The sequence below is a fragment of the Streptomyces sp. UG1 genome (assembly GCF_049974585.1).
Classification (GTDB): domain Bacteria; phylum Actinomycetota; class Actinomycetes; order Streptomycetales; family Streptomycetaceae; genus Streptomyces.
Genome location: NZ_JBNGGG010000007.1, coordinates 1 through 228,601 on the forward strand (window position 1 = coordinate 1; position 228,601 = coordinate 228,601).

Annotated in this window: 191 protein-coding genes, 1 tRNA gene, 15 pseudogenes and 1 riboswitch (1 of these 208 cut by a window edge); of the genes and pseudogenes, 88 read left to right on the forward strand and 119 right to left on the reverse strand. The window is 71.2% G+C overall.

What is annotated here, in order from left to right:
- Positions 1–202: 202 nt before the first annotated feature.
- From ACP4J3_RS09550 to ACP4J3_RS09630, 17 genes and pseudogenes are all read right to left on the reverse strand, one after another.
- Positions 203–606, reverse strand: a pseudogene (locus tag ACP4J3_RS09550) (transposase); the annotation flags it as partial.
- Positions 607–732: 126 nt separating this feature from the next.
- Positions 733–1,119, reverse strand: a pseudogene (locus ACP4J3_RS09555) (DUF2637 domain-containing protein); the annotation flags it as partial.
- 389 nt (positions 1,120–1,508) lie between these two features.
- Positions 1,509–1,582, reverse strand: a tRNA-Pro gene (locus tag ACP4J3_RS09560).
- A gap of 81 nt (positions 1,583–1,663) precedes the next feature.
- Positions 1,664–2,922: pseudogene (locus ACP4J3_RS09565) on the reverse strand (MFS transporter).
- 137 nt (positions 2,923–3,059) lie between these two features.
- Entirely contained in the window at positions 3,060–3,419 is a 360-nt protein-coding gene (locus tag ACP4J3_RS09570) for an MmcQ/YjbR family DNA-binding protein (protein WP_426532424.1), read from the reverse strand.
- Between the two features lie 222 nt (positions 3,420–3,641).
- Entirely contained in the window at positions 3,642–4,154 is a 513-nt protein-coding gene (locus ACP4J3_RS09575; protein WP_426532426.1) for a GNAT family N-acetyltransferase, read from the reverse strand.
- The gene (locus tag ACP4J3_RS09580) at positions 4,151–4,741 is read right to left on the reverse strand and encodes a helix-turn-helix domain-containing protein (RefSeq protein ID WP_426532428.1); all 591 of its coding nucleotides are present in this window, start codon (positions 4,739–4,741) and stop codon (positions 4,151–4,153) included. The genes ACP4J3_RS09575 and ACP4J3_RS09580 overlap by 4 nt, the downstream gene beginning before the upstream one ends.
- An 80-nt stretch (positions 4,742–4,821) precedes the next feature.
- Complete coding sequence (locus tag ACP4J3_RS09585; protein WP_426532430.1) at positions 4,822–5,724, reverse strand: LysR family transcriptional regulator; 903 nt, start codon at positions 5,722–5,724, stop codon at positions 4,822–4,824.
- A 38-nt stretch (positions 5,725–5,762) separates the two neighbouring features.
- The gene (locus tag ACP4J3_RS09590) at positions 5,763–6,956 is read right to left on the reverse strand and encodes a glycine C-acetyltransferase (RefSeq protein WP_426532800.1); all 1,194 of its coding nucleotides are present in this window, start codon (positions 6,954–6,956) and stop codon (positions 5,763–5,765) included.
- 19 nt (positions 6,957–6,975) lie between these two features.
- Positions 6,976–8,004 (reverse strand): L-threonine 3-dehydrogenase, encoded by a 1,029-nt coding sequence (gene tdh / locus ACP4J3_RS09595; RefSeq protein WP_426532432.1) that lies wholly within the window; start codon positions 8,002–8,004, stop codon positions 6,976–6,978.
- 145 nt (positions 8,005–8,149) lie between these two features.
- Positions 8,150–8,897, reverse strand: a pseudogene (locus tag ACP4J3_RS09600) (hypothetical protein).
- An 89-nt stretch (positions 8,898–8,986) separates the two neighbouring features.
- The gene (locus tag ACP4J3_RS09605) at positions 8,987–9,562 is read right to left on the reverse strand and encodes a GAF domain-containing protein (RefSeq protein WP_426532434.1); all 576 of its coding nucleotides are present in this window, start codon (positions 9,560–9,562) and stop codon (positions 8,987–8,989) included.
- Positions 9,563–9,622: 60 nt separating this feature from the next.
- Positions 9,623–10,222 carry a GTP-binding protein gene (locus ACP4J3_RS09610; protein WP_194038940.1) on the reverse strand — a complete coding sequence of 200 codons (600 nt, stop codon included), beginning with the start codon at positions 10,220–10,222 and terminating at the stop codon, positions 9,623–9,625.
- Complete coding sequence (locus tag ACP4J3_RS09615) at positions 10,200–10,571, reverse strand: DUF742 domain-containing protein (protein WP_190068460.1); 372 nt, start codon at positions 10,569–10,571, stop codon at positions 10,200–10,202. The genes ACP4J3_RS09610 and ACP4J3_RS09615 overlap by 23 nt, the downstream gene beginning before the upstream one ends.
- A gap of 2 nt (positions 10,572–10,573) precedes the next feature.
- Complete coding sequence (locus ACP4J3_RS09620; protein WP_426532436.1) at positions 10,574–11,008, reverse strand: roadblock/LC7 domain-containing protein; 435 nt, start codon at positions 11,006–11,008, stop codon at positions 10,574–10,576.
- 92 nt (positions 11,009–11,100) lie between these two features.
- Positions 11,101–13,665 (reverse strand): sensor histidine kinase, encoded by a 2,565-nt coding sequence (locus ACP4J3_RS09625; RefSeq protein WP_426532438.1) that lies wholly within the window; start codon positions 13,663–13,665, stop codon positions 11,101–11,103.
- Between the two features lie 608 nt (positions 13,666–14,273).
- Positions 14,274–15,449 carry an MBL fold metallo-hydrolase gene (locus ACP4J3_RS09630; protein WP_426532440.1) on the reverse strand — a complete coding sequence of 392 codons (1,176 nt, stop codon included), beginning with the start codon at positions 15,447–15,449 and terminating at the stop codon, positions 14,274–14,276.
- A gap of 244 nt (positions 15,450–15,693) precedes the next feature.
- Here ACP4J3_RS09630 and ACP4J3_RS09635 point away from each other — a divergent pair, with 244 nt between their 5' ends.
- Positions 15,694–16,872, forward strand: coding sequence for a Glu/Leu/Phe/Val dehydrogenase dimerization domain-containing protein (locus ACP4J3_RS09635; RefSeq protein ID WP_426532442.1), 1,179 nt, complete (start codon positions 15,694–15,696; stop codon positions 16,870–16,872).
- A gap of 166 nt (positions 16,873–17,038) precedes the next feature.
- On the forward strand, positions 17,039–17,659 hold the full coding sequence (locus ACP4J3_RS09640; RefSeq protein WP_426532444.1) for a TetR/AcrR family transcriptional regulator: 621 nt from the start codon (positions 17,039–17,041) through the stop codon (positions 17,657–17,659).
- Between the two features lie 104 nt (positions 17,660–17,763).
- On the opposite strand, the gene ACP4J3_RS09645 is transcribed toward ACP4J3_RS09640, so the two are convergent.
- The 4 genes from ACP4J3_RS09645 to ACP4J3_RS09660 form a co-directional block, all read right to left on the reverse strand.
- On the reverse strand, positions 17,764–18,549 hold the full coding sequence (locus tag ACP4J3_RS09645) for an SGNH/GDSL hydrolase family protein (protein ID WP_426532803.1): 786 nt from the start codon (positions 18,547–18,549) through the stop codon (positions 17,764–17,766).
- A 145-nt stretch (positions 18,550–18,694) separates the two neighbouring features.
- Positions 18,695–19,408, reverse strand: a complete 714-nt coding sequence (locus ACP4J3_RS09650; RefSeq protein ID WP_426532446.1) for a DUF6250 domain-containing protein — start codon at positions 19,406–19,408, stop codon at positions 18,695–18,697.
- Positions 19,409–19,601: 193 nt separating this feature from the next.
- Positions 19,602–20,525 (reverse strand): M23 family metallopeptidase, encoded by a 924-nt coding sequence (locus ACP4J3_RS09655; RefSeq protein ID WP_426532448.1) that lies wholly within the window; start codon positions 20,523–20,525, stop codon positions 19,602–19,604.
- A 4-nt stretch (positions 20,526–20,529) separates the two neighbouring features.
- Positions 20,530–20,695: riboswitch (cyclic di-AMP (ydaO/yuaA leader) on the reverse strand.
- A gap of 299 nt (positions 20,696–20,994) precedes the next feature.
- A complete protein-coding gene (locus ACP4J3_RS09660; protein ID WP_426532450.1) occupies positions 20,995–23,064 on the reverse strand; it encodes an alpha-galactosidase in 2,070 nt (689 codons plus the stop codon).
- A 180-nt stretch (positions 23,065–23,244) separates the two neighbouring features.
- On the opposite strand from ACP4J3_RS09660, the gene ACP4J3_RS09665 reads away from it, so the two are divergent.
- Positions 23,245–24,042 (forward strand): tyrosine-protein phosphatase, encoded by a 798-nt coding sequence (locus ACP4J3_RS09665; RefSeq protein ID WP_426532452.1) that lies wholly within the window; start codon positions 23,245–23,247, stop codon positions 24,040–24,042.
- A 26-nt stretch (positions 24,043–24,068) separates the two neighbouring features.
- On the opposite strand, the gene ACP4J3_RS09670 is transcribed toward ACP4J3_RS09665, so the two are convergent.
- From ACP4J3_RS09670 to ACP4J3_RS09765, 20 genes are all read right to left on the reverse strand, one after another.
- Positions 24,069–24,188 carry a DUF6126 family protein gene (locus tag ACP4J3_RS09670; protein ID WP_426532454.1) on the reverse strand — a complete coding sequence of 40 codons (120 nt, stop codon included), beginning with the start codon at positions 24,186–24,188 and terminating at the stop codon, positions 24,069–24,071.
- Positions 24,185–24,829: a helix-turn-helix domain-containing protein gene (locus tag ACP4J3_RS09675; protein WP_426532456.1), complete on the reverse strand. Its 645-nt coding sequence runs from the start codon at positions 24,827–24,829 to the stop codon at positions 24,185–24,187. The genes ACP4J3_RS09670 and ACP4J3_RS09675 overlap by 4 nt, the downstream gene beginning before the upstream one ends.
- A gap of 88 nt (positions 24,830–24,917) precedes the next feature.
- Entirely contained in the window at positions 24,918–26,303 is a 1,386-nt protein-coding gene (locus tag ACP4J3_RS09680; protein WP_426532458.1) for an aspartate aminotransferase family protein, read from the reverse strand.
- Entirely contained in the window at positions 26,300–28,240 is a 1,941-nt protein-coding gene (gene dxs, locus ACP4J3_RS09685) for a 1-deoxy-D-xylulose-5-phosphate synthase (protein ID WP_426532460.1), read from the reverse strand. Before dxs ends, ACP4J3_RS09680 begins: the two co-directional genes overlap by 4 nt.
- A 31-nt stretch (positions 28,241–28,271) precedes the next feature.
- The gene (ispG, locus tag ACP4J3_RS09690) at positions 28,272–29,447 is read right to left on the reverse strand and encodes a flavodoxin-dependent (E)-4-hydroxy-3-methylbut-2-enyl-diphosphate synthase (RefSeq protein ID WP_426532462.1); all 1,176 of its coding nucleotides are present in this window, start codon (positions 29,445–29,447) and stop codon (positions 28,272–28,274) included.
- 4 nt (positions 29,448–29,451) lie between these two features.
- Positions 29,452–30,474 (reverse strand): adenosyl-hopene transferase HpnH, encoded by a 1,023-nt coding sequence (gene hpnH, locus ACP4J3_RS09695; RefSeq protein ID WP_426532464.1) that lies wholly within the window; start codon positions 30,472–30,474, stop codon positions 29,452–29,454.
- Between the two features lie 5 nt (positions 30,475–30,479).
- Positions 30,480–31,121, reverse strand: coding sequence for a 1-hydroxy-2-methyl-2-butenyl 4-diphosphate reductase (locus ACP4J3_RS09700; RefSeq protein WP_426532466.1), 642 nt, complete (start codon positions 31,119–31,121; stop codon positions 30,480–30,482).
- On the reverse strand, positions 31,121–33,136 hold the full coding sequence (shc, locus tag ACP4J3_RS09705; RefSeq protein ID WP_426532468.1) for a squalene--hopene cyclase: 2,016 nt from the start codon (positions 33,134–33,136) through the stop codon (positions 31,121–31,123). The genes ACP4J3_RS09700 and shc overlap by 1 nt, the downstream gene beginning before the upstream one ends.
- Before the next feature lie 143 nt (positions 33,137–33,279).
- Positions 33,280–34,416: a polyprenyl synthetase family protein gene (locus ACP4J3_RS09710; protein WP_426532470.1), complete on the reverse strand. Its 1,137-nt coding sequence runs from the start codon at positions 34,414–34,416 to the stop codon at positions 33,280–33,282.
- On the reverse strand, positions 34,416–35,843 hold the full coding sequence (gene hpnE / locus ACP4J3_RS09715; protein WP_426532472.1) for a hydroxysqualene dehydroxylase HpnE: 1,428 nt from the start codon (positions 35,841–35,843) through the stop codon (positions 34,416–34,418). Before hpnE ends, ACP4J3_RS09710 begins: the two co-directional genes overlap by 1 nt.
- Complete coding sequence (locus ACP4J3_RS09720) at positions 35,840–35,983, reverse strand: DUF6380 family protein (protein WP_426532474.1); 144 nt, start codon at positions 35,981–35,983, stop codon at positions 35,840–35,842. Before ACP4J3_RS09720 ends, hpnE begins: the two co-directional genes overlap by 4 nt.
- Entirely contained in the window at positions 35,983–36,933 is a 951-nt protein-coding gene (gene hpnD, locus ACP4J3_RS09725; protein WP_426532476.1) for a presqualene diphosphate synthase HpnD, read from the reverse strand. The genes ACP4J3_RS09720 and hpnD overlap by 1 nt, the downstream gene beginning before the upstream one ends.
- On the reverse strand, positions 36,930–37,829 hold the full coding sequence (gene hpnC, locus ACP4J3_RS09730) for a squalene synthase HpnC (protein WP_426532478.1): 900 nt from the start codon (positions 37,827–37,829) through the stop codon (positions 36,930–36,932). Before hpnC ends, hpnD begins: the two co-directional genes overlap by 4 nt.
- Before the next feature lie 389 nt (positions 37,830–38,218).
- On the reverse strand, positions 38,219–38,998 hold the full coding sequence (locus ACP4J3_RS09735) for an ABC transporter ATP-binding protein (RefSeq protein ID WP_426532480.1): 780 nt from the start codon (positions 38,996–38,998) through the stop codon (positions 38,219–38,221).
- The gene (locus ACP4J3_RS09740; RefSeq protein ID WP_426532482.1) at positions 38,991–39,926 is read right to left on the reverse strand and encodes an ABC transporter permease; all 936 of its coding nucleotides are present in this window, start codon (positions 39,924–39,926) and stop codon (positions 38,991–38,993) included. Before ACP4J3_RS09740 ends, ACP4J3_RS09735 begins: the two co-directional genes overlap by 8 nt.
- 96 nt (positions 39,927–40,022) lie before the next feature.
- Complete coding sequence (locus ACP4J3_RS09745) at positions 40,023–40,895, reverse strand: glycosyltransferase family 2 protein (RefSeq protein ID WP_426532805.1); 873 nt, start codon at positions 40,893–40,895, stop codon at positions 40,023–40,025.
- A gap of 8 nt (positions 40,896–40,903) precedes the next feature.
- Complete coding sequence (locus ACP4J3_RS09750) at positions 40,904–41,683, reverse strand: CDP-alcohol phosphatidyltransferase family protein (protein ID WP_426532484.1); 780 nt, start codon at positions 41,681–41,683, stop codon at positions 40,904–40,906.
- Positions 41,661–42,722: an iron-containing alcohol dehydrogenase family protein gene (locus ACP4J3_RS09755; protein WP_426532486.1), complete on the reverse strand. Its 1,062-nt coding sequence runs from the start codon at positions 42,720–42,722 to the stop codon at positions 41,661–41,663. The genes ACP4J3_RS09750 and ACP4J3_RS09755 overlap by 23 nt, the downstream gene beginning before the upstream one ends.
- A complete protein-coding gene (locus tag ACP4J3_RS09760; RefSeq protein WP_426532488.1) occupies positions 42,710–43,462 on the reverse strand; it encodes a sugar phosphate nucleotidyltransferase in 753 nt (250 codons plus the stop codon). Before ACP4J3_RS09760 ends, ACP4J3_RS09755 begins: the two co-directional genes overlap by 13 nt.
- Positions 43,459–45,297 carry a DUF5941 domain-containing protein gene (locus ACP4J3_RS09765; RefSeq protein ID WP_426532490.1) on the reverse strand — a complete coding sequence of 613 codons (1,839 nt, stop codon included), beginning with the start codon at positions 45,295–45,297 and terminating at the stop codon, positions 43,459–43,461. The genes ACP4J3_RS09760 and ACP4J3_RS09765 overlap by 4 nt, the downstream gene beginning before the upstream one ends.
- A gap of 278 nt (positions 45,298–45,575) precedes the next feature.
- On the opposite strand from ACP4J3_RS09765, the gene galE reads away from it, so the two are divergent.
- The 3 genes from galE to idi all read left to right on the forward strand — a co-directional run bounded on the left by galE (position 45,576) and on the right by idi (position 48,427).
- The gene (galE, locus tag ACP4J3_RS09770) at positions 45,576–46,547 is read left to right on the forward strand and encodes a UDP-glucose 4-epimerase GalE (protein WP_426532492.1); all 972 of its coding nucleotides are present in this window, start codon (positions 45,576–45,578) and stop codon (positions 46,545–46,547) included.
- 157 nt (positions 46,548–46,704) lie between these two features.
- Positions 46,705–47,646, forward strand: coding sequence for a cation diffusion facilitator family transporter (locus ACP4J3_RS09775; protein ID WP_426532494.1), 942 nt, complete (start codon positions 46,705–46,707; stop codon positions 47,644–47,646).
- Between the two features lie 187 nt (positions 47,647–47,833).
- Positions 47,834–48,427, forward strand: a complete 594-nt coding sequence (gene idi / locus ACP4J3_RS09780) for an isopentenyl-diphosphate Delta-isomerase (RefSeq protein ID WP_426532495.1) — start codon at positions 47,834–47,836, stop codon at positions 48,425–48,427.
- A 63-nt stretch (positions 48,428–48,490) separates the two neighbouring features.
- On the opposite strand, the gene ACP4J3_RS09785 is transcribed toward idi, so the two are convergent.
- The gene (locus ACP4J3_RS09785; protein ID WP_426532807.1) at positions 48,491–49,000 is read right to left on the reverse strand and encodes an ATP-binding protein; all 510 of its coding nucleotides are present in this window, start codon (positions 48,998–49,000) and stop codon (positions 48,491–48,493) included.
- Between the two features lie 246 nt (positions 49,001–49,246).
- Here ACP4J3_RS09785 and ACP4J3_RS09790 point away from each other — a divergent pair, with 246 nt between their 5' ends.
- Positions 49,247–50,002: an enoyl-CoA hydratase/isomerase family protein gene (locus tag ACP4J3_RS09790; protein ID WP_426532497.1), complete on the forward strand. Its 756-nt coding sequence runs from the start codon at positions 49,247–49,249 to the stop codon at positions 50,000–50,002.
- On the opposite strand, the gene ACP4J3_RS09795 is transcribed toward ACP4J3_RS09790, so the two are convergent.
- Both ACP4J3_RS09795 and ACP4J3_RS09800 read right to left on the reverse strand, forming a co-directional pair.
- On the reverse strand, positions 49,989–50,624 hold the full coding sequence (locus ACP4J3_RS09795) for a DJ-1/PfpI family protein (RefSeq protein ID WP_426532499.1): 636 nt from the start codon (positions 50,622–50,624) through the stop codon (positions 49,989–49,991). The genes ACP4J3_RS09790 and ACP4J3_RS09795 overlap by 14 nt on opposite strands.
- 78 nt (positions 50,625–50,702) lie before the next feature.
- On the reverse strand, positions 50,703–51,665 hold the full coding sequence (locus ACP4J3_RS09800; protein ID WP_426532501.1) for a GlxA family transcriptional regulator: 963 nt from the start codon (positions 51,663–51,665) through the stop codon (positions 50,703–50,705).
- Between the two features lie 113 nt (positions 51,666–51,778).
- Between ACP4J3_RS09800 and ACP4J3_RS09805 the strand changes: the two are divergent.
- The 5 genes and pseudogenes from ACP4J3_RS09805 to ACP4J3_RS09825 form a co-directional block, all read left to right on the forward strand.
- A pseudogene (locus ACP4J3_RS09805) lies at positions 51,779–52,642 on the forward strand (SCO6745 family protein); the annotation flags it as partial.
- A 123-nt stretch (positions 52,643–52,765) separates the two neighbouring features.
- Positions 52,766–52,897, forward strand: a complete 132-nt coding sequence (locus ACP4J3_RS09810; protein WP_426532809.1) for an LPFR motif small protein — start codon at positions 52,766–52,768, stop codon at positions 52,895–52,897.
- 105 nt (positions 52,898–53,002) lie between these two features.
- Positions 53,003–55,369: a Tex family protein gene (locus tag ACP4J3_RS09815; RefSeq protein ID WP_426532502.1), complete on the forward strand. Its 2,367-nt coding sequence runs from the start codon at positions 53,003–53,005 to the stop codon at positions 55,367–55,369.
- A 97-nt stretch (positions 55,370–55,466) separates the two neighbouring features.
- Positions 55,467–55,997 (forward strand): annotated as a pseudogene (locus ACP4J3_RS09820) (putative glycolipid-binding domain-containing protein); the annotation flags it as partial.
- A gap of 132 nt (positions 55,998–56,129) precedes the next feature.
- On the forward strand, positions 56,130–57,308 hold the full coding sequence (locus tag ACP4J3_RS09825) for a serine hydrolase domain-containing protein (RefSeq protein WP_426532811.1): 1,179 nt from the start codon (positions 56,130–56,132) through the stop codon (positions 57,306–57,308).
- Here the strand turns inward: ACP4J3_RS09825 and ACP4J3_RS09830 are convergent.
- The 5 genes from ACP4J3_RS09830 to ACP4J3_RS09850 all read right to left on the reverse strand — a co-directional run bounded on the left by ACP4J3_RS09830 (position 57,305) and on the right by ACP4J3_RS09850 (position 65,339).
- Positions 57,305–58,945, reverse strand: a complete 1,641-nt coding sequence (locus ACP4J3_RS09830) for an ABC-F family ATP-binding cassette domain-containing protein (RefSeq protein ID WP_426532504.1) — start codon at positions 58,943–58,945, stop codon at positions 57,305–57,307. The genes ACP4J3_RS09825 and ACP4J3_RS09830 overlap by 4 nt on opposite strands.
- Positions 58,946–59,133: 188 nt before the next feature.
- A complete protein-coding gene (locus tag ACP4J3_RS09835; RefSeq protein WP_426532505.1) occupies positions 59,134–60,156 on the reverse strand; it encodes an oxidoreductase in 1,023 nt (340 codons plus the stop codon).
- A gap of 161 nt (positions 60,157–60,317) precedes the next feature.
- Positions 60,318–62,021, reverse strand: a complete 1,704-nt coding sequence (locus ACP4J3_RS09840) for a BCCT family transporter (protein ID WP_426532506.1) — start codon at positions 62,019–62,021, stop codon at positions 60,318–60,320.
- Between the two features lie 100 nt (positions 62,022–62,121).
- Positions 62,122–63,384 (reverse strand): M14 family metallopeptidase, encoded by a 1,263-nt coding sequence (locus ACP4J3_RS09845; protein ID WP_426532507.1) that lies wholly within the window; start codon positions 63,382–63,384, stop codon positions 62,122–62,124.
- Positions 63,381–65,339, reverse strand: a complete 1,959-nt coding sequence (locus ACP4J3_RS09850) for a Xaa-Pro dipeptidyl-peptidase (protein ID WP_426532508.1) — start codon at positions 65,337–65,339, stop codon at positions 63,381–63,383. Before ACP4J3_RS09850 ends, ACP4J3_RS09845 begins: the two co-directional genes overlap by 4 nt.
- Positions 65,340–65,546: 207 nt before the next feature.
- On the opposite strand from ACP4J3_RS09850, the gene ACP4J3_RS09855 reads away from it, so the two are divergent.
- Positions 65,547–67,064, forward strand: a complete 1,518-nt coding sequence (locus ACP4J3_RS09855; protein WP_426532509.1) for a M1 family metallopeptidase — start codon at positions 65,547–65,549, stop codon at positions 67,062–67,064.
- A 4-nt stretch (positions 67,065–67,068) separates the two neighbouring features.
- Here ACP4J3_RS09855 and ACP4J3_RS09860 read toward each other — a convergent pair whose 3' ends face one another.
- From ACP4J3_RS09860 to ACP4J3_RS09870, 3 genes are read right to left on the reverse strand one after another with little or no spacing between them, the layout of a single operon-like run.
- Positions 67,069–67,992, reverse strand: coding sequence for a PfkB family carbohydrate kinase (locus tag ACP4J3_RS09860; protein WP_426532510.1), 924 nt, complete (start codon positions 67,990–67,992; stop codon positions 67,069–67,071).
- Positions 67,989–68,477 carry a macro domain-containing protein gene (locus tag ACP4J3_RS09865; RefSeq protein WP_426532511.1) on the reverse strand — a complete coding sequence of 163 codons (489 nt, stop codon included), beginning with the start codon at positions 68,475–68,477 and terminating at the stop codon, positions 67,989–67,991. The genes ACP4J3_RS09860 and ACP4J3_RS09865 overlap by 4 nt, the downstream gene beginning before the upstream one ends.
- A 40-nt stretch (positions 68,478–68,517) precedes the next feature.
- On the reverse strand, positions 68,518–69,984 hold the full coding sequence (locus ACP4J3_RS09870; RefSeq protein WP_426532512.1) for an amino acid permease: 1,467 nt from the start codon (positions 69,982–69,984) through the stop codon (positions 68,518–68,520).
- Positions 69,985–70,202: 218 nt separating this feature from the next.
- Between ACP4J3_RS09870 and ACP4J3_RS09875 the strand changes: the two genes are divergently transcribed.
- Positions 70,203–70,952, forward strand: a complete 750-nt coding sequence (locus ACP4J3_RS09875) for a MerR family transcriptional regulator (RefSeq protein ID WP_426532514.1) — start codon at positions 70,203–70,205, stop codon at positions 70,950–70,952.
- 53 nt (positions 70,953–71,005) lie between these two features.
- Here the strand turns inward: ACP4J3_RS09875 and ACP4J3_RS09880 are convergent, their stop codons facing one another.
- The 5 genes from ACP4J3_RS09880 to ACP4J3_RS09900 form a co-directional block, all read right to left on the reverse strand.
- Entirely contained in the window at positions 71,006–73,180 is a 2,175-nt protein-coding gene (locus tag ACP4J3_RS09880; RefSeq protein ID WP_426532516.1) for a 3-hydroxyacyl-CoA dehydrogenase NAD-binding domain-containing protein, read from the reverse strand.
- A gap of 43 nt (positions 73,181–73,223) precedes the next feature.
- On the reverse strand, positions 73,224–74,438 hold the full coding sequence (locus ACP4J3_RS09885; RefSeq protein ID WP_426532518.1) for an acetyl-CoA C-acetyltransferase: 1,215 nt from the start codon (positions 74,436–74,438) through the stop codon (positions 73,224–73,226).
- 42 nt (positions 74,439–74,480) lie between these two features.
- On the reverse strand, positions 74,481–75,623 hold the full coding sequence (locus ACP4J3_RS09890; RefSeq protein WP_426532520.1) for an acyl-CoA dehydrogenase family protein: 1,143 nt from the start codon (positions 75,621–75,623) through the stop codon (positions 74,481–74,483).
- 27 nt (positions 75,624–75,650) lie between these two features.
- Positions 75,651–76,784: a CaiB/BaiF CoA transferase family protein gene (locus ACP4J3_RS09895; RefSeq protein WP_426532522.1), complete on the reverse strand. Its 1,134-nt coding sequence runs from the start codon at positions 76,782–76,784 to the stop codon at positions 75,651–75,653.
- Between the two features lie 138 nt (positions 76,785–76,922).
- Positions 76,923–77,303 carry an MmcQ/YjbR family DNA-binding protein gene (locus ACP4J3_RS09900; RefSeq protein ID WP_426532524.1) on the reverse strand — a complete coding sequence of 127 codons (381 nt, stop codon included), beginning with the start codon at positions 77,301–77,303 and terminating at the stop codon, positions 76,923–76,925.
- A 90-nt stretch (positions 77,304–77,393) separates the two neighbouring features.
- Between ACP4J3_RS09900 and ACP4J3_RS09905 the strand changes: the two genes are divergently transcribed.
- Positions 77,394–78,572: a saccharopine dehydrogenase family protein gene (locus ACP4J3_RS09905; protein ID WP_426532526.1), complete on the forward strand. Its 1,179-nt coding sequence runs from the start codon at positions 77,394–77,396 to the stop codon at positions 78,570–78,572.
- A 7-nt stretch (positions 78,573–78,579) separates the two neighbouring features.
- Here ACP4J3_RS09905 and mmpA read toward each other — a convergent pair whose 3' ends face one another.
- On the reverse strand, positions 78,580–78,726 hold the full coding sequence (gene mmpA, locus ACP4J3_RS09910) for a morphogenic membrane protein MmpA (protein ID WP_167366184.1): 147 nt from the start codon (positions 78,724–78,726) through the stop codon (positions 78,580–78,582).
- Between the two features lie 546 nt (positions 78,727–79,272).
- Positions 79,273–79,956, reverse strand: a pseudogene (locus tag ACP4J3_RS09915) (endonuclease V); the annotation flags it as partial.
- Positions 79,957–80,080: 124 nt separating this feature from the next.
- Here ACP4J3_RS09915 and ACP4J3_RS09920 point away from each other — a divergent pair.
- Positions 80,081–80,265: pseudogene (locus ACP4J3_RS09920) on the forward strand (YciI family protein); the annotation flags it as partial.
- Here the strand turns inward: ACP4J3_RS09920 and ACP4J3_RS09925 are convergent.
- Together ACP4J3_RS09925 and ACP4J3_RS09930 are read right to left on the reverse strand one after the other, a co-directional pair.
- Complete coding sequence (locus ACP4J3_RS09925; RefSeq protein ID WP_426532528.1) at positions 80,240–80,566, reverse strand: plasmid stabilization protein; 327 nt, start codon at positions 80,564–80,566, stop codon at positions 80,240–80,242. The pseudogene ACP4J3_RS09920 and the gene ACP4J3_RS09925 sit on opposite strands and share 26 nt — an antisense overlap.
- A 47-nt stretch (positions 80,567–80,613) precedes the next feature.
- Positions 80,614–81,699 (reverse strand): WD40/YVTN/BNR-like repeat-containing protein, encoded by a 1,086-nt coding sequence (locus ACP4J3_RS09930; protein WP_426532530.1) that lies wholly within the window; start codon positions 81,697–81,699, stop codon positions 80,614–80,616.
- 239 nt (positions 81,700–81,938) lie between these two features.
- Here ACP4J3_RS09930 and ACP4J3_RS09935 point away from each other — a divergent pair, with 239 nt between their 5' ends.
- The 5 genes from ACP4J3_RS09935 (at position 81,939) to ACP4J3_RS09955 (ending at position 88,619) form a co-directional block, all read left to right on the forward strand.
- A complete protein-coding gene (locus ACP4J3_RS09935; RefSeq protein WP_426532532.1) occupies positions 81,939–82,355 on the forward strand; it encodes an SsgA family sporulation/cell division regulator in 417 nt (138 codons plus the stop codon).
- 290 nt (positions 82,356–82,645) lie between these two features.
- The gene (locus ACP4J3_RS09940) at positions 82,646–84,271 is read left to right on the forward strand and encodes an ABC-F family ATP-binding cassette domain-containing protein (RefSeq protein ID WP_426532534.1); all 1,626 of its coding nucleotides are present in this window, start codon (positions 82,646–82,648) and stop codon (positions 84,269–84,271) included.
- Positions 84,272–84,281: 10 nt separating this feature from the next.
- Positions 84,282–86,576, forward strand: a complete 2,295-nt coding sequence (locus ACP4J3_RS09945; protein ID WP_426532536.1) for an ATP-binding cassette domain-containing protein — start codon at positions 84,282–84,284, stop codon at positions 86,574–86,576.
- A 73-nt stretch (positions 86,577–86,649) separates the two neighbouring features.
- A complete protein-coding gene (gene ddaH / locus ACP4J3_RS09950; RefSeq protein ID WP_426532538.1) occupies positions 86,650–87,426 on the forward strand; it encodes a dimethylargininase in 777 nt (258 codons plus the stop codon).
- 218 nt (positions 87,427–87,644) lie between these two features.
- Positions 87,645–88,619: an acyl-ACP desaturase gene (locus ACP4J3_RS09955; RefSeq protein ID WP_426532540.1), complete on the forward strand. Its 975-nt coding sequence runs from the start codon at positions 87,645–87,647 to the stop codon at positions 88,617–88,619.
- Positions 88,620–89,264: 645 nt separating this feature from the next.
- Here the strand turns inward: ACP4J3_RS09955 and ACP4J3_RS09960 are convergent.
- Positions 89,265–89,558 carry a WhiB family transcriptional regulator gene (locus tag ACP4J3_RS09960; protein WP_426532813.1) on the reverse strand — a complete coding sequence of 98 codons (294 nt, stop codon included), beginning with the start codon at positions 89,556–89,558 and terminating at the stop codon, positions 89,265–89,267.
- Positions 89,559–89,789: 231 nt separating this feature from the next.
- Between ACP4J3_RS09960 and ACP4J3_RS09965 the strand changes: the two genes are divergently transcribed.
- Positions 89,790–90,581 carry a VOC family protein gene (locus tag ACP4J3_RS09965; RefSeq protein WP_426532542.1) on the forward strand — a complete coding sequence of 264 codons (792 nt, stop codon included), beginning with the start codon at positions 89,790–89,792 and terminating at the stop codon, positions 90,579–90,581.
- A gap of 156 nt (positions 90,582–90,737) precedes the next feature.
- On the opposite strand, the gene ACP4J3_RS09970 is transcribed toward ACP4J3_RS09965, so the two are convergent.
- Positions 90,738–91,775: a LacI family DNA-binding transcriptional regulator gene (locus ACP4J3_RS09970; RefSeq protein ID WP_426532544.1), complete on the reverse strand. Its 1,038-nt coding sequence runs from the start codon at positions 91,773–91,775 to the stop codon at positions 90,738–90,740.
- 77 nt (positions 91,776–91,852) lie between these two features.
- Entirely contained in the window at positions 91,853–92,818 is a 966-nt protein-coding gene (locus ACP4J3_RS09975) for a multicopper oxidase domain-containing protein (RefSeq protein ID WP_426532546.1), read from the reverse strand.
- Positions 92,819–92,996: 178 nt separating this feature from the next.
- Here ACP4J3_RS09975 and ACP4J3_RS09980 point away from each other — a divergent pair, with 178 nt between their 5' ends.
- Positions 92,997–95,474 (forward strand): ThuA domain-containing protein, encoded by a 2,478-nt coding sequence (locus tag ACP4J3_RS09980; RefSeq protein WP_426532548.1) that lies wholly within the window; start codon positions 92,997–92,999, stop codon positions 95,472–95,474.
- Between the two features lie 14 nt (positions 95,475–95,488).
- Complete coding sequence (locus ACP4J3_RS09985; RefSeq protein ID WP_426532815.1) at positions 95,489–97,684, forward strand: OmpL47-type beta-barrel domain-containing protein; 2,196 nt, start codon at positions 95,489–95,491, stop codon at positions 97,682–97,684.
- On the opposite strand, the gene ligD is transcribed toward ACP4J3_RS09985, so the two are convergent.
- Positions 97,671–98,696: a non-homologous end-joining DNA ligase gene (gene ligD, locus ACP4J3_RS09990; RefSeq protein WP_426532550.1), complete on the reverse strand. Its 1,026-nt coding sequence runs from the start codon at positions 98,694–98,696 to the stop codon at positions 97,671–97,673. The two genes, ACP4J3_RS09985 and ligD, sit on opposite strands and share 14 nt — an antisense overlap.
- A 75-nt stretch (positions 98,697–98,771) precedes the next feature.
- On the opposite strand from ligD, the gene ACP4J3_RS09995 reads away from it, so the two are divergent.
- Positions 98,772–99,842, forward strand: coding sequence for an ATP-dependent DNA ligase (locus ACP4J3_RS09995; RefSeq protein WP_426532552.1), 1,071 nt, complete (start codon positions 98,772–98,774; stop codon positions 99,840–99,842).
- 13 nt (positions 99,843–99,855) lie between these two features.
- Here the strand turns inward: ACP4J3_RS09995 and ACP4J3_RS10000 are convergent, their stop codons facing one another.
- The gene (locus ACP4J3_RS10000; RefSeq protein WP_426532554.1) at positions 99,856–101,046 is read right to left on the reverse strand and encodes an alcohol dehydrogenase catalytic domain-containing protein; all 1,191 of its coding nucleotides are present in this window, start codon (positions 101,044–101,046) and stop codon (positions 99,856–99,858) included.
- Positions 101,047–101,322: 276 nt separating this feature from the next.
- Here ACP4J3_RS10000 and ACP4J3_RS10005 point away from each other — a divergent pair, with 276 nt between their 5' ends.
- A complete protein-coding gene (locus ACP4J3_RS10005; RefSeq protein ID WP_426532817.1) occupies positions 101,323–102,267 on the forward strand; it encodes a DUF3048 domain-containing protein in 945 nt (314 codons plus the stop codon).
- An 11-nt stretch (positions 102,268–102,278) separates the two neighbouring features.
- Here the strand turns inward: ACP4J3_RS10005 and ACP4J3_RS10010 are convergent, their stop codons facing one another.
- Entirely contained in the window at positions 102,279–102,743 is a 465-nt protein-coding gene (locus ACP4J3_RS10010; protein ID WP_147993029.1) for a MarR family winged helix-turn-helix transcriptional regulator, read from the reverse strand.
- 212 nt (positions 102,744–102,955) lie between these two features.
- Between ACP4J3_RS10010 and ACP4J3_RS10015 the strand changes: the two genes are divergently transcribed.
- From ACP4J3_RS10015 to ACP4J3_RS10050, 8 genes are all read left to right on the forward strand, one after another.
- Positions 102,956–103,711 carry a CoA transferase subunit A gene (locus ACP4J3_RS10015; protein ID WP_426532557.1) on the forward strand — a complete coding sequence of 252 codons (756 nt, stop codon included), beginning with the start codon at positions 102,956–102,958 and terminating at the stop codon, positions 103,709–103,711.
- Positions 103,711–104,355, forward strand: a complete 645-nt coding sequence (locus ACP4J3_RS10020) for a CoA transferase subunit B (protein ID WP_426532559.1) — start codon at positions 103,711–103,713, stop codon at positions 104,353–104,355. The genes ACP4J3_RS10015 and ACP4J3_RS10020 overlap by 1 nt, the downstream gene beginning before the upstream one ends.
- Positions 104,352–105,554, forward strand: a complete 1,203-nt coding sequence (locus ACP4J3_RS10025; protein WP_426532561.1) for a thiolase family protein — start codon at positions 104,352–104,354, stop codon at positions 105,552–105,554. The genes ACP4J3_RS10020 and ACP4J3_RS10025 overlap by 4 nt, the downstream gene beginning before the upstream one ends.
- An 8-nt stretch (positions 105,555–105,562) precedes the next feature.
- Positions 105,563–106,336, forward strand: coding sequence for a protocatechuate 3,4-dioxygenase subunit beta (pcaH, locus tag ACP4J3_RS10030; RefSeq protein WP_426532563.1), 774 nt, complete (start codon positions 105,563–105,565; stop codon positions 106,334–106,336).
- Positions 106,337–106,342: 6 nt separating this feature from the next.
- Positions 106,343–106,948, forward strand: coding sequence for a protocatechuate 3,4-dioxygenase subunit alpha (gene pcaG / locus ACP4J3_RS10035; protein ID WP_426532564.1), 606 nt, complete (start codon positions 106,343–106,345; stop codon positions 106,946–106,948).
- Positions 106,945–108,243, forward strand: coding sequence for a 3-carboxy-cis,cis-muconate cycloisomerase (pcaB, locus tag ACP4J3_RS10040; RefSeq protein WP_426532566.1), 1,299 nt, complete (start codon positions 106,945–106,947; stop codon positions 108,241–108,243). Before pcaG ends, pcaB begins: the two co-directional genes overlap by 4 nt.
- A complete protein-coding gene (gene pcaD, locus ACP4J3_RS10045; protein ID WP_426532568.1) occupies positions 108,240–109,352 on the forward strand; it encodes a 3-oxoadipate enol-lactonase in 1,113 nt (370 codons plus the stop codon). Before pcaB ends, pcaD begins: the two co-directional genes overlap by 4 nt.
- A 64-nt stretch (positions 109,353–109,416) precedes the next feature.
- The gene (locus tag ACP4J3_RS10050) at positions 109,417–110,208 is read left to right on the forward strand and encodes an SDR family NAD(P)-dependent oxidoreductase (protein ID WP_426532570.1); all 792 of its coding nucleotides are present in this window, start codon (positions 109,417–109,419) and stop codon (positions 110,206–110,208) included.
- Between the two features lie 13 nt (positions 110,209–110,221).
- Here ACP4J3_RS10050 and ACP4J3_RS10055 read toward each other — a convergent pair whose 3' ends face one another.
- On the reverse strand, positions 110,222–112,897 hold the full coding sequence (locus tag ACP4J3_RS10055) for an ATP-binding protein (protein WP_426532572.1): 2,676 nt from the start codon (positions 112,895–112,897) through the stop codon (positions 110,222–110,224).
- Between the two features lie 263 nt (positions 112,898–113,160).
- On the opposite strand from ACP4J3_RS10055, the pseudogene ACP4J3_RS10060 reads away from it, so the two are divergent.
- From ACP4J3_RS10060 to ACP4J3_RS10070, 3 genes and pseudogenes are all read left to right on the forward strand, one after another.
- Positions 113,161–114,360 (forward strand): annotated as a pseudogene (locus ACP4J3_RS10060) (MFS transporter).
- 4 nt (positions 114,361–114,364) lie between these two features.
- The gene (locus tag ACP4J3_RS10065) at positions 114,365–115,519 is read left to right on the forward strand and encodes an anhydro-N-acetylmuramic acid kinase (protein ID WP_426532574.1); all 1,155 of its coding nucleotides are present in this window, start codon (positions 114,365–114,367) and stop codon (positions 115,517–115,519) included.
- 68 nt (positions 115,520–115,587) lie between these two features.
- Positions 115,588–116,589, forward strand: coding sequence for a DUF2510 domain-containing protein (locus ACP4J3_RS10070; RefSeq protein WP_426532576.1), 1,002 nt, complete (start codon positions 115,588–115,590; stop codon positions 116,587–116,589).
- A 147-nt stretch (positions 116,590–116,736) separates the two neighbouring features.
- Here ACP4J3_RS10070 and ACP4J3_RS10075 read toward each other — a convergent pair whose 3' ends face one another.
- Positions 116,737–117,351 carry a TetR/AcrR family transcriptional regulator C-terminal ligand-binding domain-containing protein gene (locus ACP4J3_RS10075; RefSeq protein WP_426532578.1) on the reverse strand — a complete coding sequence of 205 codons (615 nt, stop codon included), beginning with the start codon at positions 117,349–117,351 and terminating at the stop codon, positions 116,737–116,739.
- 234 nt (positions 117,352–117,585) lie between these two features.
- On the opposite strand from ACP4J3_RS10075, the gene ACP4J3_RS10080 reads away from it, so the two are divergent.
- Both ACP4J3_RS10080 and ACP4J3_RS10085 read left to right on the forward strand, forming a co-directional pair.
- Positions 117,586–118,404, forward strand: coding sequence for a phosphatase PAP2 family protein (locus ACP4J3_RS10080; RefSeq protein ID WP_426532580.1), 819 nt, complete (start codon positions 117,586–117,588; stop codon positions 118,402–118,404).
- Positions 118,401–119,363, forward strand: coding sequence for a hypothetical protein (locus ACP4J3_RS10085; protein ID WP_426532582.1), 963 nt, complete (start codon positions 118,401–118,403; stop codon positions 119,361–119,363). Before ACP4J3_RS10080 ends, ACP4J3_RS10085 begins: the two co-directional genes overlap by 4 nt.
- Positions 119,364–119,795: 432 nt before the next feature.
- On the opposite strand, the gene ACP4J3_RS10090 is transcribed toward ACP4J3_RS10085, so the two are convergent.
- From ACP4J3_RS10090 to ACP4J3_RS10100, 3 genes and pseudogenes are all read right to left on the reverse strand, one after another.
- On the reverse strand, positions 119,796–120,380 hold the full coding sequence (locus ACP4J3_RS10090; RefSeq protein WP_426532584.1) for a DinB family protein: 585 nt from the start codon (positions 120,378–120,380) through the stop codon (positions 119,796–119,798).
- Positions 120,377–121,141 (reverse strand): annotated as a pseudogene (locus ACP4J3_RS10095) (MFS transporter); the annotation flags it as partial. The pseudogene ACP4J3_RS10095 and the gene ACP4J3_RS10090, both read right to left, overlap by 4 nt.
- A 637-nt stretch (positions 121,142–121,778) precedes the next feature.
- Entirely contained in the window at positions 121,779–123,830 is a 2,052-nt protein-coding gene (locus ACP4J3_RS10100) for a phosphocholine-specific phospholipase C (protein WP_426532586.1), read from the reverse strand.
- Positions 123,831–124,012: 182 nt separating this feature from the next.
- Between ACP4J3_RS10100 and ACP4J3_RS10105 the strand changes: the two are divergent.
- Positions 124,013–124,818, forward strand: a pseudogene (locus ACP4J3_RS10105) (MFS transporter); the annotation flags it as partial.
- A 325-nt stretch (positions 124,819–125,143) separates the two neighbouring features.
- On the opposite strand, the pseudogene ACP4J3_RS10110 reads toward ACP4J3_RS10105, so the two are convergent.
- Positions 125,144–125,535: pseudogene (locus tag ACP4J3_RS10110) on the reverse strand (ABC transporter ATP-binding protein); the annotation flags it as partial.
- A 76-nt stretch (positions 125,536–125,611) separates the two neighbouring features.
- On the reverse strand, positions 125,612–125,827 hold the full coding sequence (locus tag ACP4J3_RS10115; protein WP_426532588.1) for a hypothetical protein: 216 nt from the start codon (positions 125,825–125,827) through the stop codon (positions 125,612–125,614).
- 214 nt (positions 125,828–126,041) lie between these two features.
- Here ACP4J3_RS10115 and ACP4J3_RS10120 point away from each other — a divergent pair, with 214 nt between their 5' ends.
- From ACP4J3_RS10120 to ACP4J3_RS10130, 3 genes are all read left to right on the forward strand, one after another.
- Positions 126,042–127,310, forward strand: coding sequence for a DUF418 domain-containing protein (locus ACP4J3_RS10120; RefSeq protein ID WP_426532590.1), 1,269 nt, complete (start codon positions 126,042–126,044; stop codon positions 127,308–127,310).
- Between the two features lie 329 nt (positions 127,311–127,639).
- Positions 127,640–128,155 (forward strand): hypothetical protein, encoded by a 516-nt coding sequence (locus ACP4J3_RS10125; RefSeq protein ID WP_426532592.1) that lies wholly within the window; start codon positions 127,640–127,642, stop codon positions 128,153–128,155.
- Positions 128,156–128,278: 123 nt separating this feature from the next.
- Complete coding sequence (locus tag ACP4J3_RS10130) at positions 128,279–129,499, forward strand: metallophosphoesterase (protein ID WP_426532594.1); 1,221 nt, start codon at positions 128,279–128,281, stop codon at positions 129,497–129,499.
- Between the two features lie 489 nt (positions 129,500–129,988).
- Here the strand turns inward: ACP4J3_RS10130 and ACP4J3_RS10135 are convergent, their stop codons facing one another.
- The 5 genes from ACP4J3_RS10135 to ACP4J3_RS10155 form a co-directional block, all read right to left on the reverse strand.
- Positions 129,989–130,237 (reverse strand): hypothetical protein, encoded by a 249-nt coding sequence (locus ACP4J3_RS10135; RefSeq protein ID WP_426532596.1) that lies wholly within the window; start codon positions 130,235–130,237, stop codon positions 129,989–129,991.
- Between the two features lie 49 nt (positions 130,238–130,286).
- Complete coding sequence (locus tag ACP4J3_RS10140) at positions 130,287–130,454, reverse strand: hypothetical protein (RefSeq protein WP_426532598.1); 168 nt, start codon at positions 130,452–130,454, stop codon at positions 130,287–130,289.
- 412 nt (positions 130,455–130,866) lie between these two features.
- A complete protein-coding gene (locus ACP4J3_RS10145) occupies positions 130,867–131,289 on the reverse strand; it encodes a nuclear transport factor 2 family protein (RefSeq protein ID WP_426532600.1) in 423 nt (140 codons plus the stop codon).
- 5 nt (positions 131,290–131,294) lie between these two features.
- Positions 131,295–132,101: an MBL fold metallo-hydrolase gene (locus ACP4J3_RS10150; RefSeq protein ID WP_426532602.1), complete on the reverse strand. Its 807-nt coding sequence runs from the start codon at positions 132,099–132,101 to the stop codon at positions 131,295–131,297.
- Between the two features lie 161 nt (positions 132,102–132,262).
- Complete coding sequence (locus tag ACP4J3_RS10155) at positions 132,263–133,399, reverse strand: ABC transporter substrate-binding protein (protein ID WP_426532604.1); 1,137 nt, start codon at positions 133,397–133,399, stop codon at positions 132,263–132,265.
- A 218-nt stretch (positions 133,400–133,617) separates the two neighbouring features.
- Between ACP4J3_RS10155 and ACP4J3_RS10160 the strand changes: the two genes are divergently transcribed.
- Positions 133,618–134,055 (forward strand): MarR family transcriptional regulator, encoded by a 438-nt coding sequence (locus tag ACP4J3_RS10160; protein WP_029181761.1) that lies wholly within the window; start codon positions 133,618–133,620, stop codon positions 134,053–134,055.
- Between the two features lie 452 nt (positions 134,056–134,507).
- Here ACP4J3_RS10160 and ACP4J3_RS10165 read toward each other — a convergent pair whose 3' ends face one another.
- Positions 134,508–135,710, reverse strand: coding sequence for an ArgE/DapE family deacylase (locus ACP4J3_RS10165; RefSeq protein ID WP_426532606.1), 1,203 nt, complete (start codon positions 135,708–135,710; stop codon positions 134,508–134,510).
- 168 nt (positions 135,711–135,878) lie between these two features.
- On the opposite strand from ACP4J3_RS10165, the gene ACP4J3_RS10170 reads away from it, so the two are divergent.
- Complete coding sequence (locus ACP4J3_RS10170; RefSeq protein WP_133917885.1) at positions 135,879–136,316, forward strand: Lrp/AsnC family transcriptional regulator; 438 nt, start codon at positions 135,879–135,881, stop codon at positions 136,314–136,316.
- A gap of 164 nt (positions 136,317–136,480) precedes the next feature.
- On the opposite strand, the gene ACP4J3_RS10175 is transcribed toward ACP4J3_RS10170, so the two are convergent.
- From ACP4J3_RS10175 to ACP4J3_RS10195, 5 genes are all read right to left on the reverse strand, one after another.
- Positions 136,481–136,750: a hypothetical protein gene (locus ACP4J3_RS10175; protein ID WP_426532608.1), complete on the reverse strand. Its 270-nt coding sequence runs from the start codon at positions 136,748–136,750 to the stop codon at positions 136,481–136,483.
- 73 nt (positions 136,751–136,823) lie between these two features.
- Positions 136,824–136,988, reverse strand: a complete 165-nt coding sequence (locus ACP4J3_RS10180; protein ID WP_426532610.1) for a hypothetical protein — start codon at positions 136,986–136,988, stop codon at positions 136,824–136,826.
- Between the two features lie 319 nt (positions 136,989–137,307).
- On the reverse strand, positions 137,308–137,475 hold the full coding sequence (locus ACP4J3_RS10185) for an IS3 family transposase (RefSeq protein ID WP_426532612.1): 168 nt from the start codon (positions 137,473–137,475) through the stop codon (positions 137,308–137,310).
- Positions 137,460–137,936, reverse strand: a complete 477-nt coding sequence (locus tag ACP4J3_RS10190; protein ID WP_426532614.1) for a protein kinase domain-containing protein — start codon at positions 137,934–137,936, stop codon at positions 137,460–137,462. The genes ACP4J3_RS10185 and ACP4J3_RS10190 overlap by 16 nt, the downstream gene beginning before the upstream one ends.
- On the reverse strand, positions 137,933–138,451 hold the full coding sequence (locus ACP4J3_RS10195) for a helix-turn-helix domain-containing protein (protein WP_426532616.1): 519 nt from the start codon (positions 138,449–138,451) through the stop codon (positions 137,933–137,935). Before ACP4J3_RS10195 ends, ACP4J3_RS10190 begins: the two co-directional genes overlap by 4 nt.
- Before the next feature lie 786 nt (positions 138,452–139,237).
- Between ACP4J3_RS10195 and ACP4J3_RS10200 the strand changes: the two genes are divergently transcribed.
- The 3 genes from ACP4J3_RS10200 to ACP4J3_RS10210 are packed head-to-tail and all read left to right on the forward strand — an operon-like array spanning position 139,238 to position 141,440.
- On the forward strand, positions 139,238–140,308 hold the full coding sequence (locus tag ACP4J3_RS10200) for a Rieske 2Fe-2S domain-containing protein (protein ID WP_426532618.1): 1,071 nt from the start codon (positions 139,238–139,240) through the stop codon (positions 140,306–140,308).
- On the forward strand, positions 140,305–140,508 hold the full coding sequence (locus ACP4J3_RS10205) for a hypothetical protein (RefSeq protein ID WP_426532620.1): 204 nt from the start codon (positions 140,305–140,307) through the stop codon (positions 140,506–140,508). Before ACP4J3_RS10200 ends, ACP4J3_RS10205 begins: the two co-directional genes overlap by 4 nt.
- A complete protein-coding gene (locus ACP4J3_RS10210) occupies positions 140,505–141,440 on the forward strand; it encodes a PDR/VanB family oxidoreductase (RefSeq protein ID WP_426532622.1) in 936 nt (311 codons plus the stop codon). Before ACP4J3_RS10205 ends, ACP4J3_RS10210 begins: the two co-directional genes overlap by 4 nt.
- Here the strand turns inward: ACP4J3_RS10210 and ACP4J3_RS10215 are convergent.
- Positions 141,355–142,227, reverse strand: a complete 873-nt coding sequence (locus tag ACP4J3_RS10215; RefSeq protein WP_426532624.1) for an IclR family transcriptional regulator domain-containing protein — start codon at positions 142,225–142,227, stop codon at positions 141,355–141,357. The genes ACP4J3_RS10210 and ACP4J3_RS10215 overlap by 86 nt on opposite strands.
- Positions 142,228–142,385: 158 nt before the next feature.
- On the opposite strand from ACP4J3_RS10215, the gene ACP4J3_RS10220 reads away from it, so the two are divergent.
- The 4 genes from ACP4J3_RS10220 to ACP4J3_RS10235 are packed head-to-tail and all read left to right on the forward strand — an operon-like array spanning position 142,386 to position 145,770.
- On the forward strand, positions 142,386–143,354 hold the full coding sequence (locus ACP4J3_RS10220; RefSeq protein ID WP_426532626.1) for an ABC transporter substrate-binding protein: 969 nt from the start codon (positions 142,386–142,388) through the stop codon (positions 143,352–143,354).
- On the forward strand, positions 143,351–144,124 hold the full coding sequence (locus ACP4J3_RS10225; protein ID WP_426532628.1) for an ABC transporter permease: 774 nt from the start codon (positions 143,351–143,353) through the stop codon (positions 144,122–144,124). Before ACP4J3_RS10220 ends, ACP4J3_RS10225 begins: the two co-directional genes overlap by 4 nt.
- Entirely contained in the window at positions 144,124–144,900 is a 777-nt protein-coding gene (locus ACP4J3_RS10230; RefSeq protein ID WP_426532819.1) for an ABC transporter permease, read from the forward strand. Before ACP4J3_RS10225 ends, ACP4J3_RS10230 begins: the two co-directional genes overlap by 1 nt.
- Positions 144,901–144,924: 24 nt before the next feature.
- Positions 144,925–145,770: an ABC transporter ATP-binding protein gene (locus tag ACP4J3_RS10235; protein ID WP_426532630.1), complete on the forward strand. Its 846-nt coding sequence runs from the start codon at positions 144,925–144,927 to the stop codon at positions 145,768–145,770.
- Here the strand turns inward: ACP4J3_RS10235 and ACP4J3_RS10240 are convergent.
- From ACP4J3_RS10240 to ACP4J3_RS10270, 7 genes are all read right to left on the reverse strand, one after another.
- Positions 145,706–146,416 carry a GntR family transcriptional regulator gene (locus tag ACP4J3_RS10240; protein WP_426532632.1) on the reverse strand — a complete coding sequence of 237 codons (711 nt, stop codon included), beginning with the start codon at positions 146,414–146,416 and terminating at the stop codon, positions 145,706–145,708. The genes ACP4J3_RS10235 and ACP4J3_RS10240 overlap by 65 nt on opposite strands.
- 252 nt (positions 146,417–146,668) lie before the next feature.
- Entirely contained in the window at positions 146,669–147,670 is a 1,002-nt protein-coding gene (locus tag ACP4J3_RS10245; protein WP_426532634.1) for a proline racemase family protein, read from the reverse strand.
- A gap of 20 nt (positions 147,671–147,690) precedes the next feature.
- Positions 147,691–148,587 carry a dihydrodipicolinate synthase family protein gene (locus tag ACP4J3_RS10250; RefSeq protein ID WP_426532636.1) on the reverse strand — a complete coding sequence of 299 codons (897 nt, stop codon included), beginning with the start codon at positions 148,585–148,587 and terminating at the stop codon, positions 147,691–147,693.
- The gene (locus tag ACP4J3_RS10255) at positions 148,584–150,035 is read right to left on the reverse strand and encodes an FAD-dependent oxidoreductase (RefSeq protein ID WP_426532638.1); all 1,452 of its coding nucleotides are present in this window, start codon (positions 150,033–150,035) and stop codon (positions 148,584–148,586) included. The genes ACP4J3_RS10250 and ACP4J3_RS10255 overlap by 4 nt, the downstream gene beginning before the upstream one ends.
- On the reverse strand, positions 150,028–150,330 hold the full coding sequence (locus ACP4J3_RS10260) for a (2Fe-2S)-binding protein (protein WP_426532640.1): 303 nt from the start codon (positions 150,328–150,330) through the stop codon (positions 150,028–150,030). Before ACP4J3_RS10260 ends, ACP4J3_RS10255 begins: the two co-directional genes overlap by 8 nt.
- Entirely contained in the window at positions 150,327–151,478 is a 1,152-nt protein-coding gene (locus ACP4J3_RS10265) for an NAD(P)/FAD-dependent oxidoreductase (protein ID WP_426532642.1), read from the reverse strand. Before ACP4J3_RS10265 ends, ACP4J3_RS10260 begins: the two co-directional genes overlap by 4 nt.
- A 125-nt stretch (positions 151,479–151,603) precedes the next feature.
- A complete protein-coding gene (locus ACP4J3_RS10270; RefSeq protein ID WP_426532644.1) occupies positions 151,604–152,266 on the reverse strand; it encodes a hypothetical protein in 663 nt (220 codons plus the stop codon).
- 223 nt (positions 152,267–152,489) lie between these two features.
- Between ACP4J3_RS10270 and ACP4J3_RS10275 the strand changes: the two genes are divergently transcribed.
- The 3 genes from ACP4J3_RS10275 (at position 152,490) to ACP4J3_RS10285 (ending at position 154,069) form a co-directional block, all read left to right on the forward strand.
- Positions 152,490–153,140 carry a helix-turn-helix domain-containing protein gene (locus tag ACP4J3_RS10275; RefSeq protein ID WP_194039068.1) on the forward strand — a complete coding sequence of 217 codons (651 nt, stop codon included), beginning with the start codon at positions 152,490–152,492 and terminating at the stop codon, positions 153,138–153,140.
- 39 nt (positions 153,141–153,179) lie between these two features.
- Complete coding sequence (locus tag ACP4J3_RS10280) at positions 153,180–153,704, forward strand: toxin-antitoxin system, toxin component (protein ID WP_426532646.1); 525 nt, start codon at positions 153,180–153,182, stop codon at positions 153,702–153,704.
- Positions 153,705–153,838: 134 nt separating this feature from the next.
- Positions 153,839–154,069: a hypothetical protein gene (locus ACP4J3_RS10285; protein WP_426532648.1), complete on the forward strand. Its 231-nt coding sequence runs from the start codon at positions 153,839–153,841 to the stop codon at positions 154,067–154,069.
- Between the two features lie 26 nt (positions 154,070–154,095).
- Here the strand turns inward: ACP4J3_RS10285 and ACP4J3_RS10290 are convergent, their stop codons facing one another.
- Entirely contained in the window at positions 154,096–154,779 is a 684-nt protein-coding gene (locus ACP4J3_RS10290) for a 4'-phosphopantetheinyl transferase family protein (protein ID WP_426532650.1), read from the reverse strand.
- A complete protein-coding gene (locus tag ACP4J3_RS10295) occupies positions 154,776–155,636 on the reverse strand; it encodes a metallophosphoesterase family protein (RefSeq protein ID WP_426532651.1) in 861 nt (286 codons plus the stop codon). The genes ACP4J3_RS10290 and ACP4J3_RS10295 overlap by 4 nt, the downstream gene beginning before the upstream one ends.
- 270 nt (positions 155,637–155,906) lie before the next feature.
- Between ACP4J3_RS10295 and ACP4J3_RS10300 the strand changes: the two genes are divergently transcribed.
- Entirely contained in the window at positions 155,907–157,040 is a 1,134-nt protein-coding gene (locus tag ACP4J3_RS10300) for an ATP-grasp domain-containing protein (RefSeq protein ID WP_426532653.1), read from the forward strand.
- Positions 157,041–157,239: 199 nt separating this feature from the next.
- On the opposite strand, the gene ACP4J3_RS10305 is transcribed toward ACP4J3_RS10300, so the two are convergent.
- The 4 genes from ACP4J3_RS10305 to ACP4J3_RS10320 all read right to left on the reverse strand — a co-directional run bounded on the left by ACP4J3_RS10305 (position 157,240) and on the right by ACP4J3_RS10320 (position 163,727).
- Positions 157,240–158,490 carry an alpha-L-fucosidase gene (locus ACP4J3_RS10305; protein WP_426532655.1) on the reverse strand — a complete coding sequence of 417 codons (1,251 nt, stop codon included), beginning with the start codon at positions 158,488–158,490 and terminating at the stop codon, positions 157,240–157,242.
- Entirely contained in the window at positions 158,490–161,537 is a 3,048-nt protein-coding gene (locus tag ACP4J3_RS10310) for an alpha-mannosidase (RefSeq protein WP_426532657.1), read from the reverse strand. Before ACP4J3_RS10310 ends, ACP4J3_RS10305 begins: the two co-directional genes overlap by 1 nt.
- Positions 161,538–161,625: 88 nt before the next feature.
- Positions 161,626–162,966 (reverse strand): 6-phospho-beta-glucosidase, encoded by a 1,341-nt coding sequence (locus tag ACP4J3_RS10315; protein ID WP_426532659.1) that lies wholly within the window; start codon positions 162,964–162,966, stop codon positions 161,626–161,628.
- Positions 162,963–163,727, reverse strand: coding sequence for a DeoR/GlpR family DNA-binding transcription regulator (locus ACP4J3_RS10320; protein WP_426532821.1), 765 nt, complete (start codon positions 163,725–163,727; stop codon positions 162,963–162,965). Before ACP4J3_RS10320 ends, ACP4J3_RS10315 begins: the two co-directional genes overlap by 4 nt.
- Positions 163,728–163,854: 127 nt before the next feature.
- Here ACP4J3_RS10320 and ACP4J3_RS10325 point away from each other — a divergent pair, with 127 nt between their 5' ends.
- From ACP4J3_RS10325 to ACP4J3_RS10360, 8 genes are read left to right on the forward strand one after another with little or no spacing between them, the layout of a single operon-like run.
- Entirely contained in the window at positions 163,855–164,874 is a 1,020-nt protein-coding gene (locus ACP4J3_RS10325) for a carbohydrate kinase family protein (protein ID WP_426532661.1), read from the forward strand.
- Positions 164,875–164,930: 56 nt separating this feature from the next.
- A complete protein-coding gene (locus tag ACP4J3_RS10330) occupies positions 164,931–166,217 on the forward strand; it encodes an ABC transporter substrate-binding protein (RefSeq protein ID WP_426532663.1) in 1,287 nt (428 codons plus the stop codon).
- Positions 166,217–167,176, forward strand: a complete 960-nt coding sequence (locus ACP4J3_RS10335) for a carbohydrate ABC transporter permease (protein WP_426532665.1) — start codon at positions 166,217–166,219, stop codon at positions 167,174–167,176. The genes ACP4J3_RS10330 and ACP4J3_RS10335 overlap by 1 nt, the downstream gene beginning before the upstream one ends.
- A 12-nt stretch (positions 167,177–167,188) precedes the next feature.
- Positions 167,189–168,028, forward strand: a complete 840-nt coding sequence (locus ACP4J3_RS10340; protein WP_426532667.1) for a carbohydrate ABC transporter permease — start codon at positions 167,189–167,191, stop codon at positions 168,026–168,028.
- A complete protein-coding gene (locus ACP4J3_RS10345; protein WP_426532669.1) occupies positions 168,025–170,946 on the forward strand; it encodes a glycoside hydrolase family 2 TIM barrel-domain containing protein in 2,922 nt (973 codons plus the stop codon). Before ACP4J3_RS10340 ends, ACP4J3_RS10345 begins: the two co-directional genes overlap by 4 nt.
- Before the next feature lie 33 nt (positions 170,947–170,979).
- On the forward strand, positions 170,980–172,803 hold the full coding sequence (locus ACP4J3_RS10350) for a LamG-like jellyroll fold domain-containing protein (protein ID WP_426532671.1): 1,824 nt from the start codon (positions 170,980–170,982) through the stop codon (positions 172,801–172,803).
- A gap of 18 nt (positions 172,804–172,821) precedes the next feature.
- Complete coding sequence (locus tag ACP4J3_RS10355; RefSeq protein WP_426532673.1) at positions 172,822–174,489, forward strand: PHP domain-containing protein; 1,668 nt, start codon at positions 172,822–172,824, stop codon at positions 174,487–174,489.
- Entirely contained in the window at positions 174,489–175,331 is an 843-nt protein-coding gene (locus ACP4J3_RS10360; RefSeq protein WP_426532675.1) for a hypothetical protein, read from the forward strand. Before ACP4J3_RS10355 ends, ACP4J3_RS10360 begins: the two co-directional genes overlap by 1 nt.
- Before the next feature lie 3 nt (positions 175,332–175,334).
- On the opposite strand, the gene ACP4J3_RS10365 is transcribed toward ACP4J3_RS10360, so the two are convergent.
- From ACP4J3_RS10365 to ACP4J3_RS10380, 4 genes are read right to left on the reverse strand one after another with little or no spacing between them, the layout of a single operon-like run.
- The gene (locus ACP4J3_RS10365; protein ID WP_194039088.1) at positions 175,335–175,790 is read right to left on the reverse strand and encodes a MaoC family dehydratase; all 456 of its coding nucleotides are present in this window, start codon (positions 175,788–175,790) and stop codon (positions 175,335–175,337) included.
- Between the two features lie 8 nt (positions 175,791–175,798).
- Complete coding sequence (locus ACP4J3_RS10370) at positions 175,799–177,301, reverse strand: acyl-CoA synthetase (protein ID WP_426532678.1); 1,503 nt, start codon at positions 177,299–177,301, stop codon at positions 175,799–175,801.
- 10 nt (positions 177,302–177,311) lie between these two features.
- Positions 177,312–178,187, reverse strand: a complete 876-nt coding sequence (locus ACP4J3_RS10375) for an amidohydrolase family protein (protein WP_426532680.1) — start codon at positions 178,185–178,187, stop codon at positions 177,312–177,314.
- Complete coding sequence (locus ACP4J3_RS10380; RefSeq protein WP_426532682.1) at positions 178,187–179,104, reverse strand: SDR family NAD(P)-dependent oxidoreductase; 918 nt, start codon at positions 179,102–179,104, stop codon at positions 178,187–178,189. The genes ACP4J3_RS10375 and ACP4J3_RS10380 overlap by 1 nt, the downstream gene beginning before the upstream one ends.
- 212 nt (positions 179,105–179,316) lie before the next feature.
- Here ACP4J3_RS10380 and ACP4J3_RS10385 point away from each other — a divergent pair, with 212 nt between their 5' ends.
- The 5 genes from ACP4J3_RS10385 (at position 179,317) to ACP4J3_RS10405 (ending at position 184,736) form a co-directional block, all read left to right on the forward strand.
- The gene (locus ACP4J3_RS10385) at positions 179,317–179,742 is read left to right on the forward strand and encodes a MarR family winged helix-turn-helix transcriptional regulator (RefSeq protein WP_426532684.1); all 426 of its coding nucleotides are present in this window, start codon (positions 179,317–179,319) and stop codon (positions 179,740–179,742) included.
- Between the two features lie 11 nt (positions 179,743–179,753).
- The gene (locus tag ACP4J3_RS10390; protein ID WP_426532686.1) at positions 179,754–180,542 is read left to right on the forward strand and encodes an IclR family transcriptional regulator; all 789 of its coding nucleotides are present in this window, start codon (positions 179,754–179,756) and stop codon (positions 180,540–180,542) included.
- Positions 180,543–180,641: 99 nt separating this feature from the next.
- A complete protein-coding gene (locus ACP4J3_RS10395) occupies positions 180,642–181,835 on the forward strand; it encodes a sensor histidine kinase (protein ID WP_426532688.1) in 1,194 nt (397 codons plus the stop codon).
- Positions 181,832–182,500 (forward strand): response regulator, encoded by a 669-nt coding sequence (locus ACP4J3_RS10400; RefSeq protein WP_426532690.1) that lies wholly within the window; start codon positions 181,832–181,834, stop codon positions 182,498–182,500. Before ACP4J3_RS10395 ends, ACP4J3_RS10400 begins: the two co-directional genes overlap by 4 nt.
- Before the next feature lie 130 nt (positions 182,501–182,630).
- Complete coding sequence (locus ACP4J3_RS10405) at positions 182,631–184,736, forward strand: MMPL family transporter (RefSeq protein WP_426532692.1); 2,106 nt, start codon at positions 182,631–182,633, stop codon at positions 184,734–184,736.
- A gap of 37 nt (positions 184,737–184,773) precedes the next feature.
- Here ACP4J3_RS10405 and ACP4J3_RS10410 read toward each other — a convergent pair whose 3' ends face one another.
- On the reverse strand, positions 184,774–185,055 hold the full coding sequence (locus ACP4J3_RS10410; RefSeq protein WP_426532694.1) for a DUF1905 domain-containing protein: 282 nt from the start codon (positions 185,053–185,055) through the stop codon (positions 184,774–184,776).
- A gap of 174 nt (positions 185,056–185,229) precedes the next feature.
- Between ACP4J3_RS10410 and ACP4J3_RS10415 the strand changes: the two genes are divergently transcribed.
- Positions 185,230–186,636 (forward strand): glycoside hydrolase family 16 protein, encoded by a 1,407-nt coding sequence (locus ACP4J3_RS10415; protein WP_426532696.1) that lies wholly within the window; start codon positions 185,230–185,232, stop codon positions 186,634–186,636.
- A gap of 171 nt (positions 186,637–186,807) precedes the next feature.
- Here the strand turns inward: ACP4J3_RS10415 and ACP4J3_RS10420 are convergent.
- Together ACP4J3_RS10420 and ACP4J3_RS10425 are read right to left on the reverse strand one after the other, a co-directional pair.
- A pseudogene (locus ACP4J3_RS10420) lies at positions 186,808–186,969 on the reverse strand (AraC family transcriptional regulator); the annotation flags it as partial.
- A 623-nt stretch (positions 186,970–187,592) separates the two neighbouring features.
- Positions 187,593–189,107: pseudogene (locus ACP4J3_RS10425) on the reverse strand (zinc ribbon domain-containing protein); the annotation flags it as partial.
- Positions 189,108–189,409: 302 nt separating this feature from the next.
- Here ACP4J3_RS10425 and tal point away from each other — a divergent pair.
- The 7 genes from tal to ACP4J3_RS10460 are packed head-to-tail and all read left to right on the forward strand — an operon-like array spanning position 189,410 to position 197,668.
- Complete coding sequence (gene tal / locus ACP4J3_RS10430; protein ID WP_426532698.1) at positions 189,410–190,558, forward strand: transaldolase; 1,149 nt, start codon at positions 189,410–189,412, stop codon at positions 190,556–190,558.
- Positions 190,555–192,111: a glucose-6-phosphate dehydrogenase gene (gene zwf, locus ACP4J3_RS10435; protein ID WP_426532700.1), complete on the forward strand. Its 1,557-nt coding sequence runs from the start codon at positions 190,555–190,557 to the stop codon at positions 192,109–192,111. The genes tal and zwf overlap by 4 nt, the downstream gene beginning before the upstream one ends.
- Positions 192,108–193,043, forward strand: coding sequence for a glucose-6-phosphate dehydrogenase assembly protein OpcA (gene opcA, locus ACP4J3_RS10440; RefSeq protein WP_426532702.1), 936 nt, complete (start codon positions 192,108–192,110; stop codon positions 193,041–193,043). The genes zwf and opcA overlap by 4 nt, the downstream gene beginning before the upstream one ends.
- Entirely contained in the window at positions 193,036–194,718 is a 1,683-nt protein-coding gene (pgi, locus tag ACP4J3_RS10445) for a glucose-6-phosphate isomerase (protein WP_426532704.1), read from the forward strand. Before opcA ends, pgi begins: the two co-directional genes overlap by 8 nt.
- A 1-nt stretch (position 194,719) precedes the next feature.
- A complete protein-coding gene (gene gnd / locus ACP4J3_RS10450) occupies positions 194,720–195,598 on the forward strand; it encodes a phosphogluconate dehydrogenase (NAD(+)-dependent, decarboxylating) (protein ID WP_426532706.1) in 879 nt (292 codons plus the stop codon).
- Positions 195,599–195,604: 6 nt separating this feature from the next.
- The gene (locus ACP4J3_RS10455) at positions 195,605–196,192 is read left to right on the forward strand and encodes a histidine phosphatase family protein (protein ID WP_426532708.1); all 588 of its coding nucleotides are present in this window, start codon (positions 195,605–195,607) and stop codon (positions 196,190–196,192) included.
- Positions 196,193–196,234: 42 nt separating this feature from the next.
- The gene (locus ACP4J3_RS10460) at positions 196,235–197,668 is read left to right on the forward strand and encodes a membrane-associated oxidoreductase (protein ID WP_426532710.1); all 1,434 of its coding nucleotides are present in this window, start codon (positions 196,235–196,237) and stop codon (positions 197,666–197,668) included.
- On the opposite strand, the gene ACP4J3_RS10465 is transcribed toward ACP4J3_RS10460, so the two are convergent.
- A complete protein-coding gene (locus tag ACP4J3_RS10465) occupies positions 197,655–199,457 on the reverse strand; it encodes a bifunctional sugar phosphate isomerase/epimerase/4-hydroxyphenylpyruvate dioxygenase family protein (RefSeq protein ID WP_426532712.1) in 1,803 nt (600 codons plus the stop codon). The genes ACP4J3_RS10460 and ACP4J3_RS10465 overlap by 14 nt on opposite strands.
- 14 nt (positions 199,458–199,471) lie before the next feature.
- Positions 199,472–200,356 carry a shikimate dehydrogenase gene (locus ACP4J3_RS10470; protein WP_426532714.1) on the reverse strand — a complete coding sequence of 295 codons (885 nt, stop codon included), beginning with the start codon at positions 200,354–200,356 and terminating at the stop codon, positions 199,472–199,474.
- A gap of 166 nt (positions 200,357–200,522) precedes the next feature.
- On the opposite strand from ACP4J3_RS10470, the gene ACP4J3_RS10475 reads away from it, so the two are divergent.
- Entirely contained in the window at positions 200,523–201,188 is a 666-nt protein-coding gene (locus tag ACP4J3_RS10475; RefSeq protein ID WP_426532716.1) for a TetR family transcriptional regulator, read from the forward strand.
- Positions 201,189–201,302: 114 nt separating this feature from the next.
- Positions 201,303–202,658: an MFS transporter gene (locus tag ACP4J3_RS10480; RefSeq protein ID WP_426532718.1), complete on the forward strand. Its 1,356-nt coding sequence runs from the start codon at positions 201,303–201,305 to the stop codon at positions 202,656–202,658.
- A 128-nt stretch (positions 202,659–202,786) separates the two neighbouring features.
- Here ACP4J3_RS10480 and ACP4J3_RS10485 read toward each other — a convergent pair whose 3' ends face one another.
- Genes ACP4J3_RS10485 through wecB form a run of 4 tightly spaced genes read right to left on the reverse strand, consistent with a single transcriptional unit; the run spans position 202,787 to position 208,512 of the window.
- Positions 202,787–205,003 (reverse strand): glycosyltransferase, encoded by a 2,217-nt coding sequence (locus tag ACP4J3_RS10485; RefSeq protein WP_426532720.1) that lies wholly within the window; start codon positions 205,001–205,003, stop codon positions 202,787–202,789.
- Positions 205,000–206,808 carry a hypothetical protein gene (locus ACP4J3_RS10490; protein WP_426532722.1) on the reverse strand — a complete coding sequence of 603 codons (1,809 nt, stop codon included), beginning with the start codon at positions 206,806–206,808 and terminating at the stop codon, positions 205,000–205,002. Before ACP4J3_RS10490 ends, ACP4J3_RS10485 begins: the two co-directional genes overlap by 4 nt.
- Positions 206,808–207,455 (reverse strand): class I SAM-dependent methyltransferase, encoded by a 648-nt coding sequence (locus ACP4J3_RS10495; protein ID WP_426532724.1) that lies wholly within the window; start codon positions 207,453–207,455, stop codon positions 206,808–206,810. The genes ACP4J3_RS10490 and ACP4J3_RS10495 overlap by 1 nt, the downstream gene beginning before the upstream one ends.
- Positions 207,448–208,512, reverse strand: a complete 1,065-nt coding sequence (gene wecB, locus ACP4J3_RS10500; protein WP_426532726.1) for a non-hydrolyzing UDP-N-acetylglucosamine 2-epimerase — start codon at positions 208,510–208,512, stop codon at positions 207,448–207,450. Before wecB ends, ACP4J3_RS10495 begins: the two co-directional genes overlap by 8 nt.
- A 277-nt stretch (positions 208,513–208,789) precedes the next feature.
- Between wecB and ACP4J3_RS10505 the strand changes: the two genes are divergently transcribed.
- The 3 genes from ACP4J3_RS10505 to ACP4J3_RS10515 are packed head-to-tail and all read left to right on the forward strand — an operon-like array spanning position 208,790 to position 212,763.
- Positions 208,790–210,208 carry a glycosyltransferase family 4 protein gene (locus ACP4J3_RS10505; RefSeq protein ID WP_426532728.1) on the forward strand — a complete coding sequence of 473 codons (1,419 nt, stop codon included), beginning with the start codon at positions 208,790–208,792 and terminating at the stop codon, positions 210,206–210,208.
- A 6-nt stretch (positions 210,209–210,214) separates the two neighbouring features.
- Positions 210,215–211,519, forward strand: a complete 1,305-nt coding sequence (locus ACP4J3_RS10510) for a nucleotide sugar dehydrogenase (protein WP_426532730.1) — start codon at positions 210,215–210,217, stop codon at positions 211,517–211,519.
- Between the two features lie 56 nt (positions 211,520–211,575).
- A complete protein-coding gene (locus ACP4J3_RS10515) occupies positions 211,576–212,763 on the forward strand; it encodes a glycosyltransferase family protein (RefSeq protein WP_426532732.1) in 1,188 nt (395 codons plus the stop codon).
- Here the strand turns inward: ACP4J3_RS10515 and ACP4J3_RS10520 are convergent.
- On the reverse strand, positions 212,693–213,109 hold the full coding sequence (locus ACP4J3_RS10520) for a VOC family protein (protein ID WP_426532734.1): 417 nt from the start codon (positions 213,107–213,109) through the stop codon (positions 212,693–212,695). The genes ACP4J3_RS10515 and ACP4J3_RS10520 overlap by 71 nt on opposite strands.
- A gap of 239 nt (positions 213,110–213,348) precedes the next feature.
- On the opposite strand from ACP4J3_RS10520, the gene ACP4J3_RS10525 reads away from it, so the two are divergent.
- Together ACP4J3_RS10525 and ACP4J3_RS10530 are read left to right on the forward strand one after the other, a co-directional pair.
- Complete coding sequence (locus ACP4J3_RS10525; RefSeq protein WP_426532736.1) at positions 213,349–215,403, forward strand: glycoside hydrolase family 31 protein; 2,055 nt, start codon at positions 213,349–213,351, stop codon at positions 215,401–215,403.
- Between the two features lie 116 nt (positions 215,404–215,519).
- Positions 215,520–217,301 (forward strand): hypothetical protein, encoded by a 1,782-nt coding sequence (locus tag ACP4J3_RS10530; RefSeq protein ID WP_426532738.1) that lies wholly within the window; start codon positions 215,520–215,522, stop codon positions 217,299–217,301.
- Here ACP4J3_RS10530 and ACP4J3_RS10535 read toward each other — a convergent pair.
- A complete protein-coding gene (locus tag ACP4J3_RS10535) occupies positions 217,288–219,375 on the reverse strand; it encodes a tetratricopeptide repeat protein (protein WP_426532740.1) in 2,088 nt (695 codons plus the stop codon). The genes ACP4J3_RS10530 and ACP4J3_RS10535 overlap by 14 nt on opposite strands.
- Before the next feature lie 162 nt (positions 219,376–219,537).
- Positions 219,538–219,987, reverse strand: a complete 450-nt coding sequence (locus ACP4J3_RS10540) for a PPOX class F420-dependent oxidoreductase (protein ID WP_426532742.1) — start codon at positions 219,985–219,987, stop codon at positions 219,538–219,540.
- Between the two features lie 77 nt (positions 219,988–220,064).
- Between ACP4J3_RS10540 and ACP4J3_RS10545 the strand changes: the two genes are divergently transcribed.
- The 3 genes from ACP4J3_RS10545 to ACP4J3_RS10555 all read left to right on the forward strand — a co-directional run bounded on the left by ACP4J3_RS10545 (position 220,065) and on the right by ACP4J3_RS10555 (position 223,298).
- Positions 220,065–220,652 (forward strand): TetR/AcrR family transcriptional regulator, encoded by a 588-nt coding sequence (locus tag ACP4J3_RS10545; RefSeq protein WP_426532744.1) that lies wholly within the window; start codon positions 220,065–220,067, stop codon positions 220,650–220,652.
- A complete protein-coding gene (locus ACP4J3_RS10550) occupies positions 220,649–221,998 on the forward strand; it encodes an MFS transporter (RefSeq protein WP_426532746.1) in 1,350 nt (449 codons plus the stop codon). Before ACP4J3_RS10545 ends, ACP4J3_RS10550 begins: the two co-directional genes overlap by 4 nt.
- A 67-nt stretch (positions 221,999–222,065) precedes the next feature.
- Complete coding sequence (locus tag ACP4J3_RS10555; protein WP_426532748.1) at positions 222,066–223,298, forward strand: serine hydrolase domain-containing protein; 1,233 nt, start codon at positions 222,066–222,068, stop codon at positions 223,296–223,298.
- 13 nt (positions 223,299–223,311) lie between these two features.
- Here ACP4J3_RS10555 and ACP4J3_RS10560 read toward each other — a convergent pair whose 3' ends face one another.
- The 3 genes from ACP4J3_RS10560 to ribA form a co-directional block, all read right to left on the reverse strand.
- Positions 223,312–224,712, reverse strand: a complete 1,401-nt coding sequence (locus ACP4J3_RS10560) for a saccharopine dehydrogenase C-terminal domain-containing protein (RefSeq protein ID WP_426532750.1) — start codon at positions 224,710–224,712, stop codon at positions 223,312–223,314.
- On the reverse strand, positions 224,709–225,854 hold the full coding sequence (locus ACP4J3_RS10565; protein WP_426532752.1) for an NAD(P)/FAD-dependent oxidoreductase: 1,146 nt from the start codon (positions 225,852–225,854) through the stop codon (positions 224,709–224,711). Before ACP4J3_RS10565 ends, ACP4J3_RS10560 begins: the two co-directional genes overlap by 4 nt.
- A 63-nt stretch (positions 225,855–225,917) precedes the next feature.
- A complete protein-coding gene (gene ribA, locus ACP4J3_RS10570) occupies positions 225,918–226,586 on the reverse strand; it encodes a GTP cyclohydrolase II (RefSeq protein ID WP_426532754.1) in 669 nt (222 codons plus the stop codon).
- A 41-nt stretch (positions 226,587–226,627) separates the two neighbouring features.
- Here ribA and ACP4J3_RS10575 point away from each other — a divergent pair, with 41 nt between their 5' ends.
- Entirely contained in the window at positions 226,628–227,416 is a 789-nt protein-coding gene (locus ACP4J3_RS10575; protein ID WP_426532756.1) for a creatininase family protein, read from the forward strand.
- A gap of 146 nt (positions 227,417–227,562) precedes the next feature.
- Here ACP4J3_RS10575 and ACP4J3_RS10580 read toward each other — a convergent pair.
- Positions 227,563–228,601 (reverse strand): annotated as a pseudogene (locus tag ACP4J3_RS10580) (lysylphosphatidylglycerol synthase domain-containing protein); its annotated part runs 338 nt beyond the window's last position; the annotation flags it as partial.

The following is a 228,601-nucleotide window of genomic DNA, read 5'->3' on the forward strand; positions in this document are numbered from 1 at the left end:
TCCCAGCGGGGCATCGGCCTTCGGCGCGGCAGCCGACCTCAGCCACAGCTCAGAACGGCCGCTACATACGGTCTACAACAGTGAACCCAATCGGGCGCCGCTCTTGCCATCCATTCCAGTCGCCAAAGGCCCGGGACTTGGAGCATGAGCAGCATCATGGGGTGCATTGACAGTGAAGTTGGTCCGTGCAGGTCAGCGCCTTCTGCCGGACCAACTTCGCTGTCAACGGACAACTGGCGCCGTCCTCGATGACGGCGTTCTTGAAGCCGGTGTCGCCCCAGCTCTCGGAGATGGTCGGATACGTCTTCTTGGCCTGGTCGAGGAGCTGAATTCCGACGGTGTTCTCGGACAGGCTCGCGGCGGTGACAGCCACGGCGAGGATGAGTCCGATCGTGTCGGTGAGGATGCCCCGTTTCCTGCCGACGATCTTCTTGGCGGCGTCGGTTCCCTGGCCGGTCAGGGGCACATTGGTGGAGGTCTTCACGCTCTGGGTGTCGATCACGGAAGCGGTCGGTTCGGGCTTGCGCCCTTCCTTCACGCGGGCCAGCCGGTCAGGTCGTAGTTGAGCTGGGTGAGGATTCCCTCGTCGCGCCAGGCGGCGTAGTAGGCCCAACCCTCTGTGCCGTTGCTCCTCTTCGGCCACACCATCTCGTCCGTGACTCGATCACCCGGACGGTGCACGAGAAGTTCAACCGAGAGCAGCAGGGCGACGGGCGGCCACCCGGCGACGAGGACCGGTTTCCATTCCAAGGCCGGTGCCGCCGCAATGTTTGCGGCCAGAGAGACCGCGATTCCCAGCAAGAAGGCCGACCAAATCGCCCACCGTGCCCGGCGGGTCCGAGATTCTGACTGTTTGAGGAGCCCGACCGCGGGCAGGAGCAAAAGTCCATCAACCGAAAGCGGCCACAGCGAGGCACTGACCGAGTCGGCTCCGCCTTGCAGGGCGAACTTCCGCTGGTGGACGTGGGAAGCATAGGCGGCGACCCCTGCGACGACGAGCGCGCACAGGGGCCGCACCCACGCATCGGGATCGAGTCCGTGCCGGGGGACAGGACGTCCGGCGGTCTCTCCCAGGGAAATCCGGGGAACTAGAGGGAAGTCCTCCGCATCCCTCAACACAACTCCCCAGGCCAGCAAGGGCGCAGCTCAGGCCCAGACCCCACCGGCACAAACGAACTGTCCTGCCGGTTTTCGTTCCGTAGTGCCAGCAGAACGATCGGATCCGCGGCCAGGCGCCGGCTGCAAAAGTGAGCCGCCTGGAACGCCTCCACATGCGCCCGCGTGACCTCGACCGGGTCCCCGGCCGCAGCGAGCGGTCCCAGTCCCGCAGGAACCCCGCTCAGGTCTTCAACAGGCCCGCAGTGATCTTGTTCAAGTCCAAGAGCGGCATCTTCGCCGGCCTCCGAGTAAAGGTGCCGATGAGCGGCATGCTCAACCCCGAAGCCGGAAGCGACCCACACAGAAGAAGGGCCCCCACAGGCTCTCGCCTGCGAAGACCCTTCGCACCGTCGGGACGACAGGATTTGAACCTGCGACCCCTTGACCCCCAGTCAAGTGCGCTACCAAGCTGCGCCACGTCCCGGTGCCTATCTGACCTGGGGTTTCCCCTGGCCGAACGTGCATGGAAACAATACCGCACTCGGGTCGGTGGTCGCGCACCCGTTTATTCGTGCCCGCAGCCCTCGGTGCTGCCAGGACGCGCCTCGGTGCCGCGCAGGCACACGCGCTCGTCCCCCGGCACCGGCGCCGCCCCAGGCTTCGTCGGGGCGTCCGCCCGTACCAGGTCCCGTATCGACCGCACTGAGAGCAGCGCACCCGCGACGACGAGGCTCATCCCTCCGGCGACGAAGAGCACATGATCGGCGCCGAGGGTCGCGGCGGCCGGTCCGGCGATGGACTGGCCAACCGGCATCATCGCGAGGGAGCCCGCCACGTCGTACGCGTGGATGCGGTTGAGGACGTCGGCCGGGACCTGTGTCTGGACGCTGGTCGCCCACATCACGCTCCAGAAGGCCATGCCGGCCCCGGCGACGGCCGCTCCCGCCGCCATGTCCGGAACACCCAGGCCCGCGCCGACCGTCACCGGGAAGCCGGCGAAGGCGAAGAGACCTGTCGCGCCGGCACGGAGCATACGGCGAGGACGCAGCCGCAGGGCGAGCAGGCCGCCCACGACGGTGCCCGCGCCGAGGGCGGAGTTGATCAGGCCGTAGGAGCGGGGGCCGTGCTGCTGGACCACCTCCGCGGCGACGAGGGGGACCGTCGGACCCCACACGGTGATCATGTAAACGCTCCAGACGGCTATGACACCCCAGAGCCAGCTCCGGGACCTGAACTCCCGCCAGCCTTCTGCCAGATCGGCGCGGAAGGCTCTGGTGCCCCGGCCGGCTTCATCGCCCTCCGGCGGCCGGGGCCGCGCGGGCAGACGCAGGAGCAGGAGGCACAGTGCGCTGATCCCGTAGGTGGTCGCGGCCTCGGCGATCCGGATGGCTCCGTTCGCCCCCTGGACGTCGGCGGCGAGTCGGCGCACCGTGCTTGCCACGCCAGGCTGGAACACGGCGCCCGCCACGCCGTTGACGAAGCCGATCGCGCAGATCTGCCACAGCACCACGTGCCCGGAGAAGAAGAGCACGGCGGCCAGGGACTGGGTGCACAGGCGGACCAGGTCGGCGCCGATCATCAGCCTGCGGGTGCTGAAGCGGTCGGCGATGACCCCGCCGAACACGATGAGCCCGGCGAAGGCGGCGGACGTCGCGGCCAGGGCGAGACCGACCGCTCCCCCGCCGTACCCGTGCAGCAGGAGGCCCGCGGCGAGGGCCACCGGCAGCATGGTGTCGCCAGTTGGGCGACGGCGCGCGCGACGAAGAACAGGCCGAAGTTGCGCGACCACACCGGGCGCGAGCCTGCCTCCTCGCCCCCGCTCACGGTCCTCGCCCCTCCCCGGCCGACCCGTTCCCCCACGCCGTCGCACAAGCCGCCGTGGTGGCCGAGGCCTTCTCCGCCCCGGCTCCCACACCAGCCCTCGGATCATGGCACGGGGCACTGACAATGCCGCAGAGATGTCAGTCCCCCGTCGGCAGCCCCAGCTCCGGATGCGCCTCCAGCAGACGGGTCGGGGCGGCCTGGCGCCAGGAGTCGGCGAGGATGTCGCGCAGTTCGTCCTCGTCGTCCAGGGCGGCGAGCCGGGCGCGCACCCAAGCGAACTGCGCCTCGTGGTCGGCGATCCAGAACTTCTCCGGCTCGGCCAGGACCAGCTCGTCGCGCTCCTCCTTGGGACAGCGCACCGCAAGGGAGGTCTCGTCCTCGGGCAGGGTGGCGAACATCTTGCCCGCGACCCGGAACGTGGGCATGCTCCAGGCGATCTTCTCCCGCGTGTCCGGCAGAGAGAGGGCGATACGGCGTACGTCTTCGGCATCCGGCATGAGACGCACGGTAGCGCCTGCCACCGACAATCACCTGGTGAGAGGGGCAGCCCGCCCCAGGGACGCGCCCAGCAGCTGAAGTTCTGCTCGGCGGTCCATCCGAACAGGGTTCCGTCCTCCAGGATCATGAACCCGTCCATCACTCACAGTCCACGGGTCCTTTTCCGCCCGGTGAGTGTTCCACGCGGCACTGACAAGTGCCTCAGACACAAGGGCGCCCGGTCACACGCGCTTGTAGTAGATCGTCGTGGGCCGCAGGACTCCGGACGGGCTCGCCGCGTAGTCCGGGATCACCCCGGCCCGGGTCCAGCCGGCCGAGTCGTAGAGGCGCTCGGCGCGGCTGTCGGTCTCTGTGTCCAGATGGAGGAGGGTGACGCCGGCCTTGATCGCCGCCTCCTCCGCGGTCGTCAGGAGCCGGCGGCCGAGCCCCTGCCCGCGCGCGTGCCGGTGCACCATCAGCTTGACCAGCTCGGCCCGGTGGCTGCTGTTGGGCTTGTCGGGGAAGTCCAGGCCGACCGTGCCCATGGTGCGCCCGCACATGTGCGCCACCCACACTGCCAGCCGCCCGGCACCGACGGCCGCCGCGCGCTCCTTCCACCAGACCATGGCCGCCGTACGGTCGAGAGGGGCGAGGAATCCGACGGAGGCACCGTCGTCCACGGCGTCCATCAGCAGGTCGGCCAAGTCCTCGACCAGCTCCAGCAGTTGGATCTCGTCCAGTCGCGTCACGATCACGGCTTCACCACCGCCAGTACGTACCGCACCGCCTGCGGCCCCGCGCACCGGAACCGCGTCGGCCCCCACACCCGCATCCGCAGACAGTCCCCGGCACCGACATGGTGCTCGGCCTCCTGAACCGTCACGTCGAGCGCCCCTTCCAGCACCCATATGTGCTGCTCCAACCCCGGTACCGGCGGTCGGTCGTACGCGATGTCGGCCCCCGCGGTCAGCCGTCCCTCGACGAGTTCGGCACGCAGGCCGGTGTGCGGCGGCGACACGGATCGTCGTACGAACCCGGAAGCGCGGTCCTCCCACACCGGCTGCTCGGCCGCCCGTACCAGCAGCGCGGGCTCGGACTCGACCTCGCTGAGCAACTGGGACATGGTGCGGCCGTAGACGTGGCACAGGCGGTTCAGGAGTGCGGCGGTGGGACTGATCTCCGCCCGTTCGGCCCGGGAGAGAGTCGAGCGGCTGATGCCGCTGCGTTCCGCCAACTCGCCCAGGGACCAGCCTCGTTCGGCCCGCAGCTCGGCCAGGCGCGCGCCGAGGCGGGTGTCGACCGGGTCGGGGGGCTCGCTATCGCCTGTCGCATCGTGTCTCACATTCGGGACACTATCCCGAATGTGAGACGTCCATGTTACGGACGGCTCACCCCCACCGTGGTTCACTCTCCGGCCGCGGCTTACTCTCCCGCCGCCTCGCCCAGCGCCTCCAGCACCGGCCGGATCAAGGGGTGCTCCTCGGCGCCTCGCCGTACGGCCGCGAAGACCCGGCGTGTGGGAGCCACCCCGTCCACGGGCCGTACGACCACCCCCGCGAGGTCCATGCCGCACAGCGCCGAGCGGGGCACGAGCGCCACTCCCGCGCCGGCCGAGGCGAGGGCGACGACCGCTCGGAAGTCGTCGGAGGAGTGTTCGAGGCACGGTTGGAAGCCGGCGGTCTCGCAGGCCAGGACCACCACGTCATGGCAGGGGTTGCCGGGGTAGGGGCCGATCCAGGTGTCCTTGGCCAGTTTCGCGAGCGGGACCTCCGCCGCGTCGGCCAGGCGGTGGCTGACCGGGACGACCGCGTCGAAGGGCTCGGCGTACAGCGGTACGTGCGCCAGGCGGGGGTCGTCGGCCGGCGGCGCCCCGCGGTACTCGACGGCCACCGCGATGTCGACCTGCCGGTCGAGGAGCATGGGCAGGCTGGCGTCGCCCTCGGCATCCTGGACGCGGATGCGGATACCGGGGGACGTCTCGGCGAGGCGGGCCACCGCCGGTGCGACGACCAGGGCGATTCCGGTCGCGAAGGAGGCGACGGTGACCGTGCCGGCCGCGCCCGAGCTGTACGCCGCGAGCTCGGCCTCCGCCCGCTCGAGCTGGGCGAGGACGGCGTTGGTATGGCCGAGCAGGATCTCGCCGGCCGGGGTCAGCCGTACGCCTTTGGCACCGCGCTCGACCAAGCGGTGGCCGGTCTCCTGCTCCAGGGCCGCGAGCTGCTGGGAAACCGCGGAGGGGGTGAGGTACAGCGCGGCGGCAGCCGCCGTCACGGTGCGGTGGTCGGCCACCGCACGGAGGATGTGGAGCCGCCGCGCTTCGATCATGAGATCGATTATCGCAATATGTCCGGGCTGCCCGGACCTCAGGCTTCCAGTTCCGCCCGGGCCGCGACGAAGGCGTCCACGGCACGGTTGACATCGTCCGTCGAGTGCGCGGCGGAGAGCTGCACGCGGATGCGGGCCTGGCCCTGCGGGACCACCGGGTAGGAGAAGCCGATCACATACACGCCCCGCTCCAGCAGCAGCTCGGCGAGCCGACCGGCCTTCGCCGCGTCGCCGATCATCACGGGCGCGATGGCGTGGTCGCCGGGGAGGATCTCGAAGCCCTCCTGCGTCATACGGCGGCGGAACAGGGCGGTGTTCTCGGCGAGCCGGACGCGCAGGTCGTCCGCCGACTCCAGCAGGTCGAGGACCTTCAGGGACGCCGCCGCGATCACCGGGGCCAGGGTGTTGGAGAAGAGGTACGGCCTGGAGCGCTGGCGCAGCAGGGCGACGATCTCGGCGCGGGCCGCCACATAGCCGCCGGAGGCGCCGCCGAGCGCCTTGCCGAGGGTGCCGGTGATGATGTCGACGCGGTCCATGACGCCGTGCAGCTCGGGAGTGCCGCGGCCGCCGGGGCCGACGAAGCCGACGGCGTGCGAGTCGTCGACCATGACCATGGCGTCGTAGCGGTCGGCGAGGTCGCAGATCTCGCGCAGGGGCGCCACATAGCCGTCCATGGAGAAGACGCCGTCGGTGACGATCAGCCTCCGCCGCGCGTCGGACGCGTCCTTCAACTGCCGTTCCAGGTCGGCCAGATCACGGTTGGCGTAGCGGAAGCGACGGGCCTTGGACAGCCGGATGCCGTCGATGATCGACGCGTGGTTGAGGGCGTCGGAGATCACCGCGTCCTCGGCGCCGAGGAGCGTCTCGAACACGCCTCCGTTGGCGTCGAAGCAGGAGGAGTAGAGGATCGTGTCCTCCTGGCCGAGGAAGGCGGCAAGGCGCGCCTCCAGCTCCTTGTGCACCTCCTGCGTGCCGCAGATGAAACGGACCGACGCCATGCCGTAGCCCCAGCGGTCCAGGGCCTGGTGGGCGGCGGCGACGACCTCGGGGTGGTCGGCGAGGCCGAGGTAGTTGTTGGCGCAGAAGTTGAGGACCTCGCCGGGTCGGCCGCCCGCGCTGACGTTGACGGTCGCGGACTGCGGTGTGTCGATGACGCGCTCGGGCTTGTGCAGGCCGGCGGCGCGGATCTCGTCGAGGGTGGCGCGCAGGTCGTCGCGCACGGAGTCGAACATCATCAGTCCCTTGTGGAGGTCAGAGGGTCCAGTCGAGGATGACCTTGCCGCCGCGGCCGCTCGCCGCGTCGGCGAACGCCGCCTCGAAGTCGCGGTAGCCGTAGCGGCCGGTGATCACGGGTGCAAGGTCGAGGCCGCCTTCCAGCAGCACGGACATCGCGTACCAGGTCTCGAACATCTCGCGGCCGTAGATGCCCTTGATGGTGATCATCGAGGTGACGATCCGGGCCCAGTCGACCGGGAACTCCTGGGCGGGCAGGCCGAGCATGGCGATACGGCCGCCGTGCGTCATGTTGGCGATCATGTCGCGCATGGCCTCGGGGCGGCCGGACATCTCCAGGCCGATGTCGAAGCCCTCGCGCAGGCCGAGTTCGCGCTGCCCTTCGGCGATGCTCGCCTCCGACACGTTCAGCGCGAGGCTCACGCCGACCTTGCGGGCCAGCGCCAGCCGTTGCTCGCTCACGTCGGTGATCACGACGTTGCGCGCCCCCGCGTGCCGGGCCACGGCCGCCGCCATCAGGCCGATCGGGCCGGCTCCGGTGATCAGCACGTCCTCGCCGACCAGCGGGAACGACAGCGCGGTGTGCACGGCGTTGCCGAACGGGTCGAAGATCGCCGCGACATCGAGGTCCACGGGCACACGGTGCACCCACACATTGGCGGCGGGCAGGGCCACGTACTCGGCGAAGGCGCCGTCCCGTCCGACGCCGAGCCCGACCGTGGCACGGCACAGGTGACGGCGGCCGGCCAGGCAGTTACGGCACTTGCCGCACACCAGATGGCCTTCGCCGCTGACCCGGTCGCCGACGGCGATGTCGGTGACGTCCCGGCCGGTCTCGACGACCTCGCCGACGAACTCGTGCCCGACCACCAGCGGGGTGCGGATCGCCTGCCGCGCCCAGTTGTCCCAGGACCGGATGTGCAGATCGGTGCCGCAGATGCCGGTGCGCAGCACCTTGATCAGTACGTCGCCCGGTCCGACGGCCGGGTCCGGAACGTCCGCGAGCCACAGCCCGGGCTCCGCCTTCTCCTTGACCAGCGCCTTCAACGCTACGGCTCCTGTGCGTGAGTCCCGGCCGCGGGCATGCCGAGGGAGCCCGCGGCCGGGGAGAGGGGTGGAATCGCGTAGCAATCTGCCGCACGGCGGCGCCCTGGTCCATCGAGGATTTCTTAAGCGGCGCCACAGCTTTCCTTCACGCCCTGGGCCCGGCAGCCCCCTGACCGCCTTCGAAGTACGCGATCAGCGCCGGATCGAGTGGTGACACTTCGCGTACGGCGCCTTCCGCGCGCAGCGACTCGGTCGCCCCGCAGCCGGCCGCCACCGCCATCCGCGCGGCCACCGGCGAGGTGTCGGTGCGCCCGCCCTCCCGTACGAACCGCAGGAACTCGTCGACGATCAGCGGATCGGCGCCACCGTGTCCGGCGCCCTTTGCTGCGTCCGACACCGTGTGCGGCGGCCAGTGACCGTCCTCCGTGCACCAGTCGGCGGCCTTCGGTTTCACCGGGGGGCGCGGCGGTGCGGGATGTTGCCGTACACCATGAGGTCGCCGAACGCCTGCACGCGGCGGGTGTATCCGCCCGCGAGCCAGTAGTGCAGGACGTCGATGTCGTGGGCGCCCTTCTGCAGCAACAGGCCGGTGCTGCAGCGGCGTTCGGCGTGCCAGTCGGACCACCGGCATGTGCCGCATGTTGTGCCCGACGTACAGCCTGGTGCCGGTCTCGTGAGCGGTGCGCAGGACGCGGTCGCAGCGCTCCACGGTGATGTCCAGGGGCTTCATCCACCGTGCGCACACCGGGGATGCGGGCCGTGGCCGCGTCCCGGCACGCCGGGTCGGGATCGGCGACGACCGCCGTGCGCGCGCCCTCGCCGGGCCGGTGGGCGGTGCGGGCGAGCGAGCCGCGCAGGCCGAAGCCGAGGGCTCCGAGACGCAGATCGGTCATGTGTCCCTCTTCCGTATGCCCCTGGGCGACAAACCCGCCGAACTCTCCCACTGCATAGGGCATTTGGCGCTACGTGAGGGATTTGCCGCTCACAGCGGCAGCCCGTCCCCCGCCCGCCGCTCCAGCCGTAGCGCGAGGTCCGCCGCCGACGCCTTGATGGTGTCCAGGCCGGCCCTCCCCCATGGCCGCGGCTCCACGTCGACCACGCACACGGTGCCCAGCGCCATCCCCGTGGAGTCTATGAGTGGGGCGCCCAGATAGGAACGGATGCCGAACTCGTCGACGATCGGATTGCCGGCGAACCGCGGATAGTCGCAGACGTCCTCCAGGACCAGCGCCTTGCGTCGTACGACCACATGGGGGCAGAACCCATGGTCGCGCTCCATGTACCGGCCCAGCTCCGGCTTGTCGTCATCGGCCCGCGTCAGGGCCACCCGGTGCCGCACATGCAGGCCGGCGAAAAACTGCCGGTTCTCGTCGATGAAGTTGACCATGGCGTACGGCGCCCCGGTGAGCTCGGCGAGATGGTCCGCGAAGATGTCGAGGGCCGGGTCGCAGTGGTCCCCCAGACCCAGTCGAAGCAGCCGCCGGGCGCGGGCTGGGGCCTCCTTGTCCTCGGGGGTGAGCAGCAGGCGAGCGACCGGATGGGGTGGGCCGTAGCTCATGGGCGGGTTCCGTCCCTGTGGGCGTACGTCATATGCGGCTCCGTGCCTTGTGTGCGGGTGTCACATGTGGGCGCCATGGCTTGGCGCGGGCGCCGGGGTGTGGGCGATGAGGTGTCGTACCAGGGTCAGCAGGGTCTGGACACCGGAGCTGGAGATCCGCGCGTCGCAGCGGACGACGGGGATCTCCGGGTCGAGGTCGATGGCGGCCCGGACCTCCTCCGGGTCGTACCGGTAGGAGCCGTCGAACTCGTTGATCGCGACGATGAAGCCGAGACCCCGCTGCTCGAAGAAGTCGACGGCTGCGAAGCAGTCCTCCAGGCGCCGGGTGTCGGCGAGGATGACCGCGCCGAGCGCGCCCTCCGAGAGTTCGTCCCACATGAACCAGAACCGTTCCTGGCCGGGCGTGCCGAACAGGTACAGGACATGTTCCGGATCGAGGGTGATGCGGCCGAAGTCCATGGCCACCGTCGTCTCGACCTTGTTCTCCACGCCGTCGAGGCTGTCGGTAGCGGCGCTGACCGTGGTGAGCAGTTCCTCCGTGCTGAGCGGCGCGATCTCGCTGACCGCACCCACGAAGGTCGTCTTGCCTACCCCGAAGCCTCCCGCCACCAAGATCTTCAGTGCGGTGGGGAAGGGGTCAGAGCTGTCGTCGTAGTCCATCGAGCACTGCCTCCAGAAGAGCCCGGTCAGTCGGGTTGTGGTGGAACTCGGGGGGCTTGGTGGTGAGCGCCCCGCAGTCGACGAGGTCCGACAGCAGCACCTTGGTGACCGCCGCCGGCAGCTTCAGGTGGGCGGCTGCCTCGGCGACCGAAACGGGGGCGCGGCACAGGTCGAGTGCCAGCTCGTGCTCGGGGCCGAGGTAGCCGAGGGGGGTCGCCCCGGTGGCCATCACCTGCGACATGAGGTCGAGCGCGACGGTGGGCCGGGTACGGCCGTTGCTGACCGTGAAAGGGCGCACCAGCCGCCCGGCCGCGTCGTCGAGCCAGGGCCCGTCGCCGGCAGCGGTCACGTTCAAGGCCTCAGCGCCGAGGGTTCGACGGTGTGCTGGCGGGGTGCCGTGACCAGGTACGGGCGGACGCTCTTGACCAGCATCGCCATCTCGTAGCCGAGCACCGCCGCGTCGGCCTCGCGGCCGGCCAGCACGGCGAGACACGTGCCGGCTCCGGCCGTGGTCACGAACAGCAGGCTCGAGTCGAGTTCGACGACGACCTGGCGCACGTCCCCGCCGTCGCCGAAACGGACGCCGGCGCTGCGGCCGAGGGAGTACAGGCCGGAGGCCAGGGCGGCCATGTGGTCGGCGCTGTCCGGGTCGAGGCCGTGAACCGACTTCACGAGCCCGTCGCAGGAGAGGAGGACCGCGCTGGTCGTGTGCGGTACCCGCTGCACGAGGCCGCTCATGAGCCAGTCGAGATCGGAGACATGAGCGGTCGGCGCTTCGCTCGCCATGGTGGATCGACTCCTTGAGGTACGAAGGTCTGCGGGAGCGCTGGGGGTGGGGGTGGACTCCCAGGCGGACGTCGAGCTGGTCACAGTCGTGGTCATCCGGCTGGTGCGCTCCCGTCGGGCCAGGTGGTGTGGTCGGTGCCGGGCGCGAGCCCGGGGTGTGGCTCGGTTGTGTGGGCCGGGTCCATGGGCGTTGCGCCTATGGGGGGCCGGGCGGTCATGGGGGTCACGTCCATGTGGAGTGCATCCAGGGACGTCGGGCGCAGCGGTGTGGGCTGTGTCCGGTCCGGGTCGCCGTGCGGGGTGGCGGTGTGCGCCGAGTCCATGTGGCCCACGTTCATGCTGCTGCTCACGCTGCTGCTAGCGCTTGTGTGGCCCAGGAGCGTATGACCGGAGGCTGTGTGCGTGGCGGCCACATGGTTCGCACCCATGTGGCCCGGGTCGATGTGTCCCGGATCCATGTGCGCGCCGCCCATATAGCGCGACTCCCTATGTCCGGGCTCGCCTAGCCCCAGCGGTGCGGATCCGCCGTCCATGGGCCTGCCGTCCATATGCCCGGCACCCGTGGGCCCGGCACCCATGTGCGCAGCCTCCACAGACCCGCCGACCACATGTCCGCCGACGACATGTCCGTCACTCACATGTCCGCCACCCACATGTCCGTCACCCACACGCTCGGCATCCCCCCGCACCGATTCCATGTGCTGCTGCGTCTCGGCCAGCCCGATCCCCCGCTGGAAGGCCGCCATCAACCCCGGGTCGTGCCCGGCGAGCGTGTCGGAGTCCTGACGCGGGGCGGGGCCGTCGCGGAGTTGCGGTGCGATGTGCTCCTGGGCGCGGCGCCGGGGAAGCTGGGGCTTGCCCATGGTGCCGCGGACGGTGCTGACGCGTGGGGTCGGCGGAGCGACGGTGTTCTCCTCGACGAGCCGGCGCTCGTCGGACCTGATGCCGGGTACGGCCTCCGCCGGGTTGGCCCGTTCCCCCCGGGCGCCGCGCACGGGCAGCGGTGCCGGCCCGTTGCCGCTGCCTGGCCGAGTGCCAACGGCCGCGCCCTGTCCGTCGGCCTGCGTCTGCTGCCGAAGCGACGCGCCCTGCGAGACCTGCGACGCCTCGCCCACGCCCCGCTGCCCGGCGGCACTCTCCACCCCGGCGGACCCGGAAGGACGGCCAGGACCCTCAGGACCGTCAGGACCGATCAATCCAGCAGATCCAGCGGCCGCCCCGGCAGAGCCGGTCGACCCGGCACCACCACCCGCACCACCAACACCGGCGGGTCCAGCCGACGCGCCCCCCGAAGCATGCCGCCGACGCGGCTGCGGCGCCCCCGCTGCCCGGGGTGGGGCCGGCTGCTGCGGATGGGCCTGCGACGGAGGCTGCGCCGATACGCCCGCGCCCCCCGCACCACCCGCGCCCTGCGGCTCCTGTGCCCGCCCCGCACCCGCGCGCGCTGCCGGTTCCGTCCCCAACAACCCCTGCGGCACGACGAGTACGGCCTGGACACCGCCGTAGATGTTGGTCTGCAGCCGCACATGGATGCCGTGCCGCTTCGCGAGCTGCGAGACGACGAAGAGCCCGATGCGCCCGTCCGCCAGCAGGCTGGCGACGTTGACCTGGTCGGGGTCGGCGAGCAGGGCGTTCATGCGGTTCTGCTCGCCGACGGGCATGCCGAGCCCGCGGTCCTCGACCTCGACGGCGAGCCCCGAGGTGACGAGGTTGGCGCGGAGCAGCACCTGGGTGTGCGGGGCGGAGAACACCGTGGCGTTCTCGACGAGTTCGGCCAGCAGGTGGATGACGTCGGCGACGGCGTGCCCGCGCAGGGTTCCGTCGATCGGCGGCACGAGCTTGACCCGGGAGTACTGCTCGACCTCGGCGATGGCCGAGCGCAGCACCTCGGTCATGGAGACCGGGTTGCTCCACTGCCGGCGGGAGACGGCGCCGCCGAGCACGGCGAGGTTCTCCGCGTGGCGGCGGATGCGGGTGGCGAGGTGGTCGACGTGGAAGAGCCCCTTGAGCAGGTCGGGGTCCTCGATCTCGTTCTCGAGTTCGTCGAGGATGGAGATCTCGCGGTGCACGAGCGACTGCAGACGCCGGGCGAGATTGACGAAGACCTCGAGCTTCTGTTCGCTGCCCGCCTGGCTGGAGAGCTGGGAGGCCTGGACGACGGCGGTGACGGCGCCGTCGTGGGCGCGGGCCAGGTCGGCGGCGAGCAGCTCGAAGTCGTCGGCACCCTCGGAGGGGCCGCCGCGCGGCTTGCGCTTGGGCGGCCCGTCGCCGCGCCGCAGTGTCTCCACGAGGTCCCGCAGATCGGCCTCGCCCCGCGCGCTGCTGCGGCGCAGTGCGCGGATGCGGTCGCTCACGGTTCTGGCTGTGCGGTTGGCGGCCACGGCGGCGATCAGGATGCCCGCCAGGGTCACCGAGACCGCTCCGGCGAGCACGCCCCACAGGGTGAGGCTGGGCCGTACCTCGGCGGAACGCACCACGAAGAGCACGGCCGCGCAGGCGCTGAGGGTCACCGCGACGGGCGGCAGCACGGCCAGCCGCAGGAGTTGGGGCCGTATGTGGGTCTCGGGCAGCGCGGGTGCGGTGCGGGCGGCCGGGCGCCCGTGCCGCCCGCCCTCACGGCGGTCTGCGCGTGCGGCCGGGGCGCGTAGTTGAGACATCGGGGGTCCTCGTACTGGTCCGTCGGTCGGGGCCTGGGGGTGCGCGGTCTGCGCGGCCCGGGGCATGCGCCATCGCGATGTCGGTCGACGGAGCCGACGCATTCGGCTTCGGCTCCCTGTCGCCCGACGGACACCGACAGTAGTCGCCTCCACATCAAGTGCGGTGGGCAGTTGACAAAGTCCCGCAGGTAGCGTCCCGCTCTGGTATGAAGCCTCGTACGACAGACCGATAACCCGCTCCACCGTTCGCCCACAAGGAGCAATCCAACGATCGGACCTGGTCAGAAGTGGTCACGAAGGAAAGCCGAGAAAAGTCGAGGGGCGGGACACTTTCCGTACCCCGCCCCTCGCGGCCATGTCGTTCACCGGCCCGCCACCGCCCCGGCCGGGACGTTTCGGCACCCCCGTGCGCCCGCCCCTCCGATCCCCAGAACGTCACCCGCCGTAACGGCACACAGTGCCGCACGGACGCCTCAACGCACCCCTGTGCGCCCAGCGCGAATCACCACGAGGGGGCACGAGGAAAGATCCCTCGCGCCCCCAATGCGGCCGTCGACCGTCGGCGTCGGCCGCCGGCGTCGGCGTATGCAGATTGTGCAGACGTCGCCCTACACGATCGCCGCGTCCCCCGCCTCAGAAGCGACCGGCGGCCACGTCGGCCACCCCTCGGCGGGCGCCTCGGCGACCTCCCGCCACCACGGCGTCACGGGCGGCACCGAGGCCGGCTCGAAGGGCTCCCCGCAGCGCGGAGCGGCCAGCGTGACCCCGGCCTTGTGAGTGGCCCGCATCATCCACTCGCCCGGCTCCGCCCACGGATGGGGCGCCAGGTTGAAGGTCCCCCAGTGGATCGGCAGCATGACGCCCGCCGTCGGGTCGCCGCCCTGGAGGTCGAGGTGGGCCCGTACACCCTCGTCCGGCGTCATGTGGATGTCGGGCCAGAAGTCCGAGTAGGCGCCGACCTGGATCATCGTGGCATCGAACGGGCCGTGCTCGGCACCGATGTCCGCGAAGCCCTCGAAGTAGCCGGTGTCACCGCTGTGGTAGATCCGGTGCTCGTCCGAGGCGACGGCCCAGGACGCCCAGAGCGTGTGCTGGGTGTTGCGCAGTCCGCGGCCGCAGAAGTGGCGGGCCGGGGTGGCGGTCAGGCCGAGCCCGCCGACCTTGGTCGTCTCGTGCCAGTCCAGCTCGCGCAGCCGGTCGGCGGACACGCCCCAGTGTTCGAGGTGGGCGCCGACGCCGAGCGGCACGGCGAAGATCGTGTCGGTGCCGGCCAGCGCCTTGATGGTGGGCATGTCGAGGTGGTCGTAGTGGTCGTGCGAGATGACGACGACGTCGACCGGCCCGAGCGCGGCGAGCGGCAGCGGCACGGGGTGCAGTCGCTTGGGCCCGGCGAAGGGGAACGGCGAGCAGCGCTCGCCCCACACGGGATCGAAGAGCACGCGGTGGCCGTCGATCTCCGCGAGGATGCTGGAGTGCCCCATCCAGGTCAGGCGCAGTCCGCCGGCGGGCGGCTTGGCCAGATCGGCGTAGGTGGTGGGGTGCACCGGCACGGTGCCCTTCGGGGACCGGCGGGGCCGGGCGTCCTTGTCGAAGAAGATCTTGGCGAACTCCAGCATCGACCCGGAGGGCCGGGTCCGGGCGGCGCCCCCGGGGTTCTGGAAGACCCCGTCCTTGAAGTGCGGCGATCTGCGGATGCGCGCCATGCGCTCACCGCTGGGGTCCACGCCGAAGGCCTCGGGCCGCAGGGCGCGCAGCCCGGAACTCGTCAGACGGAAGCCGGCCACGGTACCTCCAGGTGGAGTCGGTGAGTAATTCCATTATGGTCGGCTCCGCCGACACTCCCGCCGACGCCCCCGAAACCCGCTGGTCCGGCAGGCTCCGGCGCTCTTCCTGCAACACTCCGTCCTTGAGGATTCATCCCTCGCGTTGACATGTCCCCGCCTCCCTTTGATACTGACTCATCGTTCAGTAGCCTCGGCCCGCCGCCCTCGCCCCGCGGACCGGCACCGACCCCGGAGACCCGCCCTCATGACCACACCCCTGCTGTCGCTCACCTGGACCGACGACGTCACCGGCCACCAGGGGTTCCTGGTGATCGACCGGCTCGTGCGGGGCGTCGCCAGCGGCGGGCTGCGGATGCGGCCGGGCTGCACCCTGGACGAGGTCGCCGGGCTCGCCCGCGGCATGAGCATCAAGGAGGCCCTGCACTACGACCCCGAGGCCCGGTACGTCCCGCTGGGCGGCGCCAAGGGCGGCATCGACTGCGATCCCCGGGATCCTCAGGCGTACGGCCTGCTGGTGCGCTACCTGCGGACCATGCGGCCGTACATCGAGAGCCTGTGGACCACGGGCGAGGATCTCGGTCTCACCCAGGACGTGGTCGATCGCGCGGCGGCCGAGGCGGGGCTCGTCTCGACCGTCCAGGCCGTGTATCCGCTGCTCGACGACGAGGCGGGCGGCCGGCGGCGGCTCGCGGAGGCGTTCGCGCTGGAGGTCGACGGCATCGGCCTCGACGAGCTGGTCGGCGGCTGCGGGGTCGCGGAGTCGGTGCTGACCACCCTGGACCGGGCCGGTGTGCCGTACTGGAGGACGCGCGTGGCGGTGCAGGGCCTGGGGACGATGGGCGGGGCCACGGCGCGCTTCCTCACGCGCGCGGGGCTCACCGTCGTCGCCGTCGCCGACATCAAGGGCACGATCGCCAACCCGGCCGGACTCGACGTCGAGGCGCTGCTGGCGGCGCGGGACGCCTATGGCACCGTCGACCGCGCGGCGCTGCGCCCCGGGGACCGCGAACTGCCGGGCGACGCCTGGCTGTCGGCCGAGGCGGAGGTGCTGGTTCCGGCGGCGGTGTCCTACGTGATCGACGGCGCGAACCAGGGGCGCGTCACCGCCCGCTGGATCGCCGAGGCGGCCAACATGCCCGTACGGCCCGACGCGGAGGAGCTGCTGGCCGCGCGCGGCGTCACCGTGCTGCCTGACGTGGTGGTCAATTCGGCCACGAACGCCTGGTGGTGGTGGACGCTGTTCGGGGACGTCGTCCCGGACGCTGACGAGGCGTTCGCCCACACGCGACGTTCGATGCGCGCCCTGACCGACCTCATGCTCGCCCGCGCGGAGGCCGACGGGACGGCACCGCGAACGGCCGCGCACGCCATCGCGGCGGACCGGCTGCCGGTGATCACCGAGCGGTTCGGCCGGTACAGGTGACCGTGGCCGCGCATGGGCGGTGTGTCCGGCCGCCCGCAACTCGTCTGCCGCCGCGGTTGCCTTTGCGGCATCCACGTCAGCCACTACCGCTCCCGCCCCGGCGGCTGCGGGGCTCCGCTCGACCGTGGCCCGGGGACGGCTCGTGGTGAGGCTTTAGGGTGTCGACGTGGCACGAGTGCGGTTGAGCGTGGCGGAGCGGCGCGAGGAGTTGCTGCGGGCCGCCGTCGAGCAGATAGAGGCGCGGGGCGTCGCGGCGGTCAGGATCGCCGACGTGGCCTCGGCGCTCGGTGTGAGCAACGCGCTGGTGCTGTATCACTTCGCCACCAAGGAGAAGCTGGTCGCGGCCGCGTTCGCCCATGCGGCCGAAGGTGATCTGGCCCATCTGCGGGGGCTCCTGGGCCGCCGTACGACGGCGCTGCGACGGCTGCGGGCGGCCGTGCGCTGGTATGCGCCGACCGGGCAGGCCAAGGGCTGGCGGCTGTGGATCGAGGGCTGGGCGGCGGCGCTGCGCGAGCCCGCGCTGCAGGAGGTCACGCGGGATCTCGACCGGCAGTGGAAGAGGGCCATCACCGACGTCATCGCCGAGGGCGTGGCCGCAAAGGAGTTCCGCTGCCCCGACCCCACCGGCGCGGCCCTGCGTCTCACGGCGCTGCTCGACGGGCTGGCCGTACAGCTCACGTCGTACTCGGGCGCGGTCTCGCGCGCGCGTGCCCAGGAGTGGGTGGACGAGGCGCTGGCCCGGGAACTGGGGCTGGAGTGGGAGGCGTTGACGGCGCCGACGCGGTGACGCCGACGGGCAGGCGCGCCGGGTCCCTACCGAGGGCATGAGACAGGGCCGTACCGGTCGTGTGTCGGTACGGCCCTGACCTGTCGGTGCCTCGGGTGCCGCTCTCAGGCCACCGAGCGGATCCGCATCTTGATGTCGTCCGGGGACAACGCGCCCTTGGCCGTCACATGGTCCCCCGACGACTCGCCGCGCAGCCGCCGGCCGATCCATGGCACCAGGTACTCGCGCGCCCAGTGCACGTCGTCGCGGCGGACCTCGAGGGTGCCGCGGGGAGGGAGCGGCGGCCAGGGCTGGTCGGGGTCGGCCGGGACCTCGAGGCCGAGGACCTGGCCCGCGCGAAGCGCCACGCGCGTGTGCCCGTCGGCAGACAGGTGGAGCCGGTCGTCGTCCCAGGCCCGGCGGTCCTGAATGGTCTTCAGGGACCACAGGTCGAGCACCGGGCAGCCGTACCGGTCGGCGATGGCCCGCACATGGCCGTTGTACGTGGCGATCTTGCCGCGCAGATGCTTCAGCACGGGCACGCCACGGGTGTCGAAGCCGGTCGTCACCATGACGGTGCCGACGGCCGAGGTGAGCCGGACGACCGCCCGCTCGAAGCGCTCGGCCACCTCGTCGGGGTCGGTGCCGGGCCGGATGATGTCGTTGCCGCCCGCGCAGAACGAGACCAGGTCCGGGGCCAGTTCCACGGCTTGCGGAAGCTGGTCCTCGACGATCTGGTCGAGAAGTTTGCCGCGTACGGCGAGGTTGGTGTAGTCGAAGTCGCCCTCGGGCCGCCGGTCCGCGAGGAGAACCGCGAAACGGTCGGCCCAGCCGACGAACGCCCCGTCGGGGCCGGGGTCGCCGACGCCCTCGGTGAAGCTGTCCCCCACCGCAACGTACGACCCGATCACTGATCTGCTGTCATTCTTCGAATCGCCTGCCACGTCGGGACATGATTCACCTTCGAATGTGACCTACGCGACCGTAAGGAAGGGTTGACGGGCGGTGAGATAAGCCACTCCTAAAGTGTTGGCCAAACCTGGAATAAGCCTCTGATCAGGGCTGTTGCGGGATCGGTCGCCACACTCGGAAGGCGCTGATCCGGAAGTGGCTCCACACGGTCCGGAAGGCGAAGTGCCCGCCGGTGTAGGGCTCGTGGTCGGTGTAGTCGAAGACGAGCCGCCCGTTGTTCCACCACTGGACGGTGGATCCGTCGGAGACGACGCTGACCCGGTTCGGCCGGTTGGGCACCAGCAGCGGCTCCGTGTAGTCGTGGACCAGCGGACGGACCCCGGCCTCGCCGACGTAGCGGCGCAGGCGTGTCGTGGTGTTGTAGTTGGCGCCGTAGCCCGAGTAGTACGTCTTGAGGTGGTCGTACTCCGCCAGCGCGCCGCTCCGTTGAGTGGCGAAGAGGTCGTCGGGGGACCGGACGTCGAGGGCGTTCCAGAAGTTGTTGAGGTCGGAGACGCGGTCGTTGGGGCCACCCGCGGAGACGGCGGTGGCCGTGTACTGGAGGACGTACGGCCCTTCGAGCCGCTGCCTGAACCACACCGTCGCACCGCTCGGTACGTCGATCTCCAGCACACCGCGCGACGCGGTGACGGTGCCGCCGTCCTGGAGCTCGGTCGCCCACTGGCCGAGGCCGTGGCGGAAGTCGTCGTAGGCGATGAGCCGACGGCGGGGAGCGGCGCTCGCCGCGCCCGCCGGGACGAGTGCCCCCAGTGCGGCTGCGGCGGCCAGGGTTCCGAACGCTCTGCGCGTGGTCGTCACGGCTAGGGCCCCTTCGCTGGTCATGGACCGTCGAGGACAGGGAGAGAAAGCGCTTGCACCACCGAACGGAGATCACCCTCTCCCGAATTCCCCGCGCTGTCGACACCCCTCGACGCGCCGAAGGCCGGACCCGGGGATCGAGGTCCGGCCTTCGGCCGTGTGTCAGGCGGGCGGTTGTCGCGCGGGGCGACCGTCAGCCGATGCCGACGCCCTTGGAGCGGAGGTAGGCGACCGGGTCCACGTCCGAGCCGTAGTCCGGCGAGGTGCGGATCTCGAAGTGCAGGTGCGGTCCGGTCGAGTTGCCGGTCGAGCCGGAGAGGCCGATCTGCTGGCCCGCGGTCACGGTCTGGCCGGCCGAGACGGAGAGCGAGGACAGGTGGGCGTACTGCGCGTAGTAGCCGTCCTCGAGCCGGATGACGACCTGGTTGCCGTACGCGCCGCCCCAGCCGGCCGAGACGACGGTGCCCGCGCCGACCGCCTTGAGCGAGGTGCCGGTCGCGGCGGCGAAGTCGACGCCGGTGTGGTAGCCGCTGGACCACATGCTGCCCGCCACCTTGTATCCGGTGCCGAGGGAGGCGCCGGCCAGGGGTGCAGAGAAGCCCTTGACGGTGCCGGTCTCGGCGGCCGTGGTCGTCTTCGCGGCGGACTTCGAGGCGTTCGAGTCCTTCGAGGAGGACTTCTTGGACGGGGCGGGGGACGAGGACTTGGGGGTGCTCGTCGCGGCCTTCTTGCCGCTCTTGCCGCCGATCGTGAGCTTGAGGCCGGGGTGGATCAGCGACGGGTCGTCGCCGACGGCCGCCCGGTTGTCGGCGTAGAGCCGCTTCCAGCCACCGCTGACGTTCTGGTCGTCGGCGATCTTCGCGAGGTAATCGCCGGGCTTCACGGAATAGGTCCGCACGCCGTTCTTCTTCTCGGCGGCCTTCTTCTCAACGGCCTTCTGGCCGGCGACCGGAAGGGACTGGACGGCCTTTTCCGAAACGGGCTGCGAGGGAGCGGCGTGGGCGCCGGTGGCCCCCATGAGCGGAAGAGCGAGAGCGGCGCCACCGGTTCCGGCGACGGCGATGGAGCGAGTGAAGCGCAGGGACTTCGGGCGGCGGTGCTTACCCTTCGCGGGCATGGCGAATTCCTCTCCGGCGCCTGCGAGGTGAGCTGTCGGGTGCGGGCTGGAGATGCCCGGCCGCGCCTGGGCGCGACTTGACCCCAAGCCGTTCCGGAGACCGGAACAGGCGGTTGTACCTGTGGGTCCCCCGCTCCTGCCGTGCACGGGTGAGTCAGCGCGGGATCCGGGCGGCGGCAGGATTAGGCGTCCGTCCGGATTGGTGGCGAACGTAAGCGAGGAAGACGCACGGGAACAAGCGAGAGGTTCCAGCCGAATGCGTTCCTGTTGATCCCTTGTGGGAATTACTGGTCACTGTCCGTAAATTATCGGGGCGTCGCCCGTCGCAAAGTCCCTTGAAAAGCACGCGAATTACGTGAACATGACGGGCGACGCACGGTTACGAATATGACGCTCCTCACGTGACACTGCTCCACCTTCCTTTAATACGGAGCGAGTTGGAATGAAGGCACCAATTCGGACAGAAACCCTAGATGCGACGGAGGCGAATAACTGCCGCATCAAGGTCGCCATGCAGGCCGGTACGCAGCCCGTGATGCACCAGTACGGCCCCTCGGTGAATTTCGCCCGTTTCAAGGCATTTGTACGACGCTGTCGGGTCGAGGCCGCGCAGCCGCAGGGCCGGCAGGGGCTCGCCGAAACTCTGGGCCTGGAGCCAGGCCAGGACGACCGTCTCGCCCCCGAGCACGTACTGCACCGCGCTCAGCCCGCCCCGCGGCGGCCGCAGCCGGTAGAGGTCGCCGCGCTGCACGAGCGGGCGGATCTCCTTGTACAGCCCCACCCAACCCCGGGCCTCGGCGAGCTCCTCCTCCGTCCATCGCGAGAGGTCGCCGCCGACCCCGAGGACCCCGGCCATGGCGCTGACGAAGCGGAAGCGCAGCGAGCTGGCGCGGTGGTTGAGCATGGCGTTCGGGCTGTCGGTGACCCAGGCGGCCATGGCGCGGGCCGGGTGGATCTGGCTGAAGCCGTGCTGGATGGCGAGCCGGTCGAGGGGGTCGGTGTTGTCCGAGGTCCACACCTGGTCCGTGCGGCTCAGCACGCCGAGGTCGATCCGTCCGCCGCCGCCCGAGCAGGACTCGAAGGCGACCCCGGGGTGTGCGGCGCGCAGCCGGTCCAGAAGGCCGTACAGGGCCCGCACGTGGTCGACCCAGAGGCGCTGCGGATACGGCTCACCGGGCCAGCCGGCGTCGGTGAAGCAGCGGTTGAAGTCCCACTTCACATAGTCGATCGGGGCGCTGGTGAGCAGCCCGTCGAGCTGTTCCCAGAGGTACTCCTGGACGTCTTCGCGCGCGAGGTTCAGCACGAGCTGATTGCGGAATTCCGTCCGCTTTCGTCCCGTTTGACGCTGAACCCACTCTGGATGGGCGCGATACAACTCACTGTCCGGATTGACCATTTCCGGTTCGACCCAGATGCCGAACTGCATGCCGAGGGCGTGCACGTACTCGGCGAGCGGCTTGAGGCCGGACGGGAAGCGGTCGGGGTTGGGTGTCCAGTCGCCGAGCCCGGCGCGGTCGCTGGTGCGCGTCCCGAACCAGCCGTCGTCGACCACGAACAGCTCGACGCCGATGGCCGCGGCGCGCCGCGCGAGGAGGCTCTGCTGCTCCTCGGAGATGTCGAACTCCGTCGCCTCCCAGGAGTTGAACAGCACCGGCCGGTCCCGGTCGGCGTCGGGGATCACATGCGCGCGCTGGTACGCGTGCCACGCGCGGCTCGCCCCGCCGAAGCCGCCGTCGCTCCACAGACCGGCGAAGACCGGGGTCGTGAAGGACTCCCCCGCATCGAGGCGCAGCAGGCCCGAGTCGTCGTGTCCGGCCCCGCCGGTGATCTGCACACGCGCGTCCGGCAGTTGGGCCACGGCGATGCGCCAGGACCCGGACCAGCCGAGGGCGCAGCCGTAGACCTCGCCGCGCTCCTCGGTGGCGTCCGTGTCGAGCGCGACCCAGGGAAGGTGCTGATGGCCGGTGTGGCCGCGGCGGCTGCCGATGACCTTCTCACCGTAGGTGAGCGGGGCCTGCGCCAGCCGGGACTCCGCGCCCCAGCGGCCGTGCAACTGCGACAGCCGCCACCCCTCCCGGTCGGGCAGCGTCCAGGTGGCCGAGTCGGCGCGCAGCAGCTCCAGGGCGCGTCCCTGGTTGTGCACAGTCACCCAGCGCTCGATCACGTCCCCGCGCATCCGATAGTGCAGGGTGACGTTCAGCCCGTCGTCACAAAAGCGCAACCGCAGTTCGTCACCCTCGGTCTCGTACCGCTCGAAACCCCACTCGGTGCCGCGCCGCTCCTCGGTGCGCACGGACAGGGCGGGCCGTACGAAGCGGGGGCCGCCCTCGACCGGGTACTCCTCGCGTCCGTCGAGCGGGGACTCGAAGGGCCGGTACTCCGGCAGCGGGCGTACGGCGAGGGCCTCGGCGTCGGCGAGCGCGATCCGGGGTCCCCAGTGGAGGTGCAGCAGCTCGTCGGCGTCGGTGAGATGGACGGCGTAGCTGCTGGTCGGCCCGGTCAGGAGCCAGGTACGGCCGTTGTCGGAGATCTCCAGCATCAAGCCCTCACAGAGACGAACAGGTGCGATCAAGTACCAACATCATCAAGGGCCAGACGCCTCCGAGGCAACGCCTGTGGACAACTCATTGGCCCTGGAAGCCATGTCGTATGGTCGAGAGCGCACCCCGTCGGCCGCACCGCCGAGCCGCGCCGCCGGGGCCGACCGGGAGGAGCCCCCGTGACGCAGCAGATCCCGTCGACCGAGCCCGAACTGGCCGGGGTTCGCAACTTCCGCGATGTGGGCGGACTTCCCACAGTGGACGGACGACGGGTGCGGCGCGGAGTGCTGTTCCGCAGCGGCCACCTCGCCCACGCGACGGAGGAGGACGCGTCCTTCCTCGGTTCCCTGGGCCTGCACACGATCTTCGACTTCCGCAACGCGGCCGACCAGAAGCTCGAGGGGCCGGACGTCGAGCTGCCGGGCGTGCGCAATGTGAACCTGCCGCTGTCCGACCCGGCGGACGGCGCGGAGTTCTGGAAGATGGTCCGCGACGGCGACCTGGACCAACTGCGCGAGATACTGGCCGACGGCAAGGGCGCGGACCGGATGGTCGTCTCCTACCGCTCGATCATCAAGGAGCGCACCTCCGAGCACTCCCAGGTGCTGCACTCGCTCGCTCAGGACAGCGTCCCGGCCCTGATGCACTGCGCGGCCGGCAAGGACCGCGCGGGCCTGTCCATCGCCGTGACGCTGCTCGCCCTCGGCGTGGAGCGCGAGGCGATCGTCACCGACTACCTGGAGTCCAACGCCAAGCACCGCCGCTACAAGGTGCGCCGCAGCAGCAGCGACGCCTCCGCCTACTCGCCCGAGGTCATGGAGCTGCTCAGCCCGCTGTTCGACGCGCGCGCCGAGTATCTGACGGCGGCCTTCGAGACGATCGAGGAGACCTGGGGCGGCGTCGACACCTACCTGGAGCAGGGCCTGCGGGTGAGTGCGCAGACCCGGGAGCTGCTGCGGGAGCGGCTGCTCGACTGACGTCCGCCAGCCGCTGTGCACCTTGCCTACTTCGCGCCCGCCTCGAACAGGAAGTAGATGAAGGCCGCGAAGAGGTGCCCCACCGCGATGTAGATGATGAGCCGCACCCACAGAGCGCGCGGGAACTTCTCCTCGATGTTGCTCATGGCGTCTCTCCAGGGGTGGGGCCCAGGCACAGGGTGGCCGTGGGGCTCTGCAACAGCGTGTGGACGAACAACAGCTCCACCCCGCCGTCGTCCTGGGCGGCGATGCGGTGCGGGGTGAGCGAGTCGAAGTGCGCGCTGTCGCCGGGCGCGAGCCGGTGCGCGGCGTCCCCGAGGCGCAGCCGGAGCCGCCCCTTGAGGACGTAGAGCCACTCCTCGCCGGGATGCACCCGCACGATGTCGCCCTGCGAGCCGTACGGCACATGGACGCGCAGCGCCTGCATCCCGCGGCCCGGCGCCCCCGCCTGCCAGTACGTCCAGCCGCCGGCCGCGGTCGGCTCCATGTCGCCGCCGCGCACGACGGCGTCCCGGTCGGCGACCCTCTCGCCGAGCAGCTCGGAGACCGTCGTACCGTAGATACGCGCCAGCGCGAGCAGCATCGGCAGCGAGGGCTGGCGCTGCCCGGTCTCCAGTCGGGAGAGGTGGGCGGGCGACAGCCCGGCGGCGCGGGCGGCGGCCTCCAGGGTGAGGGCGGCCCGGCGGCGCAGGGCCCGGAGCTGGGGCGCGACGACGGGCAGGGCCTCGGCGGGCACCGCGGAATCGCCGGCGGGCTCGTTCTCGGGCTCATTTGCGGGAGAGCTCATGCTCTCCATTCAGCCGGAGGCTTGCCTCTGCGGCAAATTTCTTGCCTTAGAGGCAAAGCCCCAGGTCAATCCCCAATCCGGTCCCGCCTTATCGGTTGGCGACCGCCTGCTTGATCAGCGTCTTGCCGAAGTCCCACATCAGCCCGCCGCCGCTGTGCGCGTCATCCATCACTTCGGTGAAGGCGTCGACGAACCGGTCCACCTCCCGCTCGCCGATGATCAGCGGCGGGATCAGCTTGATCACCTCGAGGTGGTCGCCGGAGACCTGGGTGAGGATCCGGTGCCGCCGCAGCAGCGGTACGACGACCATCTGCGCGAACAGGCCCTTGCGCGCGGCCTGGAGCATGGCCCAGCGGCTGCGCAGCTTCAGCGAGTCGGGGCGGCCGAACTCGATGCCGATCATCAGGCCCCGGCCGCGGACGTCGGCAAGGAGCTCGTACTTGTCAATGAGCGCCGCCAGCCGGGACCTGAGCTGCTCCCCGGTCGCCCGCGCGTTCGCGACGATCTGCTCATTCTCCAGCACGGACAGGACCGCGAGCCCGGCCGCCATGGCCTGCGCGTTGGAACCGAAGCTCGCCGAGTGGACGAGCACACGGTCCATGGACGAGTAGACCTTCTTGAAGATCCAGTCCCTGCCGAGGGTGGCGCCCACCGGCACATAGCCCCCGGAGAGCGCCTTGGCCACGCACACCAGGTCCGGCTCGACACCGTCCTCGTGCTGGTAGGCGTAGAAGTCGCCGGTCCGGCCCAGCCCCGTCTGCACCTCGTCGGCGATGAGCAGCGCCTTGTGCTTGTGCAGCAGCTCCTGGGCGGCCCGCAGATAGCCGGGCGGGGCCGCGTGCACGCCCTTGCCCTGGATCGGCTCGACGATCAGGGCGGCCACGTCACCCTTCTTCAACTCGCGTGCCAGGGCGTCGAGATCGCCGAGCGGTACGGCCGTGTCGGGCAGCAGCGGGGCGAAGCCGTCGCGGAAGCCGGACTCGCCGTTGACCGACAGGGAGCCGGTGGTCAGCCCGTGAAAGGCGTGGTCGCAGTACAGCACCCGCGGCTTCCCGGTGACGAACCGCGCGAACTTCAGCGCGGTCTCCGCCGCCTCCGTCCCGCTGTTGCCGAAGAACACCCGGTCCAGATGCGGGCTGTGCGCGAGCAGCCGCTCCGCGAGCAGCCCGGGCAGCGGCTGGCAGTCGAAGCGGGTGAGGTCGGCGAGGCCGGCGTCCAGGACGTCGTGCAGCGCCGTGCGGACGACGGGGTGGTGGCGCCCCAGGCCCATCACCCCGAACCCGGCGAGCATGTCCAGGTAGTCGTCGCCGTCCGCGTCCCAGAAGTACGCGCCCTCGGCACGCTCGTAGACCTTGTCGAAGCCGATGGTGTGCAGCATGCGCGGGAGCTGGTGGTTGAGGTGCCTGCTGTGCAGCTCGTAGCGCTCGGCTCCGCGCTCGGCGAGGAGGTGGCCGAGGTCGAACTCCGTGGTCATTCGGCTTTCTCCTCGACTGGCACGACGGCGGCCTGCTGCTCAGGGTCGGGCAGGCCCTCCTCCGCCTCTTTGAGGGCGAGGCTCGCGCTGATCCGTCCGGCGACCTCCACGGGTGTGAGCCCGATGTCGGCCAGCACCTCGCCCCGCTTGGCGTGTCCGAGGAACTGCTCCGGGATGCCGAACCGCCGTACGGGCACGTCGACATCGGCGTCGCCGAGCGCCAGCGCGACGGCGGCGCCCACTCCGGACGCGCGGCTGTTGTCCTCCACGACGGCCACCAGCCGGTGCTGTGCGGCGAGCGGCGCGAGCGCGGGGTCGACCGGCTTGATCCACCGCGGATCGACGACCGTGCAGTCGATGCCGCGGGCCCGCAGCAGTTCGGCGGCCTGCAGGCACACGGGAGCCATCACGCCGACGGCGACGAGCAGGACCTCCGGCTCACCGGTGTCGCGGTGCAGCACGTCGAGACCGCCCACCCGGTCGACCGCCGGGATCGTCGGCCCCACCGACTCCTTCGGGAACCGTACGAGGGTCGGCGCGTCGTCGCAGGCCACGGCCTCGCGCAACTGCGCCCGCAACTGGTCGGCGTCGCGGGGCGCGGCGATCCTGAGGCCGGGGACGACTTGGAGGATCGACATGTCCCACATTCCGTTGTGGGAGGGCCCGTCGGCGCCCGTGACGCCGGCGCGGTCCAGGACGAACGTCACCCCGCAGCGGTGCAGCGCGACGTCCATCAGCAGCTGGTCGAAGGCTCGGTTCAGGAACGTGGCGTAGATGGCGACGACCGGATGCAGCCCGCCCGTGGCGAGCCCCGCCGCCGACACGGCCGCGTGCTGCTCGGCGATCCCGACGTCCCACACCCGGTCCGGGAACCGCTCCGCGAACTTGCCGAGGCCGACGGGGTGCAGCATGGCCGCCGTGATCGCCACGACGTCCTCCCGCTCCTCGCCGATCCGCACGATCTCGTCCCCGAACACCGACGTCCAGGACGGCCCGCCCGACGGCGCGAGCGGCTCGCAGGTCAGCGGGTCCATCACGCCGACGGTGTGGAAGTGGTCCTCCTCGTGGGCGAGGGCGGGTTCGTAGCCGCGCCCCTTCTCCGTGAGGCAGTGGATCAGCACCGGCCCGTGGAAGCGCTTGGCCCGCCGCAGCGCGGACTCGACGGCCCCGATGTCATGGCCGTCGATCGGGCCGACGTACTTCAGGCCCAGGTCCTCGAACATGCCCTGCGGCGCGAAGGCGTCCTTGAACCCCTTCTTCGCGCCGTGCAGGGACTCGTAGATCGTGCTGCCCACCAGCGGGGTCCGCAGCAGTACGTCCTTGCCCCAGGCCAGGACCTTCTCGTAGCTGTCGGTGGTGCGCAGGGTCGCGAGATGGTTCGCCAGACCGCCGATGGTCGGCGCGTACGACCGCTCGTTGTCGTTGACGACGATGATCAGCGGCCGGTCCTTGGCCGCCGCGATGTTGTTCAGCGCCTCCCAGGCCATCCCGCCGGTCAGCGCCCCGTCGCCGATCACCGCGACGACATGCCCCTTCTCCCCCTGCACCTGACGGGCCTTGGCGAGCCCGTCCGCCCAGCCGAGCGCGGTGGAGGCGTGGCTGTTCTCGACGATGTCGTGCTCGGACTCCTCGCGCGAGGGGTAGCCGGACAGGCCGCCCTTGCCGCGCAGCTTGGAGAAGTCCTGACGTCCCGTCAGCAGCTTGTGTACGTAGCTCTGGTGACCGGTGTCCCAGACGATGCGGTCGACCGGCGACTCGAAGACCCGGTGGAGCGCGATGGAGAGTTCCACCACCCCCAGGTTGGGCCCGAGATGTCCGCCGGTCCTGGCGACCGCGTGCACCAGGAACTCCCTGATCTCGTCGGACAGTTCACCGAGTTCCGCCTCGGACAGCGCCTTCAGGTCGCGTGGTCCCCGGATGCTCTCCAGAATCGTCACGCTCGGGCCCCCTCTCGGTCCGTGCCTTGCTTCACTTCACAGTCACTGCCGGTTTCCCCGTGACGGTGGGGGCGCCCGATGCGGCCCCGTCCTGTTCCATCTGCTCGGCGATCTTCATCGCCTCGTCGATCAGGGTCTCGACGATCTTGGACTCGGGGACGGTCTTGATGACCTCGCCCTTCACGAAGATCTGACCCTTGCCGTTGCCGGAGGCGACCCCCAGATCCGCCTCTCGCGCCTCCCCGGGACCGTTGACCACACAGCCCATCACGGCCACCCGCAACGGCACTTCCATGCCCTCCAAGCCGGCCGTGACCTCGTCGGCCAGCTTGTAGACGTCGACCTGCGCCCGCCCGCACGACGGGCAGGAGACGATCTCGAGCCGCCGCTGCCTGAGGTTCAGCGATTCAAGGATCTGGATGCCGACCTTGACCTCCTCGGCGGGCGGGGCGCTCAGCGACACCCGGATGGTGTCGCCGATGCCCTGGGACAGCAGCGCGCCGAAGGCGACGGCCGACTTGATCGTGCCCTGGAACGCCGGACCCGCCTCCGTCACACCGAGGTGGAGGGGATAGTCGCACTGGGCCGCGAGCTGCTTGTACGCCTCAATCATCACGACCGGGTCGTTGTGCTTCACCGAGATCTTGATGTCCCGGAAGTCGTGCTCCTCGAAGAGCGACGCCTCCCACAGCGCCGACTCGACCAGGGCCTCCGGCGTCGCCTTGCCGTACTTCCGCAGCAGCCGCTTGTCCAGCGACCCGGCATTGACCCCGATCCGGATCGGCGTGCCGTGGTCCTTGGCGGCCCGCGCGATCTCCTTGACCTTGTCGTCGAACTGCTTGATGTTCCCGGGATTCACCCGTACGGCCGCACAGCCGGCCTCGATCGCCGCGAACACGTACTTCGGCTGGAAGTGGATGTCCGCGATCACCGGGATCTGGGACTTGCGGGCGATCGTCGCGAGCGCGTCGGCGTCGTCCTGTGTCGGACAGGCCACCCGCACGATCTGGCAGCCGGAGGCCGTCAGCTCGGCGATCTGCTGCAGCGTCGCGCCGATGTCGGACGTACGGGTCGTCGTCATCGACTGCACCGACACCGGGGCACCGCCCCCGACCGCCACCGGGCCGACGCGGATCTGCCGCGACACGCGCCGCTCGGCGATCGGCCGGACCGGTACCTCGGGGACGCCCAAGGGGATGGCGGTCATGACGTCACTCCCGGTTTCCGGAGACCGTCTCGCGCATGGCGCGCAGCGACTCCTTGAGCGAGCTCATGGTGGCGAGGACGGCGGTGGGCTCGTAGCCGCAGTGCGCCATGCAGTTGGCGCAGCGCGGGTCCTTGCCGCGGCCGTACTTGTCCCAGTCGGTGTCCTCGATCAGCTCGCGGTACGTGGGAACGTATCCGTCGCTCATCAGGTAGCAGGGGCGCTGCCAGCCGAAGAGGGAGTAGTTGGGGATCGCCCAGGCGGTGCACGGGAAGTCGACCTTGCCCTCGAGGAAGTCGAGGAACAGCGGGGAGTGGTTGAGCCGCCAGCGGCGCCGGTTGCCGCCCGCGAAGGCCTTCTTGAACAGCTCGCGGGTCTGCTCGACGCCCAGGAAGTGCTCCTGGTCGGGGGCCTTCTCGTAGGCATATGCGGGCGAGATCATCATCTCGTCGACCTTCAGGTCGTCGTTGAGGTAGTTGAGCACCTCGATGATGGTCTGCGGGGTGTCGGTGTTGAAGAAGGTCGAGTTGGTGGTGACCCGGAAGCCGCGCCGCTTGGCCTCCTTGATCGCCTCCACCGCCTCGTCGAACACGCCCTCCTTCGCCACGGACTCGTCGTGGCGCTCGCGCAGGCCGTCGATGTGCACGGCGAAGGCGAAATAGGGCGAGGGCTTGAACTTGTCCATCTTCTTGCGCAGCAGCATGGCGTTGGTGCACAGGAAGACGTACTTCCGCTTGGCCACGAGCTGCCGCACGATCTCGTCGATCTGCGGGTGCATCAGGGGCTCACCACCGGCGATGGACACCATTGGCGCGCCGGATTCGAGCACCGCCCCCACGGCCTGGGCGACGGGCATCCGCTGCTTCAGTACGCCGGCCGGGTGCTGGATCTTGCCGCAGCCCTCACATTTGAGGTTGCAGGCGAACAGCGGTTCCAGCTCGACGATGAGCGGAAACTTGTCACGCCTGCGGAGCTTTTGTTCTGCCAAATACGTAGCGACCTTGATGGACTGACGCAGTGGCATGGCCATCTGGCTCACCTCCTGGGGAGCAGCAAAGAACGGTGCCATTCGTAGAATGCGGGCAGAACGGCACGAAGGACGCGGAAAGCCGATATTCCACCGCGCAACGTGCCGATCCGGACGAGTTCATGTTCTGGAGCGTCCACGACCACCCGGACGGCCGCAACCGGGCGCTCGCCCGTGCGTACGGCGCTCAGAAGCGTGACCGCCGATTCCATGTCGACCGCGATTGCGCCGGTCCCGAGCAGATCGGACCGTTCCTGACCTCGGACGACATGATCGGAGCCGGTGAGCGGTCCGGTGTGGACGGTGCGGCCGGGGATGGTCCGTGCGAGTTCTTTGACGAGTAGGTCGGTTGCCACGCACGGAACGGTTCCCGCCGGATCCCGGGTCTCCTCGGCGACGACCAGATCGCCGGGGTGCATCCCGGGGGCGAGCCCCGCGCAGAAGCCGGTGGCGAGTACGGCCGCCCTGCTGAGGGCGGGGTCCGCCAGGACACGGGTGACGGAGCGTTCGGCCGCACGGGGCCCCATGCCGGTACGGAGCACGGTGACCGGCCCGCCCGCCCCGCCGCGCTCGCCGGCGCGCAGGGCGAGCTGCTCGATGCCGAGCGCGCAGGCGATCAGCAGCGGGGCCGGGGCGGGCTGTGGGCTCATCAGCTCCCCTTGGCCTCGACGAGTGACGGCTCGGGCTTCTTGGCGAAGGGCTCCCCGTGCACATACCGGCCGAGCGCGGTGAGCGGGAAGACCTGCCGGTAGAGGTGGTAGTTGATGGAGAAGTCCCAGGGGAAGCCGGTGCCGGTGAAGTACGGCTCGTCCCAGGAGCCGTCCTCGCGCTGGGTGGCCGCGAGCCACTCGACGCCGCGCTCGACGGCCTTGGAGTCCTTCTCGCCCGCCGCGAGCAGCGCCATCAGGGCCCACGCGGTCTGCGAGGCGGTCGAGGCGCCCTTGCCGCTCCACTCCTCGACGTACTTGTAGGAGCGCAGGTCCTCGCCCCAGCCGCCGTCGTCGTTCTGGACCGACTCCAGCCAGGTGACGGCGCGGCGGATCGCCGGGTGCGAGCCCGGGATGCCGGCGGCCACGAGGGCGGGTACGACGGATCCGGTGCCGTAGACGTAGTTCACGCCCCAGCGCCCGAACCACGAGCCGTCCGGCTCCTGCTCGGCGAGCAGCCAGCGGATGCCGCGCCGGGTGCGCGGGTCGTGGGCGAGGCCCTCGACCGCGAGCATCTCGACGACGTGCGCGGTGACGTCCGCCGACGGCGGGTCGATGACCTCGCCGAAGTCGCAGAACGGCAGCCGGTTGGGGAACGGGCTGGTGTTGTCGACGTCGAAGGCGCCCCACGCCCCGTTCCTCGACTGCATCCCGAGGTTCCAGCGCACCCCGCGCCCGATCGCCCGCTCCGCCCGCTGCGGGTCGTGGTGCTTGACGCGGCGCAGCGCGAGGATCACCTCGGCGGTGTCGTCGATGTCGGGGTAGTTGTCGTTGTGGAACTCGAACGCCCAGCCGCCCGGGGGCAGTTGGGGCCGCCGTACGGCCCAGTCGCCGGTCCGGACGATCTCCTCGCCGAGCATCCAGTCGGCGGCCTTGACGAGCTGCGGATGATCGGCGGGCACGCCCGCGTCCACGAGCGCGATGGTGGCGAGGCAGGTGTCCCACACCGGTGACTGGCAGGCCTCGATCATCCGGGCCCCGTCCTCGCGCCACACGGCGAAGCGGTCCAGGGACGCCAGCCCCTCGCGCATCACCGGGTGTTCGAGGTCGTAGCCGAGCAGCCGCAGCGCGATGATCGAGTACACCGCCGGCGGCTGGATGCCGCCCCAGCAGCCGTCGTTCTCCTGCCGCTCGACGATCCAGCGGGCGGCGCTGTTCATCGCGGCTCTGCGCAGCCTGCGCGGGACGACCTTGCGCAGTTGGTGCAGGGCCTTGTCGAGCCGCTGGAAGGCGCCGTCCCAACTGGCCGCCGGGGCGAGGGGCGTGGGCGGGTTGGGGTGTGCGTGGTCGGTGTGCAGTTCGTCGAGCGGGAACGGCGCGGGCCGCACCGGACGCTTCGCGGAGACGATCGTCAGGGGGACTATGGTCTGCCGGGCCCAGCATCCGAAGTCGTAGATGTTGAGCGGGAACCACTTCGGGAAGTAGATCAGCTCCGGCGGGAGTTCGGGCAGGTCCTCCCACTTCCACCAGCCGAACAGGGCGAGCCAGATCCGGGTGAAGACGCGGGATGCGGCGATGCCGCCCTGCTCACGGATCCAGGCGGAGGCCCTCGCCATGTGCGGGGCGTCCGGGGCGTCGCCGGCCAGGCGGAGGGCGACGTAGGCCTCGATGGTGGTGGAGAGCTCGCCGGGTCCGCCGTAGAAGGTGGCCCAGGTGCCGTCCTCGCGCTGCTCGCCGCGGATGAACAGGGCGGCGGCCTGCGTGGTCTTCTCGTCGCGGATCCCGAGGAACTGACGGAGCAGCAGGTCCTCGGCGTCCATGGTGACGTTGGTCTCGAGGTCGCCCTTCCACCAGCCCTGGGCGTCCTGCTTCGCCAGCAGGAAGTCGGTGGCGCGCGCTGCCGCGCGCCGGGCGGCTTCGTGCACCCCGGCCGCCACGGGTGTCTCGCTGTCGGTGTCGCTGGCCGCGGCGGCCCGAGGCGGCACTGCCCCGGTGCTTCCGTCGGTCGTCGCTGTCATGGCTTCCCCTTCGTGCAGTGCTACAGGTAGTGCGTCTGCTGTGGGTCCGCCGTCGGCCGGTGCGCTGGGTCCAGCGGCACCGGCCGGCGACTACGCGAGGGCTATTCGACCGATACTGATCATCTCTTTTCGCCTGGTGGTGATCATCTCTTTCGCACGACGACGAAGTCGGCCAGCGCCGTGAACTGCGCCCGCACCTGTTCGGGCATGTCGACGGTGTCGAGGGCCTCGACGGCGATGGTGTGCTGCCGGCGCGCCTCTTCGGCGGTCCACTCGCGGCCGCCCGCTTCCTCGATGAGGGCGGCGCGGGCCGCGAACTCCTCCTCGGAGAAGTTCTCGAAGTCGCTGGCCTTGGCGTCGGCGGCGAGGATCTCGCCGAGCCGGTCGGAGGCGGGTCCGCCCGCCGCGAGCGCGGCCACGACCGGCAGGGACTTCTTGCGCTGGCGCAGGTCGCTCCAGGTCTGCTTGCCGGTGGAGACCGGGTCGCCCCAGATGCCGAGGAGGTCGTCGACGGCCTGGAACGCGAGGCCCAGGTGGTAGCCGTACTTCTCCAGGGTGTCGGCGGTGCGGTCGTCCGCGCCGCCGAGCACCGCGCCGATGGAGGAGGCGCAGGCGAGCAGGGCGCCGGTCTTGTTGCCCTCCATCTCCAGGCACTCCTCGACGCTGACGCGGTCGCGGTGCTCGTAGGAGATGTCCTGCGCCTGCCCGTCGATGAGGGCGCGGGTGGCGGTGGTCAGGCGGCGGGTGGCACGCCCCGCCGCCACGGTGCCCAGCTCCAGCAGCAGTTCGTTGGCGAGGGCGAACAGGGCGTCGCCGACGAGGATGGCCTGGGCGGGGCCGTGCACCTTCCACACCGTGTCGCGGTGGCGGCGCTGTTCGTCGCCGTCCATCAGGTCGTCGTGCAGGAGTGAGAAGTTGTGGACCAGTTCGACGGCGACGCCGCCGGGGATGCCGACCTCGGGCGCGGCGCCGGTGACCTCGGCGGAGAGCAGCGCGAGAGCGGGGCGTACGGCTTTGCCGCCGTCCCCGGCCGTGGGGTTGCCGTCGGCGTCGATCCAGCCGAAGTGGTAGGCGGAAACGGTGTCCATGGGAGGGGCCAGGCGGTCGACGGCCGCCCGCAGTACCGGGGTGGTCAGGGTCCTACCGCGCTCCAGGAGCGCGGTCACGTCCACCGCGGTCTCTCGAGCGGCCTTCTCGGCCGGGGGCACAGTGGGCACAGTCTCTCCTCTTGTTGCGGTACCGGGGGTGCGGGGGCCTGCCGCCCCGAGCTGATGGATCATCAGGCCGCCTCCTCCACGTCGAAGAGGTGACTGGGGCGGGGCCGGCCCAGGGCGCTCAGCGCGGCTTCGGCCGCACTCACGCCACTGCGGACCGCACTCTCCATGGTCGCGGGCCACCCGGTGGCGGTCCACGCTCCGGCCAGGCAGAGGCCGGGGATCTTGGTGCGGGCGCCGGGCCGCAGCCGCCCGACGCCGGGGGTGGGAGCGAAGGTCGCGGTGCGCTCCCTGGTCACGAAGAAGTCCTTGACCTCGGCGCCGCGCGCGCCGGGCAACAGCCGCTCGAGCTCGGGCAGATAGCGCTCGCGCAGGGCGGCTACGGGTTCGTCGATCTCGTCCTGCGCGGCCGACTGGGACAGGGCGAGGTACTGGCCGTCCCGGAGCCCGGAGGCCTCGGTGCGGTCGAACACCCACTGGACCGGGGTGCCCAGGGCGGTGAAGAACGGCCTGCTGAGCACTTTGCGGTCGTAGACGACATGGACGTTGAGGATCGGCGCGGTGCCGATCTCCAGGAGCCGTCCGGGGGCGTCGAGGGCGCCGTCGGGCAGCAGGTCGTGTGCCTCGCGCTGGGCCACGGCGAGCACGACCGCGTCCGCGTGGTGCGTATCGCCGGGAACCTGAACGCGTAGGCGTCCGTTCTCGTCACAGGAGATGGAGGTGACGCGTGTACGGACCTCGATACGAACGCCCGCCGAGTCGAGCGCCTTGCGGGCCAGCCGGTCATGCAGTTCGCCCAGCGGGACGCGCGCCCATCCGATGTCGGCCGCGCCCGGGTCGGACAGCAGACCGGTCTTGAACACCATCGCGGCGAGCCCCAGCGAGGCGTCGCCCGCGACCGCGTTGAGGGTGGCGACCCCGACCAGGTCCCACAGGGCCTCGACGGCACGCGCCGACTGACCGTGCGCGGCCAGCCAGCCGCCGAAGTCCTGGGTGTCCAGGGTCGGATCGGCGAGGTCGAGCCCCTTGAGCGCGAGCGCGGCACGACCGACCTTGGCGCGTTCGGCGAGGGAGAGATGCGGATACGTCGCCAGGCTCCGGCCCAGGTGCAGGGGTACGGGCAGCGCGTCGCGCCGCAGCCTGCCGAGCCGTCGGCCCTCGGGCCGGGCGACGTCGAGGACGGGCACGTCGAGACGATCCTGCAGCGGCGCCAGCGCTGTGCCCTCGATGCGGTCGAGGAACCAGCGGTAGGCGGTGCAGCAGCGCAGGTACACGTGCTGGCCGTTGTCGACGGTGAGGTCGCCGCGCTGGAAGGAGAAGGCCAGGCCACCGAGCCTCGGCCGGCCCTCGAGCAGGGTGACGCGCACTCCGGCGTCGGCGAGGGCGAGCGCGGCGGTGATGCCGGCGAGCCCGCCGCCGATCACGACGGCGTCCCGCCCGGAGCGTCCCGGGGTGTGAGCGAGCGACCCTTCCGGCCGCGTGCCGTCGGTCATCGTGCACCCTCCCCTGCGCGACCGCCGCGCCGGTGCTTGAACGGTGCACGGCCGGTCGTCTCAGTCAGGGACGCGGCTCGGCGGCGGAGGGTTGCCCGCCGCTTTTCGCCGGTGGCATCACCTTGGACCGGAATGTCCATCAGGCGCGCCTCCTGACGGTACGGCGGGTCACATGCCGGGTGTCCAGACCGCTCAGGCCGCGCACGGCGACGTACGCCTTCTCGCGCCCGGGCAGCGAGACGCGGCCGCGCAGCACGGCCTCCGGGTCGCGCTCGATGCGGTCGAGGAGGCGGCGGTAGATGCCGGCCATGGCGGCGACACAGGCGCCGCTGCGCCGGTCGAGCATGGGGAGCAGCCGGTAGCCCTCGGCGAAAAGGGCGCGGGCCCGACGCACTTCGAAGTGCACGAGGCCCGCGAAGTCGGAGCCCTCCGGTGGCGTCGGCCCGCTGAAGCCGGCCGAGCAGCCGAATTTGGCGAGGTCGTCGGAGGGCAGATAGGTGCGCCCTCCCTGGGCGTCCTCACGGACGTCGCGCAGGATGTTGGTGAGCTGCAGCGCGAGCCCCAGCGTGTCGGCGTACTCGGGAGCGCGCTCGGCGCCGCGCGCGCCCGGTTCCGTGCCGAAGACCCCGAGAGACAGCCGCCCGATGGCACCCGCGACACAGCGGCAGTAGAGCTTCAAGTCGTCCCAGGTCTCGTAGGTCTCGCCGCGTACGTCCATCAGGACGCCGTCGATCAGCTCGTCCAGCCCGCCGAGCGGGATCGGGAAGGTGTCGGCGGCGTGGGCGAGGGCGACGGCCACGGGGTCGATGTCGTCCTCGTCGACGGCCCGGTCCCGGATCCGGGTCAGGAGCCGGCGGGTGTCCTCGAGTCTGGCGACCTTGACGTCGTCGGTCAGGGCGCCGTCGCCGATGTCGTCGACACGGCGCGAGAACGCGTACAGCGCCGACATGGCGCGGCGCTTGGGCGTGGGCAGCAGCCTGATGCCGTAGGCGAAGTTCCGTGCCTGCTGTCCGGTGACGGCCTCGCAGTAGCGGTAGGCGGCGAGTACCGGTGCGGACGCGTGTGGTGCAGACTCCACGGTCCGGATCACCCCTCTCCTCGCAGAGTCACGCCCACCTCACGCAGCAACTGGAGCTTGCTGGCCTTGGGCGGGCCGGGAAGTACGTCGTATTCCGCGGCGGCGATCGCACGGATCGCCGCCCTTCCCCCCGCCACGAAACCCGCGAGCAGCAGCCTGAGCCTGCCGTGGACGCTACCCACCAGGGGGGTGCCTTCATTCAGGAGGTTCCGGGCACGTTCGGCTTCGTATGCAACCAGTGCGCGCACCGATGCGCCCGCGGTCTTCGCCGCGAGATCGCTTTCCTGGACGTGGAAGCGCTTCATGTCCGCGGCGGGCAGATAGATCCGGTCACGGCCGAGGTCCTCGGCGACGTCCTGGAGGTGCTCGACGATCTGCAGCGCCGTGCACACCGCATCGGAGCGGCGGATCCGCTCGGGGGTCTGAGTCCCGGTGACGGCGAGGACGAGACGGCCGACGGGGTTGGCGGACAGTTCGCAGTAGGCAAGGAGATCGTCGTAGGTCTCGTAGCGCCCGACGAGCTGGTCCTGGCGGTTGGCGGCGATCAGGCCGAGAAAGGGCTCGGGGGTGAGCGAGCGGCGGCGGACCGTCGGCTGGAGGCGGCGCAGCAGGGGGTGGCGCGGTGTGCCGTCGAAGACCCGGCGCAGATCGGCCTCGAGGGCGTCGAGCAGGATCAGGGGGTCCTCGGACTCCTCGGGCGCCACGCCGAGCAGCCGGGCGTCGGCGCCGCCGGGGGCGAGATCGCCGTCGCCGATGTCGTCGACGAGGCGGGCGAAGCCGTAGACGGCCATGAGGTCGGCTCGCCAGGCCTTGGGCAGGAAGAACGGTGCCACGGGGAAGTTCTCCGCGGCGGCCTTGTCGAGCGTGCCGCGCTCCGGATCGTCTGCGGGCGCGCCGGTCGCCCTCACCGTGGACTGCCCGGGGCGGGGACGGCGCAGGCGGATGCGTTCAGCCGGGGAGTTTCCGTAGCCATTGCCGTCACATCTCCCGTTCTACACCGCGGACCCAATGCACACTATTTCGGACACGCCGCCCGGATGTCCGCGCCGCAGCCCGGAGAGAGGGTGTCGTGCCTTATCGCCCCACTTGCCGCGTTTCGGTACCGGTACAGCTTACGTTGTACAACGCAGCGTGGCCCGTACGGGTGTCCTGCACATCACAAGAACACACCGATTGGCGTCAAGATTCCTGACGCCGACCGGAGTTGACGTCTCCTTTGCAGACGCGGACCCCGCCGGGACAGTTCCGGCGGGGTTCCGGGAAGCTCACTGGGCCGTACGGCCCATGTCCGGGTGGACTACTTGCCCGTGAACTTCTCGTACTCCTTGAGGACCTCGTCCGTCGGTCCATCCATGCGCAGCTCGCCGCGTTCCAGCCACAGCACGCGGTTGCAGGTGTCCCGGATCGACTTGTTGTTGTGGCTGACCAGGAACACGGTGCCGGCTTCCTTGCGCAGCTCGCGGATGCGGTCCTCGGAGCGCTTCTGGAACTTGCGGTCGCCGGTGGCCAGCGCCTCGTCGATCATGAGGACGTCGTGGTCCTTGGCGGCCGCGATGGAGAACCGCAGCCGGGCCGCCATGCCGGACGAGTAGGTGCGCATGGGGAGCGTGATGAAGTCGCCCTTCTCGTTGATGCCGGAGAAGTCGACGATGTCCTGGTAGCGCTCCTTGATCTGCTCGCGGGACATGCCCATGGCCAGCCCGCCCAATATGACGTTGCGCTCGCCGGTGAGGTCGTTCATCAGCGCCGCGTTCACGCCGAGCAGCGAGGGCTGGCCGTCGGTGTAGACCTTGCCCTGCTCCGCCGGGAGCAGGCCGGCGATGGCGCGCAGCAGGGTGGACTTGCCGGAGCCGTTGGAGCCGATCAGGCCGATGGCCTCGCCGCGGTAGGCGACGAAGGAGACGCCCCGTACGGCGTGCACCTTGCGCACACCGCGCTCCTCACCGCGCTTGAGGATGCGGCTGAGGGCCGCGGTGGCGCTGCCCTTGCCGGACTTGGCGCCGTTGACGCGGTAGACGATGTGCAGCTCGTCCGCGATGACGGTGGGGACGCGTGTGTCGGTGTTCCGCTCAGCCACGGCCGTACCTCTCCTCCGCCTTCCAGAAGTAGACGAAACCGAACGCACCGGCCAGCAGCGCCCAGCCCAGCGCGAAGGCCCACACATGGTCGGGCAGGTACGAGGAGCCGTAGCCGTCGATCATCGCGAAGCGAACCAGGTCCATGTAGATCGCGGCGGGGTTCCACTGGAGGACGTCGGTGAGCCAGCCCGGCACGTTCCTGCCCTCGAGCATCGCCGGGATGCTGAACATCACGCCCGACGCGTACATCCAGGTGCGCAGCACGAACGGCATCAACTGGGCCAGGTCGGGGGTCTTGCTGCCCATGCGCGCGAAGATCAGCGCGAGGCCCGTGTTGAAGACGAAGTGCAAGGCGAGCGCGGGCGCCACCAGCAGCCACGACAAGCTGGGATAGCTGCCGAACCCGACCATGATCAGGACGAGCACGACCATCGAGTAGAGCAGCTGCTGGAGCTGTTGCAGCGCGAACGAGATCGGCAGTGAGGCCCGGGGGAAGTGCAGGGCGCGCACCAGGCCGAGGTTGCCGGAGATGGCCCTCACGCCCGCGAGCACCGAACTCTGGGTGAAGGTGAACACGAACACGCCCGTCACCAGGAACGGCACGTAGATCTCGTGCGGGATACCCTCCCGGGCGCCCAGCAGCAGGCCGAAGATGAAGAAGTACACGGCCGCGTTCAGCAGCGGGGTGGCCACCTGCCAGAGCTGGCCGAGCTTCGCCTGGCTGTACTGGGCGGTCAGCTTCGCCCGCGAGAACGCGAGGATGAAGTGCCGCCGGTCCCAGAGCTGGCGGACGTACTCGAACAGCGAGGGCCGGGCGCCGCTCACGGACAGCCCGTACTTGTCGGCGAGCTGGGCCGCCGTGAGTCCCTCGTCGGGCGACGGCGGCGCGCTCACCGCGACCGAGCCGTCGTGCGTTGTCTCACTCACCAGTTGAAACTTTCGTCTTCGAGATGCGCAGCCTGTGCGGGACTGGCATGAACCTGCGGCCGGGGTACGGTCCGGTTGCTCTCAGGGTCGAGCTTGTCAGATGACGGGTGGCCGGCCCAGTCGGGTCAGCCGCCACACCGTACGCCACTTCATGGGCCGGCGGGGACCGCACGGGCTGGTCCACCCTTCCCGGAATCCGCCGAACCATGCCCGCAGGGCGGGGCGGGAGGGGCGCCGGACCAGGGTGAGCAGCATCCACACGCCCAGATAGACCGGGACGAGGGGGGCGGGGAGATTGCGGCGGGCGAGCCAGACGCGGTTGCGGGCGACCATGCGGTGGTAGACCGCGTGCCGCGAGGGCGCGGTCGTGGGGTGGAACAGCACCATGTCGGACCGGTAGTCGATCATCCAGCCCGCGTCCAGGGCCCGCCATGCCAGGTCGGTTTCCTCGTGGGCGTAGAAGAATTCGTCCGGGAGTCCGCCGACTTCGGCGAAGACCTGGGTGCGGACGGCGTTGGCGCCGCCGAGGAAGGTGGTGACCCGGGAGGAGCGCATCGGGTCGGAGGCGCGCAGCCGGGGGACGTGGCGGCGCTGGGTGACACCGCTGTCCGGGTCGGCGATGCGGAAGCTGACGATGCCGAGCTTCGGATCGGCCGCGAAGGCCTGGCGGCACAGCTCGGCGGTGTCGTGGTGGGCGAGGAGGCCGTCGTCGTCGAGGAAGAGCAATATGTCGACATCCCGGCCGCTGGGGCCGAAGGCCTCGATGCCGACATTGCGGCCGCCGGGGATGCCGAGGTTCTCGGGCAGCTCGATCGTGCGGACGCCTTCGGGGACGTCCGGGACGGGCGAGCCGTTGCCGACCACGACGACCTCGACGCGGTCGCCGTCCTGCTTGGCGACCGAGTCGAGCAGGGCGCGCAGCTCGTCGGGGCGGTTGCCCATGGTGATGATCACCGCGCCGACCTTCATGGGCGCGCTCACTTCAGCCTGCTGGAGGCGAGGATCGACACCAGGTGCAGCAGCGTCTGCAGCAGCGCGATGCCGGCGAGCACCGCGACACCGAGCCTGGAGAAGAACAGGTCGCCGCGGGCCTGGTCGGCGATCGCCAGCACCAGGATCAGCAGGGACGCCTCGATGCCGAGGATCAGCCGGTGGAACTTGAACGCGGCGGCGGCCCTGCGGGCCAGCGCCATGCCGGAGGAGCGCATCTCGGACGCGGCCTCCTTGACCGGGGGCTTCCCGGCCTGGTGGCGGGCGACACCGACGAGGTCGGTCTCGGCCTTGATCAGGATCGCGCCGAGCGCGGCCAGGGTGCCGAGGAAGGCCCACAGCCAGTCGATACGGCCGCTGCCCCACAGGTCGGCGGCGCGCAGGCCGAAGCCGACGAGGACGGCGGCGTCGGTGAGGTAGGCGCCGACGCGGTCAAGGTAGACGCCGTTCAGCGAGTACTGCTTCTTCCAGCGGGCGATCTCGCCGTCGACGCAGTCCAGCAGCAGATACATCTGGACGCAGACCACGCCGAGCACGGCGCCCGGGATCCCCGGCACGAGGAGTGCCGGGGCCGCGAGCACACCGAAGACGGTCATCAGGTACGTGAGCTGGTTGGGCGTGACCCTGGTGTTCACCAGGTAGCGGTCGACCCGCAGGGACACCTCGCGCATGTAGAGGCGTCCCATCCAGTGCTCACCGCTGCGCCGGTCCTTCACCCCCGCGGGGTGAACGACGGGGCGGAGTTCAGCTACCGATGGCCTTGACATAGTCGGCGTAGACGTCCTTGATCTGGTCGGTGGTCAGGTCGAGGTGTTCGAGGATCGTGTAGCGGCCGGGCCGGGTCTGGGGAGCGAACTCCACGACTCGGACGAACTCGCCGTCCGTGAAGCCGATCTCCTCCGGCAGCACCGGCAGCCCGTGCCGACGCAGCACCTCGGCCATGTAGGCCGACTCCTCGTGGGCCCCGCGCAGGTACATCGCGAAGGCCGCGCCCAGTCCGCACTGCTCGCCGTGGGCGGCGGCGCGCTTGGGGTAGAGCAGGTCGAAGGCGTGGTTGATCTCGTGGCAGGCGCCGGAGGACGGGCGGGAGTCGCCCGACACCGACATCGCGATACCGCTGAGCACCAGCGCCTCGGCCAGCACCTGGAGGAAGTCGGTGTCCCCGATGCCGCCGGGGTGCCGCAGCACCGCCTCGCCGGCCTGCCGGGCGATCGCGGCGGCGAGGCCGTCGATCTTCTCGCCCTTGACCCGGTTGGCCAGCTCCCAGTCCGCGATCGCGGAGATGTTGGAGACGGCGTCGCCGATGCCGGCCCGCACGAAGCGCACGGGGGCGTCGCGGATGACGTCCAGGTCGATGACGACGGCGATCGGGTTCGGTACGCCGTAGGAGCCGCGCCCGGCGTCGTTGTCGAGGGTGGCGACCGGCGAGCACAGGCCGTCGTGCGCGAGGTTCGTCGGTACGGCGACCAGGGGCAGGCCGACGCGCGCCGAGGCGAACTTGGCGCAGTCGATGATCTTGCCGCCGCCGAGCCCGACGACCGCGTCGTAGTGGCCGGCCCTTATGTCACCGGCCAGCCGGACCGCGTCGTCGAGGGTGCCGCCGCCGACCTCGTACCAGGTGGCGCCCGGCAGCGCCGGGGCGAGCCGCTCCTTCAGCCGGGCGCCGGAACCGTTGCTGACGGCGACGGCCAGCTTGCCGGAGTGCGAGATGCGCTCGTCGGCGAGCACCGCGCCCAGGTCGTCGAGGGCGCCCGGGCGGATGTCGACGACGACCGGCGAGGGGATCAGCCGGGTCAGTACTGGCACGCGATCTCCCGTCCACGGGCGAGATCGTCGTGGTTGTCGATCTCCACCCACTTGACGTCGCCGATCGGCGCCACGTCGATACGGAAGCCGCGGTTCACCAGCTCCTGGTAGCCGTGCTCGTAGAACTGCTGCGGGTCGGTCTCCCACACGGCCTTGAGGGCGTCGGCCAGCTCGGGGGCGGCGTCGCCCTCGATGAGGGTGACGCCGATGTACTCGCCGGTGGCCTCGGCGGGGTGCATCAGCTTGGTGATCTTCGTCATGCCCTTGGCGGGGTCGACGACGACCTTCATCTCCTCGTCGGCGAGGTTCTTCACCGTGTCCAGGGCGAGGATGATCTTCTTGCCGTCGCCGCGGGCGGCGAGCAGCGTCTTCTCCACGGAGACCGGGTGCACGGTGTCGCCGTTGGCGAGGATCACGCCGTCCTTGAGGGCGTCACGGCCGCACCACAGGGAGTAGGCGTTGTTCCACTCCTCGGCCTTGTCGTTGTCGATGAGGGTGAGCTTGAGGCCGTACTTCTGCTCAAGGGCTTCCTTGCGCGCGTACACGGCCTCCTTGCGGTAGCCGACGATGATCGCGACCTCGCTCAGGCCGATCTCGGCGAAGTTGGCGAGGGTGAGGTCGAGAACCGTTGGTTCGCCCTCTATGCCCGCGGGCCCCACCGGCACCAGAGCCTTGGGAAGGCTGTCGGTGTAGGGGCGCAGACGCCGTCCGGCGCCGGCCGCCAGCACGAGGCCGATCATGCGGTTTCTCCTTCATCGTGTACGGCGGGCGCCCCTGCGGACACCCAGAAGCGGATGCTCTCGAAGAGCACCACCAGGGCCACGGCCACGGCGAGGGCCGTGAGCGCGACCGTGAACTGCGAGGCGGAGAGCACCGCGGCGAGGACGGTGACGAGCAGCGTCCGTCCTTCGTGCCCCCCGATGGCGCGCACCAGCCAGGCCGGGGGCGCTCCGGCGTTGCCGCGGATGCGGTACACCGTGTCGTAGTGATGGTAGGCGACGGCCGACACCAGGCCGAAAGCCGCGGGAAGGGCTCCGTTCACCTCCGCTTTGGCCGCCAGCACCAGGACGGTGCCGTATTCGGCGGCGCGCAGGAGCGGCGGGACCAGCCAGTCGAGGGCGCCCTTGAGGGGCAGGGCCACGGCGGCGGCGGAGGTGAGGACGTAGAGCACGGCGCCCAGGACGGGCAGCCAACTGCCGTAGGGCTCGAGCCATGCGCCGGCGACGAGGAGCACGGCACCCGGGAGCGCGACGAAGGCGCGCGAGCTGAACGGGGGGCGCGCGGGCAGTTTCTTCAGCGCTCCCGCGAGGCCCTGCGCGAGCGGCCCGCTGTCCGCCAGGTCCGCCAGCGCCCCCGCCGCCCGGTCGGTGCTCCCCCAGTGCTTAACGCCTGGGGGGACCCCCACGGCCTTGCGGGTCAGCGAGCGCAGCACGCGGCCCGCCGTCGTGTACGTCGCGGCGAAGGCGCAGCCGACGATCAGCGCGTAGAAGGTGATACGAGGAGTGGTGGCCGCGGTCAGGACGGCGATCATCGCCCAGCGCTCGCCGATCGGCAGCACGATCATGCGGCGCACCCACACCGTCCAGCCGACGCTGTCGAGCTTGTCGGAGAGGGCGGCGGTGGGACTGGTGTTGGCGGTGGCGTCGTGGTTGGCCTCGTTGAAGGAGAAGTCCACGACGTGCCGGCAGGTCTGCAGGACCATCGCGCCGAGGGCGAGGGCCCATACGTCGTCGCCGCCCCGGGCCGCTCCCAGCGCGAGACCGGCGTAGTAGGCGTACTCCTTGGCCCGGTCGAAGGTGGCGTCCAGCCAGGCGCCGAGCGTGGAGTACTGCAGGGAGTAGCGGGCGAGCTGGCCGTCGGTGCAGTCCAGGACGAAGGAGAAGATCAGCAGCAGGCCGGCGGCGATGAAGCCGCCCCGGGTGCCGGTGGCCGCGCAGCCCGCCGCGATGAGCGCGGTGATGAGGGAGGCGGTGGTGACCTGGTTGGGGGTCAGGCCCCGGTGGGCGCACCAGCGGGCCAGGTAGCGGGAGTACGGGCTGATGCAGAAGGTGGTGAAGAAGCCGTCGCGGGACTTCACCGCCGACTTCAGGCGTACGGCCTCGTCGTCGACGCCGGCGACGGCCTGCCGCGCCTCGTTGCGGGCCTGCGGGTCGGCCGGTACGGCGGCGACCAGGCTGCCCAGCTCGGGGCGGTGGATGTCGGTGCCGTCGTCGTCGAGGGCGGTGACGATCCGGTCGGCGAGGCTGTCCACGGCGAGGGCCGCACCGCCACCCGCGGAGGCCTCGCGGGCCATCGCGCGGGTCAGGGCCTGACGGCCGGCCGGCTGCGCGGTCACGGCGCCCGGGATCGCGGCGAGCGGGAAGCGGGGGTCGGTCAGGCCGAGGCGCAGCGCGTGCAGGTGGCCGACGAAGCGGGTGTCGACCACGGCGACGCGCTGGTCGCCGGGCACCTGGGCGAGGAGGGTCTCGGCGTCGGCCGGGTCGGCGGCGACCCGTATGTCGTAGCCGAGGGACCGCAGATCGCCCTCGATCGACGATCCGGGGACCGGCTGACCGGTGAGGATGGCGGTCGACAACCGAACTCACTCCCTGGGTGCCGGCGTGTCCGCGCCGGTCATGTGCACGTGTGGAGGCGCCCGGGACCTAGGCCCCGGGCGGCATGTCGGCAGAGGCTATCGGATGAATGGAAGCCGACGTTCACCACCCGTTTGGCGGAGCGATCAACGCGGTTTGCCCAGAGCTCTGCCGCGATCATCATCAAGGATTCGGGGTCCCGCTCACAAACCCGTAGTCACAGACGGGACATCGGGGACATTGGTTCCACCGTCGATGCCGCGGCATAGGGTGGGCGACCATGACATGGCTGATCACAGGCGGAGCCGGCTACATCGGGGCACATGTGGCGCGGGCCATGACCGGCGCCGGGGAGCGGGTCGCCGTACTGGACGATCTCTCGGCCGGGCACCCCGCGCGACTCCCCTCGGAGGTCCCGCTCGTCGAGGGTTCCTCGCTGGACGGTGAGCTGCTGAAGCGGGTGTTCGCCGAGCACGCGGTGACGGGTGTGGTGCATCTCGCGGCGCGCAAGCAGGTCGGCGAGTCCGTGGCGCAGCCGACGCGCTACTACCGGGAGAACGTGGGCGGTCTCGGCACGCTGCTCGAGGCGGTCGCGGAGGCCGGGATCGAGCGGTTCGTGTTCTCCTCGTCCGCCGCCGTCTACGGCAGTGCGGATGTGGATCTCATCACGGAGGACACCGCGTGCGCCCCGGTGAACCCGTACGGCGAGACCAAACTCGCCGGGGAGTGGCTGGTGCGGGCGGCGGGCCGAGCGTACGGCATCTCGACCGTGTGTCTGCGCTACTTCAACGTCGCGGGCGCCGCCGCGCCCGAGCTGGCCGACACGGGCGTCTTCAACATCGTCCCCATGGTCTTCGACCGGCTCACCCGCGATGAGGCCCCACGGATCTTCGGCGACGACTATCCGACGCCGGACGGCACCTGTATCCGTGACTACATCCATGTCGCCGATCTCGCCGAGGCGCATCTGGCGGCGGCCCGGCGGCTCACCGAGGCGGGCGCGAGTGGCGATCTGACGGTCAACATCGGCCGCGGCGAGGGGGTCTCGGTGCGTGAGCTGATCACCGTCATCGGCGAGGTGACCGGCGACCGGCGCCCCGCCGTCGTCGAGGCCCGGCGGCCCGGGGACGCGCCCCGCGCGGTCGCCTCCGCCGCGCTGGCCGCCGAGCGGCTCGACTGGACGGCCCGGCGCTCGGTACCCGAGATGGTCGAGTCGGCGTGGCGGGGCTGGCGGCTGCACCACGGCCTCTGATCATGCGCAACACCCTGACCTGCGAATCGTTTCCGCAGGTCAGGGCACATGACAACGGTGTTCAGTGCCGCGTTGCCCGATACCCCCCACCCGTAGTTCACTGTGATCCCGGGACGGAGATTCCGATCGTCCGGCGGACACGGAAGGGCGGCTTTTCATGGGGGCTGGGCACGATCACGGGCACGCGCACTCACACGCGCCCACCACCGGTACGGCGGCGGCCGCGTACCGCGGAAGGCTGCGCGTCGCGCTGTCGATCACGCTCGGTGTCATGGTGGTCGAGATCATCGGCGGTGTGGTCGCGGACTCGCTCGCGCTGATCGCCGACGCGGCGCACATGGCGACGGACGCGCTGGGCCTGGGCATGGCCCTGCTGGCGATCCACTTCGCGAACCGCCCGCCGAGCGCGACGCGCACCTTCGGCTACGCCCGCGCGGAGATCCTCGCCGCCCTCGCCAACTGTCTGCTCCTGCTGGGCGTCGGCGGCTATGTCCTGTACGAGGCGATCCAGCGGTTCCTCACGCCCGCGGACACCGAGGGCGGCCTGATGATCGTGTTCGGCGCGATCGGCCTGGTCGCGAACATGATCTCGCTGACGCTGCTGATGCGGGGCCAGAAGGAGAGCCTGAACGTGCGCGGCGCGTTCCTGGAGGTGGCCGCGGACGCGCTGGGCTCGCTCGCGGTGCTGGTCTCCGCGGCGGTGATCCTGGCCACCGGCTGGCAGGCCGCCGACCCGATCGCCTCGCTGGTCATCGGCCTGATGATCGTGCCGCGCACCCTCAAGCTGCTGCGCGAGACCCTCGACGTCCTGCTGGAGTCGGCCCCCAAGGGCGTCGACATGACACAGGTGCGGGCCCACATACTCGCCCTGGACGGGGTCGAGGACGTCCACGACCTGCACGCCTGGACGATCACGTCCGGCATGCCGGTGCTGTCGGCCCATGTGGTGGTGCGCTCCGACGTCCTGAACGCGATCGGCCACGAGAAGATGCTGCACGAACTCCAGGGCTGCCTCGGTGACCACTTCGACGTGGAGCACTGCACCTTCCAACTGGAGCCGAGCGGGCACGCCGAGCACGAGGCGCGGCTCTGCCACTGAAACAACCGTGCGGTCCGACAAGACGTCAGTACGGACGGAATGCAGCGATCCGGTGGTCAGTCGCGTCCTCATGCTCACAGCGCCCGCGCGGACGGTTCCGTGCCCGCCGCGCCGGGCACGATCAACTGCCGGGAGTGCCGGATTCGTACGGCACACTTGGGGCGCAAGACCGATGTGAAGGATGGGTATGCCGATCACACCTGCCACCGCGACGCACAGTCCGTCGAACGGCGCCGCTGACGCGATTTTGCTGGAACTCGTCGACGAGAACGGTGTGACGATCGGCACCGCTGAGAAGCTCGCCGCCCATCAGCCGCCCGGACAGCTCCACCGCGCCTTCTCGGTGTTCCTGTTCGACGAGCACGGCAGGCTGCTGCTCCAGCAGCGGGCGCTCGGCAAGTACCACTCCCCCGGCGTGTGGTCCAACACCTGCTGCGGCCACCCCTACCCCGGCGAGGCGCCCTTCGCGGCGGCGGCCCGGCGTACCTACGAGGAGCTCGGCGTCTCCCCGTCGCTGCTCGCGGAGGCCGGCACGGTCCGCTACAACCACCCGGACCCGGACTCGGGTCTGGTGGAGCAGGAGTACAACCACCTCTTCGTCGGGATGGTGCAGTCCCCGCTGCGGCCGGACCCCGAGGAGGTCGGCGCGACGGCCTTCGTGACCCCGGCCGAACTGGCCGAGCGGCATGCCAAGGACACCTTCTCGTCCTGGTTCATGACCGTGCTGGACGCGGCCCGACCCGCCGTGCGCGAGCTGACGGGACCGTCGGCAGGCTGGTGACGGCCACCCGGCACGTGCCTTCCGGCCCACGGAGCCCGGGGGCCGGAAGATCCGGTGGACTCGCTAGGGCACGTGCACGGGCTTGAGCGGCACCGCGGCCCAGATCACCTTGCCGCCGCTCGCCGTGTGCTCGACATCGCACACGCCCCCCGCCTCCCTGGCGATCTCGCGCACCAGGAGCAGGCCCCGGCCCCCGGTCTGGCCGTGGTCGGCCTCCAAGGCGGTCGGGCGGTAGGGATGGTTGTCCTCCACGGACACCCGCAGCCACTCGGCGCCGACGGCGACCTCCACGGCGAGCATCGGCGACAGCAGCGCCGCGTGCCGGACGGCGTTCGTGACCAGCTCCGACACGATCAGCAGCACGCCCTGAACCATGTCGTCCGAGACCGGTACGCCCTGGCGGTGCAGCAGGTCCCGTACGGCGTGCCGGGACTGCGGGACCGAGGCGTCGACGGCGGGGGCGGTGAACCGCCAGACCCCCTCGTACGGCAGTGGATCAGGCGGCCGGGATCCGAGGGGTTCGTCCGCGCCGCCTGCTGGGCGTGGGCCGGACCCGCGCCCGTGGTTCTCCATCGTCCGGTCGCCACCCTCGCGCTCGATTGTCACCACACGTCGAGTGTTGGTAACGCGCAGGTCCGGACCGAAGGACTGAACAGAAGTCAGCGAGTATCGAGCGATTCTGATCGTTGGCGTATGACGCGGTCAGTTGTGGGACCACTCCTGTGCCGCTCATGCCGACTTGGCGAACTATTCGGGTTGTACGGGTTTGGCGGCGCCCGCGGGGCGGCGCTGTCGGCGCGAGCGGATAGCATCCGCCGCATGGAGCCCCAGTTGCTGCACGGCGTCACCGACTCGGTCGCAACCGTCGTCATCCACCACCCGGCCAAGCGCAACGCGATGACGGCCGCGATGTGGCGCGCCCTGCCGCCGCTGCTGGAGACGCTGGCCGCCGATCCGGCCGTACGGGTGCTGGTGCTGACCGGCGAGGGCGGGACGTTCTGCGCGGGCGCCGACATCTCCACGCTGCAAGGGTCGCCGCAGGAGGCGCAGACCCTGGCCGTGGCCGCCGAGGAGGCGCTGGCGGCCTTCCCGAAGCCGACGCTCGCCGCGATTCGGGGGCACTGCGTGGGCGGCGGGTCGCAGCTCGCGGCGGCGTGCGATCTGCGGTTCGCCGAGGAGGGGTCGCTGTTCGGGGTGACTCCGGCGAAGCTCGGGATCGTGTACGCGGCGTCGTCCACGCGGAGGTTGGTGTCGCTGGTGGGGCCCGCCACCGCCAAGTACCTGCTGTTCTCCGGCGAGTTGATCGACGCGGAGCGGGCGCTGCGTACGGGACTGGTGGACGAGGTGCTGCCCGAGGGCGAACTCGGCAAGCGGGTCGCGGAGTTCACCCGGATCCTGGCGTCGCGCTCGCAGTTGACGCAGGCCGCGGCCAAGGAGTTCGCAGGCGGGCGCACCGACCGTGACGATCACTGGGCGGAGCAGGCGCGCGGGAGCGGTGACACCGCGGAGGGGGTCGCCGCGTTCCTGGAGCGCAGGCAGCCGCGCTTCACCTGGAACGTGCCTACACCAGGCTGAAGCGGCTGTTCGTGCGGAACTCCTCGACGAGGTGCGCGGGCGCCTTCTGCGGGGATCCCGCGTCGTAGGGCGGCTGCGGGTCGTATTCGGTGAGCAACTGCACCGCCTGGGCGTGTTCGTCACCGGCGATCCTCCCGACCAGGGCCAGCCCCATGTCGATGCCCGAGGAGACGCCGGCGGCAGTGATGTACTTGCCGTCCGGCACGACTCGCTCACCCGTGGGCTCGGCTCCGTACTGCGGCAGGAAGTCGAGGGTGAGCCAGTGGGTCGTGGCGCGGCGGCCGTCGAGGAGGCCCGCGGCGGCCAGGAGCAGCGAGCCGGTGCAGACGGAGGTCGTCCAGGTGCTCGTGGTGTCGGCGGTCCTGAGCCACTGCAGGAGCGTTTCGTTCTCGATCTCGGCGAAGGTTCCGGGGCCGCCCGGCACCACGAGGATGTCGGGGTGCGGTACGTCGGCCAGGGTCTTGTCGGCGGTGATGGCCAGGAATCCCGTGTCGGCGCGGACCGGGCCGGCGGTCTCGGCGACGAAGTCGACCTGTGCGTCCGGGAGTCGGCTCAGGGCCTCGTAGGGGCCGACGATGTCGAGGGCGGTGAAGCGGTCGTAGAGGACCATCGCGATCTGCATGGGTTTCCCTTTCAGGTCGGTGTCCGGTGGTGGGTGATCGGTGGTCGATGGTGGGCGGTCGGTGGTCGGTGGTCGGTGTCAGCGGGCCGGTGCGGGGTGGAATCGGCGGCGGTACTCGGCCGGGGCGGCGCCCAGGGCCTTGAGGAAGGCGCGGCGCATGGCCTCCGGGGTGCCGTAGCCGCTGGCCCGGGAGATCTCCTCGATGCCGTCGCCGGTGTCCTCCAGGAGCCGGCGGGCGTGTTCCAGGCGGACCCGGTCGACGTAGCGGCCGGGGGTCATGCCGGTCTCGGCCTGGAACGCGCGGGCGAAGTGGCGCGGGGAGAGGCTCGCGCGGGCGGCCAGCGCCTCGACGCTCAGGTCGGTGTCGGGGTGCTCGGTGATCCAGCGCTGGACCTCTCGGAGGGGCTCGCGCTGGGCGGTCTGGGCGGCGAGCTGGGCGCTGAACTGGGCCTGGTTTCCCGGCCGGCGCAGGAAGACCACGAGGTGGCGGGCGATGCCCAGGGCCACGTCCCGGCCCAGGTCCTCCTCGACCAGGGCGAGCGCGAGGTCGATGCCCGAGGTCACGCCGGCGGAGGTGGCGACATGGCCGTCACGCACATAGATGGGATCGGGGTCGACCTCGACGCCCGGGTGGTCGCGGGCGAGCTTGTCGCAGTACGCCCAGTGGGTCGTGGCGCGGCGGCCGTCCAGCAGTCCGGCCGCCGCGAGCAGGATGGCTCCGGTGCAGACGGAGACCAGTCGCTCGGCTCGGGGGCCGTGCTCGCGCAGCCACTCGACCAGGCCGGGGTTCGGGGTGCGGGTGCCCTGGCCGCCCGGGACGACGAGGGTGGTGTGCGCGTCGAGCCGGTCGCCGAGGCCCTGGTCCGGTACGAGGGTCAGGCCGCTGGAGCTGCGTACGGGAGCGCCGTCCAGGGAGGCCGTGCGCAGGTCGTAGGTGCCCGGCCGGTGCTTCTCGGCCCCCGCGAAGACTTCCAGCGGACCGGTGACATCGAGGCTCTGTACCGCGTCGAAGAGTGCGAAGAGAACGGTTCGCTGCGTCATGCCATCGATTCTTCGGGGCCGTCGCCATGACCACAATGACGAGGACCCCAACTTTTCTGCCATGACCGGTTCGCGCCCTGGAGACATACCAAGCGGTTGGTAATGTGCCGGGCATGACTATCGCCACCCTCGAACCGCGTGCCGGCCGACGCTGCCACAACGTGCTCAACTCCCTGCACTCCACGTCCTACTTCGCCCCCGAGACGGCGGAGGAACTGGCCGCTCTCGGGATCACGCACCCAAGGGCCGTCAACTTCGCGGTGCGGGCCGCGGCGCTGGGACCGGTCGGGGCGGGGACGGTGACGGCGACGTTCTACAACTACAAGCACGAGCTGGTCGCCCGGCACGTGCCCGCGGTGTGGGCGACCGCCTCTCCCCAGGACGTGCTGGCGGCACGCGCGCGTGCGGTCGACTCCTCGCTGCGGCGGCTGCTGGGCGAGGACGCCGTGGCGTCCGCGGAGATGGCGGAGGCCGCGCGGCTCGCGTTGCGGGCGAGTGAGGGGTGTTCGCGCAGTGCCCGGCCGTTGTACTCGGCGCATGCGGATCTGCCGGTGCCGCGGGAGCCGCATATGGCGTACTTCCACGCCGCGACGCTGCTCCGTGAGCATCGGGGGGACGGGCATCTCGCCGTGCTGATGGATGCGGGGCTGGACGGGCTCGAGGCGGTGGTGACGCATACGGCGACCGGAAAGGGCATGGCGCCGAAGTGGGTGTTCGCCACGCGGGGGTGGACGCGGGAGGACTGGGACGCGGCGGTCGGGCGGTTGCGGGAGCGGGGCGTGGTGGATGCCTCCGGTGGGCTCACGGAGGAGGGTGTCGCGCTGCGTGCGGAGATCGAGGCCGCGACGGATCGGCTGGACCGGGGGCCGTATGAGCGGCTCGGGGCGGAGGGGGTGGCTCGGCTGACCGAGCTCGGGGCGGGGTTCGCTCGGGCCGTGGTGGGGGCGGGGGCGTTTCCGGTGGATCTGTTGGGGCGGGGTGAGAACTGCGGTCCGGCGGCGCCGACGGGTGGCGCCTCCGGCCGGGTGGGTGAGGGCTCGCGCCGCGCATGACAGCGGCCGGTCGCGGTACCCGGTCCCGGTGAGAGGGAGGTGAACCTCGTGTTCCGTGCAATCGCAGACGTGTTGCGGCAGATCGGCGGCGCGGTCGCCACCGTTGTGACCCTGCCGTTCCGGGCGCTCGCGCGGCTCTTCGGTGGGGTTTCGGGCAGTACCCGGAGCCGTCGGGTCTGATTCCGGCCCCGCCGTGACGGGGCCGGGATCCCGCCCTGATCCCCGGTTGTCGGTGCCACCTGCCACAATTGCCGCGCAACCTCAGTGAGAAGGCGGGACGGGATCGTGACGACACCCCTCGTAGGGTCCATCGAAGGCAGGATCGCCGCGGAGCTCGGCGTACGGGAGCGGCAGGTGAAGGCTGCCGTGGAGCTGCTCGACGGCGGTTCGACGGTGCCCTTCATCGCCCGCTACCGCAAGGAAGCGACCGAGATGCTCGACGACGCGCAGTTGCGCTCCGTCGAGGAGCGGCTGCGCTATCTGCGCGAGCTGGAGGAGCGGCGGACGGCGATCCTCGACTCGGTGCGCGAGCAGGGCAAGCTGACCGAGGAGCTTCAGGCGCAGATCCGCGGCGCCGAGACCAAGGCGCGGCTCGAGGACATCTATCTGCCGTACAAGCCCAAGCGGCGGACCAAGGCGCAGATCGCCCGGGAGGCAGGGCTCGAGCCCCTCGCCGAAGGGCTGCTCGGCGATCCGGCCGTCGAGCCGCTCGCCGCTGCCGCCGCCTTCGTCGACGCCGACAAGGGCGTCGCCGATCCGCAGGCCGCCCTGGACGGCGCCCGGGCGATCCTCACCGAGCGGTTCTCGGAGGACGCCGACCTGATCGGCGAGCTGCGCGAGCGCATGTGGGTGCGCGGCCGGCTGGCCGCCAAGGTGCGGGACGGCAAGGAGGAGGCGGGCGCGAAGTTCGCCGACTACTTCGACTTCGCCGAGCCGTTCACCGAGCTGCCCTCGCACCGGATCCTCGCGATGCTCCGCGGCGAGAAGGAGGAGGTCCTCGACCTCGTACTGGAGCCGGAGGAAGCCACCGACGGGCCCTCCTCGTACGAGGGGATCGTCGCGTCGAAGTTCGGGATCTCCGACCGCGGCCGCCCGGCCGACAAGTGGCTGACGGACACCGTGCGCTGGGCCTGGCGGACGCGGATCCTGGTGCACCTCGGCATCGATCTGCGGCTGCGGCTGCGGACGGCCGCCGAGGACGAGGCCGTGGGTGTCTTCGCGGCCAACCTGCGGGACCTGCTGCTCGCCGCGCCGGCCGGCACGCGCGCGACGCTGGGCCTTGACCCGGGTTTCCGTACGGGCGTCAAGGTCGCCGTGGTCGACGCGACCGGCAAGGTGGTGGCCACCGACGTCATCTACCCGCACGTGCCCGCCAACAAGTGGGACGAGGCGATCGCCAAGCTGGCGAGGCTGGCGAAGGAGCACGCGGTCGAGCTGGTCGCGATCGGCAACGGCACCGCGTCCCGGGAGACCGACAAGCTCGCCGGTGAACTGATCACCAAGCACCCCGAGTTGAAGCTCACCAAGGTGATGGTGTCCGAGGCGGGCGCCTCGGTGTACTCGGCCTCCGCCTTCGCCTCCCAGGAGCTGCCCGACATGGATGTGTCGCTGCGCGGCGCCGTGTCGATCGCCCGCCGGCTGCAGGACCCGCTCGCCGAGCTGGTGAAGATCGACCCCAAGTCGATCGGCGTCGGCCAGTACCAGCACGACCTGTCCGAGGTGAAGCTGTCGCGCTCGCTGGACGCGGTGGTGGAGGACTGTGTGAACGGCGTCGGTGTGGACGTCAACACCGCCTCCGCGCCGCTGCTCGCGCGCGTCTCCGGCATCACCTCCGGGCTCGCCGAGAACATCGTGTCGCACCGGGACGCCAACGGGCCGTTCACCTCTCGCTCGCAACTGAAGAACGTGGCGCGGCTCGGCCCGAAGGCCTATGAGCAGTGCGCGGGCTTCCTGCGGATCCGCGAGGGTGAGGACCCGCTGGACGCCTCCAGCGTGCACCCCGAGGCCTATCCCGTCGTGCGGCGCATGGTGAAGACGTCGGGCCAGGAGGTGGCCGCGCTCATCGGCAACACCGGCGTGCTGCGCTCGCTGAAGCCGGGCGACTTCGTGGACGACACGTTCGGCCTGCCGACCGTCACGGACATCCTCAAGGAGTTGGAGAAGCCGGGGCGCGACCCGCGACCCGCGTTCAAGACGGCCACCTTCAAGGAGGGCGTCGAGAAGATCTCCGACCTGGCGTCCGGGATGGTCCTGGAGGGCGTCGTGACGAACGTGGCGGCGTTCGGCGCGTTCGTGGACGTCGGCGTCCACCAGGACGGGCTGGTGCATGTCTCGGCGATGTCGAAGACGTTCGTGAAGGACCCGCGGGACGTCGTGAAGCCCGGCGACATCGTCAAGGTGAAGGTCCTCGACGTCGACATCCCGCGCAAGCGGATCTCGCTGACGCTGCGGCTCGACGACGAGGCGGCTCCGCAGGGACAGCAGGGCGGGGGCGGCGGCGAGCGCCGGCAGCGGGGCGGGCGTCCGCCGCAGCAGCGGCAGGGCCGCGGGGGCGGTGGCGGTTCGCGCCAGGCGCCGCCTCCGGCCAACAGCGCTATGGCCGACGCCTTGCGCCGCGCGGGTCTGGTCGACCCCAAGCGGGGCAAGCGCTGACCCGGCCCCGGCCGGGCCGGCCCTGACGCGACACGCGGGCCCGGGCCCTCCGGTACGACTCGGAGGGCCGGGGCCTGTTCGCCCGTACGCTGACCGCATGGCGACGTCGCGTGTCATCACCTGGGAAGTGTCGGCGAGCAAGGGCATCGAAACCGCCTGGGCCGAGCTCGGCGACGGCTCCCTGCGGGGGCGTGGCCGGGCGGTCGGCACGGTTCCGGAGCCGTACTGGATCTCGTACGAACTCGACACGGCCGACGCCTTCGTGACGCGTCGGCTCCAGGTCACCGCCGAGTCCGCGGCCGGTGCGCGCACGCTCGACCTGCGGCACGACGGGGCGGGCCGGTGGACGGCGAACGGTGAGCATCTGCCCGCCGTGGACGGCGCCCTCGACTGTGACCTCGGGCTGTGCCCGCTCACCAACACCATGCCGGTGCTGCGGCACGGGCTCCATCTGGTTCCCGGGGAACGGGAGTTCCTGATGGCGTGGGTGTCGGTGCCGGATCTGGCCGTCGTCGCCTCGTGGCAGACGTACACGCATCTCGGGGCGGGCCGGATTCGGTTCGTCTCCGGTGACTTCGGCGCGGACATCGAGTGCGACGGCGACGGCTTCGTCGTGGACTACCCGGGGCTGGCCACCCGGCTCGGCAGAGCCGACCGGCACGGGGCGTTGCGCCATGTGCAGCAGCACGGGCGGCTGATCGGCGGTGGGCGGGTGAGGCTGGACGCCGATCCGCGTGCCCGTCGCCGTTCAGGAGAGCCGATGCCCCCTCGTCCTCGCCGCCGTACCCGACTCGGGACGGTGTCCGTCGCCGCCTGTCTTGCGCTGCTGTCCCCGGCGGCCGCGCAGGCCGTCACCCGGCCCGGGCCGCACCCCCACGACACACTCCAGCGGCAGGTGGAGGAGCTGGTCCGCGCGCCGGGCGGCCCGCCCGGGGTCATCGCCGTCCTGCGCGACGGCCGGGGCAGCCGGGTCGTCCGGGCCGGGGTCGCGGACCTGGACACCGGCCGCAGGCCCGAGCCGCACGACCACATACGCATCGCCAGCGCGGCCAAGGCGTTCAGCGGGGCGGCGGCGCTGTCCCTCGTCGACCGGCGCCGTCTGCGACTCGACGACACCCTGCGCGAGCGGTTGCCCGGTCTGCCGCGGGCCTGGGGTTCGGTGACGCTGCGCCAGTTGCTGAACCACACCAGCGGCCTGCCCGACTACAGCGAGGCCCCGGAGTTCGTGAACACCCTGATCGCCAACCCCCGGCACCGCTTCGACTCCCGCCGGCTGCTCGATTACGTCGCCGATCAGCCCCTGCGGTTCCCGCCGGGCACGCGGTACCAGTACTCCAACTCGGACAACATCGCCGTGGCCCTGATGACGGAAGCGGCGACCGGCGTCCCGTACGAGCGACTGCTCGCAGAGCTGGTGTACCGGCCGCTGGGGCTGCACCGGACCAGCCTGCCGCAGGGCTACCGGATGCCGGCGCCCTACCTCCACGGCTACGCCGTCAGCCCGCCCGCGCCGCCGGAGGACGTCAGCGAGCTGATCGGCATGTCCGGCGTGTGGGCCTCGGGCGGCATCGTCTCCACCCCGGCCGATATGACCCGCTTCGTTCGCGGGTACGCGGGAGGTCGGCTGTACGGCCGCGGCGTCGTACGGGAGCAGCGACGCTGGGTCCCCGGGGCGGCGTCCGAGCCCGCGGGGCCGGGGCGCAACGACGCAGGGCTCGGCATCTTCCGGTACACGACCCGGTGCGGAGTGGTGCTCGGGCACACCGGCAACACCGCGGGCTACACCCAGCTCATCGCGGCCACGCCGGACGGACGCCGTTCGTTGACCTTCTCCGTGACCACTCAGATCAACGCGCGCATGAAGCCCGATCTGCTACGGCGACTGCGCGCCGTCCAGGAGAACTTCGTCTGCGCGCTGCTGCGGCACAACACCCCCTAGCGTTCGGTCACCTTGCCGTCGGCGACCTCCAGGCGGCGGGTGACGTGGACCGCGTCGAGCATGCGCCGGTCGTGGGTGACCAGGAGGAGGGTGCCCTCGTAGGCGTCCAGGGCCGACTCCAGTTGCTCGATGGCCGGCAGGTCGAGGTGGTTGGTGGGCTCGTCCAGGACCAGGAGGTTGACGCCCCTGCCCTGGAGGAGGGCTAGGGCGGCGCGGGTGCGTTCGCCCGGGGAGAGGGTGGCGGCCGAGCGCAGGACGTGGTCGGTCTTCAGGCCGAACTTGGCCAGGAGGGTGCGGACCTCGACCGGTTCGGTGTCCGGGACCGCCGCGCGGAAGGCGTCCAGCAGCAATTCCTCGCCGTGGAAGAGCTTGCGGGCCTGGTCGACCTCGCCGATCAGGACGCCGGAGCCGAGGGACGCCTGGCCTGCGGTCAGGGGGATACGGCCGAGCAGGGCGCCCAGCAGGGTCGACTTGCCCGCGCCGTTGGCGCCCGTGACCGCCACCCGGTCCGCCCAGTCGATCTGCAGGGACACCGGGCCCAGGGTGAAGTCGCCGCGTCGTACCTCGGCGTCCCGCAGGGTCGCGACCACCGCGCCCGAGCGGGGTGCCGAGGCGATCTCCATGCGCAGTTCCCACTCCTTGCGCGGCTCCTCGACCACCTCCAGGCGCTCGATCATGCGCTGGGTCTGACGGGCCTTCGCGGCCTGCTTCTCGCTGGCCTCGCTGCGGAACTTGCGGCCGATCTTGTCGTTGTCGTTGCCCGCCTTGCGCCGGGCGTTCTTGACGCCCTTGTCCATCCAGGAGCGCTGCATCTGCGCCCGGTCCTGGAGGGCGGCCTTCTTGTCGGCGTACTCCTCGTAGTCGTCGCGGGCGTGCCGGCGGGCCACCTCGCGCTCCTCCAGGTAGGCCTCGTAGCCGCCGCCGTAGAGGTTGATCTGCCGCTGGGCGAGGTCGAGTTCGAGGACCTTGGTGACGGTGCGGGTGAGGAACTCGCGGTCGTGGCTGACGACGACCGTGCCGGCGCGCAGTCCGGAGACAAAGCGTTCTAGGCGCTCCAGGCCGTCGAGGTCGAGGTCGTTCGTGGGCTCGTCCAGCAGGAAGACGTCGTAGCGCGACAGCAGCAGCGAGGCCAGTCCGGCCCGCGCCGCCTGGCCGCCGGACAAAGAGGTCATCGGCTGGTCCAGGTCCACGGCAAGACCCAGCGAGTCGGCGACCTCCTCCGCCCGCTCGTCGAGGTCGGCGCCGCCCAGGTCCAGCCAGCGCTCCAGGCTCGTCGCATACGCGTCGTCCGCGCCGGGCGCCCCGTCGACGAGGGCCTGCGTCGCCTCGTCCATGACCCGCTGGGCCTCGGCGACTCCGGTACGGCGGGCCAGGAACTGCCGCACGGTCTCGCCGGGCCGCCGCTCCGGCTCCTGCGGCAGGTGCCCGACGGTCGCCGTCGGCGGGGACAGCCGCAGCACGCCCTCCTCCGGTGCGGTCAGCCCGGCGAGCAGCCGCAGCAGCGTGGACTTGCCCGCACCGTTGGCCCCGACCAGGCCGATCACATCTCCCGGCGCCACGACGAGGTCGAGCCCGCTGAACAGGGAACGGTCACCGTGTCCGGCGGCGAGATTCTTGGCGACGAGGGTGGCGGTCACAGGGGACGATCCTAGTGGCCGGGGCGGATCGGACGTGCCGGGTTTTCGGGCGCATGAGATCGCCGGGAGCGGTAACGCCCCCAAGGGGCGCGGGGCTGTATCGATATGCGGCTCCGCCGCGTGGGCGCGACCAGCCCCTACGGACCCGCAGCCGCCCGACGGCATTTCGCGCCACCCCCTACGGCGCACTACCTCGCCATCGCCTCCACCAACACACCCCCCGCCGTCCGAGCCACCACGAACGACTCCCCCTTCACCGCCTTCGCGTCCAACGCGATCCGATGCCGCCCCGCCTCCAGCACCCCGTCGAACACCTCATGGATGCGCGTGCGGTACAAAAAATCGAGGCGGTACGCCGTCAGCCGCACCCGGCACGGCGACGTGACCTCGACGCCCGCCTCGCCGTCGGCGGCGACCAGACGGGTCAGCCGGCGCTGTTCCACCGGGCTGCGGTCCAACGCGTGCTCGATCTGGGCGACCAGCAACGGCACGATCGGCGCGAGGCCGACCACGTACGCCACCTCGACCCCGGCCGCCGTGAAGGCGCGGCGCACGGTGGCCCGCTGCTCCTCGCCGATCGCGTGGCCGAAGGCGACGGCGCCGTAGGTGCGCAGTTCGTCGGCGGGGACGCCGCTGACGTCATGGGTGATCTCGGCGCCGATGCCGATGGTGCGCAGGGCGGCGGCGAGCTTGGCCAGGACGGCGACGCGGGCGCCGATGAGGAGCACCCGGCGGCGCGGTGCCTCGGCCTCGGCGCCGAGCAGGGAGCCCAGCGCGTCGCGGTACTCGGCGCCGCGGAAGCGGAAGGGCCCGATGCCGTGGTAGCCGTTGAGCTGCAGGTCGGCGTGTTCCTCGGTCTGCCAGGCGAAGTCCCGCCAGATGAAGTCGCCGCCCTCCTTGTCGATGACCGCGGTGACGGCGCCGCAGGCGAGGTCCGCGCACTCAGGGCAGCCGTAGATGACGTACCGTCCGCCCGGCAGCGGGGCTTCCGCCTCCAGGAGCAGGCTGCGGACGTGTGCGGTGAAGATGGCGGGCGGTACGTCGGAGGCGAGCGGGGAGACGGCGTCGAGGTCGGAGAGCTGGAACAGCAGCGGGCGTCCGTCGACGATGAAGTCCACGAAGTCCCGGTGCACCTGGTAACCGCCGTCGGCGAGGACGCCACCGGCACGCATCGCCGGTGCCAGGCCGAAGGTCGCGTACTCGGCAGACATGCTGTGAGTATCCCCAGAGCGAGACCGGTATGAGCGCGGCATGACATATTCCGCTACGTCCCGGCATGGGAAACGAACAGGTGGGCGAGGTTGCCGGGGCCGGCCGGAGTGCGGGAGCGCACGGGGGCGGCCGGGCTCACCGGCGCCCCCGCGCGCACCGCTCACGCGTGGTCGTGGCCCAGCGGGTCGCCCTCCGCTTCGGTGCCGGGGCCCGGGCCGACCTTGATCTCGAATTCGCCGTCGTACTCCTTGTGGCCCGTGATCACGGCGAGTTCGACGGCCTGGGAGCCCATCTGGCCGCGCACGATGACCGGGTCCCGGCGCAGATCGCGCATGAGGGCGAAGCACATGACGATCATCACCAGGACGAAGGGCGCGGCGGCCAGGATCGTGAGGTTCTGCAGGCCGGTGAGCGCGTCGCCCTTGCCGCTGCCGATCAGCAGCATGATGGCGGCGACGGCTCCGGTCACGACGCCCCAGAACACCACGACGAAGCGGCCGGGTTCGAGGGCGCCCTTCTGGGAGAGCGTGCCCATCACGATGGAGGCGGCGTCGGCTCCGGAGACGAAGAAGATGCCGACCAGGATCATCACGAGCAGGCTGGTGACGATGGCGATGGGGAACTCCCGGAGCACGGCGAAGAGTTGGCCCTCGGGGGTGTCCTCGCCGCCGAGCCCGCCGCCTTCCTTCACCCGCATCGCCGTACCGCCGAAGATCGCGAACCAGAGAAGGCTGACGGTGCTGGGCACGAGGATGACGCCGCCGATGAACTGCCGGATGGTGCGGCCGCGGCTGATGCGGGCGATGAACATGCCGACGAAGGGCGTCCAGGAGATCCACCAGGCCCAGTAGAAGACGGTCCAGCTTCCGAGCCAGTCCGCGACGCCCTCGCCGCCGCTGGCCTCGGTGCGGCCGGCGAGCTGGGTCAGGTCGCCGAGGTAGGAGAAGAGCGAGGTGGGCAGCAGGTCGAGGACGATGATCGTGGGGCCCGCGATGAACACGAAGAGCGCCAGGATCAGGGCGAGCACCATGTTGATGTTGGACAGCCACTGGATGCCGCGTTCGATGCCGGAGACGGCCGAGGCGACGAAAGCCAGGGTCAGTACGGCGATGATCGCGACGAGCAGGCCGGTGCTCACGTCGTCCATCCAGTCCAGCTCCCGGAAGCCGGAGCCGATCTGGAGCGCGCCGAGTCCGAGGGAGGCCGCGGAGCCGAAGACGGTGGCGATGATCGCGAGGATGTCGATCACCCGTCCTCCGACGCCGCCCGCGTGCTTCTCCCCGATCAGCGGTGTGAAGACCGCGCTGATGGTCTGGCGGCGGCGTTTGCGAAAGGTGCTGTAGGCGATGGCGAGTCCCACGACCGCGTAGATCGCCCAGGGATGCAGCGTCCAGTGGAAGAGAGTCGTGGCCATCGCAGTCTCCATGCGTTCGCCGGAGCCTGCGGGGTCCGTGCCCGGAGGCGGGGTCGTGTAGTGCGCGAGGGGTTCGCTGACGCCGTAGAACATCAGGCCGATGCCCATTCCGGCGCTGAACATCATCGCGACCCAGGACACGGTCCGGAACTCGGGTTCCTCGCCCTCGGCGCCCAGGTGGATGCGGCCGTAGCGGCTGATCGCGAGCCACAGGGCGAAGATCACAAAGCCCGAGGCGGCCAGCATGAAGGCCCAGCCGCCGTTGTGGATCAGGCCGCCCAGCATCCTCGAGGACACGCTCTCCAGCGAGTCCGTGGCCGCCCAGCCCCAGATAACGAAGGCCACGGTGATGGCGGCGGTGACCCCGAACACCACTTGGTCGGTGTGGTGTCCCGAGGAGTCCACAGGACTCTTCGGGACACCACCCCTCTTCTTCAGATCATCGGTCATCAGCGGCGCCTTCCCCTGGAGACCGTGGATACGCCGGTTTCCACGCCGGTTCCACGTCGTTTCCCAGGACCTACCACAGGATCCGCCGCCGGCAGCCGCTTCAGCAGTCGGTGTCGGGCTCACCGACCGTGAGGTGGTACGGGGCGCGCTCGTCCAGGAGCAGGGGGACGAGGGCGCGCAGGGACTGACGGAGCGGGACATAGGTGCCGTGGGTCCGCACTCCGTGCAGGGCGAGTTCGTCCTTCACCTGCGCGTACTGGTCGTCGGTGAGCCGGTAGCCGCAGGGCGGGTCCTGGATCACCTCGGTCGGCTCGGGCGGGTCGTTGTCGGCGCCGCCGACGTACACCGGACCGGTGTCGGCGTAGCCGGTGAGGCGAGCCAGTCCGGTCGCCGCCTCGACTTGTGCGCGACGGGCGTCGGTGAAGTCGAACAAGCCCTCCAGCGCGGCGAGTTGGGAGTGCACCCGGCGCCGGTTGTTCAGGGCCTCGTCGGCCTGCTCCGCCTCGGTGAGCGGGTCGACGCGGCTCTCGATGAGCAGGCCCACCGAGTGCTTGACGCCGGACATGTTCCGCAGGATGCGCTCCTGGCCGTCACCGGCGACCTGGCGGATCGGCTCGCCCGTCTCGGGGTCGGTCCAGATGCCGTAGGTGCCGGTCGAGTAGCCGCCGTGCGCCGCGGCGGGGCGCACATACGACTCGGACAGGGTCCGCGCCGCGTCGTGGACGTGGTCGTCCGTGTTGAGGTTGCGCGGCCACAGGTCGAACAGGTCCTTGTCGTAGTACGGGGGTGTGGCGCCGTACTCGTGCAGGTCGTAGATGACGTCGGGGCGCTGGTCGCGGATGACGGCGGCCAGGGCCCGGCCCTCGGCGGTCGCCAGGGCGACGTGGTCGCGGTTGATGTCCACGCCGTCGCTGTTGCCGCGGGTGCCGGCGGCCCGGCCGTCGGGGTTGGCGGTGGGCAGGACGAGCAGGGTGGTGCGTTCCAGGAAGCGCCGGGTCCGCCGGTCCTTGGCGTAGGCCAGGTCGCGGACGGTGGACAGGCAGGCCTCGCGGCCGGAGGGTTCGTCGCCGTGCTGGCTGCACACGAGCAGCACCTTGTTGGGCGCGGGGCGTTCGCCGATCCGTACGAGCTGGAGCGGGCGGCCCTGCTTGGTCGTCCCGATCCGGGCGACCAAGACCCGGTCGCTCGCCTTGTCGACCGTGGCCAGGAGCCTGTGCTCCTCGCCCTGGCTGGTCCAGCGGGCGCCGCCCGACTCCTCGAAGCCGGTGCGGGGCGGGGATTCGGCGGCATGGGCCGGAATGGCCACGAGGGATGCGGCGAGGGCCGCCGCCGCGGTCAGGGTGAGTGCTCGGATGCGGGTCACCGGCCTGCCTCCGGGATGCGGTGGTCGGGGCGCGGGGCGGTCGTCACACCGTCGAGGCGCTTCGCCGCGGGGGCGGCTGACGGGGCGTCGGCGGTGGCGCGTGCGAAGGCGGGGGCTCCGCCGACCAGCGGGACGCGGGCCTTCGTACGGGAGAGGTCGAGGGTGAGGGTCGGCTTGGTGGACGGCGGGTCGATCAGGTCCTTGTCCGTGCCCGCGACGATCAGGGCGAGGCGGTGGCCGGCCGGGACGACGTGGTCGGTGGCGGCGAGGTCCAGGGTGATCGTGTACGGCTTGCCCGGGGTGAGCGGTACGCCCGTCAGGTCCGAGGCGTGGTTGCCGAGGTCGGCCCAGCCGCGGCTGACGACCGTGTGGTCGACGTCGGCGGTCTTGGCCTTCGTCTCCTTGAAGCAGGCGCTGTCACCCGTGGTGCTCGCGCCCCAGCAGGTGCGGTCGGTGAGCGTGGTGATGCCCTCGCCGCTCGCCGCGTAGTCGCGGATGGTGTCGGGGCCGAGGTCGACCAGGACGGCCGAGAGGTGGGCCGTGGAGGTGGTCGGGGTGGCGGTGACGGTGACCTGCGAGGAGCCGGACAGGCGCAGGTCCCGGGTGAGCGGGCCGGTCACGAAGCCGGCCTTGTCGGGAGTCGGCCGGTCGATGTTCGCGGCCCAGTCGGACTCGCCGCGCTGCGGGTCGTCGGTGAAGGTCTCGGTGCCCTTGCCCTTGCTCAGGCCCAGGGTGCCGACGCCCGCCTGGCTGCCCTTGGCCGGGCGCAGGGTGGTGGTGCCGGTGCCGCGCGGGGGCCAGGCCTGGGAGGTCACCCACTGGTCGGGGTGGCGCTCGATGTCGGCCATCGGCTCGCGGTCGATGCCGTTGTCGTAGCCGAGGAGTTCGTGGTCGAACCAGCGGTGCAGGGTGCGCACCCACTCGGCGCGGCGGAAGTCGAAGGGGTCGACGTGGCCGGTCTGGGAGAGCCAGATCTTGCGCTCGACGCCGTTCTTCGCCAGGGCGTCCCACCACTGGCCGACGTGCTTCATCCGGACGTTGAGGTCCTGCATGCCGTGGATCAGGAACACGCTCGCCCTGACCTTGGCCGCGTCCTTCACGTAGTCGCGCTCGGTCCACAGCGGCGTCCAGTCGCCGGTGCGCGGGGCGCCGTCGACGAGCATCCGCTGGACGGCGCCGCACTTGGCGCGGGCGTCGGGGCTGTCGACGTAGTTGGACAGCCAGTCGGGGCCGGAGTCGTAGAGCGGGGCGCCCTGCTGGAAGTAGTAGTCGTACCAGGAGGAGATGGCGCTGATCGGCACGATCGTCTTCAGGCCCTCGACGCCGGTCGCGGCGACGCCGTTGGCGATGGTGCCGTCCCAGCTCTTGCCGATCATGCCGGTGCGGCCGTTGGTCCAGGTGGCCCGGGCCTTGGTGGTGCCGGTGCGGGTGGTGTATGCCTTGGCGCGGCCGTTCAGCCAGTCGACGACGGCCTTCGCGGACAGGATGTCGGAGCGGCCGCCCACGTCCACACAGCCGTCGGAGCGGTTGGTGCCGGCGAGGTCGACGCCGACGAACGCGTAGCCGCGGGGCACGAAGTAGTTGTCGTAGAACAGCGGCATCTGGACGACGTCGCCGTCGGCGTCGTACGTCTTCTTCTGGCCCTCGTTGCCGCGCCCGCAGCAGGAGTAGTACGGGCTGGCGTCCATGATGACGGGTACCTTGCGGCCCCGGGCGGCGGCTTCGCGGGGCCGGACGATGTCGACGGCGACGCGGTCGCGCTTGCCGTCGCGGTCGAGGTCGAGTCCGGTGTCGACCCATACGGCCTCGCGGATGGCGTCGTCGTAGGAGTAGACGGGCTTGCTCTCCCGCGGCGCGGCATGGGCCGCCGCGGGGGTGAGGAGCGTGGCCAGCAGGGCGGCCACGGCCGCTGTCGCGAGCGGTCTCCAGATCGTGAAGCGCGTGCGTTTCGGCATGCGCGGACGGTACATCGGTCAACTCCCGTGCAGAAGAGGGCATCTGACGGCACATGACGTCTCCTGTGGCCGATAAACATCCGTGTGGCGGATTCACTCATGTCGGCCGAATGGCGATCGTGTGACCGCAGTGATCATGGACACGCGGGAGGCACGGGTACTCAATGGGCTCCGGACAGTCTTGGGCCCCTACGACTTGGAGCTTTCGTGCACCGCAGAATCACGGCGCCGGGCGCACTCGCAGTTGCCTCCCTGATGCTGGCGATCCCGGCCTCGGCGGCGAGTCACTCCCCCGGCGCCTCGGGCATCGGCGACCCCTACTACCCGGCCTACGGCAACGGCGGCTACGACGTCTCCCACTACGACCTGCGGCTGAAGTACCAGCCGGCCACGGACGAGCTGGCGGGCACGGCGACGTTGCTGGCGAAGACCACGCAGGACCTCTCCCGCTTCAACCTGGACTTCCTGCTGGACGTCCAAGAGGTGCGGGTCAACGGCGCGAAGGCGTCGTTCGCGACGTCGGGCGAGCACGAGCTCGAGATCACGCCGAAGCAGCCCCTGGCCAAGGGCACGGCCATCACCGTGGTGGTGCGCTACCGGGGTGTGCCGTCGTCGAAGGAGGCCTACGGCTTCACCTCGTGGCTGCGCACCCCGGACGGCGGTGTCGCGGCGGGCGAGCCCGAGGCGGCCTGGTGGTGGTTCCCGAGCAATGACCACCCGCTGGACAAGGCGACCTACGACGTGTCGGTGCAGGTGCCGGACGGCACGCAGTTCGTCTCCAACGGCACGCTCCGGTCGACGAGTTCCCGGGCCGGCTGGACCCGCTACAACTGGCGCTCCAACAAGCCGCAGGCCACCTATCTGGCCACCTTCGCGGCAGGCAGATTCGACGTCACCACGGGAACCTCCGAGAGTGGGATTCCGGTCATCAACGCCTACAGCAAGGACCTGGGCGACCATGCGGGGGCCGCGCGGGCGAGCATCGAGCGGACCGGGGAGATCGCCGACTGGCTGAGCGAGTACTTCGGGCCGTACCCGTACAACGCGCTCGGCGGCTATGTGCCGAACACGACCACCGGGTACGCGCTGGAGACGCAGACCCGGCCGTACTACAGCCCGCGCAACTTCGCCAACGGGTCGAACACGTCCGTCGTGGTCCATGAGTTGGCCCATCAGTGGTGGGGCGACAGCGTGTCCGTCAAGGACTGGAAGGACATCTGGATCAACGAGGGCTTCGCGCGGTACGCGCAGTGGCTGTGGTCGGAGCACGAGGGCGAGGGGACGGCGCAGGAGATCGCCGACTACGTGTACGCCTCGCGGCCGGCCGACGACGCGTTCTGGACGGTCAAGCCCGGTGACCCCGGGCCGGAGAACCAGTTCCACATCGCGGTCTACGACCGGGGCGCACTGACCCTTCAGGCGCTGCGCAACGAGATCGGGGACGAGGCGTTCTTCGCCGTCCTCAAGGGCTGGCCGCAGAAGTTCGCCCACGGCAACGCCTCGGTGGCCGACTTCGAGCGGTACGCCGAGGAGGTGTCCGGCAAGCCGCTGGCGGCGCTGTTCGACACCTGGCTGTTCCAGCCGTCGAAGCCGGCGGCGGGCACGGCGCGGGCGGCGTCGATCGCGAAGGGTTCGGCGGCTCCGGCGCAGCCGAAGTCGTGGAAGAAGATCGCGGCGACGAACGGCGTGCACGAACACGAACACGAACACGAGAACGGGCACTGACGACTTACGGCTTCGGGGTCGTCGCCTCCAACTCGGCCACCCGTACGAGGAGTTCGTCCCGCCCGATCGCGTCCGTCTCCGTCGCCGGCACCGTGCACGCGTGGGCGCCGGCGACCGTGCCGTACAGGGCGCTGCGGCGGGGTGTCTCACGGTTCAGCCAGGCGTAGAGGAACGCGGCGGCGAAGGCGTCGCCCGCGCCGTTGGAGTCCACCACCGGCGCGGGCGGCGGCACGGCGGGCAGACGCGTCAGCTCGTCGTCGGCCAGTACGTACGCGCCCTTCGCGCCGGCCGTGGCCACGACCACCTCGGCCCGGCCCCGGTCGGCGATCCGGCGCATCGTGCGCTCGGGGTCGGGCAGGGCGGCGGCGGACAGGAAGACGACGTCCGCCGCGTGCGCGAACGGCTCGTGGTACCGGTTCTCGCCGTCCCAGTCGTGCAGGTCCGTGGACAGCGTCGCGCCCGACTCGCGCAGGAGCGGCAGGCAGTGGGCGCCCGGCTGGGTGATGGTGACGTGGACGTGGCGGCTCGCCCCGGCCAGGGCGCGCACCGTGGACTGCGGGAAGCGGTCGTCGGGGTGGCCGCGGCTGGTGTCGTACAGCGACAGTCGTCTGCCGTCGGGGCCGACGAGATTGACGGCACGCTTCGTCCCCGCGGGCTGCGGGACCGCGGTGAGCGCGATGCCCTTCTCGCCGTGCAGGGCGCGGATGAGGTCGCCCTCGGGGTCGTCGCCGAGCATGTCGAGGTGGTGGACGCGCAGACCGAGGGCGGCCAGGCCCAGGGCCACGAAGTCGCCGGTCTGTCCCGCGCGGGTGCGGATCCCCGAATCGATCGTGTAGCTGTCGGCGTACGGCAACGGCAGCTCCGGCACGTGCACGACGGTGTCCACACCCGCACCGCCCAGCACGAGCACGTCGATGTCCCGACTCAACTCCCGCCCTCCCCATGGTCGTAGACGGTGACGGCGATCCCCCGCCGCACCAGCTTCTCCTGGATCAGCGGCTCGATCCGGGACCACTTGCCACCCGCCAAGCCGCACCCTATTCGGGGCATGTGGACGGACGCGCCGAGTTCGGCGGCCTTGTCGGCCAGCCTCTCGAGCCCCGCGGCGATCGCCTCATAGCGCACGGGCACCCCCTTGCTGCCCGTGCTGATGCCGCGCTGGCCGATGATGTTGGCCACCCAGACGTATGGCTCGACCTGGACGAACTGGGCCGCGCCCAAGCCGAAGTCGTTCGAGGCGCGGTCGCGGTGCCAGGCGCGGTAAGCCTTCTCCGGTTCCGGCCAGCGGCGCGATATGGCCAGGACGAAGCCCTTCCCCCATCCCCCGATGTCATTGCAGACATGGGCGATCACCTTGACGCCCTTCACCGACGGAATGGTGGCGTCACCTCGGATGTAAGCAATCTCCGACATGACGCCACCGTAGAGGCCGCCACTGACAACGGGCCCCCGACTACTTCGTGAGCTCGGCCAGTTCCTGGTCCTCCGCCTTGGTGACCCGGCGTCGGATCGCGTACCAGCCGCCGACCAGCAGTACGGCGATGGCGGGGATCAGCAGCAGGGTCTTGCGGCCGACCTCGGGGTCGTTCCACATCATGGCGAGGCAGGCCAGGAGGAAGGCGATCGTGGTGATCTCCGTGACCGGGCTGCCGGGGAGGCGGAAGGAGGGGCGGGTCACCAGGCCCGCCCTGGCGCGGCGGACGAAGATCAGGTGGCAGACCATGATGATCACCCAGGTCGAGATGATGCCGAGCGAGGCCACGTTCAGCACGATCTCGAAGGCCTGGCCGGGCACCAGGTAGTTCAGGCCGACGCCGAGCACGCACACCGCGCAGGTCAGCAGGATGCCTCCGTAAGGGACCTGGCTGCGGTTCATACGGGCCGTGAACCTGGGCGCCGAACCCGCCATCGCCATGGAGCGCAGGATGCGGCCGGTGGAGTACAGGCCGGAGTTGAGGGAGGACATCGCCGCCGTGAGCACGACCAGGTTCATCACGTCGCCCGCCGCCGGGACGCCGATCTTCGACAGGACCGTGACGAAGGGGCTCTGGTCGGCCGAGTAGACCGAGCCGGGAAGCAGCAGGGCGAGCAGGACGACCGAGCCGACGTAGAAGAGGCCGACGCGCCACATGATCGAGTTCACCGCGCGCGGGACGACCTTCTCCGGCTGCGCGGTCTCGCCCGCGGCGACGCCGACCAGCTCCAGCGCGGCGTACGCGAAGATCACGCCCTGCATGACCAGGACGACGGGCATCAGGCCGTGCGGGAAGACGCCGCCGTTGTCGGTGATCACGCTCAGGCCCGGGGTCCGGCCGCCGACCTCGTGCCGGGTGGCCAGCAGGAAGACGCCGACGAACATGAAGCCGACGAGCGTGGCGACCTTGATGATCGCGAACCAGAACTCCATCTCGCCGAAGATCTTCACCGAGATCAGGTTCACCGCCAGCACGACGGCCAGCGCGATCAGGGCGAGCGTCCACTGGGGGATGCTTGTGAACATGCTCCAGTAGTGCGTGTAGAGCGCGATCGCGGTGATGTCGGCGATACCGGTCGTCGACCAGTTCAGGAAGTACATCCAGCCGGCGACATAGGCGCCCTTCTCGCCGAGGAACTCGCGCGCGTACGACACGAAGGAGCCGGACGAGGGGCGGTAGAGGACCAGTTCACCGAGGGCCCTGACCACGAAGAAGGCGAAGATGCCGCAGACCAGGTAGGCGATGGCCAGCGCCGGGCCCGCGTCGTGGAGGCGGCCGCCGGCGCCCAGGAAGAGGCCGGTGCCGATGGCCCCGCCGATGGCGATCATGTTGACGTGGCGGGCCTTGAGGTCCTTGCTGTAACCGGCGTCGCCCGCGTCCGCGGGCACCTGGGCCGCGTCGGTGGGGGTTGCGGCCACTGCCGTGTTCACGGCGTCCTTGCTCACGGGGTACCACTCTCTGGTGCGCCCGAGCGGATCGCGCTCGGGTGTCCGGACGTACGTATGGCCTGCGCCTTCGGTAAAGGCACAGACCAAGGGCCCACCTTCCCCCACGGAACACGGCTCATGCGGTGGCACATGTCACACAGCGTCACTTCTCACACGGCCGTCCCACCGGTCCCGGCGGGTGTCACAGCACTGGTGAGACAGCGATACTGCTGCACATGACGACCGGCACCGGCGAACCGACCCTCACCATCGACGAACTGGCCGCGCGGGCGGGTATGACGGTCCGCACGGTGCGGTTCTACGGCACCAAGGGGCTGCTGCCGCCTCCGGTGATCGGTCCGCGCAGAGTCGGGCACTACGGGCGTGCGCACCTGGCCCGGCTCGCGCTCATCGAGGAGCTTCAGCAGCAGGGCATGACGCTGGCGGCCATCGAGCGGTACGTCCAGCAGCTCCCGCCCGACCTGGACGCCCATGACCTCGCCATTCACCGGGCCGTGGTGGCCTCCTGGGCGCCGGACGCCGTGGAGACGGTGCCGCGGGCGGAGCTGGAGCGGCGGGCGGGGCGGGCGCTCGGTGACGAGGACGTGGAGCGGCTGACCGCGATGGGGGTGATCGAGGCCGGTGACGGCGGCTACCGCGTCGACCTCGGGCTGCTGCGGCTCGGCGTCGGGTTGCTGGACGTGCCGCTGTCACAGGAGGCGATCCTCGCGGCCCGCAAGGTCCTCATCGAGCACTCGCGCGCCGCCGCGCACGAGCTGTCCCAGCTCTTTCGCGGCGAGGTCGCGCAACGGGCCGCCGAGGACGTGAAGTCGCTGTCCGCCTCCATGCAACCCGTGGTGGTACAGGCCCTGTTGACGACCTTCCAGCGGTCGCTCAAGGAGGAGCTCCGGGAGTGGCTGGGCGGCATCCCGGAGCCGAAGGAAGACAGCGCGGAAGGCGGCGCGGAGGAGCGCGGATCGGTCTGACACGCCGCCCCCGCTCTCGCCCCGTGGGGCGAGAGCGGGATGCCGATACGGGATCAGTCGCTGAAGGTCTCGCCCTTCTCCGCCTTCTCCACCAGCAGCGCCGGTGGCGTGAACCGCTCCCCGTACGCCGCCGCCAGCTCACGCGCGCGTGCCACGAAGCCGGCGACACCGCCGTCGTAGCCGTTGATGTACTGCAGGACACCGCCCGTCCAGCCGGGGAACCCGATGCCGAAGATGGAGCCGATGTTGGCGTCGGCGACGGACGTCAGCACGCCCTCCTCCAAGAGCCGGACCGTGTCCAGGGCCTCGGAGAACAGCATGCGCTCCTGCATGTCCCGGAACGGGATCCGCGTGCCCTCGCGCGTGAAGTGCTCACGCAGCCCCGGCCACAGAGCGGTGCGCTTGCCGTTCTCGTCGTAGTCGTAGAAGCCCGCGCCGCCGCTGCGCCCGGTGCGGCCGAACTCGTCGACCATGCGGTCGATGACGGTCTCGGCGGGGTGGGCCGTCCAGGTGCCGCCCGCCTCCTGAACGGCCCGCTTCGACTCGTTGCGGATCTTGCGGGGCAGCGTGAGCGTCAGTTCGTCCATCAGGGACAGGACCTTGGCGGGGTAGCCCGCCTGCGCCGCCGCCTGTTCGACCGACGCGGGCTCGATGCCCTCGCCGACCATCGCCACGCCCTCGTTGATGAAGTGGCCGATGACCCGGGAGGTGAAGAAGCCGCGCGAGTCGTTCACGACGATCGGCGTCTTGTTGATCTGCCGGACCAGGTCGAAGGCGCGGGCCAGCGCCTCGTCGCCCGTCCGCTCGCCCTTGATGATCTCGACGAGGGGCATCTTGTCGACGGGCGAGAAGAAGTGCAGGCCGATGAAGTCGACGGGGCGGTCGACGCCCTCGGCGAGCAGGGTGATCGGGAGCGTGGAGGTGTTGGAGCACAGCAGCGCGTCCGGCTCGACGATGCTCTGGATCTCCTGGAACACCTTGTGCTTGAGCTCGGGGTTCTCGAAGACCGCCTCGATCACCGCATCGCAGCCCGCGAGGTCGGCAGGGTCGGCCGTCGGCGTGATGCGGGCGAGCAGCGCGTCGGCCTTCTCCTGTGTCGTACGGCCCCGGGAGACCGCCTTGGCGCACAGCTTCTCGGAGTAGCCCTTGCCCTTGGCGGCCGCTTCCGCCGAGACGTCCTTGAGGACCACTTCGATGCCCGCGCGGGCGCACGAGTAGGCGATGCCGGCGCCCATCATCCCGGCGCCCAGGACGGCGGCCTTGCGGACCTTTCGCGGCTCGATGCCCTTGGGGCGGTTGGCGCCGGAGTTGACGGCCTGGAGGTCGAAGAAGAACGCCTGGATCATGTTCTTCGAGGTCTGGCCCGCCGCCAGCTCCACGAAGTAGCGCGCCTCGATGACCTGCGCGGTCTCGAAGTCGACCTGGGAGCCCTCGACGGCGGCCGCGAGGATGCCCCGCGGGGCCGGGTAGGGGGCGCCGTTGGTCTGCTTGCGCAGATTGGCCGGGAAGGCGGGCAGGTTGGCCGCGAACTTGGGGTTGGCGGGCGTGCCGCCGGGGATCCGGTAGCCCGGCCGGTCCCAGGGCTGCTGCGACTCGGGGTGGGCCTCGATGAAGGCGCGGGCCTTGGCGAGCAGTTCCTCCTGGGTGGTGGCCACGTCGTCGATCAGGCCGTTGTTCAGGGCGCGCCGCGGGCTGTACTGGGTGCCCTGGAGGAGGACCTTCAGCAGGGCGTCGGCGATGCCGAGGAGGCGGACGGTGCGCACGACGCCGCCTCCGCCGGGCAGCAGGCCGAGGGTGACCTCGGGGCAGCCGATCTTGGAGCCGGGGGCGTCCAGGGCGATGCGGTGGTGGCAGGCGAGGGCGATCTCGTAACCGCCGCCGAGGGCCGCGCCGTTCATCGCGGCGACGACCGGCTTGCCGAGGGTCTCGATGCGGCGCAGGTTCCGCTTGATGGCCATGCCGCCGTCGAACAGCTCCTGTGCCGTCTCGGGCGTGACGCGAATCAGGTCGCGCAGGTCGCCGCCCGCGAAGAAGGTCTTCTTGGCGGAGGTGATGATGACCCCGCGGATGGTGTCCTTCTCGGCCTCCAGCCGGTCGGTGATCACGGCGAGGGAGTCGCGGAACGCCTGGTTCATGGTGTTCGCGGACTGGTCGGGGTCGTCCAGGACGAGGGTGACGACGCCGGCGCGGTCCTGTTCCCAGCGGATGGTGGTGGATTCAGTGCTCATGAGGAAGTGCTCCGTGTGATCCGTCGTATCCGTCGGGAGGGGGTCAGATGCGCTCGACGATGGTGGCGACGCCCATGCCGCCGCCCACGCACAGGGTGGCCAGGCCGTACCGCTTGTCCTGGCGCTCCAGTTCGTCGACGAGCGTGCCGAGGATCATCGCGCCGGTCGCGCCGAGGGGGTGGCCGAGGGCGATCGCGCCGCCGTTGACGTTGACCTTGTCCAGGGACAGGCCCATGTCCTTCACGAAGCGCAGGACGACCGCGGCGAAGGCCTCGTTGATCTCGACGAGGTCGATGTCGTCGATGGTCAGCCCGGCCTTGGCGAGCGCCTTGCGGGTGGCGGGGGCGGGGCCGGTGAGCATGATGGTGGGCTCGGAGCCGGACACGGCGGCGGAGACGATCCGCGCGCGGGGCGTGAGGCCGTAGCGCTCGCCGACCTCGCGCGAGCCGACGGCGACCAGCGAGGCGCCGTCGACGATGCCGGAGGAGTTGCCCGCGTGGTGGACGTGGTCGATCTTCTCGACCCAGTGGTACCGCTGCAGCGCCACGGCGTCGAAGCCGCCCAGGTCGCCGATGTCCGCGAAGGACGGCTTCAGCTTGGCGAGGGAATCGGCGGTGGTGCCGGGACGCATGTGCTCGTCGTGGTCGAGGACGACGAGGCCGCTGCGGTCCTTGACCGGGACGACGGAGCGGTCGAAGCGGCCCTCCTTCCAGGCCGTCGCCGCCCGCTCCTGCGAGAGTGCCGCGTACTCGTCGACGTCACGCCGCGTGAAGCCCTCGATGGTGGCGATGAGGTCGGCGCCGATGCCCTGCGGCACGAAGTTGACGGCGAGGTTGGTCATCGGGTCGTTGAACCAGGCGCCGCCGTCCGAGGCCATCGGCACCCGGGACATGGACTCGACGCCGCCCGCGAGGACGAGGTCCTCCCAGCCGGAGCGCACCTTGGCGGCGGCCAGGTTGACGGCCTCCAGGCCCGAGGCACAGAAGCGGTTCTCCTGGACGCCGGCCACCGTGTCCGGCAGCCCGGCGGCGATCGCGGCGATGCGGGCGATGTCGGAGCCCTGGTCGCCGACGGGCCCGACGACACCGAGGACGATGTCGTCGACGGCGGCCGGGTCGAGGTCCGGGAAGCGGTCGCGGATCTCGTGGATGAGGCCGACGACCAGGTCGATGGGCTTGGTGCCGTGCAGGGCGCCGTTCGCCTTGCCGCGGCCGCGCGGGGTGCGGATCGCGTCGTACACGTACGCTTCGGTGCTCACGAGGAAGCCTTTCGGGGTGAGGGTCAGCCGAGCGGAAGAGCTTCAGCCGAGCAGGGAACGGCCGATGATCTCCTTCATGATCTCGGTCGTCCCGCCGTAGATGGTCTGGATGCGGCCGTCGGTGAAGGCCCGGGCCACGGGGTACTCGCTCATGTAGCCGTAGCCGCCGTGCAGTTGGAGGCAGCGGTCGGCGACGCGCTTTTGCAGCTCGGTCGCCCACCACTTGGCCATGGAGGCGTGGACGGCGTCGAGTTCGCCGTCCGAGTGGTCCTCGATGCAGCGGTCGAGGAACGTGCGGGTGACGGCGCACTCGGTGGCCATCTCGGCTATTTCGAACCGGATGTGCTGCTTGGTGGCCAGTGGCCGGCCGAAGGCCTCGCGCTCCTTGACGTACCCGGTGGTGATCTCCAGCAGGTGCTCGGCCGCGGCGATCGCGGAGACGGCGATGCTCAGGCGCTCCTGCGCGAGGTTCGTCATCAGGTGGACGAAGGCGCCGCCCAGCTCGCCGAGGAGGTTGTCCTTGGGCACGCGTACGTCGTGGAAGAACAGCTCGGCCGTGTCCTGCGCCTTCTGGCCGATCTTGTCGAGGTTGCGGCCGCGCTCGAAGCCGTCCATGCCGCGCTCGACGACGAGCAGCGACAGTCCGTGGGCGCCGCCCTCCGGGGTCGTCTTCGCGACGACGATCACCAGGTCGGCGAGGATGCCGTTGGAGATGAAGGTCTTGGAGCCGTTCAGCACCCAGTGGTCACCGCGGTCCTCGGCGTGGGTGCGGATGCCCTGGAGGTCGGAGCCGGCGCCGGGCTCGGTCATGGCGATGGCCGTGATCAGCGAGCCGTCGCAGAAGCCGGGCAGCCAGCGGCGCTTCTGCTCCTCGGTGGCCAGGCCCGTCAGATAGGGGCCGATGACGTCGTTGTGCAGCCCGAGGGCGAGACCGGGGGCGCCCGCGCGCGTGAACTCCTCGGCGAGGACGGCGCTGTAGCGGAAGTCGAGGGTGCCGCCGCCTCCGTACTGCTCGGGCACGGCGAGGCCGAGCAGGCCCTGCTTGCCGGCCGCGCGCCAGGCGTCGCGGGAGACAATGCCGTCCTTCTCCCACTGCTCGTAGTACGGCAGCACCTCCCTGGCGAGGAAGCTGCGCACGGTGGCGCGGAACGCGTCGTGCTCCGGGGCGAAGATCTGCCGCTTCATTCGAGGCCCTTCATGAGTCCTGGCCCTTCATGGGTTCTGGCCCTTCATCAGGTCGGGTACGTCCCAGTCGCGCGCCACGTCGGCGGTGTCCGCGCCGGGTTGGGCCGGGCCGGTGCGGACGTCCGTCGGGGTCGCGGAGAAGCGGGGTGCCGGGGCGGGCTGGGTGATGCCGCCGTGGTCGGTGAAGGTGCCGCGGGCGGCGAGGTGCGGGTGGCGCGGGGCCTCGCGCAGGGACAGGACGGGGGCCACACAGGCGTCGGAGCCCTGGAAGAGGGCCGTCCACTCGTCCCTGGTACGGGACTTGAAGCGGGCGGCGACCGCCTCGCGCAGCTCGCCCCAACGGGAGAGGTCCTTGCGGGCGGAGGCCAACTCCTCGATGCCGAGCAGGGCCAGGAACTCGTCGTAGAACTGCGGCTCCAGGGCGCCGACCGCCATGTACTGGCCGTCGGCCGTCTCGTAGGTGCCGTAGTACGGGCAGCCGCCGTCCAGGAGGTTGGCGCCGCGCCGGTCCTGCCAGCCCCCGGCGGCGAGCATGCCGTGGATCATCGCGGCGAGGTGGGAGGTGCCGTCCACGATGGCGGCGTCGACGACCTGGCCGGTGCCGGTCGCGCGCGCGTGGTGGAGGGCGGCGAGGACGCCGACGACGAGATAGAGGGAGCCGCCCGCGTAGTCGCCGACCAGGTTGGCGGGGACGGCGGGCGGTTCGCCGGGGGCGCCGATCATGCCGAGGGTGCCGGTGAGCGCGATGTACGCGATGTCGTGGCCGGCGCGCTGGGCGAGCGGGCCTTGTTGGCCCCAGCCGGTCATACGGCCGTAGACGAGCTCGGGGTTGCGGGCGTGGCAGGCCTCGGGGCCGATACCGAGGCGCTCGGCGACGCCGGGGCGGTAGCCCTCGACGAGGATGTCGGCGCGGGCGGCGAGGTCGAGCACGCGCGCGGGGCCGTCGGGCGACTTGAGGTCGACGATCACCGAGCGCTTGTTGCGGTTGGTGACGTCGTACTCGGTGTTGATGGCCAGGCCCGTGCCGCCGGGCCGGTCCACGCGGACGACGTCGGCGCCCAGGTCGGCGAGGAGCATGGCGGCGAACGGGCCCGGCCCGATTCCGGCCAGCTCGACCACGCGCACGCCGGTGAGCGGGCCCTGTCCTGGCGTCGTTGCCATCCAGCCCCCAGGGATATGACACAATCGCTGTAACACCAGCGATGTTAAGAACATGTTCCAGCGGACACAAGAGCAAGCGCTTAGGAAGTTACCCGCCGGAAGCCTGACGGAAGCCGGACGCGGACCGGCAGGGAGCTCTCAGCGCCCGTCCAGCTCGGCTGTCAGCCGCTTCGGCGCGATCGTGCGATAGCTCTCCTCCACCCAGTCGCACAGCAGCTCGGCGCCCGGGGCGCCCTTGTGCTCCAGCGGGATACTGACCCAGCCCGACTTGCCCAGGCCGTATCCGGCGGGCTCGGCGCCCGGGCAGGTCAGGGCATGGGCGTGGGCCGACTCGTCCTTGAGCTTCACCGTGATGCCCATCGGATGGCTGCCGTCGTCGACACCGAGGAAGACGAACACCTTCTTGTTGACCTTCGCGACTGTCTCCCCCCAGGGAAACTCCTCGACGGCCCCCGGCATCCCGAGGGCGAAGTCGCGCACTTTCTCCCACTTCTTCAGGGCAATCTTCGGCACGGCCACCGCTTACCTCCGGGCTCGTCATCGGGCTCAGCACTCCTCACGCTAGCCTCGGCCACCGACAACGGCGCGTGGTGCGGGACGAGGGGTGTCATGAGCAGGCCGAGCGGGACGGACCGTCCGTACGACATCGTGCTCTTCGGGGCGACGGGCTTCGTCGGGGTACTCACCGCGGAGTACCTCGCCGCGCACGCGCCCGAGGGGCTGCGCTGGGCCATCGCCGGCCGCAGCGGGGAGAAGCTGGAGCGGCTGCGCGAGTCGCTGCCGGGCGGCGAAGGGGTCGGGGTGCTGGAGGCGGACGTCGCCGATCCGGCCTCGATGCCCCGGCTCGCCGAGCACGCGCGCGTGGTGGCCACGACGGTGGGCCCCTATGTGATGTACGGCGAGGATCTGGTCGCGGCCTGCGCGGACACCGGCACCGACTATCTCGACCTCTGCGGTGAGCCGGAGTTCGTGGACCTGACGTACGTCCGGCACGACGCACGCGCGCGTGAGACGGGCGCTCGGCTGGTGCACGCCTGTGGCTTCGACTCGGTCCCGCACGACCTGGGCGCGTACTTCACCGTCCAGCAGTTGCCGCGGGACGTGCCCTTGACGGTGGACGGGTTCGTGACCGCGGACGCCATGTTCTCGGGCGGCACGTTCGCGTCGGCTCTCAACCAGCTCTCACGGGGCCGCCAGGTGCTGGCCGCCGCGCGGGACCGCGCCCGGCACGAGCCGCGGCTGATGGGGCGCCGGGCGCTGGCCCCGGCGGGTGTGCCCCGGTTCGCGAAGGAGGTCGGCTCCTGGGCGGTGCCGCTGCCGACGATCGATCCGCAGATCGTCAAGCGTTCCGCGCGGGCCCTGGAACGCTACGGCCCCGACTTCCGCTACCGCCACTACGCCGCCGTACGGCATCTGCCGGTCGCCGTCGGCGGGGTCGCGGCGATGGGCGCGCTCTTCACGGCCGCCCAACTGCCGCCCGCCCGGCGCTGGATGTCCGGCCGCCTCAAGCCGGGCGAGGGGCCGAGCCCCGAGAAGCGCGCCAAGAGCTGGTTCTCGGTCCGCTTCGTCGGCGAGGGCGGCGGCCGGCGGGTGTTCACGGAGGTGGCCGGGGGCGATCCGGGCTACGGCGAGACGGCGAAGATGTTCGCCGAGTCGGCCCTGTCCCTCGCCTTCGACGACCTGCCGTCCACGGCCGGGCAGGTCACCACGGCGGTCGCGATGGGCGACGCCCTGATCGGACGGCTGCGCGCGGCGGGCATCACCTTCCGCGTGGCCGCGACCCGCTGAACCGGCTCTACAGGGTCCACCCCGCCACGGTGAAGATCATCCCGCCGATCCAGGCGAGCCCCGCCACCACGGCGAGGACCAGCGCGGCCGTCACGGCGCGCTCGACGGGGCGGTCGGGGTCGGCGAGGGGCTTCGGGGCACGGTGCGTCGTCATGGGCCACAGCCTGCCGATCACGGGGCGGCCGCCACATCCGTACGGATACTCAGTCGACGTACTCAGTACCCCCGCTCAGGACGCGCCGCCGGACTCGGCCGGCGGCCACTCCCCCAGCGCGTCGGCGATCCGGTCCCGTGCGGCGGGATCGCGCGCGAGGGTGGCGAGGCGGACGGCGAGGGGCCCGACCTGCCAGCCCGCGTGGTGGTCGAAGAACGGGGCGGGACCGGCCGCGTTGTGCGCCAGTTCGGCGACCAATTCGGCGAGGCGGCCGAGCGCCTGACGCTCCTCGCCCAATTGGCCCTGAGCGGCGAGCGCGCGTCCGCGGATCTGCTCGAACACCTCGCGCCCCCGGCTCCATCGGCCGCGGTCGGCGGCCAGCTCCAGGGCGGCATCGATCTCCGGCGTGCGCTCTGCCCCCTCCGCTGCCGCCGCGAGGACCCGCCCCGCCCAGGTCACCGGATCCGGCTGACGCTCGAACAGCGATCGCCCCCACGTACGCGTGGGATCCGCCGCAGCCCGGCGGGCGAGCTCCGGCCTCGGACCGGTCGCCTCCTTCAGCGCCTGTCGGCACAGGGAGTCCGCGCGTCGAGTCGTCTCCGGGAGCCGGTACTCGGGTGTCAGCGCGAGCGTGTGGGCGCACGCGTTGTCCAGGCTCACGCGGTGGCCGACCGAGACGAAGACCGGCTTGACCCCGGCCCGGGTGCGCAGGGCGCGGCCGACCTCCTCCGGCCCCGCCATGAGCGGCGCGGACGAGCCGCGGGCGGTGGCCGGATCGTCGTAGGTGAAGGTGAACGGGTTCTTGGCGACGCCGATCGTGGGCAGGCCCGTCAGGACGCCGAGGTGACTGGCGAGGCCGAAGCGGCGGGGGTGGGCACGGCCGTAGCCGTCGCAGACGACCAGGCCGGGTGGGCAGGGCAGGGCGTCCAGGGCGGCCAGCACCATGGGGATCTCGCGGAAGGCGAGCAGGCCGGGGACGTACGGGAAGGAGATCCGGCCCACGGCCGTGGCCTCGGCCACCACGCTCAGGCTCGCCGCGTCCAGGACGACCGCCGCTGCCGCGACCACGTCCCGCTCGTCGTCGTAGGCCACGTCGACGCCGGTCACCTGCCCCGAACCGGGCGGTGGGCCTGGCTCGTCGAGTACCACCCTCGCCCGCAGCTCGTCCTGGACCGCGCGGGCCTCTTCCTCGGTCGCGGGCCAGCCCGCGGGGATGCTTACGGTCGTCATGGTGGGGATGAGCGTACGTCGGCACGGCCGGTCGTCGCGGGCCGCCCAGGGCTCCGCTGATGACGAGAACGCTGCCGGGCGTCGCGACGTCCCGGAGATCCGGTGGGGATCCGTCAGAAGGGGCGACAAGCAGTGCGAGCGGGGGATGTTCCTCGCGTCAGGGCGCAAGAACCCCCGCGACGGCGGAGTCATCCTCGCCGTCGCGGAGACCGCGGACGTATCGAGGACATCGCCGCCACCGATCCATTCGTGGCGGCCGGGGTGTGCGCCGCTGAAGCAGTGGTCACTTACCGCCGAGCGCCTGCTTGAGCTGGCTCTTGTTCATGTCCGAACGACCGCGGATGTTGCGCTGCTTGGCCTCCTCGTACAACTGGTCGTAAGTGGGGCCTTGGGAGCCCTTCCCGGAGCGCTGGCCGCCCCGCCTGCCCGAGGACATGTCCTGGGTGGAGGTGCGGCTGGCCCTCTTCGACTCACCGGAGCGAGCGCGTTCCTTGTTCACCGTCCGCGCCGCGATCTCCTTGGCGCGCGAAGCGCTCTCGCCCCGTTCCTGGGCGCTCTTCTTGATGTGCTCGTACTGGCGTTCCCGCTTCGAGCTCGAACCGGCCGGCATGGGGATCACTCCTCTCGTCGTCCGCGTCCGAGTACCCACATCCCGGCTCAGCTCTCCAGCCGCGCGACCCGCCCCTTCTCCCCCGCGGCCCAGCACCCCAGGTCGGGCGTGCAGTCCACGGTGTCGTACGACCCGGTGTCGACGGTCCGCCAGGTGCGCCCGCCGTCGGTGGTCAGGTCGGTTCCGGTGGGGCCGACCGATAGGGCGGCGGTGCGGCTGTGCGGGAGCCAGGCGACGCCGGAGCGGTAGGCGGACGGAGGCGTGGCGGCGGACGTCCAGCCGTGTCCGGCGTCGGCCGTGCGTGCCGCCGCCTTCGGGGAGGCCTGGTCGGGGCGGTAGTCGCCGCCGACCGCGAGGCCGTGCGTACGGTCGCGGAAGGCGAGGGCGAAGACGCCGCGGGCCGGGTCGCCGGCCGGGATCGGGGTGTCGGCGGCCGTCCAGGTCAGCCCTCGGTCGGCGGAGTGCAGCACACGCGCGCGTGCCGCCCCGCCGGTCGCCAGCCAGACGTCCTTCGGCCCGGAGCTGACCAGGCACTGCCCGCTCGCCGCGAATCCGGCCTCGCCCTCCAGGGCGGCGGGCATCCCGGCGGCGGGCAGCACCTTCCAGGAGCGGCCGCCGTCACGGGTCGACAGGATGCGGAACCTGCCGTCGACCGGGTCGCTCATCGCCAGGCCGTGGCGGCGGTCGAAGAAGGTCATGCAGTCGTAGAAGGCCTTCGCGTCGGTGTTGCGGAAGGACTCGGTCCAGGTCGCGCCGCCGTCGTCGGTGCGGTACACCCGGGACGCCTCGCCCTCCCCGATGGCCAGCACCACGGCACGCCGCGCGTCGAACGCCTCGACGTCCCGGAACTCCAGCTCGGCGGCGCCGGGCGGCGAGACGTTCCGCCAGCTCGCGCCGCCGTCGGTGGTGCGCAGCACGGTGCCCTTGCTCCCGGCCAGCCATGCGGTGTTCCGGCTGACGGCGGACAGGCCCCGGTAGCGCACCTCGGGCGTCCCGCTGTCCTTGGGTTCCCAGTGCGGCGCCCGGTGCTCCGGCCCGTGCGCCTGCGCGGGTACGGCCGTCAGCGCGGCCAGCGCCGCCGCGCACGCCACCCCCGCGGCCACTGTCCGAAACGTATGCCCCGCCCGTCGCATGCTCCCCGAACGCCTCATGGCGGGCGAAGCTAGTCCACCGCCCCGGTGCCGTCCAGAGGCCCACGGACCAGACGTGATCATCCGGTCACCGTGGGGCGAACACCCCACAGCCATGCATGAAGACGGTGACAGAGGTCACTCGACCTCCGCGTGCACGGATTGGCCGATTCTGTCGTCTCTACCAGTGCCCGGTCTCGTCCGCCCGGATGTTCGTCCAGCCGTCACAAGGGAGCAAGGCGTTGTCCACCGTCATCGAGCAGCCCGTTGAGGCCCGTCTCGTCGCCGCCGCGCCGCGGATGCCGAGCATTCCCGCCACCCTTCACTACGACCGGCGCGACCCGTTCGCCGTGCGCATGACCTTCCCGGCCCCGGCCACCCTGGAGGGCGTCGAGGTCTGCTGGACCTTCAGCCGCGAGCTGCTCGTGGCCGGACTCGACGGACCGGAGGGCCAGGGCGACGTCCGCGTGCGGCCGTACGGCTTCGACCGGACCGTGCTGGAGTTCCACGCCCCCGAGGGCACCGCCGTCGTCCACATCCGCAGCAGCGAGGTGCGCCGCTTCCTGCAGTCCACGAGCGACCTGGTGCCCCTCGGCCTGGAGCACCTCCAACTCGACCTGGACCACGACCTGGCGGAGCTGATGCGGGACGCCTGCTGAGCCGTCCCACCGGGCGCCGATTAATTGCATTGACAGCCTCCCGGTCCCCTCCTACGGTGTACAGCGGTCCTGTTGCCGTCGATTGGAGAAGGACGTTGCTCGTCTGAGGTCCTGAGACACCGCGTCACACACCTGGAGTGTGTGTGCGCTGCGTGCGACCTCGGCGTTCGAGCCGTCCTTACACGGAACAGGGCTCTTCTCATGCCCAGGGCCGGTCTCGGTCCGTTGGTCGCCGGTGTCTCGATACGCGTTTGCCCCTGATCATTTCGAGCATCCGCGGAGGCGCCCTTATGTCTACCTCTCTCACCTGTACCTCCCTTTCCTTCGCCTGGGCCGACGGCAGCTCCGTCTTCGAGGGCCTCGACGTCTCCTTCGGTCCCGGCAGGACCGGGCTCGTCGGCGTCAACGGGTCGGGAAAGTCGACCCTGTTGAAGCTCATCGCCGGTGAACTCACGCCGGTCGACGGCGGCGTGCGCGTCACGGGCGAGGTCGGCCATCTGCCGCAGAACGTCACGCTCGACACCGCGCTGCGCGTCGACGAGGCCCTCGGCATCGCCGCCCAGCGGGCCGCGCTGCACGCCATCGAGGCGGGCGACGTGGCCGAGGAGCACTTCGAGACCGTCGGCGACGACTGGGACGTCGAGGAGCGCGCGCTCGCCACCCTCGGCGAACTCGGGCTCGGCCACGTCGAGTTGGACCGCACGATCGGCGAGGTCTCGGGCGGCGAGTCGGTGCTGCTGCGGCTGGCCGCACTGCTGCTGCGCCGTCCGGACGTCCTGCTGCTCGACGAGCCCACCAACAACCTCGACCTGTACGCACGCAGGCGGCTGTACACGGCCGTCGAGTCCTGGCCGGGGGTGATGGTGGTGGTCAGCCACGACCGCGAACTCCTCGACCTGGTCGACCAGATCGCGGATCTGCGCTCCGGGGAGATCACCTGGTACGGCGGCAACTACTCGGCGTACGAGGAGGCGCTCGCCGCCGAGCAGGAGGCGGCCGCGCGCATGGTGCGCGTCGCCGAGGCCGATCTGAAGAAGCAGAAGCGCGAACTGATCGACGCCCAGGTGAAATTGGCCCGTCGCAAACGCTACGGGCAGAAGATGTGGGACCAGAAGCGCGAGCCGAAGATCGTCATGGGGGCGCGCAAGCGGGCGGCGCAGGAGTCCGCGGGCAAGCACCGGATCATGCACGAGGAAAAGCTCGCCGAGGCCAGGGAACGGCTCGACGACGCGGTGGACGCGGTACGGGACGACGACGAGATCCGCGTCGACCTGCCGCACACGGCCGTGCCGGCGGGCCGCACCGTGCTCACGCTGCGCGAGCTGGAGCTCGAGTACGGCGCGCGGGTGGCCGGTGGTCTCGATCTGCACGGTCCGGAGCGGATCGCGCTGATCGGCCGCAACGGCACGGGCAAGACGACGCTGCTGCGGACCATCGCCGGTGAGCTGGCGCCGGTGTCGGGCGAGGCGACGGCGCATGTCCCGCTCCGGTTCCTGCCGCAGCGCCTCGACGTCCTCGACGGCGAGCTGTCGGTCGCCGAGAACGTGGCCCGGTTCGCGCCGGGCGCCACCAACAACCTGATCCGGGCGCGGCTGGCCCGCTTCCTGTTCCGGGGCGCCCGCGCCGACCAGCAGGCGGCGACGCTCTCCGGCGGCGAACGCTTCCGGGCGGCGCTGGCCGCGCTGATGCTGGCGGAGCCCGCGCCGCAGTTGCTGATGCTGGACGAGCCGACGAACAACCTGGACATGGCGAGCGTACGGCAGCTCACCACGGCCCTGGAGTCGTACGAGGGGGCGCTGATCGTGGCCAGCCACGACCTGCCGTTCCTGGAGTCCATCGGCATCACGCGCTGGCTGATGGTGGCGGACGGAGAACTGAAGGAAATCACGCCAGAAGCTGTCCGGTATCCCGCCTAGCTTCGGGCGCATGCCCGATTTCACACCCGAGTTCATCACCATCACCGGAGCAAGGGAGAACAACCTCAAGGACGTCACCCTCCGCATCCCGAAAGGCCGGCTGACCGTGTTCACCGGCGTTTCGGGGTCGGGGAAGTCCTCGATCGTCTTCGACACGATCGCGCTGGAGTCGCAGCGCCAATTGAACGAGACCTTCACGTGGTTCGTGCGCAACCGGCTGCCCAAGTACGAGCGGCCGCACGCGGAGGCCCTGGCGGACCTCTCCCCCGCGATCGTCGTCGACCAGCGGCCGATCGGGGGCCACTCCAGGTCCACGGTCGGCACGATGACCGACATCTACTCGGTGATCCGCGTGCTGTTCTCCCGGCACGGCACCCCGAGCGCCGGCCCGGCGACCGCGTACTCCTTCAACGACCCCTCCGGCATGTGTCCCGAGTGCGACGGCCTGGGCCGGACGGTACGGCCGGACTGGGACCGCATCCTCGACCCGGAGCGGTCGCTGGCCGGCGGCGCGGTCCGCTTCCCGCCGTTCGCCGCGGGCACCTGGCAGGGGCAGGCGTACACCAACAGCGCCGAACTCGACCCGGACAAGCCCGTCGGCCGGTTCACCGCGGCCGAGCGGGAGTTCCTGATGCGGGGCCGCCCCGGCAGCAAGGTCACCGTCAACGGCACGGGCGGCACCTGGACCACCGACTACGAGGGCCTGGCCACCCGCTTCGAGCGGCTGTACCTGAAGCGGGACCTGTCGGCGATGAGCCAGAAGACCCGCGATCTGGTGCGCGAGTTCCTGGTGGACGGCACCTGCCCGGTATGCGAGGGCGCCCGACTCAACGCGGCGGCGCTCGCGACCCGCGTCAACGGTCTGACCATCGCCGACTGCACCCGTATGCAGGTCACCGACCTCATCACCGCGCTCAAGGACATCGAGGAACCGGTCGCCGGCCCCATCGCGTGGGCCGCCGTCACCGCCCTCGAACGCATCGACGCCATCGGCCTCGGCTACCTCAGCCTCGACCGGGAGACCGCCACCCTCTCCGGCGGCGAGGGCCAGCGGCTGAAGACGGTCCGCCACCTGGGCTCCAGCCTGACCGGCATGACGTACATCTTCGACGAGCCCAGCGTCGGACTGCACCCGCGCGACGTCGGCCGCCTCGGCGACCTGCTGCTGCGGCTGCGCGACAAGGGCAACACCGTGCTGGTGGTCGAGCACGACCCGGATGTCATCGCGCTTGCCGATCACGTCGTCGACATGGGGCCGCAGGCAGGCGCGGGCGGCGGGCAGGTGGTGTTCGAGGGGACGCCGGACGAGCTGGCCGGATCGGACACGGTGACCGGGCGGTGCCTGACGCGCCGTACGGCGCTGAAGGCGGACGTACGGCCGTCGGCCGGCGGTCTGTGGGTCAAGGGCGCCGACCGGCACAACCTGCGGGACGTGACGGTCGAGTTCCCGGCCGGGGTGCTCACGGTGGTGACCGGGGTCGCCGGATCCGGAAAGAGCACGCTGGTCGCGGAGTTCACCGCCGCGCACACCGACGCGGTGGTCGTGGACCAGTCGTCGATCGGGATCTCCGCGCGGTCGACCCCGGCGACCTATCTGGGGATCATGGACACGGTACGGAAGATCTTCGCCCGCGAGACCGGCACCGAGCCGGGGCTGTTCAGCTTCAACTCCTCCGGTGCCTGCGGGACGTGCGAGGGCCGCGGGATCATCCACACCGACCTCGCGTTCATGGACCCGGTGACGACGACGTGCCACGACTGCGAGGGGCGGCGCTTCAAGGACGAGGTGCTGCGGCTGACGGTCGGCGGCCGCTCCATCGCGGACGTCCTGGGGATGACGGCCGGCCAGGCGCTGGAGTTCTTCGGGGACGCGGGCGTACGGCGCCGCCTGCGCGCGCTGCGGGACGTGGGGCTGACGTACCTCACGCTCGGCCAGCCGCTGTCCACGCTGTCCGGCGGTGAGCGCCAGCGCATCAAGCTGGCGACCCGGCTGCACCGCACCGGCGCGGTGTACGTCCTGGACGAGCCGACGACCGGACTGCACATGTCGGACGTCGACGGGCTGCTCGGGCTGCTGGACCGGCTGGTCGACGCCGGCAACACGGTGGTGGTCGTCGAGCACAACCTGGACGTGGTGGCGCACGCCGACCGGATCATCGACCTCGGACCGGACGGCGGCCGGGACGGCGGCCGGGTGATCTTCGAAGGAACGCCACGACAGCTCCTCGAAACCCCCGGCTCCTTCACCGCGGAGCATCTCAGGAGGGCCACAGCCCGGCCCCGAGGGTTTTGTACGGACGGGTAGGCCCTGCATCATGGCGGGTCGGTGCCCCTTGCATCATGGACACCGACCCTGCCACCGATCCGGAGATCCCGTCGTGCCCAGCAAGAAGGCCCTCATCCGCCGTCCCAGCCCGCGCCTCGCCGAAGGGCTGGTCACGCACATCGAGCGGGAGAAGGTCGACGTCGATCTCGCGGTCGAGCAGTGGGAGGCGTACGCGGAGGCCCTGCGTACGCACAACTGGGAGACCATCGAGGTGGACCCGGCCGACGACTGCCCCGACTCGGTGTTCGTCGAGGACACGGTCGTCATGTACCGCAATGTCGCCCTGATCACCCGGCCCGGCGCCGCCTCCCGGCGCGACGAGACCCTGGGCGTCGAGGAGGCCGTGGCCTCGCTCGGCTGCTCGGTGAACTGGATCTGGGAGCCGGGCACGCTGGACGGCGGGGACGTGCTGAAGGTCGGCGACACCATCTACGTCGGCCGGGGCGGACGGACCAACGCGGCCGGCGTCCAGCAGTTGCGGGCCGCGTTCGAGCCGCTGGGGGCGCGGGTCGTCGCCGTGCCGGTGAGCAAGGTGCTGCACCTGAAGTCGGCGATCACCGCGCTGCCCGACGGAACGATTCTGGGCCGTATCCCGCAGTTGGACGCCCCGTCGCTGTTCCCGCGCTTCCTGCCGGTGCCGGAGGAGTCGGGGGCGCATGTGGTGCTGCTGGGCGGCGACAAGCTGCTCATCGCGGCGAGCGCGCCGAAGACGGCGGAGTTGCTCGCCGACCTCGGTCATGAGCCCGTCGTGGTCGACATCAGCGAGTTCGAGAAGCTCGAAGGATGTGTGACATGTCTCTCGGTGCGGATGCGGGAGCTGTACGCCTGACCGGCTGAGCGGAGTGCCCTTTCAGCCCCGGGACCTGCGGGTCCTGGGGCTTTTTCCGATACCCGTGAACTCTCGGCGGAACGGGGCTGATCAGCGGTCTTTACAACGCCCTTAACCTACGGCTTCGTAACCTACGGATTCGTAGCCTACGATCCCGTAGGTTCCGGCAACCGCTCGCCGGTCACCTTCCCTGTGTTGCGCGTCCCCCTGGAGTTCCCGTGACGATTACTTCTCCTCACCTCGGCAGCCCTGCCGGCTGGACCGACGCCCGGCTGCTGTACGCGCTGGAGGAAGTCGTCGAGAAGGAGCTGAACCGGCATCTGAAGGTCGCCAAGGACTGGATGCCGCACGAGTACGTGCCGTGGACGGACGGCCGCAACTTCCCCGGCCAGTTCGAGGACGGCGAGGCCTGGGGCAAGGAGCAGTCCAAGGTCACCGAGATCGGCCGGATCGCGCTAGTGGTGAACCTCCTGACCGAGGACAACCTGCCCAGCTACCACCACGAGATCGCCACGCTCTTCGGCCGGGACGGCGCCTGGGGCACCTGGGTGCACCGCTGGACCGCGGAGGAGGGGCGGCACGGCATCGTGATGCGCGATTATCTGCTCACCTCGCGCGCGGTGGACCCGGACAAGCTGGAGCAGTTCCGCATGTCCCACATGAGCGAGGGCTTCGAGTCGGACAACCGCCACTCGATGCTGCACTCGGTCGCCTACGTCGCCTTCCAGGAGCTCGCGACCCGCATCTCGCACCGCAACACCGGCCACCAGTCGGGTGACCCCGTCTGCGACCGGATGCTGACGCGCATCGCGACGGACGAGAACCTCCACATGGTCTTCTACCGCAACCTCCTCAAGGCGGCCTTCGAGATCGCCCCGGACCTGACGATGCAGGCGGTGCGGGACGTGGTCGTGAACTTCCGCATGCCGGGCCACGGCATCCCCGGCTTCGAGCGCGCCGCCGCCCAGATGGCCATCGGCGAGGTCTACAACCTGCGCATCCACCACGACGACGTGCTCCAGCCCGTCCTGCGCTTCCTGAAGGTCATGGAGATCGACGGCCTCGGCCCCGAGGGCCAGAAGGCCCAGGAGGAGCTCGGGCTGTTCATGGGCGGCCTGGACGCCGAGGCCCTGAAGTTCGACGAGAAGCTGGCCGCGCGCAAGGCCCGGATGGCGGCCCGGGGCACCGCCTGACCGCCGGCCTGCCCTTGCACTGATCGACGGCGGGCCCGCTCACGCGGGCCGGCCGTCGTCCGCCGTTCCCGCGCCTACGGTCCGGGAGCAGGCTGCCGCACGCACCCCGGGCACCCCCCGAATCACGGCCACAGCAGGCGACCCTCCGCACTCCGGCGGACGACGACGTCGAGTTCGCGCGGCACGCCTACGCCACGATCGCCGGTCCCGGCCACGCGAATGTGACGTCACCCGGCTCGCATCAGCGCCCCGGCCGGCAACCGCTTGTCGGGCGCGGCCGTACTTCGATCGGTACGGCCTGCCACAGCGGCTGGGACGCCGACGGATCGGGGCGCCTGTGCAGGAGAGCGAGGCGGTTCACGCTCCGCACGACGTGAGCCCTGGCTCGCGGCGGGCGGCGGCGATCCGCCGGCGTGAGGCGGCCAGGGACTCGTACGCGCCCGCCGCATGGAGGCGCTGCCAGGCCGACCCGTCGCGGCGGGCCGCCAGATGGTCGCCTGCGCTCGCGCTGGGCCCCGGGGACCAACAGCGCCTTCCCGATGGCCTCCCCATGCCTCGTACGACCGCCGGCCGCTTGGGAGACATCACGCGCGGCCGAGCGGACGGGAACTCGCGGTCGTGAGCCGAAGGCCGGCACGCGGCGGTTCAGCGTGGCGTGCGACGGAGTTCCAGGCGTTCCTTCTCCGACAGGCCGCCCCAGACGCCGAAGCGCTCGTCATTGTTCAGCGCGTACTCCAGACAGGCGGAGCGGATCGGGCACATGCCGCAGATCCGCTTCGCCTCCCGGACGGAACTTCCTGGTTCGGGGAAGAAGAAGTCCGCCCCGGTCTGTGCGCACAACGCCTCCTGCTGCCAGGCCAGATCGGGCGAGGTGATCGTCGTGATCGTGTCGATGTGCATGGACAGGATCGTGCCGCTCGGCGAAAAACGTTCGATCAACGCGGGATCAACGCCGCGCCGAAGGGCCTCCGGCCGACTCGATCGTCCCCCTCCGCGCGGCGCGACGCACGGCGGCGCGCGGAAACGGGTGAAAACCGCGAGGACTTCGCCGGTCACCCGCGGTGATCTCGACCGGCGTCCAGGCGGACGGCGGCGGTCCGGCGGCGATTGTCAGTGGGCGGTGCAAGACTCGGCAGAGCAGGCAGCGGGACGCTTCCGAGGAGGGCGATGATGCTCACCACCCGTTACGTCACCGGCGCGCCCAACTGGATCGACCTGGGCACGCCCGACATCGAGGGCGCCGGTTCCTTCTACGGCGGTCTGTTCGGCTGGCGGTTCCAGCCGGGCCCGCCCGACACCGGTGGTTACGGCCTCTTCCAGCTCGACGGCAAGACGGTGGCCGGCGGTATGCAGACCACCGAGGAGCAGGGTCCGCCCTCGTGGACGGTGTACTTCCATGCGCCGGACGTGGACGCCACGGCGAAGGCGGCCGAGCAGGCGCACGGCTCGGTGATGATGCAGCCCATGGACGTGCTGGACCTGGGCCGTATGGTCATCCTCGCCGACAAGGCGGGCGTCGCCTTCGGCCTCTGGCAGCCCGGCGCCAACAAGGGCCTGGACGTCGTCCAGGAGCCCGGCTCGCTGTGCTGGCTCGAGCTGTACACCCCGGACGTGCCGGCCGCGGCGGGGTTCTACAACGCGACGCTGGGCATGGAGACCTTCGCCCTGGACTTCTACGGCGGCACGTACACGACGTTCAGCCCCGGCGGGCAGGGGGAGGACGCCATGTTCGGCGGGGTCATCGACAAGGCGGACGACCCGGCGGAGGCGGCGGGCCCGGCGTACTGGCTGCCGTACTTCGAGGTCACCGACACGGACGCGACGGTCGCCAAGGCACAGGCCCTGGGCGGCACCGTCCGCATGCCCGCTACCGACCTGCCGGACGTCGGCCGCATCGCCAAGCTCACCGACCCGCACGGCGCCCGCTTCGCGGTGATCAAGAGCGCCCCGCCACAGAGCTGACGGGAGGCGGAGTTGAGGGGCCGAAGCTCAGAGGGGGGCGGAGTTGGGAGGGGCGAAGCTCAGAGGGACGGAGTCGAGGGGACAGAGTTCGGGGCGGCGGAGTTGAGAGGGCAGAGCTCAGGCGGCGGCGAAGTTGAGAGGGCGCGTCGGTTCGGGCTACGCCGACGCGCGCCGCACCAGTGTGGTCGGCAGCACCACGCTGGACGGCGCGGCGCCGATGCCCCGTTCGGCGGCGTCCCGCTCCAGTCCCCGCAACAGCAGCCGGGCCATCAACCGGCCCATCTCCTCGATGTCCTGACGGATCGTCGTGAGCGGCGGCTCGGTCTGCTCCGCCACCGGAAGCATGTCGTCGAACCCGACCACGGCGATATCGTCCGGCACCCGCCGCCCGGCCGCCCGCAGCACCCGCAACGCCCCCGCCGCGGAGAGGTCGTTGGCGGCGAACACGGCATCCAGGTCAGGACAGCGTGCGAGCAGTTCGCGCATCGCCCGCTCCCCGCCGGCCGGTGTGAAGTCGCCCTCGGTGATCAGCCGGGGATCGGCGTCGACCATGACATCCCGGTAGCCGTCGAGCCGGTCCACGGCCGAAGTCTGGTCAAGGGGACCGGTGATGTGGGCGATACGCGTGCGACCGAGGCCCGCGAGATGCCGTACGGCGTCGCGGGCGCCACCCCGGTTGTCGCTGTCGACATAGACCACGCCCCGTCGCTCGCCACTCCAGTCGGGCCGTCCGCCGAACACCGTGGGCACACCGGCGCGCTGGATCAGCTCCGGCAGCGGGTCGTCGAGGTGCAGCGAGAAGACGAGCGCCCCGTCGACATGGCCACCGGCCAGGTAGCGCCCGACGCGGGCATGGTCGTCCCGCCCCTCCGTGAGCAGCAGCACGAGCTGATTGTCATGGGCCGTCAGCTCCTTGCTGATGCCCCGGAGCTGGAGGGCGAAGAAGGGGTCGGCGAAGACGCGGGTCTCGGGTTCGGCGACGACGACGGCGATGGCGTCGTGCCGCCGGGTCACCAGGCTGCGGGCGGCCTGGTTGGGCACATACCCGAGTTCCTCCACCGCCTTGCGCACCCGCTCGACGAGCGGCTCCCTGACCCCGTCACCGCCGTTGACGACGCGCGAGACGGTGGCCCGCGAGACCCCGGCCCGTGCGGCGACGGCCTCCAGGGTGGGGCGCGGGGCGGTTGCGGTCACTGGGCGGCTCCTCGTCGGCGGTTGCCGATCAGGATAGCCCCGGTGGCGGCGGAGGTGAGAGCGCTCTCACCTCGGCGTCAGTGCTCGTGCGGGTCGTACCCGGGAATCGTCCCGTCCGCCTTCTTCACCAGGAACAGCCCCACCATCCCCATGTCGGAGTGGCTCTGGACATGGCAGTGGTACATCCACGCCCCGGCGCCCACCCCCTCCCCCGCGATCACCTGGAAGCCGAACGAGTCCGCCGGGCCCGTGATCTTGTTGTCGATGACCTGACTGGGGTCGTCGGGGCCGGTGAGCATGCCGGTGCGGTTGTCCGCCCAGCGGTGTCCGTGCATATGGAAGGTGTGGTAGTACTCGCCGTGGGTGATCACCACGAACTCGACGCGATCGCCCACCGTCGCCTCGAAGTTCGGGCCGCTGTGCGCGGGCTTGTTGTTGATCAGCATGTCGTTGAAGACGATCGTGTGCGTCGCGTCCGGCAGAATGTCGCCCTTGCGGCGGACGATCACCGGCCCGTACAGCCCTTTGCGGATGCCGCCGGTGCCGTGCTCCGTGCCGACGACATGGTCGTGGTAGTGCCAGTAACCGGCGCTGCCCGCCCGCCAGGTGCCGTCCTTGCGGCGGCCGGGGGCGTGGGTGCGCCAGGTGTAGGTGCGGGTGCCGCCGGGCTCGACGTCGCTCTTGTTCAGCTTGGTGCCGTCGCTGGTGATCTCGTAGTCGAGGCCGTGGACATGCAGGCTCACCGGCACGTCCATCGTGTTCTCGAACTCGATGTGCAGGGTGTCGCCTTCGTTCAGCTCGATCAGCGGGCCGGGGATCGACGCCTTGCCCTTCTCGAAGCCGTAGCCCATCTGCCCGTCGGCGAGCTTCTCGGCGTACAGCTTGATGTGTCTGACCTCGCCGCCGGCCGGGGCGGCCCTCGCCGGTGTGTCGGCGCCCATGGCCTCGGGTACCGATGTCAGCGACAACGATGTCGCGACCGTCGCGCCACCCAGCAGTACACGCCGGTTGAAGGCGCGTCTGTCGAAGCTGCGTCTGTCCATGCCGAACTCCCCACGGCGGTACGGAAATTACGGGGATGAACCGGTGAGACGGTACCGGCCACTCTCTCGTTTATCCACACTCAGGACAAAGTTCGTCCCATTGTGGTCATAGGTATTGGCGAGTCGTTCAAAGGGGTCTAGCTTCCTTGTCGCTGTTGCTGTGACCGTGGAGGTGCCCATGCACTTACGAGGGTTGAGCACAAGAAGACAGACCTGGGTGGCCACCGTGACCGCCGGGATCGTCGCGGCCGGAGCGATGTCGGCTCCGGCCGCCGACGCACGCCCTGCTCCGGAACCACCCCTGACAACGATGTCCGTCAAGTCGCCCCCGGGCGGCGCGAATGTACGCGTGCTCATCTTCTATGGGTCCGCAGCCGCCGGCGACGAGTCGCCGCTGGTGAACGCCGGTATCGCGGCGATCGAGAAGATCGGCCTGTCGGGCCCGGCCGACCAGCGCTTCAAGGTCGAGGCCACGAACGACGCGTCGGTGTTCACCAATGAGACCAAGCTGGGCCGTTTCAACTCCATCGTGTTCCTGACCGGTGGCGGCGACGTCCTCGACCCCGAGCAGGAGGCGGGCCTCGAGGCCTACATGGAGGCCGGCGGGGGTTTCGTCGGCATCCATGACGCGGCCCGCGCCGAGCCGTACTCGGACTGGTTCACCGGCCTCGTCGGCGCCCGCCCGGCGGCCGGCGGACCGACGGCCGCGCAACGGGCCGTCGTCGAGGTCGGCGACCGAAAACATCCGGCCACCAAGGACCTGCCGCTGCAGTGGAAGCGGCCGGACAAGTGGCTGAACTGGGTGAAGAACCCCTCGGGTGACGTCCATACGGTCGCCCGGGTCCGGGAGTCGTCGTATCAGCCCGGTTCGAGTGCCAACGGCTGGGACCATCCGGTGAGTTGGTGCCGGGACTACGACGGCGGCCGCTCCTTCTACACCGGCATGGGCGGCACGGTGTCGTCGTACGACGAGACCGACTTCCGTACCCATCTGCGCGGCGCCCTGCTGTGGACGACCCGGCTGGTGCAGGCCGACTGCAAGGCCACCATCACCGGCAACTACAAGGCCGAGCGCCTCACCCAGCCCAACCAGCCCGGCCAGAACGACCAGATCGGCGAGCCGCACGGCCTGGTCACCGCCCCCGACGGCCGCGTCCTCTACATCGGCCGGGGCGGCGCCGACTCCTCCCAGCCGGTCGTCACCGACTGGAACAACCCGGACATCGGCAAGGGCAAGGGCGAGATCCACGTCTACGACCCGAAGACCCAGAAGGTCACCCTGGCGGGGGCATTGACGGTCTTCGGCAACAAGGGCGGCGGCGACGAGCTGATCAAGGTCGAGGAGGGGCTTCTCGGCATCGAGCTGGACCCGCGCTTCGAGGAGAACGGGTGGGTGTATCTGCACTACACCCCGCACTCCCGGATCAACCGCGACACACGGATGGCCGAGCGGCGCGTCTCCCGCTTCACGCTCGACCTCGCCACGAACAAGCTGGACCTGGGCAGTGAGAAGGTGCTGCTCGAGTGGCCGGTGCAGATCCACAGTTGCTGCCACGCGGGCGGCGGGATGACCTGGGACTCCAAGGGCAACCTGTACATCGCGACCGGCGACAACAACTCCAGCCGCTTCAGCGACGGTTACTCGGGCAACAACCCCGAGCCGAACTACAAGGGCGTCTCCTTCGCCGACGCCCGCCGCACCGCCGGCAACACCAACAACCTCAACGGCAAGATCCTGCGCATCCACCCGGAGCCGGACGGGACGTACACGCTCCCGGAGGGCAACCTCTTCACCGGCAAGGAGACCGACGAGGGCGGCGGCAAGACGCGCGGCGAGATCTATGTGATGGGGGTGAGGAACCCCGCGCGCATCTTCGTCGACCAGCAGACCGACATCCTCTACGCGGGCTGGGTCGGCCCCGACGCCGGCGCGCCGTCGACCACCTGGGGCCCGGCCAAGTACGACACCTTCGCCGTCATCACCAAGGCGAGCAACCGGGGCTGGCCGTACTGCATGGGCAACAAGCAGCCCTACCGGGACCGCAATCTGCCCGATCCGAGCAAGCCGCTGGGCTGGTACGACTGCGACCGCCCGAAGAACGAGTCGCCGAACAACGACGGCCTGGTCAACCTTCCGCCGGTCACCGGCAACAACATCTGGTACTCGCCCCAGGGCGGCGCCCCGGACTTCCCGCGCGACGCGAACGGCGTGCCGTCGTACAAGCAGGAGGAGGCCACCTACGGGCTGCCGTGGCTCAAGGGCGGCGGCCAGGCCGCGATGAACGGGCCGGTCTACCGGTACGACGCGGCGAGCACCAGCGGGACCAAGTGGCCGGCCTACTGGGACGGCAAGTGGTTCGTCGGTGACTTCTACGACGCCGACCAGCCGCGCAACGCGGTGATCACCGACCCGAAGACGCATGGTGACGGCGGTCTGCCGGTGCACTCGGAGTCGCTGAAGAAGATCGTGCCGGTCGGCAACGACGGCATCAAGAACCTCATGGACTGGAAGTTCGGTCCGGACGGCGCGCTGTATGTGCTCGACTACGGACGGGGCTTCTTCACCTCGGACGCCAAGTCGGCGCTGTGGCGGGTCACTTACACCGGCGGCGGGCCTACCCCGGCCGCCGACCAGCTCGCGAGGGGGGCGCGGTGACACGGCAGCGAAGAATGTGGGCGGCCCTGCTGGCCGCACTGCTCATGGTGCTCGGACTGCAGTCGCTTCCCGCGACCGGACAGCCGCAGCCACAGCCGCAGGCACAGGCCGCCGCCGCCGAGCAGGTGCTCACCTGGACGGCCGACGACGACATCATGAAGTACACCTCGGCGCCCACGACGGCGGTGGCGGGCGCGACGACGATCGTCTTCGAGAACAGCGCGGCGACCGGCAACACCACCGGAATGCCGCACACGTTGACGTTCGACACCTCCGACCCCGAGTTCAACAACGACGTCCAACTCAACATCCTCGCCAACCCCAACGACGACCAGGGCGGCCGCCACACCGCCGAGGTCACGCTCACCCCCGGTCGCTACCGCTACTACTGCGCCATCCCCGGCCACGGTCAGATGCAGGGCATCCTGGTGGTGACCGAGGGCAGCGGCGAGGACACCACGGCGCCCGAGGCGTCGGCCCGGGTCAGCGGCACACAGAACGCGCAGGGGCAGTACGTCGGTTCGGCGAGTGTGGCGATCGAGGCCACCGACGAGGAGGGCGGCTCCGGGGTCGACCGCGTCGAGTACGCGGTCGGTGACGCGGGCGCCTGGACGGCGTACACCACCCCGGTCGTCGTCGACCAGGTCGGCGATCACAAGATCCGCTACCGCGCCCTCGACAAGGCGGGGAACGTCTCGGCGGAGAAGAGCGTCACGTTCACGGTCGTGCCGCCGCCGACCGACGACACGACGCCGCCGGAGACTTCGGCGGCGGTCAGCGGGGAGCAGAACGCCGACGGGGCGTACATCGACATGGCGACCGTCACCGTCTCCGCGTCCGACATCGGTTCCGGCGTCAACACCATCGAGTACGCGATCGGCGACGGTGCCTGGCAGGCGTACACCGCGCCGGTGATGGTGCACGAGGTCGGCAGCCACACGGTGCGCTACCGGGCCACCGACAAGGCGGGCAATGCCGCGGCCGAGAAGAGCGTGCAGTTCACGGTCGTGGCGTCGCCCGAGCCGGACACGACCCCGCCGGTGACCGGTGTGACCGTCGAGGGCACGAAGAACTCCGACGGGGCGTACATCGGCGACGCCAAGGTGACCGTCTCGGCTACCGACGAGCACGGCTCGGGCGTCGAGCGGATCGAGTACTCGATCGACGGCGGGCCGTACCTGGCGTACGGCGCCCCGGTGGTCGTCGACCGCGCGGGCACGCACACCCTCGCCTACCGGGCCACCGACAAGGCGGGGAACACCTCCACGGCCCGCACGGTGACGTTCACCGTCGTGTCGAGCCAGGTCCCGGCGCCCAACTGTGCCGAGTTCGACGAGCGGTTGACGGTGATCGTCGGCACGGTCGACTCGGGTGTGCCGAACCGGATCACCAACAGCCGGTGCCGGATCAACGAGTTGATCGAGGACGAGAAGGAGTGGACGTCCCAGGCGCTGTTCCTCAAGCATGTGAAGGCGGTCCTGGACAAGCTGCTCAAGGAAGGCGTCGTGGACCAGCGCGAGTACAACGCCATCCGCAAGGCCGCCCGCCAGTCCGGGATCGGCAGGCCCGGGCAGACCGAGGGCTATCGGACGATCCTCGACGGCAGCGCGGCGTCGTTCGCCAAGTGGCAGCAGGTGGGCGGCGGTTCGTTCGCGCCGAACGGCGACGGCTCGATCACCTCGGGCACGACGAAGGACGGGCTGGGCATGCTGTGGTTCCCCGAGCGCAAGTACGGCGACTTCTCGCTCAAGCTCCAGTGGCGTGACGACGCTCCGGGCACGGGCAACGCCAACTCCGGTGTGTTCGTCCGCTTCCCGTGGGTCCACGACCACCCCGAGGAGCCCCGACCGGAGTGGGCCGCCATCAAGTACGGACACGAGGTGCAGGTGCTCGACCGGCCCGACGGCGACATGTACAAGACGGGCTCGGTCTACGGCTTCGACCGGGTGGGGCTCGCCGGTGCCGGCGTCACCCAGAAGGGCACGTGGAACGACTACGAGATCCGGGTGGTGGACCAGCACTACTCGGTCTACCGCAACGGCGTGCTGATCAACGAGTTCGACAACACCGGCGGTCAGGACTTCGTCCCGCCCCGCTCGGACGACCCGGGCACGGACGGGCGGCGGTTCGCCTCCGGCTACATCGGGCTCCAGGTGCACGGCACGACGGATGTGGTCTCGTACCGGGACATCCGGATCAAGGAGCTGTAGGTCCTTCTTTGCGGGCCCTGCTCGGCTGTACCCGCTTGGGTTCCCCCGGCATCTTCGGATACTCGGGCGGGTACGGCAGATCGCCGAGCCCGTGATCGCGCTCGTCCTTGTTGGCCAGCTCCAGCAGCGCGTCCAGCGAGAAGCGGTGGTCGTCCATGTCCGCGTGCACATCGCCGAGTTCGGCGAAGCGCGCGGGCATGGTCGCGATGTCGAAGTCCTGGGGGTGGGCCGCGCCGACCTCGTCCCAGCGCAGGGGTGCGGAGACGGGGGCGTGCGGGCGGGGCCGTATGGAATAGGCGGAGGCGATGGTCCGGTCCCGGGCCGTCTGGTTGTAGTCGATGAAGATGCGCTCGCCCCGCTCCTCCTTCCACCACTTGATCGTCACGTCCTCCGGCATCCGGCGCTCCATCTCCCGCCCGACGGCGATGGCGGCGCGCCGGACCTGGGTGAAGGTCCAGCGCGGCTCGACCGGCACGAAGACGTGCAGGCCGCGCCCGCCGGAGGTCTTCGGCCAGCCGCGCAGGCCGCCGAACTCATCCAGAAGCGCACGCAGTTCGTGGGCGGCGCGGACGGCGTCGGCGAAGTCGGTGCCGGGCTGCGGATCGAGGTCGATGCGCAGTTCGTCGGGGTGGTCGACGTCGTCGCGGCGGACCGGCCAGGGGTGGAAGGTGAGCGTGCCGTACTGGGCGGCCCACAGGACGGCGGCCTCCTCGGTGGGGCACATCTCGTCGGCGCTGCGGCCGCTGGGGAAGGTGATGTGGGCGGTGGGGATCCAGTCGGGCATGTTCTTCGGCGCCCGCTTCTGGAAGAACCACTCGCCGCCCAGGCCGTCCGGGTAGCGCTCCAGGGTGGTGGGGCGGTCGCGCAGGGCGCGCAGGATGCCGGGGCCGACGGCGGCGTAGTAGCGGGCGAGGTCCAGCTTGGTGAAGCCGCGCTCGGGGAAGAAGATCTTGCCCGGGTTGGAGAGGCGGACGGTCCTGCCGCCCGCTTCCAGCTCCACCGCTTCGCCCATGCGAGCCACGGTAGGCGCACGGCGCACACCTCGCACACCGGGCGGCGGCAGCGGTATGCGAGCAGAATCGACGGCATGGACCTTCCGGTGATGCCGCCCGTGAAGCCGATGCTCGCCAAGTCTGTGGCGAAGATCCCGCCGGGCATGCAGTACGAGGCCAAGTGGGACGGGTTCCGGGCGATCGTGTTCCGTGACCGGGACGAGGTCGAGTTGGGCAGCCGTACCACGAAGTCGCTGACCAGGTACTTTCCCGAGCTGGTGGCGGGGCTGAAGGGGACGTTGCCGCAGCGGTGCGTGCTGGACGGGGAGATCGTGATCGCGCGGGAGGGGCGGCTGGACTTCGACGCGCTGACCGAGCGCATCCACCCGGCCGACTCCCGGGTGCGGATGCTGGCGGAGAGGACCCCGGCGTCGTTCGTGGCCTTCGACCTGCTGGCGCTGGCCGACGAGTCGCTGATGGAGAGCCCGCTGGGGGACCGGCGGGCGCTGCTGACCATGGCGTTGTCCGGGGTGACGGCGCCGGTGCACGTGGCGCCGGCGACGACCGACATCGCGACGGCCGAGGGGTGGTTCGAGCAGTACGAGGGGGCCGGCCTGGACGGTGTGATCGCCAAGCCGCTCACCCTGCGCTACCTCCCGGACGAGCGCGCCATGTTCAAGATCAAGCACGAGCGGACGGCGGATGTCGTCGTCGCGGGCTACCGCCTGCACAAGAGCGGACCGGTCGTGGGTTCCCTGCTGCTGGGCCTGTACGACGACCGGGGCGGCCTGCAGCACGTGGGCGTGTCGGCCGCGTTCTCGATGAAGCGGCGGGCCGAGCTGGTCGAGGAGCTGGAGCCGCTGCGCATGGAGGACGTCGCGGGGCATCCGTGGGCGGCCTGGGCCGAGGAGGCGGCCCATGAGTCGGCTCGGCTGCCGGGTGCGCCGAGCCGGTGGTCGGGCAAGAAGGATCTGTCCTGGGTGCCGCTGAGGCCGGAGCGGGTGGCCGAGGTGGCCTACGACCACATGGAGAACGGGGTGCGCTTCCGGCATACGGCCCGCTTCCGCCGCTGGCGCCCGGACCGCACCCCCGAGAGCTGCACCTACGCCCAGCTCGAGGAGCCGGTGCGCTACGACCTCGCGGCGATCTTCGGGCCGCAGGCCTGAGGAGCGGTACCGGTCACGGCTTCATCAGCACCTTGACCGCGCCCTCCTCCTTGCGCTGGAACATCTCGTACGCGTGCGGGGCGTCGCTCAGCGGCAGCCGGTGGGTGGCGAAGCCGTCGACGCCGAGTGTGTCCTCGTCCATGAGGTACGGCAGGATGTCGTCGCTCCAGCGGCGCACGTTGGCCTGTCCCATCCGGATCTGGATCTGCTTGTCGAACAGGGTGAGCAGCGGGATCGGGTCCGCCGTGCCGCCGTAGACGCCGGACAGGGAGATGGTGCCGCCGCGCCGCACCAGGTCGATGGCGGTGTACAGGGCGGCGAGCCGGTCGACGCTGAAGCGTTCGGCGAACGGACCGCTCAGCCTGCGGGGCAGCAGCGCCGAGGCCTGCTGGGCCAGCCTGGCGGCGGCGCTGCCGTGCGCCTCGGTGCCGACCGCGTCTATGACGGCGTCGGGGCCGCGGCCGTCGGTCCGGTCGCGGACGGCGGCGACCAGCTCCTTCTCGTCGTCGAAGCTGCGCAGATCGAAGGTCTCGACGCCGCGCTCCCGCGCCCGCCGCAGCCGCTCGGCCACCAGGTCCACGCCGAACACCCGCCCCGCGCCCCGCACCTGTGCGACACGGCAGGCCATGTCGCCGATGGGGCCGAGGCCGAGCACGGCGATGCTGCCGCCCTGAGGGATCTCGGCGTAGCGCACCGCCTGCCAGGCGGTGGGCAGTACGTCGGAGAGGTAGACGAACCGGTCGTCGGGCGGCCCCGGAGGGATCTTGATCGGGCCGTACTGCGCCTGCGGGACCCGCAGATACTCGGCCTGGGCGCCGGGCACCGAGCCGTACAGGCGGGTGTAGCCGAACAGGGCGGCGCCCATGCCCTCGCCGGTGACCTGGGTGGTCTCGCACTGGGTCGGCAGCCCGGTCAGGCACATCCAGCAGTTGCCGCAGGCGATCTGGAACGGCACCACCACCCGGTCCCCCACCTGCAGGTCCGGCACCGCGGCGCCGACCTCCTCGACGATGCCGATCGGCTCGTGGCCGAGGATGTCGCCCGGCGTCATGAACGGGGTGAGCACCTCGTACAGGTGCAGGTCGGAACCGCACAGCCCGCTGGACGTGATGCGCACGACCGCGTCCGTCGGCTCCTGGATCCCGGGATCGGGCACGGTCTCCACCCGCACGTCCCGCTTGCCCTGCCAGGTCACTGCCCTCATCGTCCCGCGCTCCCTCCGTCACGCGTGCGTGCGCTCGTACGGTCCGCCCGGGTACCCCGGCGCCGCGCGCCGAACCACGAGGACGGACCACGGGGTGGGCCGACCGGCTGTCCCTGCGCGGGCCGATCGGCGGATTCGCGAGGACCGTCGGCGCCGATCGGGTATGGGCATCTATGAACTGATAAACACACAATGTGATGACATGAAATAGGTGGGTGGCTGAGGGTGACGACAGTGGGCGGACAACGAGCGGCGCGCACCAGACGCGCCACGACCATGACGGGGCTGCTGGCCGCCGCGCTGGCGGCCGCCCTGGCCGCGGGCTGCACGACGTCCGACGGCCCCCGCGACGACGGCCGTGGGCAGAGCCGTACGTCGCCCGGTGAGAGCGAGACCCGGGCGGCGGGCGGCGCGGCGCTCGCCGTGAAGATCGACAACGCGCGCGCCGCACGGCCCCACACCGGCCTGAACGAGGCGGACATCGTGTACGTCGAGCAGGTCGAGGGCGGGCTGAGCCGGCTGATGGCGGTGTACGCGCAGAAGCTGCCGAAGGTCGTCGGGCCGGTGCGCAGCGCTCGCGAGACCGATCTGCAACTGCTGGCCCAGTTCAACCGGCCGGTGCTCGCCTTCTCCGGGGCACAGAGCAAGCTCCTGCCGCTGATCGACAAGGCCCCCGTGCAGGCGAAGCCGCCCGGCGAGGCGAACAAGGCGTACTTCCGCGGCAAGTACCGGCCCCGGCCGCACAACCTCTATCTGCGGCCCCACCGGCTGATGTCCTCGCCACCGGGCACGTCCGTCCTGACGACCGGCTTCCGCTTCGGCGCCGCCCCGAAGGGCGGCAAGGCCACGGCCTCCCAGACGGTGCGCTACAAGGCGGCCCGGTACACCTTCACCTGGTCCAAGAACCAGGACCGCTGGATGGTCGCGATGGACGGCAAGGCCGCCCGTACGACGGACGGCGAGCGGGTCACGGCGGGCACGGTCGTCGTGCAGTACGTCAAGCTGCGCAAAACCGCGTTCCACGACAAGCTCGGCCACTACACGCCGTTCACCGAGACGGTCGGCTCCGGGAAGGCGCGGGTGCTGCGCGACGGGCTCGCCTACGACGTCAACTGGAAGCGCCCGAAGGCCACGGCCGGCACGACGTTCACGACGAAGGACGGCAAGCGGATGAACTTCCAGCACGGCCAGGTGTGGGTGGTGTTCGCCAAGGCGTCCTGAAAAACGAGCGGTCAGGGCTGTGCGACCAGGGGTTCCGCGGGGTTGCGCAGTCCCTCGGCCGCGTCCGCGACCCGGCGGATCAGATCGAAGAACAGCGTCTGCTCCTCGGCGGAGAGCGGGGCCAGGAAGACCTGGTTCATCCGGGCCGTGCGCACGGTCAGCTTCTTGTGCGTGCGCAGCCCCTCGTCCGTGAGACGCAGCAGGAAGCGGCGCCCGTCCTGAGGGTCGCGGACCTTGTCGAGCAGCCCGCGCCGGCCCAGCCTGCTGATCACCTCGGCGATCGTGGACCGGTCGAGCCCGACGCGCTCCCCCACCGTCCGCTGGTCCAGGCCCGGCTCGGCGACGAGGGTGTTGAGGACGGCGAACTGCGGCGAGGTGATCTCCTCGGAGACCATCGTGTTCCACAGCAGGTAGTGCGCCTGCTGGAGCCGCCGGGCCAGATGCCCGGGGTGGGTGGTGAGGTCCACGGCGGCCATGCGCGCTCCCCTGGTCTCGTATTCGTCGGTGCACTGAACAATACCCGTCCATGGCGCGCATGTCTGTGGCGCACACGGTCGAACCGACTTCGCGTTTATCAAGGCCTTGACGGTTTCCCGCTCCGGTGGCAGCGTGAGGAGGGATCTCGCAGAAATACTCAGTGCCCTGACTAATCAGGTGCTGAGGGCTCGGAAGAGATGGGGCTTCTCGGATGGACAAGGTGGTCGCCACGGCCCTTCAGGCGGTGGCCGATGTCGGCGACGGCGCGTCGCTCGCGGTGGGTGGCTTCGGGCTGAGCGGTGTGCCGAACGTACTGATCCAGGCTTTGTACGAGCGTGGCGTGTCCGAACTGTCGGTCGTCTCCAACAACTGCGGGGCGCTGGAGTCCGGGCTCGCCGTCCTGCTGGCGGCCGGCCGGATCGCCCGGGTGACCGGCTCCTACATCGGCGCCAACAAGGAGTTCGCCCGCCAGTACCTGGCCGGGGAGCTGGAGGTCGAGATGATCCCGCAGGGCACCCTCGCCGAGCGGCTGCGGGCCGGCGGTGCGGGGATCCCCGCGTTCTACACCCCGGCCGGCGTGGGCACCCAGGTCGCCGAGGGCGGGCTGCCCTGGCGCTACGACGGCTCCGGCGGGGTCGCGCTGGCCTCGCCGCCGAAGGAGGTGCGGGAGTTCGACGGCACCGAGTACGTGCTGGAGCGCGGCATTCGCACCGACTTCGCGCTGGTGCGGGCCGCGAAGGGCGACCGGCACGGGAATCTGGTGTTCAACAAGTCCTCCCGGAACTTCAACCCGTTGGCCGCGATGGCCGGGCGGGTGACGATCGCCGAGGTCGAGGAACTGGTCGAACCGGGCGAGATCGGTCCGGACGCGGTGCATCTGCCGGGGATCTTCGTGCAGCGCGTGGTCGCGCTGACTCCGGAGCAGGCGGCCGACAAGAACATCGAGAAGCGAACGGTGAGCGTCTGATGGCCTGGACACGCGAGGAGATGGCCGCGCGTGCGGCACGCGAGCTGGAGGACGGGCAGTACGTCAATCTCGGCATCGGCCTGCCGACGCTGATCCCGAACTACCTCCCGCAGGGCGTGGAGGTGATCCTGGAGTCCGAGAACGGCATCCTGGGCACCGGCCCCTACCCCACCGAGGACCAGGTCGACCCGGACCTGATCAACGCGGGCAAGGAGACCGTGACCGTCCTGCCGGGCGCCTCCTTCTTCGACTCGGCGCTGTCGTTCTCGATGATCCGCGGCGGCCACATCGATGTCGCCGTGCTCGGCGCGATGCAGGTCTCGGCCGGGGGCGACCTGGCGAACTGGGCCATCCCCGGCAAGATGATCACCGGCATCGGCGGCGCGATGGACCTCGTCCACGGCGCCCGCACGGTCATCGTCGTGATGACCCACACCGCCAAGGACGGCTCGGCGAAGATCCTCACCGAGTGCGCGCTGCCGCTGACCGGCAAGGCGTGCGTGAACCGGATCATCACCGACCTCGGCGTCCTGGACGTCACCGCGGACGGGCTGCTGCTCGTCGAGACCGCGCCCGGTGTGAGCGCCGACGAGATCATCGCCAAGACCGACGCCAAGGTGACCGTCGCGGAGGGCCTGCTGTGAACACCGTCTACCTCGTCGACGCGGTCCGCACCCCGATCGGCCGCTACAGCGGCGGCCTCGCGGGCGTGCGCCCGGACGACCTGGCCGCCCACGCCATCCGTGAACTGATCGGCCGTACGCCCGACTTGGACCCGTCCCGGATCAAGGACGTGTACTTCGGCAACGCCAACGGCGCCGGCGAGGAGAACCGCAACGTCGGCCGCATGGCCGCGCTGCTCGCCGGCCTGCCCACCTCCGTGCCCGGCGTGGCGGTCAACCGGCTGTGCGCCTCCGGCCTCGAGGCGGTCATCCAGGCGGCCCGCGCCATCGCCGTCGGGGACGCCTCCATCGCCGTGGCCGGCGGGGTGGAGTCGATGACGCGGGCGCCGTATGTGCTGCCCAAGTCCGACAAGCCGTTCCCGGCCGGGCACGCCGAGCTGTACTCGACCACTCTGGGCTGGCGCATGGTCAACCCGCGGATGGAACCGCAGTGGACCATCGCGCTGGGCGAGTCCGCCGAACTCATCGCCGACAAGCACAAGATCAGCCGTGAGCAGCAGGACGAGTACGCGCTGGCCTCCCACCAGAAGGCGGCCGCAGCCCAACGACAAGGCTTGTTCGACGCCGAGCTCGCCCCCGTGTCGATCCCGCAACGCAAGGGCGAACCGGTCCTCTTCGCCGCCGACGAATGCGTGCGGCCGGACGCCTCCCTGGCCGCCATGGCCAAGCTCAAGCCGTCGTTCCGCAAGGAGAACGGCACGGTCACGGCCGGAAACGCCTCCCCGCTCAACGACGGCGCCGCCGCCCTGCTGCTGACCGACGAGGAGGGCCTGAAGGCCACCGGCCGCGAGCCCCTCGCCCGGATCTCCGCGACCGGCGTCAACGCGCTCGACCCGCACTACTTCGGACTCGCCCCCGTCGAGGCCGTCAACCGGGCACTGGCCAAGGGCGGCAAGACCTTCGCCGACCTGGACGTGCTGGAGCTGAACGAGGCCTTCGCCGCCCAGGTGCTGGGCTGTGTCGCCGAATGGCCCGAGTTCGACCCGGCGGTCCTCAACCCGCAAGGGGGCGCCATCGCCCTCGGCCACCCCTTGGGCGCCTCCGGTGCCCGTCTCGCCGGCACGGTCGCCCACCAGCTCGCCCGCAAGGGCGGCGGAGTCGGCGTCGCCACCCTCTGCATCGGCGTGGGCCAGGGCCTCGCCCTCGTCCTCGAACGGTAGGAACCCCCATGACTCTCACCCAGCACGACATCGACCTCGAGATCGCCGCCGAGCACGAGGCCTACGCCAAGCGCGTCGCCGAAGGCGCCCCCGTCGAACACCAACCCCGCCGCGACTACGCCCCGTACCGCTCCTCCGTCCTGCGCCACCCCAAGCAGCCGCTCGTGTCCATCGACGTCAGCAAGGACCCGGAGCTGGTGGAGCTGCACTCCCCCGCCTTCGGCGAGCGGGACGTCACCGAGATCGACAACGACCTCACCCGGCAGCACACCGGAGAGCCGATCGGCGAGCGCATCACCGTGGAGGGGCGGCTCCTCGACCGTGACGGCCGCCCGATCCGCGGTCAGCTCATCGAGATCTGGCAGGCGAACTCGGCGGGCCGCTACGCCCACCAGCGCGAGCAGCACGACGCCCCGCTGGACCCGAACTTCACCGGCGTCGGCCGCACCCTGACCGACGACAGCGGCCGCTACCGCTTCACCACCGTCCAGCCGGGCCCCTACCCCTGGCGCCAGCACGTCAACGCCTGGCGGCCGGCGCACATCCACTTCTCGCTGTTCGGCACGGCGTTCACCCAGCGGCTCGTGACGCAGATGTACTTCCCGAACGACCCGCTGTTCCCGTACGACCCGATCATCCAGTCGGTGACGGACGACTCCGCCCGTCAGCGGCTGGTGGCGACGTACGACCACAGCCTGTCGGTGCCGGAGTTCTCCATGGGCTACCACTGGGACATCGTGCTCGACGGGCCGCACGCCACCTGGATCGAAGAAGGGCGCTGACCTGCCATGACGAAGATCGACACGAGCCGCCCGGAGACGGTCCTCCCCACTCCGTCGCACACGGTGGGCCCCTTCTACGGCCACGCCCTGCCCTTCCCCGGCGGCGGCGACATCGCGCCCCTCGGCCACCCGGACACGATCGCGCTGCAGGGCTACGTTCTCGACGGCGACGGCAACCCGCTCCCCGACGCCTTCGTGGAACTGTGGGCCGCCGACCCGGACGGCCGGGTCCCGCAGGTCGACGGCTCGATGCGGCGCGACCCGGCCAGCGGCGGCTTCCTGGGCCGCAACGGCGTGGAGTTCACCGGCTGGGGCCGGATCCAGACGGATGCCAACGGCCACTGGTCCGCGCGAACGCTGCGGCCCGGGGCGCGCGGGCGGAGCGCGCCGTACCTCAGCGTGTGCGTGTTCGCGCGCGGGCTGCTGGTGCACCTGTTCACCCGGATCTATCTGCCGAGCGACGAGGCCGCGCTGGCCGCCGACCCGCTGCTCGCCTCGCTGGACGAGGCGCGCCGCGCCACGCTGATCGCCGCGGACCAGGGCCGTGCCGCATACCGTTTCGACATCCGCCTTCAGGGCGAAGGCGAGACGGTCTTCCTGGAGTTCGAGTGACTTCTGTCGATCCCGACGACACCGGCCTGCTCGCCCCCGGGTGGGCAGGCTCCCCCGCCGCGACCGCGACGAGCGACGCCGCCTTCCTGCGGGCGCTGCTCGACGCGGAGGTCGCGCTGACCCGGGCCCAGTGGGCGCTCGGCCTCGCCCCGGCCGAGGCGGCGAGGGCGGTGACCGACGCGGCCGACACCCACCCGTTCGACGTACGGTCCCTCGCCGGGCGCGCCCGCGCCGGCGGCAACCCGGTCATCCCCCTGGTCGCCGACCTGACGAAGGCGGTCGGCGACGAGTACGGCCCCTATGTCCACCGGGGCGCGACCAGCCAGGACATCATGGACACGGCGACGATGCTGGTCACCGCGCGCACGCTCGAGCTGGTCCTCGGCGACCTCGGCCGTACGCAGGGGGCGCTGGCCCGGCTGGCCGCCGAGCACCGCGACACCGCGCTGCCGGGGCGGACCCTCACCCAGCACGCCGTACCGACGACGTTCGGGCTGAAGGCGGCCGGGTGGCGGGCGCTGGTGCTGGACGCACGGGACCGGGTGACGGCCGTACGGGACTCGCTGCCCGCCCAACTCGGGGGCGCGGCGGGGACACTGGCGGCGTTCGGGGCCTACGGCGCGAGTGACCCGGTCGAGCTTCCGGTGGCGTATGCTCGCGAACTCGGCCTGCGGACCCCCGAGTTGCCTTGGCACACGCTGCGGACCCCGGTCGCCGATCTCGCCGGGTGTCTGGCGTTCACGGCGGGTGCGCTCGGCAAGGTGGCCGTCGACGTGCTCACGCTCTCCCGCACCGAGATCGCGGAGGTGGCGGAGGGCAGCGGCGGGGGCTCGTCCGCGATGCCGCACAAGTCCAATCCGGTACGGTCCACCCTCATCGCCTCCGCCGCGCGGCGGGCGCCTCAGCTCGCGGCCACACTGTACGGGTCGCTGGCGGCGGAGGACGAGCGGCCCGCCGGGGCCTGGCATGCCGAGTGGGAGCCGCTCCGGGAGCTGCTGCGGCTGGTCGGCGGGGCCGCCCGGGACGCCGTCGAGCTGGCCGAGGGGCTGCGGGTACGCCCCGATGTCATGCGCGAACACCTGGATCTCACCCGTGGGCTGATCATCTCCGAGCGGCTGTCCGCCGAGCTGGCCCCGGTGCTGGGCCGGGCCCGCGCCAAGGAGCTGCTCACCCGGCTGGCGTCCGAGGGCCGGCCGCTCGCCGAGGCGCCCGAACTGGCGGACGTCGACCTCGACCCCACCCACTACACCGGCTCCGCCGGAGCCCTCACCGACCGTGCTCTGGAGCGACGTTGAACCTCCTCAACCACCGTGCCGAAGGGCCCACTTCCGCGCCGCCGCTGCTGCTCGGACCCTCGCTCGGCACCTCGTACGCCCTGTGGGACAAGGTCGCGCCCGAGCTGTCGATCACGCATCGGGTGGTCCGCTGGGATCTGCCGGGGCACGGCGGGTCGGCGGCCGATCTGATCGAGGAGGGCGCGACGGTCGGCGACCTCGCCCGTCTGGTCCTCGCGCTCGCCGACTCGCTCGGCATCGAGCGGTTCGGCTACGCGGGTGTCTCGCTCGGCGGCGCGGTCGGCCTGTACCTCGCCGTGCACCACCCGGAGCGGGTCGGCTCGCTTGCGGTGATCTGTTCGTCGGCGCACTTCAACGGATCCAAGCCGTGGCAGGAGCGGGCCGCGCTGGTGCGCCGCGAGGGGCTGGCGGGGCTCGCCGAGAACGCGCCCGCCCGCTGGTTCACCTCCGGGTTCACCGTGCCGGAGCTGGTCCAGGACCACCGGGACGCCGATCCGGCCGCGTACGCCGCCTGCTGTGACGCGCTCGCCGCCTTCGACCTGCGCGATCGGCTCACCGAGATCTCCTCGCCGACGCTGCTGATCGCCGGGCGGGAGGACCCCGCGACCCCGCCTGCGCATCTGCGGGAGATCGCGGACGCCGTGCCGGGCGCCGCGCTGGTCGAGATCCCGGGGGCCTCGCATCTGGCGCCGGCACAGTGCCCGCAGGCGGTGCTCACGGCGCTGCGGGCGCACTTCGGTGAGAGTGCGAAGCGGGGCATGGAGGTGCGGCGCGAGGTGCTCGGCGATGCGCATGTGGACCGGGCGCAGGCCCGGCAGACGGCCTTCACCGCGCGCTTCCAGGACTTCATCTCGCGCTATGCGTGGGGCGAGATCTGGACCGACCCGACGCTCAGCCGCCGCGAGCGCAGCATGATCACCCTCACGGCGCTGGTCGCGCACGGCCACTACGACGAGCTGGCCATGCACATCCGGGCGGCCCGCCGCAACGGGCTCACCGCGGACGAGATCGGCGCCGTACTGCTCCAGACGGCCGTGTACTGCGGGGTCCCGGCGGCGAACTCGGCGTTCGCGACGGCCCAGCGGGTGCTCGCGGAAGAGGAAGGGTGACCCCGGCGGTCGCAGGCACAGCAGTAGCTCGCACATGCCTCCACGTCGTGCCTACGGTGGAGGCATGTCCACGATTCTGATCACCGGCGCCACCTCGGGGCTCGGCCGCCACGTCGCATTCGAGCTGGTGCGGTCCGGGCATCGCGTGCTCGCGCACGGGCGGGACGCGGGCCGTACCGAGCGGCTCGTGGCGGAGCTGCGGGCCGAGGGCGAGGCCGAGGGGTTCGTGGCGGATCTGGCCTCGCTGGACCAGGTCCGGGAGCTGGCGGCGCATGTCGCCGGGGCGCATCCCGAGCTGGATGTGCTCGTCAACAACGCGGGGGTGGGTTTCGGTGCGCCCGACGCGGGCCGTGAACTCAGCGTCGACGGGCATGAACTGCGCCTGGCGGTCAACTACTTGGCGCCGGTCGCGCTGACCCGCGCACTGCTTCCCGTGCTGCGCGCGAACGCGCCCGCGCGGATCGTGAACGTCGGCTCGGCCGGCCAGGAACCCCTCGACTTCGACGACCCCGAGCTGACCCGCGGCTACAGCGGTGTCTCGGCGTACCGGCGCGCCAAGTTCGCGCTCGCCGCGCACACGTTCACCCTGGCCGAGGAGCTGACCGGCACCGGCGTCTCGGTGAACGTCCTGCATCCGGCCACCTTCATGGACACGGCGATGGTCCGCGAGGGCGACATCACGCCCTGGAACACGGTCGCCGACGGCGCCCCCGGCGTCCTGGCCCTGGCCACCCGGGACCTGGGCACGGGCCGGTACTTCGACGGCACGCGCCCGGCGCGGGCGCACGAGGCCGCGTACGACCCCGAGGTACGCAAGCGGCTGTCGGCGGTGACCGATCAGTTGCTGTCCCTGTGAGGGAGGGACTGCTTCACACCACGCCCGCAGCCAGTGCCGTCTCCGCCCGGAGCACCAGCCCGTCCGCGCCGCACGTCTGCGCCAGCGCGATCCCCCGGCGCAGTTCCGCGGCGGAGCGGGCGGCGATGCCGTATTCGATGCGGGCCGCGGCGTGTTCGTACTGGCAGGGCGAGGCCTCCAGATAGGCGACGGCCTGCTCGGCGAGGCGTACCGCGCGCTGGCCGGTCTCCAGGGCAGCCGCGCAGCGCAGGGCCTCGCCGATGGCGGTGTCGGTGCCCAGGCGCTCGGCGTGCCGGCGGGCCTCGGTGGCGAGCCGGGCGGCGCGTGCCGGGTCCGCGTTCGCCAGGGCCCGGGTGAGGTCGACGGCCCAGGGGACGAGCACCGGGTTGTGGTGGCCGCGCACGGCCGCCGCCTTCTCAGCGGCCTCCAGTTCGTTGATGCCGTCCTCGGTGTGGCCGACGGCGAGCAGCAGGCGGCCGCGGACCGAGCGCGGGTCCGGCAGGACGATGGTGGACGGGTAGGGCGGGGCGAAGCCGTACTGCTCGGCGATCTGCCAGGCCTGATCGACATGGCCGCGGGCGAGCAGCGTGTCGACGAGGTTGCAGGTGGCGGACCAGTGCAGGGGCAGCCGGCGGCCGACGCGCTCGGCGAGCGCCAGCGACTTGCGCAGGGAGGCCTCCGCCTCGCGCAGCCGTCCGCGCCTGCGCAGGCCGAGTCCGACGTAGGCGTGGGCCAGGGCGAGGTGGCCGCCGCTCCAGCCGGCGGACTCGTACGCGCGCAGCGCCTCGTTGTAGAGGGCCTCGGCGCGGTCGAGCCGGTCGGTGTAGGCGTAGGCGCTGGCCAGCATCATCGGCAGCTCGATGCCCCACTCCGGGTCGGTCCAGCCGAGTCCGGGGGCGAGGCGGCCGTTGACGAGGGAGCGGTCGCACAGCTCGGCGACCTCCTCGGCGCTCTCGCCGCGGGCCATGGCGTCGAAGCCGCGCAGGATGAGCAGGGCGCGCTCGGGGTTGTCGCGGCCGGTGCAGGTCCTGGCGAGTTCGGCGAGGCGTGCGGAGCGTCCGGGGGAGGTCGCCTCGCCCGCGTGGATGCCCTCCCACATGAACTGCACCGCCTGGAGCCGCAGCTTGGCGGGTCCGGCCGGGTGCCGGGCGGCCTCCGCCTCGACCGTGCGGACGGCCTCCTCCAACTGGTCGTTGTGGAGCAGGGCCTGGGAGAGGCGGCAGACGGCGTCGACGCGTTCGTCGCCCACCAGGCCGGGCATGGCGAGGGCGGTCTGGAGGTGGTCGATGGTGGTGGCGGGCGCGGTCAGGAGGGTGGCGCGGCCGAGTTCGTGCAGCACACGGGGGTGGACGTCGGGCAGCGGGGGTTCCAGAAGCGCACGTTCCAGGCAGCGGCGGGCCGCGTCGGGGGCGCCGACGGCGAGGTGTTCGCGGGCGGCCTCGCGCAGTTGCTCGACGAGTTCCTCGTCGTCGTCCGGGTGCACCTCGAGGAGGTGGCGGGCGGCGACCGCGGCGCCGTGGCCGTGGTCGGTGACGACGCGGGCGGCGATGCCGTGCATCGCGGTGCGCAGGGCGTCGGGGATGGAGTTGTAGACGGCGGTGGCGATCAGCGGATGCACGAACTGCAGCTCGCCGCCGTCCGGCCTGCCGCCCGCCGGGTCGGACTCGGTGAGGATGCGGGCGGTGCGCAGGAGTTCGGCGCAGCGCACCGCCTCGTCGGGGCTCATGGTGGCGAGTTCGGCGACCAGGTCGACGCAGATGCCGGTGCCGAGTATGGCGGCCGCCCAGGCGAACCGGGTGGCCTCGATGCCGAGGGTCTCCAGGCGGGCGACGAGGCCGCCGCCGCGTGCCGCGCGGTTCAGGGCGCGCAGCTCGCCGGCCGCGGCCTCGGTCGGTTCGTACTCGCTGTCGTGCACCTTGGCGAGGAGTTCGACGGTCTCGTACGGGTTGCCGCCGGTGACGGCCCAGACCTCGCGGCAGAACGGGGCGTCGGCGTGCGGGCCGAGGGTGGCGCGGGTGAGGCCCGCGGTGGCCTGTGGGGTGAGGGCGCTCAGGGTGGCGACGGAGGAGCCGGCGGCGGCGACCGCGTCGAGGTGGCGGGCGCCGTCGCCGGCGGTCTCGCCGGGGCGGCGGGCCACCATGACCAGGACGCTCTGCTCGGCGAGGCGTTCGGCGAACGCGGCGAGCCAGCGCAGGGTCTCCTGGTCGGCCCAGTGGGCGTCGTCGACGAGCAGCACCAGCGGCCAGTCGCGCCGGGCCAGCCGGCGCACGGCGGCGACCAGGCCGTCGCACACGCCCTGCGGGTCGGCCTGGCGCTCGCCCGGCTCGGTGATGCCGAGGGCGGGGCCGGCGATGTCGTACCAGTCGCCTAGGTACTCGCGCGCCTCTTCCGGCATCAGCGACAGCAGTGCGGGCTGCAGCAACTGCCGTACCACGTTGAAGGGGACCGAGCTGAGGGTCTCGCTGCCGCGGGCGGACCACACGGTGCAGCCGCGGGCCTCGGCGATACGGCGGGTCTCGGCCAGCAGCGCGGTCTTGCCGAGTCCGGCCTCGCCGCGGACCACCAGGAGGCTGCCCGAGGAGGACTCGTCGGCGCACAGGGCGTCGAGGGCGCGCTCGACCGCGGCGAGTTCCTCGTCGCGTTCCCAGAGGGAGGCCGAGGCGCCCGGCGTCGGCCGTACCTGCGTCATCCCGCTACCTCCCCGCTTCGCCCAGATGACGTACCGACCCCGAGCGTAGCCGTCCGACCGACTGAGTGCAGGCCGGTCGGGGCAGCTCTTGCCGTGACGGGTGACGGGGAGTGCGCGCGGGCGACGCGCAGGGGTCGCGACCTGCTTCAGAGGAATTGACTGGCGGTCAAGAACCGGTGGTCGAAGCGACGTTCAGGCCGCCAGCTAGCCATGGACGGCACCGAGCCCGCCAGCAGGGTCCGGCCGATCGGTCTCGCAGGGCCCTGCTGGCGGGCTCTGTAGGGAATCTCATCGATTGGCCTCCTCCTCCCGCCCAGACGGGAGCATTCCAACCCGGTGGGGTTGAGGTTCACGGACGCTCGACCGCTGGTGGGATGTCGTCCCTCAGGCAGGCCCTGCCACGACGCCCCTGACGGGGTGTTGGCAATCTACCACTGAGCGTGAGCGCCCGTGTGCTGATCCTGGTGATCACGCTGATGACCGGGGCGACGACACTGATCGGCGCGCTGCCGACGTACGCCACGGTCGGGGCGCTCGCGCCGTGGCTGCTGACGTTGCTGCGGGTGCTCCAAGGGCTGTCGGCGGGCCGGGAGTTCGGGGGCGCGGTGTCGGTGATGACCGAGTTCGCGCCGGCCGGGCGACGCGGGCTTTACGGGTCCTGGCAGTCGTTCACCGTGGCGCTGGGGCTGCTGGGCGGCGCGGGGGCGGCGGCGCTGCTGGCGACCGTGCTGAGCGAGGAGCAACTGGGCGACTGGGGCTGGCGGTTGCCGTTCCTGCTGACGCTGCCCTTGGGGCTGGGTGCGCTGCGGCTGCGGCTGCGGCTGCGGCTGGACGAGACGCCGGCGTTCCGTCAGGAGGCGCGGGCCGAGCGGCCGCCCGCGCGTGTGGTGGCGGGGGCGATCGCGCTGGGTGCCGGGCGGATCATGGGGTGGGCGGCGGCCGGATACACGTTCCTGGTGGTGCTGCCGTCGTATCTCCAGTCCTCGCTGGACGCGACCTTCCAGCAGGCGCTGATCGCCACCGTGCCGGCCAATCTGGGGTTCGCGATGACGATCGTGTCGGCGGGGTGGCTCAGCGACCGGTTCGGGCGGCGGTCGGTGATGCTGACGGGGGCGGTGTCGGTGGTGGTGCTCGCGGTGCCGCTGCTCAACCTTCTGCAGGATCCGGGCGTTTCCCTCACCGTGAAAGGTGCGGCCGTGTGGGGCGCGGGCGCCGTGGTGGGGCTGATGGCGGGGCCGGGTCCGGCGATGCTCGCGGAGCTGTTCCCGACGAACGTGCGCTATACGGGGCTGGGACTCGCCTACGCCTTGTCGAATGCGGTGTTCTCGGGCTGTGCCGGGCTCATCATCACGGAGACGATCGAGCGGACGGGGAGCGTGGACATCCCCGCGTACTACGCGGCGGCGACGTGCGCGGTGAGTGTCCTCGCGCTGGCAAGGCGTCCGGGAGGAAGGGCGAGGTGATCGGATGCGGGTGATCGGTCTGATGTCGGGCACGTCGTACGACGCCATCGACGCCGGCGCCGCCGACCTGAGCCTCGTCGGCGACAGCCTCGTGCTCAGGCCGCTGGGGCTGGTGAGCGAGGCGTACGACGAGGCGCTGCGGGAGGCGCTCACGGCGGCGCTGCCGCCCGGGACGACCTCGATGGCGGAGGTGTGCCGGCTGGACACCCGGATCGGGCGGGCCTTCGCGGCGGTGGCCGTCCGGGCGGACCGTGACCTGTGCGGCGGGCGGGCGGAGTTGATCGCCTCGCACGGGCAGACCGTTCACCACTGGGCCGAGGACGGCCAGGTGCACGGCACGCTCCAGCTCGGGCAGCCCGCCTGGATCGCCGAGGCGACCGGGCTGCCCGTGGTCGCCGACTTCCGCCCGCGCGACATCGCCGCCGGCGGGCAGGGCGCACCCCTGGTCAGCCTGGTCGACGTGCTGTGGCTGCGCGGCCGGCCGGGCACGCCGGTCGCCCTCAACCTCGGCGGCATCGCCAACCTCACCGCGCCCGACGGCACCGCCTTCGACACCGGGCCGGGCTGCGCGCTGATCGACGCCGCGGCGCGGGGGTTCAGCGGCGGAGAGCTGTCGTACGACGTCGACGGGGCGCTGGCCGGTCGCGGCACCGTCCACGAGCCGCTGTTGGACAGGTTGCTGGAGGAGCCGTACTACGCGCTGCCCGCGCCGAAGACGACCGGCAAGGAGCTGTTCCACCTCGGCCATCTGCGGGACGCGCTGGCCGGGGTCGGCACCCTGCCCGCCGAGGACGTGGTGGCCACGCTGACCATGCTCACGGCACGCACGGTCGCCGACGCGGTGCGCGCGCTGGGCGCGAGCGAGGTGATCGCCTCGGGCGGCGGGACGCGCAACCCCGTGCTGATGGCGATGCTGGGGCAGCGGCTGCCCGGGGTGGCGCTGCGCACCTCCGACGCGTTGGGGCTGCCGTCGGCCGCGAAGGAGGCGTACGCCTTCGCCGTGCTGGGGTTCCTGACCGCGCACGGGCTGCCGGGCACCGTGCCGACGGCCACGGGCGCCCGGGAGGCACGCGTGCTCGGTTCGATCACGCCGGGCCGGGACGGGTTGCGGCTTCCGCCGCCCGCCGGGGAGCGGCCGGTGCGGCTCGTCCTGGAATGAGGGCTTGTGGAAGCCCCGGAGGGGGTTCCTCTCATCCGGCTTTCACCGACACCTCATACGGTGAGTACATGACGCAGGTGACTCCTCCCGGCTGGTACCCCGACCCCGGCCGCAAAAGTGACGGTCCGCCCACCGAGCGCTGGTGGGACGGCGAGGCATGGACGGACCAGGTCCGGCCCGTGGGGTCGGCCGACGTACCGGGCCCTCCGGAGCAGCCGCCGGCCGACGGCGGCCCCTCGGCCCCTCCGGTGTATCCGGTGCACCCGGGCTATCCCGGCCAGGTGCAGTCGGGCGGGCGGCGTGGCCTGCGCACCGGCATAGCCATAGGCGTGGCCGCGGTCGTCCTCGCGAGCATCGGCGTGGGCGTGTTCGCGCTCACCGCCGACGACGGCTCCAGCAACGTCGGCTCCCAGCAGGGCCCCGGCGGCCGGGGCGGATCCGGCGGCCAGGGCGGTGACGGGGGCGGCCAGGGCGGTCCGGGCGGCGGCGACGGCGGTTCCGGCGGCCAGTCGCCCGCGCCCGAGGGGTCCGAGCCGCCGAAGGTGGACAGCGGCTCGGTGAGCGACCCGGTGAACGGGATCAGCATCCCCATCCCGGACGGCTGGTACGGCCGGCAGCTCACCGTGGGCGCGCAGGTGGCGTCGGACGAGACGTACAAGTGCCCCGCCGACACCTCCCAGGAGTGCATGAAGGGCGGCGCCTACTCGGCGCCCGCACTGGTGCACGGCGCCAAGGACGACACGGCCGAGGAGGTCGCCAAGGCGGACATCGAGGCGAACGCCGAGGAGTCGTACGGCAAGGGGTACGGCGAGATCACCTCGCACGAGGTGCTGGCCTCCACGGCGGTGACCGTGGCCGGGCAGAAGGGCTACCTGGTGCGCTGGAAGGCGGTCACCAGCGAGGGAACCGACGGCTACGTCGAGTCGCTCGCCTTCCCCTCCCCCGTCAACGAGCGGCAGATGGTCCTGGTCCGCCTCGGCGTCGACGTCACGGAGGGACAGTCGGTCCTCGACGAGATCGCCAAGGGCATCAAGGTGTCCACCGGCGGCGGCAACGGCCGCGACATCTGACGCACCCCGGGAACGATGCGGCCGGGTGGGGCGCCCCTCCGCTCAAGGGGAACCCCACCCGGCCGGGGGGTGCGCGCCGCCCCCGTCCCCACGGTGCGGCGCGGAACAGGTCACCGTCCAGTCATCCCGTGGACGGCGGCCTGAGTCTCAGGTGAGGCCGAGCGCCGGCAGCACGGCGGCCTCCACGAACCGGACGATGTACTCCGGGTCGGCGTCCTCGCCCTCCAGCATGGGACGGGCCCGCAGCACGCCGAAGATCTGGGCGGGGATGTACTCCAGCGCCGGATGGCCGGCGGCGACCTCCCCGCGCTCGACGCCGCGCCGGAGGATCTCCCGCAGCGCGTCGAGCTCGGGCTCGATGAGCGCCTCGTGCAGGGCCCGCTTCAACTCCGGGTCCTCCATCAGGGCATGCCCGAGCGCCTGCAGCAGCCGGGTGTCCTTGGACGACCACGCCCCGGCGGCGCGGGCGGCCTCGCGCAGGTCCCCGGCGAGCGAGCCGGTGTCGATGCCGTCGAAGCGGGTCTGCCGGCTGGCGCGCAGGGCGGCCGCCACGAACTGCGGCTTGGTCCGCCACTGCCGGTAGAGCGTGGCCTTGCTGCACCGGGCGCTGGCGGCGACGCCCTCCATGGTGACGGAGTCGTAGCCGCACGCGCGGACCTGTTCGAGCACGGCGTCGAAGAACTCCTGCTCACGCTCGGGCGTGATCTTGGAGCGGCGCGAGGCGGCGACCGTCTCCGGTCCGTCCGCGGCCTGCGACGTCATCGGCTCGCCTCCTCGCTCGAATGCGACGCCCCGCCGTCTGCGGAGGCGCGCTTTCCAGTGTGTCGTACGTCTATCGAAACGCCACTGTACCGGAACGCTGACGTATCGGTACAGTGGCGTATCGGTACATCCGCGTTTCGGTACGTGGCCGTACCGATGAGTTCGCCGAGCCCGAGGAGTCAGCACCTCGACAAGCTCAGCCGGCATCACCAACGTGAGCGAAAGGGCCGGGGGATGAATGGCCGCACCGAGCCTTCCGAGGCGGAGACCGCGATAGCGCGGCCTCCGCTCGTTCGAGAGCTCCTGCTCGTCGCAGGGCTCTTCCTCGTCTACAAGTTCGGCCGCCAACTGGCCACGGGCCACACCGCCGAGGCCTTCCGCAACGCGGACCGCGTGTGGGATCTGGAACGGGCCGTCCGACTGCCCGGCGAGGGCTCGGTACAGCACCTGCTGCTGCACAACGACACGCTCGTGCACCTCGCGAACACCTACTACGCGACCGTCCACTTCCCGGCCACGGCGGCCTTCCTGATCTGGCTGTATCTGCGGCGCCCCGCGCACTACGTCTGGGCCCGCCGCGTCCTCGCCGCCGTCACCGCGGCCGCCCTGGTGGTGCATCTGGCGTTCCCGCTCGCCCCGCCGCGCATGTCGGCCGCGACCGGGCTGATCGACACCGGGCGGGTGTACGGCCCCTCCGTCTACGGCCCGCCCCAGACCGACCACCTCTCGAACCAGTTCGCGGCGATGCCGTCGCTGCACTTCGGCTGGGCCCTGATGGTCGCGATCGGCCTGATCGTGGCCACTCGCTCCCGCCTGCGCCGGCTGTGGCTGCTGCATCCGCTGCTGACCCTGCTGGTCATCGTGGGCACGGCCAACCACTACTGGCTCGACGCGATCGTGGCGACGGCCATGCTCGGCATCGCCCTGGTGGTGATCAGCCTGCCCCGGCGCACGGCGACGGCCACCGGACGCGGCGCCGGGAAGCTCGTGCCGACGGCCCTGGACGAGGAAGCGGTCGACGAGGAATCCGTACTCGTGGGAGCGGCCCGATGAACGCCACCGTCCTCGCCGTCGTCCTGTCCCTGGTCTCCGCCGTGGCCTACGCCGCCGCGGCCGTCGCCCAGGAGCGGCTGGCCGCCCGCGCCCCGGGCTCGGGCCTGCTGCGGCTGCTGGGCTCCGGCGCCTGGTGGGGTTCGGTCCTGCTGAACGGCTCCGGCGCGCTGCTGCACGTCGTGGCCCTGAAGTACGGCCCGCTGACCGTGGTGCAGCCGCTCGGGGCGCTCACCCTGGTGGCCGCGGTGCCGCTGGGCGCGCGTATCGCGGGGCGCCGGGTCAGCGCGGTCGAGTGGCGCGGTACGGCGCTGACGCTGACCGGCCTGGCCGCGATCCTCGTCACGGCGTCCGGGCCGGCACCCGAGCGGGTCCTGAGCACGCCCGAGGCACTGGCGGTCGCGGCGGTGACGGTGGCCCTGATCGGCATGCTGGCGCGGCCGGGCGCCCGGCCGGGGCTGCGGCACGCGACCGCGTCCGGCTTCGCCTCCGGTGCCGCCTCGGCGCTCACGCAGACGGTGACGGTGGCCGCGACGGACGGTTCCGCCCCGCTGCTCAGCCTCCAGGTGATCGGGGTGGCGCTGCTGGTCGCGGCCCTCGCGGCGAGCGGGCTGCTGCTGTCCCAGACCGCCTACCGGGCCGGGCTCGGCGCGCCGCTCGCGGTGGTGACGCTGGCCAACCCGATGGCGGCCGCGGCGATCGGCCTGGTCCTGCTCGGCGAGCGTCTGCAGGGCGGCCCGGCGGGCATCCTCCTGGCGCTGGCCGGGGCGGGACTGGCGTCGTGGGGGGTGGTGCTGCTCAGCAGGGCCACACCGGGGCCGGTCCCGGCCGCCCCGGCCGACCTCGCGGCGGACGAGGAGCACCCCGTCGCCGCCGTCCTGGCCCTGGAACCCGAGTCGGCGGCCCAGGAACCGGCGCTGGTGCCCCGGCAGCCGGAGCCGGGGCACCTCACCGCGCTCTGAGCGGCGCCGCGACCCGGAGCGCTCCACTCGGGGCCAGGAGCTGTCCGGGCGATCATGTGACTGCCCCGTGCCCGGGTCGCTGTTGCGAGGGTGAGGCGGGGCGATCCGACGGATGCCGAGTGGGAACGGTTGCGGCCGTTCCCACCGGCGGGCAATGGACGTTGTGGCTGGTGGCGGGATCACCGGCAGGGGCAGGGCAAGGGCAGGTTCTCATCAGCACGCGGTCGGCGCCCGGACCGGACCGCCGCAGTCCCGGGCCGCGGCCACTCGCCACCGCGGCTCTGCTCATCCGGCTCCGAAGTTGAGCCGCTACCTCACAAAGGGATCGGCCGGTACGTCAGAACCTGATCGACTACCTCGTCACCCGAAAGCTCCCGCTCCGGCGGCCAGAAGATCAAGTCGCCGACATATCAGGCTGCTTGATAGGTCCGACTAAGCCTTGAGTGATGCGGCCGACCTGGCGGCCTGCTCGATCTTCGCGCAGTAGGCTGCACGGGCTTCCTCGTCGATCTGCTGCTCGTTTTCGGCGCGCACCCCGGTCCGGCCGTCAAGGCCCTCGCGCAGGATATCGGCGTGCCCGGCATGCCGGACGGACTCGCCGAGGACATGGACCATGACGGCGAACAGGTTCGTGTTGGGACAAGGCTCCGGCCACCACGGCACGTGGCCGGGGGCGTCGAGGGGAAGCTCGTTGATCGTCGCGTCCGAGTGTTCCCACGTGCGCCGGTAGAACCCGATGATCTGATCGCGGGTCTCGTCCTCGGTCGCCCACAGATCGCCGCCGTTGTAGTCCTGCCACCGGGGCAGCGGTTCCGGGGAAGGGCGGTCGAAGACCTCGCCGAAGTACCTGGCCTCGACGGTGGCCACGTGTTTGACCAGGCCGAGGAGGTTGGTCCCGGTCGCCGTCAAAGGTCGGCGGGCGTCGTATTCGGACAAGCCGTCGAGTTTCCAGAGCAGCGCCTCGCGGTCCCGCCGCAGTCTCCGGTGCAGGTTGTCCTTCGCGAATTCATCGATCATGCGGCATGGACCCTACACGCATGCCGGACCGGGGAGGTGGGCGGATGCCAGGTGAGAATCCAGCCGGCGGTAAGCACCGCCGCGCCGCCTGCCAGGGCGATGGCGCCGCCCGTTCCGACGCCTGCGGCCACCGAGCCGAAGCAGGCCGACCCGACGCCCTGCAGCGTCATGCTGCCGGAGCCGAGCAGACCGAAGGCCTGGCCCTGGCCATCGTGCGGCAGGGCGTCCAGGAACGGCCGTTGCAGGCCGAGACCGTAAGCCAATCCGAAGCCGCGCAGCAGCAGACAGGACGAGACGCCCACTCCGGGCTCGGTGGCGAAGCCGACGAGCGGCAGTCCCTCAGCGCAATCAACGGGACTACCAGTCGCTCCCGGGTGGGTGGCCGTAGCAGTCGACCCACCAGCAGGTCACCGACAAGCATGCCGACCGGCAGACAGCCCATCAGCACCGCGCACCAGCCGGGCGCGAAGTGGCGTCCTCCCGCGTAGGCGACGATCAGACCTTCCGCGCCCGCCACGAACGCCGGCGGTAGCCACTGGGCCAGCATCAGTCGTCGTACCGTGTGTCCGCGCAGCAGGCCGGCACCGTGCAGGCTTGCCCGGACGGCCCCGCCATCGCCCCGAGCGCTGCCGGGTGTGTCGCCGGACTCTCCCAGCTCCAGCCTGGGTAGCCGGATGCGGATGGCGAGGGCGCAGCCGAGGGTAGAGGGCGGCGCTCACCGCGAGCGCCCGGCGCGGGCCGAGTACCGTGATTGCGCAGCCGAGGGTGAGGAAGGCCCGGTGGATGTCGGCGCGGATTTCCCAGCGGATACGCAGTCGGCGGAACCGGCGCAGAAGTGCGAAGGCCGCTTCGACGGCCCAGCGGTTCTTGCCCAGGCCGCTTCCGTGCCCGGTGCCGCGCCGGGCGATGAGCGTGCGGATGCCCGGCTCACGGACCTGGCGGTGGTGGACGTTGTGGTCGTGACCGCGGTCGGCGTAGAGGACGTCGAGGCGCTGACGGGATCGTCCGCGCTTGCCGCGGATGGAGGGGGGCGGTACGGCGTGGATCAGGCACCCTGGCTCACCTCGTCAGCCGGTGCGCCGTGTGCTGGAGCTGCTTCTCGGCGCAGAGCAGATGGCGGCCGCCGACACATCGGGTGGGAGCCGGCCGCACATCGGGCAGACAGCTCTCGTCGTAGTGGACGCGGGCGCCGGGCCACCTCCACCAGCCGGGTGAGCAGGCTCTGCCACATGTCCCAGTCGATCTCGCCCGCGGCGTCGGCCGAGGCCTGGACCTGCCCCTGCCCTGCCCCTGCCCTGCCGGTGATCCCGCCACCGGCCGCAACGTCCCTTGCACACCGGCGGGAACGGCCGCAGCCGTTCCCACTCGGCATCCGTCAGATCGCCCGGACCACAGCTCCTAGTCGGTGATGATCGCCGGGTCGCTCACACCCGGCCGTCCGGTCTCCACGCGTCCGGCGAACCGCCGCAGGAACGCCGGGTCGGCCTCGGAGGTGACGGTCAGGTCGTACCAGCGCCGGCTCGACGCCAGGTCGACCGTGCGGCGCACGGTGGCGCCGGGCCGTACGGTCACCGTCGTGGGACGTCCGCCGTACCCGTCGGCGACCTTGAGACGGACGCTCGTCGTTCCCCTGTTGGTGAAGGTCAGCTCGATGTCGTCGCCCTTGTGCCGGGCGGTGACCTCGGGGCCGGCCGCCTTGTTCGAGCCCTTGAACCAGCGCACGAAGCCGGACGGGCCGTGCACGGTCAGGTCGTACGAGCCGTTCGAGTACGCGCTGTTCCACGTGTCCGCCAGGGACTTGCCGGCCTCGGTGGTGTACATCCAGGGGCCGTCGGTCCGGTTGCCGGACGTGACGTGGAAGGCGGCGCCGGCCTTGGCACCGGAGGCGAAGGCGAGCGTGAACCTGCCGGCCGCCGAGTCGACGGAACCGTCCACGTACGGGGCGTACTTGAGCGGCCGGGAGGGCCGCAGACCGCGCTCCTGCCCGGGCATGTCGGGGTCGGCCGGCGGCGTCGGCCGGTAGTCGGGGTGCCGCTCGCGGTCCGGCGGCTCGTACTCGTCCGTCCCCGGCAGCGCGGCCGGGCGGCTGTCCTTGCGGGAGAAGTCGAAGGCCGAGGTCAGGTCGCCGCAGATGGCGCGGCGCCAGGGAGAGATGTTGGTCTCCTCGACGCCGAAGCGGCGCTCCATGAACTGGAGGATCGAGGTGTGGTCGAGGGTCTCGGAGCAGACGTATCCGCCCTTGCTCCACGGCGAGACGACCAGCATCGGCACCCGCGGGCCGAGGCCGTAGGGACCGGCCGGTTGCTTGCTGTCGCCCGGGTAGAGGTCGAGGGAGACGTCGACCGTGGACTTGCCCTGGGAGGCGTCCTTCGGCGGCAGCGGCGGCACCACGTGGTCGAAGAAGCCGTCGTTCTCGTCGTAGGTGATGAACAGGGCCGTCTTCGACCAGACCTCCGGGTTGCAGGTGAGGGCGTCCAGAACCTCGGCGATGTACCAGGCGCCGTAGTTCGAGGGCCAGTTGGAGTGCTCGGTGAAGGCCTCGGGGGCGGCGATCCAGGAGATCTGCGGCAGCTTGCCGGCCTTGACGTCGGCGCGCAGCCGGTCGAAGTAGCCGTCGCCGTTCTTGACGTCGGTGCCGGTGCGGGCCTTGTCGAACCAGGGGTCGCCGGGCTCGGCACCCCGGTACTTGTTGAAGTACAGCAGCGAGTTGTCGCCGTAGTTGCCGCGGTAGGCGTCCTCGATCCAGCCCCAGGAGCCGGCCGCGTCGAGGCCGTCGCCGATGTCCTGGTAGATCTTCCAGGAGATACCGGCCTGCTCCAGGCGCTCGGGATACGTGGTCCAGCCGTAGCCCAGCTCGTCGTTGCCGAGGACCGGGCCGCCGCCGGTGCCGTCGTTGCCGGTGTAACCCGACCACATGTAGTAGCGGTTGGGATCGGTGCCGCCGATGAACGAGCAGTGGTAGGCGTCGCAGATGGTGAAGGCGTCGGCGAGGGCGTAGTGGAAGGGGATGTCCTCACGGGTCAGGTACGCCATGGTCGTGGTGCCCTTGGCGGGGATCCACCGGTCGTACTTGCCGCCGTTGTAGGCGGCCTGGCCGTCCGGCCAACTGTGCGGAAGGCCCTCCAGGAACTGCATGCCGAGGTCGTCGGCGTCCGGGTGGAACGGCAGGATGTCCCTGCTGCCGTTCGACTGGTGCCAGTTCGACTTGCCGTTGTCCAGCTTCACCGGGCGCGGGTCGCCGAAGCCGCGGACCCCGCGCAGCTTGCCGAAGTAGTGATCGAAGGAACGGTTCTCCTGCATCAGGACGACGATGTGCTCGACGTCCTCGATCGACCCGGTGCGGTGGTTCGCCGGGAGTGCGGCGGCCCGCTGGATGCTGCTCGACAGGGTCGCGAACGCCGTTGTCGCGCCCGCGAGTTGAAGGAATCTGCGCCGGTTGACGTCGGGCATGAGTGAGGGACCTCTTCCCCTGGAGGGTGTTTTGACCGGCCGTTGGCGACTGCTTGGTGATTGTTTGGTGACTGAATGCGCGCGAAAGGAGTGTTCCAGGAGCACCAAACGTCAGGGAAGGGTCCGGTGGCGCTCGTGTGAAAGTCGTCGGTACGCGAGGTGTGCCGGGCCCGAGGCAGGAGATGGTCGCGATCATGACAGAGACGACGCGCACGGATTCCCCGCCGACCTCACGGCCCGTACGCCAGCTCCTCGCCGCCTGAAGTCGTCAACGCCGTGGAGTGGTACGACTGGTACGCCTACACCTTCCTCGCCACCTACATCGCGGCCGAGGTCTTCCCCAAGAGCGCGGACAACTCCCTGGTGCCGCTGCTGTCGACGTTCGCGTTCTTCGAGGTGGGCGGGCTAGCCTGCCCCCGACGTACGAGACGGCAGGCATCCTCGCGCCGATGATCCTGGTCCTGGCCCGCCTCCTTCAAGGCCTGTCCGTGGGCGGCGAGTTCGCGGCGTCGACGACCTTCCTGGTGGAGTGGGCGGGGCCGGGCCGGCGCGGGCTGTTCTCCAGCTTCCAGTACGTGTCGACGACCGCCGGGCAGTTGGTCGCCTCGGGTATCGCGACGCTGCTGGTGGACACGCTGAGCGACGGGCGGATGAACGGCTGGACCGGCGGGTGCCGTTCGTCCCCGGCGCCGTCCTCAGCCTGGTCGGCTTCTGGATCCGCCAGGGCGCGGCAGAGACCAGAAGCGCCGAGCAGCGACAGGCCCCACGCCCCGGCCTGCTGGAGGCACTGCGCCGCCACCCTCGCCAGTCCCTGCTGATCTGCGGCATCACCGCGGGCGGCACGGTCGCGTACTACACCTGGACGTCATACCTGCCGACGTACGCCGAACTCAACGCCGGCATCGAGAAGTCCGACGCCTTGCTGGCGGGCACGATCTCACCGGCCTTCTTCGCCCTGCTCCAGCCCCTCGGCGGCCTCCTCTCCGACCTCCCCCACGAGCGACGACGCATGGCGATGGAAGGCCCGCCGGTAGTGCGACGTCTGTCGGCGTTCGAAGGAGATCTGGCGCCCCAGCGCCGGCCCAGATCCGTGTCGTCGCCGACGCGATCGATGAGCGCACGGCCGAACGCGGTCAGACGGTCCTTCGCCGGTGCTCCCGGTCCCAACGGAGGAGGACCGAAGGTGTACGCCTCATGGAATTCGGCCTCGACCTCCTCCACCAGAGCCAGCAGCAGTCCGTCGCGGTCCCCGAACCGGCGGAAGAGCGTGCCCTTCCAAACTGCGGCAGCCTGTGCGACCTCGTGCATCGCCGCATGTCAGCCGGCGGGATCCGCTCCCACTCCGCGACCCGCAGCCGCAGCAACCGCCCCACAAGGGTGCGCCGCGCGGCCGGCACCACCGACTCCGCCGTCCGCTCCAGCACATACGCGCCGAACGCCTCGACGGCCGTGCCCAGCAGCACCAGCACGGTGAGCCCGATCAGGATCCCGGCGATGGTCTCACCGGAGGCGAGCCGGTCCGCCAGTGCCTTCGTGGCCAGCGGCTGCAGCAGCCCTCCGCGGCCCCGGCCAGGGCGCACAGCAGGCCGAGGGCGACGGCCCACCGGCGCGGCCGGACATACGCGTAGAGGGCCCTGACAGTCTCTCGGGCGGACAGGGAAGCCTCATGGGTCTCATCCGTCGTCGGGGTGGATGCGGTGTTCACGAAATTCCTTTCTTCTGCGGTCCGCCGGACACCGCATCAGCGGTCCTCGCGCACCAGGGCGTGAGCAGGTGTCGGCTCAGCGAACGAGTCCGACCGCGCTCGTGGCGAGGGTGTGCGCCAACGCCTCGGAGACCTCGGGACGGACGACGAACAGGACGAAGGCGCCCGCCGCCAGCGTCAGACCGAGGAATTCCAGAAACTCGCCCCTGCCAGGGACGGCGTCACGGCGCGGCACGTCGGCCGATGTTCCGAGGAAGTCCTGGTCCTTGTTGTGTCGCGCACGGTGTGTCATGCCTCCAGCCTGGAAGCCCGTCCGCCCCGCGCCCATCCGGCAACTGTCGGGTCCACCCCCGCCGAGTGGCTGAAGAAGACCGCCGTCCGGTCGCGCCGGAGGCCGATCAGGACGAGACTCCGCCGGTCGGCAGGGCGATACCCGCCGACCGGCGGGGGCGTTACCGAAGGCTGCCGGATGGTCCGCCCCCTGACGTCCACGCGAAGTTCTCCGTATGACACAGACACAGCCGCCGCAGGAGACGCCGGCTCCACAGCAGAACCCGCCTCCGCAGCCCCGAACCTCCCCCGAGTCCGCCGCGCCGGCCTCGCCCGGTCCCTCGATGGGACGCCTCGTCGGGGTGGATCTGGCCCGCGCGCTGGCGGTGTTCGGCATGTACGTCGTGCACATCGGCCCCCCGCTGTCGGCCACGAGCGGCGTCGCCAGCTGGATCCGGTACATATCAGACGGTCACTCCTCGGTCCTGTTCGCCACCCTCGCCGGGTTCTCCCTGATGCTGCTCGCCGGCCGCCGCGAACCCAAGACCGGCCTGGCCGGCCGGCAGGCGAGGGCCCGCATCGCGATCCGCGCCGTGATCCTGCTGGCGCTGGGCACCGTGATGGCCATGGAGTACGGAGGAGTGATCATCCTCGGCTTCTACGGCGTCTACTTCCTCCTCGCCCTGCCCCTGGTACGACTGCGCGCCAGGACGCTCGCGATCATCGCGGCCGCGTTCGCCCTCGTCACACCCCAACTGGCCTTCGCCCTCAACTCACTGCTGACCGAGTCGGTCCAGCAGAGCATCAACACCTACGACCCCCTGCGCCGCCTCAGCGAGGTGGGAGTGCTCGATCTGCTGCTCACCGGCTTCTACCCGGCGCTCACGTGGATGTCGTTCGTGATCGCGGGCATGGCCCTGGGCCGCCTCGACCTGTCCGCGCCCGCCGTCCAGCGGCGCCTGGCCGCGCTCGGTGCCGCCCTCACGGTGACCGCGTACGGTATGTCCCTGCTGCTGGCCGGCAAGGGCGCGCTGCGCAGCCTCGCGGAGGACGGGCCGTCGTCCGGCGGCTCCGGGTCGATGCCCCCCGGCAGCGGGTCGGCATCCCTCGACAGCGGGTCGTTCCCCGACATGCCGGCGTCGACGCTCCTGACGGCCGGACCGCACAGCGGCACCACCTTCGACATCATCGGCAGCGTCGGAGTCGCGATCCTCGTCATCGTGGGCGCGACCGTGGCGATGGACCGCCTGCCGCGATTGCGTCGCCTGGCCAAACCGGTCATCGCCGTGGGCACCATGTCCCTGACCGCCTACGTCGGCCACTTCCTCGCCCAGTCCGCGCTGTCCCTGCCCGCCGGGACCAGCACCCAGCAGTCCTGGGTGCCGCTGCTCATGTTCGTCCTCGGGGCGATCGTGTTCGCGGCGATCTGGTCCCGCTTCTTCCGCCGCGGCCCCCTGGAGTACCTGCTCAACGCCGCCACCAAGCCGGCGAAGTACATCCGATGAGCCCAGGCCGGGGTGGGACACCTCCACGCCCCACCCCGGCCTGGACCGCTCATGGACTCGGCGACCGCACAATCCTCGCAGGATTCCACCCGCAATCCGGGCTCGTCGGCGGCGCGGCAACCGCCGCCGTCAGGACCCTGATTCCCATCACGGCACGCGGGGCGACGACGCCCGGCCGACCTTTTGAAGGGGGCGGGCGGGTGGCTCTCAGAATCCAGTAGTGTCCGCCTGCAGGGCGGTGGGGGCCGCCGCGGCGACGGCCAGGGCGACTGCTGTGGGGGCCGGCAAGGTGCGGCGGTGGATCGAACAGGGCACGTCTGCGCCTCTCGGTGCAACACGGTGCTTACGGCTTCGGCGGCGCCCAGGTCGTCGTCAACGATCTGGGCGGCACCATCGCCGGTACCGGAGGTGGCACCACCATGGCCGACCAGGCAGTCAAGGAGATCATCGACGCGGGCGGCCAGGCCGCGGGCAACATCCGCAACGCCCCCTTCCCCGAGCTCACACCCGAGTCGATCGAGGCTCTGCTCGCCGTCCACGTCAAGGGCGCGTTCTACGTCACTCAGCCCGCGTTCGCCGCATGGGCGTCCGCCAACTACCGCCAGTTCCCCAAGGGCATGGACAAGGTTCTGGCCGACGCCTGTCCCGTCGTCGCCAGCTACGGGGGCCGCGATCGAGGGCTCAAGGGAGCGGCGGCCGAGCTCGAGTCCGCCCTCGGCCGACTGGGCGTCGTCCATGTGCATCCGCGGCTGCGTGTCGCCGGGGTCGGACCTGACCCGGAGGCCTCCGCGGACGCGTGGCGACGCATCGAGGCGTTCTTCCAACCACATTTGAAGCGCTCATGAAGCGCTCAAGTGCCCCGCGCCGACCGTCAGTTCACGTGCCGGAGTCGCGCAGCAGTGCGTACGCGGGCCCAAGGACGACCGGATACCCTTCGCGAGACAGCAGCGTGGTCCGGGAGGGCAAGCGTGACCGACACCAGCAACACCCGACCCGCCGACAGTGACGCGCAAGCTCCGCGGCGGAGCCGACTGCACCGCCTGATGCGCTACATCCCGCTGATCGCTCCTGTCCTGCTGTGGACCGTGCCCTGCTGGGTGCTCCTGTACACCGGCCAGCACTGGCCGCTGCCCGTCACGCTGGTCGGCACCGCGCTGTTCGTCCTCGGCCTGACCGGTATGCCGCTCGCGATGGTGCGCGGCCACGGCCGGCGCCAGCAGGACCGGGCGGCGATCATCGGTGACACCCTGCTGGGCACCAGCTGGGTTCTGTTCACCTGGTCCGTTCTGCTCGGCGTCTTCTTGCGGCTCGCCCTGACCGTGGCCGGCGTCGGCGGGAGTCAGGACCGGGCTCGCATCGTCACGTGGGCCGTCCTCGGCGTAACCGCCGTGCTGCTCGCCTGGGGGTACCTCGAGGCCCGCCGCGTGCCACGGGTGCGACGACTCGACGTGCGACTTCCACGGCTGGCGGCCGGGTTGGACGGCCTCCGCGTCGTCCTCATCACCGACACCCACTACGGCCCGCTCGACCGCGCCCGCTGGTCGGCGCGGGTGTGCGAGACGGTGAACACCCTGGAAGCCGACCTGGTCTGCCACACCGGCGACATCGCGGACGGCACGGCCGAACGCCGCCGCGCCCAAGCCGTCCCCCTCGGAACCGTGCGGGCCACCCATGCCCGTGTCTACGTCACCGGCAACCACGAGTACTACAGCGAGGCCCAGGGCTGGGTCGACCTGATGGACGAGTTGGGCTGGGAGCCGCTGCGCAACCGTCACCTGCTGCTCCACCGCGGAGGCGACACCCTCGTGGTCGCCGGCGTGGACGACGTCACCGCCGAGTCCTCCGGTCTGGCAGGCCACCGCGCCCACCTCGCCGGAGCCTTGAACGGCGCCGACCCCGACCTACCCGTCCTGCTCCTGGCACACCAGCCCAAGTTCATCGACCGGGCGGCAGCCGCCGGCATCGACCTCCAGCTCTCCGGTCACACCCACGGCGGCCAGATCTGGCCCTTCCACCACCTGGTCCGCCTCGACCAGCCCGCCCTCGCCGGCCTCACCCACCACGGCGCCCGCACCCTCCTCTACACCAGCCGCGGCACCGGCTTCTGGGGCCCGCCATTCCGCGTCTTCGCCCCCAGCGAGATCACCCTGCTCGTGCTCCGCTCCCCGCACCTGCCCACCTCGCCGTAGCACTGGGCGGGCCGAAGGCAAGGAGCAGAAGACACAGCGCCACACTCCGCTGTGGTCGACCTCCGCTCCTCTGATGCCGGGGGATGCGGCGACCGGCATTGAATTGATCGACGTCACCGCCGGGTCACGCCCTGTCCCGCTGCGCCACGCGGTGCAGTCCAGCCGTTTCGTCGGACTCATCGGGCTGGTCGGCGTGGCAAGACTCGGCTGGTCACGGAGGTCGCCCGCGAATGGACCGGGCAGTACGACGACGGCGTCTTCGTCGCCGACGTGTCCGAGGTCCGCGAGCCCGAGGACCTCTGCTCCCACATCGCCGCCGCTGTGAGCCAGCGTTCGGCAAGGCCTACGTCGAAGGCGGGCGGCTCAGCCGGGACGAGCCCGCTTGAGAACCGGCAAGTGATGAGCAAGACGCACGCCAAGGCCCTGACCAGCTCTTTCACAGAGACACTTCCGCCTGACAGAAGCCGCCTTGCGAGGCAACCACACCCGTCAGGACCCTGAGTCCAACCACGGCACGCGGGGCGACGACGCCCCGCCGACAGGGACGAGTTTGCCGCCCTCGGCGAGGGCGTCCTGGTACAGCTCGTCGAGGGTCCTGGTCTCCTCGGAGCCGCTGCCGGTCGCGGACTTGGTGGAAGCGGCCGAGGCGGGGGATGCGGTGGTGCCGAGTGTGCCGAGGCTGAGCGCAGCCCCCGCTCCGGTGGCGAGAAGACGTCGTCGGCTGGGCAAGCTGGTCACGGGATTTCGCATTCTGTGTGTGTGTGTGGGGGGGCGGGGTGATCTCGGTTCAGGCGTGTTCCGCGGCCCGTGCGACCGCCTCGGCGAGCATCGCCGCGACATCGTCGGGGTGGGACAGGTGCGGGGAATGCCCCGAGGGCACCTGCACGCTGTGTGCGGCGCGGGCGGCCCACTGTTCCTGCACGGCCGGCGGCAGGGAGGGTTCCTGTGTTGCCACGATGTAGGTGAGTGGTGTGTTGGCGGGGGCGGCGCCGATCGACACCGCTGAAGATGGCCTGCTCGACGTCACCTGCCTTGACGGCGAGCCCGTCGGGCGAGTGGATCCAGTTGGGCGGGAAATCGCCGCCCATCCATTCCATCATCGAGCTGCCCGGTTCCAGCGCGAACGTGCACCACAGGCCCCTGGAGGGAGTCAACAGTGGCACGAATCACCGCCACGTCCTCCGTGAGGCCTTGGGTGAGAGCGCTGTCGGGGTGGCTGCTGGGCAGCTGCACAGCCCGAGAGTCGACCCCCCGGGAGGTAAGGCGATCGCTCAGGGGGCCGAAGACCCACGGGGTGTGCATCGCTCCATGCACCAGCACGACGGTCGGTTTCATAAGTGTCTTCCTCACGGCCGGCGTTGCGATGGTCAGTCGTTCATCGCGTCGCGGACGAGCGCGGTGTCGACGAACTGCTCGAAGCGGACGATGAGTCCGCCGCGGACGACGAAGTGATGGGCGACGCGCACGTCGATCGGCTTGCCGGTGGCCTTGTTGACGGCGGTGTAGCGGGCGAGGACGACGACGTTCTCGCCGTCGACGACGTAGGTGTCGTCGTGGGCGGTCCAGCCGTCCCAGTCCTGGCCGAGCTTCTCCATCACGTTGGAGGTGACGCCCTCGGGGGTGCGGTAGGTGCCGGCGAGCGGGAAGCCTGCCATCTCGGTCCACTCCACGTCGGGGGCGAGGGTGGCGCGCAGGGCCGCCAGGTCACCGGCCGCCGAGGCCAGGTACTGGCGGCGGACGACGTCCGCGGGGGCGGTGGAGGCGGCGAGATCGGTGCTGTCGTGCGTCATGCCGGTCAGCCCCACTTCATCTCGCCCTTGGCGACCTTCGCCCCCAGCTGGGCGGCGATCAGCATGCCGTTGTCCGGGTAGCGCGCGACGAGGGCCTCGGTGAGCGCGGCGCCGTCGGCGGCCTTGCCCAGCTCCTCCTCGAAGGCGACCAGGTAGTCGCGGGTGGCGGTGATGGCGGAGGCGTCGGCGGGGGCGCCGGGGAGGCGATGGCCGGGAACGACCAGCTCCGGCCGCAGGGCGGCCATCTCGTCGAGCAGGCCGATCCAGACGGCGCGGTCGTCGGAGGTGGGGGTGTCGGCGACCCACACGTGCTCCTTCTGGAACAGCAGGACGCCGCCGAGGAGGGCGCGGTGCTCGGCCTGCCACAGGTAGTGGCGGTCGGACAGTCCGGCGGGGCCGCCCTTGAGCTCGAAGCGGTGGCCTTCGAGGGTGAGGTCGCCGGTGAGGGGCTCCAGGTCGACCAGGCGGGTGGGCAGGTTGGGGCCGAGGGCCTCCCAGGCCTTGAGCTTGCCCTCGTAGGAGTGGTTGATGTGCTCGATGACGATCGGGGTGGCGACGAACCGCGCCTCGGGGAAAGCGTCGGCGATGACCTCGGCGCCGAAGTAGAAGTCGGGGTCGCCGTGGCTGACGAACACCGTGGTGAGCTTCTTGCCGGAGTCGAGGACCTCGGCGGCCAGGCGGTGGCCGTCGGCGCGGGTGAAGGCGGCGTCGACCAGCAGCGCCTCGTGCTCGCCGGTGACGAGGGTGGCGGTCTTGTTCTTGCTGCCGGCGGGGAAGTCGAGGTCGAGGACCTTGAAGGAAAGAGTGCTCATGGCTGCTTCCTGATGTGAGGTGCTGGTTGGGGGAAACCGGCGCTCCGCCATGTGGCGGTTCGTCCTGGAGAGACGGGTGAGGTCGGAGCTGCAGTCAAGATCGATCTGCGGTTGCACGGAGCACATGTCGGCTCGTATGCCGTGCCGGTAGGAGCGGACCGTCAGCCCTGGGTGCCGTTCTGGTCTGTGGGGTAGAGACCGAGAAGGTTCTTGGGGTCCGACGGGTTGACGCCGTGGACGTCGCCGACGTACAGGCCGATGCGAGCCTTGTAACGATCCAGGGCCGCACGGTCGCTCATGAACTCTCCGAGGCCGAGCGGGTTCATGTTGGCGTAGCCGAAGACGCTCTTGCGGCCGGCCGGCGGGGCGACGTCGGTGCGGGCGCTCCAGGTGCCGATGGCGTGTTCCTGGGCGTCCTTGGACAGCAGCCAGCTCAGGTAGAGCTTGGCCGCGGCCTTGTGCGGGGCGTTCTTGAGGATGGCGCCGGTCTGAGGCCAGGCCACCCAAGGGGACTTGCGTGGCAGGCTGGTCCGGGAGTGACCACTGGCACTGCCGGCGCTGCCGAAGTTCGCCACGTAGTTGCCGGTGCCGACCAGGTCGGCGGAGTCCTGGGTGCCACGCACGAACTTCGGGTTCTGGGCAAGCAGTCGCTTCAGGTAGTCAAAGCCGTACTTGTCGGTGAGCTGCTTGAAGTAGTAGAGGACGGCGTCGTCGTCGTTGGGGTAGGTGAAGACGAGCTTGTTCTTGAACTCGGGCTTGAGGAAGTCCTTCGCTTCGACCGGCGCGTCCGAGCCGAGTGTGGTTGCTGTGACGTTGGCGAAGCCGAAGAAGAACAGGCCGGTGTAGTAGCCGTCCTTGTCCTTGATCTGCCGGTAGACCTTGTCCCAGCCAACCGGCTTGTACTTCTGCAGCGCTCCTTCCTTCTTCCAGCGCGGGAAGTCGTCGAGGGTCTGCAGATGGACGACATCGGCGACGACGTGGCGTTCGGCGACCTGGTTGTCGACGCGGGCGTCGTGGTTCTTGCTGAAGTCGACGACGATGCCGACCTTCATCTTGGGGAACTTCTCCTCGAACGCCTTCTTGAGATAGTCGGCCTGGCCGGGCTTGTCTCCCCCGGCGTAGACCACGAGGCGGCCGCCCTCGGTCACGGCCTGTTGGTACAGCGCCTGAAGCTGGGCCTCCTCACTCGATCCCGTCTGTGTGGGGTGGGAGGAGGGGACGGCGGCGGCGGTGGCACCGCCCGCGACCAGGACGCATAGAGCGACGCCGAGGGCCCAGGTGCTGCGGGTCGACTTCACAACTACTCCTTCGGGGGCCTAGAGGGTTTCAGGCGGTCAGAGATGCCGGGCGCCGATGCCGTGGGCGGGGTCCAGGACGGTGACCCGGTCCGCGGACGTCAGCCCCGGCCGCTGCCGACGCGGCGGGCGACACCACGTGCTTGCAGCCAATATATCTGCTGATGCAGATTCTGCAAGTGCAGATCCTTCCAGCGTCGAACTTCTGGCATTCTGGTGAGGTGAATGAGCAACTGCTGAATGACGAGGACGTGACCCTCTTCGGTCTGTTCGTGGAGGCCTACGCATGCATCAAGCCGCTGGTGAACCGCGATATCGGCATTCCCGACACCTGGTTCGAGGTGCTGCTGCGACTGGGCCGCACACCCGGTCACCGGATGCGCATGACCGACCTGGCCGATGCCGTGTCCTTCAGCTCGGGCGGCTTCACCCGGCTCGCCGACCGCATCGAGAGGGAAGGGCTCATCCGCCGAGAGCCCGACCCCCGCGACCGGCGGGCGGCGCTCGCCGTACTGACCGAGCAGGGCGGCGAAGCCCTCAACAAGGCGTTGACCGCACATGTCTCCCACCTGCGCAGTCATGTCACCTCCGTGCTCTCAGCCGAAGATCGCTGCCACTTTGCACGCATCCTGCGCACACTCCGCGACGCCAACCAGTGAGCTCGGGCCGTAGACCCAGGCGATAGCTGCGCGCTCCGGACGATGGTCGGCGGTAACGGTCCTCCCACTCGGTCGCCGACAACTGGACGAGGCACCCTGCACGAGACAGCCCTCCACGTTCGGCGCGAGCGACGGGCTCTGCGGCCCGCGCCGGGCCGGAACCAGGGCTGCCGGTACCGCTGATCGTCCCTTCCTTGCAGGTCAACCCAGGGCGCTGGAGGCCGACAGCGAGTTGGAGGCCGTCCGCACCCGGGGTCGTTGGAGGGGATGTGGAGGCAGGTGAGCGGTTCGGCCGTGGTGAGAGGACTGCGGTGATCGCTCTCGGGCCGGTGGCCGAGGACTGCCGTACTGTCGGAACCGCCGCCGGCCACCCCTCCGACCGCCTCCGGCTCGCCGCAACAGTCACTTCCACCGGGTCACAAGCAGCCGGTAGGGGGTGAGGCTGGGGGCTGCTACTTGGTGCCGACCGTGCGCAGTGTGGCGAGCACCAGTGCCCGGGTGACGGTGACGATTTCGCTGACGTCGACCTGTTCCTGCGGGCTGTGTGCGAGGCGTACGTCGCCGGGGCCGTACTGCAGCGTGGGGATGCCCGCCCCGGAGTACAGTCGCAGGTCGCTGCCGTAGGGGGCGCCTCGCTCGGAAGGTCGCGAGCCGCCGGTGACGTCGGCGTGCGCGTCGGCGACCTGGGACGCGAGCGGATGCCCGGTCGGCAGCCGTCCGCTGGCGAACTGCCCGCCGGGCCACGTCACCGTGGCGGGGTGGGAGCGCAGCCAGGGGTCGGCCGCGCAGGCTTCGGCCACGCACGCCTCCAGTTCGGTGCGTGCCTGGGCCGGATCCTCGCCCAGTCGGACGCCCAGTCTTCCCTCGGCCACCAGCAGGTCGGGCACGCTGCTGGCCCAGTCGCCGGATTGGACGGTACCGACGGACAGCGGGTAGGGGATGGGGTATTCGGACATGAGCGGGTCGGCGCCGACGTTGCGGCGGGCTTCCAGATGGGCGAGCGCGCGGTGGATGGGCAGGTATGCGTCGATGGCGCTCACTCCCACGTATCTGGTGCTGCCGTGGGTGGCCCGGCCGGGTACTTGGATGCGAAAGGTCAGGGCGCTGGCGTTCGCAGTCATGACCGCGCCGCTGGTCGGTTCGGTGATGATGCAGGCGTCGCCGGTGTGGCCGCGTTGGAGGGTGCCGAACGCCCCGAGTCCGCCGTCCTCTTCGCTGACTACGAAATGCGCGGACACCTGGCCGCGCAGCCTTGCGCCCGCCTCCCGTATCGCGGCCAGGGCGGCGAGTATCGCCACCACACCCGCCTTCATGTCGCACGCTCCTCGTGCGTGCACCACGTCCCCGGTAACCCGAGGGCGGAAGGGGTCACCCTCCCAACGCGCCAGGTCTCCGGAAGGGACGACGTCGACGTGCCCCTGGAGGATCAGGGTAAAACGGGGATGGTCACGTAGCTCGGGCAGGTTCATGGACCACAGGTCGACATCGAGGTCCATCCGCTTCAGATGCCGGGCAAGGACGTGCTGAACCTCGGACTCCGCGGCGCTCCCCGTCACGCTAGGAACAGCGAGAAGTTCCAGCAGCAGCCGGGCGATGGCCGCCTCGTCCACCGCGGCCAGGGCCGAGGCTTCCACATCGCTCAGGCTTGCTGTCATCTCAACACCGCTCCCACCACGGACATCAGGACAAGCCGGAGGCTATGTTCGGCGGATAATGCAAGCAATCGCCATTTACTGCTGTCAACCGTCGCTTTCTTGCAATATCAGCGAGACCATGGCTATTTCTTGCGCTAGGCCGCAGGTTCTGATGTCTGGAGTGAGGTCATGGACGCCATCGATCAAGCGATCATCCGGTACGTGCTGCACGACGCACGGGCCACATACGCCCAGATCGGCAAGGCGGCCGGGCTGTCCGCGCCCGCCGCCAAGCGGCGTCTCGACCGCCTCGTGGCTACCGGAGCGATCCGCGGTTTCACCGCTCTCGTCGATCCTCAGGCGTTGGCCTGGCATACCGAGGCTTTCGTCGAGGTCTACTGCGCCGGCAATCCCGCCCCCGCCGAACTGCGCCAGGCCCTGGAGGCCATCCCCGAGGTCGTCGAAGCCTGCACCGTCTCGGGGGCCGCCGACGCAGTCGTCCACATCCTCGCCAGAGACATCCCCCACCTGGAACAGGCCATTCAACGCATGCGCGCCACCCCTCCTGTGGAACGGACCGAGAGCGCCATCGTGCTCTCCCGGCTGTTGAACCGGCCTCGCGTGTGATCGACACCGTGGGACCACCGCGAGTGCCGAGGCCGGCGTCCGCCGGCCTCGGGCCGACGCAGCAGACCGGTGGTCGCCTCGGTGGCTACCGTAGACGGGCGATCGATCCGGAGACGTGGGCGATGCCAGCACTCGCCGCATCCGTCGTGCGCGCCGTCCGCGAATCACAGAGGTTGCGCGACCTCGGCGACGAGGCCGAGAACCTGTAAGGCGGCGGAGCCTCCCGGCACCGCCTCATGCGCTCGTTCAAGCGTGTGCAGGGGGCGGGTGAAATTGCGGCATCCGCCGCCGTCACAGAAGCGGATGTCGGGGTCACTCTCCCGGAACCAGCACGAGGTGCACAGTCCGCTGTGGCGGACCTGGCGGTTGGTCCAGAAGGCGAGTTCGACGCCGGAGCGGTGGGCCTCGCGGTCCTCGCCGGGAGCCGCCACCACTCCGGCGAGGCCAGGACGCGCGCCCAGGCGAGCGCCTTGGGGACCAGGACGTCGCGGACGGGGGTTGCTGCGGTCACTGCTGATACCTGCCCATCAGGCGCTGAAGGTCCTCGGCGAAGACCTGACCGTAGCGGTCGGCGGACAACTCGTGTACGCGCTTGGTCAGGATCTCCGCGTCCTGGGCGTCGGCGGTGGACCGGCCGAGCACGGCCCCGTCCGGGCCGGAGATGGTCGGCACCGCGGCGGCGGGGCCCGGCTCGACGCGCTTGGAGACCTCGTTGAGGGCGTGCAGGGCGCACGCGAGGGCAAGCGCTGCGGCCAGCCGTCCTACGCGAAGCCGGCGGTGCCGGCGGCGCTGGCCGGGGTCCGGGGGTGGGGCACTGTGGGCAGGGCGAAGTCGAGCCGCTTGTCCATCACCAGTCGGAACGTGCCGTACGGGTTGATGTTCGACCAGAAGAGCGCGGTCAGCCCGTGCCGGTCCTCGTCCGAGTGAACCGCCCTGTGTCAGGTGGAGACTCCGGCCTGTCCCGAGTTGAGTGGAGCCAGGACAGCTGATTTCACGCTACAGGTGCTGTGCGCAGTTCATACTCGACCGGAGTGAGCATCTCCAGCGCCGAGTGCCTGCGCTGCCGGTTATGGAAGATCTCCAGGTACTCGAACAGGGCGGCGGACGACGGCCGATAGCCCGGGTCCTTGGCGAGGCACGCCGTCACCAGGCTGACCATGTCGTCGGGGACGCCGGCGAGGTCCGGCTCGGCGCTGAGGACGCGGAACGCGACGGCCTCGGCGTTGCCGGTGCCGAAGGGGTGGCGGCCGGTGGCGGCGAAAACGAGCAGCGCACTCCAGGCGAAGACATCCCCGGCGCCCCGGTAGTGCCGTCCCGGTAGTACTCAGGGCTCAGCCAGCCCGGAGTCCCGGTCAGCATGCCGGTGCGGGTGACCGCGGTACCGTCGGCGACTTGGGCGATGCCGAAGTCCAGCACCCGCGGCCCGTCCGGGGCCAGGATCACGTTCGCGGGCTTCAGGTCGCGGTGGACCACCCCGGCGGCATGCACGGCCGCGAGCGCCCCGACCGTACCGTGCCGCCGAGGGCGTGTACCGCGTTCTGCCCGGTGCTGAGAGGGCGTTGGAGCGCAGCACGGACACGTACCCAGGAGCACCCAGAACGAGTGCTGGACGCCTGTCACGTTCGCGAGGGCGACCGCGATACCGAGACCGACCGCGCCTCGCAGGCTGTTGTGCAGCCAGACAGACTGCGGCCGAAGGTGCGCGGCGGCCCGCTCACGCGCCGAGGCCAGCGGCGCGGCCACAGCACCGGGCTCTCCGCCGAGCACACGTTCGAACCAGCTCCGGGGTTCGGCGGCTGCGAGCAGGTCCACGTTGTCAGCGATCTACAGCGTCGCGAACCAGGCATCGAGCGCCGCCACGGCCCTTCCATGCTCGGCCAGGTCTCCTTCACCCAGCCGGCCACCGCCGCCTCGTCGCGCTCCACCGCCCGGCGGGCCGGCACCTGGCAGCTCCAGCCGTGCCGTTTGAGCAGCGCGGCAACACTCTGCACGGTGTAGCTCTCATGGAACCGGCGCCCGATGAGGGTCTTGATCCGTGACAGGGTCCAGGTCTGGTCCGGCCAGCCGTGCGCCACCGGCCCCTTGGCCAGCTCCTGCTCCGGCACGGCGAACAGCTCGTCACTGAGCAGCGGCAACGACGCCGGCCCTCTGGAAGCCAGGAATCTCGGCCCGTCCTGGGACCAGACCCTGTGCCAGCGCTGCACCGACCGGACGCTGACCCGCAGGTAGTGCGCGATGACCGCGTTCTCGTCGCCCTGGGCGAACCGCTCGGCCCGCCTCCGGCCTCAACTTCTCGCGGAAGGCCCTCCGCTCGTCGGCCAGTCCTCCCTTTGCACATACCTCATCCAGTCGGCAAACCGGAGGGATCTTGAGCCATCAGCTGCCCGCCCCGTTGCCCCAACCCACTTCTGCGAGGACGCCAGCAACTGTGCCGTGCAGCAGTCCGCTTCTCCCCACGCGGTTTGATCCTGCCTGCCGCCTCCCTGACCTGTGATAACTCAACCAGGTACGCCAAGACGGGCCAATTCGACCCGGATTCGACACAGCACGCCCTCGCCACTGCACTGACCAGTCTTGAACTGCAAGAATGCAAGTTCTGCCGGTGTACCGCTCAAGAACCAGCAAGAAGTTGGTGCGTTAACCAATAAGAATCCCACTTCCGGACAATTGCGGCAGCACCACGATCGGACGTGCTCGCCAAACGCATCAGCGGCCACCTCGGGAGTGATCCACCCAGCGGCGTCACTCCGCAGCCGCTGCCAGTGATACGCAAGGCGGATGGCAGGGCCCTGACCAGCTCTTTCATAGAGACGCTTCCGCCTGACAGAAGTCGCCTTGCGCGGCAACCACACCCGTCAGGACCCTGAGTCCAACCACGGCACGCGGGGCGACGACGCCCCGCCGACAGGGACGGGAAGCCCATGCCTCACATGACCGCCTTCGCCAGGAACCAGTGGTACGTCGCCGCCTACAGCCATGAGGTCGGGCGCGAGTTGCTCGGCCGGACCATCCTCGGGGAGACCCTCGTGCTCTACCGCACGCAGGAGGAGGGGACGCCGGTCGTGCTGCACGACCGCTGTGTGCACCGCCGCTACCCGCTGTCCGAGGCCCCGACCCGGCTCGACGGCGACCGGATCGTGTGCGGGTACCACGGGTTCACGTACGACACGAGCGGCACGTGTGTGTATGTGCCGGGGCAGAAGCGCGTCCCGCGCACCGCGCGCGTGGCCTCCTACCCGGTCGTCGAGCAGGACTCGCTGATCTGGGTGTGGATCGGGGACCCGGCGCTCGCCGACCCGCAGAGCATCCCGCGGGCCAAGCACCTCGACTCCCCGGGCTGGGTGACCGTGCGCGGCATGGAGCCCATCGACTGCGACTACGGCCTCCTCGTCGACAACCTCCTGGACCTCTCCCACGAGACCTACCTGCACGGCGGCTACATCGGCACCCCCGAGGTCGCCGAGACGCCGATCACCACCGAGGTCGACGAGGGGGCGGGAATCGTACGGGTGAGCCGGCACATGGACGACGCCGAGTGCCCGCCGTTCTACGCCAAGTCGACCGGCATCGAGGGCCGGATCAACCGCTGGCAGGACATCGAGTACCACGCCCCGTGCCTGTATCTGCTGCACAGCCGCGTCGCTCCGGTCGGTGTGCTGCCCGAGCCGGACGGCAGCGACCCGGGCGGCTTCCACACCGAGGTCACGTACGCCATCACGCCGTCCGGCGACGGCAAGGTGTACGACTTCTGGGCCGTCTCGCGGGACTGGGCGACCGACGACGACGAGGTCACCGAGTTCCTGCGCAAGAACAACCACACCGTCGTGATGCAGGACGTCACCGCCCTCAACCTGCTGCAGAAGACCCTCGGCACCGAGCGGCACGGCTACCAGGAGCTGAGCATCAACATCGACACCGGTGGCCTGGCGGCCCGCCGTATCCTCGCCCGGCTCGTCGAGGAGGGCGCCAAGCCCGTGGAGACGGTCCAGTGAGCACGAGTCCGACCGGCGAGATCTACCGCATCGACTGGCTGCCGGGCACCGACATCCTGCACGGCACCTGTCACTGCGGCCGCGAGCACACCGCGCAGGACCCGGTACAGATGTGGGAGTGGATGCTCGCCCACCCCCAGGGACACGAGCCGCAGGGCCACGAGTCGCAGGGCCGTGAGTCGCAAGGAAACAGCTCATGACCGTCTACGAAGCCGAACTCGTCGTCGACGGGAGGGAGCCGGCCGCCGACGGCGTCCTCGCCCTCACGCTGCGCCACCCGCTGGGCGAGCGGCTTCCCGCCTGGGAGCCGGGCGCCCACATCGACGTCGTGCTGGGGCCGGAGCTGGAGCGACAGTACTCGCTGTGCGGTGATCCGGCGGACCGCGGCGCCTGGCGGATCGCGGTGCTGCGGGAACCGGACGGGCGGGGCGGATCCGCCCATGTGCACGAGCAGTTGGAGCCGGGCGACAAGGTGCGGGTGCGCGGCCCGCGCAATCACTTCCGACTGGAGCCTGCCCCCCGCTACCGCTTCATCGCGGGCGGCATCGGCATCACCCCGATCCTGCCGATGCTGGCCGCGGCGCAGGCGGCGGGCGCCGAGTGGACCCTGCTGTACGGCGGGCGTACGCGCCGGTCCATGGCGTTCACCGGCGAGTTGGCGCGGTACGGCGATCGGGTCACCGTCGCCCCGCAGGACGAGTCCGGGCTGCTGGACCTGGCCTCGGTGCTGGGCGACGTCCCCGACGGCACGCTCGTCTACTGCTGCGGTCCCGGTCCGCTGCTGGACGCGGTGGAGGAGCGGTGCCCGGCCGGGGTGCTGCGCGTGGAGCGGTTCCAGCCGAAGGAGCAGCCGGTCGGTGAGGACGGGGAGTTCGAGGTCGAGCTGGCGCAGAGCGGTCTGACGCTGACCGTCGCGCCGGGGGTCTCCGTGCTGGACGCGGTGCGGGGGGCCGGTGTCGAGGTGCTGTACTCCTGTACCGAGGGCACCTGCGGGACCTGTGAGACCGATGTCCTGGACGGCACCCCGGACCACCGGGACTCCGTGCTCACGCCTCAGGAGCAGGAGAGCGGCGAGACGATGATGATCTGCGTGTCGCGGTGCCGGGGGAAGCGGCTGATCCTGGATCTGTGATCTGTCCCCCCGGATTGGTGATCCGCAGGTCCGCCTCGATCGCGGCGACCGTCGCCAGCAGGGGCGGCAGCAGGTCGTGGCGCACCGAGTCGACGGTGTTGCGGCCGGCGTGCACGGCGATGTTGACGGCCGCGACCACCTCGCCGCCCCGGTCCCGCACCGGGGCGGCGACCGACCTGAGCCCCTCCTCCAGCTCCTGGTCGACGAGGGCGTAGCCCTGCCGGCGGACGCGGCGCAGCTCCGCCCGCAGGGCGTCCGGCGTGGTGAGGGTGCGCTCGGTCAGCGGCTTCAACTCGGCGCGGCCGAGCCGTACTTCGACCTCCTCCGTCGGCCGGTGCGCGAGGATCACCCGGCCCACCGAGGTCACATACGCCGGGAAGCGGGTGCCGACCGTGATGGACGCGGTCATGATCCGGCGGGTCGCCACCCGGGCGACGTACACGATGTCGTCGCCGTCCAGGACGCACAGCGACGACGACTCCCGCACCTGCGCGACGAGTTGCTCCAGATGCGGCTCGGCGATCTGCGGCAGCGTGTAGCTGGAGAGGTAGGAGTAGCCGAGTTCCAGCACGCGCGGGGTGAGGCGGAAGAGCCGGCCGTCCTGGTGGACGTAGCCGAGGTCGGCGAGGGTCAGCAGCAGTCGGCGGGCGGCGGCCCGGGTCAGGTCGCAGGTCTGGGCGACCTCGCTGAGCGTGCGCGCGGGATGGTCGGCGTCGAAGGAGCGGATGACGGCGAGGCCGCGCTCGAAGGACTTCACGAAGTGTGGTGCGCGAGCATCGTCGGACATCGCCACCTCCAGTTGTGTCGACAATGTTGTCGGTGAACCCATTGACCGGATTCGTCTGAGGCTTCTACCTTCCCGCTGAGCAACCTTGCGCACTACTGTGCGCCTTGCGCACAACCTGTCGGAACACCGCTGCACCCGTTGTCTGTACAGGAGGAGCCATGCGTCGTCTGTCCGCCGGTCTCGCCGCCGGCGCCCTGCTGCTCGTCGCGACGGCCTGTGGCTCGTCCGACGCCGGTTCGTCGGACGCGGGAGCGTCGTCCGGCGGGGTCACCACCGTCAAGGTCGGACTCATTCCGATCGTGGATGTCGCGCCGCTGTATCTGGGCCAGAAGAAGGGCTTCTTCGAAAAGCAGGGCCTGAAGCTGGAGTTCAGCATCGCTCAGGGCGGTGCGGCAATCGTGCCGGGGGTGGCCAGCGGCCAGTTCCAGTTCGGGTTCAGCAATGTGACATCCCTGATGGTGGCTCAGTCCAACGGCGTCCCGGTGAAGGCCGTCGCCAACGGCATCGCGTCGACCGGCGTGGCGGGCAAGGACTTCGGCGCCCTCATGGTCAAGAAGGGCAGCGCGGTCAAGTCCGCGAAGGAGCTGGAGGGCAAGAAGGTCGCCATCAACACGCTGAAGAACATCAACGAGACCGCCGTGCGGGAGTCGGTGCGCAAGGCCGGCGGCGACCCGGACAAGGTGAACTTCGTCGAGCTGGCCTTCGACCAGATGCCGGCCGCCCTCGACAAGGGCCAGATCGACGCCGCCATGGTGGTGGAGCCGGCGACCGCCACCATCAAGAGCCAGGGCGGCGTGGTGATCGCCTCACCCCTGGTGGACGTCGCGCCGGACCTCACCGTGGCGATGTACTTCGCCTCGACGCAGTACGCGCAGCAGAACCCGGAGGTGGTGAAGAAGTTCCAGGACGCCACCGCCGAGTCCCTCGCGTATGCCGAGGCCCACCCCGACGAGGCCCGGCAGACCGTCACGACGTACACCAAGATCCCGGCGTCGGTGCTGGAGCAGGTCACCCTGCCGAAGTGGCCGGCCGAGGCGAACCGCCCCGCCATCGAGGCGCTGATGAAGCTCGGCGAGGCGGACGGCCTGTTCAAGAAGACGCCCGACCTGGACGCCCTGCTGCCGTGAAGGGCGGGAACGTCGCACTCGGTGCGGCCGGTCTCGCGGCCTTCCTCGCGCTGGGCGAGGCGGTGCCGCGGCTCGGTCTGGTCAAGGAGGCCTACTTCCCGCCGACCAGCCGGATCGCCGGAGCGCTGGCGGACGAGGTCACCGACTCCGCCTTCTGGCAAGCGCTCGGCGACACCCTCACCGGCTGGGCGCTGGGCCTGGCCATCGCGGTCTGCGCCGGTGTCGTCGCGGGCGTGGTCGTCTCGATCGTGCCGTATCTGCGCGAGGCGACGGCGTCCACGATCGAGTTCCTGCGCCCGATCCCGTCGGTGGCCCTGATCCCGCTGGCGGTGCTGCTCTACGGCACCGAACTGAGGTCGGTGCTCCTGCTGGTGGTGTACGCCGCCTTCTGGCAGGTGCTGATCCAGACCCTGTACGGCGTGCAGGACGTCGACCCGGTCGCCGAGGAGACGGCACGCAGTTACGGCCTCGGCACCTGGGCGCGCGTGCGCCATGTGCTGTGGCCGACAGCGCTGCCGTATGTCATGACCGGGGTGCGGCTCGCCGCGGCGGTGGCGCTGATCCTGGCGATCACCGCCGAACTCGTCATCGGCGCACCGGGGTTGGGCCAGCAGATCGCGGTGGCGCAGACCTCGCAGGCGGTGCCGGAGATGTACGCGCTGATCGTGGTCGCGGGGCTGCTGGGGCTGCTCATCAACGTCGGGGCGCGCACGGTGGAGCGGCGGGCGCTGGCCTGGCACCAGTCGGTGCGCGGGGAGGTGGCGGTGTGATCGGGCGCCTGCTGCTGAGACTGCTGTTCGTGGTCGCGCTGCCCGTGGTGCTGGTCGCCGTGTGGTGGGCGGCGTCGGCGGGCAGCACGGACCCGTTCTGGCCGCCGCTGCGGACGATCCTCGACACCTTCCCGGACGTGTGGACGGCCGACCGGCTGCGCACCGACGTCGCCCCGTCCCTCCTGCGCCTCCTGGCGGGCTACGCCACGGCGGCCGTGGCCGGTGTCGCGCTCGGCACGGTCATCGGCTCGTACCGCACGGTGCGGGCGGTGTGCGAGCCCGTCCTGGAGTTCCTGCGGGCCGTGCCGCCGCCCGTGCTGGTGCCGGTCATCATGCTGTTCGCGGGCATCGGCGACGGCATGAAGATCGTCGTGATCGCGAGCGGCTGCGTCTGGCCGATCCTGCTGAACACCGTGGAGGGCGTGCGCGCGGTCGACTCGGTGATGCTGGAGACGGCCCGCTCCTACGGCGTCACGGGCATCGCCCGCCTGCGCCATCTGGTGCTGCGCTCGGCGAGCCCGCAGATCTTCGCCGGGCTGCGCCAGGCGCTGTCCATCGGCATCATCCTCATGGTCATCAGCGAGATGTTCGCGGCCAACAACGGCATCGGCTTCACCGTCGTGCAGTTCCAGCGCAGCTTCGCGATCCCCGACATGTGGACCGGGATCCTCGTGCTCGGACTGCTCGGCTTCCTGCTCTCCGTCGTCTTCCAACTGGTCGAGCGCCGGGTGCTCGGCTGGTACCACGGTCTGCGCGCGACCACCCGGCGGTCCTGAGTGAACTTCGTGAAGGGGCGGTCCATGCTCGACGTACGCGGCCTGAAGAAGGTCTACGAGGGGTCAGGGCGCCGGGTGGAGGCGGTGCGCGACCTTACCTTCACCGTGGACGCGGGGGAACTGGTCTGTCTCGTGGGCCCGTCGGGCTGCGGCAAGACGACCCTGCTGAAGTGCATGGGCGGCCTGCTCACCCCGACGAGCGGCGAAGTGCTCCTGGAGGGACGGAAGGTGAGCGGCCCGCCGCCCGGGATGGCGTTCGTCTTCCAGGAGTACGGGCGCAGCCTCTTCCCCTGGATGCGGGTCGGCGACAACGTCGAACTCCCCCTGAAGCAGAAGGACTTGAGCAAGGCCCGACGCCGGGAGCTGGTCCAGGACGCGCTGGAGTCGGTCGGCCTCGCGGATGCCGTCGGGGCCTATCCATGGCAGCTCTCGGGCGGTATGCAACAACGGGTCGCCATCGCGCGAGCACTGGCGTACGAACCCCACGTACTGCTGATGGACGAGCCGTTCGCGGCGGTGGACGCGCAGACGCGGGCCGATCTGGAGGATCTGGTCCGGGGGCTGTGGCGGGAGCGCGGCATCACGATCCTGTTCGTCACCCATGACATCGACGAGGCCGTCTACCTGGGCGAGCGGGTCGTCGTGCTGTCCGCCTCCCCCACCGTCGTACGGGAACAGCTCAAGGTCGATCTGCCCGCCGAGCGCGACCAGTTGCACACCCGCGTGGACCCGCGCTTCGCCGAGCTGCGCACCCATGTGTACGAGCAGATCCAGGCGGCGAAGCGCGGGGGCCCGCAGGACGCGGTCACGAAGTCGGTGCCTGCTTCGCCGCCCACAGCCCCCGGACATGACCCAGATGCCGGGTCATGACCTCGCGTACGGCCTTCTCGTCGCGGGCGATCAGCGCGTCGAGTAGCTCGAGGTGCTCCTCGGCGGAGGCCAGCAGGCGGCCGGCCTCCATGAGCGCGGTGAGCCCGTACAGACGGGAGCGCTTGCGGAGGTCGCCGACGACCTCGACGAGGTGGGCGTTGCCGGCGAGGGCCAGCAGGCCGAGGTGGAAGCGGGTGTCGGCCTCGACGTACGCGATGAGGTCGCCGGAGACGGCCGCCTGGACGATCTCCCGGGCGGCCGGGCGCAGAGCCTGGAGGGAGACCTCGTCGGCGGTCCGGGCCAGCTCCACCACCGTGGGGATCTCGATGAGCGCCCGGATGTGGGTGTACTCGTCGAGCTGCTTCTCGGAGACCGCGGTGACCCGGAAGCCCTTGTTGGGGACGGTGTCGACCAGGCCCTCCTTGACCAGGTCCAGCATGGCCTCGCGCACCGGGGTCGCCGAGACGCCGAAGCGGGCGGCGAGCGTCGGCGCCGAGTACACCTCGCCCGGGAGCAGTTCCCCGGCGATCAGCGCGGCCCGCAGGGCATCGGCGACCCGCTCCCGGTAGCTGCTCTTCTTGCCGCCCAGGGTGGGCAGCGCGGGGGCGGCTGCGGTGGACGGGGCGCCGGTGCGCTGGGCGGGCATGCGGATTCTCCTAGCTGGTGCGGTGCCGCGTGCTTGTGCGGAGCACGCCGGCTGGTGCGGGGCGCGGGTGCAATGTCACGCGTTACGCGCTACTTGGCCATTATCCCCGGCGCCACCGCCCGCGCGGCCTCTCCCCGGACTCGACGCACGAACCCGCCGCCATCGCCCGCGCGGCCTTCCCCGGACCCGTGCACGAACCCGCCGCCACCGGCCCCGCGCCCCCTCCCGGATCCGGCGCGCACGAACCCGGCCCTACAGCACGAACCCGGCCGGGAACGGATCCGACGGATCGAGCAGGTACTGCGCGGTCCCGGTGACCCACGCGCGGCCGGTGAAGCTGGGCAGGACGGCGGGGCGGCCCGCGACCTCGGTGGTGCCGAGGAGGCGGCCGGTGAAGTGGGTGCCGATGAAGGACTCGTTGACGAACTCGGTGTGCAGCGGGAGTTCGCCGCGCGCGTGAAGCTGGGCCATGCGCGCGCTCGTGCCCGTGCCGCAGGGCGAGCGGTCGAACCAGCCCGGGTGGATCGCCATCGCGTGCCGGGAGCGGCGGGCGGTGGCGCCCGGGGCGATCAGGTGGACGTGGTGGCAGCCGTGGATGGAGGGGTCTTCGGGATGGACCGGCTTCTCCTCGGCGTTGATCGCCGCCATGAGGGAGAGGCCGGCCGCGAGGATGTCGTCCTTGCGCGCGCGGTCGAAGGGCAGCCCGAACTGCTCCAGCGGCAGGATGGCGTAGAAGTTGCCGCCGTAGGCCAGGTCGTAGGTCACCGTCCGCCCGTCGGGCAGGGTGATCTTGCGGTCGAGGGCGACGGAGAAGGACGGGACGTTCTGGAGGGTGACCGCCTTCGCGGCGCCGTTCTCCACCGCCACCTCGGCGACGACCAGGCCCGCCGGGGTGTCCAGCCGGATCGTGGTGACCGGCTCGACGACCTCGACCATGCCGGTCTCCACCAGCACGGTCGCCACGCCGATCGTGCCGTGCCCGCACATCGGCAGATAGCCGGAGACCTCGATGTAGAGCACGCCCCAGTCGCAGTCGGGGCGGGTGGGCGGCTGGAGGATGGCGCCGCTCATCGCGGAGTGGCCGCGCGGCTCGTTCATCAGGAGCTGCTTGATGTCGTCGCGGTGCTCGCGGAAGTACAGCCGCCGCTCGTTCATGGTCGCCCCGGGGATGGTCCCGATCCCGCCGGTGATCACGCGGGTGGGCATGCCCTCGGTGTGCGAGTCGACGGCGTGCAGGACGAGTTTGGTGCGCATGGAACCGGCCTCCCTTGCGGTTACGCGAGCCCTGCGGCGACGGCCTTCTCCGTGGCGGCGCGGATCACCGCCTCCTGCTCGGGCAGCAGCGCCACCCGTGGTGGACGACAGCGTCCCCCGTGCCGGCCGACGATGTCCATGGAGAGCTTGATCGCCTGCACGAACTCGACCTTGGAGTCCCAGCGCAGCAGCGGGTGCAACTGCGCGTAGAGCCGCTTGGCGGTGTCCAGGTCGCCGCCGACGGCCGCCCGGTACAGCTCCACGGTGGACCTCGGCAGCGCGTTCGGGTAACCGGCGACCCAGCCCTTGGCGCCGGCGATCGCGAGCTCCAGCAGGACGTCGTCGGCGCCGATCAGCAGATCGAGTTCCGGGGCGAGTTCGGCGAGCTGGTAGGCGCGCCGCACGTCGCCGGAGAACTCCTTGACCGCCTGGATAAACCCCTCGCCGTGCAGCTTGGCGAGCAGTTCGGGGACGAGGTCGACCTTGGTGTCGATGGGGTTGTTGTACGCCACGACCGGGATGCCGGCCCCCGCAACCTCCTCGTAGTGGGCGAGGACGGAGCGCTCGTCGGCGCGGTACGCGTTCGGCGGCAGCAGCATCACGGACGTACAGCCCGCGTCCCGGGCCTGCTCGGCCCAGCGCCGGGACTCGGCCGAGCCGTAGGCGGCCACGCCGGGCATGACCCGCGATCCGCCGATCGCGGCGACGGCCGTCTCAACGACCTTGGCCCGCTCTTCGGGGGTGAGCACCTGGTACTCGCCGAGGCTGCCGTTCGGTACGACCCCGTCACAGCCGTTCTCGACGAGCCAGGCGCAGTGCTCGGCGTACTTGCCGTGGTCGACGCGGAGGTCGTCGTCGAGCGGGAGGGCGGTGGCGACGAGGACACCGCGCCAGGGGCGGTTCTCGGTGGCGGTCATGAGGATCCCCTCTCAGTGACATGTGACACGTTATTGGTGGCTGATGGCGATTGCGCGAGCACCCCGAGCGGCACCGGCCGGGCGAAGGGCCGGCGGGCGGGCGCGATCCCGCACCCGGCGAGCCCCGCGACGGCCGGTCCGCACACCCGGCCCTGGCACCAGCCCATCCCGGCCCGGGTCAGCAGCTTCACGGTCCGCGCGTCTCCGGCGCCCAGCTCCGTCACGGCCGCACGGATCGCACCGCCGGTGACCTCCTCGCAACGGCAGACGACGGTGTCGTCGGTGACCTGCTCGGTCCAGTGCGCCGGCGGGGTGTACACGGAGTCCAGCGCGGCGAAGAAGGCGCGCAGTCGCGTACGGGTCCTGGCGGGCACCGTCCATTTCGCCGGGTCCGGCCGCGTCCCGCGCAGTCGGGCGGCGGCCGAGCGCCCGGCGATGTGCCCCTCGGCGAGCGAGAGCGCCGCGCCTCCGATGCCGGTCGTCTCCCCCGCGGCCCAGACGCCGGGCACGTCGGTGCGCTGCTCGTCGTCGACGTGCACGCGGAGCCCGTCGAGGCGGCAGCCGAGGGTCTCGGCGAGGTCGGTGTGCGGGAGCATGCCGTGGCCGACGGCGAGGGTCTCGCAGGGTATACGACGCCCGGTGCCCGGCCTGACCCGCCCGTCGGCGTCGAGCGCGGCGACGGTCACGGCCTCCAGCCGCTCGGTGCCGTGCGCCTCGACGAGGGTGTGCCGATTCAGGAGCCGCACCCGGTGGCGCAGCAACTGGGCCATGTACCGCGCGCCTTCGGCGATCTTGCCGGGCTGGGCCGCCAGCGCGCGGGGGCGCCGTGCGAGCGCCTTCGGGTCGGCGGACTCGACGAGGGCCGCCACATCGACGCCGGCCGCCGCGAGACCGGTGGCCACCGGAAGCAGCAGCGGTCCGGTGCCGGCGACGACGGCGGTGCGCCCGGAGGTCGCGAGGCTGCCCTTGAGCATGGCCTGGGCGCCGCCCGCCGTGACGACGCCGGGCAGGGTCCAGCCGGGGAAGGGCAGCACCTTCTCGTATCCGCCGGTGGCCAGCAGCACGGCGTCGGCGCGCACCTCCGCCGGGTCCTCCTGCTCGGGGCCGAGCAGGGCGTGCACGGTGAAGTCGCCGCCGGGCCGGCGCTCGACGAACCAGACGTGATGGTCGGTCAAATGCCTTACGACACCCGCCTTCACGTGGGTTTCGAATCCGTTCCTCAGCCGCTCCCACGTCTGCCACTGATGATGCAGAGCCTGGGGCCGGTGGGCGCGCAGTGCGCGGGCCGGCTGCCGGTAGAACTGGCCGCCCGCCTCCGCGGCCGCGTCGAGCAGGGTGACCCGGACGCCTCGGGCAGCGGCGGCGACGGTCGCGGCGAGTCCGGCGGGCCCGGCGCCGATCACGGCGAGGTGCGGGGTCGCCGTCCGTTCACGGTCGCGGTCAGTCACTGTGTCCCGTCCCCTCCTGCGTCCGGATCGCGTCGCCGGGGTGCAAGGGCACCAGGCAGGCGCGCTGGTTCGGGCGGTCGTTGACGGTGATCAGGCAGTCGAAGCAGACGCCGATGCCGCAGAAGACACCGCGCGGGCGGCCCTCGCCCCGGGTGCTGCGCCAGGAGGTGACCCCGGCCGCCCAGAGCGCGGCGGCGACCGTCTGGCCGGGCAGCGCCTCGATCTCGCGGCCGTCCAGGGTGACCGTGAAGGCCGGGCCCGGGTGGGCGTCGGCGAGCTCCAGAGGGGTTCTCATGCGGCCTCCTCGGCGAAGCGGTCGGGGCGGAACGGGGTCAGGTCCAGGTCGGGGGTCTTCGCGGTCAGGGTCTGCGCGATGAGGTGGCCGGTGCCGGTGGCGAGGCCGATCCCGGCGCCCTCGTGGCCGCAGGCGTGGTGCAGCCCGGGTACACGGGGGTCGGGGCCGAGGGCGGGCAGGTGGTCGGGCAGGTACGGGCGGAACCCCAGATACGAGCGCATCGCGCGCACGTCCGCCAGGAACGGGAACAGCCGGGTCGCGCCCGCCGCGAGCGCCCGTACGACGGGCAGGGAGAAGGTCCGGTCGAAGCCGACGCGTTCCCGGCTGGCGCCGATCAGGATCGGTCCCGCCGCCGTGCCCTCGACGACCGGCGAGGTCTGCAGCGCGGCCGAGTCGCTGGCCACGTCGGCCACGTAGTCGGCGGCGTACACCTTGTGGCGGACCCTGCGCGGGAGGGGCTCGGTGACCAGGACGAAGCCTCGCCTCGGGAGGACGGGGAGGTGGACGCCCGCGAGTGCGGCGAGGTCACCGCCCCAGGTGCCGGCCGCGTTGACGACCGCCGGGGCGTGGATGTCGCCCCGGTCCGTGCGCACGCCGCGCACGGCGCCGTCCGGGGTGCGCAGGACGTCGGTCACCGTCCGGCCGGTGAGCAGGCGGGCGCCCGAGGCGCGGGCGAGGTGGGCGGCGGCCAGGGCCGGCATGACCTGGCGGTCCTGGGGGTAGTGGACGCCGCCCGGCAGGCCCGGCGCGAGATGGGGTTCGAGGGCGTACAGGGTGTCGCCCGCGACCGGTTCGGCGACGACTCCGGCGGCGCGCTGGGCGTCGGCGAACCGCTCCAGCGCCGTGAGCCCGCCCGGGGACGAGGCCACGACGACGCCGCCCTTCGCCTCGTACTCGATCGCCGCCCCGAACTCCCGCGCCAGCTCGGCCCACAGGCGCCCGGACAGCAGCGCGAGGTCGAGCTCCGGGCCGGGTTCCTTGTCGGAGACGAGGAGGTTGCCCTCCCCGGCACCGGTCGTGCCGCCGGCCACCGGGCCGCGGTCGACGAGGGTCACGTCGAGGCCGGCCCGGGCCGCGTACAGCGCGCACGCCGCGCCCACCATCCCGGCTCCGACGACCACGACGTCGCAGGTCAGTCGCTCGCTCACGTCAGTACTATGTCACACACCACTGACGGAGGGAATGGTGTGACGCCGGGATGTCGTACGTCCCGAAGGCAGCCCGCGGGGGCGACGGGGCGCCGTCGGCGACCTGAACGCCGACGGTGCCCCGTTCAGTCCTCGGTGGCCGGCACCACGCGCAGGTGGGCCGCGCCCTGGCGCGCCCCGCGCGTCCGGGGCCGGTCGCGGCGCAGCTCGCGCAGCACCAGCGTCAGCCGGGTGCAGCCCACCTCCCGCAAGGTGGCGGGCGTCTCGTCCACGACCCGGCACTCGGTGGCGCCCCAGCGCGGGTCTGGGTGCAGCAGCGGGCGTACGGCGCCGTCCTGGGCGACGGCGCGCTCGCCGACCGCGCGGATCCAGTGCGGCAGGCCCTGCCGGTAGGCGGCCTCCATGATCGGGTCCTGGGCGATCTCCCGTCGGATGGCCTGCAGCCCGTGGTCGTGGCCGTGCCGCTCCAGGGCGGCCGCGAAGTGGGCGAGCATCGGCAGGCACCAGCTCGACTCGTGCTCACCGAGGACGGTGCCCGCGTCCGGGTGGAAGAGGACGAATCTGAGGAAGTTGTCGCCGGGCATGGCCGTCGGATGCGGGCCCACGCCGCGGAAAAGTGACGTGAAAGCGGTGTTCGTCAGAACGACGTCCCAGCGGCGGTCGAGCACGACGGACGGGAAGGGCACGGCCTCCACGAGCGCGGCGTAGTCCCGCAGATACGCCTGGGCCTCGGGGCTCTCGGGGACGGGTCGCAGTGCGGATCGCTGTCCACCTGCCTGAAATGCCATCGGGAGGTCACCCCTCTTGCCTATGCGGCCTTCACGCGGCGCCCCGATCCTGCTGCCCTGGCTGTAGCGGTGTCAACTATCGTGGCATTTCGTGCCTGTTGACGGCTGAAATAGGCCACAGTTGTGGCGAGGCCTGGATGTGAGTTCGAACTACCCGGTAATCTCCGTCGAGTTCACGGGAAGGGCTTGTGAGAAGCCTGTGAGAGACGTAGGAGATCTGTCGGTGACGGATGGCTTCGAGGGTCCGGGCGCCACGCCGACGGCAGCGCTGCCGGCCGTCGTCGCCCGTGTCACCGCGCTCGCCGACCGGCTCGGCGTGCCGCACGCGGAGGTCTTCCACACCGGCCGCCTGTCCGTCGCCTGCGGCGTCCCGGAACCGGTGGTCAAGGCCTTGCTGGGCGGCCGCCCCGCGGGGGAGCCGGATGTGCAGGCCCGGTTCCTGCAGCGGCTCGACCTGCTGCGCCGCACCCGCCTGAAGCCGAACGGCCGCAAGTACACCCAGCAGGAGATCGCCGACGGCGCGGGCATGTCCCGGCAGCAGGCCGGCGCCCTGATCAACGGCGACCGGCGCCCGACCATGGAGCACTGTGACGCCATCCAGCGCTTCTTCCGGGTGCACGCCGGCTTCCTCACCGCCGAGGACCCCGAGGCGCTCGCCGGGGCCCTCCAGCGCACCGAGCAGGATTTGCTCCAGAAGCTCGCGGAGCGCGAGGCGGCCCAGGCCGCCGAGGACCCGCTGGAGAAGCTCCTCCAGGACCACGGCGTGCGCGGCATCGCCTGGCGGGCCGCCCAACTGCCCACCGATCAGCACCGCGACAAGGTCGCGGAGTGGCTGGACATGCTCCTGGAGAGCGTCAAGCGACCCGAGTCGTGATCCGGGGAGAACGGGAGATCTGTGGGCATCGGTAGGGAAATGCGCCGCCTGTGCGGCGAGTTGGTCACGGAGCTGACGCTCCCCGCGCCCGCGGCGCCCGAGAAGCTGTACGGGGCGCTGTGCGACGCGATGAGCAGACGCCGCGGCCGGCCCGTCCACTTCCGTACGGCCGCCTTCCCGCCCGGCACGGCCAGCGGGCTGTGGCTCGACATGACCGACCAGGACCTCGTGGTGATCGAGGAACGCACCGCGCCGGATCATCAGTTGGTGATCCTCGGCCATGAGCTGTGGCACATGCAGGCCGGCCACCGCACCCACAGCATCGAGGGTGCCTCGGTGGCGGCCCGGCTCCTGAACGACGAAGCCGACCTGCGGTCCACGGTTCTGAACGTCGCCGCCCGCAGCCGCTTCGACGAGGCCGAGGAGAAGGAGGCCGAGAGCTTCGGCCTGCTGCTGGCCAGCAAGTGCCGTATCTGGCTGGCGTACTCGTCGGTGCGGGGGCAGCGGGACCACCTGGCGGGCCGGATCGAGGCGTCCCTGGGGTACCTGGGGCCGCAGGGCTGACCCGGCGGCGTACCCCCGCTCGGGTGTCCGAATGCGCTGGTCGGGCCCGATTGTCAGTGGTGGACGGCAAGCTTGTGGTGCGCCCTCATGTGCGGGGCGTGACGCGACGACGCCGACTTGGGGAGAGCCGACCGATGCCCACCGCCGTACTGACCGATCGTGAGCGCACCGCCGTCCAGGCCTATCTGCGGCTGTTGCACACCGTACGAGCCGCGTTCGACGGTCCGCCCGGGAAGGGCCGGCCACCGGTGGTGCCGCCCAGCGTCCTGGCCGAGGCGGAACAGGCGCTGGCGGACGCGGGGCTGACGGGCAACGAGGAGGAGTTCTTCCAGCTCCTGAAAGGCTGGTGCCCGGCGGAGCCGTAGCGCCCTCCGGGCGCGGACACGGGGGCTCAGGTGTGCGGCACGCTCACCGCTGACGCCACCAGCCCCCGCTGGACCGTCCACCGGCCCTCGAAGACGTCGACCCGGCGGTCGCCCACCCATGGGCCGGGCACCAGCAGCCGGGCGCGCAGGCCGCCGCTGTGCCGCTCGCCGGGGTCGGCGAAGACCTCGATCTCGGCCTCGGTGAAGTCCAGCCACTGTCCGGTGAGGGGGAACCACGCCTTGTAGACGGACTCCTTGGCGCTGAACAGCAGCCGGTCCCAGTGGACGCCTGGGTGCTCGGCGGCCAGGCGGCGCAGTTGGTCCGTCTCGGCGGGCAGGGCGACGGCGGGCAGCACGCCCTCCGGGAGCGTCTGGTGGGGTTCGGCGTCGATGCCGAGGGAGGCCAGCTCGCCGGCGCGGACCAGCGCGGCGGCGGCGTAGTCGTCGCAGTGGGTCATGCTGCCGACCAGTCCGGCCGGCCAGCCGGGGGCGCCGCGCTCACCGGGCAGGATCGGCTGCGGCGGCACGCCGAGCTTGTCCATGGCGCGGCGCGCGCAGAAGCGTACGACGGCGAACTCCCGGCGCCGCTTGTCGACCGCCCGGGCGACGACCGCCTCCTCCTCGGGGTACAGCGGCGCGGTAGCGGCCTCGTCGTCATCGCCGTACGCCTCGACCGTGACCACCGGCTCCGGCAGCAGCTCCTCGATCAACGGGCCCCGTCCTCCTTGGGCAGAATCCGGCGCAGCCTGCCCGGCGGGTCCGGTCGCTTGCGCCACTCGCGGGGGTAGCCCACGGAGACCTCCTCGAAGCGGACGCCCTCGTGCCAGGTGGTCCGCGGGATGTGGAGGTGTCCGTAGACCATGGTCTCGACCCGGAACCTGCGATGCCAGTCGGCGGTCAGCCGAGTGCCGCACCACATGGCGAACTCGGGGTACCAGAGCACGTCCGTCGGGTGCCGGTCCAGCGGGTAGTGGTTGACGAGGACGGTGGGCAGGTCCTCGGGCAGGGCGGCGAGCCGGCGCTCGGTCCCGGCGACCCGGGCCTCGCACCAGGCCTCGCGGGACGGGTAGGGGTCGGGGTGCAGCAGGTACTCGTCGTTGCACACGATCCCGGTGCCGTGCGCGTACTTCAACCCCTCCTCCTTGGTGGTGCAGCCGGAGGGCAGGAAGGAGTAGTCGTACAGCAGGAACAGCGGCGCCACCGCGACCGGGCCGCCGGGGCCGTCCCAGACGGGGTAGGGGTCCTCGGGGGTGGTCACGTCGAGTTCCCGGCACAGGTCGACCAGGTGTTCGTAGCGCTCGACGCCGCGCAGGGTGACGGGGTCCTTCGGGTGGGTCCACAGCTCGTGGTTGCCGGGTGCCCAGACGACCTTGCGGAAGCGGCCGGCGAGGGTCTTGAGGGCCCAGCGGATGTCGGCGACGGTCTCGGCCACGTCACCGGCGACGAGCAGCCAGTCGTCGTCGGATGCGGGGCGCATCCGCTCGACGAGGGCGCGGTTCTCCTCGTAGCCGATGTGCAGGTCGCTGATGGCCAGCAGTTGTCCGGCACCGCCGGCCGTCGACGTCACCCTGCGCCCCTTTCGATCACCCCGGACGATCACACGAATGACACCACGAGAACACATGGCGCCGGGCCGGTACAAGGAGACGGTCAGGAAGGTTCCGCAATTCCGTAACACGTACGTTGCACGGGGCACCCCTGCAAACCCCTATGATCGCCCCAACACCACTGCTCTGAACGCCCCCTCGCAAGGGGCGAACTGGTGACCCTCCAACCACCCTGCCCGGGTACGGGCCTGCTTCGCCCTGCCCGCGAACCCCCGAAAGGACGGCCCTGCATGGTCTCTCGCGTACGCGTCTGGCTCAACCGCACGTACGCGGAGAACGTGTTCTTCATGGATCAGCTCCGACGAAATCCCAGCGATCGGGCCGTGGAGATCCATGCCACGCACGGGGACGCCGACTCGCCCGTGCTGGCCGCCGCCGACACCGCCGACATGGAGCCGGAGGGCCTGTCCCCGGCCGGGTACGTGGAGTACGCCCTCGCCCAGTGCCGGCGCCGCGGCATCGATGTGTTCGTGCCCCGGCTGCACCAGTCGGCGATCGTGGCGCACCGGGCGGAGTTCGAGGCGATCGGTACCGCGCTGCTCGCACCGCCGCCTCAGGCCGTGGCGGTGTTCCAGGACAAGGTGATCGCCTACGAGGCCGTGCAGGCCATCGGGGTGCCGGTGCCGCCGTGGTGGCGGGTGCGCAACGCCGATGAACTGGTCGCGGCGGTCGAGGAGTTGGAGGCGGCGGGCCACAAGGCCTGCTTCAAGCCGGCCTCCGGTGCGGGCGGGGTGGGCTTCCGCGTCATCACGCGCGCCCCCTTCTCGCTTCTGCACCTCAGCGGGTTCCCGACGCCGTATGTGCAGCTCGATCTGGTGCTGGACGCGCTGCGGCGCACCGACGAGCCGGTGGACTGGCTGGTGATGCCCCGGCTGGAGCAGCCGGAGGTGTCGGTGGACTGTCTCACCGGTCCGGACAACCGGGTGCGGCTGGCGATCGGCCGGATCAAGAACGGCCGCCGTCGCGGGTTCACCCTGCAGGAGCAGTGGCTGAGGCCGGCGCGGCTGATCGCCGAAGGGTTCGGGCTGCACTATCTGTCGAACATCCAGTTCCGGATGTTCGGGGACACGCCGGTGCTGATGGACGTCAACACCCGGCCGGCGGGCGGGCTGCACCAACTGTCGCTGTGCGGGGTCAATGTGCCGTGGCTGGCGGTGCAGTTGGCGCTCGGCGAGGACCAGGGCGAGGTGGTTCCGCCCTTCCTCGGCCAGGACTACACGGTGGTCTCGGGTCCCCGGCAGCTCAGGCCGGTGTCGATTCCGCAGCAGCGCGCCGAGGAGACGGAGCCGTTGCTGCCGACGATCCCGGCACCGGCACCGACCGAGCCGGTTCAGAGCGGAACGGCCCAGGCACTGCCGCTCTGAGCCGCCTCCGGTTCGGTCCCGGGAGATTTCTGTCCCGGAAGGGTGTATCAGATGCCCGGCCGCGCGCTCATATCAGTGAGGGACAACGGGGGAACGCACCACACGGGGATGCACCACCACGGGGGAAGCACGGGGGACTTCGGGTCGGCCGACCGCCGTAACGGGGCGGCGGCCGGCCGGCCTGAAGTGGGGCGCGGGATCAGAAGCGGCCCGAGCCTCGGTACAGCTCCAGCTCACCGTCCAGTTCGAGCGCGAGGACGGTCGCGTACGGTTCGAGGTCGGCCGCGGCCGGCGGGTCGATCCACAGCACGCCCACCGCGTCGTGCAGTCCGCCCACCACCCGATGGCCCAGTTCCGTCCCCGTACCGAGCACGGTGACCCGCCGGACCGCCGTCGCCAGGCCCCGGACGCCGATCTCGGCGCGCGGGATGTCGAACAGGGTGAGGTACAGCGTGCGGCGGTCCGCGGAGAGGGTGCTCGGCCCGTAGTGGTGACCGGCGGGCAGCCCGCGCACCGTCCCGTACACCGCCTCCGCGTGCTTGCCGATCCACTGCCCCAGGCCTTCAAGGCGCTCGACCTGTGGCTGCGGAATCGTGCCGTCCTCCATCGGGCCGACGTCGAGCAGCAGGTTGCCGCCCGAGCCGATGGTCTCGGTGAAGTAGCGGACCAGCTGGGCGAGGGACTTGTGGTTGTGGTCGTGGTGCTGGTAGCCCCATGAGTCGTTGATCGTCAGGCACAGCTCCCACGGCCCGTCCGGAGGCACGATGGGCGCGCCCTGTTCGGGGGTGGCGTAGTCGCCCTCGCTGAGCATGCGCGCGTTGAAGACGACCTGCGGCACGTACGACCGGATGAGCGCGGCGAGTTCGGGGATGCGCCACTGCTCCTCGCTGCGGTCCCACTCGCCGTCGAACCACATCAGGTCCGGCCGGTAGCGGGAGGCCAGTTCGCGGATCTGGCCGTCCCGGTAGGCGATGAACCGCTCCCAGGCCGCCGGGTCCTCGTCCTCGGCCGCGCACTCCGAGTAGGGGTTGTCCTCCTGCTCCGGCGGGCGGCCCGGCTTGCGCGTGGAGGCGTAGTCGGGGTGGTTCCAGTCGGAGTGCGAGTAGTAGAAGCCGACCTTCAGGTCCTTCTCGCGCAGCGCGTCGGCGTACGGGCCGAGGTAGTCCTTGCCGAGGTTGAGGTCGCCGTACGACGTGTCCCACAGCGCCACCCCGTCGTGGTGACGGCTCGTCAGCACCGCGTACTTCGCGCCCGCGCGGGCGAACAGGTCCGCCCAGGCCCGGGGGTCGTAGTGGGCGCCGGTGAAACGGTCGAGCTGGGACATGTACCGGTCGTGCGGGACGATGCCGTCGTAGAACGACCAGGACTCCTGGACGCCGTCGACGGCGTAGATGCCCCAGTGGACGAAGATCCCCAGCTTGGCGTCGGTGAACCAGGGTTGCATGGGCATCAGTTGGCCCCGGCGCGCCGCAGGCGGAGGGTCAGCACCTGGAAGGGGCGCAGCGAGACCGCGACCCCGCCGTCCACCTCGGCCTCCTGGAGCGGGCGCTCCAGCAGGTCGGTGATCTGGGCCCCGGCCAGCGGGAACCCGGTGCGCACGACGCCTTGGGCCCGGCCGCCCCGCGACTCGTAGAGCCGTACGACGACGTCGCCGGACTCGTCGTCGGCCAGCTTGACCGCCTCGACGGTCACCCCGTCGCCGGCCACGGAGACCACCGGCTCGGGCGCGCCCGCGGCGTCCGCCACGCGCAGCGGCAGATTGAGGGCGTAGCCCTCGGCGACGGCGTCCTCGATGCTCGCACCGGGGAGCAGGGAGTAGGTGAAGCGGTGCATGCCCTGGTCGGCCTCGGGGTCGGGGACGCGCGGGGCGCGCACCAGGCTGAGGCTGACCCTGGTGGTCGTACCGCCGTCCTCGCGGACCGTGCGGGAGACGTCGTGGCCGTACGTCGAGTCGTTGATGACCGCGACTCCGTAGCCGGGCTCGGCGATGTGCACCCAGCGGTGGCCGGAGACCTCGAAGCGGGCCGCCTCCCAGCTCGTGTTGGTGTGGGTGGGGCGCTGGATGTGGCCGAACTGGATCTCGGCGCAGGAGTACGGGGCGCGGATGTCCACCGGGAAGCCCGCCTTGAGGATCTTCTCGGCCTCGTGCCAGTCGATCTCGGTCTGGAAGTCGATACGGGGGCTGCCGGCGCGCAGGGTGATGGTCTGGGTGATGCGCGATCCCTTGCCGAAGCTGCGCTCGACCTTGATCGCCCCGGCCAGCGGGTCCGCCTCGACGACGGTCACAGCGTCCGTCTCCAGCAGGTCCTTGTAGCGGTTCTTGTAGTGCTTGTCGATGTCCCAGGCGTCCCAGTAGTTGGGCAGGTCGGTGTGGAGGCGGAGCTGGTTGCCCCGGTCGGCGAGGACTTCGCGGTTGGCCCGGATGTCGTACACGGAGGACAGGGTGCCGTCCTCGGCGACCTCGACGCGGACCAGGCCGTTGTCGAGGACGCGGCCGGAGACGGACACCGGGTGCGCGGGCTCGGCGGCGGTCAGGGGCGCGCTGCCGTTCGCGGGCACCTTCACATACGCCGGCGCGCCCTCGGCCGTGCGGACCACCTCGGCACGCGCGTACGGGCTCGTGTTGAAGACCCGCGCCTCTCCCCCGCCCAGCGCCGCGACCGCCTCGGCCGCCAGCGCCTCCAGTTCCTCGGCGACGCGGGCGTATTCGGCCTCCGCCTCGCGGTGCACCCAGGCGATGGACGAGCCCGGCAGGATGTCGTGGAACTGGTGCAGCAGGACCGTCTTCCACAGGCGGTCCAGCTTCTCGTACGGGTAGGAGTAGCCCGGCGCGTGCAGCGCGGCGGTCGTGGCCCACAGCTCGGCCTCGCGCAGCTTGTGTTCGCTGCGCCGGTTGCCCTGCTTGGTGCGGGCCTGGGAGGTGTGGGTGGCGCGGTGCAGCTCCAGGTAGAGCTCGCCGTTCCAGACCGGGGCGTCCTCGTACTCCGCGCGGGCCTTGGCGAAGAACTCGTCGGGGTGCTCGACGACGACCTTGGGCGAGCCCTCCAGGTCGGCGAGCCGCCGCGCCCGCTCCATGATCTCGCGGGTGGGGCCGCCACCGCCGTCGCCCCAGCCGAAGGGAGCGAGGGAGCGGGTGCCGCCGCCCTTCTCGGAGTAGTTCCGTACCGCGCGGTCCATCTCCTCGCCGCTGAAGCGGGCGTTGTAGGTGTCGACCGGCGGGAAGTGAGTGAAGATGCGGGTGCCGTCGATGCCCTCCCACCAGAACGTGTGGTGGGGGAACTTGTTGGTCTGGTTCCAGGAGATCTTCTGGGTGAGGAACCACTCGTTGCCGGCGAGCTTGGCGAGCTGCGGGTAGGCGGCGGTGTAGCCGAAGGAGTCCGGCAGCCAGACGCCCTTGGTCTCGATGCCGAAGTGCTCGATGAAGAACCGCTTGCCGTGGATGAACTGGCGGGCCATCGCCTCGCCGCCGGGCAGGTTGCCGTCGGCCTCGACCCACATGCCGCCGACCGGCGCCCACTGGCCCTTCTTCACCGACTCCTGGATGCGGGCCCACACGTGGGGGTAGTTGTCGCGCACCCACTCGTACTGCTGGGCCTGGGAGCAGGCGAAGATGAAGTCGTCGTACTCGTCGGCCAGGGACGTGACGTTGGAGAAGGTGCGGGACGTCTTGCGCTTGGTCTCACGGATCGGCCACAGCCAGGCGGAGTCGATGTGGGCGTGGCCGACGCCGGAGATCGTGTGCGCGCTGGCGTGCGCGGGGCGGGCCAGGACCGGCGCGAGTACCTCGCGCACGGCCGTGGCGCTGCCCGAGATGTCGTCCAGGTCGAGCACGTCCATGGCCCGGTCGAGAGCGTGCATGATCTCGTGGCGGCGCGGCTCGTGCTCCCCGAGGTGGACCATGAGCTCGCGCAGCACCTGGAGGTCCAGGTCGAGGTGGAAGACCTCCTCGTCCAGGACGGCGATGTCGGCGCGCTTGAAGGTGTAGAGGGGCTTGTCGCCCGCGGTCAGGACGTCGCCGAGCGGGGTCGGGGCGGCGAAGTTGTTCGCCAGGATGTCGGGGTTGGAGGCGGCCTCGACCAGGTAGTCGATCTCCTCGCCGCCCGAGACCGGGTTGCCGATCGGCACGTACTGGTTGAGCGGGTTGACGGCCTTCAGGGGGCGGCCGTCGGGCAGGTGGACCAGGGCCTCGGCCTGGTTGCCGGGCCAGTCCCCGGTGAAGCCGAGGTCGATGACCGCCTCGACCCGCCGCCCGGCCCACTCGGCGGGCACCCGGCCGCGCATCCGGAACCAGGTGGTGCCCCAGGGCGGGCCCCACGGGGTGTCCATCGCGAAGGGCGTGTACCGGGCGGCCGCGGCCTCCTCGAACGAGACCGGCTCGCCCGGCGCCTGCCAGGCCTCGACCTCGAAGGGGACGGTGGCCGAGTAGATCGCGGGCTTGATGCGCTGGGTGTGGACGCGCTCGACGCGCTCTTCGATCCTGCGGCGTTCGTCGTGCATGGGGGTTCTCCAGTGAAGCCGGGGAGGTACGGAAGCTCGGGGGCAGGCAAGCCCCGGGCCAGTCGGGAAAGCGCTTACCCGAAGGCGCTCACCTAAGGTACGCCAGGCCAGGGTGCACGGCCGTGTAGCCCTCCACCAGCCTGCGGGCCACGTTGACCGAGTCGACCAGCGGATGCAGCGCGAAGGCCTTGACCGCCGTCGTACGGGAGCCGGACTCGGCCGCGGCCAGCACCTCGCGCTCGACCGCCTTGACCGAGCAGACGAGCCCGGTGGCATGGTCGGGCAGCGGGGCGACGGCGACCGGGTGGGCGCCGTTGGCGTCGACCAGGCAGGGCACCTCGATGACGGCGTCGGAGTCGAGCACCGACAGCGTGCGCTGGTTGCGGACGTTGAGGATCAGGGTGGTGCGCTCGTCGCGGGCGATGGCCCGCATCAGCGCCAGCGCCACCTTCTCGTAGCCGCCGGAGAGGTCGTCGGCGTCGCGCTCGCCGGCGCCGGCGGTCTCCCGGTTCTCGGACATGTAGGTGGCCTCGCGCTCGGCGCGGGTGCGGTCCCAGACCTGAAGGGCACAGGCGTCCGGGTCGCGCATCCGCTCGTAGAAGCGGGCCTGCTGGTCGCGCAGGAAGGCGCCGCGGGTCTTGTCGGCCTCCTGGTAGGCGCGCACGGCCTCGCGGTTGAAGTAGTAGTAGTGCAGGTATTCGTTGGGGACGGCGCCGAGCGAGCGCAGCCAGTCGACGCCGAAGAGCTTGCCCTCCTCGAAGGAGCCGAGCAGATCGGGGTCGGCGAGCAGGCGCGGCAGTTCGTCGCGGCCGGCCACGCGCAGGCCGCGCACCCAGCCGAGGTGGTTGAGGCCGACGTAGTCGATCCAGGCCTCGCCGGGGTTCTTCACGCCGAGGACGCGGGCGATACGGCGGCCGAGGCCGACCGGTGAGTCGCAGATGCCGATGACGCGGTCGCCGAGGTGGCGGGACATGGCCTCGGTGACCAGGCCCGCGGGGTTGGTGAAGTTGATGACCCAGGCGTCCGGCGCGAGCCGGGCCACCCGCCGGGCGATGTCGACGGCGACCGGGACGGTGCGCAGGCCGTAGGCGATGCCGCCCGCGCCGACCGTCTCCTGGCCGAGGACACCCTCGGCGAGGGCGACCCGCTCGTCGTTCGCCCTGCCCTCGAGGCCGCCGACGCGGATCGCGGAGAAGACGAAGTCGGCGCCGCGCAGCGCCTCGTCCAGGTCGGTGGTGGCGCTCACCTCGGGTGCGTCGGGCACGCCGGCCGCCTGCTCGGCGAGCACCCGGGTGACGGCGGAGAGCCGCTGCGCGTCCAGGTCGTGCAGCACGACGCGGGTGACCCGGCCCTCGGCGCGGTCGCCGAGGAGCGCGCCGTACACGAGCGGCACGCGGAATCCGCCGCCGCCCAGAATCGTCAGTTTCACGCTTGCACCTTTCCTGCCACGACCACCTCGACGCCCGCCTCCTCCAGGGAGGACCGGGTCGCCGGGTCGACCGGCGCGTTCGTCACCACCACGTCCAGGTCCTGCGGGCCGCAGACCTTCGCCATCCCGTGCCCGGGGAACTTCGCCGCGTCGGCCAGCAGCACGACCTTGTCACCGGCCTTGATCATCGCCCGCTTCACCGGCACCTCGACGACCGTCGTGTCCATCACCTGCCCGCCCGGCCGCACTCCACTGGTGCCCAGGAACAGCCAGTCGGCATGCAACTGGCGCAGATTGTCCTCGGTGAGGAAGCCGACCAGGGAGCGGTACTCGCGGCGGACCATGCCGCCGAGCAGCACCAGCTCGATGCCCTCGTCGTCGGCCAGCTCCTCGTAGACCACCAGGTTGCTGGTGATCACGGTGAGCCGGCGGCCGTGCAGCTGGCGGGCCAGCCGGAAGGCGGTGGTGCCGATGTCGAGCAGTACCGACTGACCGTCCTCGATCATCGCGGCGGCATGCGCGGCTATGGCGTCCTTCTCGGGCACCCGCACCTCGGCGACCTCGGCGAAGGGCTGGTCGCCCTCCTCCACGACGGCGCCGCCGTGCACCCGGGTGAGCAGCCCGTCCTCCTCGAGTTTGACCAGGTCACGCCTGATCGTGGCCGGGCTCACACCCAGCCGCTCGGAGAGATCGGTCACGGCCGCGGGGCCACCGGAGCGCAGGGCCCGCAGGATGAGTTGGTGTCGTCGTTCTGCCAGCACGACGTGAACACTACTCGTCATCTTCAATCATCGCCATGCTCATTTCTGCTCGGGTATTGACGCATCCCGCCGAGCGGCGCACGATTCCGCTCACCGAAATGAAGAGTTTTGACGAGAGGACGGTGCTGTGGACGACGACCGGCCCGATGTGCTGCTGACCGGGCTGCTCTTCTACGACCTCGTCCTCACGGGGCTCGGGAAGCCGCCGACCCCGGGCGAGGAGATCTGGACCGGCGGCATGGGCTGCGGCCCGGGCGGCATCGCCAACCTCGCGGTGGCCGCCGCCCGCTTCGGCCTGAAGACCTCGCTGGCCACGGTGTTCGGCGACGACCTCTACGGCGAGTACTGCCGGGACGTCCTGTGCGACCAGGAGGACATCGACCTCTCGCTCTCGCGCACCGCGGACAACTGGCCCACCCCCGTCACCGTCTCCCTCGCCTACGCCCACGACCGGGCCCTCGTCACCCACGGCCAGGAGCCCCCGTACTCACAGGACGCGCTGATGGGCGACCCGCCCGAGGCGCGCACGGCCTTCGTGCACCTCGAGGCCGAACCCCGCCGGTGGCTCGCCAAGGCCGCCGCGAACGGCACCCAGGTCTACGCCGACGTCGGCTGGGACCCCACCCAGCAGTGGTCGACCGACCTCCTCGACCAGCTCTCCCTGTGCCACGCCTTCCTCCCCAACGAGACCGAGGCGATGGCGTACACCCGCACCGACAGCGCCCTCGCGGCCCTCGGCACGCTCAGCGAGCTGGTGCCGGTGGCCGTCGTCACGCGTGGCGGCGACGGCGCGGTCGCCGTGGACCAGACGACCGGCGAGTACGCGGACGTGCCCGCCCTCGGTGTCGACGTCCTCGACGCGACCGGCGCCGGGGACGTCTTCGGGGCGAGCTTCGTCGCGGCCTCGCTGGGCGGCTGGCCGCTGGCGGAACGGCTGCGGTTCGCCGTCCTGGCCGCCGGGCTGTCGGTCCGGCGGCACGGCGGGGCGCTGGCCGCCCCTGGCTGGTACGGCGTCGACCGCTGGTGGCGCTCGCTGACCGACCCCGGGCTGAAGCGGGCGTACGGCTTCCTGGCGGACCGGCTCCCGGACGATCCCGGGCCGCCCGTCGCACACGCCCCCGTGACCCCGCCCGCACGGCAGAACTGACTCCCCCCACGCCCCTCATGCGAAGTCCCGAAAAGATCCGAAAGGCGGTGGGAGCTGTGCGGCTCTCACGAAGAGGCCTGCTCCGCGCGGGCATGGCCGGTACGGCCGCCACGGCGCTCGGCGGCCTGGCGTCCGGCTGTGCCGTTCCGACCGGCTCGACCGGCCGGAACATGGTCCTGTGGTACTGGAGCGGCGGTCTGAGCGACACGGTCGTCAAGAACGCCAAGGCGCGTTACGGCCGCTCCGTGGACCTCGACGCCATCCAGATCGGCGGCTACTACCGCTCGAAGCTGATCACCACGATGGCGGGCAACGCCCACATCCCCGACATCGCCGGCCTCAAGGGCGAGGACATGGCGTCCTATCTGCCCAACGCCGGCCAGTTCGTCGACCTCAGGACGCTCGGTGCCGACCGGCTCAAGAGCCAGTACCTGGACTGGAAGTGGCAGCAGGGGGTCGCTCCGGACGGCAGCCTGATCGGGTTCCCGATCGACGTCGGTCCGGTCGTGCACTACTACCAGCCCGCCGTCTTCGAGAAGGCCGGGCTGGCCCACGAACCCGACGACGTGTCCCGGGAACTGGACTCCTGGGAGAAGTTCTTCGCCGCCGGCGAGCAGTTGAAGAAGCGGATCCCCGGGACGTACATCCTGACCGACGTCGGCAGCGTCTTCGAGATGTCGATCGGCCAGGGCACCACCCGGTTCGTCGACAAGGACCGCAACTTCATCGGCGACGGCCAGAACGTCCGCACCTGCTGGGAGCGGGCCGTGGAGGCCAAACGGCGCGGGATCGTGTCGAACATCGTGACGGGCACGCCCGACTCGATCTCGGCCACCGAGAAGGGGAAGCTGCCCAGTCAGCTCAACGCCTCCTGGGCCGCCGGCGACCTCAAGCTCGCGTACCCGAAGACCGAGGGCAAGTGGCGGGTGGCCAACTGCCCGGGCGGCCCCTCGAACGTCGGCGGCTCCTTCCTTGCGATCACGAAGGCGTGCCGGGAACCCGAGCGGGCCTTCGAGATCATCACCTGGATGCTGAACGCGGACAACCAGGCCCAGGGCTTCGTCGAAGCCGGGCTCTTCCCGTCGACCCCGGCGTCGTACGAGATGAAGAAGCTGCGCGAGCCTGACCCGTTCTTCGGCGATCAGATCACCATGGACGTCTTCGGACCGGCCGCCGAGAAGATCCCGGTCGCCTTCAACAGCCCCTACGACATCGCGCTCGGGCAGCCGATCAGGGACGAGATCAAGAACGTCGGCGTCCTCGGCAAGAATCCGAAGAAGGCCTGGGAGGACGCCATGGGCAAGTGCCGGCGGATCGCCAAGCACCTGGGGGTGAGCTTCTGATGGCCGTCATCGAGCAGACCCCGACCCCGCCCGTCGTGGCACCGTCCACACCCGCGCGGCCCAAGAAGGGCCTGCGCAAGCACTGGCACCTCTACGCCGCGATCTCCCCCTTCTACCTCCTCTTCCTCGCCTTCGGCCTGATCCCCGTCGGCTTCTCGCTCTACCTGTCCTTCCACCGCTGGGACGGCCTCGGCTCGATGGAGTGGGCGGGTCTGTCGCAGTACCAGTACCTGGTGAGCGACAGCGACTTCTGGCAGTCGATCGGGAACACGCTTCTCATCTGGGCGCTGGCCACCTTCCCCATGATCTTCCTGGCGATGGTGACGGCCGTGATGCTCAACTCGGCGGTCCGCTTCAAGAACGTCTACCGGTTCGCGTACTTCCTGCCGAACGTCACCTCGGTCGTCGCCATCGCGATCGTCTTCGGCTCGATCTTCTCCACCAACTTCGGCCTGGTGAACGCGCTGTTGCAGGCGGTGGGGCTCGACCAGGTGGCCTGGCTGAACACCCCGTGGGGCATCAAGGTCGCCATCGCCACGCTGATGACCTGGCAGTGGACCGGCTACAACGCCATCATCTTCCTCGCCGGGCTCCAGACCATCCCGGGCGACCTGTACGAGGCGGCCCGCATCGACGGCGCCGGCCCCGTGCAGACCTTCTTCCGGGTCACCCTGCCCCTGCTGCGGCCGACGCTGCTGTTCGTGCTGGTCGTCTCCACGGTCACCGGACTGCAGAGCTTCTCCGAGCCGCAGGTGCTGCTGCAGACCACGGCCAACGAGTCGACGTTCTCGGGCGGGCCCGACCACGCCGGCCGGACCATGGTCCTCTACTTCTTCCAGCAGACCTTCGACAACAACGACTTCGGGTACGGCGCCGCCGTGGCGTGGGGCATCTTCCTGGTCGTCGTCCTCTTCTCGATCATCAACTGGCGCCTGGTGCAGCGCCGGGGCGAACAGTAGGAAGGCCGCGACATGGCATCCATCAAGGGCTCCGGACGCCGGGGCACAGCGCTGCACGCGTCCCTGATCATCGGCCTGCTGCTGTCGGCCTTCCCGTTCTACTGGGCCGTGATCATGTCGACGCACACGTCGTCGGAGATCTTCTCGTACCCGCCGAAGCTGCTGCCCGGCTCGCACTTCCTGGAGAACGTCCGCAACCTGCTCGACACCATCGACTTCTTCGGGTCGATGTGGAACTCGCTGCTGGTCGCGACGACGGTGACCTTCCTGGTCCTGTTCTTCGACTCGCTGGCGGCCTTCGTGTTCGCGAAGTTCGCCTTCCCCGGCAAGAACCTGCTGTTCGCGCTGCTGATGCTGATCTTCATGGTGCCGGCCCAACTGGCGGCCATCCCGCAGTTCGTGATCATGGCGAAGATCGGCTGGATCGGCTCGATGACGGCGCTGATCGTGCCGGCGGCGGCCAACGCGTTCGGCATCTTCTGGATGCGCCAGTACATGAAGAGCGCCATCCACGACGAGCTGCTCGACGCCTCGAAGCTCGACGGTGCGGGCTTCATGCGCCAGTACTGGCACGTGGCCCTCCCGGTCGTGCGGCCCGGGCTCGCCTTCCTCGGCATCTTCACCTTCATGGGCCAGTGGAACGACTACGCCTGGCCGCTGATCGCCCTGACCAACCCGGACAACGTCACCCTCCAGGTCGCGCTGTCCCAGCTCAACGGCACCCACGGCACCACCGACTACGGCATGGTGATGACCGGCGCGGTGCTCGCCCTCATCCCGCTGCTGATCGTCTTCGCGATCGGCGCCCGGCAGATCATCGGCGACCTCGCGAAGGGGGCCGTGCGCGGATGACGAGCGATCCGCTGATCGCCCTGCGCCCCTGGGAGGCACCCGAGGTGACCTCCTGGGGGCGGCTGCCCATGAACGCCGTCGACCGGCGCCGCGGAGCACTCCCCCTGGACGGCGACTGGCGCTTCCAGTTGCTGCCGGCTCCGCACGCGCCGGTCGGCGGTGCCTGGTCGACGGCGTACCTCCCCGGCGTGTGGACCATGCGGGGCACGGACGATCCGCCGCAGTACACGAACGTCCGGATGCCGTTCGCCGAGGTCCCGCCCCATGCGCCCGCCGCGAATCCGACGGGGGTGTACGAGCGTGCGGTGGACGTCCCGGCCGACTGGGCCGGGCGCCGGATCGTGCTCCAGGTCGGGGCCGCCGAGAGCGTGCTGCTGGTGTACGTGGACGGGCGGCCGGTCGGCATCTCCAAGGACTCCCATCTGGCCGCCGAGTTCGACCTGACGGGAGTCGTGCGCGCCGGGCAGCGGGCCACCGTACGGCTGACCGTAGTGAAGTGGTCGGACGCCTCGCACATCGAGGACCAGGACCAGTGGTGGCACGGCGGGATCACCCGCTCGGTGCTGCTGTACGCGACGGATCCGCTGCACCTGGCCGACGTGACCGTGCGGGCGCCGTGCAGCGGCGAGCTGCGCGTCGACTGCCGGGTGCGGCACGCGAGCGGTGCGCTGCCCGAGGGGTGGTACCTCACCGGCGACCTGGACGGGCGACCGCTCGCCCAGGACGCCGAGTTCGACCGTGCGAACGTCGAAGACGAACGCGTCTCCGACTTCCTCGGCGAGGCCCGGCTGCTGGCGACCGTGCCCGAGGTGCGCACCTGGAACGCGGAGACGCCCGAGCTGTACGACCTCACCGTCCGGCTGCACCGCGCCGACGGCACGGTCGCCGACACCTCCCGGCACCGGATCGGCTTCCGGGACGTCGAGATCGTCGGCCGGGACCTGCTGGTCAACGGGGAGCGGGTGTTCATCCGGGGCGTGAACCGGCACGACTTCCACCCGCTGACCGGGCGGACGGTGTCGTACGACGACCTGCGCGCGGACCTCGTCCTGCTCAAGCGCTTCGGCTTCAACGCCATCCGCACCTCCCACTACCCGGGCGATCCGGCGCTGTACGACCTCGCCGACGAGCTCGGCTTCTACGTCGTGGACGAGGCGGACATCGAGTCCCACGACCACGCCCACGAGATCGCCGACGACCCGCGCTATCTGAACGCCTTCGTGGACCGCGTCTCGCGCATGGTGCTGCGCGACAAGAACCATCCGTCGGTCATCGTCTGGTCGCTCGGCAACGAGTCCGACTACGGCGCGAACCACGACGCGGCGGCGGGCTGGGTGCGCCGGCACGATCCGACGCGGCCGCTCCAGTACGAGGGCGCGGCCAGGCTCGGCTGGGCCGACCCGGACGTCGCCTCCGACATCGCGTGCCCGATGTACGCGCCGCTTCAGGACTGCGTGGCGCACGCGCTCTCCGGCGAGCAGACCAAGCCGCTCATCCAGTGCGAGTACTCGCACGCCATGGGCAACAGCAACGGCACGCTGGCCGACCACTGGGCGGCCATCGAGTCCACCCCGGGTCTTCAGGGCGGCTTCATCTGGGAGTTCTGGGACCACGGAATTCTTCAGCGCGTGAGCGATGGAAGACCGGCCGGGCGTGGGGGCGCCGGGCTCTACGACAACGGTGTCGCCGCGCCCGGGTACCGCTGGGCGTACGGCGGCGACTTCGGCGAGACGATCCACGACGGCGCCTTCATCGCGGACGGCGTGGTGTTTCCCGACCGCACGCCCAAGCCCGCGCTGTACGAGCACCGCGAGATCGCGGCGCCGGTGCGCATCGAGTGCTTCCGGCACGAGGGCATCGTGCTCGGCAACCACCAGCACTTCCGCGGCCTGGACTGGCTGGCGGGCGAGTGGCGGCTGGACCTCGCCGACGGTACGACGCTGACCGCGCCGGCCGAACTGCCGAGCCTGTGCCCCGGCGAGACGGCGGCCGTACCGCTGCCCTTCGAGGTGCCGCGCGACGGCGGCGAGGCCTGGCTGACGCTGCGGGTGACCGTGGCCGAGGACCAGCCGTGGGCGCCGCGCGGAACCGAGGTGTGCATGCCGCAGGTGCGGCTGCGCGGGCCCGCCGTGACCCCGGCCGTTCCCGTCGAGCGGCATGTCGATGTCGACGGCGAGGGCCTTCTCGTCCACCCGCTGCTGACGGCTGCCCCCGTGCTCTCGCTGTGGCGGGCGCCCACCGACAACGACGAGCTCGGCGGAATCGCCCCGCGCTGGCGCACGTGGGGCCTCGACGCGCTGGTCCGCAAGGTGGTCTCCGTACACCGAGAGGGCGATCGGGTGACCGTGCTCGCCGAGTACGCCGGGGCGACCGGTGTCGTACGGCATCGGCAGGTGTGCACACCGGTCGAGGGCGGCGTCCGGGTCGACGAAGAGGCCGAGTTGCCCGAGGAATTCGACGACGTGGCCCGCGTCGGTTCGGTGTTCGAGACCGTGCCGGGGCTCGATCTGCTGGAGTGGTTCGGGCAGGGGCCCTGGGAGGCGTATCCCGACCGGAGCGCGGGCGCGCCCGTGGGCCACCACTCGGTCCCCGTGGACGAGTTGTTCACCCCGTATCTGCGGCCCCAGGAGAGCGGCGGACGGCATGGGGTACGGCACTTCAGGCTGTCGGCGCCGGACGCCACGGGTCTCTCGGTCGTCCTGGACGAGCCGCGCCAGGTCTCGGTCACCCGCTACCGCGCCGAGGACCTGACGGCCGTCGCCCATCACGACGAACTGGTGCCGCGCCCCGGATGCGTGGTCCACATCGACGCGGCACACCGGGGCCTGGGCACGGCCTCGTGCGGCCCGGACACCTTGTCCTCCTATCGCGTTCCGCCGGGCGTCCACCGCTGGAGCTGGACCCTGCGCATCCTCTGAACTCCTTTCTTCTCCTCTCCTCACGGAGCACACGTGTGTACTTCGCATGACCACACCCAGGGCGAGGCCGCGCAGGCCGCCGCCGGAAGACGAAGCTTTCTCAGGGCCACGGCACTGATCGGCGCCGCCGCGACGGCCTCGGTCGCCGTCCCCGCGGTCGCCGAGGCCGCGCCCGCCGGCTGGCGGCCGGACCCCGACAGCCGTCGCTTCACGCTCGCCGTGATGCCCGACACCCAGTACCTCTTCGACGGGCCGAGCATCGACAAGGCGCCGGTGGAGGCGTCCTTGCGCTATCTGCTGGAGCACGGCCGCGAGGAGAACATCGTCTTCCTGTCCCACCTCGGCGACCTCACCCAGAACGGCACCCGGCCCGAAGTCACCGCGATCAGCGAGGCGTTCCGGCTCCTGGACCGGCGGGGCGTGGGCTACAGCGTCCTCGCCGGCAACCACGACGTGCGGTCGTCCACGGACGACCAGCGCGGTGCGACGCCGTATCTGGACGCCTTCGGGCCGCGGCGGTTCCAGGGGAAGAAGACCTTCGGGGGTGCCTCACCCGACGGCTACAACAGCTTCCACCTCTTCAAGGCCGCCGGCCGCGAGTGGATGGTGCTCGCGCTGGACTGGCGGCTGTCGGCGAAGGGGTACGCGTGGGCGAAGGACGTCCTCGCCCGGCACCCGAGGACGCCGGTCATCCTCACCACCCACGAGCTGGTCGTCGAGGACGGCTCCCTGTCGGCGTACGGACAGGAGCTGTGGGACCGGTTGATCGAGGACCACGACCAGATCTTCCTGACCCTCAACGGGCACTACTGGCCCGCCGGCCGGGCGACCCGCAAGAACGCGGCGGGGAACGACGTACATCTGCATCTGACGAACTACCAGAACCGTTACTTCGGCGGCGCGGCGATGATCCGCCTGTACCGCTTCGACCTCGACCGCGACGTCATCGACGTGGAGACGGTCTCGCCGTGGATCCTCGGCCGGGCCGCCAAGGGCCTCAACGCGCTGGAGCGGCAGGAGATCGAGCTCAGCGGTGACGCCGACCGGTTCACGGTCGAGATCGACTTCGCGGAACGTTTCTCCGGCTTCGACCCGGTGCCCGCCCGCCCGGCACGCCCAGCGTCACGGCTGCTGATCCCGGGCACGGCGGCGTACTGGCGCTTCGACAAGCCGGTGGAGGGCACCGTCCGTGACCTGTCCGGGCGCGGCAACGACCTCACGCTCGTCACCGTGGGCGGCGGCAGGCTGGGCTGGTCCGCCGACCACCACCCCGACCAGCCCGGCCACGGCAGCCTGGAGTTCCAGGGCTTCAAGTCCCCGCTGAAGGGCGCGTATCTGCGCACGGTCGACGGCGCGCCGCTCAACTCGGCCACCTTCCGCGACGGTTACACCATCGAGGCCTTCTACCGCCTCCCCGCCGACTGGGACCCGTCCCACAACGCCTGGTCGGGCCTGGTCAGCCGGACGGGCACGGGCGGCGCCGCCGGCAAGGGCGCCGACGACCCCGACGAGCCGCTCGCCACCCTCTCCCTGTCGAACGACCGCGAGCCGCAGTGGGCGATGCGCCCGCTCAACCAGGAGGGCATCGCCACCAACTGGGGCCAGGAGACGCCGCTGGAGACCTGGTGGCACCTGGCCGTCGTCAACGACGGCGAGCACACCACGATGTACGTCGAGGGCTGCCCGGTCGTCCGCAATCCCCGGGCGCGCTCGACCGGCATCACCTCCGTGGGCCTGCCCTGGCTCCTGGGCGGCTACGAGTACGGCGGCAGCATCGACCAGATCCTGTACGGCCGCCTCGGCGACGTCCGCGTCGTCGAACGGGCGCTGCCCGTCACGTCCTTCATGACTCACTGACCTCTGCCGAGGACCACCATGACCGAGCAGCAGTTGCCCACCTGGGCCGACCCCTCCGTCTCCCCCGCCGACCTCGACCCGCAGGGCGTCTCCAGGCGCGGGCTCCTGCGCCGCGCGGGACTGTTCGGCGCCGCGTTCGCGCTGGGCTCCACGGCGGTGCCGGCGGCCGCGTCCGACCGGCGTCTGGGCGGTGACGACCCCCGCCTGGCCTACCTCGTGGGCGATCACCACATCCACACCGTCTACAGCCACGACGCCAAGTACACGTTCTCCCAGCTGGCCACGGCGGGCGCCGAGTACGGCCTGGACTGGATGGTGTTCACCGAGCACTCCAACGTCGGGCACGCCAAGTACGGCGCCCCGCTGGAGCACCGGGAGATCCTCAAGGCGCGGGCCGAGAACCCGCGCCAACTGATCTTCCAGGGCCTGGAGTGGTACATCCCGGCCGCCGAGCACTGCACGGTCTTCGCGGCGCCCGGCCGCCACGAGGTCGATCTGCTCACCGAGTTCGAGAGCGCCTACGACGGCAAGCTCCTCGGCTACGACAAGGGCGGCCCCGCCGACGCGGACACCGCACGCAACGAGGCCCACGCGGTCAAGGCGATCAAGTGGCTGGCCGAGCAGCGCCGCAAAGGCCGCGTGGACGACGTCCTGGTCCTCGCCAACCACCCGATGCGCCTCGGCATCGACTCCCCGCACGAGATGCGCAACTGGCGCGACGCGGCCCCCGAGATCATGATCGGCATGGAGGGCGCACCCGGTGCCCAGGGCGCGGCGATCCCCGGCTGGCGCGGCGAGACGTCGATCCGGGGCGAGTACGAGAACAGGCCGTCGGCCCAGTCCTGGCCCGGCTACCCGGCGGAGGCGTACCTGACCTACGGCGGCTTCGACTGGGCGACGGCGACGGTGGGCGGCCTGTGGGACTCGATGCTGGCCGAGGGCAGGCTGTTCTCGATCACCACCAACTCCGACGCCCACCGCATCGTCTTCGACACCTGGAAGAACGGCGACTGGCCGGAGGGCCGGAACTTCGACAACACGGGCCGGCTCCCCGACCCGGTGAACACCGACACCCCGCAGCCGGGCAGCGACTTCTGGCCGGGCCAGTTCAGCCGGACCCATGTCGGCGTCACCCGCTACGGCTACCGCGCGGTGATGGCGGGCCTGCGCGCGGGCCGGGTCTGGCTGGACCACGGGCATCTGCTGGACGGCCTCGAGGTGCGCCTCAAGCGGGACTGCGACCACGGCAGGGGTGTCACGCTGGGCGGCCGGCTACGGGTCCGCAAGGGCGAGAAGCTCACGCTGCAGGTGACGGTGACGACGGCCTCCCGCCCCAACTCCCATGGCGTTCTGCCGGAGTTGGCGCATGTGGACGTCATCCGGGGCGCCGTGCGCGGGCCGGTGGCCGACCGCGACACATGGAGGGCGCCCGACACCAAGGTGGCGGCGACGAAGGACGTCTCGGGCCGCAAGGGGACGTACACCCTGCGCATCCCGCTGACCGCCGGCAGCGAGTCCTGCTACGTCCGGCTGCGCGGCAGCGACGGCAACCGCAACGGCGCGGGCTACCTCGGCGCCTCGGTCGACCCGCACGGCCCGGTCCCGCACGAGCCCGGGAACGGTGACCCGTGGGCGGATACGTGGTTCTATTCGAACCCCATATTCGTCGACGTGGCAGGAGCCTGATGAAGCGTCATCTCCTCACTCTGGCTTGCTTATCGGGTGCGCTCGCGCTCGGCGCGGGAACGGCGTCCGCCGCCGGTGACCCGCACTGGGCCGAGACCGGCAGGGCGTACACGGACACGCTGGGCGGCGGGCAGGGCCTGGCGAGCCGCGCGGACGGCAGCCTGCTGTACCGCGGGCTCGCCTCCATCCCGCTGGACCTGCGCATCAAGGGCTGGAACCACATCGGCGACCCGGACGTGGCCCGCGGCCACACCTTCGACGCCTATCAGGGCCCGGACACGGCCACGTCCAAGATGTTCGCGGTGACGACGCCTGCCGGGAAGCGCTACGAGTACGTCCACCAACTGAACCCGGGCGAGAAGCTGAACAACTCCTTCGCCGCCGTCTCGCCCGACGGGCAGTGGCTGGTGTCGGGCGAGTGGGGGGAGCAGCGAAGACTCCAGGTCTTCCCCGCTCCCCTGCTCAACCCCTCCACCCCGCAGGCGGGCGGCGACCTGAAGGAGGCGTGGCAGATCACCCTGGACAAGCCGGTGCGCGACATCCAGGGCTGCGACTTCGTCACGGACACCCGGCTGGTGTGCGCCTCGAACGACGCCACGGGGACGCTGTTCCCCGAGATCCGCCCGCTCCTCCAGGTCGACCTGCCTCGCAAGGTGGACGGTCGGCCGATCACCGGCTCGGTGAAGAGCCTGTTCGCGCTGCCGCAACGCAGCGTGTGCACGGGCACCTTCGAGGCGGAGGGCGTCGACTACGACGTGAACAGCGGCACCCTGCGGGCGCAGATGATCCCGCCCGGAGTGTGCGCGGTGGCGACGGCCGTGTACTCGTACAAGCAGGGCTGAGGGTCAGGCGTAGAACCGCGACAGGCTCTGCAGGACGGCGGCGGGCTTCCCGCCGCCGTCGATCTCTATCGTGCCGTCGACCGTGATCTGCACCCCGCCCGGCACCTCCTCGACCTCCGCGAGCCTTCCGACCAGGCGGATGCGGGAGCCGACCTTGACCGGCGAGGGGAAGCGCACCTTGTTCAGGCCGTAGTTGACCTTCGTGGTGACGCCCTGGACGTCCAGCAGCTCGGTGAACAGGGGGATGAACAGGGAGAGCGTGAGGTAGCCGTGGGCGATGGGGGCGCCGAAGGGGCCCTCGGCGGCCTTCTCGGGGTCCACGTGGATCCACTGGTGGTCGCCCGTGGCGTCGGCGAAGGTGTTGATGCGCTCCTGGGTGACCTCGATCCACTCACTGGCGCCGAGGTCGCTGCCGGCGAGCTTCTTCAGTTCGTCGAGGCCGTTCACGGTGATGCTCATGCGGTTCCTTAACTGTTGCCGTACTGGGTACGGACACGGGACTTGAGGAGTTTTCCGGAGGCGGTACGCGGGAGTTCGTCCGCGAGGACCACCGACTTCGGGATCTTGTACTTGGCGAGCCGGCCGGACAGGGACGCGAGGATCTCGTCCGGGTCGGGGCTGGTGCCCTCGCGGGGGACGACGACCGCGCGCCCCACCTCGCCCCACTTGTCGTCGGGCACGCCGATCACCGCGCACTCGACGATGTCGGGGTGGGCGAGGAGAAGGTCCTCGATCTCGGCGGGGTAGATGTTCTCGCCGCCGGAGATGATCATGTCCTTGATGCGGTCGACGATGAAGACATAGCCGTCCTCGTCGACGCGGGCCGCGTCCCCGCTGCGGAACCAGCCGTCCGCGAAGGAGGCGGCCGTCTCCTCCGGCAGCCCCCAGTAGCCGGGCATGACATGCGGGCCGCGGACCACGACCTCGCCGTTCTCGCCGACGTCGACGGGGGTGAAGTCCGGCCGTACGACGCGGACGTCGCTGAAGAAGTGCGGTACGCCCGCCGAGCCGGCCTTGCTGACCGCGTGCTCGGCGTCCAGGAACAGCGTCCCCGGGGACGCCTCCGTCATGCCGTAGCCCTGGAGGAAGGTCAGTCCGCGTTTCTGGTAGGCGGCGATCAGCGGTGTCGGGACCGGGGAGCCGCCGCAGGTCAGGATGCGCAGGGACGACAGGTCCGCGTCCGGCCAGCGGGGGTGGCGGGCCACCTGGTCGAACATGGTCGGCACGCCGAACATGAAGGTGATCCGGTGCCGTTCGATCAGGTCGAAGGTGGCGTCCGGGTCGAAGGCCTCGACCAGGACACAGGTGCCGCCCTTGAGCAGCACCGGCAGGGTCAGCATGTTCAGGCCCGCGGTGTGGAACAACGGGGCGGAGACCAGGGCGCGTTCGTCGGCGATCAGGTCGATGTCGACGAGGACGTTGAGGGCGTTCCAGATGATGTTGCCGTGGGTGAGCATCGCGCCCTTGGGGCGGCCGGTCGTCCCCGAGGTGTACATGATGATGCAGGTGTCGTCCGGGGTGACCGGGGTGTCGATGGGCTCCGGGGAGGCCGAGGCGAGTGCCGCCTCGTATTCGGGGCCGACTTCGACGTAGGTCCGGACGTCGGTGCCGCCGGGGAGTCCCGCGACCAGTCCGGCGTGCGAGGGGCCGTAGACCAGGGCCTTGGCTCCGGAGTCGGCGAGCTGGTAGGCGATCTCGGGGCCGGCCAGGCGGGTGTTGAGGGGCACGAAGGCCGCGCCGAGCGTGCCGGCCGCGAACAGGGTCTCCAGGTAGGAGGGGTGGTTCGGGCCGAGGTAGGCGATGCGGTCGCCGCGCCGGACGCCGCGCTCGCGCAGGGCGTGGGCGAGGCGGGTCGTGCGCAGGTGCAGGGTGGCGTAGTCCGTGGACTGTCCGCCGTGGATCAGGGCCGTGCGGTGCGGGGTCTTGCGGGCCCGGCGTGCGGGCCATGACCCCAGTCCCTCGTTGCGCATGTCGCGCCCCTTACGGTTTCGTCAGCCCGAGCAGCCGGGCGGCGTTCTCCTTGAGGATCTTCGGCCTGACCTCGTCCTTGATCGACAGCTTGGCGAAGTCGGCGAGCCAGCGGTCGGGGGTGAGGACGGGGAAGTCGGAGCCGAAGAGGACCTTGTCCTTGAGCAGGGTGTTCGCGTACTGCACCAACTGGGGCGGGAAGTACTTGGGCGACCAGCCGGAGAGGTCGATGTGGACGCCCGGCTTGTGGGTCGCCACCGCGAGGGCCTCGTCCTGCCAGGGGAAGGACGGATGCGCCAGGATGATCTTCAGATGCGGGAAGTCGGCCGCCACGTCGTCCACGTGCAGCGGGTTGGAGTACTTCAGCCTGATCCCGCCCCCGCCGGGCACTCCCGCGCCGATGCCGGTCTGGCCGGTGTGGAACAGGGCGATCGTGCCCGTCTCCTCGATCACCTCGTAGAGGTCGTAGGCCACCGCGCGGTCGTTGGGGAAGAAGCCCTGGATGCTGGGGTGGAACTTGAAGCCGCGCACCCCGTGCTCCTCGACCAGGCGGCGGGCCTGCTTCACGCCCGCCTTTCCCCGGAAGGGGTCGATGGAGGCGAACGGGATCAGCACGTCCGCGTTTGCGGCGGCCGCCTCGGCGACCTCCTCGTTCGGGACCGGTGCGGTGCCCGTCGCGGACTCGGCGTCGACCGTGAAGATCACGGCGGCCATCTTCCGCTCACGGTAGTAGGCGGCCGTCTCCTGAAGGGTCGGCTTCCGCTTGCCCTCGACCTTGAAGTAGGCGGAGGAGGCGTCGTGCAGGTCGTCGTCCAGGGAGGAGTGGCCCTTGGAGGACACCTCCGCATGGGTGTGGACGTCGATCGCGACCAGTTCGTCCAGGTCCATCACGCCTCCGGGAGCTTGGGCGCCGGAATGCCGACCGACTGGGGTTCGGCGCCGATCGAAGTGGGCCAGACGTCGGCCAGGGCCTCCGGGCTCCAGCCGCCGTCCGCGAACGCGGCCGCGATCTCCTGCGGATGCGACCAGAGTGCCACCTTGTCACCGCCGATGCCGATGCACTGACCGGTCACGCCCCGGGCCTCCTCGGAGGCGAGGAAGGGGACGAGGGCGGCGCAGTCCTCGGGGGTGCCGAAGCCCTCGCCCTTGCGCAGGAAGTCCGGCAGCGGCTCGCCGTTCTTCATCGCCTCGATGTACGGGGCGAAGGCGGGGATGGTCTCGGTCATCGCGGTCGCGGCGACCGGCACGATCGCGTTGACGGTGATGTTCGCGCGGCCCAGCTCCATCGACCAGGTGCGGGTCATGGCGGCGATGCCGGCCTTGGCGGCGGAGTAGTTGGTCTGGCCGAAGTTGCCGCGCTGTCCGGCCGGGGAGCCGACCAGGATCAGGCTGCCGCCCTCGCCCTGCTCGCGCATGCGGACGGCGGCGGCGCGGGCGCAGGTGAAGGTGCCCTTGAGGTGGGTGGTGATCACCGCGTCGAAGTCGTCGTCGGACATCTTCCACAGCACCTTGTCGCGCAGGATGCCGGCGTTGGTGACCAGGACGTCGAGACGCCCGAACTCCTCGACCGCGCGGCTGACGAGCCGGTCCGCGGCCTCGGTGGTGCCGACCGGGACGACCTCGGCGACGGCGGTGCCGCCCGCCTCGCTGATGGACTTCACGGCCGCCTCCGCCACGGCCTCGTCGACGTCGTTGACGACCACGCGGGCGCCGTGGGCGGCCAGGGCGTGGGCGTAGGCGAGGCCGAGGCCCCGGCCACTGCCGGTGACGACGGCGGCCTTGCCGGTGAGATCGATGCTGGGCACGGGCGGATCCCTTCACATGGCGGGTGACTTCGAGATCGAAGTTAAGAGCAATAATTGGTGACGTCAATAGTTGTTGGCTGCCTTCGAGTGCGTCATGCTGGAATCTGCATGTCGTACCGACCGCACCGACCGCAGGGACCGAGATCAGGGAGCCCGTCATCACACGTCAGCACGTCACGAACCCGAACCCGATCGACGCGGACGAGCCGTGGATGCGCGGACTGCACGCGGACACGGGCTATCTGCTGTACCGGCTCGGCCTGCGCTCCGGCCAGCTCTTCAACACCTTCCTCCAGGAGTCGGGGCTGCGGCTGCGCCACTACGCGCTGCTGCGGTTCCTCACCACCACCCCGGGCGCCCTCCAGCGCGAGCTGAGCGCCTCGCTCGGCTACGACCCGAGTGCGATCGTCGGCCTGGTCGACGACCTGGAGAAGCTGGGCTTCGCCGAGCGGCGCCCCTCCCCCGACGACCGCCGCAGCCGGATCGTCGTCCTGACCGACGACGGCCGGGCGTTCCTGCGGGACACCGACGAGGCCGGGCAGCGCGTCACCAACGAGCTGGTCCAGCCCCTCGACGCCGCCGAGCGCGAGCACCTGCACGCACTGCTCCAGAAAGTCGCCGAATCCGGACTGGGGTGACGGGATCGCCGATGACCGCCGACGCCGTACCGCCCCCGCCGGACCCACGGACGCGATCCGCGCCCGACCGGCTGCTGTCGGTGCTCGGGGCCTTCGACCTCGAGCATCCGGCGCTGTGCCTGACGGACATCAGCCGGCGCGCCGGGCTGACCCTGAGCACCGCGCACCGGCTGGTGGCCGCGCTCACCGAGTGGGGCGCCCTGGAGCGGGACGACTCCGGCCTCTACCACGTGGGGCTACGGCTCTGGGAGCTCGCGGCCCTGGCACCGCGCGGCCTTGCCCTGCGGCAGATCGCGCTGCCCTACCTGGAGGACCTGTACGAAGCGACGCATGAGAACGTGCAGTTGGCGGTCCAGGACGGCCCCGAGGTCGTCTACACCGAGTGGCTGTCGGGACGGTCGGCGGTCGGTGTGCACATCCGCGTCGGAGCGCGCTGGCCGCTGCACGCCACCGGCGTGGGGCTCGCGCTGCTCGCGCACAGCGAGGCGGAGTTCCAGGAGCAGTACTGCGCCGGACCGCTCGCCTCCTTCACGCCGTACACCGTCACCGAGCCGGCCCGGCTGCGCCGCATGCTGGCCGAGGTTCGCCGCACGGGGGTGGCGGTGAGCAGCCGCCAGGTCACCGACGACGCGCTGTCCGTGGCGGCGCCGGTGCGCGGCCCCGGCGGGTCGGTCGTCGCGGCCGTGTCCGTCGTCGTACCGCAGGCCGATGCGCAGGTGCCGGTGCTGGCGCCGGCGGTGCGGCTGGCGGCGCGCGGGATATCGCGGGGGCTGGGGTGGCAGCCGGAGAAGGAGACGTAGGGGACTCGCGCGGCACCCTGCGGATATCCCTCTCGCCGGTGAGGACGAGGCGTGCGCCCCTCGCGATACTGACAGGGCCCTTGCCCCGAGGAGCCGCCCGTGTCCGCTCGTTCCTGGATCGCCCCCGTCGCCGAGCGCCTGCGCACGGCCAACCCGTACGTCGTCGACTCCGCGCTCGCCGCGCTCGTGCTGTTCGCCGTCTCCCTCCAGTGGATCTTCCCCGACGAGGGCGACGACCGGCTGACCTGGCAGGGCTGGCTGATCGGCGCCGCCACCGCGCTGCCGCTGGTGTGGCGGCGCAGAGCTCCCTTCGCGACCGCGTGCGCCGTGTCCGTCGCCACCCCGGTCCAGGCCGTCCACCACGCACCACCGCCGGACGTGATGTACGGCGGCATGGTCGTCCTCTACACGATCGCCACCCTCGGCAGGCCCTGGCAGCGGCGGCTGATGCTGGTGGGCTGGCTGATCGGGGTCTCGCTCACCATGGCGCACAAGGAGGACCCACAGCCCTTCGAGTACGCCTTCCACCTGCTCAGCGTGGTCTGCGCGTACGGCTTCGGCGTGCTCGCCCGGGTGCAGCGGGCCTACACCGCCGAGTTGGAGGACCGGGCCCGGCGCCTGGAGCGGGAGCGGGCCGCCGACACCGTGCGGGCCATCGCGCAGGAGCGCTCCCGGATCGCCCGGGACATGCACGACGTGCTCGCGCACGCGGTGAGCCTGATGGTGGTGCAGGCCGAGGCCGGTCCGGTGGTGGTGCGCAGCGATCCGGCGCGTGCGGAGGCGTCCTTCGACGCGATCGCGGCGGCCGGACGGGACGCGATGGCACAGCTTCGCCGCATCCTCGGCGTGCTCAAGGAGCCGCAGGCGGGCGGCGGTTCCTGGCGGCTGCCGCAGCCGGGCGTGGCCGAGCTGCCCGATCTGGTCCGCCGGGTCGGCGAGTCCGCCGGACTGCGCGTGGAACTGCGCACCTCCGGCACGCCCCGCCCGCTGCCCCAGGACACCGAGGTCGCCGCCTTCCGCGTGGTCCAGGAAGCCCTCACCAACACCGTCAAGCACGCACGCGCCGACTCCGCTACCGTCGAACTCGACTGGGCGGAGGATGAGTTGACGCTGACGGTGACCGACGACGGACGCGGGCCTTCGGCCGGCCACGGCGGGCACGGGCTGATCGGCATCCGGGAGCGGGCCGCCGCGTGCGGGGGCAGCGTACGGGCCGGGCGCGGGCCGGAGGGCGGCTTCCAGGTGGTCGTACGGCTGCCCGCGGCCGTCGACCGGGCGGCGGCCCTGGGATGAGCATCCGGGTGGTCGTCGCCGACGACCAGGAACTGGTGCGCGCCGGATTCAGCATGATCCTTCAGGCGCAGCCCGACATCGAGGTGGTCGCCGAGGCGGGGGACGGCGCCGAAGCGGTCGCGGCGGTGCAGCGGCACACGCCCGACGTGCTGCTCCTCGACATCCGTATGCCGGTCATGGACGGCCTGGAGGCCGCCCGGCGGGTGTGCGGGCAGTCGAGCTGCAAGGTGGTCATGCTAACCACGTTCGACCTGGACGAGTACGTGTACGAGGCGCTGTGCGCGGGGGCAAGCGGCTTTCTGCTGAAGGACGTACGGCGCGACGACCTGGTGCACGCCGTGCGGGTCGTGGCGGCCGGGGACTCGCTGCTAGCGCCGACGGTGACCCGGCGGCTGGTCGCGGACCTCGTGCGGCGCCGGCGCGAGGAGGCCGCGGCCGAGGTCACCCCGCAGCGGCTCGACGTCCTGACCGCGCGCGAGGTGGAGACGCTGCGGCTGCTGGCGCGCGGGCTGTCCAACTCGGAGATCGCCGCGACGCTGTTCGTGAGCGAGCACACCGTGAAGACCCATGTCAGCAATGTGCTGAGCAAGTTGAGCCTGAGGGACCGGGTGCAGGCGGTGATCTGTGCGTACGAGACGGGTCTTGTGGTACCCGGCTCCCCCTAGCGAGGGAGACGCCGGTGCCTCTCCCTCGCGCGACGGAGGCCCGCAAACCGCTCCCGTCGGCGATCCGGTGACCACCCCGGCGGCGGGAGCCTGAGGGCGATGGCAACCGACCGTCCTGCCGGGAGGGACCGTGCTCTCCACGCTCGCCCGGGCGGCGACCCGCCGCCCGCTCACCGTCATCGCACTCTGGGTGCTCTTCCTGCTGCTCGGCTTCGGCCTGGGGACGGGCGTCTTCAGCCAGCTCTCGGACAACGTGGCCGACATCCCGGGCACCGAGTCGGAGGCCGCCGCGCGGTACCTCGACGACACCGACCCCGCCGGCGAGTCGATCACCGGCGTCGTCGAGGGCACCGCCGTCGCCGACCCCGCGCTGCGGGCCCAGGTCGAACGGGCCGTCGCCGATGTGCGGTCCCTCGCCGGGGTGGCCGCCGTGCCCGACCCGTACACCACCCGGGGCCTGACCGCCGAGGACGGGCAGGCCCTGATCATCCCCGTCACCCTCGAAGGCGGTCTCGACGACGCCGCCGAGGAGACGGCCGTGGACGCGGCGGCCGACCGCATCCGGCAGATCGACGCGCCCGAAGTGCACGTCAGCGGCGGGCCGTTGCTCGGCACGCAGATCGCCGAGCGGGCCCAGGAGGACGTACGGAACGCGGAGTTGATCTCGCTGCCGGTCGTCCTCGCCCTGCTGCTGGTGGTGTTCGGCGGGCTGCGCGCGGCGATGCTGCCGCTGGTGATCGCGGTCAGCGGCATCGCGGGGGCGTTCCTGGCGCTGTTCCTGTTCAGCGAGGTCACCGACATCTCGGTGTACGCGATCCAGGTGACGACGATGCTGGGGCTCGGACTCGCCGTGGACTACGCCCTGTTGATGGTGGTCCGCTTCCGCGAGGAGCGGCGGGGCACCGAGGATGTCGCGGAGGCCGTGCACCGCACGGTCGCGGCGGCCGGCCGGACCGTGCTCTTCTCCGGTCTCACGGTCGCGGTCAGCCTGACCGGGCTGCTGGTGTTCCCCAGCGTGTTCCTGCGCAGCATGGGCCTGGCCGTGGCCGCCGTGGTGGTCGTCGACATGCTGGCCGCGCTCACCCTGCTGCCCGCGCTGCTCGCCAGGTTCGGCGGGAGGATCGCCCCGGCGAAGGACCGCCCGGACGGCGAGGAGGGCCGTGTCTTCGCCCGCCTGGCCCGCTTCTCGGCCCGGCGCCGTATCGCCGTCGTGGCCACCGTCGTCCCGGTCCTGCTGGTCCTGGCGCTGCCCGTCACCGGCATGACGATCAATCTCGGCGACGCCAAGCAGCTCCCGGCCGGCACCGAGGCACGGCAGTTGCACGACACCGTCGACGAGCATTTCCCGCCGGGCACCGGCGTCACCCCGATCACCGTGGTGCTGCGGCCGGGCACCGACGCGGCGACCGCCGACCGCGTCCGGGCGCTGTCCCCGACCGCCACGGCCCGCGAACTCCCCGGAGGCACCGGCGTCGTGCGGATCCAGCCGCCGGGCAGCGTCGACGGCGCGGAGGCCACCGCCCTGGTCGAGCGGATCCGGGAGGTGCGCGGCGACGCGCCCGTCGAGGTCACCGGACCGGCGGCCCGTCTGGTGGACTTCCGCGAGATGCTCGCCGAGCGGGCGCCCTGGGCGGCGGTCACCGTCCTGGCCGGCATCTTCGCCCTGCTCTTCGCCTTCACGGGCTCGCTGCTGATCCCGCTGCGCACCATCCTCACCACCCTGCTCAGCCTGGGCGCCGCGCTCGGCGTGGTGGTGTGGGTGTTCCAGGACGGCCATCTGGCCGGGCTCCTTGGTGGGGAGGGCCTGGGCGCGCTGAGCCTGACCGCGCCGCCGCTGATCGTGGCGATCGCCTTCGGACTCGCCATGGACTACGAGCTGTTCATCCTGGCGCGGATGCGTGAGGCGCGACAGTTCACCGGGGCCGACCAGGAAGCCGTGGTCACCGGTCTGCGCCGCTCCGGCCGGGTCGTCACCTGCGCGGCGCTGCTCCTCGCGGTGGTCTTCGGCGCCTTCATGACGGGCGGCTTCGCCCCGATCCTGCAGATCGGTCTGGGGCTCACCCTCGCGGTGCTGATCGACGCGACGGTCGTACGGATGCTGCTGGTCCCGGCGACGATGGCGCTGCTCGGCCGGCACGCCTGGTGGGCGCCGAGGCCGCTGCGTCGGGCGCACGAACGGTTCGGCCTGCACGAGCAGGCGCCCGTACGCGAATCACCCGTGACGACCAAGGTCTGACACCTCTCAGGGCACCGGCGCCTCACCGTGCCGGTGCCTACAGGCGCACGGTCATCTCCACGGTCACGTCGTCCCCGGAGCCCAGCCGCCCCCGCACCGCGTTCTTCAGCGGCAGCAGATAGCCCCCGTCCCTGGGAAAGAGCGACGTCTCGAAGGCGACCTCGTCGATGCGCGCCTCGACCGGGACGACACCCCAGCCGTACGTGGCCATCGCCGCCACCTCCCGGATGTCGGCGGACTCCTGGTCCGGCACCCGGACGAAGTAGTACGGCGCCGGTCCGCGCCATTCGATCACCGGGCCGGTAAAGGCGAGTTCCATGCCGCATTCATAGGGTGAACTTCCCTGTGACGCAAGGGTTTTCTCTGCTTCACCTCTTGACGACCGGAACGCCGGAGAGCACATTGGCGACACTTTGAGAGCGCTCTCACGCCGCAGCCCGCTCTCCGAGGCACCCGCACCTCCCCCACTCCGTACACCGAGAGGCAGCACCCCATGAGTGACCCCTCCGGCATACACCGCGGACACCGCAGACACCGCTCCCCACGGCGTGCGCTGTTCGCCGTGCTCGGCACGCTCGGCCTGGTGGCGGCCGCCGCCACCGTCGCCGTCCCGTCCGCGAACGCCTCCGCTCCCCCGCCCCCGTCGGGCTGGACGCAGGTCTTCCTGGACGACTTCGACGGCGCCGCCGGCAGCGGCGTCAACACCTCCAACTGGCAGTACGCCACCGGCACGGGCTATCCAGGCGGCCCCGCCAACTGGGGCACCGGTGAGATCGAGACGATGACGAACAGCACGAACAACGTCTCGCTCGACGGCAACGGCAACCTGCTCATCACCCCGCGCCGCGACGCATCCGGCAACTGGACCTCGGGACGCATCGAGACCAACCGCACCGACTTCCAGCCCCCCGCGGGCGGCAAGCTGCGTGTCGAGGCCCGCATCCAGGTACCGAACGTCACCGGAGCCGCCGCCAAGGGCTACTGGCCCGCCTTCTGGATGCTGGGCGCCCCCTACCGCGGCAACTACTGGAACTGGCCCGGCGTCGGCGAGCTCGACATCATGGAGAACACCCAGGGCCTGAACACCATCTGGGCCACGATGCACTGCGGTACCGCACCGGGCGGCCCCTGCAACGAGAACAGCGGCATCGGCTCGACCACCTCATGCTCGGGCACGACCTGCCAGGCCGGATTCCACACCTACCGCATGGAGTGGGACCGCTCGACGAGCGTCGAGGAGATCCGCTTCTACCTCGACGGCAACCACTTCCACACCGTGCGGGCCAACCAGGTCGACGCGACGACCTGGGCGAACGCCACCGACCACGGGTACTTCATCATCCTGAACGTGGCGATGGGCGGCGCCTTCCCGGACGCCTTCGGCGGCGGCCCCGACGGCGGGACGCAGCCCGGCCACTCGATGGCCGTCGACTACGTCCAGGTGCTGTCGGCCGGTGGGAGCGGTACCACTCCCCCGCCGACGGGCAACCGTGACGCCTACAGCGCCATCCAGGCCGAGTCGTACGACGGCCAGGGCGGCGTGCGCACCGAGTCCACCGCCGACTCGGGCGGCGGTCAGAACATCGGCGCGCTGGCCAACGGCGACTGGGCGCTGTACCGGGGCGTCGACTTCGGCTCCGCGCCGGCCACGCAGTTCGTCGCCCGGGTGGCCAGCGGTGCGGCGGGCGGTGTCAGCGGTCTGGTGGAGGTACGCCTGGACAGCCGCGGCAACGCGCCGATCGGCAGTTTCGCGGTGGCCAACACGGGCGGCTGGCAGTCGTGGCGGACGATCCCGGCGAACATCAGCGCCGTGACCGGCACCCACGACGTCTATCTCACCTTCACCAGCGGCCAGCCGGCGGACTTCGTGAACGTGAACTGGTTCAACTTCGGCCGCTGACGGCGGCGCCGCAGGCGCGGTGCCCCGCGAGACGGTCCTCGCGGGGCACCGGCGCGTTCAGCCACAGCACGCCAGAGGACCTACCACCTCACATCACGCAGCTCCGCCCGAAACACCGCTGGCGTCATCTCCATGTGCTGATGAAAGAACTTGGACAAGTTCGCGGCATCCGGGTGGGAGGTCGTAGCGGTAGAGGCCGGTGGCCTCCACCGTGGCGCGGGGCAGGAAGCCCGGTTGCATGGTCAGGACGGTGCCCCGGTACAGTCACCGATCCGTGGAAGCAGTGGACCTGGCGGGGCGGATCCACAGCAGGCCCTCGGCGAAGTCGACCACGAGAAGGTTCTGCCCTCGTCATCGTGGCCGACCGTCATATCCGCCTTATTCTGTCTCAGTTGCGCGCCGATCGCACTCGCCTGTGCTCTACGCCCTCGGGGTGTCCCACTTTCACCACAGCGTCTCTGATCAGTTTCGTGATCCATGTCAGACATAGAGTCTGGCGTGGGATCTGCCCATCGCGGAGGGGTGGCGTGGGCGTGCAGGTGGAATCCCGCGCCCAGTGCTGCTCCTCGTGGCCTGTGTCGGCCGGATGGGGGTCCCCCCGGACGAAGTCTGGGGGAGGAGGTGCTGATCGTCATCACGTCCTGGTGCCGGTGGGCTGCGCGGGGCAGCGTCCTCCGGCCCGTTGGTGCGTGTCCCTCCGGACGCTTACCCGCCGGACCCGCGGGGCCGGTGGGGGAGGGTACCCTGCGTCGCCTGGGCGCGGGGCGTGTGGAACGGCGCCGGGTGGGGCCGGTCTTGGACCGGTCGGCCCGGCTGGTCTCGGCAGTTGGGGTGATGACGGCTGCGAGCGTGTCCACCACCGTGCGGATCGCCATCTGCCCGGTTGCCCTGTCGGTGATGGTCTTGGCCTGATGCGTGAGGCCACGTGCGGCGATGCGCTGCCATGCGCCGTGGTCGCGGTCGCCCTGCCACCCGCATCCTGCCCGATCGGGGCACATGGCCCATTTCCAGCCCGGTGCCGTGGGACGGTCGGGGGCTTTGCGGTGCCGCAACACCTCCAGGCACCGCGGGCAGTGCCTGGAGGTGTTGCGGGGTGGGACGGTGACGACGGCGATACCGACCTCGGCGGCGAGGTGCCGGATGCGGTCGGCGATCTGACCGCGCACCGTCTGGGACAGGCGGGTGTTATGGGTGCGGCCCATGCCGCCCGCTTCCATCGACCGCAGATCTTCCAGGTAGATGACCGTGGCCCTGGCGGCGATGGCCTGATCCACCGTCCAGCGGGCAGCAGCCCAGGACAGAGCGTCGTTGAGGTTCGACCTGCGGTCGCAGACACGGCGGATCTCCTCACGGAGCAGATCGTGTCTGCCGGTGAGCGGATGCCCGGTGGTGTCGCCGATGAGCCGCTGGTACTGGTCGGCCTTGGCGTGCAGGTACTCCGACAGGCGCCGCAACCGGTGCTGCCTGGCCAAAACACCAGCGGCCCGGAACTGGGCACCAGCCCCCAGGGGGGTGATCCGCCCGTCGTCGTGCAGCCGGGCCGCGCCTGCGCTGAGAAGAGTGTTGAGGCCCCAGTCCACGCCGAGGGCCACGGTGTGGCCGGTAGGTCTGGCCCTGGGGACGGCGTGGGTGTAGGCCAGATCGGCACGTACCTTCCCGCCCGCAGGGCGGAGGGTGGGCAGGTGCAGCACCGCACCGGGCGGGACGATGGGCGGTAGCGTGATCGGGCAAGCCACCCACGCCCAGTCCCGGTAGGAGCGCGGCTCGGGCCGGGTAGGCAACTGCAAACGCAGCAGCGCGCGTTGCGGGTCGACCTCGCCGCGTTCGATGGTGGCCTGCTGCCCGTCACACGCCGACAGCAGCATCATCCGCGCTGCCCGGGGAGGAGTCTCCAGCTCGAACACATCCGTCGGCAGACGGCCGTTCTTCATGGCGAAAGCGGTGATCTGCCGCGTGCGGGAGCTGATCACGCCCGACGGGAGGTACCGGCCGCCGGGGACCGCCTCCCGCACCTGGTCCCACTCCGCAGGGGTGCGCCTGCCCGGATCGCACGGCCACGTCGCAAGGACCGCGGACGTCAGCTCGGCCCGACAGCTCGCCTGGCGCAGAGCACGCCCGGCCTGCTCCTGGGCCATCCTCACGATCCGGTCATTGACCTTCACACGCCCGTCCCGGGCGGCCGTCCAGCCCAGTCGGCGCAGCGCCATCCACGCGTTCGAGGGCAGCTTCCTCCCGTCCGCGTCCTCCCCCGAGGCGAGCACGTCCACATCAGTGGCGTTCCAGTGCTCGGCCAGCAGTTCGGCAGCCATGCCGGACACCAGATCAGCGGCCCAGCCGACCCTCCCCCAGACTCCGTCCGGGGGGACCCCCATCTCGCTTCGCTCGGCCAGCACCGCGGCAGACAGCATCTCGCCCGTCTTCTCCACCACGCCCGCACGCAGCAATCCAGGGGCACAGGCAGTCCGGGCCATTTCGCCCTCGTCGAGCGCCAGCTTCCGACTCACCAGCTCCCCCTATTCCCTCCCGTGGTCGTGTCATCCGATCAACGACACGTCCGCGAAAAGGTCACGCATTCGAACCGGGCACTCAGGTGCGAGACCAAGCCCGGTACGCGGGCACACGGCACGACACCGCCGGACGACACGTCGCTACGGATACCCATGGAAACGCATGAGCCTGTTCGCCGAGTACGGCTTCACTCCCGAGAACGTCGCCGCCGCAGACCGGGAATCCCTCGCTGCCACCCGCGGTTGATCCGATCGACAGAAAGAAGATGATCACTCTGACCACCGAAGCCACCACCACCGCCGGCACCCTCGAGCGCCTCTCCGACGAGGGCGTCTCGATCTGGCTGGACGACCTCTCGCGGAGGCGGATCGAGTCCGGCAACCTCGCCGAGCTGATCGCGACCAAGAACGTCGTCGGCGTCACCACCAACCCGTCCATCTTCCAGGCCGCCATAGGCTCCGGCGAGGGCTACGAGCAGCAGCTCGCCGACCTCGCGGTGCGGGGTGTCACGGTCGAGGAGGCCGTGCGCATGATGACCACCGCCGACGTCCGTGCCGCCGCCGACATCCTGCGGCCGGTGTACGACGCCACCGACGGCCGCGACGGCCGGGTCTCCATCGAGGTCGACCCGCGCCTCGCCCACGACACCGCGGCGACGATCGCCGAGGCCCGCCAGCTCGCCTGGCTGGTCGACCGGCCCAACGTGATGATCAAGATCCCGGCGACCCGGGCCGGACTGCCCGCCATCACCGAGGTCATCGCCCAGGGCATCAGCGTCAACGTCACGCTGATCTTCTCCCTGGAGCGCTACCGCGAGGTCATGGACGCCTATCTGGCCGGTCTGGAGAAGGCCGCCGCGAAGGGCCTGGACCTGTCCGCCATCCACTCCGTGGCGTCCTTCTTCGTCTCCCGCGTCGACACCGAGATCGACAAGCGGCTGACGGCGATCGGCACGGGCGAGGCGCTCGCCCTCAAGGGCAGGGCCGCGCTCGCCAACGCCCGCCTCGCCTACCAGGCGTACGAAGAGGTCTTCGCGGGCGACCGCTGGATCGCCCTCACCGGCGCCCGGGCCAACAAGCAGCGCCCGCTGTGGGCCTCGACCGGTGTGAAGGACCCGGCCTACAAGGCCACCCTGTACGTGGACGAACTGGTCGCCCCCGGCACCGTCAACACGATGCCCGAAGCCACCTTGAACGCCACCGCCGACCAGGGCGAGATCACCGGCGACACGGTGACCGGCGGCTATGCGCAGGCCCGCGCCGACCTGGCCGCGGTGGAGGCGCTCGGCATCTCCTACGAGGAGGTGGTCACCCGTCTGGAGGACGAGGGCGTCGCCAAGTTCGAGGTGGCGTGGCAGGACCTGTTGAACGCCGTGAAGAAGTCGCTCAGCAGCAAGGGAGCTGACGCAGCATGACCTCCTCCGACTGGGACCGGGAACGGGACCGGGGCTGGGACAACCCCCTGCGCGACCCCCGGGACCGCCGTCTCCCCCGTATCGCGGGCCCGTCAGGGCTCGTCATCTTCGGCGTCACCGGCGACCTGTCCCGCAAGAAGCTGATGCCGGCCGTGTACGACCTCGCCAACCGCGGCATGCTGCCGCCGGGCTTCTCGCTGGTCGGGTTCGCCCGGCGGGACTGGGAGGACGAGGACTTCGCGCAGATCGTGCACGACTCGGTGCGCGAGCACGCTCGTACGGAGTTCCGCGAGGAGGTCTGGCGGCAGCTCTCCGAGGGCATGCGGTTCATCCCGGGCGACTTCGACGACGACACGGCGTTCGACCAGTTGCGCCGGACGGTCGAGGAGCTGGACAAGGCACGCGGGACGAGCGGCAACTACGCCTTCTACCTGTCGGTGCCGCCGAAGTTCTTCCCGAAGGTGGTGCGACAGCTCAAGAAGCACGGCCTGGCGGACGCTCCCGAGGGATCCTGGCGGCGGGCGGTCATCGAGAAGCCGTTCGGCCACGACCTGGCGAGCGCGCGGGAGCTGAACGCGATCGTGCACGACGTGTTCGACCCGGAGCAGGTCTTCCGCATCGACCACTACCTGGGCAAGGAGACCGTCCAGAACATCCTGGCGCTGCGGTTCGCGAACCAGATGTTCGAGCCGATCTGGAACCGGTCGTATGTCGACCATGTGCAGATCACGATGGCCGAGGACATCGGCATCGGCGGCCGGGCGGGCTACTACGACGGCATCGGCTCGGCGCGTGACGTCATCCAGAACCACCTCCTGCAGCTCATGGCCCTGACGGCCATGGAGGAGCCGGCCGCCTTCGACGCCGCCTCGCTGCTCACCGAGAAGCTGAAGGTGCTGAGGGCGGTCAAGCTGCCGGAGGACCTGGGTGCGCACACCGTGCGCGGACAGTACGCGGCGGCCTGGCAGGGCGGCGAGAAGGTGCTCGGGTACCTCGACGAGGACGGCATCGCCCCGGACTCCAGGACCGACACCTACGCCGCCGTCAAGCTGAACGTCGACAACCGGCGCTGGGCGGGCGTGCCGTTCTATCTGCGCACCGGCAAGCGGCTGGGGCGGCGGGTGACGGAGATCGCCGTCGTCTTCCAGCGGGCGCCGCACTCCCCGTTCGACTCCACCGCCACCGAGGAGCTGGGCCAGAACGCGATCGTCATCCGCGTCCAGCCCGACGAGGGCATGACGGTGCGGTTCGGCTCGAAGGTGCCGGGCACCTCGATGGAGATCCGGGACGTGACGATGGACTTCGCCTACGGCGAGTCGTTCACGGAGTCCTCGCCCGAGGCGTACGAGCGGTTGATCCTGGATGTCCTCCTCGGGGACGCCAATCTGTTCCCGCGTCACCAGGAAGTGGAAGAGTCCTGGAAGATCCTCGACCCGATCGAGGAGTACTGGGACACACACGGCAGGCCGGCGCGGTACGCGTCCGGGAGCTGGGGACCCGAGGAAGCCGACGAGATGCTCGCACGAGACGGACGGAGCTGGCGCAGGCCATGAAGATCGACCTGACCGACACCACGGCAAGCAAGATCAACAAGGCGCTGGTGCAGGGCCGCCACGCCATCGGCACCCCGGCCGTGGGCATGGTCCTGACGATGATCATCGTCACCGACGAGGAGAACGCCTACGACTCCATCAAGGCGGCCGAGGAGGCCTCGCACGAGCACCCCTCGCGCACCCTGGTCGTCATCAAGCGGCAGGCCCGCACCCCGCGCGAGCGCACCCGCTCGCACCTGGACGCCGAGGTCCGGGTGGGCGCCGACGCCGGCACCGGCGAGACGGTCGTGCTGCGGACCTACGGCGAGGTGTCCGACCACGCCGACTCGGTGGTGCTGCCGCTGCTGCTGCCGGACGCCCCGGTCGTCGTGTGGTGGCCGGTGGACGCGCCGGAGCACCCCGCGAAGGACCCGCTGGGCGCGCTGGCGCAGCGCCGGATCACCGACCTGTACGCCACCGAGAACCCGCTGGCCGACCTCGAGGTGCGCGCCCGCTCCTACGCGCCCGGCGACACCGACCTGGCCTGGACCCGGCTCACCCCCTGGCGCTCCATGCTCGCCGCGGCCCTGGACCAGGCCCGGGTGCCGATCATCTCGGCGGTGGTGGAGGCCGAGGCCGACAACCCGGCCGCCGAACTGCTGGCCCGCTGGCTGGAGGCCCGTCTGCACGTCACCGCCGAGCGGGTCGTCACCGCCGGGCCGGTGGTCACGGGCGTGCGCCTGGGCACCGAGAACGGCGAGATCGTCATCGACCGCCCCGAGGGCCCGCTGGCCACCCTGCACCTGCCGGGCCAGCCGTCGCGCACTCTCGCGCTGAAGGTCCGCACCACCTCCGAACTCATCGCCGAGGAGCTCAGGCGCCTCGACCAGGACGAGATGTACGCCGTCGCCCTGCGGGGCGAGGGCACCAAGGAGACCCCCTCTCATGTCTGAGAACGCCCGGCTCGCCCGGCGCCCCCAGTGGACCGCCCTCGAGGACCACCGCGCGGACGTCCTCCAGCGCCCGCGGCTGCGTGAGCTGTTCGCCGCCGACCCCTCCCGCGCCGAGCGGTACGTCGCGCGCGTGGGCGATCTGCGGATCGACTACTCCAAGCACCTGATCAACGACGAGACGCTCGCCCTGCTCAACGAACTGGCCGTGGCCACCGATGTGTTCGGGCTGCGCGACGCGATGTTCCGCGGCGAGCGGATCAACGTCACCGAGGACCGGGCGGTGCTGCACACTGCGCTGCGGGCGCCGCGGGACGCGGTGATCGAGGTGGACGGCGAGAACGTCGTGCCCAAGGTCCACGCGGTGCTGGACAGGATGAGCGACTTCGCCGGCCGCGTCCGCTCCGGCGAGTGGACCGGCCACACCGGCCGCCGGATCCGCAACGTCGTGAACATCGGCATCGGCGGCTCCGACCTCGGTCCCGCCATGGCGTACGAGGCGCTCCGTCCCTTCACGGCACGGGAGTTGACGTTCCGCTTCGTCTCCAACGTCGACGGCGCCGACCTGCACGAGGCGCTGCGCGACCTCGATCCGGCCGAGACGCTGTTCATCGTCGCGTCCAAGACGTTCACCACGATCGAGACCATCACCAACGCCACATCGGCGCGCTCCTGGCTGCTGGCCGGGCTGAGCGGCGAGGAGAAGGCGGTGGCACGGCACTTCGTGGCCCTGTCGACGAACGCCGAGAAGGTGACGGAGTTCGGCATCGACCCGGACAACATGTTCGAGTTCTGGGACTGGGTCGGCGGGCGGTACTCGTACGACTCGGCCATCGGGCTCTCGCTCATGATCGCCATCGGGCCGGACCGCTTCCGGGAGATGCTCGACGGCTTCCACACCGTCGACGAGCACTTCAGGACCGCCCCCGCCAAGGACAACGCCCCGCTGATCATGGGCCTGCTCGGCATCTGGTACAGCAACTTCCTGGGCGCCGAGTCCCATGCGGTACTGCCGTACTCGCACTACCTGTCGAAGTTCACGGCATATCTGCAGCAGCTCGACATGGAGTCCAACGGCAAGTCGGTGGACCGCGACGGGCGGATCGTGGGCTGGACGACCGGTCCGGTGGTGTGGGGCACGCCCGGCACCAACGGGCAGCACGCCTACTACCAGTTGATCCACCAGGGCACCCGGCTGATCCCCGCCGACCTGATCGGCTTCGCCCGCCCGGCCGCCGAGCTGAGCGACGAGCTCAAGGCGCAGCACGACCTGCTGATGGCGAACCTGTTCGCCCAGGGCCAGGCGCTCGCCTTCGGCAAGACCGCGAGCGAGGTGCGCGCGGAGGGCGTGCCCGAGGAGCAGGTCCCGCACCGCACCTTCCTGGGCAACCACCCCACCACCACGATCCTCGCCCCCGAGCTGACCCCGTCGGTCCTCGGCCAGCTCGTCGCCCTCTACGAGCACAAGGTCTTCGTGCAGGGCGCCGTCTGGCACATCGACTCCTTCGACCAGTGGGGCGTGGAGCTGGGCAAGGTCCTCGCCAAGCGCGTCGAACCCGCCCTCACCGGAGGGGCCGAGGTCCCCGGTCTCGACCCGTCCACCGCCGCCCTCGTGGCCGCGTACCGCTCGCTCAAGAACGCATCGGACGCGCTGGGCGTCCAGGAGGAAGTGAACTGACATGCAGATCGGCCTTGTGGGTCTCGGCAAGATGGGCGGCAACATGCGCGAGCGACTGCGCAACGCCGGCCACACCGTCGTCGGCTACGACACCAACCCCGAACTGTCCGACGTGGCGAGCCTGGCCGACCTCGTCGACCGGCTCGACGCGCCGCGCACGGTGTGGGTCATGGTCCCGGCCGGCGCCCCCACCCAGCTCGTGATCGACCAGTTGGGCAGTCATCTCAAGCCCTACGACATCGTCGTCGACGGCGGCAACTCCCGCTGGACGGACGACGAGAAGCACGCCAAGGAGCTGGCCGCGCACGACATCGGCTTCGTCGACGCGGGCGTGTCCGGCGGCGTGTGGGGCCTGCAGAACGGCTACGCGCTGATGGTCGGCGGCGAGAAGGAGCACGTCGACCGGCTGAAGCCGATCTTCGAGGCGCTCAAGCCGGAGGGGCCGTACGGCTATGTCCACGCGGGCAAGGTGGGCGCCGGACACTTCGCGAAGATGGTCCACAACGGCATCGAGTACGCCATGATGCAGGCCTACGCCGAGGGCTGGGAGCTGCTGGAGAAGGTCGACTCGGTGGACAACGTCCGCGAGGTCTTCCGCTCCTGGCAGGACGGCACGGTCATCCGGTCCTGGCTGCTGGACCTCGCGGTGAGCGCGCTGGACGAGGACGAGCACCTTCAGAAGCTGAAGGGCTTCGCGCAGGACTCCGGCGAGGGGCGCTGGACCGTCGAGGCGGCCATCGACCACGCGGTGCCGCTGCCCGCGATCACCGCCTCGCTGTTCGCCCGGTTCGCCTCCCGCCAGGACGACTCCCCGCAGATGAAGATGATCGCGGCGCTGCGCAACCAGTTCGGCGGCCACGCCGTCGAGTCGAAGGAGTAGGGCACCGTGGGGGATCTCCTTCTCGTCCGCCACGGTGAGACGGAGTGGAGCAGGTCGGGACAGCACACGAGCCGGACCGACCTGCCCCTCACCCGGGCCGGCGAGGAACAGGCCAAGTCCCTCGCCCCGCTCCTGTCCGGCCGGACCTTCGCCCTCGCCCTGACCAGCCCGCTGCGGCGGGCGGCGCGCACCGCCGAACTGGCGGGCGTGAGCAGCGCCGTACCGGACGCGGACCTGCACGAGTGGGACTACGGCGGCTACGAGGGCGTCACCACCGCCGACATCCACCGCACCCGCCCCGACTGGAACCTGTGGACCGACGGAGCGCCGCCCGGAGCGGACGGTCACCCGGGCGAGTCGCCCGAGCAGGTGGGGGCGCGTGCCGACCGGGTGCTGTCCCGGGTGGCCGCGGCGCTGCCCGACGGCGATGTGATCCTCGTGGCACACGGCCACTTCCTGCGCGTCGTGACGGCCCGCCGACTGGGGCTGCCCGCGGCGGACGGGCGGCTGTTCCAGCTCGCGACGGGGACGGTGAGCCGTCTGTCGACGGAGCATGGGCGGCCGGTGGTCGCGGAGTGGAACGTCCGGGCATAGCCGATTGACATCGTGAAAACAGGCCCGTCAGAGTTGCCGCCGATGGAGATCAACGATCTGACACCGGCAGAACTGAGGGTGTGGCAGGCCTTCCCCAAGGGGGAGGCCGTGGACTTCCGCGACGCGCCGGACCAACGGAGCGTACGTGCCGCGGTGTTGAGGGCTCTGCTGCTCGACGGCCCGGTGGTGAGCGGTGAGGTGGCCGCCCTCAAGGTGGCGGGCGCGCGCGTCACCGGCGTACTGGACCTGCGGTACGCGACGGTCGAGAGCGTCGTGCGGCTGAGCCACTGCCACTTCGAGGACGTCCCGGATCTCTCCGGCGCCCAACTGAAGTACCTCAACCTGTCCGGGTCCCGCCTGCCCGGTCTGGCGTCGGCGCGGATTCGGGTCGACGGCGGGCTGCGGCTGACGGACTGCCGGTTCACCGGGCCGGTACGGCTCGGCGGTGCGCAGATCGCCGGGGCGCTGTACCTGGAGGGCGCCGAGATCACGGCACCCGAGGGAACCGCGGATCCGGTGCTCCAGCTCCACCAGGTGACCGTCGGGGAGGACCTGTGCGCGTCCCGGCTGCGCACCCGCGGCGAGATCCGGCTCGGCGGTGCCACGGTCAGCGGCTCGCTCCGGCTGGAGGACGCCGACCTGCGTCATACCGGCGATTTCGTCCTCAACGCCGAGGCCCTCGAAGTCGGCGCCAACGTCCTCGGCAGACGCCTGAGCGCACAGGGCCGTATCGACATGCGCGGCGCCCGCATACCCGGCCGGCTCGACCTGCTGAGCAGCCGGCTGTCCAACCCCGGCGGCACCGCGATGCGGGCGAGCAGCTGTGTCATCGGCGAGGTGTGGCTGCGCAGGGGGCCGCAGATCGAGGGCATGCTCAACCTGCGCCGCTCGCAGATAGAGCACCTCAACCTGGAGCCGGAGATGCTCCCGGACCAGGTCCGCATCCTCGACCTCACCTACACCTCGCTCACCCCGCATGTGCCGCCCGAGCAGCGGCTGCCCATGCTGGAGCGGGACGAGGGCAGGTTCGACCCGCACGGGTACGAGCAGTTGACCGCGTCCTACCGCCGCACGGGCGACGACCACGCCGCTCGCCTGGTCCAGCTAGCCAAGCAGCGCCGGCACCGCACCACCCTGCCCTGGTACGGCCGGCTGTGGGGGCGGGTCCAGGACGCCACCGTCGGCTACGGCTTCCGGCCGATGCGCGCGCTGGGCTGGCTGCTGTCGCTGCTCGCCGTCGGCTCGGTCACGTTCGCGCTGGACGCGCCCGCGGCGCTGAAGGCGGACGAGGCACCCGACTTCAACCCGGTCTTCTACACGCTCGATCTGCTGCTGCCGGTGATCTCCTTCGGGCAGGAGTCGGCGTTCGCCCCGACCGGCGGGCAGCAGTGGCTGTCCTACGTCCTGGTACTGGCCGGCTGGATCCTGGCCACCACGGTCATCGCCGGCGTCACCCGCACGGTCAGCCGCCAGTGACGGCCCGCGCAATGTGCTGCGCGGCCAGCCGCACCGGCGCGTTCGGGGCGTCGTAGCCCCGGTAGCCGTCCCGCTGCACCAGCTCGAAGAAGACGCGGCCGACGGTCAGGGTGTAGCAGTGCCGGAACTCGCCGTGCGCGTCACGGTCGTAGAGGATGCCGAGTGCGCGGTACGTCTCCAGCTCGCCGTCCGCGAACTCGTGCCGTGCGGCCAGGTCGTCGTAGTAGTTGGCGGGAATCGGCAGCAGCCGCCCGCCCGCCTTCCGGAACCGGCGGGCGGCCGCCACCACGTCGTCCGTGGCCAGCGCGATGTGCTGGGCGTGCGCGGTGTCGTCGGTGGGCGCCGCGCCGACGCCGAGGGCGATGCGGACGCTGCCGTCGGGGTTGGTGACGGCGCGGCTGCGCATCAGGCCGTACGGGTCGGCGACGTCCACGCTCTGGTGGGCGTGCAGGCCGAGGACGCTGCGGTGGAAGAGGGTGGCCTCGTCGTAGTGGTGCCAGGGCTGGGTGAGGGCGAGGTGGTCGATCCGGTCGATGCCGGCGGCCGGGGGCTCGTGCGCGGCGTCGACGATGTCGGCGAAGTCGGCCCGCCAGTTGGGCAGTTCGGGCCGGTCCGTGGCGCAGAAGAACAGTTCGGTGCCGTCGGGTGCGGCGACCGCGTCGAGCGGGGCATCCCCGGTGGCGCGGCGGCGGGGCAGGACGGGTGCCAGGAGGGCCTCGGCGCGGCGGGCGGCGGCGGCCGGGTCCGGGGATTCGAGGCCGATCGCGGCGAGGCCGGTGCCGTCCCGGCGGGCGGCGCCCGAGGTGTTGACCAGGACCCGGGCCGCGCCCTGCTGCCAGAGGTCGACCGGCTTGGTGCGGTGGCGTGCGGTGCGGGTGAAGCCCAGGGCGCCGAGCACGGCCGCGACCGGCTCGGCGTCGGGCGTGAGGAGTTCGGCGAAGGCGACGCCGGTGGGGACGACGGGCGCGGGCGGGGTGGCGACGCCGATCTGCTCCTGAAGGACCAGCAGGGAGCGGTGGGCGTCCACGGCCGTCGGGCCGGCGTCGGCCTGGCGGAAGACGTCGTTGAAGACCTCCAGGGAGAGAGGGCCGTCGTATCCGGTGTGCAGGACGTCGCGGACGAGCCCGGCGACGTCGAAGCCGCCCTGGCCCGGGAAGCAGCGGTAGTGGCGGCTCCACTGCAGGACGTCCATCGCGAGCAGCGGGGCGTCGGCGAGCTGGAGGAAGAAGATCTTCTCGCCGGGGATGTCCCGGATGCCCTTGGGGTCGGAGCCCCGGGAGAGGATGTGGAAGCTGTCCAGGCAGGTGCCGAGCGCGGGGTGGTCGGCGGCCTCGACGATGCGCCAGGCGTGGGTGTACGTGTTGACGTGCCGCCCCCAGGCGAGCGCCTCGTACGCCACCCGGATCCCGGACTCCTGGGCCAGTTCGGCGAGTTGGCGCAGGTGGTGCGCGGCGAGCGCGTCGTCGTCCACGGCGAGCGGATGGACGCTGGAGCAGACGAGCACGGTGTCCGCGCCGAGCCTGCGCATCAGCTCGAACTTGTGCCGGGCGCGCCGCAGATTGCGGACGAACGCCTCGGCGGGCACGGCTTCGATGTCCCGCATCGGCTGGTAGAGGTCGACGGTGAGGCCGAGGTCGGCGCAGCGGGTGCGGATCTCCTCGGGGGTGAGGGGGCTCGCGAGCAGATCGTTCTCGAAGATCTCGACGCCGTCGAAGCCGGCCCGGGAGGCGGCCGTGAGCTTCTCGGTGAGTGATCCGCTCAGGGAGACGGTGGCGATGGACGTGCGCATGCCGGTACCTCTTCCTACCTCGGGGTTCCCACGGCTCCGGCCAGCTCGGCGATGTCCGCCAGCATGCGCGCGCCGTCCGGCTCCCGGCCGGTGAACAGGCGGAAGGCGTCCGCCGCCTGGAACGCGGCCATCCCGCCCCCGTCCAGAGCGGCGCAGCCGGTCGCCCGGGCACTGCGCAGCAGCTCGGTCTCCAGCGGGCGGTATACGACCTCGGCGACCCACAGCCGCGGGTGCAGCAGCTCGGCCGGCAGGGGCAGGCCGGGGTGGGCCGCCATGCCGGTCGGGGTCGCGTGCACCAGACCGTCGGCCCGGCCCAGCAGCGCGGGCAGCGCGTCCGGGGTGGCGCCCACCGCGCGGCCGGGGCCGAAGTGCCGGTTCAGCGCGGCGGCGAGGGCGACGGCCCGTTCGCTCAGCGCGTCGACGACGGTGACCCGCTCGGCGCCGAGCGTGAGCATGGCGTGCGCGACGGCCGCGCCCGCTCCCCCGGCGCCGAGCTGCACGACCCGCTCCAGCGGCACGTCGGGCAGCCCGCGCGCGAAGGACGCGGCGAATCCGGTGACGTCCGTGTTGTGGCCGACGGCCCGGCCGTCCTCGAAGACGACGGTGTTGACCGCTCCCAGCGCCGCGGCCTGCGGGGCCAGCTCGTCCAGGTGTCCGATGGCGAGCTGCTTGCAGGGGTGGGTGATGTTGAGCCCGTCGAAGCCCAGGTCACGGGCGGCCCGCACCAGGTCGCCCACCGCCTCGGGCGGGACGCCGAGGGTGTCGATGTCGATGAGCCGGTACAGATAGCGCAGACCCTGCCGGTCGGCCTCCCGCTCGTGCAGCGCCGGGCTGAGCGAGGGGCCGATGCCGGCGCCGATCAGCCCGACGAGATACGAGTCCTTGGTGTCCTCGGCCACCGGGCGTCCTCCAAAGCGGCAGTAATGTACGAACTGGTGAGTTACTAATAGCAGGCGGACCGGAGCTTGTGAAGGCCTGTCCCGACACACGGGGCGAGGGTCCTTCTACAATCACCGGCACGCGGGTGGGCCACGGGGGCGCACCCGCCCTCGCCGAAGGAAGCCGATGACCAGCGTCGAAGAGCCGGCACGCGCGAACGGGCGGACCCGTGACGCCGCCCGCACCCGGGCCGAGATCCTCGACGTCGCGACGCAGGAGTTCGCCCGCGCCGGATACGACGGCGCCCGCGTCGACGAGATCGCCGCCCGCACCCGCACCACGAAGCGGATGATCTACTACTACTTCGGCGGCAAGGAACAGCTCTTCACGGCCGTGCTGGAGCGGGCCTACGGCGTGATCCGGGAGGCCGAGCAGAAGCTCGACGTCGAGCATCTGGACCCGGTCGCGGCCATCCGCCGGCTGGCCGAGCTGACCTTCGACCACCATGAGCGGCACCCGGACTTCATCCGCCTGGTCAGCATCGAGAACATCCACGGCGCCCAGCACATCGCCGCCTCCGAGAAGCTGGGCAGGATCGGCTCACCGGCCCTGGACGTGATCCGCCGGATCCTGGAGTCGGGGCAGCGGTCGGGCCTGTTCACGGCCGACGTCGACGCCGTCGACCTGCACGCGATGATCAGCGCCTACTGCTTCTTCCGGGTCTCCAACCGGCACACTTTCGGCGCCCTGTTCGGCCGTGACCTGGTGGATCCGGCCCGGCGCGAGCACTACCGCGCGATGCTCGGCGACATGGTGATCGCGTACCTGACGGCGGAACGCACCGCGGACTGAAGCGGGCTGAACGCGGACCGAAGCCGTACGACACAAGCTCTTGACACCCGGGAAACACGGGCGCACGATCCCTAGTCACCCACCACTAACTATCCAGTGGGTTAATTAGCCGCGATGGGAGCCACGCCTGTGTCCGTCCCCGACACCCATGCCGGCCAGCCGAGGAAGGCAGCCACGGCTGCCTGGATCGGCAGCGCCCTGGAGTACTACGACTTCTTCATCTACGGCAGCGCGGCCGCGCTGATCTTCCCCGAGGTCTTCTTCGACGAGTCCGACCCGGCGACGGCCACCCTGCTGTCGCTGGCCACGTTCGGTGTGGCGTACGCCGCCCGTCCGGTCGGCGCGCTGTTCCTCGGTCACTTCGGCGACCGGCTGGGCCGTAAGAAGATCATGGTCTTCACGCTGATCCTGATGGGCGTGTCGACGTTCCTGATCGGCTGTCTGCCCACCCGCGACCAGGTCGGCACCCTCGCCCCGGTCCTGCTGGTTCTGTGCCGCGTGCTCCAGGGCATCTCGGCGGCCGGCGAGCAGGCCAGCGCCAACTCCATGACGCTGGAACACGCGCCCCCGCACCGGCGCGGCTTCTTCACCAGCTTCACGCTGAGCGGCACCCAGGGCGGGCAGCTCCTGGCCACCCTGGTCTTCATCCCGGTCGCCGCGCTGCCGGAGGAGCAGCTCATGGCGTGGGGCTGGCGGGTGCCCTTCTGGATGAGCGTCGCGGTGGCCGTCGTCGGCTATGTCATCCGCCGCAAGCTGGAGGAGACACCGGCCTTCGAGCAGCAGGCCGCCACCGAGGGGGTCGCCAAGCTGCCGCTGGCGGTGCTGATGCGGGAGCACTGGGCGGATGTGCTGCGAGTGGTCGCGGGTGCCCTGGTGGCCTCGGTCAGCACGATCTTCACGGTGTGGGCGCTGTCGTACGCCACCAGCGACTCGGTCGGGATGGACAGGTCCGCCATGCTGTGGGTGGCCGCCCTGGCCAACCTCGTCGCGCTCGGCGCGATCCCGCTGTGGGCGACGCTGTCGGACCGCATCGGCCGTCGCCCGGTGTTTCTGATCGGCGCGGCCGGCAGTGCGGTGACGATGTTCCTGTACCTGTGGGCGATCTCCACCGGCTCCTACCCGCTGACCCTGCTGCTGGGCATCGTCGCCTTCGGTGTCGTCTACAGCGCCGCGAACGGCGTGTGGCCCGCCTTCTACGGCGAGATGTTCGCCACCCGGGTCCGGCTGTCCGGCATGGCCATCGGCACCCAGATCGGCTTCGCGGTCGCCGGTTTCGCGGTCACCTTCGCCGCGCGGATCGCCGGCCCGAACGGCGACGACTGGTCGGCGGTGGCGCTGTTCACGGCGGCTCTGTGCGTGCCGCCGGTGGTGGCCGCGCTCTCGGCCCGCGAGACGGCGAAGGTGCCGACGGAGCGGCTCGGTGCGCGGGCATCTGGGCAGACCGCGCAGCCGGCGAAGGTCGCGGCCTGACGGTCACCGGGTCCCCGGACGCCGTAAGGGCCCGGGGACCCGGGCGCTGAACAGCCCACCGCAGTGTCGCGCCCCTGTAAGGGGCGCGGGGAACTGCGCGACCAGCCCCCACCGGCCCGCAGTTCAAATCACGACCCCCCCGACGGCGCACACAACAACTCCGTCCAGGTCTCAGCCACCCGATCCAGCGAGAACCCTTCTCTCACCTGCACCCGGGCCAGCTCCCCGGCCGCCCTCCAATCCTGCTCCTCCAGTACCGCGATCGCCTCCGCCATCGCCTCGGGGCTGTCATGGATCCACCGCCGGTCATAGATCTCGTCCGCACCGGGCCACGGCAACAGTGACGGAACGGCGCCCGAGGCCATGCCCTCGGCCGGCGCGAGGTGGAAGCTCTCGTCGTCGCTGGTGGACAGCACATGTCCGACCCGCCGCAGCCAGCCCGCCACATCCGGCCCGAACGTGTCGAAGACGACTGCGCCTTCGAGCAGCGGCGAGGTCTGCATCCGGCGCAGCACGGCGTCGTAGTGCGCACGCTCCTCGGGCTTGTTCCAGATCCACCAGTACTCCCAGGGCGGCTTGGACTTGACCGACAGATGCCAGCGCCGGTCGCGGGCGCGCAGCGCCTCAAGGACGTCGAGGCCGAGGTCGAGGCGTTTGCGGCTGGGCGCGATGCCGATCATGCCGAGGCGGTGGTGGGCGCCGGGTGCCTTGGGGCGGTCGAGCTGGTCGGTGTCGACCCAGTTGGGCACGACCACGACCTTCGAGGCGGGCCAGCCGGTGTGCTCGCGGGTGCGGCGGGCGTAGTACGGGCTGACGCAGACCACCTTGTCGACGGCGTCGATGTCGACCTGGCGGGGCCAGGAGGCGTCCAGCTCGAAGCGGTGCAGCCGCACGATCAGCCGGCTGCCGCGCCGCTTGTGACGGCTGTACCAGACGGCGGCCGGACCGCACCACTCGACGACCACCACGTCCGCCCAGTCGGCGAGTTCACGGCCGGCCTCCGGGTCGTGCCGGGCCAGCGCCGGCCAGGCGTCGACCCGTACCTCGAGGCCGGGCAGCGAGCGGAAGTGGTCGAGCAGACGGGTGAGGAACTTCAGGTCGTGCCCGGCGACACCGACGCGCAGGGGCCGCTGCCGGGCCGTGACGCCGGTGGGTGCGGCGGGGAAGGCGCGGTCGAGGTGGGCGCGCCAGCGGGCGGCCGCTCCGTCGAGGGTGTACTGCCGGGCGGCCTCGCGGCAGCGGTCGGCCGCGAGGCGCCGTGCCGCCGGCTCGCGGACCGCCCTCGCCACGGCGTCGGCGGCGTCGTCGAGTGCGGCGCGTCCCGGCACGAACAGCGGGTAGTCGGTGCCGAGCAGCGCCTCGTGCGCGGGGGTGCGGTTGAGTACGACGGGCAGGCCCAGGGCGCCGAACTCCAGGACCTTGGTGGACAGTTCGAGGCTGGAGTCGAGCACCGGGTCGCGCCAGCCGAGGCCCAGGTCGCAGTCCGCGGCGATGCGCATGGCGTCCTCGCGGGGCTGTCCGCCGTGGTGGTGGACGCCGGGTGTGCTCGCCAGGGCCCGCTCCATGTCGGCCCGGAAGCCGGGGTGGGCCGCGTCGTCGTGGATCTTGTCGCCGACGGTGTGCAGTTCGGCGGGAACGCCGCGCTCGGCGAGAAGCCGGGGCAGCCGGGTCATGGGCAGGGTGTTCCAGCGGGGGGCGAACTTGCCGGTGTAGACGAGCCGCAGCGGCTCGTGCGGTCCGTCCCGCTCCGGCACCTCGAAGCCCGGTTCGGGCACGGCGGGCGGGCTGAGCACACACTTGCCGCAGGCCTCGGGCACCCAGGTCTCCAGGAAGCAGCGCAACTCCTCGGTCTGGCACAGCAGTCGGTGCGAGGCCTCCGCGATACGGGTCAGGTCCGCGCGGGCGGCCTCCGTCATCTCGGCGGCCGACTGCGGGATGTCGGTGAGGTAGGCCCAGATCCGCCCGTCGAACACGCCGTCGGCCACGATCCGGGTGACCAGCCGCCGGCCGCGCAGCACCAGCAGGTCGCAGGGCTCGTCCTCGTCGAGCCGGGTAAGAACCTCGGAGGCCTGCACCGGCGACATCGGCCGGTCGGCGAGCCCCGGCAGCAGCCCCTCCTCGTGCGGGCGCACCAGGCCGACCCGGGGCAGCTCGGCCAGCGGGTCGGTCAGCCGGCCGGTGCGGACGGGCGACTTGAGGACGAGCCTGCTCTCGCAGCCCGCCCGGGACAGCGCCTGCACCGTCGACTGGGCCCAGACGGCGGAGCCGTCGATGAGGTTGAGGTCGACGTCTCCGTAGACGAGCGCCCGCAGCGCACGGCTCACGACGGCTCCTTGCGACGTCATGACGGCTCCTTCCCGCGCACGGCGAACAGTCGGTGTCCCTGCCCCGCCCAACTGCCGGGTTCCGTACCGGACAGGTGCAGCTCCCGGCGGACCAGCAGCGGCCGCAGCGACGGCACGAAGACGTAGTCGTCGGCGCCCGGCGTATGGCCCACCGCGTCCGCGCAGGAGTACTCCTGAGCGCACATCAGGTCGAGCAGCAGCGTGTCCGGCCGGTCCTCGGTGAGGTCCGTCCAGTCGGCGACCCAGGGCGCCAGGGGCCGCCCGAGGCGTACGGTCACTCCGGCGGCGGTGAGTTCGTCGAGACCTGCCGGATCGGGCACGACGACCTCGACCGGGCGGTGCGCCTGGCCGAGCACCTGGCCGACGAGCCGGGCGACTTCGGTGCGGTCGCGGGGCGCGGCCAGCACCGCGACGCGGCGCTCGTCCAGCGGATCCGGGGCGCCGGTCAGATGCGCGAGCCGCGACAGCCGTACCCGGGTGCTGTCCGCCCGGAACACCTCGCGCAGCCGCTCCCTGCCCTGCGCGGCCGGGTCGAGCCGGGCGAGGCGTACTCCGGTGTCGGCGTCGATGACGGCGTCCCAGGCGAGCCGGCCGAGGCCGGGCGCGGCAGCGGCGGGAGCGTCCCGCCACAGCACGGCCGATCGTCCCAACAGCCTTGCCTCCGCGAGGAGTTCGGCGAGGGTACGGTCGAGGTCGGGGGCGAGTCCGGTGCCGGTGAGCCACCAGGGTCCGTCGCCGGCACAGGCGCTGAGCTGTACGACGAGGACGTCGGGATCGGTGCGGCGCAGCAGCAGTTCGCCGTCGTGCGGCAGCAGGCGGTTGACCACGGCGTCCGCCGCGAAGTCCGCGGCCGTGGCGGGGGTGAGCACCCCGGCGACGACGAGGCGGTCGCGCGGTGCCGCGGTCAGGGCGCGGTGGGCGAGGTGGAAGCGTCCGTCGACCGGTGCCTCAGGCTCGGGCTGCGGCTTCGGCGCGTCGGCGGGCGCCGGCCCGGTGGTGCGACGCCGGCCGCGCCACAGGCCGTACAGCTCCCCGGGCAGCCGTACCGCGCCGCGCTTCGGCGACCGTGCGGCCGTCACCAGGGCCTTTCCGACCCGCAGCGACGTCGAGCCCTCCAGCATGGCCACCCGCGCCCGCAGCACCTCGACCCGGTCCCGGGCGGCCCGCAGGGCGGCGGCGAGCTGTTCCTTCTCCCGTACGGTCGCGGCGAGCCGCTCGGCGAGTCCGTCCTGCCCGGAGGCCTCCCGATTGCGCTCCGCCTCCTCGGCGGCCGTTTCGAGGTCCAGCACCCGGGCGCGCAGGGCGCGGGAGGCGAGGTCGGCGAAGACGTACTCGTCGGCGATCCGCAGCGCCGTGGCGTGGCCGTCGGAGGGGACGGGCCGGCCGAAGAAGTCGTGCGGCGGCAGGAGTTCGTCGGTGCGGGCGATGACCGCGCCCGCGTGCAGATGGACGTAGTCGAGGGGCGCCGCGCGCAGGACCTGGCAGCGGTGGGCCACCAGGTGGTCGAGGAGCCGGTGGTAGGGGAGCTCGGTTCCCGGGTGCCCGAACACGATCAGGCCGCGTGCGCCGGGCCGCATCCGCGCCAGTACGGTGCGACAGGCGTCCTCGCCGCCGTGCAGGTCGGGGTTCGGCCCGTACGACAGGAGCGCCAGCTCCCCTTCTTCGATGGGCTGTTGGCTGTCCTCGCGCAGGGCGACACCCGGCGGCAGATGCAGATAGGGCTCCAGGCGCAGGCCGCCGCCGGTCGCGTCCACCACCGTGGTGACGGCGTCGAGGTGCGGATGGAGCAGATCGGTCAGGCGCATCAGCGGGTCCTCGTGAAGACGTGGAAGCCGACCCGGTTCTCCCGGAAGCCGTACGGCCTGGAGAGGGTGTGCCGCAGGCCGAGCGGCTCGAGTTCGGCGCGGTAGGCGGTGAGCGGGCGCTGCACGATGTGGGCGCCGCGGGGTGTACGACGGCCGGTGTCCTCGTCGGTGACGATCAGCCGGCCGGCGACGCGGACGAGGGAGGCGAGGTTGCGCAGCCCGGCCGCCCACTCCTCGTCGTCCGGCACGTGGAACAGGACGTCCACGCAGACCACGGTGTCGTACGGCCAGGGACTGCGCCACTCGTCGAGCGCGGCGACGGCGTAGCGCGGGCCGCCGCCCCGGTCGCGGGCGTGGTCGACGGCGGCCGGGCTGGCGTCGAAGGCGTCGACCCGATGGCCGCAGCGGGCCAGGGCACGGGCGAAGTGGCCCTTGCCGCAGCCGGCGTCGAGCACGAACAAGGGGGCGGCGGGGCTGGACAGGTCGCCGATGAGCGAGAGCAGGGTGCCCAGCCGCTGGGCGTAGAACAGCTCGTTGCCGGGGCGGTCGAGCCCGATGTGCCCGCCGGAGGCCAGCTCGTCGTGCTCGGTGTGGCGGGCCTCCCAGTACGCCCGCGCGCCGTCGCGCGTCATCGTCCGGTCAGCCATGGCGCTCCAGCCACCCCGTGATCACGCGCGCGATCCGGCCGCCCGCCCGGCCGTCCCACAGGGGCGGCCCGTCCGCGGGCGCCGCTCCCCCGCCGTCCAGCAGCTTGCGCAGCGCGGGCACCAGTTCGCCGTGCCGGACGAGCCGGTTGGTGCCGTGGGTGACGGTGATGGGGCGTTCGGTCGTGGTGCGCAGGGTCAGACACGGGACGCCCAGGACGGTCGTCTCCTCCTGGACGCCGCCCGAGTCGGTGATCACCGCGGCGGCTCCGCGCACGAGGCTCATGAACTCGACGTAGCCCAGCGGGTCGAGGAGGTGCACGCCGGGCGCGCCCGCGAGTCCCGCCGCGCTCAGCGCCGCCCGGCCGCGCGGGTGCAGCGGCACGACGAGGTCGAGATGGCGGGCGGCGTCGGCCAGCACACGGGCCGCGGCCGCGGCGGACTGCGGGTCGTCGACGTTGGCGGGCCGGTGCAGGGTGACGACGCCGTAGCGCTCGGGCAGTCGGTGTGCGGCGCGGGCGCCGGCCGCGTCGAACTGCTCCAGATGGGTGAGCAGGGTGTCGATCATCGGGTTGCCGACGAGATGGATCCGCTCGGCGGCGACGCCCTCGCGGGCGAGGTGGCCGACGGCCTCGGGGCTGGTGGCGAACAGCAGCTCCGCCAACTGGTCGACCAGACGCCGGTTGACCTCCTCCGGCATCGCCATGTCGAAGCTGCGCAGGCCCGCTTCGACATGCGCGACCGGGACGCCGAGCTTGGCGGCGACGAGTGCGGCGGCCAGCGTCGAGTTCACATCGCCGTACACCGTGACCAGGGCGGGGGCGCGGGCGGCGATCTCGCCCTCCAGGGCCACCAGGAGGTCGGCGGTCTGGCGGGCGTGGCTGCCGGAGCCGACGCCCAGGTCGGTGTCGGGTTCGGGCAGGCCGAGTTGGCGGAAGAAGATGTCGGACATGCGGGCGTCGTAGTGCTGGCCGGTGTGGACGAGGGCCTGGGCGCAGCCTGCCTCGCCGAGGGCTCGAACCACCGGGGCCGCCTTGACGAAGTTGGGGCGGGTGCCCACGACGTGTAGTACGCAGCCGTTCATTGGTCGTCTCCAGGTGCCGGATGTCTGGCTCGGTCGCCTCCGGGGGCGCCACATGTCGGTGTCGAGAGGCCGATCGTGCTCAGCGCTTCGCGCCTCCGCGCGTTCGGCCTCTCGACACCGACGCGCCCCCTCCGGCTCCCTCGCGGCCGGTGTCGTCGGGACAGTGGCTGTTGGTGGGCACTTGCCCGGCTTTGCGACTTAACTTTGCGTTATGCACCGAAATGTTCCATGTGCTCTCAGTCTGGCTGTCTCGGTGGCCGTTGGCGAACTGCGGCAGGATCCGCGGCGGGCGGTGCTGCTCGCGGTGCGGCTGCTGCCGGGCGGCGCGCGGCGCTGGTTGCGGCCGTTCGAACGGCGGGTCGCCGGGCGTGCTCGCGCGGCGGGGCCGGTGGCGACGCCGTCCGCCGCTCGGGTGCCCGCGCCCTCGGGCCGGCCGCTGCGCCCCGTCCCCGGCCGGGTGCTCCATCTGGTCACCAACGGGCTGCCGTTCCGGCACGCCGGTTACACCGTGCGCACGCAGAAGCTCGCCGAGGCCCAGCGGGCGGCCGGGCTCGACCCGCATGTCGTGACGCGGATCGGCTTTCCGGTGACGGCGGGGGTGCTGGACGCCCGCCCCACCCAGTACGTGGGCGGGGTGCCGCAGCACCGGCTGCTGCCGCCGTGGCTGCCGTACGGGCAGGGCGCGGCGCTGGCGCGCAACGCCGAACTGGCCGCACGACTGGTGCAGCGGCTGCGGCCCGCCGTACTGCATGCCGCCTCCGACCACGGCAACGGGCGCGTCGCCCTCGCCCTGCGGGCGGCCTTCGGGCTTCCGGTGGTCTACGAGGTGCGGGGCTTCCTGGAGGAGACGTGGCTGACGCAGGCGCCGGGCCGGGGCCGGGACGACGAGACGTACCGGGCGCGGCGCGCCCTGGAGACGTACTGCATGCGCGAGGCCGATCTGGTGCTGACGCTGGGTGAGGCGATGAAGGCCGAGATCGTGGGCCGGGGGGTGCCTCAGGATCGGGTGCTGATCGTGCCCAATGCCGTGGACGACGACTTCCTTGCCCCGCCGCCGGATGGAGCCGCCGTGCGCGCCCGGCTCGGCATCGCGGCGGACGAGCTGGTCGTGGGTACGGTCGGCAGTCTCACCCCGCTCGAGGGCATCGACACATTGCTCCATGCGGGTGATGAGCTTCGGCGGCGTGGTGTGCCGCTGCGGTTGCTGATCGTCGGGGACGGGCCGGCGCGTCCGGCGCTCGAGCGGCTGGCCGCCCGGCTCGGCCTCGACGACGGGACCGTGCTGTTCACCGGTCGCGTGCCGCATTCCCAAGTCCGCGACTTCCACGCCGTGTTGGACGTGTTCGCGGTGCCCCGCACCGACGAACGGGTCTGCCATCTGGTGACTCCGCTCAAGCCGGTCGAGGCGATGGCGAGCGGCGTTCCGGTGGCGGCCAGCGATGTCGCCGCGCTCCGGGAACTGGTCGAACCAGAGGTGAACGGGAGGCTGATCAAGCCCGAATCACCACATTCCTGGGCTGATGAGCTTGAAATACTGCTTTACAGTCGAAAACGGCGCGCTGAGTGGGGAGCAGCAGCCCGCGCGATGGTCGCGCGTGACCGCACCTGGAAGCGGGTCGCCGCCACAACCCGTGAGGCGTACCGCACCCTTGGCAGCCTTGATGCGGGGTGAGTCCCTATGCAGGTCGAACAGAGCGGACCACTCGGGGAAGCAGAACGGCCCGACCACGTGGATCTCGCGGTGATCGGGCTCGGTTACGTCGGACTGCCGCTCGCCCGTGAGGCGGCGTCGATCCGGCTGAAGGTGCTGGGCCTCGACCGCGACCCGCGGGTCGTGGAGGCGCTCAACACCGGGCACTCCCATGTCGACGACGTCTCGGACGAGGACGTCCGCCGGATGCTGGCGGCCGGGTTCTCGGCGTCCACGGACGACGCGTGCCTGGCCCGGGCGCAGGCGGTCGTCATCTGTGTGCCGACCCCGCTCGGCGAGGACGGCGGGCCCGACCTGGGCGCGGTCACCTCGGCCGCGCGCACGGTGGCGCGCCGACTGCGGCCCGGACAGCTGGTCGTGCTGGAGTCGACCACCTATCCGGGGACCACCGAGGAGGTCGTACGGCCGCTCCTGGAGGAGTCGGGGCTGCGGGTCGGCGTGGACTTCGCGCTGGCGTTCTCACCCGAGCGCATCGACCCCGGCAACACCGCGCACGGGCTGCGCACCACACCGAAGGTGGTCGGCGGCTGCACCCCGTCCTGTGCGGCGCGGGCGGTCGCCTTCTACGGCAAGCTCGTCGACACCGTCGTCCAGGCGAAGGGCACGCGCGAGGCCGAGATGGCCAAGCTGCTGGAGAACACCTACCGGCATGTGAACATCGCCCTGGTCAACGAACTCGCCGTGATCAGCCACGAGTTGCATGTCGACCTGTGGGACGCCATCCGCTGCGCCGGCACCAAGCCCTTCGGGTTCCAGGCCTTCCGGCCCAGCCCCGGAGTCGGCGGGCACTGCATCCCCATCGACCCCAACTACCTGTCGTACAAGGTGCGTTCCTCGCTCGGCTACGAGTTCCGGTTCGTGGAGCTGGCCCAGGAGATCAACCGGCGGATGCCGGAGTACGTGGTGCGCCGCGCCCAGGACCTGCTGAACACCGCCGGCCGGCCGCTGCACGGCTCCCGGGTGCTGCTGCTCGGCGTCACCTACAAGCCGGACGTGGCGGACCAGCGCGAGTCGCCGGCGGTGCCGGTGGCGCGGCTGCTGCGGGAGCGGGAGGCCGAGGTCGCCTTCCACGATCCGTATGTGCGGCTGTGGTCGGTGGACGGGGTGAGCGTCCCGCGCGCCGGCGACGTCATGGCGGCGGTGCGCGAGCACGACCTGACGATCCTGCTCCAGGACCACTCGGCCTACGACCTGCCGGCCCTCGGCGACGCGGCCCGGCTGCTGTTCGACACCCGGGGGCGAATCCTCAGGCCCGGGGTCGAGGTGCTGTAACCGGCCCCCTTCCTCGCGGCCGTCGTTCTCGGGGCAGTCGAAAGGTACGTGCTCTGATGCGGATACTCGTCGTCACCGTCGTCCACCACCCCGAGGACGCGCGGATCCTGCACCGGGAGATCGCCGCCCTGCGCCGGCACGGCCACCGGGTCGTGTACGCCGCGCCCTTCGCCGCTCGGGAAGTGGCACCGCGGCCGTACGTCAAGGGCATCGACCTGCCCCGGGCGGCGGGCCGGGACCGCCGGTCGGCGCTGCGCGCGGCTCGTACCCTGCTGGCCGAGCGCGGCCCCCAGGCCGACGTCGTCCTGCTGCACGACCCGGAGCTGCTGCTCGCCCTGCCCGGCACCCTGCGCCGCTGGCGGCGCGCCGGACACACCCCGGTCACCGTGTGGGACGTGCACGAGGACACCGCGGCGGCGCTGGCGATGAAACGCTGGCTGCCCCGTCCGCTGCGGCCGCCGCTGCGACTGGCCGTCCGGGCGGCGGAGCGGCTGGCGGAGCGGCATCTGCGGCTGCTCCTGGCCGAGGACGCCTACCAGCGGCGTTTTAGCCGCCCGCATCCCGTGGTCGCCAACCTCGCGACGGTGCCGCCGGAGCCGCCCGAGCCGCCGGGCGACGAGCGGGTCGTCTACCTGGGGCATCTGTCGCGGGCGCGGGGCGCGCCGGAGCTGATCGAGACGGCGCGGCTGCTGACGCCGGACTTCCGGGTCGAGGTGATCGGCGGGGCGGACCCTGACATGCGGGGCCCGCTCACCGAGGCCGACCGGGAGGGCGTGCTGCGCTGGCACGGGTATCTGCCCAACGATCGCGCCCTCGCCCTGCTCTCCGGCAGCCTGGCCGGCCTCTCCCTCTTGCGCGACCAGGCCAACTACCGCCACTCACGGCCCACCAAGGCCGTGGAGTACATGGCGCACGGCGTCCCCGTGGTGACCACGCCGACCCCGCTCGCGGCCGAGCTGATCGAACGCTACGGCTGCGGTCTCGTCGTCCCCTACGAGGATCCGGCCACCGCGGCCCAGGCCGTACGCCATCTGCGCGCCGACCGGCAGATGCGCCGCCGCGCGGCCAGCCGCGGCTGGGAGGCGGCGCTGTCCGACCTCAACTGGGCCGATCGGGCGACGGAGTTCGTGATGTGCCTGGAGACCTGGGCGAAGGAGGCGTCCGCCGGCCGGACTACGACCGGGCGTTCGACCAGCCCCGCCGGCACAGCACCAGCCGGTACCCGTCCGGGTCCTCGATCGTGACGCCCCACTCGTTCCAGTAGGGGTTGGGCGAGGGAACCCGCTTGCCACCGTGTTCCTCCAGCCGGGCGACGAGGTCGTCCGGCACGGGGCCGTCGACGTAGATGACGAGAAGGTCCTCCTCGGTCGGCCGGGGTTGCACGGGGCGGGCGGGCTCGTGGACGAGTTCCAGATGCCAGTCGGCGTCCGGCCAGCCGAGCATCAGCAGATCGTGCTCACCGGGTTCGGGACCGCCCTCCGCCCGCCATACGACGCCGAGCCCCAGCCCCTCGCCCCAGAAGCGCTCCGCCGCGGCGAGGTCCCGGGACGGGCGGGCGATTCGGATGTGACTGCGGCCGTTCACCGGCATGGTGCCCTCCATTTGGCGTCCTGTGCTGCGTCGATCCACTCGGCAGGGTAGGCGGGCCAAGTGCGCCGGGACCATCGGTCATCGGCCCCCCGCCCCGCGACCTAAGTCCTCTCGCCCGTCACCCTCCCCGTTGACACCTGACGTTTCCCGCAAGAACATCGGCCGGAACGAGCATAAAAGAACAGCGCTGCGGCACAGCGACCCATGGCTCTCCCGTCTCCCGCCGAAGGACATGAGTGGTGCGCATCCTTTCCCGCAAGTCGGGCCGCCTGCTGGCCTGCGCCCTCACGGCGGCGCTGCTGCCGTCGACCGCCCAGGGCTCACCGCCGTCGGACGAGACGACCAGGGTCTCCGAGTCGCGGGGCACGGTGACCCTCGACTCCCCGGGCTACTCCGTCTCGATCTCGGGCCGCACCGGCGGCCAACTCGCCCTGACCACCCGAAGGTCGGGCCGCACGGTGCTGGCCACCGGCCCCGAAGCCCTCCGCTTCCGCACCGGAGACACCTGGCAGCACGCCACGCGGCTCACCGACTGGCGCTGGCAGGGCGGCGTGCTCACTCTGACGGCGGACACCACCCTCGCGGGCGCCCGGATCGAGGCCCGCCTGACCCCGGCCCCCGACCGCTACCGGCTCGACTGGGACGTCACCGGCGCCGAGGCCGCCGAGCTCGGCCTCACCTACGACCTCTCCTCCGCCGGCCACTGGTACGGCCACGGCGAGACCGCCACCACCTCCGACGGCCCGTACACCGACCAGCCCTGGCCGCTGGACGCCGGGCGGGTCGAGGCGGAGGACTTCAGCGCGGCGTCGTACCAGATGGTGGATCCCTTCTGGTTCACGGCGAGTTCGGCCGGCCTGTACGTCGACACCGGCGACACGATGGACGTGTCCCTCAACGCGGCCGGCGACGGGCTCGGCCGCTTCACGGTCGAGTCGGGGTCGACGTACCGGGCGACGGTGTTCGTGGAGTCGACCCCGCGCGCCGTCTACCGCGACTACATCGGCATCGTCGGCAAGCCGCGCCAGAGCGACGCGACCTACGAGCAGTACGCCAAGCCGCTGTGGAACTCCTGGGCGCAGTTCTACACGAAGGTCGACCAGGAGAAGATCCTGGACTACGCGACCGACCTGCACGACAACGGACTTGACGGCCACACCGTCCAGCTCGACGACAAGTGGGAGTCGAACTACGGCAACATGACCTTCGACCCGAAGGCCTACCCCGACCCCAGGGCGATGTCCGACCGGATCCACGACCTCGGCTACGACTTCGGCCTCTGGGTCACCCTCTGGATCAACCTCGACTCGGCGAACTACCGGTACGCGGCGGACCACGACTACCTGCTCCGGGACGCCGCCGACCCCACCAAGCCCTGCACGGTCACCTGGTGGAACGGCACGGCCGGCATCGTCGACCTCGCCAACCCCGAGGCGAAGGCCTGGTACCAGGGCAACCTGCGCAAGCTGATGGACACCTACCGGGTCGACGGCCTGAAGTTCGACACCCGCTTCTTCGACGACCACTGCGCGGGCCGCGACGGCCACACCCGCACCGACTACCAGCGCCTCGGCTCCGAACTGGCCGACGCCTACGACCTCCAGGGCGCCGGGATCCGGGTGCACTGGAGCAGGGCCGCGCACGAGTCCGGCTTCGTCACCCGGCAGATCGACAAGGGCACCGGCTGGAACTCCCTGAAGGCGTCCGTCACCCAGAACCTCGCCCTGTCCACGATCGGCTACCCCTTCGTCGAGACGGACATGATCGGCGGCTCCCTCAGCCAGCCCGCCCCGACGAAGGAGGTCCTGGTGCGCTGGGCGCAGTCGGCGTCGTACATGCCGCTGATGTACGCCTCCATCTCCCCCGTGGACACGATCGACCCGCCGACGGGCGAGAAGGTGGACTACGACGAGGAGACCGTGGCGCTGTACCGGGAGTCGATCGCCCGTCACGAGCGACTCGCGCCGTACATCTGGGACCAGGTCCAGGACACCCTGAAGACGGGCGATCCGATCCTGCGCCCCCTGTTCTTCGACTTCCCGCAGGACGAGGCGGGTTACACGATCGACGACGAGTGGATGCTCGGCCCGGCGGTACTCGCGGCACCCAACCTCACGGCGTCACCGTCACGCGACATCCATCTGCCGCCCGGCACCTGGTACGACGTCAACCGCGGCCGGACGATCAAGGGCCCGACGACACTCAAGTCGTACCCGACCCCGCTCGCCGTCACCCCCGCGTTCGTGAACCTTCGGGCCAAGGGCGCCGACCAGGCGCTGCGGGCGCTGCGCTAGCCGCGGAGGGGGCGCTTCGCGCGTACCGGCCGGATTCAGGGGCGGCCGGTAGGCGTCAAGTGGGCGTTGACTATCGTTGCCCGATCATATGAGCGGGTGCGAGAGGCGGGCGGGGAGTGACAGGGGCCGGGTGGATACGGGTGCCGGTCGGGGATGACGCGGCGCGATGGGCCACGCGCGGGCAAACCCGGAAGGTTCTTCTGATCGTCCACAACGTGACCTCGGCGTCCCGGCTGCTGGACATCCTGCCGCTGTTCCACGACGACTTCCGGGTGCAGTTGCTCGCCACGTGCCCGCAGTCGTCGGCATTCCGGGCGGGGATCGCGGAGTTGCTGGCGGATACGGGGGTGCCCGTGGTGCCGTGGGAGCAGGCGGTCGAGACACCGGTCGCGCTGGCGGTCTCGGCGAGCTTCGGCGGTCAACTTCGAGCGTTTTCCGGTGTATTGGCCGTTCTGTCACACGGTGTCGGATATACTAAGAGGCTGGCGACACCCGACACCCGACACCCGACACCCGACACCCGACACCCGACACCCGACACCCGACACCCGACACCCGACACCCGAGGGTCGGCGGGCGCGTCGGATCCGGTGTTCGGGCTGTCGCCGGAGTGGCTGCTCGACGAGGACGGGAAGCCGGTCGTCAGTGCCCTGGTGCTCTCCCACCCCGAGCAGTACGAGCGGCTGCGCACCGCCTGCCCCGAGGCCGCGCCCTCGGCCGTGCTCGCCGGGGACCCGTGCTGGGACCGCATCCTGGCGGCGCGCCCGTACCGCGAGCGCTACCGCCGCGCACTCGGCGTCGGCCCGAATCAGCGGCTGATCGTCCTCAACTCCACCTGGAACCCCGAATCACTGTTCGGCGACGGCGGCGGCGATGACGTACTGCCCTCCCTGCTCCCCCGTCTGACCTCGGAGTTCCCGGCCGACGAGTACCGTCTGGCGGCCGTGCTGCACCCCAACATCTGGCACGGTCACGGTCCGGGCCAGATCCGGGCCTGGCTCGACCGCGCCCGGCGTGCGGGCCTGACCCTGATCGACCCGCTGGACAACTGGCGGCAGACACTGATCGCCGCCGACGCCGTGATCGGCGACCACGGCGCGGTCACCTACTACGCCGCGGCACTCGGCATCCCGGTGCTGCTGGGCGCCGCGCCGCTCTCCGGTCTCGCACCGGACGCCCCGGTGCACGCCTTCGTCCGCACGGCACCCCGCCTCACACCCGCGCTCCCCCTGCGACCGCAGATCGAGGCACTGCTCGACGGCCACCGGCCCCTGCCCGAACCGGCCGAGTTCGTCAGCTCCGCACCCGGCGAGTCGGCGGCCCTGCTGCGGCGCCTCTTCTACGACCTGATGGACGTCCGCGAACCCGACGCGCCCGCCCGCCCCGAACCGCTGCCGCTCCCTCGGTACGAGCCGGCGAACCCCACGGTGCCGCTCCTCGTCCTGACCCGGCTGCTGGACTCCGGCGAGGTCGCGGTCACCCGGTACGCGGGCCCGCACCCGGCACCGTACGACACCGGCGAGGCGCACACAGCCGTCCACGAGGACACCCGCGAGGCCGACCAACTCGCCCTCGCCGACGTGGTGTTCAGGCACGGGAAGGCCGACGACCCGCGCTTCGGCTCTCCGGCCGACTGGGCGTCGGAAGTCCTCGCGCGACATCCTCACTGCGCGATCGCGGCGTACGTCACCGGCCCCGGCGCCTGTGTACTGCGCACCCGCGCCGGCTCTCTGCTGCGGCTGGCGGCCGGACCGGGCGCGGAGGCCGATCCGGCCGTGTACGCGTCGGCGCTGCATGCGTGGCTGGGCGCGGGAAAGCCGCTGGCGGAGGTTGTGGAACGGGGCCTGACGGTCCGCGCGGGTGACACGACCCACCCGGTCACGGTCACTCCGGCGTGACACACCTCTCCCGCAGAGCGCGCAACCGCTCCACGTGAAAGTCGGCGTTCTCGGCGCCGAGCAGGCCGAGCGCCTCGTCGATCAGCGGCAGAGCCGTTCGAGGCTCACCGGCGACCAGGTGGAACATGGCGAGGTCGGTGAGCGTACGGGCGGTGTTGTAGGCCTCCCTGGCGTGCTCGCGGAAGAAGCTCAGCGCACGCCCGAAGTGCTCCAGCGCCGCCTCTCGACGTCCCATCTGGCCCAGCGCGTTCCCCCGATGGCGATCGAGGAGCGCCCGGGCACGTGGAAGGTCGTCGTAGCCCTCGTCGTCCGGTCCGATGCCACCGTAGAGGCGGTCCGCGTCCTCGAAGCAGGCATAGGCGTCGGGCTGCCACTGACGCAGCCTGATGATGCCCAGGAACTCGACCGCTGAGGCGTGACCGCGTACATGGCCGACGGTCTGTTCATGGCGCACGGCGGCACGCGCCTCGCGTTCGGCATCCGCCTCTCGGCCCAACTCCAGCATGCAGTGGGCGAGTTGGAAGTGCAGGGCCCCGGCCGTGGGGGTGCCTGAGAATCGTTCGCCGTCGGCGATGCGTGCCGCAGCCTCCAGCGCGGGCAGGACGACGTCGAGGTGGCCGGCCTTGAGCTGAAGGGGCCACAGGGCCTGGCCGATCAGGACGGCGGTGTCCAGGTCGCCGAACTCCTCGGCCGTCCGGATCGCCTCGGCAAGGTTCGGCGCCTCGGCCGCGAGGGCGGCGACGGCCGCGCCGCGATCGGGGTAGGTGAACGACGACGGCTCCGACGGCACCCGCCAGCTCTCCGGCAACGCCGCGCGGGCCGCGCCGACGGCCAGTTCCCGGTACCTGGCGACCATCCGGGTGACGGCGGCCGAGCAGGCCGGGATGCCGTCGGCCTCGACCGCCAGTCGTTCCGCGTGTGTGCGAATGGAAGGACGGTAGCGGTACCGACCGCTGCCCATACCTTCGATGAGCAGCGCGGCGGCGAGTTCCGCCAGCAGCCCGGCGGCCTCCGTCTCGGCGATGTCGGCGGCGCGCGCCGCCGCGGCGGCATCGACTGCGGGCCATTCTCGGAGCCCCGCCCGACGGAACAGACGGGCGGCGCCAGGAGTCAGCATGCGGTACGAGGCCTCGACGGCGGCTCGAACCGGATCGTCGCTCTCGTGCACGGCGGGGGCCTCCGAGCGTTCGGACAGGGCCGGCAGGCGAAGTGCGGCTGAGTGCAGGGCGAAGGGCGTGCCGGCGCAGCGGTCGAGTACGGCGGGCAGAACACGACGGGCCGCGGTGACGGCGTCCTCGCCGGCGATGCGCTCCACCATCAGACGAGCGTCACGCTTCGCCAGTGGTCCGACCGCGATGGGCTCCCCGCCCAGGTTGGTGAGGTGCCGACTGGCCACGACCACCGTGACGACTCCGGGCGCCGAGGTGCGCAGCGACTCGATCTGCGCGGCGGACCGGACGTGATCAAGAATGAGAAGGACCCGGCGATCGGCCAGACACTGCCGGAACAGATCGGCACGGTCCTGCCCGCCGTGGGGTATCTCCTGCTCTCGCAGCCCCAGTTGGCGCAGCACATGCCTGAGGGCGGCCCCAGGCGCGAGAGTGCCCAGGTCGACATACATCTGCCCGTCGGGGAATCGGGCGGTCTGCCGCCAGCCCCAGTGGATGGCGAGCGTGCTGCTGCCCATTCCCTCGGGGCCGTGGAGGAGGGCCAGCCTCGGCCGCCCGTCGAAGGGGCGGGTCGCTACCTTGTCCAGCGCTTTCAGGAGCGGCTCACGGTCCGTGAAGTAACCCGGGCCAGGGGGCAGTGAGGGACGCCGAAGCCCTTGGATCGCTCCAGGGAGAGGCACGTGGCGAGCGAACGACAGCCAGGCATGGGCACGTTGCGGATCCTCGTGCACGCACTGATACACCAGACGGGCCACCTCCTCCCGTTCACCGGGCGTCGTGGGCGCGGCCACGTCCCGCCCGGTGATCCGCCGGACCAGCCCACCCGTGGACACCCAACCGGATTTGCCTGCTTCGCCCAGGAATCCTGTCGCGATCGCGGCGAGAACCGCACTGATCGCACCCATCGAAAGCGGGTCCATCATGTCGCTCAGTCCCCCTCAGTCGGCCATCCCTGCGAACTCCCGACCGCGCAGGGCTCGCAGCGATCAACCCTAGCCGGACGAAAGGGAGGTGACGCAGCACCACCTGTCACATCCGCAGGCACCGGCAGCGCTCTCTCCCCCGGCTCACCCTCGATTCGCACCCTTCGGGATGCCGTACACCCTCTCCACACGCAACCGCAGCACCAGCCGCCGGTCCCGGACCATCGCCGCCCGGAAGTCCTCCCAGTCGGGGTGCTCGCCCACGACGTCCCGGTACAGCCGGACGAGTTCCTCGACCGTCGCGTCGTACGGGTCCCGCGCGACCGGCGACAGGTCGGCCGTGCCCTCGGCGACCGCGTACGCCCATCGGTCGCGGGTCGTGACGTGGTACGACGCCCGGGGGTCCCGGCGCAGGTTGCGGGTCTTGGCGCGGTCGTCGGTGATCGAGACGCGGATGATCCGCTCGTCCGGGTAGTAGGTGTGGCCGACGTTCGAGAGCTGGGGCCGGCCGTCGCGCTTCAGGGTGACCAGCACCCCACTGTGGCCCTCGGAGAGCAGCGCGAGCAGTGCGTTCTGCGTGGCGTCCTGAGTCATATCTGCGTCAACCCTGGCGGGCGGGCTCGACATTCCCCTCGTAGACACCGTCTACTCGATCATGGTAGACACTGTCTATGCAGACATCGAGGGAGCCCGACACGGGGCTGCGCACCCGACTGGTCGACGTCGGCGTCGAGCTCGTGGCGCGCGAGGGGGTCCAGGCGCTCACCCTGCGGGAGATCGCCCGCCGGGCCGGCGTCTCGCACGGTGCGCCGCGCCGCTACTTCCCCACCCACCTGGAGCTGCTGTCGGCCATCGCGCGCCGCGGCTTCGACGAGCTGGGGCGGCGGGCGACGGCGGCGGTCGGCGACGGTACGGCCAGCCCGCGGGCACAGCTCGGTGCGCTGGCGCGGGTGTATATGGAGTTCGCGCTGGACAACCGTGGGATGTACGAGCTGATGTCCCGTCATGAGCTGCTGGAGAGCGGTCACTTGGGGCTTCGGGACACCAGCCTTCCGCTCTTCGGCCGGCTGGTGGACCTGGTCGGCCGGGTCCGCCCCGACGCCGACGCCCGGCTCCTCGCCGGCTCGCTGTGGGCCGGACTGCACGGCATCGCCCAGCTCTGGGGCTGGGGCAGTCTCCAACTGGCCACGGGCGCCGACGACTTCGTACCCCTGCTGCGGTCGGTCCTGGAGGCGCACCTCGGGCCGGAGGACGGGTGAAGGCGCGCCTCACCCTTGCGAGCAGCGTCGTCGGGGCCGTGGTCGTCGCGCTGGACGGCACCGTCCTGACCGTCGCCCAGCCCACCCTGCGACGCGACCTGGGCGCCTCCTTCGCGCAGGTGCAGTGGACCAGCACCGGCTATCTCATCGCGGTGGCGAGCCTGCTGGTGTTCGCGGGGCGGCTCGGCGACCGGTACGGGCACCATCGGCTCTTCGGCATCGGCATGGTCGGCTTCGCAGCGGCGTCGGCGGGGATCGCTCTGGCGCCCGGTGTGGGTTGGGTGATCGGGCTGCGGGTCGTGCAGGGGGTGTTCGGGGCGCTGTCGCAGCCGGCCACGCTCGGGATGCTGCGGGTGGCCTACCCGGCCGAGCTGCTGCGGAGGCCGATCGCCGTGCGGACCGCGGCGATCGGGGTGGCAGCCGCCGTCGGGCCGGTGCTGGGCGGTGCGCTGGTGGCGGGGCCGGGCTGGCGGGTCGTGTTCCTGCTGAACGTCGTGCCCGCCCTCGTCCTCGGTGGGCTCGCCCTCGCCGTACGGGCCCCGCGCGCGGCCTCCCCCGCCCGGCTCGACCTGCCAGGCGCCCTCCTTCTCGCGGTGACCCTGGCCTGTCTGGTCCACGCGCTCGTCGCGCCGCCGGGCTGGATCTGGACGGCCGCGACCGCCGCGGTCACCGGTGCCGCCTTCGTCCGGCACGAGCGCCGCGCCGCGAGCCCGCTGCTGCCGCCCGACGTCATCGGCTCCGCGGCCGTCGGATCCGCGCTCGGCATGCTGGTGGCCGCCTCGGCGGCGCTGTCCGGCACCCTGTTCGCCGGTACGTTCCTGTTGCAGGGCGCCCTCGGCCTGGACCCGTTCCGCAGCGCCCTGGTCAGCCTGCCGCTGGCCGGCCTGATGGTGCTCGCGGCCCCCACGTGCGCGGTGCTGCTGCGCCGGGTCGACGCCCGGCGTACGGCCATCGCGGCGATGGCGGTCCTCGCGCTCGGGATCCTCGTGCTGTCCCGGGCGTCTGCCACCGCCGTGCTCTGTACGGCGTTCGCCCTGGTGGGGGCCGGGTTCGGCACGGTGATGGTGGCGGCGACCCATGTCGTCGTACGCGAGGCGTCCGTCGGGTCGGCCGGGGTCGCGGGCGGGCTTCAGCAGACTGCGATGAACGTCGGGCCGGTGCTGGGTGTGGCCGCCGCGACCGCGCTGATGGGCTCCGGCGGTGCCGCCGGGCCGCCGCTGGGTGTCCTCGCCGCGCTCGCCCTGGGCGGGGCGGCGGCGGGCCGTGCGCTGCCGGGGCGGCCCGCCGCGCCGATGGACGATCATGGCGATTCGAAGGACCGTACACGTGTTCCTGCGCAACGATGAGGTCAGAGGCCGCTGCGGCGGGGTAGGCCGGAGCGCACCCTCGTCGTACGCATGCGTAAGGAGAGCCATGGCAGAGCTGACACAAGAGGTCGACCCGGGTGAGGTCGGGCTGGACCCGAAGGCGCTGGACCGCCTCGACCAGTACTTCGCCCACTACGTCGACGAGGGGCGGCTGCCCGGCTACCTGGTGTCCGTCGCCCGCGGCGGACGCGTCGCCCACCTCTGTGTGCACGGCCACCGGGACATCGCGGCCGGGCTGCCCGTCGAGGCCGACACGCTGTGGCGGATCTACTCCATGACCAAGCCGGTCACCTCGGTCGCCGCGCTGCTGCTGGTGGAGGAGGGCAAGCTCGCGCTGGACGACCCGGTCTCCCGCTATCTCCCCGGCTTCGCCGAGCCCCGGGTGTACGTCAGCGGGTCCGGCGCCGAGATGGTGACCCGCCCCGCCGACGGTCCGATAACCGTCCGGCATCTGATGACCCACACCGCCGGGCTGACGTTCGCCTTCTACCACACGCATCCCGTCGACGCCCGCTACCGCGAGGCCAACCTGGAGTCGGCGGTGCTGCCGGGCTCCGACCTGGCCGGGACGGTCGACGTGTACGCGAGCCTGCCGCTGCAGTTCGAGCCGGGCACGCAGTGGAACTACTCGGTCGCCACCAATGTGCTGGGCCGGGTCATCGAGGTGGTGTCCGGGCAGCCGCTCGACACGTTCTTCGCCGAGCGGATCTGCGGGCCGCTGGGGATGACCGACGCCGGGTTCTGGGTGAACGACGAACAGGCGGGCAGGCTCGCCGAGTTGTACGGCGAGACCGAGGACGGCGGTATCGAGCCGATCCCCGGCCTCCCGCTGCGCGGCCGTCCGCGCTTCCTGTCCGGCAGCGGCGGTCTGGCGGCCTCCGCGCACGACATCCACCGCTTCATGGAGCTGCTGCGCCGCCGCGGCGAACTCGACGGCACGCGGCTGCTGGCCTCCGAGACCGTGGACCTGATGACGTCCAACCACCTCCCCGGCGGCGCCGACCTGCGTGCCTTCGGCAGCCGCCCCGCACACGACGAGCCCGGCAACGACGGCATCGGCTTCGGCCTCGGCGTGTCCGTCGTGATCGACCCGGCCCGCACCAAGGCCCCGTCCGTGCCGGGCGCCTACGGCTGGAGCGGGGTGGCGACCACCACGTTCTGGGTCGACCCGCGCAACGACCTGACGGTGCAGTTCATGACGCAGGTGCGGCCGCGGACCTCGCACACGATGTTCCAGGACCTCAAGCGGTTCGTGCACGAGGCCGTCACCCCGGCCTGAGCCCGCTGCCGGGTCACTCGTCCACGCGCAGCGTGAACTCCACTCCTTCCAGGGCGAGTTCACGCAGCCACTGAGCCGAGCGGGCCGCCGTCTCCGCGGCCCTGTTCAGGCCCGCCGGCAAGGAGCCGTCCAGGATGTGGCGGACGCCGAGGGCGAGGGGGCGGGAGACACAGCGGGCCATGGCGCTCTCCTCCTCGTCCCCCACCAGGTCGAGCAGGTAACTGCCGGACCACGACCGCCCCGCGTCGCCCCGCACGTCCAGCGACACGGCGAGGACCACACGGTCGCGGTCGGCGTCCGTGGTGGGGTACGCCGCCGCCAACTCCCCCGCCAGGGCGGCGATCCGGGTGTCGTCGCCGGCCTTCAGCTCCTCGAAGACGCCGTCCCAGGCGCGCAGCCAGCCCTCCAGGCGCAGGGTGCCGCGCACGAACGTCTGCGGCTTCCAGGCGTCCGGCAGCCCGTACTGCTCGACGAAGGGAACGCTGTCGCGGTTGGGGTAGACCTCGAACGCCTCGTCGTCCACGACATGCCGCCGGGTCACCTCCCACGGCCGCTCGGCGACCGTCTCGGCACCGTCCTGGATGTAACGCGCCGGTGCGCGCAGGGCGCCCAGGACTCCGGCGGGCGCCCAGCTGAAGCGGTACCTGAAGTCGTTCGGGACGGCGGGGACACCGCCGCAGTAGGAGGTGAGCCGGTACGAGGCCCCCGTGTCGCCGTCGACGGCCTCCCGGGCGCTCACGTCGTGCGCCAGCAGGGCGCCGCGGTCCAGGTCGCGGGTCTCGGCCAGGTCCCAGGGCGTCGCCTCGATCCCGGCGGTCAGGAACGCGACGCGCGCGCCGCGTCCGCTGCGGCCCAGGGCGCCGATCACGAGCGCGGTGAACTCCTCGTCGCCCGCCACGGGCCGAAGGATCTCGTCCAGTTCTTCCTTCGACGTGGGGGTCAGCGGGGTGGCGAGCCTTCCCCGGTGCTGAAGGACGGCCAGGGCGGCACCGAGATAGCCGGCCCAGAAGCCGAAGGCGGCGAGGCGGCGGCCGTCGTCGTCCACCAGGTACTCCAGGTCGAGCAGCGTCCCGCCCCCGGCGGCGAAGCGCCGCAGCAGGGCCCCGGCGCCGGGCTGCCCCTTGTAGGCGTGACCGAAGTAGATGTGCCGGTGCGTCAGTTCGCCCGGCTGGTCGGGCAGCTCCTTCAGGCCGGTCACCACGGCCGCCTCGGGCGCCGACACCCACGAGCCCGCGGGCGCGATGCGGCAGCCGGCCGCCTCGTACTCCTCGACGGGGAAGATCCGCTGCGGCGACTCCTCGACGGTCAGCGTCACCCCGCTCTCGACGAGCCGTCGTGCGTCCGACGGCACGATCGGTGTGCGTCGCTCGGTCGGACGGACCTCGTGGCGCAGCCACAAGTGGAGCTCGGTCATACGCGGTTGGCCTCCGGGCGCGGGGCGTCGGCCGCGAACCGGTCGACGCTCAAGGGGCTGACGTCCACGAAGGGTACGCGGCCGAGGTACAGGTCGCGGACGACCTCACCGACGGCCGGGCCCTGGAGGAAGCCGTGGCCGGAGAAGCCGGTGGCGTACAGGAAGCGGGAGACGGAAGTCGCCTCGCCGATCAGCGCGTTGTGGTCCGGCGTGACCTCGTACAGGCCCGCCCAGCCGCCCGTGCGGCGCAGGTCGAGCAGGGCGGGGGCGCGCTGCTCCATGGCCTCGGCCAGGCGGGGGATCCAGCGGTCGTGGGTGTCGGTGGCGAAGCCGGGCCGCTCGTCGGGGTCGGACATGCCGAGGAGGAGGCCGGGGCCCTCTGTGTGGAAGTAGAGGCTGGTGGCGAAGTCGATGGTCATGGGCAGCTTCGGCGGCAGCCCGGAGACGGGTTCGGTGACCGCGATCTGGCGGCGCAGCGGCACCACCGGCAGGTCCACTCCGGCCATCGCCCCGATCGCCCGTGACCAGGGGCCGGCCGCGCAGATCACCGTGTCGGTGCCGATCCGGCCGATGCCCGTCGTCACGGCGGTGATCCGGTCGCCGTGCAGTTCGATGCCGGTGACGTCGTTGTGCCGTAAGATCCGCGCGCCGTACCGGCGGGCGGCGGACGCATAGCCCTGGACGACTGACTCAGGAGTGCAGTGGCCGTCGTCCGGGGAGAACGCGGCCGCCAGCAGTCCGTCGGTGGTGATCAGCGGGGACAGCCGCCGCGCCTCGGCGGGGTCGATCATCCGGCTCGGCACGCCGAGGGAGTTCTGCAGCCGCACGCCCGCCTCGAAGCCGGCGACCTCCTCCGGTGTAGAGAGCAGGAACAGATAGCCGACCCGGTGCAGCCCGATGTCGTGCCCGGTCTCCTCCTCGAACCGGGCGAACGCCTCCAGGCTGCGCGCCCCGAGCTGGACGTTGAGCTCGTCGGAGAACTGCGCGCGCACCCCGCCCGCCGCCTTCGAGGTGGAGCCGGAGGCCAGTTCGTCCCGCTCGACGAGGACGACGTCCCGTACGCCCGCGCGGGCGAGGTGGTAGGCGATGCTGGTGCCCATCACACCGCCTCCGATGACGACCACGCTCGCATGTGTGTTCACGGGCCAACCCTCCTGGAAGTCGTCGGTCGCTCCCTCTTCCTGTCCGGATGGGCCTCGCGGCAATCAGGACAGGTGTGCGACCGCGTCCAGATGGGGCAGGTGGTGGTCCAGCCGCTCCCGCTTGGTGCGCAGATAGGTGATGTTGCTCTCGCACGGCGGGATCAGCAGCGGCACCTGCTCGGCGACCTGGATGCCGTGCCGCACCAGGGCGTCCCGCTTGCGCGGGTTGTTGGACATCAGCCGGACCGAGTCGACGCCCAGGTCGTGCAGGATCTCGGCGGCCACCCCGTAGTCCCGGGCGTCCACCGGCAGGCCGAGCGCGAGGTTGGCCTCGACCGTGTCCAGGCCCTCCGCCTGCAGGGCCATCGCGCGCAGCTTGGCGAGCAGGCCGATGCCGCGTCCCTCGTGGCCCCGCAGATAGACGACGATGCCCGAGCCGGCCGCGACGACGGCGCGCAGCGCGGAGGCGAGCTGGTCGCCGCACTCGCAGTGCTGGGAGCCGAAGGCGTCGCCGGTGAGGCACTCGGAGTGCAGCCGGGTCAGCACATTGTCGGTGCCTATCTCGCCGTGCACGAGGGCCACTTGCTCGTCGCCGCGGTCGTGGTCGAGGTAGCCGATCGCGCGGAATTCTCCGTACACGGTGGGCAGCGGGGCATTCACTACGCGTTCCACGCCGGAACGCTGCGTCCGCGGAGCGGACTTCTTGCCGAGGACGCCAATTTTTTCTGTCATGATTCTTCAGTTCCTAAGCAGAGACGAAAGGCCGTGAAAAGATGAGTGGTTCGCAAACGCGGCCGGTGGCACACTCGCTGGTGCCGGCGGACACCACCGAAGACGTACGGACGCGGGGAGCGGGCGTCTCACGCCAGGTGGCGGTCCTTCCCGTCGGAAGCTTCGAGCAGCACGGCGCGTTCCTTCCGCTGGCGACCGACACGCTGGTCGCCTGTGCCGTCGCGCGGGAGATGGCCGCCGCGCACCCGGTACATCTCCTCCCTCCGGTGACGATCTCCTGCTCGCACGAGCACGCGGGCTGGCCGGGGACCGTCAGCATCTCCTCCGTGACCCTTCATGCGGTGATACGGGACATAGCGGCTTCGCTCCGCCGGTCGGGCGTCGACGCCCTGGTGCTGGTCAACGGGCACGGCGGAAACTACGTACTGGGCAACGTCGTTCAGGAGTCCTCCGCGCGCGGCGAGCGGATGGCGCTGTTCCCGGCCCCGGAGGACTGGGAGGTGGCTCGGGAGCGGGCGGGGGTGCAGACCTCGCTGCTCACCGACATGCACGCGGGGGAAATCGAGACCTCCATCCTTCTGCACGCTCATCCCGAATTGGTCCGGCCGGGATATGAGACTTCCGATTTCGTGGCGGACGACCGCCGTCATCTGTTGACCCTCGGTATGTCCGCCTATACCGATTCCGGTGTCATCGGCCGTCCTTCGCTGGGTTCCGCGGAAAAGGGGAAGCGCCTGCTGGCGAGCCTCGCGGATTCCTTCGGCGCGTATGTGTCACTGCTGACCTCCGCGGACGATTCCGTACCGGACACGGGAGACGGACGAAAATAGCCGGTGGGCTCCGGGTCCGCCATGGTCGCGGCGGGCTCTGCGTCCGCGCGCAGGCCGGTGTACCAGCGGGCGACGAGGACGAGGAGTCCGGGCAGCGCGGCCACGAAGCTGAGCACGCCGTACACGACGGCGACGGCGAACCCGGTGGTCGCGCCCAGTCCTGCGGCTCCGAACGCCCAGGCGGTGACGCCCTCTCGGGGCCCCCAGCCGCCGACGTTCAGCGGCAGCCCCATCGCCAGCAGCGCCAGAACGGCGAGCGGCAGCAGCGCGGCGACGGAGGCGCCGGACCCGGCGACCCGCGCCGCGAGCACGAACATCCCGATGTGCCCGGCGAGCACGACGGCGGAGGAGACGGCGACGCCGGGGCCGTTGCGGCGGGACAGCAGGGCCTCGCGTGCCTCGGTGAGCGTCGCGCGCAGAGCCGTCGGCCTGCTGCGGTCGCGGCGCGACGGCGCCCGGTTCATACGTACGGCGGCCACGACGGCGAGCGCGCCGACGCCGGCGAACAGGATCAGCGGGGTGATGTCGCGGGCTTGGTTCAGCACCGGGGACGGCATGGTGAGCAGTACGACGGTGCCGACAGCGGCAAGGACGACCTGACCGGCGGTCCGCTCCAGCACGACCGCGCGGACCCCGCGCCCCAGATCACCGGCGCTCTGCCCGTGCCGCACGGCCCGGTGCACATCGCCGAGGACGCCGCCGGGCAGAGCGGCGTTGAGGAACAACGCCCGGTAGTAATCTCCGACGGCAGGCCGGAGCGGCAGCCGGATCCGCAGCCCACGGGCCACCAACTGCCAACGCCAGGCGCTGAACACGGTGGTGACACCCCCGATCCCGAGCGCCGCGACCAGCGCCGGGGCGTCGATGCGCCGCAGCCCGTCGAGGAAGACACCGGTGCCCAGCCGCCAGAACAGCACGACGAGGATGACGACGCCGACGGCCGTGCCGAGGTGGGTGCGGATGGCCGGGGTGTTGAGACGGGAGAGCACGGCGCGGAAGGAACCGCAGGGGCGGGCCGGGCCGGTCGGCTCGGGCCGGGGCTCGGTGACGATGACGCCGATGCGGGAGGGGGAGACGGCGACGGGGTGGGAGACGGGGGCGTCCGTAGGGGTCGTCAGGATCGGGGCGCCCCCCGAACGCAGGACCAGAGCCCGCTCGGCCACGGCAGCGCCCACAGTTGCGGCC

Excerpts from the sequence above, each read along its gene's own strand:
- ACP4J3_RS09570 (WP_426532424.1), bottom strand. The coding sequence starts at position 3,419 with ATGCCGGATGCCGAAGACGTACGCCGTATCGCCCTCTCTCTGCCGGAC.
- ACP4J3_RS09585 (WP_426532430.1), bottom strand. The coding sequence starts at position 5,724 with ATGATCGAAGCGCGGCGGCTCCACATCCTCCGTGCGGTGGCCGACCAC.
- ACP4J3_RS09590 (WP_426532800.1), bottom strand. The coding sequence starts at position 6,956 with ATGTTCGACTCCGTGCGCGACGACCTGCGCGCCACCCTCGACGAGATC.
- ACP4J3_RS09605 (WP_426532434.1), bottom strand. The coding sequence starts at position 9,562 with ATGAGCTACGGCCCACCCCATCCGGTCGCTCGCCTGCTGCTCACCCCC.
- ACP4J3_RS09610 (WP_194038940.1), bottom strand. The coding sequence starts at position 10,222 with ATGGACTACGACGACAGCTCTGACCCCTTCCCCACCGCACTGAAGATC.
- ACP4J3_RS09620 (WP_426532436.1), bottom strand. The coding sequence starts at position 11,008 with ATGGCGAGCGAAGCGCCGACCGCTCATGTCTCCGATCTCGACTGGCTC.
- ACP4J3_RS09625 (WP_426532438.1), bottom strand. The coding sequence starts at position 13,665 with ATGTCTCAACTACGCGCCCCGGCCGCACGCGCAGACCGCCGTGAGGGC.
- ACP4J3_RS09635 (WP_426532442.1), top strand. The coding sequence starts at position 15,694 with ATGACCACACCCCTGCTGTCGCTCACCTGGACCGACGACGTCACCGGC.
- ACP4J3_RS09655 (WP_426532448.1), bottom strand. The coding sequence starts at position 20,525 with ATGCCCGCGAAGGGTAAGCACCGCCGCCCGAAGTCCCTGCGCTTCACT.
- ACP4J3_RS09660 (WP_426532450.1), bottom strand. The coding sequence starts at position 23,064 with ATGCTGGAGATCTCCGACAACGGCCGTACCTGGCTCCTGACCGGGCCG.
- ACP4J3_RS09670 (WP_426532454.1), bottom strand. The coding sequence starts at position 24,188 with ATGAGCAACATCGAGGAGAAGTTCCCGCGCGCTCTGTGGGTGCGGCTC.
- ACP4J3_RS09675 (WP_426532456.1), bottom strand. The coding sequence starts at position 24,829 with ATGAGCTCTCCCGCAAATGAGCCCGAGAACGAGCCCGCCGGCGATTCC.
- ACP4J3_RS09680 (WP_426532458.1), bottom strand. The coding sequence starts at position 26,303 with ATGACCACGGAGTTCGACCTCGGCCACCTCCTCGCCGAGCGCGGAGCC.
- ispG (WP_426532462.1), bottom strand. The coding sequence starts at position 29,447 with ATGACCGCCATCCCCTTGGGCGTCCCCGAGGTACCGGTCCGGCCGATC.
- hpnH (WP_426532464.1), bottom strand. The coding sequence starts at position 30,474 with ATGGCCATGCCACTGCGTCAGTCCATCAAGGTCGCTACGTATTTGGCA.
- ACP4J3_RS09700 (WP_426532466.1), bottom strand. The coding sequence starts at position 31,121 with ATGAGCCCACAGCCCGCCCCGGCCCCGCTGCTGATCGCCTGCGCGCTC.
- shc (WP_426532468.1), bottom strand. The coding sequence starts at position 33,136 with ATGACAGCGACGACCGACGGAAGCACCGGGGCAGTGCCGCCTCGGGCC.
- ACP4J3_RS09710 (WP_426532470.1), bottom strand. The coding sequence starts at position 34,416 with ATGATCCATCAGCTCGGGGCGGCAGGCCCCCGCACCCCCGGTACCGCA.
- hpnE (WP_426532472.1), bottom strand. The coding sequence starts at position 35,843 with ATGACCGACGGCACGCGGCCGGAAGGGTCGCTCGCTCACACCCCGGGA.
- ACP4J3_RS09720 (WP_426532474.1), bottom strand. The coding sequence starts at position 35,983 with ATGGACATTCCGGTCCAAGGTGATGCCACCGGCGAAAAGCGGCGGGCA.
- ACP4J3_RS09745 (WP_426532805.1), bottom strand. The coding sequence starts at position 40,895 with ATGAAGGTCGGCGCGGTGATCATCACCATGGGCAACCGCCCCGACGAG.
- ACP4J3_RS09750 (WP_426532484.1), bottom strand. The coding sequence starts at position 41,683 with ATGTCAAGGCCATCGGTAGCTGAACTCCGCCCCGTCGTTCACCCCGCG.
- ACP4J3_RS09760 (WP_426532488.1), bottom strand. The coding sequence starts at position 43,462 with ATGATCGGCCTCGTGCTGGCGGCCGGCGCCGGACGGCGTCTGCGCCCC.
- galE (WP_426532492.1), top strand. The coding sequence starts at position 45,576 with ATGACATGGCTGATCACAGGCGGAGCCGGCTACATCGGGGCACATGTG.
- ACP4J3_RS09775 (WP_426532494.1), top strand. The coding sequence starts at position 46,705 with ATGGGGGCTGGGCACGATCACGGGCACGCGCACTCACACGCGCCCACC.
- idi (WP_426532495.1), top strand. The coding sequence starts at position 47,834 with ATGCCGATCACACCTGCCACCGCGACGCACAGTCCGTCGAACGGCGCC.
- ACP4J3_RS09785 (WP_426532807.1), bottom strand. The coding sequence starts at position 49,000 with ATGGAGAACCACGGGCGCGGGTCCGGCCCACGCCCAGCAGGCGGCGCG.
- ACP4J3_RS09790 (WP_426532497.1), top strand. The coding sequence starts at position 49,247 with ATGGAGCCCCAGTTGCTGCACGGCGTCACCGACTCGGTCGCAACCGTC.
- ACP4J3_RS09795 (WP_426532499.1), bottom strand. The coding sequence starts at position 50,624 with ATGCAGATCGCGATGGTCCTCTACGACCGCTTCACCGCCCTCGACATC.
- ACP4J3_RS09800 (WP_426532501.1), bottom strand. The coding sequence starts at position 51,665 with ATGACGCAGCGAACCGTTCTCTTCGCACTCTTCGACGCGGTACAGAGC.
- ACP4J3_RS09825 (WP_426532811.1), top strand. The coding sequence starts at position 56,130 with ATGCCCCCTCGTCCTCGCCGCCGTACCCGACTCGGGACGGTGTCCGTC.
- ACP4J3_RS09835 (WP_426532505.1), bottom strand. The coding sequence starts at position 60,156 with ATGTCTGCCGAGTACGCGACCTTCGGCCTGGCACCGGCGATGCGTGCC.
- ACP4J3_RS09840 (WP_426532506.1), bottom strand. The coding sequence starts at position 62,021 with ATGACCGATGATCTGAAGAAGAGGGGTGGTGTCCCGAAGAGTCCTGTG.
- ACP4J3_RS09850 (WP_426532508.1), bottom strand. The coding sequence starts at position 65,339 with ATGCCGAAACGCACGCGCTTCACGATCTGGAGACCGCTCGCGACAGCG.
- ACP4J3_RS09865 (WP_426532511.1), bottom strand. The coding sequence starts at position 68,477 with ATGTCGGAGATTGCTTACATCCGAGGTGACGCCACCATTCCGTCGGTG.
- ACP4J3_RS09875 (WP_426532514.1), top strand. The coding sequence starts at position 70,203 with ATGACGACCGGCACCGGCGAACCGACCCTCACCATCGACGAACTGGCC.
- ACP4J3_RS09880 (WP_426532516.1), bottom strand. The coding sequence starts at position 73,180 with ATGAGCACTGAATCCACCACCATCCGCTGGGAACAGGACCGCGCCGGC.
- ACP4J3_RS09890 (WP_426532520.1), bottom strand. The coding sequence starts at position 75,623 with ATGAAGCGGCAGATCTTCGCCCCGGAGCACGACGCGTTCCGCGCCACC.
- ACP4J3_RS09895 (WP_426532522.1), bottom strand. The coding sequence starts at position 76,784 with ATGGCAACGACGCCAGGACAGGGCCCGCTCACCGGCGTGCGCGTGGTC.
- ACP4J3_RS09905 (WP_426532526.1), top strand. The coding sequence starts at position 77,394 with ATGAGCAGGCCGAGCGGGACGGACCGTCCGTACGACATCGTGCTCTTC.
- mmpA (WP_167366184.1), bottom strand. The coding sequence starts at position 78,726 with ATGACGACGCACCGTGCCCCGAAGCCCCTCGCCGACCCCGACCGCCCC.
- ACP4J3_RS09925 (WP_426532528.1), bottom strand. The coding sequence starts at position 80,566 with ATGCCGGCCGGTTCGAGCTCGAAGCGGGAACGCCAGTACGAGCACATC.
- ACP4J3_RS09930 (WP_426532530.1), bottom strand. The coding sequence starts at position 81,699 with ATGCGACGGGCGGGGCATACGTTTCGGACAGTGGCCGCGGGGGTGGCG.
- ACP4J3_RS09940 (WP_426532534.1), top strand. The coding sequence starts at position 82,646 with ATGTCTACCTCTCTCACCTGTACCTCCCTTTCCTTCGCCTGGGCCGAC.
- ACP4J3_RS09945 (WP_426532536.1), top strand. The coding sequence starts at position 84,282 with ATGCCCGATTTCACACCCGAGTTCATCACCATCACCGGAGCAAGGGAG.
- ACP4J3_RS09965 (WP_426532542.1), top strand. The coding sequence starts at position 89,790 with ATGCTCACCACCCGTTACGTCACCGGCGCGCCCAACTGGATCGACCTG.
- ACP4J3_RS09975 (WP_426532546.1), bottom strand. The coding sequence starts at position 92,818 with ATGGACAGACGCAGCTTCGACAGACGCGCCTTCAACCGGCGTGTACTG.
- ACP4J3_RS09980 (WP_426532548.1), top strand. The coding sequence starts at position 92,997 with ATGCACTTACGAGGGTTGAGCACAAGAAGACAGACCTGGGTGGCCACC.
- ACP4J3_RS09985 (WP_426532815.1), top strand. The coding sequence starts at position 95,489 with ATGTGGGCGGCCCTGCTGGCCGCACTGCTCATGGTGCTCGGACTGCAG.
- ligD (WP_426532550.1), bottom strand. The coding sequence starts at position 98,696 with ATGGGCGAAGCGGTGGAGCTGGAAGCGGGCGGCAGGACCGTCCGCCTC.
- ACP4J3_RS09995 (WP_426532552.1), top strand. The coding sequence starts at position 98,772 with ATGGACCTTCCGGTGATGCCGCCCGTGAAGCCGATGCTCGCCAAGTCT.
- ACP4J3_RS10000 (WP_426532554.1), bottom strand. The coding sequence starts at position 101,046 with ATGAGGGCAGTGACCTGGCAGGGCAAGCGGGACGTGCGGGTGGAGACC.
- ACP4J3_RS10005 (WP_426532817.1), top strand. The coding sequence starts at position 101,323 with ATGACGGGGCTGCTGGCCGCCGCGCTGGCGGCCGCCCTGGCCGCGGGC.
- ACP4J3_RS10010 (WP_147993029.1), bottom strand. The coding sequence starts at position 102,743 with ATGGCCGCCGTGGACCTCACCACCCACCCCGGGCATCTGGCCCGGCGG.
- ACP4J3_RS10015 (WP_426532557.1), top strand. The coding sequence starts at position 102,956 with ATGGACAAGGTGGTCGCCACGGCCCTTCAGGCGGTGGCCGATGTCGGC.
- ACP4J3_RS10020 (WP_426532559.1), top strand. The coding sequence starts at position 103,711 with ATGGCCTGGACACGCGAGGAGATGGCCGCGCGTGCGGCACGCGAGCTG.
- pcaH (WP_426532563.1), top strand. The coding sequence starts at position 105,563 with ATGACTCTCACCCAGCACGACATCGACCTCGAGATCGCCGCCGAGCAC.
- pcaG (WP_426532564.1), top strand. The coding sequence starts at position 106,343 with ATGACGAAGATCGACACGAGCCGCCCGGAGACGGTCCTCCCCACTCCG.
- ACP4J3_RS10050 (WP_426532570.1), top strand. The coding sequence starts at position 109,417 with ATGTCCACGATTCTGATCACCGGCGCCACCTCGGGGCTCGGCCGCCAC.
- ACP4J3_RS10055 (WP_426532572.1), bottom strand. The coding sequence starts at position 112,897 with ATGACGCAGGTACGGCCGACGCCGGGCGCCTCGGCCTCCCTCTGGGAA.
- ACP4J3_RS10065 (WP_426532574.1), top strand. The coding sequence starts at position 114,365 with ATGCGGGTGATCGGTCTGATGTCGGGCACGTCGTACGACGCCATCGAC.
- ACP4J3_RS10070 (WP_426532576.1), top strand. The coding sequence starts at position 115,588 with ATGACGCAGGTGACTCCTCCCGGCTGGTACCCCGACCCCGGCCGCAAA.
- ACP4J3_RS10075 (WP_426532578.1), bottom strand. The coding sequence starts at position 117,351 with ATGACGTCGCAGGCCGCGGACGGACCGGAGACGGTCGCCGCCTCGCGC.
- ACP4J3_RS10080 (WP_426532580.1), top strand. The coding sequence starts at position 117,586 with ATGAATGGCCGCACCGAGCCTTCCGAGGCGGAGACCGCGATAGCGCGG.
- ACP4J3_RS10085 (WP_426532582.1), top strand. The coding sequence starts at position 118,401 with ATGAACGCCACCGTCCTCGCCGTCGTCCTGTCCCTGGTCTCCGCCGTG.
- ACP4J3_RS10090 (WP_426532584.1), bottom strand. The coding sequence starts at position 120,380 with ATGATCGATGAATTCGCGAAGGACAACCTGCACCGGAGACTGCGGCGG.
- ACP4J3_RS10100 (WP_426532586.1), bottom strand. The coding sequence starts at position 123,830 with ATGCCCGACGTCAACCGGCGCAGATTCCTTCAACTCGCGGGCGCGACA.
- ACP4J3_RS10115 (WP_426532588.1), bottom strand. The coding sequence starts at position 125,827 with ATGACACACCGTGCGCGACACAACAAGGACCAGGACTTCCTCGGAACA.
- ACP4J3_RS10120 (WP_426532590.1), top strand. The coding sequence starts at position 126,042 with ATGACACAGACACAGCCGCCGCAGGAGACGCCGGCTCCACAGCAGAAC.
- ACP4J3_RS10145 (WP_426532600.1), bottom strand. The coding sequence starts at position 131,289 with ATGACGCACGACAGCACCGATCTCGCCGCCTCCACCGCCCCCGCGGAC.
- ACP4J3_RS10150 (WP_426532602.1), bottom strand. The coding sequence starts at position 132,101 with ATGAGCACTCTTTCCTTCAAGGTCCTCGACCTCGACTTCCCCGCCGGC.
- ACP4J3_RS10165 (WP_426532606.1), bottom strand. The coding sequence starts at position 135,710 with ATGACAGCAAGCCTGAGCGATGTGGAAGCCTCGGCCCTGGCCGCGGTG.
- ACP4J3_RS10170 (WP_133917885.1), top strand. The coding sequence starts at position 135,879 with ATGGACGCCATCGATCAAGCGATCATCCGGTACGTGCTGCACGACGCA.
- ACP4J3_RS10185 (WP_426532612.1), bottom strand. The coding sequence starts at position 137,475 with ATGGTCAGCCTGGTGACGGCGTGCCTCGCCAAGGACCCGGGCTATCGG.
- ACP4J3_RS10200 (WP_426532618.1), top strand. The coding sequence starts at position 139,238 with ATGCCTCACATGACCGCCTTCGCCAGGAACCAGTGGTACGTCGCCGCC.
- ACP4J3_RS10210 (WP_426532622.1), top strand. The coding sequence starts at position 140,505 with ATGACCGTCTACGAAGCCGAACTCGTCGTCGACGGGAGGGAGCCGGCC.
- ACP4J3_RS10215 (WP_426532624.1), bottom strand. The coding sequence starts at position 142,227 with ATGTCCGACGATGCTCGCGCACCACACTTCGTGAAGTCCTTCGAGCGC.
- ACP4J3_RS10220 (WP_426532626.1), top strand. The coding sequence starts at position 142,386 with ATGCGTCGTCTGTCCGCCGGTCTCGCCGCCGGCGCCCTGCTGCTCGTC.
- ACP4J3_RS10235 (WP_426532630.1), top strand. The coding sequence starts at position 144,925 with ATGCTCGACGTACGCGGCCTGAAGAAGGTCTACGAGGGGTCAGGGCGC.
- ACP4J3_RS10240 (WP_426532632.1), bottom strand. The coding sequence starts at position 146,416 with ATGCCCGCCCAGCGCACCGGCGCCCCGTCCACCGCAGCCGCCCCCGCG.
- ACP4J3_RS10245 (WP_426532634.1), bottom strand. The coding sequence starts at position 147,670 with ATGCGCACCAAACTCGTCCTGCACGCCGTCGACTCGCACACCGAGGGC.
- ACP4J3_RS10250 (WP_426532636.1), bottom strand. The coding sequence starts at position 148,587 with ATGACCGCCACCGAGAACCGCCCCTGGCGCGGTGTCCTCGTCGCCACC.
- ACP4J3_RS10260 (WP_426532640.1), bottom strand. The coding sequence starts at position 150,330 with ATGAGAACCCCTCTGGAGCTCGCCGACGCCCACCCGGGCCCGGCCTTC.
- ACP4J3_RS10270 (WP_426532644.1), bottom strand. The coding sequence starts at position 152,266 with ATGGCATTTCAGGCAGGTGGACAGCGATCCGCACTGCGACCCGTCCCC.
- ACP4J3_RS10280 (WP_426532646.1), top strand. The coding sequence starts at position 153,180 with ATGCGCCGCCTGTGCGGCGAGTTGGTCACGGAGCTGACGCTCCCCGCG.
- ACP4J3_RS10285 (WP_426532648.1), top strand. The coding sequence starts at position 153,839 with ATGCCCACCGCCGTACTGACCGATCGTGAGCGCACCGCCGTCCAGGCC.
- ACP4J3_RS10300 (WP_426532653.1), top strand. The coding sequence starts at position 155,907 with ATGGTCTCTCGCGTACGCGTCTGGCTCAACCGCACGTACGCGGAGAAC.
- ACP4J3_RS10305 (WP_426532655.1), bottom strand. The coding sequence starts at position 158,490 with ATGCCCATGCAACCCTGGTTCACCGACGCCAAGCTGGGGATCTTCGTC.
- ACP4J3_RS10310 (WP_426532657.1), bottom strand. The coding sequence starts at position 161,537 with ATGCACGACGAACGCCGCAGGATCGAAGAGCGCGTCGAGCGCGTCCAC.
- ACP4J3_RS10335 (WP_426532665.1), top strand. The coding sequence starts at position 166,217 with ATGGCCGTCATCGAGCAGACCCCGACCCCGCCCGTCGTGGCACCGTCC.
- ACP4J3_RS10340 (WP_426532667.1), top strand. The coding sequence starts at position 167,189 with ATGGCATCCATCAAGGGCTCCGGACGCCGGGGCACAGCGCTGCACGCG.
- ACP4J3_RS10345 (WP_426532669.1), top strand. The coding sequence starts at position 168,025 with ATGACGAGCGATCCGCTGATCGCCCTGCGCCCCTGGGAGGCACCCGAG.
- ACP4J3_RS10355 (WP_426532673.1), top strand. The coding sequence starts at position 172,822 with ATGACCGAGCAGCAGTTGCCCACCTGGGCCGACCCCTCCGTCTCCCCC.
- ACP4J3_RS10360 (WP_426532675.1), top strand. The coding sequence starts at position 174,489 with ATGAAGCGTCATCTCCTCACTCTGGCTTGCTTATCGGGTGCGCTCGCG.
- ACP4J3_RS10365 (WP_194039088.1), bottom strand. The coding sequence starts at position 175,790 with ATGAGCATCACCGTGAACGGCCTCGACGAACTGAAGAAGCTCGCCGGC.
- ACP4J3_RS10370 (WP_426532678.1), bottom strand. The coding sequence starts at position 177,301 with ATGCGCAACGAGGGACTGGGGTCATGGCCCGCACGCCGGGCCCGCAAG.
- ACP4J3_RS10375 (WP_426532680.1), bottom strand. The coding sequence starts at position 178,187 with ATGGACCTGGACGAACTGGTCGCGATCGACGTCCACACCCATGCGGAG.
- ACP4J3_RS10385 (WP_426532684.1), top strand. The coding sequence starts at position 179,317 with ATGCGCGGACTGCACGCGGACACGGGCTATCTGCTGTACCGGCTCGGC.
- ACP4J3_RS10390 (WP_426532686.1), top strand. The coding sequence starts at position 179,754 with ATGACCGCCGACGCCGTACCGCCCCCGCCGGACCCACGGACGCGATCC.
- ACP4J3_RS10400 (WP_426532690.1), top strand. The coding sequence starts at position 181,832 with ATGAGCATCCGGGTGGTCGTCGCCGACGACCAGGAACTGGTGCGCGCC.
- ACP4J3_RS10410 (WP_426532694.1), bottom strand. The coding sequence starts at position 185,055 with ATGGAACTCGCCTTTACCGGCCCGGTGATCGAATGGCGCGGACCGGCG.
- ACP4J3_RS10415 (WP_426532696.1), top strand. The coding sequence starts at position 185,230 with ATGAGTGACCCCTCCGGCATACACCGCGGACACCGCAGACACCGCTCC.
- tal (WP_426532698.1), top strand. The coding sequence starts at position 189,410 with ATGATCACTCTGACCACCGAAGCCACCACCACCGCCGGCACCCTCGAG.
- zwf (WP_426532700.1), top strand. The coding sequence starts at position 190,555 with ATGACCTCCTCCGACTGGGACCGGGAACGGGACCGGGGCTGGGACAAC.
- opcA (WP_426532702.1), top strand. The coding sequence starts at position 192,108 with ATGAAGATCGACCTGACCGACACCACGGCAAGCAAGATCAACAAGGCG.
- pgi (WP_426532704.1), top strand. The coding sequence starts at position 193,036 with ATGTCTGAGAACGCCCGGCTCGCCCGGCGCCCCCAGTGGACCGCCCTC.
- gnd (WP_426532706.1), top strand. The coding sequence starts at position 194,720 with ATGCAGATCGGCCTTGTGGGTCTCGGCAAGATGGGCGGCAACATGCGC.
- ACP4J3_RS10460 (WP_426532710.1), top strand. The coding sequence starts at position 196,235 with ATGGAGATCAACGATCTGACACCGGCAGAACTGAGGGTGTGGCAGGCC.
- ACP4J3_RS10465 (WP_426532712.1), bottom strand. The coding sequence starts at position 199,457 with ATGCGCACGTCCATCGCCACCGTCTCCCTGAGCGGATCACTCACCGAG.
- ACP4J3_RS10475 (WP_426532716.1), top strand. The coding sequence starts at position 200,523 with ATGACCAGCGTCGAAGAGCCGGCACGCGCGAACGGGCGGACCCGTGAC.
- ACP4J3_RS10480 (WP_426532718.1), top strand. The coding sequence starts at position 201,303 with ATGGGAGCCACGCCTGTGTCCGTCCCCGACACCCATGCCGGCCAGCCG.
- ACP4J3_RS10485 (WP_426532720.1), bottom strand. The coding sequence starts at position 205,003 with ATGACGTCGCAAGGAGCCGTCGTGAGCCGTGCGCTGCGGGCGCTCGTC.
- ACP4J3_RS10490 (WP_426532722.1), bottom strand. The coding sequence starts at position 206,808 with ATGCGCCTGACCGATCTGCTCCATCCGCACCTCGACGCCGTCACCACG.
- ACP4J3_RS10495 (WP_426532724.1), bottom strand. The coding sequence starts at position 207,455 with ATGGCTGACCGGACGATGACGCGCGACGGCGCGCGGGCGTACTGGGAG.
- ACP4J3_RS10510 (WP_426532730.1), top strand. The coding sequence starts at position 210,215 with ATGCAGGTCGAACAGAGCGGACCACTCGGGGAAGCAGAACGGCCCGAC.
- ACP4J3_RS10515 (WP_426532732.1), top strand. The coding sequence starts at position 211,576 with ATGCGGATACTCGTCGTCACCGTCGTCCACCACCCCGAGGACGCGCGG.
- ACP4J3_RS10520 (WP_426532734.1), bottom strand. The coding sequence starts at position 213,109 with ATGCCGGTGAACGGCCGCAGTCACATCCGAATCGCCCGCCCGTCCCGG.
- ACP4J3_RS10535 (WP_426532740.1), bottom strand. The coding sequence starts at position 219,375 with ATGGGTGCGATCAGTGCGGTTCTCGCCGCGATCGCGACAGGATTCCTG.
- ACP4J3_RS10540 (WP_426532742.1), bottom strand. The coding sequence starts at position 219,987 with ATGACTCAGGACGCCACGCAGAACGCACTGCTCGCGCTGCTCTCCGAG.
- ACP4J3_RS10545 (WP_426532744.1), top strand. The coding sequence starts at position 220,065 with ATGCAGACATCGAGGGAGCCCGACACGGGGCTGCGCACCCGACTGGTC.
- ACP4J3_RS10555 (WP_426532748.1), top strand. The coding sequence starts at position 222,066 with ATGGCAGAGCTGACACAAGAGGTCGACCCGGGTGAGGTCGGGCTGGAC.
- ACP4J3_RS10560 (WP_426532750.1), bottom strand. The coding sequence starts at position 224,712 with ATGACCGAGCTCCACTTGTGGCTGCGCCACGAGGTCCGTCCGACCGAG.
- ribA (WP_426532754.1), bottom strand. The coding sequence starts at position 226,586 with ATGACAGAAAAAATTGGCGTCCTCGGCAAGAAGTCCGCTCCGCGGACG.
- ACP4J3_RS10575 (WP_426532756.1), top strand. The coding sequence starts at position 226,628 with ATGAGTGGTTCGCAAACGCGGCCGGTGGCACACTCGCTGGTGCCGGCG.